Raw genomic sequence first — 227,749 nt, forward strand, 5'->3', positions numbered from 1 at the left:
TCCTGGCGCGAGACGCTGGAACTGGCCCGCGATCCGATCCGGCTTTTCTTCGCGCTTCTGGGCCCCGTGATCCTGATGCTGGCGATGGGGTTCGGGATTTCCTTTGACGTCGACCGGCTGTCTTTCGCGGTGCTGGATCAGGATCAAAGCGCCGAAAGCCGCCGCCTGACCGAGGGCTTCACCTCGATCCCGCAATTCGCCGAAGCCCCGCCCTTTGCCAGCCCGGCCGAGCTGCCGGGCCGGATGGGGCTGGGCGGGCTGACGCTGGCGCTGGATATCCCCGAGGGTTTCGGGCGCGATCTGCACCGCGGCGCGGTGCCGGAAATCGGCCTGACCTTTGACGGCGCGATGCCGTTTCGGGCCCAGACCGCGCAGGGCTATGCCCTTGGCGTGCTGCAGGATTTCAGCGACAAGATCGCCGCCGAGGAAGGGATCGGACAGACCGCCAAGGTCGGCTTCGAGACCCGCTATCTCTTCAATCAGGCGTTTGAGAGCGCCAATGCCATGGTGCCTTCGGTGCTGATGCTGATCCTGATGCTGGTCCCCGCGGTGATGGCGGCGGTCAGCGTCGTGCGCGAAAAGGAAACCGGCACGATCGCGAATTTCCAATCCACCCCGGTCAGCCGGATCGAGTTTCTGGTCGGCAAGCAGCTGCCCTATCTGGCGCTGGCCTGGCTCAGTTTCTGGGTGCTGGTGACGCTTGGAGTGACGGTCTTTGGCGTGCCGCTTTCGGGCAGCCTGCCCGCGCTGGCCTTTGCGGCGCTGGTCTATGTCACCGCCACGACCGGCTTTGGCCAGCTGATCTCGGCCTTCACCCGGACGCAGGTGGCGGCGGTCTTTGCCACCGCCGTCGTCGCGATCATCCCCACGGTGAACTTTTCCGGGCTGGTGGTGCCGGTGTCGTCTTTGGGCGAAGGCGGGCGGATCTTCGGTCTGGCCTTTCCGGGCGCCTGGTTCCAGCCGGTCTCGGTCGGGGCCTTCCTCAAGGGCTTCGGCTGGCCCGAGGCGATGACCGCCGCATCCGTCCTTGGCCTTTTCGCGGCGGTCTATCTGGGGCTGGCGATCCTGTCCCTTCCCAAGCAGGAGCGGTGAATGCGCAGCCTTCGCAACATCCTTTGGCTGACCGGCAAGGAGCTGCGGGCGATCCGCACCGACCGGGTGATGCTGGTGCTGATCGCCTATGTCTTCACCCTGGCGGTCTGGCTGGTCTCCGACGCCGCCAGTACCGAGGTGGATCATCTGGCCACCGCCATCGTGGACGAGGACCGCAGCCCGCTCTCCGCCCGGCTGAGCGATGCGATCCGCCCGCCGCTTTTCGCCGCGCCGGTGCCGATGACCGCCGGGCAGGCCGCCGCCGCCCAACGCGCGGGCGAGGCGATCCTGGTGCTGACGATCCCGCCCGATTTCGAGCGCGACCTGCATGCGGGCCGCGCGACGACGCTGCAGATCCTTGTCGATGCGACGGCGGTGGCGCAGGCGGGCAATGGCGCCAGTTTCCTGCGCCAGACCCTGTTGCAGGAGCTTTCCGCCGCGCTGACGCCCGGGGCCGCCAGCGCCGATCCGGTCACCGTCGTCTTTCGCAACGCCTTCAACCCGAACCTGACCTCCAGCTGGTTCAGCGCGGTGATGCAGCTGATGAACAATGTCACCATCCTGATGCTGATCTTGTCCGGGGCCTCGATGATCCGCGAGCGCGAACATGGCACGATCGAACATGTGCTGGTGATGCCCGTCCGCCCGCACGAGATCGTCGCGGCGAAGATCCTCGCCTCGGGGGCGGTGATCCTTCTGGCCTCGCTCTTCAGCCTGGTCGTGGTGGTCGAGGGGGCGATGGGCGTTCCGGTGGCGGGCTCGCTTTGGCTTTATGCCGGGGGGGCGGCGATCTATGTGGTGGCGGTGGCCAGCCTGGGTCTGCTTCTGGCGTCGTTCACCCGGACGATGGGGCAATTCGGGCTTCTGGTCATTCCGGTGATCGTGCTGATGATCCTCTTGTCGGGGGGGATGACGCCGCTGGAATCGATGCCCGACTGGCTGCAGGGCACGATGCGGACGATTTCCCCGGCGACGCATTTCGTCATCTTCGCCCAGGCGGTGCTCTATCGCGGCGCGGGGCTGTCGCTGGTCTGGCCGGAAATGGCGGTGATGGCGGGCATGGCGGCGGTGGCGGTGACGATCGTTCTGGCGCGGTTTCGCAAGGTGCTGGCGGGCTAGGAAAGCCTGCTTTACCGGGCAAACCGATCCTTAACGACTTGCCGTTACTGTCGGCCCAAACCCTTCGGGAGGGCCGCATGACCATTCTCGTCATTGATGACGAAGCCGCCGTTCGCGACGCATATCGCCTTTTGTTTTCCGGCACCGTTTCATCCCGCCCCGTTTCGCGCGCCGATGCCCTGGCCGAGGAGCTTTTCGGGGCCGCCGTGCCGCAGGCCGCCCCGGGGCCGAGCATGGGATTCGAGATCAGCCTTGCCGCGCAGGGGCTTGAAGGCGTCGAACTGGCGGCGCGGGCGCTGCAGGAGGGCACGCCCTTCAAGGTCGCCTTCGTCGATGTGCGGATGCCGCCGGGGATCGACGGCAAGGAAACCGCGCGCCGGTTGCGCGCGCTTGATCCCGATCTGAACATCGTCATCGTTTCGGCCTGGTCGGACCATTCGGTGACCGACATCACCGCCGTGGCCGGTCCGGCCGACAAGATCTTTTACATCTGCAAGCCCTTCGAGCCCGACGAAGTGCGCCAGATGGCCCGGGCGCTCAGCGAAAGATGGGACAATGACACCCGGCAGCTGATGTTCCTGCGCGCCAAGGTCGCCGAACTCGCCGCCAGCGAGGCCCGCGCCCAGCACATGGCCAGCCATGATTTCCTGACCGGGGCGGCGAACCGGATGGCGTTCCAGAACCGGCTGATCGAACGGCTCGAGGCCGGGACGAACGATCTTTTCGTCGCCTTCCTCGATCTCGACCATTTCAAGCATGTGAACGACACCTTCGGCCATGATGCCGGGGACGAGGTGATTCGCATGGCCTGTGCCGCCTTTGTCTCCCGCGCCCCCGCGGGGACGATGGTGGCACGGCTGGGCGGCGACGAATTCGGCGTGCTGCTGACCGGGATGGACCGGGAGACGGCGGTGGCCACCTGTCAGGGGCTTTTGGAAACCTGTTCGGGGGATTTCTCGGTCTTCGGCAATTCGGTCTTCATCGGCGCCTCCTGCGGGCTGGTCGACGGGTCGTGCCATCCCGGTTGCGACGCCGCCGATCTGATGCGCTTTGCCGATCTGGCGCTGTTTGCCGCGAAACAGGACGGCGGCCAGACGGTGCGGGTCTTCGACAAGCAGCTCGACGCCAGCCAGCAGTTCCGCCAGCGCATCGAGGCGGGGCTCTTCTATGCGCTCGCCAGCGAGGAATTGTCGATCCATTACCAGCCCATCGTCGCCTCGGACACGCTGGATGTGGTGGGTTATGAGGCGCTCTTGCGCTGGAACAGCCGCGATTACGGCACCGTGCCCCCGGGCGTCTTCATGCCGATCGCCGAGGAAAGCCCGGTGACGCTGCTTCTGGGCGACTGGGTGGTGGAACGGGTGCTGCGCGATGCCCGCGGCTGGCCGGGCCTGTTCACCGCGATCAACTTCTCGCCGCGGCAATTCCAGCGTCAGGATTTCGTCGCCCGCCTTGCGGCCGAGGCGCGGCAGAACGGCCTTGCCCCGGCGCTGATCCAGATCGAGGTCACCGAAACCACGCTGCGCGCGCATGCCCGGCAAAGCCGCAAGATCGTCGACGAGTTGCGCGCCCAGGGCTTCCGGGTGGCGATCGACGATTTCGGCACCGGCGCCTCCAGCATCGCCAGTCTGCAGGATCTGGCCGTCGACGCGATCAAGATCGACCGCAGTTTCATCGAGGGGATGGACCGCGACCGCCCCTCGGCCGCCATCGTCACCGCGCTGTCGCATCTGGCCGCCGGGCTGGGCCTTGAAATCGTCGCCGAGGGGGTGGAGCGGATCAGCCAGCGCGATGTGCTGCGCCAGCTTGGCTGCACGCATCTGCAGGGCTTCCTGTTCGGTCAGGGTCAGGCGGTGGACCGCCTTCTCTCCGCCTCCGGGGGGGAACCCGGCCGCAGTGCCGCGGGCTGAGGCCGGGGATGCGCCTGCGCCTGCTTCGCCTGCGCGCCAAAAGCCTGCGCGCGACCCTGATCTTCGATCTGACGGTGATCGGCATCACTGCGGCGGCGCTGTTTGCGGTGGTGCTTGGCGTGATGATCCGCAGCAGCTTCGGCGCGCTTGAAAGCGTCGAGATCGGCCGCGATGTCGACCGCGCCCGGGCGGCGCTGAGCGCCGATCTGGTCGCCAACGAGGCGCATGTGCTTGACTGGGGGCTTTGGGACGAGACCTTCTTCTATCTGCGCGCTTTCGATCGCGCCTATGAAGACCGCAACATCAATGCGATCTCTTTCGAAAATGCCGAGATTTCCTGCGCCGCCTTTCTGCGGCTGGACCGGTCCGCGCAGCGCGCCTTCTGTTTCGACCCCGGGACCGGGGCGCCCGACCCCGATCTGGCGGCTGCCGTCCTGACCGATTTCGACACGATGGCGCTGCAACCCTCGCGCGCGGGCAAGACCTCCTCGGCGGGGTATTGGCAGCAGGGCGGGCGCCTGTTCGCCGTCGCCAGCACCCCGGTGCGGCGCAGCGACGGCTCCGGCACCGCCGAGGGGCTTCTGGTCTTCCTGCATCTGATCGAGGCGGCGACCCTGTCCCAGTCCCTGCAGGTTCCGGTGCGGCTCGATTTCTCGGCGTTCTCGCCGGTGCCGGTGGTGGTCGGCGAGGAAGACGTTCTTGACGTCGCGGTTCCGGTGGCGATGGGCTCCGGCCCGCCGATGGCGATGTTGCGCTTTCAGCTGCCGCGGCTTGTGCTGGCGGCGGGGGAACGGCTGCGCGATCTGACTGTCCTTGCGCTGCTGGGCCTGCTGGCGGCGCTGATGGCGCTGCTCGGGCGGCGGCTGTCGACGCAGGTTCTGGCGCCGATCCTCGCCTTTCGTCAGCATGTGGTGCAGATCCGCCAGGCGGGCGAACTCGTCCCGATCGAGGGCCCGCCGCGGACTGACGAGATCGGCGCCCTGCACCGGGATTTCAACGAGATGGCGGCGGAGCTCGAGGCCCTGCGGCTGGCGCATGCCGAGCAGTCCTTCGCGCTTGGCCGCGAGCAGAATGCGACCGGGCTTTTGCACAATCTGCGCAACAGTCTCAGCCCGGTGCGGGTGATCCTGGCCGATCTGGAGCGGCATCTGCTGCCGGATCTGCCGCCCGAGGCGGGCCGGGCGCGTCAGGAACTGGCCGATCCGCTGACCGCCGACGACCGTCGACGGCGGCTTGTCGCCTATCTCGAGGCGCTTGATGCCGACCGTGACCAGCGCGGGGCCGAGGCGCGGGCGCTGTTGCAGGAGGCGGGACGCAGCCTGACCGAAGCGCTCGAGGCGATGCGGGCGCCGCGCGATCCGGCCCGGGTGAACCGCGACGAGGCCTGCGACCTCGGCCGCGCGCTTGGCCATGCCGCAACCGCGGCGCGGTTCGTCGAGGGGCCGAAGATCGATCTGTCGATCGATTGTCCGCCGGGGCTGCAGGTGCGCGGCAACCGGGTTCTGCTGGCGCAGATCCTGGAAAATCTGGTCGTCAACGCCACCGAGGCGATCGCCGCCAGCGGCCGGGCGCAGGGGCGCATCGCGATCAGCGTGACCCCGGCCGAGGACGGGCGGCGCTGCAGCGTCACGCTGGCCGATGATGGCGACGGCTTCGATGCCGCCACCGGCGCGCGGCTGTTCGAACGCGGCTTTTCCACCCGCACCGACAAGCACGGCGGGCTCGGGCTGCATTGGTGCGCCAACACGCTCTCGACGCTGGGCGGCGCCCTGTCCCTGACCAGCCCCGGCAAGGGGCTGGGGGCGGTGGCGCGTCTCGACCTGCCGCTGACCGAGGCCTCGGCCGGGCGGTTGCGCCCGGCGGGCTGAGCGCTCAGCGCGCCCCGGCCTCGAAGGTCTGCCAACAGATCGGCGTGCCGACGCTGACCCGGGCGGTCTCGGCCGGGACGAAGCCCAGACCATCGGCCTCGGCCAGCGGGAAAAGCGTGGCCGAGGTGCCCTCGCCCAGACGGTGCACCACCGGCAGGCCGTCGATTTCCCGGTTGCCCAGCCGGATCGGGAAGATCTCGGCCCGGTCCGGCTTGCGGGTCCAGTCGAAGCCGGCCCGCCCGGCACAGTGGAACAGCGGCGCCGGAACCGCCCCCTTCAGCCGGGCGATCTGCGCCGAGACGAAGAGCGTGAACCCGACCATCGCCGAGAACGGATTGCCCGGCAGGCCGGTCACCGCGGCATTGCCCAGACGGCCGAACATCACCGGCTTGCCGGGTTTGAGCGCCACTTTCCAGCCGTCGATCTGCCCGCCCGCCGCGATCAGGGCCGGGCGCAGGTGATCGCGCCCGCCCATCGACACCGCGCCCGTCGTCACGATCAGATCATAGCGCCCCTGCAGGCTGGCGAATTTCGCCACGGTCGCCTCGGCATCGTCGGGCAGGATGCCGTGATCGTCGACCTCCGCCCCGGCGCCCTGCGCCAGCGCGATCAGCATCGGCCGGTTCACATCGGGCATCGTGTCCCGTGACGCCGCTTCGGCCCCCGGCCGGTGCAGCTCGTCGCCGGTCGAGAGGATCGCCAGCCGCGGACGGCGCACCACCGCGACCTCGGCCACGCCGTTCGAGGCCAGAAGGCCGATGTGATGCGCCCGGATCCGGGTGCCGCGGCGCAGCAAAAGCCCGCCCAGCGGCTGTTCCGACCCCACGGCGCGGATATGCGACCCCGGCGCGGGGGCGGCGGTCAGCTGCACCTCGGCGCCGGTCTCGGTCACCTCTTCGACCGGCACGACGGCATCGGCGCCCGCGGGGATCTGCGCCCCGGTGAAAATGCGCAGCGCGGCGCCGTCGGGCAGGGGCGGCGCCTGCATCCCGGCCGCGACCGTGCCCGCGACGGGCAGCGTCAGAGCGGCGGCCAGATCGGCGGTGCGCAGCGCAAAGCCGTCCATCGCCGAGCGGGCGGCGCGGGGCAGGGCGATCTCGGCGCGCAGGCTGGTGGCAGAGGTGCGCCCGGCCGCCTGCGCCAGATCGAGGGTTTCGCTGTCGCCGATGGGCGCGACCAGACCGCAGGCCAGACGGCGGGCGGAATCGAGGTCGAGCATCGCGGATGCCGGGTGATCGAGTGCGGGCATCTGCCGTTCCTTTCGTGTCGGACCGGCCGTCGCTTGCGGGCGGTGGGCCGGAAAAAGCGGGGTGGAAACCATCCCGGTCGGGGCCCGCGGCGGGATCGGAAGCGAGGGGCGTCGCGCCGCGGCCCGGGCAGAGCATCGGACCCGCGTGGCGGAAGGTCAACTGGCTCCGCTTGCGATATTTTCTCTTCTCCCTGTGCGGGAAAAGCCGTGCCGGTGGTTGCGCCGATGTGCGCCGCTGCCTGCAATCGCGGCACTTCGCCTGCCCGAGCGCGGTTTTTCCGCCCCGTTCCGGGCTTGGCGCTTGCAAGCAAAATGCAATCGACGTCTTTGTGACAGAAAGCTGACATCGATTCGCGGAGCCGATCCTGACCGAGACCGACCAACAGCCCCTGCGCGCGCGGCTTGCCCTGGCCGCCGAGACCGGCTCGCCGTCGATGCGGGCGATTGCGCATTTCATGCTGGCGCAGTTTCAGGACCTGCCCTTCGAGACGGCGGCGACCCTTGCGGCCAAGGTTCAGGTCAGCGAGGTCAGCATCGGCCGGTTCTGCCGCGCCATCGGCTATGCGAATTTCAAGGATCTGAAGGACCATCTGAAGGGCGACATCGGCGATCAGCCCTGGCTGATCAAGGACCGGCTGGAGGCGCTGCGGCGGGCCTCGGATCAGCGCGACGAACGGCTGTCGCAGGGGCTGAAGGCCGAGATCGCCGGGCTGGTGGGGGTTTACGAACTGGCCCGGACCGAGGCCTGGGCGCGGGTGGCCTTGCGGTTTGCCCGGGCCCGGCGGGTGCTGGTGGCGGGCTTCCAGACCGAGCGCGGCCTGGCGCAATATTTCGCCGCGCAGATGCAATATGTCCGCCCCGGGGTGCAGAGCGTCGATCTTTCGGCGGGCAATTTCGCCGAGGTCCTGGCCGAAACTGACGCGCCCGAGGACACCTGTCTGGCGATTTTCGAGGCGCGTCGTTACGCCCGGCAGGCGCTGGTTCTGGCGCGCGCGGCGCAGGCGCGGGGCATTGCGGTGACGATCTTCACCGACCGCTATTGCAGCTGGGGCGCCGATCACGCCTCCGAGGTTTTCAGCGTGGCGACCGAGGTGAACCAGTTCTGGGATTCGACGGCGCATCTGGCGCTTTTGGGCAACCTTCTGATCAACGACATCTTTCTGGCGCTGGGCGAGGGCGCCGAGACCCGTCTGAACGAAATCGCGCGGCTTTACGGCGCGTTCAGCGGCCATGTCGGCAATCCGCTGACACAGGTCGCGCAATGACCACCACCAACAGGGGAAATCACATGACACTGCGTTCGAAACTTCTGGCCTGCACGCTGGCCCTTGTCGCGATGACGGGCGCCGCGCAGGCCGAGAAACTGCGTCTGGGCACCGAGGGCGCCTATCCGCCCTTCAACTTCGTGCAGCCCGACGGCACGATCGCGGGCTTCGATCTCGATATCGGGCTGGAGCTGTGCAAGCGCATCGGCGCCGACTGCGAGGTGGTGGCGCAGGATTGGGACGGCATCATCCCCGGCCTGATCGCGCAGAAATACGATTTCATCATCGCCTCGATGTTCATCACCGAGGAACGCAAGCAGCAGGTGGCCTTCACCAACCCCTATTACATGGCGGCGATGACCCATGTCGTTCCGAAAGAGTCCGAACTGACCGAATTTTCGAACGAGACCCTGTCGGGCAAGGTCGTCGGCGCGCAATCGGGCACGACGCAGGCGGATTATGCGGTGAAGATGTATCCCGATGCCGATGTGCGGCTGTATCCGACCCAGGACGAGGCAAGCCTCGACATGGCCTCGGGGCGGCTTGACGTGATGGTGGGCGACATGCTGCCGCTGCTTGATTTCGTCGAGAAATCCGAAGACGGCAAATGCTGCAAGCTGGCCGGTGCGCCGATCACCGATCCGGCCTTTGTCGGCGAGGGCGTGGGCATTGCCGTCCGGCAGGAGGACAACGCGCTGCGCGAGCGTCTGAACAAGGCCCTGGACGAGATCCGCGCCGATGGCACCTACAAGAAAATCAACGACAAATACTTCTCGATCGACATCTATTCGATGAAGTGATCGCGGCCCCGGCCGAGGCGGCAGATGATGGAAACGCTGTTCTCATATGGCCCCCAAGGCTGGGGCGACGAACTCCTCGCGGGGCTCGGGGTGACGCTGCAACTTGCGGCGGCCACCCTTCCCTTGGGGCTTTTGCTGGGCTTTTTCGTGGCGGCGCTCTCGCTTTCGCGCCGCCCCGGGCTGCGGGCGATGGGCTGGGGCTACACGACGGTGATGCGCGGGATGCCGGAAATCCTGACGCTGTTCATCGTCTACAACGGGCTGGGGCTGGGGCTGAACCGGCTTCTGGATGCCTTTGCGCCGCAGTTTGGCGCGGTCGATTTCCCGCCCTTCGCGGCGGGTGTCATCGCGCTCGCCCTCGTCTTTGCCGCCTTCGCCGCCGAGGTGCTGCGCGGCGCCTTTCAATCCGTGCCCGAGGGGCAGGTGCTGGCGGGCCTTGCCATCGGCATGACCGGGCGGCAGGTGTTCTGGCGCATCAAGCTGCCGCAATTGTGGCGCTTTGCCCTGCCGGGCATGGGCAATCTCTGGCTCAACCTGCTGAAAGATACGGCACTTGTCTCGGTCATCGCGCTCGATGATCTGATGCGGGCGACCAAGGTCGCGGTCGGCGTGACGAAACAGCCCTTCACCTTTTATCTGGCCGCCTGCCTGATCTATTGGGCGCTTTGCCTTGGCTCGGAATTGGTGCTGGCGCGGCTTGAGGCGCGGGCGAACCGCGGCCTGCGGAGGGTCTGAGATGAGCCTGATCGAAAGCCTCTCCGCCAATCTGCCGAAACTGCTCGACGGCCTGGAAACGACGCTGATCCTGACCGGCCTTGGCGCCGCGCTGGCGGCCGTCTTCTCGCCCGGCCTGGCGCTGATCCGTCTCTCCGGCCCCGCCCCGGCCAAGGTGCTCTTGCGGGTCTATATCTCCTTCATGCGCGGCACGCCCCTGCTGGCGCAGCTGTTTCTGGTCTTCTACGGCTCGGGGCAATTCCGCGCCGAGCTGACCACGCTGGGCCTGTGGTCGTTCTTTCGCGATCCGTTCAACTGCGCCGTGCTGGTTTTCGTGCTGAATTCCTGCGCCTATCAGACCGAAATCCTGCGCGGCGGCTTGCAGGCCGTGCCGCCCGGAGAGATCGAGGCCGCCCGCGCCATCGGCATGACCCGGGCGCAGGTGCTGGCCCGCGTCACCTTTCCCCATGCCTATCGCATCGCCTGGCCGGCTTTGGGCAACGAGGTGATCTTGCTGATGAAAGCCTCGGCGCTCGCCTCGATCGTCACCGTCTTCGACCTGATGGGACGGACGCGGCAGATCTTTTCGCGCAGTTTCGAATTTTCCGTCTATTTCGAAGCCGCCGTGCTTTACCTGCTGATCACCGTCCTTTTCGTCTTTTTGTGGCGGCAGATCGAACGCCGCCTGACCCGCCCGATGCGCCGCACGCAAGGAAACTGAGCCATGCCCCCGAAACCCGCAACCGATCTGGTGCTGAGCGCGCAGGACATCCACAAGAGCTTCGGCGCGCAGGAGGTGCTCAAGGGCATCACCCTGGGCGCGCGCAACCATGACGTGATCTCGATCCTCGGCACCTCGGGCTCGGGCAAGTCGACCTTTCTGCGTTGCCTGAACTGTCTGGAAATTCCGAACAGCGGCACCGTCGCCGTCCATGGCGAGGAAATCGTCTTTCGCAACGGCCGCATCGGCGATCAGCGCCAGATCGAGCGGTTGCGCCGCCATCTGGGCATGGTGTTCCAGCAGTTCAACCTCTGGACCCATCGCACGGCGCTGGAAAACGTGATGGAAGGCCCGGTCCAGGTCAAGCGCATGGCCAAGGCCGAAGCCCGCGATCTGGCCGAGGGGCTTTTGGCCCGCGTCGGTCTGGCCGACCGGATGCATCACTACCCGGCGATGCTGTCGGGCGGGCAGCAGCAGCGCGTGGCGATTGCCCGGGCGCTGGCGATGGAACCCGACGTGATCCTGTTTGACGAGCCCACCTCGGCGCTCGACCCGGAACTGGTGGGCGAGGTCCTCAAGGTGATGCAGGATCTGGCCGCCGAAGGCCGCACGATGATCGTGGTCACCCACGAGATGGCCTTTGCCCGCGACGTCTCGACCGAGGTGGTGTTCCTGAACGAAGGCCGGATCGCCGAACAGGGCCCGCCCGACAGGCTTTTCGAGCACCCCGAAACCGAGGTGTTCGCCCGTTTCATCTCCAAAACCCGCCGAGACATCGCATGACCCAAGCCTTTGCCGGGCTGACGATCGACAGCGCCGAGCTGCGCGTCGTCAACCTGCCCCTGATCACCCCTTTCACCGTGTCGAACCAGACCCTGACCGACAAGACCTTTCCGCTGCTGACGCTGCGGGCGGACGGGGTCGAGGGCTATGGCGAGGGGGTGATGGACCCCTATCCCGATTATCTCGAAGAAACCCTGCCCGGGGCGCTGGCCTTCCTGCGCGATCTGATCCTGCCGCAGATCGTCGGCAAGCGGATCGGCAATCCGGCCGAGCTGACGGCGCTGCTCGCCCCCTGGCGCGGGCACAAGATGAGCAAGGCGCTGGTCGAGCTGGCGTTCTGGGATCTTTGGACGAAGGCCCTGAACCTGCCGCTTTGCGCGGCTTTGGGCGGCCTGCGCGACGCCGTGCCGGTGGGGGTGTCGCTCGGCATCACGCCGATCGAGCGCACGCTTGAACGCATCGCCGAGGCCGAGGCCGCGGGCTACAAGCGCATCAAGCTGAAGGTGGCGCAGGGCCATGACCTGAAGCTGCTCGAGGCGGTGCGGCGCGAGTTCCCCGCCGTCAAGCTGACGGTCGATGCGAACACGGCTTACGGTCTGGCCGATCTGGCGACGCTGCGGGCGATGGACCGTTTCGATCTGGATTACATCGAGCAGCCCCTGGCGGTCGATGACATCCACGATCACGCGCTGGTGCAACGCGAAATCGCCACCGCGATCTGTCTCGATGAATCGATCCGCACCCCCGTCGATTGCCGCAAGGCGCTGGCGGCGGGGGCGGCACGGGTGATCAACATCAAGGTCGGCCGGGTCGGCGGCTATAGCGCGGCCAAGGCGATCCATGACGTGTCGGAGGCCTTCGGCGCCCCGGTCTGGTGCGGCGGCATGCTCGAAAGCGGGATCGGCCGGGCGCATAACATCCATCTGGCAACCTTGCCGAATTTCACCAAACCGGGCGACACTTCCTCGGCCAGCCGCTATTTCCACCGCGACATCATCGCCGAACCGCTGGAGGCCACGGGCGGGCTGATGCCGGTTCCGGGGAATGGCGCGGGGATCGGGGTGACACTGGATCGGCCGTTCCTGAACACGGTCACCCGTTCGACCGAGGAGTTTCGCCCGTGACCGCCGCGGTGATCCTGCGCGAGCTTGCGGGCGTTGCGGAACTGCAGCAGGCCGAACGCTTTCAGGTCGAGGTCTGGGGCGAGGGCGAGCGGCCCGACAACAGCGACATCATGCTGGCGCTGCAGCACGAAGGCGCGCTGGTGGCCGGGGCCTTCGCGGGCGATCAGATGCTGGGGTTTCTCTTCGGTTTCCCCTCGGCCACGCCGGGGGTGCAGCATTCGCACCGGCTGGCGGTGTCGCAAAAGGCGCGCGGGCTGGGCCTTGGCGCGCGGCTGAAATGGTTCCAGCGCGACTGGTGTCTGGCGCGCGGCATCACGCTGGTGCGCTGGACCTATGATCCCCTGCGCGCGATCAATGCCGGGCTGAACATCGCCGTTCTGGGGGCGACGGCGCGGGAGTATCTGCCCGATTATTACGGCCCGATGCCCGGCATCAATGCCGGTCTGCCCTCGGACCGGGTGATGGCGGTCTGGCAGCTGGACGCGCCGCAGGTCGTCGCCCGGGCCGCGGGCCAGTCCCCGACCTTGCCGCCCGCCGCGGCCACAGCCGGGATCCCGGCCGATATCGATGCGCTCTTGCAGGCCGATCCCGACCGCGCCCTGGCCGAGCGGATGCGCCTGCGCGCCGCGCTGCAGGAGGCCTTCGCCGCCGGTCTGGCGATCACCGGCTTCGACCGCCAGAGCTGCCGCTATCTGCTCGACCGGCCTGCGGCGGCCGCTTAAAGCGACAGCGCCGCGATCTGCGCCGCCGTCATCGCGTCGCGCTGCGTCTCGGTGAAGGCGGCCACCTGCAGTCCGGTCAGCGCCCGGATGTCGGCGGTTTCCAGCGCCGCGATCTGATCGAGCGTGAAAGCCGCGATCTGCGCCGTGGTCCAGCCGCCCATCTGCGTCGTGCGCAGGGCGCGGATCGCCCCCGTCGACAGCGCCGCGACGGCACCGGTGCTCAGCGCATGGATCTGCGCCGTGGTCAGGCTGGCGACCTGCGCGGTCATCAGCGCCGCCGCCTGCGTGCTGACCAGGCTGCCGATCTGCGCCGTGCCAAGCCCGACGATCGCCGCGGCGCTGATCCGGGCCAGGTCCTGCGCCTCCAGCGCCCGCACCTGGCTTGTCGTCAGCGCCGCCACCTGGCTCAGCGTCAGGCTTGCGGCCTGCGTCGTGGTCAGCGCCCGCACATCCTCGGTGCCAAGGCCGCGCAGCGCCGCGGTGGACAGCGCCGCCAGCGCCGCGGTGCCGATCGCGGCCACCTGATCGGTCGAGAGCGCCGCGATCTGCGTCGAGCCGAGCGCGCGGATCGCGGTGGCCGAAATGCCGCGCACCTGATCGGTCGAGAGCGCCGCGGCCTGCGCCGTGGTCAGCCCGGCAAGCGCCGTGGCGGTCACCCGGGCGATCTGCGGCGCGGAAATCGCGGCGATCTGCGCGGTGTCCAGGCTGGCAAGCTGGCCCGAGCCCAGACCGCCGAAAGCCGCCGCCGAAAGCTGCGCCAGATCCTGCGTCTCGAAGGCGGCGATCTGCGCGGCGCTCAGCGCGGCGATCTGCGCCGAGCCGAGAACCGGCGCCTGCGCCGTGGTCAGAGCGGCGATCTGCGCCGTCGAGAGCCCGCGCAGCGCTGCCGTGCCAAGGCCCGCCACCGCCCCGGTGCCCAGGGCCGCGATCTGCCCGGTCTCGAAGGCCGCAAGCTGCGCCGAGCCGAAAGCCGGGGCCGCGGCGGCGGCGATGGCGCGGATCTGCGCCGTCGTCAGCGCCGCGATCTGCGGCGCGCCGAGGCCCGCGATCGCCGCCGATCCCAGCCGCGCCACCTGCGTTTCGGTCAGCGCGGCGATCTGCGCGGCGTCAAAGGCCGCCATCTGCACCGCGCCGATCCCCGCCATCGCCCCGGGCGCAAGCTGCGCGACATCCGCCGCCTCAAGGGCGGCGATCTGCGCCGCCGACAGCGCCCGGATCTGCGCCGAGCCGAGCCGGGCGACGTGCGCCCCGGTCAGCGCCGCGACATCGGCGGTTTCCATTCCGCGCAGCGCCGCCGTGGTCAGCGCCGGAATGACCGCGCTGCCCAGCGCCGCGATCTGCGCCGTGCCAAAGGCCGCCAGCTGCGCCGAGCCGAGCGCGGTGACCGCCGCGCTCGACAGCGCCGCGACCTGCGCCGTGCTCAGCGCCGCGACTTGCCGCGTCGTCAGCCCCGCAATCGCCGCGCTGGTCAGCCGCGCGATCTGCGCCGTGGTCAGGGCGCGGATCTGCGCCGTGCTCAGGCTTGGCATCAGCGCCGTCCCGATCCCCGCCATGGCCGAGACCGAAAGCTGGGCGATATCCGCGGTTTCCAGCGCCGCGATCTGCGCCGTGCTCAGCGCCGCGATCTGCGTCGCGCTCAGCCGTGCCGCCTGCGCCGTGGTCAGCGCCACGATGTCATTCGTGCCCAGCCCCTTCAGCGCCGCGGTGCTCAGCGCGCCGATCGCCCCGGTCGACAGCGCCGCCACCTGCCGCGTCGACAGGGCGGCAAGCTGCGCCGAGCCCAAAGCCTGCAGCGACGAGGGGGCGATCTGCGCCAGATCCTCGGTCTCGAAGGCGGCGATCTGCGTCGTCGTCAGCGCGCCGATCTGCGCCGAGGTCAGCCGCGCCGCCTGCGCCGTGGTCAGCGCCGCGATATCCTCGGTCGCAAGGCCCGCCAGCGCCGCCGTGGTCAGCGCCGCCACCGCCGCCGTGCCCAGCGCCTCGATCTGCCCGGTGGTGAAGGCGGCCACCTGCGTGGCGCTGAAGCCGCGCGCCGCCGCGGCGGAAATCCCCCGCGCCTGATCGGTCGAGAGCGCCGCGATCTGCGCGGTCGAAAAGGCCGCGATCGCCGCCGTGCCCAGCTGCCCGATCCGCGTCGCGCCCAGCGCCACGATCTGCGCCGTGCCCAGCCCGGCCACCTGCGGCGCGCCGAAGCCCGCCATCGCCGCGCTGGACAGACGGCCGAAATCATCGGTTTCCAGCGCCCCGATCTGGGTCGAGGTCAAGGCCGCCAGCTGAACCGAGGTCAGCGCCGCCACCGCCGCGTCGTTCAGCGCGGCCATGTCCGCCGTGTCCAGCCCCGCCAGCGCCGCCGTGCTCAGCGAGGCCACCGCCGCCGTGCCCAGCGCCGCGATCTGCCCGGTGTCGAACCCGGCCAGCTGCGTCGCGCTCAGCGTCCGGGCCGCGGTCGCCGACAGCGCGCCGATCTGCTCGACCGAGAACCCGGCCAGCTGCGCCGTGCCCAGGCCCAGAACCGCCGCCGTGCTCAGCCGCGCCACCTGCGCAAGGCTCAGCGCCGCGATCTGCGCCGTGCTCAGCCCGACGATCTGATCCGAACTCAGCCCCTGCAACGCCAGCGTGCCCAGCTGCCCCAGATCCGCGGTCTCGATCGCGCGGATCTGCGCCGTGCTGAAAGCCGCGATCTGGCTCGAGGTCAGCGCCGCCACCGCCTCGCCCTCCAGCGCGGCGATGTCATTGGTGCCCAGCCCGGCCAGCGCGGCGGTGCCCAGCCCGCCGATCGCCGCCGTCGACAGCGCCGCGACCTGCGCCGTGCCCAGCGCGGTCAGCTGGGCCGAACTCAGCCCGCGCGCCGCCGTGGCCGAAAGCGCGCCCAGCTGCTCGAGCGACAGGCTGGCGATCTGCGCCGTGCTCAGCCCGGTCAGCGCGCCGCTGGAGAGCGCCGTGACCTGATCGGTGGAGAGGCAGGCCAGCTGCGCCGTCGACAGCGCCCGCGCCTGCGCCGAGGTCAGCCCCCGGATCGCGGTTGGGGCCACCTGCGCCAGATCCTCGGTCTGGAAGGCGGCGATCTGCGTCGTCGTCAGCGCGGCGATCTGGCGCGACATCAGCGCCGCCGCCGCCTCGGCACTCAGCGCGACGATGTCATTCGTGCCCAGCCCCGCCAGCGCCGAGGGGCTCAGCGCCGACAGCGCCGCCGTCGACAGCGCGGCGATCTGCGCGGTGGAAAGCGCGGCGATCTGCGCCGAGCCCATCCCGGCGCCGCCGCCCGCCGAAAGCGCCGCCAGCTGATCGCCCGCCAGCGCCGCCACCTGCGCCGTCGACAGCGCGCCCATCGCCGTGCTTGTCAGGCAGGCCACCTGTTCCGTGCCCAGGGCCGCCATCTGCGTCAGGCTCAGGCCCTTGACCTGATTGGAGCCAAGCCCGGGCATCGCCGCGGTGCCCAGCCGCGCCAGATCGCCCGCTTCCAGCGCCGCGATCTGCTGCGAACTCAGCGCCGCGACCTGGGTCGAGGTCATCGCGCCGACCTGATCGCCGCTCAGCGCCGCCACCGCCGCCGCGTTCAGCCCCTTGAGCGCCGCCGTGCCCAGGGCCGCCATCGCCACGGTGCTGAAGGCCGCGATCTGCGCCGTGTCCAAAGCCGCGATCTGCGACGAACTCAGCGCGCCCGCGGCGGTGCTCGACAGCGCCGCGATCTGATCGGCGGTCAGCCCGGCGATCTGGCCGGTGGTCAGCCCGGCAATCGCCGCGCTCGACAGGCTGGCGATCAGATCGGCGCCAAGCACGCCGATCTGCGCCCCGCTCAGGCATTTGATCTGCGCCGAGCCGAGCCCGGCCAGCGCCGTCGTCGAAAGCCGGGTCAGATCCTCGACCTCGATCGCCGCCAGCTGCGCCGTGCTCAGCGCCGCCACCTGCTGCGAGGTCATCGCCGCCATCTGATCGCCGGTCAGCGCGACGATGTCATCGGTGCCGAGGCCCTTGATCGCATTGGCACTCAGCGCCGTCACGCTGGCCGTATTCAGCGCCGCAAGCTGCGTCGTGCTCAGCGCGGCCATCTGCGCCGAGGTCAGCCCGCGCACCGCATTGCTGGACAGCGCCCGGATCTGCGCCGTGCCGAAGGCGCCGATCTGGCCAGCACTCAGCCCCGGGATCGCGCTGCCGGTCAGCCCGGCGATCTGCCGCGTCGACAGCGCCGCGATCTGCGCGCCTGAAAGCCCGGCCATCGTGGCCGAGCCCAGCCCGGAGAGCGCCGTCGCGCTGATCTGCGCCAGATCCGCCGCCTCGAGCGCCGCGATCTGCGTGCTGGTCAGCGCGCCGATCTGCGCCGAGCCCAGACGCGCCGCCTGCGCCGTCGTCAGCGCCACGATGTCATCGGTGCCAAAGCCGCGGATCGCCGCCGTGCCCAGCGCCGCCACCGTCGCCGAAGCCAGCGCCGCGATCTGCGCCGTGCTCAGCGCCGCCGCCTGCACCGAGCCAAGCCCGGCCACCGCAAGGCTGGAGAGCGCGCCGACCTGATCGGTGCTCAGCTTGCCGATCTGCGTCGCGCTCAGGCCCGAAACCGCCGCGCTGCCCAGCCCCGCGATCTGCGCCGTGCCCAGCGTCGCAAGCTGCGCCGTCGACAGCGCCCGCGCCTGCGCCGAGCCCAGCCCCGCCAGCGCCGCCGACCCGAGCACGGCCATGTCCTCGGTCTCCAGCGCGGCGATCTGCGCCGTCGAGAGCGCCGCGACCTGCGCCGATTTCAGCGCCCGCGCCTGCGCCGTCGTCAGCGCCGCGATATCCTCGGCCGAAAGCCCGCGCAGCCCCGCCGTCGACAGACCGGCAATCGCCGCCGTGGCCAGCGCCGCGATCTGCCCGCTCTCAAGGCCCGCCAGCTGCGCCGAACTCAGCCCCGCCGCCCCGCTGCCGCTGATCGCCGCCAGCTGCGCCGTGCCAAGCGCGGCGATCTGCGCCGTGCTGAACCCCGCCACCGCGGCACTGCCCAGCCCCGCCAGGATCGCCGTGCCCATCGCCGCCAGATGCGCCTCTTTCAGCGCCGCGATCTGCGCCGCGCCCAGCCCCGCCGCCGCCTCGCCCGAGAGCCGGGCGAAATCCTCGACCTCCAGCGCCGCGATCTGTTCGGTGCTCAGCGCCGCCACCTGCGTCTCGGTCATCGCCGCCGCCTGCGCCGTCGTCAGCGCCACGATATCCTCGGTCGTCAAGGCCCGCAGCGCCGCCGTGCCCAGCGCCGCAAAGGCGCCACTGCCCAAAGCCGCGATCTGCGCGGTGGACAAGGCGTCGATCTGCGCCGAACTCAGCGCCTCGGCGGCCTCCTCGGACAGCGCCGCGATCTGCCGCGTGCCCAGAACCCCCAGCTGGGCCGTGCTCAGCGCCGCCATCTGCGCCCCGGTCAGCGCCGCCAGTTCGATCGTGCTCAGCCCGGCCATGTCCTCGGTCGAAAGCCCCTTCAGCGCGGCGGTGCCGATCGCCGCAAAGGCCGCGCCGGAAAAGGCGCCGATCTGCTCGGCCGAGAGCGCCGAAAGCTGCGCCGAGGTCAGCGCCGTCGCCGCCCGGCTGGCCAGCGCGCGGATCTGCGCCGTCGAAAAGGCGCCGATCTGATCGGTGCCCAGCCCCTGGATCATGCCGCTGGTGAGCCCCGCCATCTGTTCGGTCGCCAGCGCCGCCAGCTTGTCGGTGGACAGGCTGCGGATCTGCGCCGAGCCGAGCCCGGCCAGCGCCGCAGTGCCCAGATGCGCGAAATCGACGGTCTCGAAAGCTGCCAGCTGCTCGGTGCTCAGCGAGGCGAGCTGCGTCGCGGTCAAGGCCGCCGCGGCATCGGCGCTCAGCGCCGCCACATCCTCGGTCGCCAGCCCGCGCAGCGCCGCCGTGCCCAGCGCGGCCACCGCGGGCTCGTTCAGCGCGGCGATCTGCGCCGTGCTCAGCGCCGAAAGCTGCGCCGAGCTGACCGCCGCCGCCGCCGTCGCGGTCAGCACATTCAGTTGATCAAGGGTCAGCGCCGCGATCTGCCGCGTGGCCAGCGCCCGCATCTGCGTCGCGGTCAGGCCAAGCATCGCATCCGGGCCCAGCATCGCCAGATCGGCGGTTTCAAAGGCGCTGATCTGCAGCGTCGAAAGCGCCGCCACCTGCGCCGAGGTCAGCGCCGCCGCCTGTTCGGTGGTCAGCGCGACGATCGCCTCGGTCGAAAGGCCGCGCAGCGCGACGGTGTTCAGAACGGCGATCTGCGGAAACAGCAGCGCGGCGACCTGGTCGGTGGTCAGCATCTGCATCTGCAGCGGCGTCAGCCCCGAGACGAACTCGGTCGACAGCGCCTGGATCTGCGCCGCGCCCAGGGCGCGCATCTGCTCCGAACTGACACCGACGATATCGCCCGTCGTCAGACCGGACATGACCGAGGTCGACAGCGCCGCAATTTCCGCCGTCGTCATCGCGCTGAGAAGGGACATTCTGCCACTCACCCTGAAGGGGCCCCTGCGGGCCCGGATCCGTTTCTGGCACCGCCGTTCTGGAATGCCGCGGGGCCGATCATCGGTCAGGGGAGTGAAGGAAATCTTAAATGCAAAGGATCATTGCAGATTTCGCCTTTGCGGCGGGCCGGTTCGCGGGCCGCCCGCCCGGCGGCCGCTCAGTTCCGTTGCGGCTGGCTGAGCTGGATGCCCGCCTCCAGCCCGGGGGTGCGTTTTTGCGCCTCCTGCGCGGCCAGTTCCGCGACGTTCTCCCTGAGGATCTGCGACGACTTGCCGAAAGACAGGTCGTCGATCGCGAAACCGGCCCCCTCCGCCCCCACCAGCGAGAACTGAACCCCGGCGATCCGGTCCGATCCGTCGCCGGTGACCAGCGCCAGATATTCCATGCCGGTGCCCAGGTTGCGCACGCCGCCGATCAGCCGCCCCTGCCGGTCAAAGGCTTGGATCGCGGTCGATTGCGGGGTGTCGAAATAGCCCCCGGCCAGCCCGACCCCGGCGACGTCGCGATCGAAGATCATCGTGACCGGGCCGTTGAACACCGGCGTTCCCGAGAGCGAGGGGCTGTGCGGGTTTGCCCCGTCCTGCCTGATCTGCGTCGCGGGCGCGGTCTGCGCCAGGCGCAGCGGCGCCAGCGGCGTGCCGATCACGCAGCCGGTCAGCGCGGCCCCGGGCGGACAGGTCGCGGCGGTGCCGATCGCCTGACCTTCGAAGAAACCGCCGAACCCCACGATCACCCCGCCCTCGGGGGCGCCATAGGTGGGCGGCGCATAGATCGGGTTCCGGCTCCCCCGCGGCAATTCGTCAAAGGTGATCTCTCCGGCGTCGGGCCCGAAGGCCTCGCGCGGGATCCGGATCACGCTGCCGAATTCCCCGGACGTCTCGGCCCGCGCCGGATCGCCGCCGCCCGTGGCCAGCGCCAGCGCCATCAGCGCCGTGACCAGAAAAGGGTGCATCATCTCCTCCCCCTCGCGCTCATTTCGCCCGTCTCATTGCGTCAGGGCCAAGGCCAGAAGCGCGCCCTGATCCATGTCGGGACGCAGCTTGTATTGTGCAAGATCGCGCCAGAACTGATCCAGACCGACCACCAGCGCCTGTTCTTCCGACAGCAGAAGCGACTCGCGCAGCTCGCGATAGGCGGCGCGGGAATCGGCCTCGGTGATGTCGACGGCCAGCGTGCTCAGGGCGCGCGACATCGACAACAGGAATTCGTGCTGCCGGGCCCGGGTCGCGCGCAGCCGCGTGCCCAGCGTCTCGATCTGCACCTGCCGCTGCGGATCCGGTGCGATCGCCTGCAGATCGATCAGGGTCTTGACGTTGTAGACAAGCCGCCCGATCTCGGCGTCGGTCTGGATCAGCGAGGCCTTGAAGATCGTGCCCGCCAGCAGCGTCGATCCGGCCGACTGCCGCCGGGCGGCGTTTTCGCTGTCGCGCGCCGCCCGCAGATCGGCCTGCAGCGCCACAAGCGCGGTGCGGCGCTGCGGGTCCAGCTCGTTCTCGATGATCTCCGCCAGCGCCCCGGCCTGATCCCGCGCCGCCGCCCCGCCTTGCCCGCCGCCGCCTTCCCCCTCGGTCGCCCGCGCCACCCAGTGATCGCGCAGCCGCGTCAGTTCCGCATCCGAGGTGGCGACATGCATCGACAGCACCAGCCGCAGCCCGAAAGTCTCGGGCGCGGTGGCCTTGCCGGTCTGGGCCTGAAACGGCGGATATTCGGTGCGCGCGGCGGAATAGATCTGCTCGGCGCTCGACAGGACCGAGCCGCCGCGCGTCACCAGCCCGCCCACCTGTCCCTGATCGCGGCCGAAGATGTTGACATGAAAGGGTTCCAGCATCAGCTCTTCGACATTGCCATAGACGTCGAAAAGCCCGAGCGGATTGGGCCGCCGCAGCCCGACCGGGCCGATCGTGCCGCGCGCCGAGCCGGGGGCGAAATGAAAAGCGTAATCGCCCAGCGCGCCTTCGGCGAAAAAGCGCAGCGCGGCGAACTGGTTCGCATCGACCCGTGCGCCGCCGCGGGCGGCAAATTCCCATTCCGTCTCGGTCGGCAGGCGCAGATGCGGCAGCGCGCCATCCTGCCGGGGCAGGGCCGCGGCGGCATGTCCGTAAAGCCATTCCGTGTAGCGCCCGGCCAGATCGACCGCGGCAAGCCAGCTCAGCCCGCCCTGCGCCAGCCGGTCCTTGCGCCCGGCCTTGCCGCAGGGCCGGGTCAGGGCGTTGAACTGCCCCTCGGTCAGCTCGTAGCGGGCGATGAAATAATGCGTGCTGGCCGGGGTCGTGCCGGAAAAGCCGCCGCGCAGCCAGGTCTGGCGCAGATATTCCGCATAGCCCTTTTCCGGGTCCGACCGGCCCAGCCGGATCCGCAGATCCGACAGCGGATCGCCCGCATCCGAGGGCACGTCGACGCGCTGGAACGCCATCGCCCCGCCGCAGGGCATCGGTAGCACCAGATCGGCCGGGCTGCCGCCGGGCGTCGCCGCGCCGGGGTCGTAAAGCGCGACCGGCCAGTCGATCGCCGGACCCTCGGGCGCGGGCCCCCCGGGCGCCGGGTCGGCGCCGCCCGGCTGCGGCGCGGCCAGACCCGCAAGCGCCAGCGCAAAAGCCGAAAGGGGCACCAACCGCATCGTTCAGGTTCCTTCCCGCAGGGTCCGGGCCGGATCGACCCGCTGTGCCGCCCAGGCCGACAGCGTCGCCGACACCAGCACCAGACCCAGGATCGCCAGGATGATCGCCCCGCCCTGCGCCGGGCTGATCCGGGCGATGCTGCCCTCGGCTTCCAGCCCCGCGCCGAACATCCGCGTGGCGATCCGGGCGGCCAGCGCATAAAGCAGGAAGGACACCGCGATCCCGATCAGCGCCGTCGCCAGCGCCTGCACCAGCGGCAGCAGCGCCAGCGCCCGGGCGGGCAGACCAAGCATCGCCAGCGCGGCCAGCGTGCCCCGCTTGCGCATCGCATCCGACCAGAAGCCGAACAGCAGCGCCGCCGCCAGCCCGCAGCAGGCCAGCGCCGTGGTCAGCCCCAGCGCCAGATCCAGATTGCGCCCCAGCCCGAGCAGCATCGCCACGTCACGGCTGCGCGCCGAGGTGGCCAGCCCCAGCGCCGTCTCGACCCGTTGCTGCAGCGGCCCCAGATCCTCCAGCCGGCGCGCATAGATCCGCACCCCCGCATAGGTCGCGACCCGGTCCGCCAGCGGCCGCCCCTCGGTGATACCGTGCTCGGGCAGGGCATAGGCGTCATAGAAGGCCTCGACCGTCTCCAGCGTGGCAAAGGGCGCAAGCACGCTGCGCCCCGCGCTCACCGTCTCGGGCAGCACCGCCCGCACCGTCATCGGCAGGCGCAGCTGCTTCGGGCGGGTCTCGGCCTGGGTCACCAGATCGACCGTGTCGCCGGTCGCGATCTGCATCTGCTGCGCCAGCCCCGCCGAGACCGCAACCTCGGCAGGGCCCAGCACCAGCCCCGGCGGCAGGTTCGGATCCCCCGCGCCCGAGGGGATCAGCAAGGCCTCGCGCAGCGAGACCCCGGGCCCGGCGTGATGCACGGTCACATAATCGAACTGGCTGCGGACCTTCGGGGTCACGAAGGCGACCTCGGGCCAGGCGCGCAGCGGCGCGATCCGGGCCTCGGTCAGCTCGGCATTGCCCTGGCTGTCGATCTGCAGGCTGGCGGGATCGGCCATCATCCGGCCGATCAGCGTGGAATAGACACCGTTCTTCACCCCGAACAGGATCAGGAGCGGCACCAGAACCCCCACCATCACCGCGACATTGCACAGCAAAAACAGCCGGTCGCGGAACAGGTCGCGCAGCGCCAGAGAGACGATCAGCATCGGACCTCCCGCGCTTCGGACCGCACCAGCCCCGGACGCAGCTCGCGGGCGACGAATTCCAGCCGCCGCGGGCCCAGCCCCTCGATCCGCGCCAGATCATGCGACGACAGCACCACCCCCGCGCCGTCCTCGCGCGCGGTGTCGAGCAGCAACCGCATCACCGCATCGGCCGCCGCGGGATCGAGCGCCGCCGTCGGCTCGTCGGCGATCACGAAGGCCGGGCGATGCGCCAGCGCCCGCGCGATCGAGACCCGCTGCCGCTGCCCGATCGACAGCGCCGAGGGCGGCAGATCGGCCAGCGCGTTCAGCCCGAGCCGGTCGAGCAGCGCCGCGACCCGGGCCGGATCGCGGCGCCCGCTGATCCTTTGCGTCAGCGCCACATTGGCCCGGACCGACAGGAACGGCACCAGCGCCCCCGCCTGCGGCACGAAGCCGAACAGCGCGCCGCGCATCCGCGCAAGCCCGGTGCCGCGCGCGCCAAAGCGCCACAGCCGCGCCAGATCGGTCCGCCGCCGGTCCGGCGCGGTCCAATGATATCCGGCCGGGGGCTCTGGCGCCCGCAGAAGGCTCAGCAGTTCCAGAAACAGGGTCTTGCCGGTGCCGCTGGCGCCGGTGACGCAAAGCACCTCGCCCGACACCAGCTCCAGCGCCGCGACGCGCAGCGTGAAGCTGCGCTCCCCCTTCGACAGGGTCGTCGCGAGCTGGTCGATCCCGAGCACGCCGCCTGTCCTCATCTCAGGGCAGGACGTCGAAGGGCATGGCAAAGACATATTCCCCGTCCGGCGCCCCCGGCTCCAGCGGCGTCCAGACCGTCGGATCCAGCAGCCATTTGCGATATTGCACGATCTTGCGGTGCAGCCCGTCGAGGATCTCGCGCCGCTGCACCGCGCTTTGCGCCCAGATCGTGCGGTCGATCGACAGAAGCTGGCTGCGATAGGGCAGATCCTCCAGAAATTCCAGCGCGCCGCCCAGCGATCCGGCCTCGGCATCGATCAGCCGGTCCGGGTTTTGGGCCATCCGCGCGATCACCGACTGGATCTGGTCGAAAAAGGCGTCGGTCTCCTCGGCGCTGCGGTTCTGCTCGCCTGCGGTGCCGATCTCGGTCAGCAACTCCGCCATCGTCGCCATCTCGTTCTTGCTGACCAGAAGCCGCGGTTCGACCGCCAGCCGACGCGGATCCTCGACGGCCTTTTCCGACATCCAGCCGCGCAGCACGTCGGGCGGCGCCACCCCGGGCTGCCCGCCCAGCCAGGCCAGCTGCATCGCCAGACCCAGTTCGGCGATCCGCGCATCGCCCCCCGCCTCGGGCGGCAGGGCGGGTTGCTGCCCCATCGCGGTGCGGATCGTGTCGGTCAGCGCCACCACCATGCGCTCGACCGTGGCGGCAAAGACCGCCTCGTCGCCATTTTCGATCGGATAGTAGAAATCCCGGCCGCCAAAGCCCGAGAGCTGGCGATAGGCCGCCTCGGCATAGCCGTGCTGCGCCGTGCCCCCGGCGGGGGTGCGCAGATGCAGCGTCAGCACCGCGATTCCATGCGCCTCGGCATCGGCGCGCAATTCCGCCGGGCCGATCTGCGAGCGGGCATCGGGGTCGTCCTGCGCATCGGGCCCGGCATCGGTGATCAGGATCACGTAGCGCCCCTCGAACGGATCGGCGCCGCCGCCGGTCCAGTCGATCGTGCCGACCGCATCCTCGACCCCGGCCATGCTGTCCTCGTTGAAGCCGGGGGTCGAGACCGTCGCCACCTCGGCCGCGGCATCGAGCGCCGCCAGCACCTCGGCCTGATCCGCCCGCCGCGCCAGCGGGGCCAGCGTGCGGGTGCGGTAGCCGATCCCGGCCGGATCGCTGGCGGGGTTGTCGCGAAAGCCGATCACCCCGAACTGCACCCGCGCGCCCAGATCGGTGGCACGCAGCGACTGCACGATCCGCGCCACCGCGGCGCGGGTGCTGTTGATATAGGGCCGCATCGAGCGGGTGGTGTCGATGACGAAGACCACCCCGGCATCAAAGGGCGAGGGCGGCGCGGCCGCGGGCGGCGATGGCGCCCGCTGCGGGATCGAGGCCAGTTCCAGCAGCAGGTCGGGTTCATAGGTCAAGGGATGCAGGATCTCCTCGAAGGAGAGGATCGGCATCAGATAAAGCTTTTCGCGGATGTTGATGAATTCGGCCGGTTCCACCGACACCACCTTTTGCGCCGGATCGACATGGCCGCTGTCGCTTTGCGCCACCAGATCGGCCAGCCGGGCGCGGACATCCTCGTCCTGCATCAGGGCTTCCAGCGTCGCGCGGTCTTCCAGCATCACCTGACGGCTGCGTCCGGCGGCATTGGTGAAGGCGGCGGTGATGTTCTGCTTCCACTCCACCACCGACCCGGCCCTGACCCAGCCGGTCGGCCCGGCCGAAGCCGAGGTGCCGACGCGCAGCCACTCCGCCTGGCGTTCATAGACGTAAAACGGGTGAAAGGCCGCCTCGGTCTTCAGAACCGCGCCGTCGGGGGCGGCAAGGACCTGCGTTCCGGGCCGGGTCAGCACCCGCTGGAACGTCGCCTGCTTGCCCTCCATCAGCAGCGGACGGGCCTGCAGCTCCGCCCCGGCCAATCCGAGGGCAAGCCCGAGCGCGATCAGCGCGGTCCTAGCGGCAAAAGTCATCAAGCGCCCCCCGTGACAAGGTATCTTCCGCCGCGCGCAGCCGCGCGCAGACCGCGGTCAACCGGCCCGCCGCCGCGGCCGAGCCCGCCGCCCGGGCCCGCGAATAGTAATCGGCCGCCTGGGCGGGGGCATCGGCAAAGCTCAGCCCCAGTTGCGTTTCCACCGTCGGATCGGTGACGGCGGCGTCGTAAAGCGTGCCGAACAGCAACAGCGCCTCGGCATCGCCCGCCTGCGCCGCGGTCTCGACGAAGATCAGCATCTGGTCGCGCCCCACCCGCTGGCCGCAGGCCCCGGCGGCGCGGGTGATCGCGGTGATGCCGCCCAGCGCGCCCAGCGCCTCGGGCGTGCAGGGATCGGCCTGCCCCGGCGTCGCGGCGGCCGGTTCCGGTGTCGGTGCAGGCGCCGGTTCCGGTGTCGGTCCGGGCGGCGTTTCCGGGGCTGGCGGGGGCTCCACCCCGGCCGAAAACGGCCATTGCTGCTGCAGGTATCGGGAATAACCAAGCCCGAGCAGCGCCGCCAAAACCACCAGCGCCAGCGCGAGCACCAGCCAGAGCCAGCGGCGGCGCCTCGGTTCGGGGGCCGCGATCCCGGCGCTGTCCTGCTCCGTCATCGGCGCGTCGGGCGGCAGCGGCGGCGGCGCGGTCACGCCCGCCTCGGCCTGCCGCAAGGCCGGTTCCGGCCCCTGTGCCGCGCCGGTCCTGCGCGCGACCTGCAGGCCGATGCGCTGCCGGGCCAGATCGAGCGGCTGGATGTCGTTCGGCCAGAACAGATGGCCCTCGACCGGGCCCGCGACGATCCTGACCTGGGTATAGCCCTCGATCTTGTTGACGATTTCCGGGCCGATGGCGATTTCGGCCGCGCCGTCGCGGCGCTGCACCCGGTAGGGGCCGAACAGGTGCCGCCCGGCCTGCCAGTTCGGCGCGCCAACGGAAATCCCCGCCGGGCCGTCCTGCGCCGAGGGCGCAAGCCAGCGTTCGGAATAGGTTTCGAACACCGAAACCGTCACCTCGTCGGGCAGCGCCGCGCCGTTTTCGACCCGAAGCAGCGCATGCCCGCCCGCGCCGTGGCCGGGATCGCGCTGAACCGTCAGCGTCATCGCCGCCCCTCCCGATGCATGCCCTCGAGGATGGCGCCAAGACGCAGGTTCTGTTCGATGTCGATGTCGCCGCCCAGCCCGTCGCGCGCATTCGCATCCATCACCGCATCCAGCGCGAAAGCCCAGTCCTCCCACATGTCGCTGGCGGTGGCGCGCGGCGTCGCGGGCAGCCCGGTCACATCATCCTGCCCGGGCCGCCGCGCAAAGGCGGGACGCGGCGGTCCGACCTCTGGCGTCACCGTCGGACGCGCCGTTTCGGGCAGCGCCGACATGCCCAGCGTGGCGACGAAATCATTGATCATTTCTGCCGTCAGCACCGCGGCCGTGGGCGCCAGCCGCTCCACCGTCAGGCCGAAATTCAGCTCCGAGAGCCGCTCCGCCATCCGCCCCGACAGCCCGGTCCGGCGCGCGGCATGGATCAGCTCCGCCACCAGATCGGCGATCGACTGCGGCCGCAGGCCATAGCCGGAGGCCCGCGCCGGATCGTCGCGAAAGGCCTTGATCCCCTCGATCCAGAGCAGGATCGACTGTTCCGCCTGAAATTCCTCCAGCGTCAGGGTGCGGACCTGCTCGCCGCCGCGTGCCGCCGCCTCCGGCGTGGCGGGCGCCGGGCCGCCGCCGGGCCGCGCCACCGTGGCGCCGCCCGGTCGCGCCGGGGCCGCCGGACGGACCGGCCCGGCCCCGGCCGAGCCGGTGCTGGCCGCCGCACTCACCGCAGAGCCGATGCGGATCGAGCTGGGCACGCGCACGATGTTTTCGGCGATCGCATCCTGATCGACGCCCAGCGCCGAGAGCACCGCGCCGAAGCGGTGCTGCTGCAGCGCCACCAGCAGATCATCCAGAATCGCGTTGCAGGACTTGCGCTTTTCCTCGATCCGGGTGTGCAGGTCGTCGGCGACGTGATGCGGCGCAAGTGTCTGCAGCAGATCCTCGACCACCCGTCCCAGCTGCTGCTCGATCTGGCGCAGCTTCTGATCGGGCTTGCACACCCGCGTCAGCGCCTCCACCAGATAGCGCACCCCCCCGTCATTGAGCGTCAGCGCCGCATCCCAGGCGCCTTCGGGATCGGCGAAATGGCGCCGCACCGCCGTGGCTTCCAGACAGCCCTGGCGCAGCTCGGCGATCCGCGCGGCCTTTTCCGGCCGGATCCGCAACTCGCGGCGGTCGTCGTCATAATCGATCAGCCCGTCGACGTAGAAATTCGGATTGCGCAGCCAGAAGCAGTTCTGAAACGGCCGGCCCGCGGCCCAGCTGTCCACCCAATTGTCGCTGCCATTCGAGAATTTTTCCAGCAGCGAGGCCTCCATGCGGCGCTGGAACCGCGAGGCCTCGCCCCCCGCGGCGGCATTGTCGCCCAGATGCTTGTCGAATTTCGTCAGCACGAAGAACAGGATGCAATCGACCAGCGCGCGCTGGTCGGGGCGGGCGCCATGGGTGCGCTCGATCCAGGTCGAGACCAGCCGCGGCAGATCCACCGTTTCCATGTTGCTGTCGGGCACGCACAGCAGCATCGAGGTGATTTCCTGATTTTCGACGTAGCGGTCGAACAGATAGGCGACCTTGCCGCGCAGCAGCAGCCCCGGCAGCGTCTCCGGGTCCTTCAGCGTGACCTCCAGCGCCTTGTTGAAGCGGTTGCGCGCGCCGGGAAAATCCAGCAGGTCGGTGGTGGCGAACAGCGGATGCGGCACGTCGCGCATCGGCAGCACCAGTTCCGCCGCCAGCGCGCAGATCCGCGCCCGCGGCAGCTTTGCGCGCAGCCCCGCGCCGGTCAGCACCTCGATCGTCTGCGCGCCCGTCGCCGGGCTCAGCACATCCGACAGCGTCTTGACGTCAAGGATCGAACTTTCGCGCGGCACCACCGCCTCCAGCCCGACATGGATCTCCTCGGGATGGCCGATCTGCGCCAGCGAGCCCGCCAGTTCCCGATAGAGCTGCGTCATCGGCGCATGACGGCCCCAGAACACCGACAGGAATTCGGCCCGGTCCTCGGGCGCGAGCAGCGGCGCCAGCGCCGCGGCCGGGTCGCGGAACGATTTCAGCGCCGCCGCATAGGAACTTTGGCGGGCGAAATTCGTCTCGATGTATTCCGCGATCTCGATCACGTCCTCGTCGCTCATGCCCGGCAGGGGCTGCGGCTGGCGGCGGGTCTGGAACGTGTCGAGATGGGCGGTCAGATCCGCGGGCTCGGGCGGCGGTTCCGACTTGTCGCCGTCCATGAAGAAGCTGTTGGCGATCACCCGCGCCAGATCGGCCTCGCTCAGCAGCGACAGCCGGATCGGAAAGCCCGCGGGCACCTCGGGGCGGGTGCAGGTGAACCGGGTCACAAGCCCGGTGCTTTCGCCTTCGCCTTCCGGGTTCAGCTCGCTGATGTAGTCAAGCCCGGTGGGGCCGAACTGCGCCACGAGGCGGCCATCGGCGGGCCGGGCCAGAACCGAGACCAGAAAGGACTTGCCCGCCTGCGAGGGGCCGAAGACGCTGACCGACATCGGCGTGCGGGCGGATTTGCCCAGCCGTTCGGCACGGCGCACCGCGCGGCGCAGGGTGCGCGTCATCGAGCCCTTCTCGGCGCCGACCCGGTCGGCGTTGCTCTGGACGTCAAGCCATCCCAGCGCCGCACGGCCGAGACCGGCAAGGGTGATGCAACGCTCCGAAATGCTGTCACTGCTCATCTTCTGGCCTTAAAACTTGAACACGCCGGTATCGATCCAGTAGTCATCGGCCGCGCCGAGGGTGTGCAGCTTCAGCACGACCTGATCGCGGCGCACGGTCTGCCCGTCGCCATCCTCGATCTCGCTCACCTCGAAAGCCTCGCGCGCGGCCTCGCGGCGCAGCGCGGTATCGGGGCGGGTGTCGTCGGGATCGGCGTCGAATTCCGCCCGTTCCAGCGTGACGACCAGCGGCGGCTTGTGACGCTGCGCCGCCGCATTGGCCAGATCGAGCCGGTAAAGCGGCGTCGTGGTCCAGCGCGGCAGCGGCAGTTGGCGGAACCCCAGATAGATCGGGGTGAACATCCGCAGCCGGGCGCTGCCGCCGGTGTCGCGGCCCTGCGGATCAAGCTCGGTGCCGCCAAACAGCACCCGGTCGTCGGGGATCTGCCCCGAGGCGTCCATCTCGCCGATGAAGACCGCGGTCGAGCGCATCTTGAAGGCGGCGGTGGCGACCTTGAAATTCGGGATCCGCGATTCCGACAGCGCGATCAGCATGCCGCCCACCGCCACCGTCGATTTCGGATCGCCGATCCGCTGCGAGACCGGATCGCGGAACGGATACCAGCGCCCGGTGCGATAGTCGTTCATCAGGATCAGCCGATGCGGCGGCACCACCAGCATTTCCTCGAAGATCGTGCGCAGGGCGGGCAGCCGCGACGGCCGCCCGGTCATCAGCACGATATCCACCCCCAGATGGTCGATCACCTCGGCCAGGTTGCCCAGCGCTTTCTGAAAGGTCTCGCGGGTGATCGCATCGACCTTCTGGCGGTCGCAGTGCAGCACCGTGCCCGCCAGCCGGAACGTCTCCGCCCCCGAGGCCCGGGCCGGGGTCTCGAGATAGTCGATCAGCGCCGCGGGCAGGCCGCGGGGGCTGTCGTCGGCTGCGCTGTCCTCCTCGGGGCGGGGGGTCAGGCCCAGCACCGCGTCCAGCGCGATCGTCATCGTGTCGAACTCGCCCGCCCGTTCGCAGGCGCCGATCAGCTCCAGCGCCAGCGGCTGCAGCACCCGCAGCCCGAACTGGCGCCGCTTTTGCGCCAGCTGCTGGTCCTGGCCGCCGATGTCGCCCGCGAACAGCTCGCGCATCAGGTTCGGCGCGCTTTTGCCCCCCGCGGCGGTGATGGCGTTTTGCAGCTCGGGCAGGATGATCGAGGCGATCACCCGCTCGACCAGATCGTCGCCCGCGACGCGGAACCCCTCGCGGAATGTCTGTTCGGGCACCAGCATGCGGTTTTCACGGCAGAAATAGGTCGTCACCATCATGTCGGTGGTGCCGCCGCCAACATCGATGCAGGCCAGCCGCAGCGAGGGCTCGGGCGGGCGGCCCTTCGCCTGCACCCGCTCGCGTCCCTTCAGCCGCAGGAACCGCTCGATATGGCCGTCGAATTTCTGCGTGATCTCGGAGTAGAGATAGACCAGCTGGGTGCAGCTCGCCTCGTCCCATTCCTCGGAGACCTCGGGCTTGCGCGACACCGAGCTTTCCGCCCCGGTCAGGCCCAGCATCGACCAGATCAGATCGACCGCCCCCTTGGCGCGCGAGCGCATGATCGCCTGTTCCTGGATCGAGGTGGCGGTGGGCAGGGTCAGGATGATCCGGCTCAGCCGCCGCGGCAGGTCCGATTGCGGCCTGCGCGCCCGGCCCGCGGGGGCGTTCACCTGCACCAGCGCATGGGCGATGATCTCGCTCAGCATGAAGCCGAACAGCGACGAGCGGGAAAACCGTGGCCGCCCGGCCGGATCGGTCGAGGTCCGCCCGGGACGGCGCAGCTTGCTGCGTTCCTCCAGCTTGACCTGGGCGATCACGTCGCCCGCGGCATTGAGAAACCGCATCGCCGAGCGCGCCGCCCGCGGCAGGTTGTTCGGGTCGGAATGGTTGTGAAAGCGCCAGTCCTGCAGCACCGCGCTTTCGTCCCACAGATAGCGCTTCGGGCTCGACAGGCCCGAGGCGACCTCGGTGCCCTCGTCCCCGGCCACCAGCCGCAGCGCCTCGGCGCCGATCCGCACCGGCGAGGGCCAGATGAACCCGCCGGCGCGATGCGCCCGGCGCAGCTTGGTTTCCTCGATCATGCAGAATTCGGAAAACTCGACCCGGCTTTCGAACAGGCCCGCGCCGCTCAGCTCCGGCCGCGACAGGTCGCGGATTTCCAGCGGGTAAGAGCGTGCCGGATCCAGCCGGGCCTCGCCGGGGATATGTTCGATCAGGATGCCGCAGGTGCGCGAATTGCCGATGTCGAGCACCAGATCGACATCGATCGGCGTCACCGCATCATATTCGCCGATCGTGTTGCACAGCCGCAGCAGCGGAAACCGGATCGCGGTATCGAGCAGACGCAGATAGGCCAGATAGCGCGCCCAATGTTCCAGCCGGTGCGGCAGGTTTTCCGCGGTGATCCGGCGGCCGGGGCGTTCGGCGCGCTTGTAGGCCAGAAACAGCTCGTCGAGCAGATCCGACACCCAGCCCTGCGGATCGACCTGCTGGCCCGCGGCGTCGGTCTCGACCCGGCGCAGGAACCAGTCCATCCGCGCCGGATCGGACACGAAGCGGAACTCCCGGCTGTTGAGCGCGTCGCTGCGGTCGGGGGCGGGATAGGAGGCGCCGTCCTTTTCCGCGCCAAGCGCGGTGTCAAGCGCCAGCTGCACCCGGTGCGTATGCCCGGTTTCGGGGTCGGGCACCGGCAGGCGGACCGTGCGCAGCAGCGCCCAGGCGGTCGGACCGGGGTCGTAAAGCTCTTCGCCGCCCTCGCCATAGACGCTCTTGCGCCGCAGCACCGGCACCGGCAGCCATCTTTCCAGGAACGGATCCATCGCCGCCACCGGGCTGACGGAATATTCGTCGTCATCCGCCCGCGCCCCACGCAAAAGCGGCGCATCCAGTTCCTCGTCGCCCGAAAGCGGGATCAGCACCCGCTCCTCCAGACCCGCGGCGATGTCGGGCCGTTCCATCACCCGCTCGATGAAGCGCATCCCGCGCATCTCGATGTCGGACTGGCGAAAGCCGAAATCCAGGATCTGCAGCCCGGACCAGGGCACGAGGGTGACCTCGTCGCGCCATTCCGGGACCTTGGCGAGCGGATTTTGACGGTTCAGGCTGCTCATCTGGAAATCTCGAACTCCGTGCTCCACCGTTTTTCCCGGCCGCGGAAGGTGCCTTCGCGACGCTGCTCGGGCGTTCCCGCCCGGCGCAGCACCACCCCGAAGGACAGATCGCCCCGGGGGGGCACGTCTGTCAGCCGCGCGACCTGAACCCGGTAGCGTCCCGGAACGGGGGTGTTGAAATGAATGTTCTCGACCGGGTCCTCGACCGCGATCAGGGCGGGATAATTCGCATCGACATCCAGCAGCCCGCCACAATCGTTGGGCCTGCGCTGCAGGTCCGCGATCTGCCCCGAGGGGCAGCTGACCCGAAGATCGACATCGTCCCTGCCGCTCCAGACCAGCGAGATCGTCATCGCGCCCGCCGCGGCCCCGCGCGCCTGCAGCCGCCGGTCCAGATCGGCGATCTCGCTCTCCGGGGCTGCCGGGGCCTCGGCGCGTTTGCGGGCGTTCAGGCACATCCGTTCGGACAGGGCAAGCCGGTCGGTCAGCTGCGCGATCTCGGCACGCAGGGCCTCGGCTTGCAGCGCGGGCGCCGTCGCCGCGGCAGGCGCCGGGCAAAAGCCAAGGAAGCCCGGGCGCAGACCGCAGGGCGCGATCAGCAGCCAAAGCACCGCCGCGATCAGCGCCGCCACGAGCAGCCAGCCCAGAAGCACAAGCCAATGCCCCCAGGGGCGCGGCGTTTCGGGCGGCGGCGGTGCGGCCAGCCAGTGGGTTTCGGCCGCGGGAAAGGCGGGGGCGGGCAGGGCGGTGGCCGCCATGGCCGCCGCCGCCGCGGGGGGGCGACGGTTCGGCGCCAGCACCGAAAGCGCCCCGCGCGCGGCGCGCGTGGTATCAAGCAGGCGGCCCCAGTTCACCAGGATCGGGCGCAGACTGCCATCATCCTGACGCAGCGCCCAGATCGCGTCCTGATCCGGAACTTCGATCGCATTGCGCAGCGCCTCGGCCAGCCAGTAATTGTCGGCGCTGCTCTGCGCCCCGGTCGGCGGCCCGGCCTGCGCCCCGTTCTGGGCGCTGATCTGATCGGCCAGCGCCAGGATCCGGCCGTGGATCGCCGCCAGCCGGGCGCGGATCTCCTCGGCCTCCGGCCCGGAGAGCGCGGCCAGCGGCACCGGCCTGCCGGAACAGCCCGGCGGCACATACCATTCGATCCGCGCCCCGCCATGGGTCGAGACCGGCTCGGCGAAGATCGCGGCATGATCGCGGTCGAGGCGGTCGCAGAGCGTGCCGGTGATCAGCTCCCAGGAGCGCTGGGCGGCAGAGCCGAGCGCCTGCAGGCCTTCCGAGGAGGTGGTGGTGATCAACCCGTCCGACATCCGCCGCTCACTCCCCGCCCGGGCCGGGCGTTGCCGGGACCGTGCCGTCCGGGGCTCCGGCCGGTGCCCCGGGTGCGGGCGCGGCGGGGGCGGGGGCCGGGGCGGGGGTCGGGGCGGGCGTCGCCGAAGCGGGCGCCACCGTCGGTTGGCAGCTGGCGCGGTCCGGCGTCACGGCGGCGGGGGTTCCGGCCAGAAACTCGGCCAGACCCGCGGCCGAAAGCGCGAAATTCAGCGTGCGCAGCGGGCCTTGCCGGACGAAGGTGTTCACCCCGAGAACCCGGCCGCAGAAATCCACCAAGGGCCCGCCGGAATTGCCCTGCGCCAGCGGCGCCGAATGCAGCAGCGTCTCGGTCGCGCCCTGCAGCGGCTGTTCCGCATTCACCGTGCCATCGACGACGACGAGCCCGGGCATCGCCGCGCCATCGCCGCGCAGCAGCGCCTCATAGGCGGCGTCGGTCTCCATCACATCGCCCGGGAAGCCCGCGGCCACGACGTGATTGAGCTTGAGCGAGGCGGCCGGATCGGCCAGCGGCAGCGCGGGCAGCGCGGTCGAACCGATCTTCAGCAGCGCGAAATCGGCCCCCACGGCCTCCAGCGGACCGGCGGTCTTGAGCACCTGCGCCGGTTGCGGCTGCCCCAGCAGCTTGTTCACCACGAAGGCGCCCTCGGGCCCGAGATCCTCGATCACATGCTGGTTGGTGACGATCAGCCCCGGCCCGACGGCAAAGCCCGACCCGGTCGAGACGCCCTGCGCCCCGGGGGCGATCACCAGCACGGTGGCCGCCTCGATCCGCGCCAGCAGAGTGTCGGTTTCCGCGGGGGCGCCGGGGGCGGCGGGCAGCAGCGCGCGCTCGGGCGCGGGGGCGACCGGGGAATCGGGCGCCACCTGCCCCTGTTCGGGCGCCGCGCCGGGCGCCGGAAGCGACAGGCCCTCGGGCGTGCGGTTCCCGGGCAGCACCAGAACGCCATCCTCGCGGCATTGCGCCCCCGCAAGCGCCTGCCGCAGCGCATCGCGGCGGTCGCGCAGCGCGCCCAGTTCGGTTTCCTGCGCCGCCGAGACATCGGCATCGCGGACCACGCTTTGCGGCGGGAACACCCGGGTTCCGGGCAGCAACAGCCAGATCAGCACGAGGCAGAGCAGAACCAGCAGGATCGGCAGCGGCAGCCAGGCCGCCAGCGGCAGCACCGGGCGCGTCGCGGCGGGCGGCAGCCCCGCCGACATGGCCGGACCCGGCTGCGCGGCATCGGGGATCGGCGGCGGCACCGTCGCGGGCCCCGGCGCCGCCGCGGCAGGCCCGGCCGCCGCGGCATCGCCGCGCATGAACCCGGCCAGCGCGGGCGCCCCGCCGCGCGGGCGGACGCCCCAGTTCACCAGCACCGGAACGCCGTTGATCGCCCGCACGTCGGCCGCCTGCGACAGCGAAAGCGCCGCCCGCACCAGCGCCGCCAGATCCGGCGTCAGCCCCGGATCGGTGGCCAGCGCCTCGATCTTCGGCAAGAGCCGCAGCAGCCGATCCTCGACCGCGCGGCGCAGCGCCGGGTCCAGATCGGCCAGCGGCCGGGCCTCGCCCGCATGCACCGAATGCCAGGCGACGTTCAGCGCCGCACCCGCCGCGCCGCGGCTGACGAAGGGCTCGGCGAAGAGCTCCGCCGCCTCCGCGCCCAGCCGGGCGGTGAGCAGCTCGTGCAGCGCGGCATGGCGTTCCAGCACCGGCTGCCCGGCGACGGAAAGGCAGTCCTCGGCTTGCAGCGACGACCGGAAAAGGAAATGCTCGGCCATTACGGCGCCTCCTGCGTTCTGCGCATGATCACCTCTGAGCTGCTGCCGCTTTCGGGTTGGAACGAGGAACAGCTGGCCCGCTCGGCGCCATCGACCCGACAGGTCACCCGGCGCTGCAGGATTTCCATGTCGTTCGAACAGGGCAGATTGGCGGCCTCCTCGATCACCAGCGCCTGCCCCGGGACGAAGCTGCCGCTGACCGGCCCCTCGCAGCGGATGCCGTTCGAGCCCCGCATCGTCTCGGTGCCATTGCCCCCGGCGTCAAAGCACACTGTCCATTCCGAAAATTCGGTGATCTCGCCGGTGGCGCGGTTTTGCGTGCGATAGGGGCTGTCAAGCGCCCAGCAGCCCTGCAGATCGCCCAGATCGGCCTTGTCGATCATGTCCTTGTCCAGCACCGGCGGCGGGTCGGGCTCCGGTTCCGGCGCCGGTTCCGGCAGCGGCTCGGGGGCGGGCAGGGGCGCTGCGACGGGCGCGGGACAGTCAAGCCCCGCAAGCCGGGCCTCGAGGCTGCGGATCTCGGCGCGCAGCGCCGCGCTTGCGACGCGGTCCTCGGCCAGCGGATCTTGCAGGATCGTGCCCGGACAGCTGCCAAGCCGCAGGCTGCCGAAGGGCAGCGCGACCTCGCAGGAGGGAAGCAGCAGCGCCGCCGTTGCGGCCGAGACCGCAAGAAGGGCCGCGCCCCCTACCCAGATCGAGACGATACGCATCGACACGGAACACCCCGCTGCGCCGACGCAAGCGCCGGCATGCCGCCTGTTGCCACTCAGTTGGCGGTGATCGCCTTCGACAGGATCGCCGTGCGTTCCGCCGTCTGGTTCGGCAGAACCGCCGGGGCGGCGCCACTTGTCACGGCGTCCAGCGCAAACCGGATCCAGGCGCGGGAGGCCTCGGGATTGGCGGTGAAGCCGAAGCCCTCGCGCAGGTGATGGCCCAGCAGCTCGGCATAGGGTTTCATCTCCGCCGCCGCGAGCGTGGCCAGCGCCACATTCGCCATCGCCGCATCATCGGTGCGATAGCCCTCGGCGAGGCAGACCCGGCCCGAGACCTGGGTCGCGCTCAGCGTCTTGCCGGAGGCGTCGATCACCTTGCGGATGTCGGCCAGTGTCGCCTCGGGCGGGCGGGCGGCGGGATCGGCCAGCTTCGCCGAAAGCGCGGTCTTCATCTGGCCGCAAAGCGAGGTGATCAGCGCCTGCGTCGCCCCGACATCCTTGGCGACCTTTTCGCCATCGGCGGTGGCGAAGGTGCGGGCGAGGCAGAATTGCTCGTCCAGCGCAAGGCCGGGGTTCGGCATCTGCTCGGCCGTGGCCATGCCGCCATTGCTGGTGGTCAGGACATTGGTCTGGTTGCACAGGTTGTTCATCGAGGCCGCGGGCGGCGACAGATCGCCGAAATCCGGGATCGAATCCTGCGCGGTGATCGCGGCGGCGGCGGCGGCCGGAGCGGCCACCGGCGGCACCGGAGCGGGCGCGGGCGTTGCGGGCAGCTGCGGCTGGGCATAGGGCGTCGCGGGGGCCTGCGGATAGGGCGGCATCGGCGTCGGATAGGGGGCGGCGGGGGCCATCGGCGTGCGCTGATACATCGCCGGAAGGCCGCGCCGCCCATAGGGATTGGCCGCGGCCAGCTGCGCCGCCTCGGCGGGGTTGAGCCGTTCGCGCGCCATCGCATCTTGCAGCAGGGCGCGCTGATCGGCGGTGATCACCCCGTCCTGCATCCGCCCGAGCGTGCCCTGAAAGGCCGCGATCGCCGCACGGGTGCGCTTGCCGGGGGAACCATCGACCGGACCGGCGTCGAAGCCGAAATTGTTCAGCGCCTGCTGCATGTCCTTGTCCGCCTGAACCTCGGCGGCGGGGCGCGCGGGGGCCGCCTTGCGCGGGGTGCGGTGCTGGCGCGGCGGAGGATTGTTCTGCGCGGCGCCCGCGATCATGGCGCCGATCACCAGACCGGCAAGGCCCGCCCCGAGATCGTCGGCGGCCGAGGCCTGCGGCGCAAGCGCCAGAGAAACTGCCAGGCCGACATTCAAGAACGATTGTCTCTTCATTCTTTCCTCGCCGAAATCGTGTGGTTGCAACCGGATATTAATCCCGGTCGCAGGTCATTCATTTTTCGAAAACGCACGCCAAAACTGGCGTTTTACAAAAGATATACAGGCAAAGGGATTCGTGTAAACGGAAAAGGCAAACCGTTTCCGGTTTGCGTTGCGCGTGTTTTAACCGACTGTCGCCCGCGCAAAGCGCGCGCCCTCCGCCGCGTGAAACAAGGCCCGAAACCGGCGTTGCCGCAAGGCGTCCGAAGCGGCCGCCCGGACGTCCGGGCGGCCTGCTCAGGGACGCGCCAGCAGCGCCGCATCGGGGTTCGGCACATGTCCGGGCTCGCAGCCGAAAAACCGCGCCTCGAAGGCGGATTGCGGCAGCGGCCTTTCGAACAGATAGCCCTGCCCGTAATCGCAGCCCAGCTCGATCAGGGTTTGCAGCGCGGCCTCGGATTCGATCCCCTCGGCCAGCGCGACAAAACCGAATTTCTTCGCCAGACCGATGATCGCCTCGACGATCTGGCGGGCGTCGCCATCGGCCTCGATGCCGCGCACGAAACTGGCGTCGATCTTCAGCGTCGTCACCGGCATCCGGCGCAGATAGGTCAGGCTGGAATAGCCGGTGCCGAAATCATCGATCGCCAGCGCGATTCCCATCTTGCGCAGGCGCTGCAGCGCCTCCATCGCGCCCGGGATGTCGACGGCCAGCTGATCCTCGGTCAGTTCGATCTGCAGCCCGAAGGGCGGCGCGACATCGTCCGAAGTCTTCCAGCCCACCCGCACCAGCGCCGCATCAAGCACCTCGGCCCAGTCCTGCGCCGCAAGGCTGGAGGCGGTCTGGTTGATCGACAAGGTCCAGTCGGCATGCACCAGCCCCGCCCAGCGCCAGCGCGCCTGCACCGCCACCGCCCGGCGCAGCACCATCCGGTCGATCGCGGGCATCAGCCCGGCCTTGGCGGCCACCGGCAGAAACGCGCCCGGCATCACCAGCCCATGCCCGGGCCGGTTCCAGCGCACCAGCGCCTCGCAGCCGCGCGGGCGCTTGTCATCCAGCGCGAAGATCGGCTGGAAATGCAGCTCGAATTCGTCATTTTCCAGCGCGCTGACCAGCGCCACCCGGGTTTCCAGTTCGCGCAGCGCCTCCGCCCCCATCGAGGGCTCGTAGATCATCACCGCCCGGCGGTCGGATTTCGCCGCATACATCGCCAGATCGGAATTGCGCAGCAGCGCGTCGCGGCTGTCGCCATGGCGGCCATAGCAGGCAATCCCCGCCGCGGCCGAGGGCCGGTAATTGTGCAGCCCCGGCAGATCGAGCGGCCGCGCCAGATGGTCCAGCAATTCCGCCGCCCGTCGCAGCGCCGCCGCCTCGTCGGCATTGCCGATCAGCACCACGAATTCGTCGCCGCCGATCCGCGCCGCCAGCTCGCCCTCGGTCAGCGCGGCGCGCAGCCGGTCGGCGATCACCGTCAAAAGCAGATCCCCGGTCTCGTGGCCAAGCGAGTCGTTCACCGACTTGAACTTGTTCAGATCCAGATACATCAGCGCGAAACTTTGCCCCGCGCGCGAGGCGAAGCCGATCCAGTCGTCGATCCGCTCGGCCAGCAGGCGGCGGTTGGCAAGGCCGGTCAGCTGGTCGAACTGCGCCATGCGCTGGTTGTCGGCCTGGGTCTGGCGCAAAAGCGTCAGATCGGCCAGCATCGCCACATGGCCCAGATTGACCCCCGCCGCATCGGTCAGCCGGGTGATCCGCGCCCAGCAGGTCAGCTGGCGGTCGTCCTTTCCGTGCAGCGTCACCTCGCCCTGCCAGCTGCCCTCGGCGCGCGCAAGCACCTGACGCAGCCAGGAGTCGGTCTCGGACATCCCCGCCATGATCCAGCGCGTGCCGGAGCGCGGCGTCACCAGCGCATCCAGCAGCAGCGCCGGGGTGGCGCCGGGGGCGATGCCGCTCATGCGTTCAAAGGCCGGATTGGTCCGCATCACCCGCAGCCCCGGATCGGTGATCACGATCGCATCCGAAGATTGCTCGAAGACCCGGTCGGCCAGCCGTTCCACCTCGCGGGTGCGCAATTCCTCGGTGACGTCGCGGGCCCGGGTGAAGACGCCGATCACCGCGCCGTCGTCGTCGAAGACCGGGCGGCGCTCGGTCAGCAGATGCGCCGGGCGCGGCGTGCCGGGAGGGCCGTCATGGGGCCGGGTCGGACGCAGCACCGATTCCTCGACGATCAGCGCCGTGCGCCGCGCGATCACCCCGGCCTCCAGCCCGTTCAGATGCCGCGCCAGCTGCTCGTCCATGAATTGCGACCGCCGCCGCCCCTCGATCTCGGCGGGGATGCGGCCGAAGGGCTGGGCATAGGCCTTGTTGGCGATCACCACCCGGCCCTCGGTATCTGTCAGCGCCACCGGGTCGATCGTGCTTTCGATCAGAAGCCGCAACAATTCGGGATTGCCCGCAGAGGTGCCGGTTTCGATCGGCAGCAAGACCAGCCACCAGCTCGCCCGTTCGGCCTCGGGCGTGTCGGGCGCGGCGACGACATGGGCGTGAAAGCTGTGCCGCGGCCCGTCCGCGCGCCCGATCCGCAGCCGCAGCGCCACCGCGGGGGCCCGGCTCGCGGCGTCGGGGGGCAGGAAGGCCGCATCCAGCGCCTGGGTCAGCGCCCGCGCCTGGCTGCGCGACAGCACCGCCCGCAATACGCCCGAGCGCTCGCCGGTGCCGCCATCGCCCAGCAGCGCCCGCGCCGCCGCATTCGCATCGAGGACGCGCAGCCCATGGGTCAGCCGCAGCACCGGCACCGGCAGCCGGCGCAGCAATTCGCCCGGCAGATGCACCTGTTCGGCCGGATGGTGCAGCGCAAGCTCCAGCGCCGCCGCCTGTTCCGCGCAACTCACCCGCAGCCGGTCGAGCGCCGCGCGCAGCTCGGCCTGCGCCGCCTCGGAGGGCGTCGCCGCCTGCTGCGCCAGCGCCGCTTCCAGCGCCCGCAGGCGGGTCTCGATCTCGGCCATGGGGTCGTTGACGCTCTCGGGCGCCTTCGGAGGCGGACCGGCGGCAGGCAAAAGGGCGGCCAACGGATCCGCGGCGGGGGATGAAGGGGGCTTCCAATTCATGAAAGGACGCTCCTCGGGCGTCGGCAAAAGCGAGTCGGGTGGATATCTTTGTTCGCCATGAACGGTGAACCGCGACCATCTGTCAACTTGGCAGTTTTCGAACGCAAGCGGCGGCTCGCGCAAAAGATGTGCAGAAGGGCTTCTGAAAATCCGCAAAAGGCCGGGTTTCGTCGCATTTTAGCGAAGAATACCTGGTGTTCCGACCTTGCGGGGCATCGGGGCGGGGCGGGATTCGCAAAGCCTTAGGAAAGCCGCGGCACGCTCGCCTTGGTTGCAAATGGGTGCCTTCAGATGTCGGAAACAACTCTTCCCCGGATCTCCTTTCCCCGAAATTCCCTGCGTCGCGTGATGGTGATGACGCTGGGCATGCCGGCATTTCTGGCGCTGCTGTTCGGGGTGTTCCTGATCGTCGAGCGCTGGACCGCGCTTGGCGATGCCCGGCAGGTGCAGCGGTTGATGGCCCTGGCCGAGGCGGCCGCGGCGGTGGCGCATGACCAGCAGCTCGAACGCGGCATGACCAGCCTGTTCCTGAACGGCAAGGATGCGGCGGCGCCCGACAAGCTGACCGCGCAATGGGCGCAGACCGATGCTGCGCGGGCGGCGCTGATCACCCGGGCAGAGACGATCGGACTGGACGGGCTGCCGCCGCAGGTGGCGGCGCTGGTCGCGGAGTTGCAGGGCGATTTCGACAAGAGCGCCGATCTGCGCAGCGCGGTCGATGCCCGCGCCATCCCCGCGCCCGAGGCGATCGACTATTACACCGAAATGAATGACGACGTGCTGCAGCTGGTCGAGGTGGTGGCCAGCGCCAGCGCCGATGCCGAGGTCAATGCCCGGATCACTTCCTATGCCGCCTTCATGACGGCGAAGGAACGCGCCGGGCTGGAACGCGCGCTGGGGGCGGGGGCGTTCCGCAAGGGGACCTTCGACACGGCGGTGCTGCTGAAGATGCGCGCGATGGTGGCGCAGCAGGACCAGGCTTTGCAGTTCTTCGCCGCTTTCGCCACCGAGGAAGACCGGGCGACGGTGACGCGGCTGCAGGATCTGCCCGCCGCGGCCGAGCTGGCGCGGATGCGCGAGATCGCATTTCGCTTCCCCGAAACGCAGGATCTTGGCGGGGTGACCGGAGAGGCGTTTTTCGCCACGACGACGGCGCGGATCGAGGCGATGAAACAGCTTGAAACCGAGATCGGCGCCCATATCGCGGCGGCGGCGGCGGAACGGGCCCGGATGGCGCTGATCGGCTTTCTCGGGTATGGCGCGATCATCGCCGGGGCGCTGCTGGTGTCGATGCTGACCGGGACGTGGTCGGTGCTGCGCACCGAATCCGACGTCGGCGCGCTGGTGCGGGCCGCCGATGCGATGGCGGGGGGGCAGCTGGACGTGGTCCTGCCGGAACCGCGCCTGCGCGAGACGGCGCGGATGGGCAGCGCGCTTGACAGTTTCCGGGTCAGCATCCTTGACGGTCAGGAGATCGCCCGCAGGGCCGAGGAAGAGCGCGAGGCGCATCGTCAGTCCGAGGCGCAGCGCGAGGCGGCGGCGCGGGCGGGCAAGGAGGCGCGGCTGGCGCGCGAGGCCGAGGCGGCGCGGCTTGAAGCCGAGCGCGACCGTCAGATCGCCGCCGAGATCTCGGCGGTGGTGACCGCCTGTGCCGAGGGCGATTTCTCGCGCCGGATCCCGCTGGACGACAAGGAGGGGATCCTTGCCCAGATCTGCGCCGGGCTGAACCGGATCGGCGAGATCACCGATGCCGGGATCGCCGAGGTCAACACCGCGCTGCGTCATCTGGCCGAGGGCGATCTGACCTATCGGATCCGCGACGGCTTCGTCGGCGTCTTTGCCGAGATGGCGCGTTCGGTGCGGGCGGCGAATGACAGCATCGCCCGGACCGTGCTGACGATCGAGGCGGCCTCGGTGACGATCGACGGATCGAGCAGCGAGATCAGCACCGCGGCCAATGATCTGGCGCGGCGCAGCGAGCAGAATGCGGCGATGCTGGAGCAGACCGCCTCGGCGCTGGAGGAAATGTCGGGGTCGATCGGCTCGATGGCGGGGATCGCCAATGACGCCAAGGACCGCATGCGCGAGATTTCGCGCCGGGCCGAGACCGGCAATGGCATCGCCACCCAGGCGATGGAGGCGATGGACAGCATCCGCCAGTCTTCCGAACGCATCGCGGGGGTGTTGCAGGTGATCGACGACATCGCCTTTCAGACCAATCTTCTGGCGCTGAATGCCGGGGTCGAGGCGGCACGGGCGGGCGAAAGCGGACGCGGTTTCGCCGTCGTCGCCTCCGAGGTGCGGGCGTTGGCGCAGCGGTCCTCCGATGCCTCGCGCGAGATCGCGCAGATCATCGGCACGGCGACGCAGGATGTCGGCCGCGGCGTCGAGATGGTCGATCAGACCGCGGGGGCGCTGGGGCAGATCGTCGGCACGATCCGCGAGGCGCTGGACCGGATCGAGCACATCGCCGGCGCCGTGGGCGAGACCGAGGTCGGCATCGCCGAGATTTCCAAGGCGACGACGGAACTGGACCGGGTGACGCAGCAGAATGCCGCGATGTTCGAGCAAACCAATGCCGCGCTGGGCGCCTTGCGGATCGAGGCCGATGCGCTGGTGGCCAATGTGGCGCAGTTCCGCACCGACAAGGACGAGCTTTCGGCGCCGCGCGGCCGCGCCGCCTGACGCCCCGCCGCGTCGCCGTTACACCAGACCGCCAAGGGCGGGGGCGCGTTGCCGGTCCAGATAGTCGCGAAAGGCCGCTTCCTCGAGCGGCGGCGCGAAGAGATAGCCCTGCAGGATGTCGCAGCCCATCTGCCGCAGCGTCTCGGCCTGGGCCATGGTCTCCACCCCCTCGGCGATGGTGGCCACGCCAAGCGTGCGGGCGATCTGCACGATCTGCCGCACTAGATCGGCCTCGTGCGTGTCGCGGCGCAGCGCCGCCACGATGCGCCGGTCGATCTTCAGCGCCGCGGGCCGGATCTCCATCAGCCCGAGGATCGAGGTCTGCCCCGAGCCGAAATCGTCGATCTCGATGTCGATCCCCTCGGCGCGCAGCCGCGCCAGGGTTTCGCGCAGGTCGCAGCCCTCCTCCTGCCAGTCGCCGGTCTCGCGCAGCTCCAGCGCCACCCGGGTCCGGCCGCGCCCGACCCGCCGCACCGCCGCGGGCAGCGCCGGATCGTGCAGACGCCCGGTGCAGACGTTGAAGCTGATCCGTGGCAAGATGATCCCCGTCGTCTCGAGCCGCTCCAGCACCGCGGCGGTCTTTTCCATCATCACCCGGTCGATCTCGGGGACGATCCGCAGATCGCGCGCCACCCGCAAGAATGCATCGGGCGTCAGCAGGCCGCGTTCGGGATTGCGCCAGCGTACCAGAACCTCGACCCCGGCCAGCCGCAGATCCTGCGCCCGGACCTGCGGCTGGAACCAGGGTTCGAATTCGTCCCGCTCGAAGGCGGCGCTGAACTGCGCCGCCATCATCCGGTCGAGATGCATCTGCTCGGCCATCGCATGGTCGAAGATCTCGACCCGGTTGCGCCCCGTCGCCTTCGCCCGATAGAGCGCGGCATCGGCGTAAAGCTGCAATTCCTCGGCCAGATCGGTGATGTTCTTCGCAATCACCACGCCAAAGGAGGCGCTGATCCGGCAGGGATGGCCGCGGTAGCGCAGCGGCTCGTCCAGCCCCTTGCGCAGCCGCTCGAGCACCTTGCGCGCCCGGACCTCGGTGCTGCCGGGCGCGAGCAGCAGGCAGAATTCGTCGCCGCCAAGCCGGGCGGCGAAATCATCCGCCTGCAGGCTGCTGCGCATCAGATCGGCGACCCGCATCAGCACCCGGTCGCCCGCCTCGTGGCCCAGCGTGTCGTTGATCTGCTTGAAATGATCGAGATCGATCTGGATCAGCACGCAATCGCGCGGCCCGCCCAGCTCTGCCGCGCGCAGGCGGGTCTCGATGTGGCGGTCGAAATAGCGCCGGTTCGGCAGCCGCGTCAGCCCGTCATGCAGCGCCAGATGCTCGTTTTCGCCGCGCATCCGCTCGGCCAGCGCATAGGCGCGTTCCAGCTCGGCCTCGCGCAGGACATCGGGCGTGGCGTCGTAAAGCGCGCCGGTCCAGACCACCGTGCCGTCGGGCTTCGCCTCGGGCAGCGAGGCCGCCATCAGCCAGATCTGCCCGCGTTCGGGATGGATGTAGCGAAACCGCATCCGCCAGGGCGTCAGGCTTGCCGCGCTCTGCCGCGTCATCTCTTCCATCGCCACGCGATCCTCGGGCAGGACCCGGTCCAGCAGGCCGCCGCCAAGCCGGTCGATCGCGGCGCGATCAAGGCCCACAAGCTCGCTGAACCGGCCGCTCGTATAGGGAAAATCGGCGCTGCCGCCGCGGCTGCGGCGATATTCGAACAGCCCCACCGGCACGATGTCGAGGATCGAGGCGATGCGCGCATGCGCCAGCCGGATCTCCTCGGCGGCGGCGGTGGCCCGGGCCTCCATCTCCAGCCGGTCGGTGATGTCAAGCGCCTTGCCGAACCAGCGCACCCGCCCGTCGGCCTGCACCGAGGGCGAGGCCCAGAGATTGACCCAGCGCGTGCTGCCGTCGGGCAAAAGCACCCGATGCCGCGCCTCGACCTGCGACAGCGTCTCGCGCGAGCGTTCGAAGGCGGCATAGACCGCCGCGAATTCCGCGGGCGGGATGTTGCGAAACACCGCCGGGCCGCCCGCCAGCATGTCGGCCGCGGTGACGCCCAGAAGCTCGACGAATTTGTGGGTGAAATAGGGGAAGGACACGATGTCGCCGCTGCGCTGCATCTCGAACAGCGCCCCGGGGACGTTCTGCGCGATCGTGTCCAGCCGTTCATGCGCCAGCCGCAGCTCTTCGAGCGTTTCGGCCAGCCGCGCCTGCATCGCGCTTTGCTCGGTCACGTCCAGCACCGAGCCGTACCAGATCACCGAGCCGTCGGGCTGGCGCACTGGCATCGAGGACAGCTGCATCCGGCGCAGGCCCTTTTGCGGATGCAGGAGCCGGTAGAGGATGACGAGCGGCGTCAGGCTGTCGCGCGAGGTCCGGATCGCCTCGGTCAGTTGCGGGGCATCCTCGGGGTGGATGTTGGCGGCGGCGGCGGCGCCATCGGCCTCGATCGCGGCCCGGGGCACGCCCAGCAGATCGGGCAGACGGGCGCTGAAATAGGGCAGGTCGATCCGGCCCGAGGGAAATTCGCGGTGTTCGAACAGCGCCCCCGGGGCCTTGTCGGCAAGCGTGTTCAGCCGGTCGCGTGCGATCCGCGCCGCCTCGGCCGCCTCTGCCAGCCGTTTTTCCGCTTCCTTGCGCGCGGTGATGTCCTGGAACGCGCCGCAGATGCGGACCGGCTGGCCGTCTTCGAACTGCGCCTCGCCCAGCGACAGCACCCAGATCCGGGTGCCGTCGGCGCGGATCAGCGGCAGCTCGAACTGCCAGGAGGTGCCGTCGCGCATCGCCGCCGCGACCGCCTCGGTGACCACCGGGCGGGCCTCGGGGGCGTAGAAGTCGATCGCGCTTTCCAGCGGCGGCACCGTGCCCGGCGGCATGCCATGGATCCGGCAGGTCTCGTCGGACCAGTAGATTTCCTCGCTGCGCACGTCGAGTTCCCAGCAGCCGAAGCCCGCCAGCGCCCCGGCCTTTTCCAAAAGCCCCTGCACCCGGCGCAACTGCCCCTCGCGTGCCCTTGTCGCGTCGATGTTGCGGCGCACGCCGTAGATCCATTCCGGCCGTCCCTGCGCGTCGCTGATCTGCAGCCGTCCGACATCGCGCACCCAGATCCAGCGGCCATCGCGATGGCGCATCCGGGTTTCGACCTCATACCAGGGGCTTTCGCCGGCGAGATGACGTTGCAACTCGTGCTGGGCCCGCTGCAGATCGTCGGGATGACACAGCCGCCGCCAGGTGTCGATGCTGGGAAGGGCGAGCTCCCCCGGCCGATAGCCAAGCATCAAGCCCCAATGGTCGTTGCAGCGCAGGGCGCCGGTCTGCAGGTTCCAGGCCCAGGTGCCAAGCTCCCTGTGGTCGACATAGCGGGCGATCTCGTCGCGTTCGGCCCGGCAGCGGGCCAGTTCCTCGGCGCAGGCCGCTTCGGTGACGACGGCGCGGCCGGGCTGTGCCGGGCGCGGGCGCAACAGGGTGACATGGCAGGGCAGGACCGGCGCCCCCGCGCGCGCAACCCCGAGACGCAGCGTCGCCGCCGTCTCCTCCGAGGCGAGCCAATCCGCCATCCGTTTCCGGTCGGGGGGCGCGAAAAGATCCGTCAGCGCCGTTCCGGCCTTTGGCGCGGCGATCCCGAACAGCCGGGCGGGATCGAGGACGGCGGTGATCCGGCCGGTGGCGTCGAAATCGATCAGGACCGGCGGCGGCGGGTCGTCGCAGGTCTCTGGTGCGGCTTCTCCTGCGGCACTTCCGAAATCCGGTGCAGTGAGCATTGATGACCCCCAGTGCCCTGCCGGCCGAGGCAGGACCTTCCCTCCCGCAGAAAAGGGACCATAATTTGGTTAATGAAAAATTAACGATTTATTAACGCTGCAGGGCGGCAGGGTCTGGGGCGGGGGCTCGCCGCGGCGGTCCGGCCGTGTCCCGGCTCTTGCAAGCCGCGATTGCGGGTTGTAAGAGGCGACAAGCGCGGGTGTTGTGTAATGGTAAGACCCTAGCCTTCCAAGCTAGAGACACGGGTTCGATTCCCGTCACCCGCTCCAATCCTCCGATATCTGCAAGCCGGGCCCGCCGCCGTTCCGGATGCCTCGGGCAGAGGCCTTGTGCAGGGAAACCGGGCCCTTGCGGCCGGGCTGCACGCGCGCGACTCTTCCAATCCGACGCACGGCGGGGCCGGAGGGGGCCTGGGCGAAGGCCTGCGACGCCCCGCAGCTGCGCAGGGCAAGAGAGCGAACACAAAGCTCTGGAGGAGGATTGGCGATCCCGGGAGGAGTCGAACCCCCGACCCGCTGCTTAGAAGGCAGCTGCTCTATCCAGCTGAGCTACGGGACCGCATGCCCCCCTTTTGCGCCAAGCGCGAAAGGCATGCAAGCATTCACAGCGCCCGCGTCATGAAGACCGAGTTCGGATCGTGCCCATAGCCCTCGAACGGGCCGCATTCGACGAAGCCTTCGGCCAGATACAGCGCCCGCGCCGGGCCGAAACTGTCCTGCGATCCGGTCTCGAGGCTGATCCGGGCAAAGCCCAGACGCCGCGCCTCGCCCACCAGATGCACGACCAGCGCCCGCGCCAGCCCCATGCCGCGCATCTCGGACAGCACATGCATCGATTTCACCTCGGCATGATGGGCGTCGATCCGCTTCAGCGCGCCCATGCCCACCGGCCGCCCCTCGAAGCGCAGCACGTAAAACCAGATCCCCGGCGCCGCCAGCGCCGAGGCGGGCAGCATGTGGATCGATTCGGGCGGCGTGTCGGCGTGCATCGCCACCGTATGCCGTTCGTGCAACAGCGCCAGATCCGGCGCCAGCGGCGAAGAAAGGGCGATCTCGATCATGGCTTGCCTCCTGCTGTTTCCGTGTCGCCGCCGTTCTGGCCCGGGCGGGCGGCCAAGTCCAGCCGGGCCAGCGCCGCATCCGCCGCGGCAAGGGTCCGGGCGCTGGCCCCCGCGTGCTCGGCCAGAAAGGCCGCGATCGCGGCGCGGTTGTCCTGCGGCGGTTCGGCCAGTGCCGCCAGCAGCGCCGCCCGGTCGGGCAGGCTTTGCGCCACGCCCGCAGCTGCCGCCTCGGCAAAGGGATATTCGATCGTGTGCACCTGCGGCCCGGTCAGCACCGGCTTGCCCAGCATCAGGGGCTCGATCACGTTATGGGCGCCCTTCGGGCTGAAGCCGCCGCCGACAATCACCCGGTCGGCCAGCGCGAGGTAAAAGAACATCTCGCCCAGGCTGTCGCCCAGAAAGACATCGGGCGCGGTGATCGGGCCGAGGGGCGCCAGATCGGGGCCAAGCGCGGCACTGCGGCGCAGCACGTTCAGCCCCGCCGCCGCAAGCCCCGTGGCCACCGCGTCAAAGCGTTCCGGCGCGCGGGGGACATGCACGAACAGCGGCGCGGGGCGGTTTTCGGCCCGGGCCCGCGCGGTGATTTCAGCGATGACGTCGGTGAAAAGCGGCTCTTCCGCCTCGACGCAGCTGGCGAGGGTGATCACCTCGCGCCCGGCGGCAAGGGCGGGGCGCAGGCGGGCGGCGGCGGCGGGCAGGGCGGGGGGCACCGGCTGGTCAAAGCGCAATTCGCCGGTGACGGTGATCCCGGTCAGCCCCGTTGCGGCGAAACGCTCGGCCTGCAGACGCGATTTCACGAAGGCCCCGGCCAGCTGCGCAATCACCCGTTGGCGCAGCCGCAAGCCCTTGCTGTCACGGGCAAAACGGCCCTGCGTGTAGATCGCGTTCGCGGCGAAAAGCGGAACGCCCGCGGCGCGGGCGGCCAGGATCATCGCGGGCCAGATCTCGACCTCCAGCGTCAGGCCCAGCCGCGGGCGGCAGGCGCGCAGGAACCGGCGCCAGCACCAGCCCATGTCCAGCGGCACCCAGACCACCACGACCCGGCCCGCGGCGATCTCGGGGCCGAAGGCGCGGGCGGATTCGCTGCGCCCGGCCGGGGTGAAATGCGTCAGCACCACGGTTTCGCCGCGATCAAGCATCCGCCGCACCAGCGCAAGGGCCGAGCGCATCTCGCCCAAGGAGACCGCATGCACCCAAAGCGCGCCCTGCGGCAGCGCCCGGCGGTAAAAGCCGAAGCGTTCGGGCAGGGCCTGCAGATAGGCGGGGTCACGGCGGCCGCGGCGCCAGAGATACAGCAGCACAAAAGGCAGGCCGAAAAGCCAAAGCAGCCGGTAAAGCGCCATGAACAGCCGCAGGATCATCGGTCGGTTTTCCTCAGTGCCAGCAGCTCGCGGGCGAGCGGCGCCAGTTCGGCCCGGGCCGTGGCGACCAGCGCGCGGGCGCGGTCTTGCGCGGTGGGGGCGGTTTCGGCCACCGCCCGGGCCAGGGTGGCGCCTGCCTCCGGGCCGGGGTCGATGCGCTGCGCGAGGCCCGCGGCGGCGAGATCGGCGTAATCGGTGGCGAAATTATGCGTGACGGGGCCCGAAAGCACCGGCAGGCCCAGACAGACGGCCTCCCAGGGGTTATGGCCGCCGATGGGGCCGAAACTGCCGCCGATACAGGCGACCCGGGCCAGCCGATACCAAAGGCCAAGCTCGCCGAAACTGTCGGCCAGATAGACCTGCGTTGCGGCCTCGGGCATCCCGCCCGTGCTGCGCCGGGTGCTGCTCAGCCCGGCTGCTGTCAGCGCATCCAGGATCGCCTCGGCCCGGGCGGGCAGGCGCGGGGCCAGGATCAACAGCCAGCTCGGGTTCTGCGCCGAAAGCGCCCTGGCGGCCGCGATCACCACCGCCTCGTCCTCGGCATGGGTGGAGGCCGCAACCCAGATCTTGCGGCCCGAGAGCGCGGCCTGAAACCGGGACAGCTCGGCCGGATCGACGCCCAGCGGCGCCGCGGCGGGCTTGAGCGAGCGCATCACCCGCACGCTTTCTGCCCCCAGCGCGCGCAGATGCCCGGCCGAGACCGCATCCTGCGCCGCGATCAGGGAAAACCGCCCGAGCACATCGCGGTAAAGCCCGCCCAGCCGCGCCCGTTTCGCCGCCGCCCTGGCGCCGATCCGGGCGTTCACATAGGCCAACGGCACGCCGCGCGCGGCAGTGTCGCAGATCGCGCCCGGCCACAGATCCTGTTCCGACCAGATCGACAGATCCGGGCGCCAGTGATCCAGAAAACGGCGCAGGAAATCGGGTCCGTCCAGCGGCAGGAACTGATGCACCGCACCCGCGGGCAGGTTCGACCCCAGCACCTGCGCCGAAGACCGCGCCGTCGAGGTGATCAGCACCGAGAGGGCCGGGTCCTCGGCCTGCAGCGCGGCGATCAGCGGGCGCAGCGCCAGCACCTCGCCCAGACCCACCGCATGCAGCCAGACCAGCCGCCCCGCAGGCCGCGCCGCGGTCGGACGGCCCAGCTTTTCGGGCAGGCGCGCGGGATCTTCCTTGCCCTGCTTCAGCCGCCGCGCCAGCACCGCGCGCATCAGCGGTTGCGCCAGCCGCCGCGCCGCCAGATAGGCGCGCAGCTGCCAGCCGTCATCGGCGGAACGGGCGTTCATCTTGGCGCTCCTTTCGGGTCCGGGGCGAAAATCGCGCGGACCCTAGGGCGGCGGCACGTCTTTGTCCATCCGGCCCGCTCAGACGAGGCCAAGCCCCACCGCCGCGACGAAACCGACATTGCACAGCACCATCAGCCCGACGGCCAGCGAGCCCAGATCCTTGGCGTCCTTGGCCGCCCGCGACCATTCGGGCGAGATCCGGTCGGTCAGCACCTCGATCGCGGTGTTCAGCGCCTCGACGGCCAGAAGCAGCGCGAAAAGCACGCCAAAGCCCAAGAAGTGCGCCGCCGACGCACCGAAAAGCGCCAAAAGCCCCAGCGCGACGGCGCCCAGGATCAGTTCCTGCCGGGCGGCGGTCTCGCGCCAAAGCCGCCCCATCCCGGAGAGCGAATAGCCGGTCGCATCGATCAGATGCCCCAGCCCCGGCCGCGGCGGCACCACCTGCGGCGCGGGTTCTTCCGGCTTGGTCATCACGCCCCCCCCTTGCGGCAGTCGTGGCTCAGATCCAGCGCATCCTTGCGCACCGAGGTCCGGATGTCGAGCAGGCCCAGCACCGAATGGAAGAGGTTGTCATGCGACACCGCCGCCCCGGATTGCGCCGCCAGACAGGCTTGCGGCACCTGCATCGCGTCCTGGAAGGCCTGCGACAGCCAGATCACGAAGGGCACCTTGCGCTGTTCGTCAGGCGCCATGAACATCGGCGCGGCATGCAGATAAAGCCCTTTCTCGCCAAGGCTTTCGCCATGATCCGAGACGAAATACATCGCCGGGATCACGCGGTCTTGCGCCGCCATCATCCGCACCGTCTCGGCCAGCACATGATCGGTCATGCGGATCGAATTGTCATAGGCGTTGACGATTTCCTCGGCCTTGCAATCGGCAAAGGCCGAAGACCGGCAATCGGGTTTGAACACCGCCTGATCGGCCGGGTAGCGCAGGTAATAGGCCGGCCCGTGGCTGCCGATCATGTGCAGGACGAGCACGGTGTTTTCGGTGATCGTCTCCATCCGCGCCTTGATGATCGGCAGGAAGGCGGCATCGGTGCATTCGCCCCCCGCACAGGCGGCCGGATCCAGCGTCGCATCGACCCGCGTCACCGGGCCCAGCCGTTTCGCCACCTGCTGATCGCCGGTGTTGTTGTCGATCCATTCCACCTTCAGCCCGGCATGGGCCAGGATGTCGACCAGATTTTCGCGGCCAAGGAAGCGCTTTTGCGCATAGCCCTCGGTGCCCAGATCGGAAAACATGCAGGGCACCGACACCGCGGTCGAGGTGCCGCAAGAAGAGGTGTCGGTGAAATTCACCACGTCAAGTTTCGCCAGTTCCGGGGTGGTGTCGCGCCCATAGCCGTTCAGCCCGAAATTCTGCGCCCGCGCGGTCTCGCCGACGAAAAGCACGAAGAGCACCGGCTTTTGCGCCGCCTGCAGCAAGGGCCCCGGGCGGGCATCGCGGCCATAGGGCGCGGCGGTGATGTCGGCGGTAGCAAAGCGCAGCACGCCATAGCGCGCCATCGCCCGCAGCGGCGCCCCGGGCTGGAAGGCGGCCAGCATCTCGCGGTGGTTGCGCACGGCGGGGGCGAAGCTGCGGTAATTGCTGACCAGAAGCCCCAACAGCAGCGCCGTCGTCAGGGCAATCCCCAGCGGCCAGCGCCAGATCAGGCTGCGCAGCCGCACCGGCTTCAGCGGCAGGACGAAGATCAGCGCCGCGGGCAGCACGCCCCACAGCCCGATATCGCGGAAAAACTGCAGCGTGAACAGATGCTTGCTTTCCGTCGTCGTGGTCAGCATGGCGTTCTGGATCATGTCGCGGTCGATCAGCACGCCATAGGCGGCGCGGAAATGCTCGGCCACGGCGGCGGTCAGGATCATCAGCGCCAGCGCTGGACGCTGCAGCCGGGGCAGGGTGACAAAGGCCATCAGCAGCAGCAAAAGCACGCTGACCGAGGCGCCAAAGGCCACCAGCGCCACCGGATCCTTGGCGAAGACCCGGAAGATCGCCGACCACAGGCCGCCGTTCAGCGCCAAAAGCAGATAGGCCGCGACCAGCAGATTGAGCCCCCAGGGGCTCAGCTGCACCCGCGACGGGGCGGGGGCCCTGCCGGGTCCGGGCGGCGAAAAGGGAAGGGGGGTGCTCGACATCTGGTCCGTCTCCTTGCGGGTCTTGCCGTCGATCTCGCCGCGCTGCCTTGCGCCAGCCTTACGATCGCGGGCGGGGGCGGAAAAATCCTCGTCAAAGGACGCGGGCGCGGTTATGCCGGGGGCATGCGTCTGCTTCTGGTCGAAGATACCGCCGATCTGGCCGAGACCCTTGCGCGCCATCTGCGCGCCGAGGGCCATGCCGTCGATCTGGCGACCGATGTCGAGGGCGCGCGCACGGCGCTGGCGGTCAGCGACTATGCCTGCGTGATCCTGGATCTGGGCCTGCCCGACGGTTCGGGGCTGGCGGTGCTGCGCGACTGCCGCGACCGTGGCGACCGCACGCCGGTCATCATCGCCACCGCCCGCGACCAGATTTCCGACCGTATCGCGGGGCTGGATGCCGGGGCCGATGATTACGTGGTCAAGCCCTTCGATCTGAACGAATTGTCCGCCCGCATCCGGGCCCATGCCCGGCGCGCGCAGGGCGTGCCCGAGGCGCGGATCGTGCTGGGCGAGCTGGAAGTGGACCGGGCGCTTGCCCGGGTCTGGCGGGCGGGGGCCGAGGTGCGGCTGACGGCGCGGGAATGGGCGCTCTTCGAGGCGCTTTTGGGCGCGCGCGGCCGGGTTCTGGGCAAATCCGCGCTGGAAGAGGCGCTTTACGCCTTTGACGACCGGATCGAGGGCAATGCGATCGAGGTCTATGTCTCGCGGTTGCGCGCGAAGCTGGGCCCCGCGGTGATCGAGACCCGGCGCGGTCTGGGCTATGTGCTGCCATGAGCCGCGCGCCGCTGTCGATCCGCAACCGGCTGTTGCGCGCCGTGCTGGGGGTGGTGGCGCTGGGCTGGCTGGGCACGGTGGCGCTGACCGCGCTTTTCATCGACCGCGAGATGAGCGAGGGCTTCGACGAGGAGCTGGAACTGGTCGCCGAGACGACGATCCTCGCACTCGAAACCGGCAGCAATCCGGCGGTGCCGCGGCTGGTGGGGGTCTCGCCCGGGCAGGATCAGCGGCTGTTGCGGATCATCCGCCCCGGCGCGCCCGAACCGGCAGTGCCCTGGGTTTCGCCCGCGGTGGACGGCTATTTCGATCACGCGGGCTGGCGCGTTTTGCGGCGCAGCGGCGATCACGAAGTGGTCGAGGTGGCGCATAACCAGGCCTGGCGGCGCTCGGAAATGGCCGAGGCGGCGGTGTCGCTGCTGATCCTGGTCGGCCCGGTGGTGGCGCTGCTGATCCTTGGCATCCGGCGGGCGCTGCGCCGCGCGCTGGCGCCGCTTGACGATCTGGCGGGAACGATTGCCGGGCGCGGTCCCGACGATCTTTCGCCCCTGCCCGAGGCCGGTCTGGCGCGGGAATTGCGCCCGCTCGCGCACGGGCTGAACGGCTATCTGGCGCGGATCGACGATCTGCGCGCGATCGAGCGCCGCTTCGTCGCCAATGCCGCGCATGAGCTGCGCACGCCGATCGCGGCGATCCGGGGGCGGCTGGATCTGCTGGGCGGGCCGGGGGCGGCGGCGGCGCTGCCGATGCTCGATGATCTGACCCGGCGGGTGGAGCGGCTGTTGCAGCTGTCGCGGTCCGAGGCCGGGCTGGGTCTGGGGCGCGGCCCCTCGGATCTGGTGCAGGTGGCGCGGCTTCTGGTCGAGGAGGCGCGGCGGCAGGGGGCAGAGGTGCGCTTCGACGATGGCGATGTCGAAAGCCTGAGCCTGCCCGTCGATGCCGATGCGCTGGCGATCCTGATCCGCAACCTGCTGGAAAACGCGCTGGAACACGGCACCGGGCCGGTGCGGGTGGTGATTTCTCTGGCCGGTGACGGCGGCGGAGCGGCGCTGATGATCGAGAACCCGACCGCGCAGACGGCCTTTGTCGAGGCGCCCTTTGCCAAGGGGCCGGGCTCGCGCGGGTTGGGGCTGGGGCTTTCCATCGTCGCGGCCCTGGCGGCGGCGATGGGCGCCAGTGTCGACAAGACCATCCGCGCCGGGCGGGCGCGGGTGGTGGTGCGGTTTTAAAGCCAGCTTTCGACGACGTTGCGCAGGTCGATCCGGGCGCGCAGCTTCGTGGCCAGAAGATAGACGCCGCCGAATTTGCGCTGCAGAAACAGGCTGTCCACCGGCGGGAAGCGGAAATGATGCCGATGCGACTGCAAGGCCAGGCTTTCGTCGCGCATCCGCAGCGCCAGATCGTTCTGGCCGAAATCGTAAAACCCGGGCTGACGCAGGGGCTCGACCGACATCCGGAACATCTCGAGCAGCAGCGCCTCCAGATCCTCGGGCATCTCGGCATGCAGGAAACCGATCTCGCGCGCGGCATCGCGCACGCCGGTCATGTCGTCATCGAGCCCCGCGCGTAAAAGCCGCCGATAGCGGTCGGCAAAAGCCTCGGGGAATTCCCGCGTCGCGCCGAAATCGAGCAAGATCACCCGCCCCGTTGCCGGATCGTAGCGGAAATTGGCGAAATTCGGGTCGGTCTGCATCAGCCGGTAGTCGAAGAGTTCGCGGAAGATCAGATCGACGATCAGCCGCATCACCCGGTCGCGTTCCGCCTGCGGCGCGGTTTCCAGGCTTTCGATCGGCACGCCTTCGACAAAAGACATCGCCAGAACCTCGCGCGTGGTCAGATCGGCATGCAGCGCGGGCACGGTGAAATCGGCACTGTTTTCCTTGAGTTGCCCGAACAGCGCCAGATACTTGCCCTCGCGCTCGTAATCGGCCTCTTCGTGCAGCTGCCGCTTCGCCTCCTCCAGCATCGGCGCGATATCGAGCCCCTTCGGCACGAGGCCCGAAATCTTCATCAGCGTCGCGACATTGTCGACATCCGAATCGATCGACTTGCGCACGCCCGGATATTGCACCTTGATCGCCAGATCGCGGCCGTCTTTCGTCCAGGCCCGGTGCACCTGCCCGATCGAGGCGGCGGCGATGGGATGCACGTCGAATTTCTTGAAATGCTTGAGGAAATCCGGACCCCAAGCGGCGATCAGCACCTTTTTCAGCTGCGCGGGCGGCATGAAATGCGCCTCGGCGCGCAGCCGGGCCATGATCTGCGACAGCTCGGGCGGCAGCATCTCGCCCGCGTCCATCGACATCAGCTGCCCCATCTTCATCGCCGCGCCGCGCATCTGCGCCAGCTTGTCGGCGACCTTGAGCGCGTTTTGCGGCGTCAGCAGCAGATCGCTCATCACCGGGCGCTGGCCGCGGGCAAGGCTTTTCGCCCCCTCGGCCATCACCGAGCCCGCGATGCTGGAGGCCAGCCCGCCAAGCTTCGCCGCGCGCACGAAACGCGAGGACGGCACGGGCATGGGTTTCATATCGGGCTTGCGCTCGGTCATGGTCGCTCCGGATTTGGGTTTGGGTCAGATAGGACGGGGCTCAGCCCCGGCAAGAGCCGCCGCCGCCGCAGCCACAGCCGCCGCCCTGGCGCGGCGCATCGCGCAGCACCGGAACCGCCTCGGCCGCATGATCCTGGCCGCCACAGCCGCAGCCGCGCCCACCGCGACGGCGCCCGTGGCCATGCCCGCGCCCGTGGTGATGCCCGCCGCCGCCACAGCCGCAACCGCCGTGGTCGTGCCCGTGGTCATGGTCATGGCCGCCGCAGCCGCCCTGACCGTCGCAGCCCTCGCGGCCGTGATCGCCACAACCGCAGCCCTCCAGATCCTCCAGCCGCATCCCCGCGGCCGAAAGCGCCTCGACGATGGCCACGGCAAGCGAAGCCGCAGCGCTGGCCGGATCGGTCTCTTCCTCGCTGACCACGGCCAGAACGCCGCGCGCCGCCATCCGGTCGCCGAAAGCCTCGGTCGCGGCGGCGGAAATCACCGCCGTCATGTCGTCGAACGGATGCGGGGAGGCGGGATCCTCGGCGGGCATCCGCAGCGCCTCGGGCAGGTCGATCCGCGCCACTTCCTGCGCCTTGGCCCCCGCCGCGACCTCGTAGATCAGGAACGGGCCGGTCTCTCCGGCCTGGCCGGAAATGGTGCGGAAATTCTGGCTGGCGACAGCGATGAGCATGGAAGGATCCTTGAATTACTTGCCCTTGGCCGCGGCTTCAAGATAAAGCGCCTGTTCGGCCGTCAGGTGCAGGTGACAGTCGATCGCATATACCATCCGTCGCGGCGAATTGCGATGCGCCATCGCCTCGAAGGTGCAGCGCTTCTCGGCCCAGCTGGCCCAGGCCTTGCGCATCGCCTCGAAATCATCGGTCAGGCGCGGCGCCCCCTCGGCGATCTGTTTCGTATAGGGCACATCAAGCTTTTCCGCCCGCGCCTGCATCGCCGCCTCGGCATCCATCAGCCTGTGCCGCCACCAGCCCACCTCGTCGGTGATGCAGCCCGCCACCAGCGCGGGCTGGGCATCGACCAGATGCGACCGGCAGGCCTCCGAGGATTTGCCGACACAGGCCAGCTGCTCTGCGGGGGTCGTTGCCTGTGCCATGCAGTCGGCGGTCTGGTTGCCCGCCAGCGCCGCGGCCGGAAAGCCAAGCGCGATCAGAAGCGGAAGAGGAAGGACGCGCATCGGGGAACACCTTGTGACAGAACCGGATGCGGGCAGATAAGCGGGCAGGGCAGGGGGTGTCTGTGACGTCGTCACATTCCGCGCGGCGTGGCGTTCACGAAGTCGCGCGTCACTCGCCCACGGGGATGCGCCCCGGCACCGGCTCGGCCACCGTTTCGGCCGGATCCTCGACCGAGGGCAGCATCCAGGTCCAGAGCTTCTGGTCGGGCAGCGGCAGCACCATGAACCAGTGTTCCAGAAGCGCAAGCGCGGTCAGCACGGTCAGCAGCACGAAGCCGATGAAGATGCCGTCGGTCTGCGCATCCGCCGCCCGTTCCATCCAGCAGCCGGTGGCAAAGGTCAGCACGGTGATCGAGACCGGGAACAGGAAGTTCATCCGGGCGTGGCGGAAATGGCTGGCCAGATGGGCCAGCGGTTTCGGCAGGAACTGGGTGTTGATCCGCGGCACGCCCAGGAACAGGTTCAGCTTCGCCGAGACCCGGGCGAAGAACAGCGTCGCGAAGGTCCAGAGGCCGAAGTGATTCTCGCCGGTCCAGACCAGCACCGCGCAGAGGATCAAGGCCGAGATCAGGCCGATTTCATGCCACAGAAGCGTGCCGACCGAGCGGAGGAACCGTTCCGTCATCGAGGCGAAGGGCGGGCAATGATCGCGGTTCGGACCGGCGACGACGCCCGAGAGAAACGCAAGTTCGAACCAGCCCCAGACCGAAACGGCAGAGAGGAAGGCGACATGGGCGCCGCGCACCGAGGTGTCATCGGCGGAATTGGCCATGGCGATATAGCCGCCGATCAGCAGCGGCAGCCCGCCGACGACCGAGCGCATATGCGCCGCCCGGCCCGACAAGTCGGCCCGGCGGATGCGCCACAGGATCGCGCCGGTGGAAAACCACCACACGAAGATCGTCGTCAGCGCCACGAGCCAGGGATTGTTCATGCGCGGCACCCCCGGTGATGGGGGCGCCGCGCTGGACCGGGGGACGCGCCCATCGCCCCGATCCGAACCGCCACGGGGGCGGTAACGCAAGACCCGCAGGGCCACGGCTGCCGCCGCGCCGGGGCGGCGGAATTCGGTCGCACGTGGCTTTTCAAAGCGGGCATGGGTTCCTCACTTCATGTCGAGAATACGCTCGAAGGCGGCCTTGCTGTCGGCGCCAAAGGCGTAAAGTTCGGTGGACCAGCCGGTGGCCGGGTCTTCCATCGCCAGACGGCCGTTGTCATAGCGCACGATCCGCACCGGCGGGTTGTCGGTGATCCGCGCCACGGCGCGCGAGCGGCGCACGGCCGCCGCCATCACATCGACGAAACCGCCTTCGGGCAGATCCAGCAGGATATTGCCCTCGGGGTCGGAGACGGTGGCGTGACGGGCGTCGATATCCTTGAGCACGACCAGCTTTTCGGCGACGACCTTGCCCGGGGCGGGCACGCCTTCGTGCGGGCGCCCGGTCAGCACCGCATAGGTGGTCAGCGCCAGCGACAGAAGCGCGATGCCGATCATCGCCCGCAACAGCGGTTTCGGGATCAGCTCGGCCTCGGGCTTGCCGGGGGTTTTCGTCTCGGGGCGCTGCGGGGCAGGGGAAAGCGGAAGCTGTGCCATCGGGGTCCCCTTATTCCGCCACGGCCAGAGCGGCGCCGGCTTTCGGCGCGGCGACGACCTGCGGTTCGTTCAGTTTCGCCTGCGCGGCCTCGGAGAGGATGCGGGCGACCTTTTCGGCCTCGGGGATGCAGCGGAAGGCGGCCTGCGGCACGCGGAAATGCCAGGGGCGCGCATGCGGCCAGAGCACGCCATAGGACAGGCGCATGTCCGAGCGGTTCTGCAGCGCGATCGTGCCGAAGCCCTTGCGGCCCAGCTTGGCCAGCGACATCGATTCGATCACGGTGAAGGGAATGGTGAAGGTCACCTGCAGCGCGGCGCCGATGCGCAGGATCACGCGGGCCGAGGTGATGGTGTAGATCGCGGCACGGGCCTGCGCGAAGGCGAGCAGAAGCATCAGCCCGTAGACGACAGCGGCCATCAGAAGGAACAGGACGGCGGTGGGCAGCGCCACCCGGGCGCCTTCCTCGTGCCAGTAAAGCGCGGTGCGCCAGGCGGCGACAAACAGCATGATGCCCGTCATCCAGCGGATCTTGAACGCGTCGCGCGCCAGCATCCACATGTCGGGCTTGCCTTGCCAGAGAATCTCCTCGCCTTCCGGCAGGGGAGCGGGGATCCCCGGCTGGGGTTCGAAGTCGAAGTCATGGTCTGACATGCAGACCTCCGTATTCCAGTAGTGCGGTCAGACGGGACGGCGCGGGCGCGCGCCGTCCCCGTAGGCTCGCATCAGAGCGCGTAGGGTTTGACACCCTTGGCGTACATGTAGCCCCCGGCGACATAGGCCGAGATCTTGTCTTCTTCGAGCTTGGTGACCACGTCCGGCGACTTGATGTCGGGGATGGTGTCGAACAGGTCCGAGGTGATCGCGTTGACGCGCACACGATCCGACCAGATCTTCAGCATGGTCATCGGCAGCAGCTTCTTCTTGCCCGAGTTCAGTTCGACCTCGAGATAACGGACCAGCTGCTCGGGGATGTCCACCCACATGTCGACGATCTTGCCGACCACTTCGGTATCCCCCGCCTGCACCGGCATCCCGCGCGGATCGCGACCGGCCGAAACCTTCATCTCGGTCTTGCGCATCGGCTGGATCTTGTTGTGACCATGCGCGTCAACCTCGGGTTCGTCCCGCCGCGGCACCCAGGAAGCCGGGCCCACGCCGTCCAGCATCGGGTTGCCGGTCGGACGGAACGGATAGCCTTCGTTGACCGAGGTGCGCTCGAGCGCGAGGTCGGTGCGACGGTGGGCTTCTTCGTTCTCGACCGAGGGAACGACGATCTTGCGGCCATCGGCCAGATCGAAGGTCTTGGGCGAGGGCACCGGGAACGGGCCCTGGTTGGGCGAGAGCTTGCCGTCGTCGTTTTCGAGCGGATAGCCTTCGCGCATGTTCTCGGTTTGCAGATAGTAGATCAGATAGGCGAGAAACGCCCAGAACGACCAGATTGCAAGACTGGCCAGATCGAAGTCTCCGAAGAAATTGACACCGACCATGTTGGTCCTCCTTTGTCAGGTTGGAAATTCGGCAAGGCCGATCCGAGCCTCGCCGGCTTCCGGCTTCTTGGGGAAAAGGCTGCCGGGGCGAACGAGCGGTCCGAGCACGGCAAGGGTGATGAAGAGCAGTCCGATTTCGGTCACATAGACCACCGTGTAGCCGAGCGCCGGGCTATGGAGTGACCCCAGATACCCCGCTGCGGCGGCGTGGGCAACGAGGTCACGCGTCGCACCCCCGATGAAGACCGCAAGCCCCGCCGCCGTGGCCTGCGCCGCACCCCAGGCGCCGAGCGCGATGCCGGAAGCACCCCGCACGACCACCATCATCGCCACGGTCAGCGTGGCAATTCCGAACATGCCGCTGCCAAGGCCGATGCCCATGGCAGAAGCGAAGAACAGCACCTTGCTGCCGAAAAGCGGCGAGAACAGCACCGCCGTAAAGGCGACGATGCCGACCAGAAGCCCGCGCGCAGCGACGCGATGCGCCACGGCCCCTTGCGAAAGGCGCCGTGCCGACCAGATGAAACCGACAAGCGCGCCAAAGGCCCAGCCCGCGGTGAGCCAGGTCGTCTGCCCCACCTTCAGGCCAAGCACCTGACCGCCATAGGGTTCGAGAAGCACGTCCTGCATCGAAAAGGCAAGCGTGCCGACCATGACCGTGGCCAGAAGCCGCAGGGCGCCGGTCTCGGCCGCCAGAAGCCCCCAGGCCTCGCGGAAGCTTTGCCGCGGGGCTTCGCGTTCGGCCTTGGTCATCGGCCGCATCACTTCCTGTTTCCACAGCGCAATGACGTTCAGAACCAGCGTCATCGCCCCGCAGCCCTGCACGACGCGGATCAGGGTGATCTGGTCGAAGTCGCGCAGCAGCCAGCCGACGATGACGGCGGAAATGCCCATGCCGATCAGGAACATCACGTAAAGCAGCGCCACCACCTGCGGCCGGGTTTCCTCGGTCGCGCGGTCGGCGGCCAGCGCCAGACCCGCGGTCTGCGTCATGTGCATGCCGACGCCCGCCATCAGGAAGGCCACGCCCGCAAAGGCCTCGCCCGCCCAGGCGGGGCCCATGGTCTGATCGCCCGACAGCAGGATCAGCGAGAACGGCATCAGCGCCAGCCCGCCCATCTGCCAGAGCGAACCGAACCACAGATAGGGCACCCGCTTCCAGCCAAGCGCCGAGCGGTAGGTGTCGGAGCGGTGGCCAAGAATGGCGCGGAACGGCGCCACCAGCACCGGGATCGAGATCATCGCGGCGACGACAAGCGCGGGCACGCCCAGCTCCAGGATCATCACCCGGTTGAGCGTGCCCAGAAGCAGCACCTGCGCCATGCCGACGGAAACCTGAAACAGCGACAGCCGCAGCAATTGCCGCAGCGGCAGGGTTTCGGACGCCGCATCGGCGAAGGGCAGCCAGGTCATCGCCAGCGAACCGATCATGCGGCGGGAGAGTATCATGGCCGATACTCCAGGCATTCCGAGATGTAGAAACCGCGCGCGACGCGGTCGATCTTGATCAGGCTGTCGCCCGCATGGCGCTGCAGCTTGTCCAGCGCATGCGGGATCATCACCGGCGAGCGGTTCGAGCGCGGGAAAAGCTTGCCCAGCCACCAGAACGCCATCAGGAAGGCCGTTTTCGGCGCGACGGTGAAGACGATGGCGCTGTGCGTGCGCTTGCCCAGTTCCGTCAGCACCCGGCCGATATCCGGCGCGCGGTAATAGATCAGGCTGTCCATCGCGACGACATAATCGAACTGGCCAAGGGCCGGGTCCGCCATGTCGCCGACATGGAAGCTGACCTTGCCGCGCAGCTCGGGCGGCAGGCGGTCCTTGGCGATGTCGATCAGCTGCGGCGAGATATCCACCGCCACCACATCGGCGCCGCGCCGGGCCAGTTCCACCGTCGTCAGCCCGGTGCCGCAACCCGCATCCATGACGCGGCAGCCGGTCAGATCGTCGGGCAGGCGCGAGAGCATGACGGCGCGCATCGTGTCGCGGCCTTCGCGGACGGTCTGGCGGACCTTGCTCACCTTTTCATCCGCGGTGGTCAGCCGCGCCCAGGCACGGGTCGCGGTGCGGTCGAAATAGTGTTCGACGCGGTTGCGGATCTCTGCGTAATCGGAGGGCATCTCAGTCGAATCCCAGAAGTTCGAAGATATGGCGATCGGTCAGCGGCTCGGGCGTCAGGCCCGGCTCGCCGGTCGAGCGCCAGAGCGTCTCGGCCAGACGGATGTATTCGGCACGCGCCATCACCACATCCTCGGCGTCGTCCATCTCGAAGAGCGTGCGCTTCTTCAGCCGCGACCGGCGGATGCTGTCCAGATCCGGCATATGGGCGATGCGCTTGAAGTTGGCGGCCTCGCAGTAGCGGTCCACCTCGTTCGTCTCGCGCGAGCGGTTCGCCACGCAGCCCGCCAGACGGACCTTGTAGTTCACCGATTTCGCCTGCACCGCCGCGATGATGCGGTTCATCGCATAGATGCTGTCGAAGTCGTTCGCGGTCACGATCAGCGCCCGGTCGGCATGTTGCAGCGGCGCCGCAAAGCCGCCGCAGACAACGTCGCCCAGAACGTCGAAGACCACCACGTCAGTGTCTTCCAGAAGGTGATGCTGCTTGAGCAGTTTCACCGTCTGACCCACCACATAGCCGCCGCAGCCGGTGCCCGCGGGCGGGCCGCCCGCTTCGACGCACATCACGCCGTTGAAGCCTTCGGTCACGTAATCCTCGGGGCGCAGCTCTTCGGGGTGGAAGTTCACCTGCTTGAGGATGTCGATCACGGTTTCCTGCAGCCGACCCGTCAGGGTGAAGGTGCTGTCATGTTTCGGATCGCAGCCGATCTGCAGCACGCGCTTGCCCAGAAGCGAGAACGCGGCCGAGAGGTTCGAGGAAGTCGTCGATTTGCCGATCCCCCCCTTGCCATAGACCGAGAACACGCGCGCGCCGCCGACATCGAGGCCGATGTCTTCGCTGTCGTGCACCTGCACCGAGCCCTCGCCGTCACCGTCGAAGCCCTTCAGGTCGGGAATATCGTCGCGCGGGCTCATGCGGCCCTCCTTTTCGTAGTCGTCCATCTCATTCTGCCGCAACGCCTTCCATCCGGTCTTCGAGCTCGTCCGCCGCGGCTTGCAAAGCCGCCAGCGTCGCCGGATCCGGCTGCCAGTAGTTGCGGTCTGAAGCTTCCAGAAGCCGTTGCGCCATCCGGCTTGACGCAGCCGAGTTCAGGCTGGCCAGACGCTCGCGCATCTCGTCGTCAAGGACAAAGGTTTCCGAAAGCCGTTGATAGACCCAAGGCTCAACCTGCCCTGTCGTGGCGGACCAGCCAAGGGTGTTCGTGACCTGCGCTTCGATCTGCCGCACGCCTTCGGCCCCGTGTTTCAGCAACCCTTCGTAGAATTTCGGGTTGAGCGAGCGGGCCCGGGTTTCCAGCGCGATCTGGTCTTGCAGCGTGCGCACCGTGCCCGCGCCGCGGGTCTGGTCGCCGATATAGACCGGCGTTTCCTTGCCGCCCTGCGCCCGTTTCGTCGCCCGCGCGATGCCGCCCAGCGTGTCGAAATAGTGATCGACGGTGGTCACGCCCAGTTCGACGGATTCAAGGTTCTGATAGGCCAGATCGACCTTGGACAGCACGTTTTGCAGCAGGTTCACCTGTTTCGTCGACTTGCCGTCGCGGCCATAGGCAAAGGACTTGCGGGCCTCATAGGCATCGGCCAGCTCGTCTTCGTCGCCAAACCCGGCCGAGCCGACCAGCGTGTTGACGTTCGAGCCGTAAGCCCCTTCGGCATTCGAGAACACCCGCAGCGAGGCGGTCTCGAAGTCCATTCCGGTGTCCTGCATCGTCGCCAGCACATTGGCGCGGATGAAGTTCTGCGCCAGGGGCTCGTTTTCCGCGCTGGCGCACAGATAGGCGGCCTCGGCCAGAAGCTTCGTCTGCAAGGGCAGCAGGTCGCGGAAGATGCCCGAGAGCGTCATCACCACGTCGATGCGCGGACGGCCCAGTTCCGAAAGCGGGATCAGCTCCGCCCCGGCCAGGCGCCCGTAATTGTCGAACCGCGGCCGCGCGCCCATCAGCGCCAGCGCCTGACCGATCGGACCACCGTCCGACTTGATGTTGTCCGACCCCCACAGAACCAGCGCGATCGAGCGCGGCAGGGTGGGGTGCGTGGCGAGCAACCGCGCCGCCTGCGCCGCGCCGTCCTTGATCGCAAAGGCGGTCGGCATGCGGAACGGGTCGAAGGCGTGGATGTTGCGCCCCGTGGGCAGGATCTCGGGCGAGCGCACCAGATCGCCCCCCGGCACCGGCGGCACGTAGCGGCCATCGAGCGCGTGCAAAAGCCCCGCGATTTCATGCTCTTCCTGCAGAAGCTTGTCCGCCCGCGCACGGTCGGCATTCTCCGGCATCAGGGCCAGCATCTCGGCCCGCGCCTCTGCCGTCATCGGACGGCCGACGACATGCAGGCCTTCGGTGATCAGCGCGCCCTCGGTTTCCAGGAGTTTCTCCCACAGCGTGGAAAGGTCGCTGGCGTCCATGTTCACGCCCTTGGCCTGCTCGCGCACAAGCGCTTCCAGGTCTTCACGCTCGGGCGAGTCGGGCGGCAGGGCGCGCAGACGGCCAAGGCTTTCCTTGATCTCGGCCAGGCCCTTGTACAGCCCCGATTGTGCGAGCGGCGGGGTCAGGTGCGAGACGATCACCGCATTCGAGCGGCGTTTCGCCAGCGTCGCTTCCGACGGGTTGTTGGCGGCATACAGATAGACGTTCGGCAGGTTGCCGATCAGCCGATCCGGCCAGCAGCTTTCGCACATGCCCGCCTGTTTGCCGGGCATGAACTCAAGCGCCCCGTGCATGCCGAAATGCAACAGCGTGTCGGCGGCGAAATCCTCGCGCAGCCAGCGGTAGAAGGCCGCAAAGGCATGGGTCGGCGCGAAGCCTTTCTCAAAAAGGAGCCGCATCGGGTCGCCCTCGTAGCCGAAGACCGGCTGCAGGCCGACGAAGACATTGCCGAACTGACGGCCAAGGACAAACACGTCCCGCCCGTCGGTCTGGTGCTTGCCGGGGGTCGAGCCCCAGGCGGCTTCGATGTCTTTGAGCCATTTCGTGCGGGCGACGAATTCGGCGGCCGGAATCCGGGCCGCGATCTGCGCCGGTTGGCCATGCGTCGTGTTCGGACCGCACAGCACCGCATCGCGCAGCTCCTGCACGCTTTCGGGCAGCTCGCCCATCTGGTAGCCCGAGGCCTTCATCGCGTGCATCACGTTGAAAAGGCTCTCAAAGACCGAGAGATAAGCGGCGGTCCCGGCAGCGCCCGCATTCGGCGGGAAGCCGTAAAGCACGATGCCGACCTTGCGTTCCGCGACCTTCGAGCGGCGCAGCTTCGCCATGCGGACGACCTTGTCCACCAGCGTCTCGATCCGCTCGGGGCAGGGGGCCATGGCGTGGCTTTCGGCTTCCGGATCGGGTTTGCAGCCGCGCGCACAGGTCAGGCAGCCCGCCGGATCATGGCGGCCGGCAAAGACGGTCGGGTTCGTCGCGCCGTCGATTTCCGGCAGCGCGATCAGCATGGTGGTTTCCACCGGGCCGAGCCCGCCGCCCGAGGCCCGCCATTGCCCAAGCGTCTGGAATTCCAGCGGCTGCGCGGTGACGTAAGGCACATCCAGCGCTTTCAGCGTTTCGACCGCCGCATCGCTGTCGTTATAGGCCGGGCCACCCACAAGCGAGAAGCCCGAGAGCGACAGCAGCGTGTCGATCTTGCCGTGCAGGAATTCCTCGATCGCCGGGCGGCCATCCAGCCCCCCGGCAAAGGCGGGCAGAACGGCGACGCCATGCGCCTGCAATTCGCGGATCACCGCATCATAATGCGCGGTGTCCTTGGCGAGGATATAGCTGCGCAGCATCAGGATGCCGATCGTGGCGACCGGGTTTGCGGGTTGCGGCAGCTTGGCGGGATCGGTGGTGATCCGGCCCGGCATGTCGGGGTGATAAAGCCCGACCTCGGGGTAGTCGATCGGCGCCGCCGCCTTGATGCCGCGCCAGTCGCGGTTGTCGGCATAGCGGCCCACCAGATAGCGGACCATCGATTCGATGTTGTCCTCGGACCCGCCCAGCCAATATTGCATGCACAGGAACCAGGCGCGCAGATCCTGCGCCTTGCCCGGGATGAATTTCAGCATCTTGGGGATCGTGCGCAGCATCGACATCTGCTTTTCGGCCGATCCCGCGCCCGGCTCGGACTTGCCGCGCAGCTTTTTCAAAAGCGCCATCGGCCCCGAAGCGGGCTTGGTCATGTCCAGATCGCCCATCTTCGTCAGACGAACGATCTGCGGATCGGCAACCATGCCGACAAAGGCATCCAGATTGTCGCGCACGGCGGTCATCTCGGGCAGGATCGCCTGCAGATGCTCGTCGATGAACAGAAGGTTCGCGACAACGATATTCGCGCCAAGGACGGCCGCTTTCGCAGCCGCCAGCTTGGCCGGGTTTTCCGACCATTCGGCGGCGGCATGGACGGACACATGGATGTCGGGGAAGTCGTGTTGCAGCCGCGGCAGCGCGCGGGCAGCCGGACCGGCGGCATGCTGGTCAAGCGTGATGATCACGACGTTATAGCCGCCCGGACGGTGCGGCGGCAGCGGCATGGTTCCGCTCATCGACTCATCGTGCATAATGGGCCTTGGCCTCATAGAGGGTTTCGACGGTAATGTCGCACACGCCTTTGTGCGCGGCATAAAGTTCGGTGTTGCGCTTGGCCTTGCCCCGGACAAAGAACGGGATCTTGCGCAATTCGCGCTCGGCCTCGGGCATCCAGCGGATTTCACCGCTGGCCTGGGTCACGACTACCGGCGAGGGCGCTGCCGGGGTGTCGGAGGTCGCCGCTGGGGCCAGATCGGCCGGGGCAACAGGGGATTCTTCGCGCGCGACCGCCTTGCCGCCATGATGGCTGGCCCCGGCCGCGTCGTGGAATTCGAAATCTTCGCGGAACATCGTCAGCAGATGTTCCTCAAGGCCCATCACCAGCGGATGCACCCAAGTGTCAAAAAGGACGTTCGCGCCTTCAAAGCCCATTTGCGGGGCGTAGCGGGCGGGGAAGTCCTGCACATGGACGGGCGCCGAGATCACCGCGCAGGGCAGGCCCAGCTTCTTGGCGATGTTGCGTTCCATCTGCGTGCCAAGGATCAGCTCCGGCGCCGCAGCCTCGATCGCCTTTTCGACCTCGAGGTAATCGTCGGTAATGAGCGCCTCGAGCCCGTATTCGGCGGCCGCGGTGCGCAGGGGCCGCGCCATCTCGCGGTTGTAGCAGCCCATGCCGACGACTTCGAAGCCGACTTCCTTGGCGGCGATCCGCGCCGCGGCGATGACATGGGTGCCGTCGCCAAAGATGAAGACGCGCTTGCCGGTGAGGTAAGTGGAGTCGACCGAGGCCGACCACCAGGGTTGCCGCAGCGTCGATTCGTCGGTGACGACGGGCAGGCCGGTGATCTTGCTCACTTCCGCCAGGAAATCGCGGGTGGCGCCAACGCCGATCGGCACGATCTTGGTGAAGGGCTGCTTGCAGGCGCGTTCCAGATGGCGGGCCGCCGATTCCCCGGTTTCGGGATACATCAGCACGTTGAAATGCGCCTGACCGAGCTTGCGCAGATCATCGGGGCTGGCGCCTAAGGGCGCGCAGACATTGACCTTGATCCCCATCGTGGCCAGAAGCTTCGTCACCTCGGCCACGTCGTCGCGATGCCGGAAGCCAAGCGCGGTGGCGCCGAGAAGGTTGCAGGTCACCTCGGGCGTGCGCTCCATCGGCACGGCCAAAGCCCGGACCAGCGCCCGGAAGGTCTCGTCCGCGCCATAGTTTTCCTTGCGCGAATAGCTCGGCAGTTCCAGCGGCACGACCGGCACGGGCAGGTTCAGCGCGCGGGAAATCCCGTTCGGATCGTCTTGCAAGAGTTCCGCCGTGCAGGTCAGCGCCACGGCCATCGCCTGCGGCTTGTAGCGGGCATGGGCGGCGGCCAGCGCGTCTTTCAGCAGAATCGCGGTGTCGGTCCCCATATGGGACGCTTCGAAGGTGGAAAAGCTCACCGGCGGGCGGGCATTGCGGCGCTCGATCATCGTGAAGAGAAGATCGGCGTAAGTGTCGCCTTGGGGGCCGTGCAGCACCAGCTGCAGGTCCTTCATCGCCGTGGCAACACGCATCGCGCCGACATGCGGCGGGCCCTCATAGGTCCAGAGCGTCAGCTTCATGCCGCGCCTCCGTTCAGCAATGCACGACGGCGCAACGGGCGCGAGAACAACCCGGCCAGATCCCCCGCCTGCTCGTAGAAATGCACCGGCGTGAACACCAGTTCGATTGCCCACTTCGTCGCATGACCCTTGGCCTCGAGCGGGTTCGCAAGGCCCAGACCGCAGACGGTCAGATCGGGGTTGATCGCCTCGTGCCGGTCGAGTTGCGCCTCAAGGTCCTGACCCTCGGTCAGCGCGGTGTTCGAAGGCAGAAGCGCCAGATCCGGGGCCATGATCGCCTTGTGCAGGAAGGGGGTGGCGATCTCGGTCGTCTTCATGCCGCATTCGCGCGCGAGGAACCGCGCCAGCGGAATTTCCAGCTGGCTGTCGGGGAACATGAAAAGCGACTTGCCGGTGAGCGTTTCAAGATGCGCGGCAATCGCCTTTTTTGCCCGCGCGCGCGGCGCGGCGGTGACGGCTTCGAATTTTTCAGCCGAAACGCCATAGGCATCGGCCACGGCCTTGAGCCAGAGCGTCGTGCCTTCCTCGCCAAAGGGGAAGGGGGCCGCGATGCGTTTCGCCCCGCGCCGTTCCAGCGCGCCGGTGGTTTCGCCCAGGAAGGGCTGCGCCAGAATGAACCGGGTGTTCGGGCCGACGGCGGGCTCGATGTCGGAGCGCCGCGCGGGCAGCATCCGCACCGGGCCGACGCCCAGCTGGGTCAGAAGCGAGAGGCACTGATCCTCGACCACATCGGGCAGGGCGCCGACGACGATCAGCTCGGCCGCCTCGGTGGTGTCGAGCGTCGGCACCATCGCGGCAAGGCAGGTGTCTTCCCCTTGCGTGAAGGTCGTATCAAGCCCCGAGCCGGTGTAGCTGTAAACCCGCACATGCGGCGCATGAAGGCCGCTCAACCGCTCGGCCGCGCGGTCCAGATCCAGCTTCAGCACTTCCGAGGGGCAGGAGCCGACAAGGAACAGCTGCCGGATATCGGGGCGGCGCTCCAGAAGCTTCGCCACCTCGCGGTCCAGTTCCTTGTGCGCATCGGCGAGCCCCGCCAGATCCTGTTCCTCCAGAACGGCGGTGCCGAAACGCGGCTCGGCAAAGATCATCACGCCCGCGGCGGCCTGCAACAGATGCGCACAGGTGCGCGAGCCGACGACCAGAAAGAAAGCATCCTGCATCTTGCGGTGCAGCCAGACGATCGAGGTCAGGCCGCAAAACACGGCTTTCTGACCACGCTCGCGCCGCACCGGAGAATCGGTGCAGCCGAAAGTCGGCGAATCGAGGCTCATCGCGTCCCCCGTTCCATCACCAGGGTGCCGGCGTCTTCGGAAGCTGCCTGAAGCCGCGCCTGACGCAGTTTCCACAGGAACTGTCCGGCGTTGATGACATAGGTTGCATAGGCAGCCAGCGCGATGAACATCTGCATGTTGTCAGGCTGGCCGGTGAAAAGCGCCCAGAGATAGGCCGTGTGCAGCGCGATCACCCCAAAGGAAAACACGTCTTCCCAAAAGAAGGCGGGGGCGAAAAGATACTGCCCGAACACGACTTTTTCCCAGATCGCTCCGGTCACCATGATCGTGTAAAGCAAAAGCGTCTTGATCAGGATCGAGATCGTCGCAGCCTCGTAACCCTCTCCGGTGAAAAGGAATCTCACCACAAGGACGAGCGAGACACCGAAGGCCAGGAACTGCAGCGGGGCCAGGATGGCCTGCACCAATGTCCACGGCGTCGCGTCCCTGCGGGCGCGTTCTTCCTCGGTGTAGAGTGCTTTTCGCGACGGGTTTTGGGGGGAGTTCGGCATAGTGGCAGCCAGCCTTTCTTCGTGAGCGCACTCTGCCGTAAAACTGGTCTTGTCACGAGAAAGTGTCAATGAAAACTTACACTCAGGGGCGGGACGAAACGCCGCTGCCCTTGCGCGCAAGGGCGCCTTGATGCAGCGGCCCCCCCCCGGCTAAACCGCGGTCACGACTCGTCCGGGCAGAAACCGGGCGGGGCGGGATGCGCCTTTTCTCAACCTGGCCCGTATCTTGCGTCGTGGCGGTGGATCCGTCGCGGATCCGGCCGGTTCGGGGGCGGGAAAGGCGTGTTGATGTGTAATAGATGTGGGTTTATTGACCCATGTCATGTTCCGCGCGCCCGGGATGGGGAACGATCCCGGACGTCGTTGGGTTTCGGGGACTCGAATGCGGGATATAAGTGTTGAACTCGAGCATGGCTCGACGGGATGCCTTGATGGTTTCGTCGGTCTTGCTCTCGAAGCGATCGGGCGGCTTGTCGCGCGGCGCATGAACGGAGTGGCGGAACTGCAGACCGTGCTTGTGAACAGGATGGTCGAACTGGCAACGGGACCGGAGCTTGGCGCGATGGACCTGCTGTTCGACGAATTCCGTGCCGCGCATGTCCCGGTCGAGGAGATGGCCACCCATTACATCCCCGAGGCGGCCCGCCAGATCGGCGCCGCCTGGGACAGCGACCGGATCGGCTTCGCGCAGGTGACGATCGCGATTTCGCGCCTGCAGGAATTGCTGCATGCGCTGCAGACCTTGGTCACGGCCGACTCGGTTGGTTGCGCTAACGGCGCCACCGTCCTTCTGATTGTGCCGCCCGGAGAGCAGCACACGCTGGGCGCGTTGATCGTGGCGATGGAACTCCGCCGCCGGGGGGTCTCGGTACGGATCGTTTTCGCGCCGGGGTTGAGCGATCTGTCACGTTTGATGGCGACAACCCGATTCGATGCCGCTTTGATCACTGTCGGCAGCATGGACAGGGTTGAAATCTGCGCCAAACTTGTCAAAACCCTGTCCAGCCTGACGAAGGGGCGGATGCGGGTTGCGATCGGTGGGGCCATCGTGTCGCAACGCGCCGAAGCACTCGCAAGAACCGGAGCAGATCTGGTGACGAACGATCTTTCGCTCGTCATTTCCGAATTTTCTCTGGTATGACTGAAAACGGTTGTGGGTCGAGGATGACGAGGGAAGGCTGACGAAGAGACACGGGTTGTGGAAAGGTTGCGGCCGTGACATCTGATGGAAGCTTCTTGATGCGACGGGAGGCCTTGCAAAGGGTCTCTCCGGACCTGTTGGCTGACATCGTGACGTCGGCCTGCGATATTGCCCTGGTGGTGTCCCCGGGGCGTGTCGTCGAATCGGTGATGGTCAACCCGCAGTTCGGATCCGCGGAACGCTTCGCGGCCTGGCAGGGGGCGCGGCTGTCGCAGCTTTTCAGCCCCGAAAGCGCGCAGAAGCTGGAGAACCGTCTGGCCGACGGGCCGGAACCCGGCCGGTCGCTGCAGCTTGAACTGACCCATGCCGCCGATGCCTTCACGCTGCCGGTCCGCTACACCATCACCCGCTCGGGCGAGGACGGGACGCTGTTGCTGATCGGGCGCGACATGCAGCCCTTGGCCGAGGTGCAGCAGCAGCTGGTCAAGGCGCAGCTGGCGCTGGAGCGCGATTACGAGGCGCAGCGCGAGATCGAGACCCGCTATCGCGTGCTGCTCGAGGCGCATCCGGCGCCGCTTCTGATCGTGTCGATGTCGACCGGGCGGATCGCCGATCTGAACCTGGCCGCGGCCGCGATGATCGGCGCCACCCGGGCCGAGCTGATCGACGCGCCGGTGGGGCAGGAGCTGGACGGGCGCCGCCGCGGCGAATTCCTGGAAAATCTGGCCAAGATCGCCGGGTCGGATCCGCTGGGCGCGGTCGAGCTGACGATCCGCCGCTCGCGCCGCAAGGTGACGGTGACGGCGACGCTGTTCCGCGCGGCGGGCGACCGGCTGCTGTTGTGCCGTCTGGGCGAGGCCGAGGCCCGGCGCACCCGTGTCGATGACACGGTCGAGCTGAGCGAGCGGCTTTTCCTCAAGGGCATCGATGCGATGGTGTTTCTGGACGCCGACGGCACGATCCGGGCGGCGAACGACGCCTTTCTGTATCTGACCGATGCGGGCTCGGCGGCGCTGGTGCAGGGGCGGTCCTTTGCCGATTTCCTGTCGCGCGGGGCCGTCGACCTCAACGTGCTTTTGGACAACGTCAAGCGCATCGGCCATCTGCGCCATTACGTGACGCGGCTGAACACCGATTTCTCGGGTCAGGTCACGGTCGAGCTGTCGGCGACGCTGTTCCATGACCGCGCGACGCCGACGATCGCGCTGGTCATCCGCGACAGCAACCTGGCCGATGCGACGCGGATCATGCCCGGGATGGCCAGCAACGAGGGGCTGCGCAATGTCATGCAGATGGTCGGCTATGCGACGCTGCGCGACATCGTCTCGGAGACCACCGAGATCATCGAGAAGATGTGCATCGAAACCGCGCTGGAGCTGACCGGCAACAACCGGGTGGCCGCGGCCGAGCTTTTGTCGCTGTCGCGGCAATCGCTTTATGTGAAGCTGCGCAAGTTCGGCCTGTTGTCGAAGGACGCGGAATAGCCTTTTTCCGGTGCCCGTTTCGGGCGAAACGGGAAAGGCACCGCCTTTCCCCGCCCGGACGCGCAACGCCTGCTCCAGGACCGTTTCCACCTGCGTGACAGAGGTCAGCGCCCGTCCCGGCGGGCGAGAAGCGCCCGCCATGGGCGGGGCGGGCGCTGGCCGGTGCCTTTGGGGCACCGGCGGCTGTTGCTGCCGCTGTTTCGCATGGCCGCGTCACCGGCCGCGGCCAAATCTGCGCCGGACCGATCGCCTGGCGGCCGAAATTCCCCATGCCTGATTCACCTTTGCAAATCCGCGCCGCCGCAAGCGCCGCCGGACCGCTTTTCCGGCTCCGGTGTTCCCGCTTTCCCCCCGCCTTTTCCCGGCTGCGCCACCCCGTCGCAGGCCCCGGGGCCCCGGCAGGGGCCTCAAGCAGAATCAAGCAATATCAAAAACTTGCGAGCGCGACTTGCGCCCCGCGACAGGGGTGCGGCAATTTTCTGCATTTGACCTGTGCGATTTAATATGGTTGGGATACATGTCAACTGAGGTTTACACCTACGCCCTGGAGGGTCAGCCATGCGCATCCTTTTCGTCCACCCCAATTACCACTCCGGCGGGGCCGAGATCGCGGGGAACTGGCCCCCGTCGTGGGTCCCCTATCTTGCGGGTCACCTGAAAAAAGCGGGTTTCGACGACATCCATTTCATCGATGCGATGACGCTGAACGTGTCGCATGACGAGCTGCGCAAGAAATTTGCCGAACTCCAGCCCGACCTGATCGGCGTGACCTCGATCACGCCGTCGATCTACGAGGCGGAAGAGACGCTGAAGATCGCCAAGGAAGTCGTGCCGAATGCGGTGCGCGTTCTGGGCGGCGTGCATGCGACCTTCATGTTCCGTCAGGTGCTGTCGGAAGCGCCCTGGGTCGATGCGATCGTCCGCGGCGAGGGCGAAGAAATCATGGTCGAGCTGGCCAAATGCGTCTCCGAGGGCCGCTGGCCGGAAGACCGCGCCTCGATCAAGGGTCTGGCCTTCCATGACGGCACCGAGATCGTGGCGACGCAAGCCGCGCCGACGGTCAAGGACATCGACAGCCTGAAACCCGACTGGTCGCTGATCGACTGGAAACACTACATCTACATCCCGCTGGGCGTGCGCGTGGCGATCCCGAACATGGCGCGGGGCTGCCCCTTCACCTGCTCGTTCTGCTCGCAGTGGAAATTCTGGCGCGATTACCGCGTCCGTTCGCCGAAGGCCGTGGTCGACGAGATCGAAGATCTGGTGAACAACTACGACGTCGGCTTCTTCATCCTCGCCGACGAGGAACCGACGATCAACAAGAAGAAATTCGTCGAATTCTGTCAGGAGATGATCGACCGCGGTCTGAACCACAAGGTCAAATGGGGCATCAACACCCGCGTGACCGACATCTACCGCGACCGCGACCTGCTGAAATTCTACCGTGAGGCGGGCCTTGTCCACATCTCGCTCGGCACCGAAGCCGCGGCGCAGCTGAAGCTCGACCTGTTCAACAAGGAAACCACCGTCGCCGAGAACAAGGAGGCGATCCGCCTTCTGCGCGAGGCCGACATCTTCACCGAAGCGCAGTTCATCGTCGGCCTCGACAACGAGACCAAGGAAACCCTGGAAGAAACCTTCCAGATGGCCTGGGACTGGCAGCCGGACCTGGCGAACTGGTCGATGTACACGCCCTGGCCCTTCACGCCGCTCTTCCAGGAGCTGCGCGATCAGGTCGAGGTCTTCGACTTCTCGAAATACAACTTCGTGACCCCGATCATGAAGCCCAAGGCGCTGACCCGCGGCGAGCTTCTGGACGGCGTGATGAAGAACTACCGCCGCTTCTACATGCGCAAGGCGCTGTTCCACTATCCGTGGCGCGGCACCGGCTTCCGCCGCCGCTATCTGCTCGGCTGCCTCAAGGCCTTCCTCAAGGCCGGGGTGGGGCGCACCTTCTATGACCTCGGCAAGGCCGGCTATTGGGGCCCGCAGACCAAGGATACGGTCGATTTCCACTTCGACGAGACCCGCAAGATCGCCGAGGCGCAGGTCGCCGACTGGGAAGCCGCCGCCGACCGGTCGCGCAAGCACAAGGAACGGCAGGAAGCGCTGCGCGCCCAGATGAAGGACCGCGCCGCCGACCGCAACACCGCGAACTTCGTGATGCCCGCGGATGCGGAAGACGAGTTCGACCTCTCGGCCGAAACGCACGAGGCGCGCAGCGCCGAACATGCGGCGATGGCCTGCGGGGGCGGCAAGGACCAGATGGTCGACGCCGCGGAATAAGAAGGAGTGACGGCCATGAGCGGTGCCGCGCCTGCGCCGCAAGATGACGAGCCCCGGATCGGGCCGAATGCCATCTTGCAAACGATCGGCGTGCTCGACCGCCACCTTGGCCGTGCCGAGCGTGACCGGGTGATGCGGCTGGCGGGCGTGCCCGTCCCGCCGCCTGACTCGGGGATGCTGCCGGAAAGCCAGTGCCGCGCCGTGCATCAGGCGCTGCGCGTCGATCAGGGCGAAGCCGCCGAGGGCCTGTTGTGGCTCTCGGGGCTGGCCACCGGCGACTATATCCTGGCGAACCGGATCCCCGGTTTTGCCAAGGCGATCATCCGCGTGCTGCCCGGGTTTCTGGGCGCGCGCCTTCTGGCGGCGGCGATCACCAAACACGCCTGGACCTTTGTGGGCTCCGGGCGGTTCCGGGTCGAAAGCTTCCGCCCGCTGACCTTCCGCATCGATGACAACCCGCTGCGCGCCGACGCCGCCGAACGCCCCTCGTGCTTCTGGCATGCGGCGGTGTTCGAACGGCTTTTCGGCACGCTTGTCTGGCCCGAGGTGACGGTGGAGGAAATCTCCTGCGCCTCTGTCAGCGGGGGGCCGTGCCTTTTTGTCCTGCATCCGAAGGGCAAGAAAACGGCTATGCCCAGCTCTGTCCACTCCGGCTGAGGCCCCTTCGGGCCCTTGCCGCGCAACTTCCGGTGACCTGACCCCATGAGCGCCCAAGACCTTTCGCCCAGCCGCCGCAGCATTCCCGAACCGCGGGCGATGCTGGAACTGATCAAGCCGGTGACCTGGTTCCCGCCGATGTGGGCCTATCTGTGCGGCGCGGTGTCGTCGAATGTGCCGATCTGGGAGAACAAGGGCGTCGTCGTTCTGGGCATCGTTCTGGCCGGTCCGATCGTCTGCGGCATGTCCCAGGCGGCGAATGACTGGTGCGACCGTCATGTCGACGCGATCAACGAGCCGCACCGGCCGATCCCCTCGGGGCGCATCCCGGGTCTCTGGGGGCTTTATATCGCCATTGCCATGTCGCTTCTGTCGCTGGTTGTCGGCTGGCAGCTGGGCAGCTGGGGCTTTGTCGCGACGCTGCTGGGCGTGGCCGCCGCCTGGGCCTATTCGGTGGAACCGATCCGGCTGAAACGCTCGGGCTGGTGGGGGCCGGGGCTGGTGGGGCTGGCCTATGAGGGGCTGCCCTGGATCACCGGCGCCGCCGTGCTGCTGGCCACTGCCGACACGTCTCCGGGCTTTCCCATCGTGATGATGGCGACGCTTTACGCCCTTGGCGCGCACGGCATCATGACGATCAATGATTTCAAGGCGATCGAGGGTGACCGCAAGCTCGGCATCAAGTCGCTGCCCGCCGTCTACGGCCCCGAGGTCGCGGCGAAGATCGCCTGCACGGTGATGGGGCTGGCGCAGGCGCTGGTCATCACCATGCTCTATCTCTTCTCGAAACCCTACCACGCCACCGCCGTTCTGGTCCTGCTCTGCGGCCAATTCTGGGCGATGTCGGTCTGGATGCGCGACCCCGAGGGCAAGGCGCCCTGGTATAACGGCACCGGCGTGGTGATGTATGTTTCGGGGATGATGATCACCGCCTTCGCGATCCGGGGCTTCACGGTATGACGCTGGGCTGGCTCCAGATTTTCCGGCTGGGGCTGGTGCAGCTGTGCATCGGCGCGGTGGTGGTGCTGACCACCTCGACGCTGAACCGGCTGATGGTGGTGGAACTGGCGCTGCCCGCGGTGCTGCCGGGCGCGCTGGTGGCGCTGCATTACGGGTTGCAGATCGCCCGGCCCGCCTGGGGGCTGCGCTCCGATACCAAGGGCAACCGCACCTTCTTCGTCATCCTCGGCATGGCGGTTCTGGCGCTTGGCGCCTTTCTGGCCGCCGTTGCCGTCGTGCTCTTCCCGCTTGCCTGGGGGCAGGCGCTTTTGCTCTCGGTCTTCGCCTATGTGCTGATCGGCTTCGGCGTCGGCGCCTCGGGCACCTCGCTTCTGGCACTGCTCGCTTCGGCGACAGAGCCGCGCCGCCGCGCCGCCGCCGCCACGATCACCTGGCTTTTGATGATCTTCGGCATCGCCGTCACCGCGGGCACGGTTGGCCATTTCCTCGACCCCTATTCGCCCGAACGCCTGTTGTGGATCGTGGCCATCGTCACCCTTGGCGCCGTGGTGCTGACCACGCTCGCCGTCTGGGGGATCGAACGGCGGCTTGACCATCCGGTCCCCGAGGATACGCCGCCGCGGCTGCTCGAGGGGCTGCGCGAGGTCTGGGCCGAACCGCAGGCCCGCGCCTTCACCTTTTTCCTGTTCCTGTCGATGACCGCCTATTTCCTGCAGGAACTGATCCTGGAACCCTATGCGGGGCTCGTCTTCGGCTTCACCGCCGGGGAGACGACCAAGCTCTCGGGCATGCAGAACGGCGGCGTGTTCTTTGGCATGCTGACGGTGGGCCTTGCGCTCTCGGGGCTGAAGATCGGTTCCTTGCGCGGCTGGGTGGTGACGGGCTGCCTTGGCTCCTCGCTGGCGCTGATGGCGATCGTCGCGCTCGGCCATCTGCCCGGCGCGGCGCTGGTTCCGGCGGTGATCGGGCTTGGCTTCTTCAACGGCATCTTCGCCGTCGCGGCCATCGGCGCGATGATGGCGCTGGCGGGCGAGGGCCGGTCTTCGCGCGAGGGCACGCGGATGGGCCTTTGGGGCGCGGCGCAGGCGATTGCGGCGGGCTTTGGCGGGCTCGTGGGCGCGGGCGCGGCCGATCTGATGCGGCTCTTTCTGCCCGATGCCACGGCATTCGGGCTGGTTTTCGGGGCGCAGGCGCTCCTTTTCATCGTCGCGGCCATGATGGCGACCGGAGTGGTCGCCGCACGGGGCGCGGCACGGGTTCCCACGGTCATGGCGGGTGAATGAAATGAAATACGATGCTTTCGTTGTCGGGGGCGGTCCTGCGGGATCGACGGCGGCATGGGATATGGCCCGCGCGGGTCTCAAGGTGGCCCTGCTCGACCGCGCCGGTCGGATCAAGCCCTGCGGCGGCGCGATCCCGCCGCGGCTGATCCGCGACTTCGACATTCCCGACCATTTGCTGGTGGCGAAAATCACCTCGGCGCGGATGATCTCGCCCACCGGTCGTTTCGTCGACATCCCGATCGAGAACGGCTTCGTCGGCATGGTCGACCGCGAGGATTACGACGAATGGCTGCGCGAGCGCGCGGGCAAGGCGGGGGCCGAGCGTCTCACCGGCACCTGGCTGCGCATTGAACGCGACAGCGGCAAGACCGTGGTGGTGTGGCGCGACAAGGTCACGGGCGAGGAAATGAAGGCCGAGACCCGGGTGGTGATCGGCGCCGATGGCGCAAATTCGCAGGTCCGCAACGAAGTGCCCGCGACGAAGATCCCGCTCGTCTTCGCCTATCACGAGATCATCAAGGCGCCGACGACGGTGGCGAATTACGACCCGACGCGCTGCGATGTTTACTATGACGGCCGGATCAGCCCGGATTTCTACGGCTGGGTCTTCCCGCATGGCAAGACGGCCTCGATCGGCATGGGGACGGAACTGCCCGATGTCAGCCTGAAGGATTGCACGACCCTGCTGCGGCAGATGTCCGGGCTCGACAAGGAAGAGACGATCCGCAAGGAAGGCGCGCCGATCCCGCTGCAGCCGCTCGATGTCTGGGACAATGGCAAGGATGTGGTGCTTTCGGGCGATGCCGCGGGCGTCGTGGCGCCCTCCTCGGGCGAGGGGATCTATTACGCCCATGCCGGTGGCCGCTACGCCGCCGAAGCCGCGATGGCCTTCCTGAAATCGGGCAAACCGGCCGATCTGAAGCTGGCGCGGGCGGGCTTCATGAAAGAGCATGGCACCGTCTTCAAGGTGCTGCGGATGATGCAGGACAAGTATTACCACAGCGATGACCGCCGCGAACGGTTTGTCTCGCTTTGCCATGACGTCGATGTGCAGCGCATGACGTTCGAGAGCTACATGAACAAGAAGATGACCAAGTTCCAGCCGCTGAAGAACCTGAAGATCGGCTTCAAGAACCTCGCGCATCTCTCCGGCCTCGTGCCGCCGCAATGGACCTGACCATGGCCGAGGAGATGATCCCCGCCTGGGTCGAGGGCGTGCTGCAACCCGTCGAGAAGCTGGAGGCCCACCGCAAGGGCCTGCGGCATCTGGCGATTTCGGTCTTCGTGACGCGCGGCAACAAGGTGCTTTTGCAGCAACGCGCGCTGTCGAAATATCACACGCCGGGGCTTTGGGCGAATACCTGCTGCACCCATCCCTATTGGGGCGAGGATGCGCCGACCTGCGCCGCCCGCCGTCTGGGGCAGGAGCTGGGCATCGTCGGGCTGAAGCTGCGCCACATGGGGCAGCTGGAATACCGCGCCGATGTGAACAACGGCATGATCGAGCATGAGGTGGTGGAGGTCTTCACCGCCGAAGCGCCCGAGGGGATCGAGCCGCAACCCGACCCCGAGGAAGTGGCCGATACCGAATGGGTGCGCATCGACGCGCTGCGCTCGGAGATCCACGCCAATCCGGAACGCTTCACGCCCTGGCTCAAGATCTATATCGAGCAGCACCGCGACATGATCTTTCCGCCGGTGACGGCCTGAGATTTCGCCCGGGGCGCGCTTGCGCCTCGGGCGACCCGCCGGGGGCTCCGCCCCCGGACCCCCGGGATATTTGGGGCAAGATGAAATGAATGACTTTCCGTCTGCGGCGGTACAGCCTGTCCCACCCCTGCTTTTCCTTGGCAAAATACGCCGGGGGGTGCGGGGGGCGGAGCCCCCCGCGGGTCGCCTCGGGCCTGCCCGAGGCGAAATCTCACCCCTCGAGCCAGTCCAGAATCATCCCTGAAAGCCCATCCGCGGCAACCTCGTGGATCAGATGCCCGCCGTCGATCCGCCGTAGCGTCGCCATCGGCAGGAACCGCGCCGCATCGGCCGAGACATGGGCGGGCACCGCCCGGTCGCCATTGCCCGCGATCAGGAACACCGGTTTCGCGATCCGGGGCAGGGCGCCGATCAGCGGCCCCAACTCCCATTGCGCCATCATCCGCAGCCCGCCGTCCACATGTTCGGGGGTCTGGATCAGCGCGGTGTAATACGCCTTGCCCGCCGCGTCGATCACCGATCCGGTCATGTCAAGAAGCTGGCCGATCCGTTGCCGGGACGCCCCGAAGCGCGTCACCAAGGGCGCGGTGAAGGGCAGGGCAGCCAGACCCCGCGCCATCATCGGGAAGACCACCCCCGCCACGCCCTCGAAATGATCGAGCGCCGCGTTGATCCCCACCACCCGCGGCACCGGAGTGTCCAGCGCCAGTTGCAGCGCGATGGCGCCGCCCGCGGAATGGCCGATCACCGCGGCAGGCGTGACATTCAGATGCTGGCAGAGCTTCCACAGATCCTCGGCCATCGGTTTCAGGCCAAAGCGATTGCGCGCGGTCGAGCGCGAACAGCCATGCCCCGGCAGATCCGGCACGATCACCCGATAGCGCGCCGAAAGCCCCGGGATCATCTTGCGGAAACTGTGCCCGGAGGCGCCAAGCCCATGCAGCAAAAGCAACACCGGCCCGTCAGCCGGGCCGGTGTCGATCACCCACCAGTCGATGGGCCCGACCCTGCGTCGCGCCGCCGCCGACCGATAGGGCCAGTTCGCCGGCAACGCGCGTGGGTCCATCGTTACGCCTCCAGAGCCGCTCCCAGAACATCGGCCATCTTGTGCGCCGTCGCCCTTGGCAGGGCAATGTAATGGGCGTCCATGGTGCGGGCAAGGTCAACGAGCGCCGGATTGGGCCGCATCGCCGTGTCGATGATCACCGCGGGCATGCCGCTGGCGCGGATCGCCCGGGCGACCTTGGTCGCCTGTTCGCCCGCCAATTCCCGGTTCGCCGTGCCATCCAGCGCGATATTGCCGCGCCCATCGGTCAGAAGCGCAATCGTCGGCGTCATGCCGCGCGAACGCGCCTGTTTCGCCGTCACCATCGCCATTTCCATCCCGCTCGCAAGCGGCGTGCCGCCCCCGCCCGGAAGGCCCTGCAGCTGCCGCTTCGTCTGCGTCAGCGAGCGGGACGGTTGCAGCAGCACCTGCGCCGCCGTGCCGCGGAAGGTGATCAGCGACACATGGTCCCGCGCCGCATAGGCCCGGCCCAGCAGCAGTTCCACCGCGCCCTTGGCCTCCGAGAGCCGCGCCACCGCCGCCGAGCCCGAGGCATCGACGGCAAAGATCAGCACGCGGTCGGACATTTCCTTGCGCCGCTTGATGTGGATGTCCGAGCTTTCGACCAGCAGCACCCGTTCGGTGCCCGCAGGCGCCTGACGCCGCCGCAGCCCCTGCCAGGGCGCGGCCGAGCGCAGGGTGGCCACCAGATCGATCTTGGCGTCATCCTCCAGCTTGCCCTTGCGCGAGGGCAGGGGGCGGCCGCGACGGTTGCCGATCTGCTCTTGCCCGGCGCCCTGACCGCCACTCGCAGCCCGCAACCGGCTGCCCATGTTCAGCGTTTGCAAGATGTTGTCGGGCAGCATCGCGCGGACAGCCTCGACCACGATCTCGGGCGGGATGCCGTCGAGCGGGTCGATCTGATCCTGCTCGTCCTGCTGGTTCTCGCCCTCGTTCGGCTCTGGCGGTTCCGGCGGCGGCGGAGGGGGCGGCGGCGCCTCTTGCAACGGCAGCGCCCGATGCGCCAGCGTCAGTTCGGCGGCATGCAGAACGTCCTCGGCCTCGACCCTGGTGCGGCCCGAAAGCGCGGTCAGGATCCGCGCCGCGGTCAGCGCCAGCATCGGCGCACGCAGGCTGGAGATGCCCAGCTGGCGACAGCCCTCGACAATCTCGCTCACCCGTTCGGCGGGCATCTGCACCTGCGGCAACAGTTCGCGGGCGCGTTCGATCTGCGCGGTCTCGGGCAAAAGCCCCGGCCCGTCGATCGACCGCACTTCGGAGAGATCGACGAAAAGCCCGAGCCGGTCGGCCACCGCATGCGGCAAGGCCTCGTCCGGTTCGGCGGCTTCATCGAGCGCAATCAGCGCATGTTGGCGCAGATCGAGCGCCTGTGCCAGCCGCGCGCCCAGCTTCGCCGTGCAGCGTTCGGCCATCGGCAGGATGAAGACGCTCGGCCGGTCCAGCAGCCCGCCTTTCAGGACGGGCTTGCCGGAATGCAGCGTCTCGGCGACGTCAAGGCCACCGTAAAGCGCGCCATCGTCCACGTTCGGCGGCAGACGGCGCAGCGCCATCGGGAAGGGCAGCTTGGCCAGCGTGTCGGTGAAGGCCAGCCGAATGGGACCCGCGCGCGAGCGCAGCCACAATCCGCCGACCGCGGCGGGGTCGACCGTCAGCACCGCAAGGGCCGACTTCAGGCGTTCGTGGTCCATGTTACGGCAACGTTTCTTCGACCGTCCGGGCCACGCGGGCCGTCGAGCCGGCTTCATCAAGGGGATCGCGGCGCAGACGGTGCGACAGCGCCATCGTTGCCACCCGCTTCAGGTGATCGCGACCGACCGCGGTTGCCCCTTCCAGCGCCGCAAGGGCACGGGCCGATCGCAGAAGCGTCAGCTCGCCCCGCAGACCGTCGGACCCCAGCGCGATGCAAAGCGCGGCGCAGTCATAAAGCGCGGTGTTCGGCGCCTCGACCTTCGGCAGACGTTCACGCGCTTCCAGAATCTGGTTGCGGATGTCCATGTCCTTGGGCCGCCATTCTTCCAGAAAGGCTTTCGGATCTGCGTCATAGGTGTCGCGGCGACGGATCACCTCGACCCGGGTTTCGACGTCGCGGGGCGACAGAACCTCGACCGAGAGGCCGAAACGGTCCAGAAGCTGCGGCCGCAGGTCGCCCTCTTCCGGGTTGCCCGAGCCGACCAGAACGAAACGGGCGGGGTGACGGATCGAGAGGCCGTCGCGTTCCACCACGTTCTCGCCCGATTGCGCCACGTCGAGCAGAAGATCGACGATGTGATCTTCCAGCAGGTTGCATTCGTCGATGTAAAGGTAACCGCGGTTGGCCCGGGCCAGAAGGCCCGGTTCAAACGCCTTTTCCCCTTTCGAGATCGCGCGCTCGATATCCAGCGCCCCCACCACGCGGTCTTCCGACACGCCGAGCGGCAGATCGACGACCGGGGTCGGCTTGCGGATCACGTTGGTCGAAAGCACGGTCGCCCAATCGGGGATCATCTCGACATTGGGCGAGGACACCGGGCAGCCCTCGACCGCCTCGATTTCGGGCAAAAGCGCCGCCAGCGCCCGCACCGCGGTCGATTTGCCGGTGCCGCGGTCACCAAAGACCAGAACGCCGCCGATGCCGGGATCGACCGCGGTCAACAGCAGCGCCAGTTTCATGTCTTCCTGACCGACGATGGCAGAAAAGGGAAAGACGGGTCTCGTCTTCGCGCCCGAAGCAGAGGGTTGAAGTCGAGCGACGGCGGTAGTCATGCAGTTTCCCTTTCCAAGACTTTGCTGGCGAGCGGGTCCTTGCCCATCCAGCTTCCCTCGGTCCCAAGCAAACGGAACCGGGCATAGAGTTCTTCGGTGAACCAACCTTCTTCACGCGCAGCACGGATGGCCTTGCCATGCGGCGTGTCGCCGCGGGCGAAGGCGTTCATCTTTGCCACATCCGGCCAGATCGAGAAAGTCACTTGATGGAAAAGGGGAATTTCCCCGATCCCGATCTTGAACATCAGGTTCTGATCCTCGCCGACTTTCTCGGAAATCTTCGGCACGCGCGACCAGAAGGCATTGGCCTTGTGCGGCTTGATCGCGGCGCGGGTCAGCGCCACCACGGGCTCGTCCGGGCTTGGCTCGGCCACCTGTTCGGGCAGGAACGGATTGACGCCGCCCCAGGTGCCGCGCGCCGAAAGCGGCTGCAGATGCAGCACCAGCGTTTCCGCCGCATGCGCCCGCCAGCGCTTCCAGACCGGGTGGTTCGCGGTCACGTCGCGGGCATCGGCCTCGGTGTCGAAAGCCGCCATGATCGCCCAGACGCGCCAGTTCGGCTTCGGCGTGAAGCCCTCGCCGGTGCCCGATCCGCACAGTTTGTAGAACTTCACCCGCGGCTCGTCGTTCAGGGGGCGGCGGGACAGGATCATCTGGCTGATGACCCAGGGCAGCGAGCTTGTGCCGTCGAAACGGAACAGGCTGAGTGAGGCGACAGGCATCTACGTCCTCCCCTGTGATGTGTAACGGGATATTTACATCTGGGTCCCTTGTAATGGAAGGCCTCAGACGTTTTGTCGCGAGACAGCGTCGACAGTTGTAAATCGGAATTGACGACCTATCATCCCCCCAATGCAACCTGAAACTACCGAAGAAACCATGTCCAAGAACACAGAAGGTATGGGTCGCGCCGTTGTCATCGGTGCCGGCCTTGGCGGTCTTGCTGCAGCGATGCGGCTGGGCGCAAAAGGTTACAAGGTGACGGTCGTCGATCGTCTGGATCGGCCCGGCGGGCGTGGCTCTTCGATCACCAAGGGCGGGCATCGATTCGACCTTGGGCCGACGATCGTGACGGTGCCCGACCGGCTGCGCGAGCTTTGGGCCGATTGCGGGCGCGATTTCGACAAGGACGTGAGCCTTGTGCCGATGGAGCCCTTCTACACCATCGATTTCCCCGATGGCGAGAAATACACCGCTTACGGCGATGACGCCAAGGTCAAGGCCGAGGTGGCGCGGATCAGCCCCGGCGATGTCGAGGGCTTCCGCCATTTCATGTGGGACGCCAAGGCCCGTTATGAATTCGGCTATGAAAACCTCGGCCGCAAGCCGATGAGCAAGCTGTGGGACCTGATCAAGGTTCTGCCGACTTTCGGCTGGCTGCGCGCCGACCGCTCGGTCTATGGCCATGCCAAGAAGATGGTGAAGGACGACCACCTGCGCTTCGCGCTGTCGTTCCATCCGCTTTTCATCGGCGGCGACCCCTTCCATGTGACGTCGATGTATATCCTCGTCAGCCAGCTCGAAAAGAAATTCGGCGTGCATTACGCGATCGGCGGCGTGCAGGCGATTGCCGATGCGATGGCCAAGGTGATCACCGATCAGGGCGGCGAGATGCGCCTGAACACCGAGGTCGACGAGATCCTGGTCTCGCGTGACGGCAAGGCCACGGGCATCCGGCTGATGGACGGCACCGAGCTTCCGGCGCAGGTTGTCGTCTCGAACGCCGATGCGGGCCACACCTACAAGCGTCTCTTGCGCAACCGCGACCGCTGGCGCTGGACCGACGAGAAGCTCGACAAGAAGCGCTGGTCGATGGGGCTTTTCGTCTGGTATTTCGGCACCAAGGGTACGGCCAAGATGTGGAAGGATGTGGGTCACCACACCGTCGTCGTCGGGCCGCGCTACAAGGAACATGTGCAGGACATCTTCATCAAGGGCGAGCTGGCCGAGGACATGAGCCTTTATGTCCACCGTCCCTCGGTCACTGATCCGACCGCGGCGCCGAAAGGCGACGACACCTTCTACGTGCTTTCGCCGGTGCCGAACCTCGGCTTCGACAATGGCGTGGACTGGTCGGTCGAGGCCGAGAAATACAAGGCCAAGGTGCTGAAAGTGATCGAGGAACGGCTGCTTCCGGGGGTTGCCGAAAAGATCACCGAGGAAGTGGTCTTCACGCCGGAAACCTTCCGCGACCGTTATCTCTCGCCGCTGGGCGCGGGCTTCTCGCTGGAACCGCGGATCCTGCAATCGGCCTGGTTCCGCCCGCATAACGCCTCGGAAGAGGTGGACGGGCTTTATCTGGTCGGCGCGGGCACCCATCCGGGCGCCGGTGTGCCCTCGGTGATCGGCTCGGGCGAGCTTGTCGCGCAGATGATCCCGGATGCGCCGAAGCCCGAGACCCCCGCGGCGGCTGCGCCCAAGGCCCGGACGCCCCGGGCCAAGGCGGCGCAATGATCGCCGAAGCGGATATGGAGGTCTGCCGGGAGCTGATCCGCACCGGCAGCTACTCCTTCCATGCGGCGTCCAGAGTTCTGCCGGCGCGGGTCCGTGACCCCGCGCTGGCGCTTTACGCCTTTTGCCGCGTCGCCGATGACGAAGTCGACGAGGTTGGCGCGCCGCGCGACAAGGCTGCGGCGGTTTTGAAACTTGGCGACCGGCTGGAGGACATCTATGCCGGTCGTCCGCGCAATGCGCCCTCGGATCGGGCTTTCGCGGCGGTGGTCGAGGAATTCGAGATGCCGCGCGAATTGCCCGAGGCGCTGCTGGAGGGCTTCGCCTGGGATGCCGAGGGGCGGTGGTATCACACGCTTTCGGACGTGCAGGCCTATTCGGCGCGGGTGGCGGCCGCCGTCGGCGCGATGATGTGCGTGCTGATGCGGGTGCGCAACCCCGATGCGCTGGCGCGGGCCTGCGATCTCGGTCTTGCCATGCAGATGTCGAACATCGCCCGCGACGTGGGCGAGGATGCCCGGGCGGGGCGGCTTTTCCTGCCGACCGACTGGATGGTCGAGGAGGGGATCGATCCGCAGGCGTTCCTGGCCGATCCGCAGCCCACCAAGGGCATCCGCCGGGTCACCGAGCGGTTGCTGAACCGCGCCGACCGGCTTTACTGGCGGGCGGCGACGGGGGTGCGGCTTTTGCCCTTTGACTGCCGACCGGGGATCATGGCCGCGGGCAAGATCTATGCCGCGATCGGGGCCGAGGTGGCGAAGGCGAAATACGACAACATCACCCGGCGTGCCCACACGACCAAGGGCCGCAAGCTGTGGCTGGTGGCGAATTCCGCGATGTCGGCGACGGCGACCTCGATGCTGCCGCTCTCGCCGCGGGTGCATGCCAAGCCCGAGCCCGAAGTGGCGCATCTGGTCGATGCCGCCGCGCATCGCAACCTGCATCCCGAACGGTCCGAGGTGCTGATCTCGGCGCTGATGGCGCTGAAGGCGCGCGACCGCGGCCTGGCGATGGATTGAGGCCGCGACGGTTCGTCACTGGACGTGCGCGCGCCCCGGGTCCACAACGGGGCGTGTCCACAACCGGAGGCCATGATGAGCCTGACTCTCTTTGCCGTCTATTTCGTCGCCTGCGCCTGCGCGGGCGCGACCGGAGCGATCTTCAGCCCCGGCGCATGGTATGACAGCCTGAAGAAACCGAGCTGGGTGCCGCCGAACTGGCTGTTTCCCGTCGCCTGGTCCACGCTTTACATCCTGATGTCGATTTCGGCGGCGCGGGTATCCGGGCTGGCGATGGAAAACGAACTGGCCGTGCTGGGTCTGGCCTTCTGGGCGGTGCAGATCGCGGTCAACACGCTTTGGACGCCGATCTTCTTCGGCCTGCACCGGCTGGCGGGCGGGATGCTGGTTCTGGTGCTTTTGTGGCTGAGCGTCTTTGCCACCTGCGTCCTGTTCTGGAGCGTCGACTGGCTCTCGGGGCTGATGTTCGTGCCCTATGTGATCTGGGTGACGGTGGCCGGGGCGCTGAATTTCAGCGTCTGGCGGCTCAATCCGGGCGAAAAGCCGATCACGCTTTGATCTGCTGATCCTGGTGTGACCGAGGCCATCGCCTCGGTCATGCGCAACCTTTCCCCGGGGCCGCCGAGGGCCCAAAGGCACTCGGCCAGCGCCCGCCCCGCCCATGGCGGGCGCTTCTCGCCCGCCGGGACGGGCGCTGGCCTCTGTTGTGCTTGGGGAGGCGGTCTTGCGGATGCGTCGCGCGGCGGGCGGGGAAAAGCGGTGCTTTTCCTGATCCGCCCGAAACGGACGATTTCAGTCCTTGTGCTTCCACCCGGCCCGGCGCGGCACCCGCACGGCCAGCATCGGCTTCAGCACCGGCTGGCGGAACCGCACCAGATCGAGCGCCTCGTGCATGCCCACCGTTTCCTCGCCGTCGATCTGCGTGCGCATCAGCGCGCGGGAATAGAAGGGCGCCTCCAGCAGCGAATAGACCCCGGCCGGATGCGCCCCCGCATCGCAGCGCGTTTCACGCCGCACGAACCAGGGCGTGCGCTTCATCTTCACCAGGGGCGGAGGGCTGTCGATCTCGCAGACCGACCCGTCCGGGTTGATCTGCACGGCGAGCGCCACCTTGGTCCGGTCCAACCGCGTCGCATCGTAAAAACAGACCGTTCGATCCTTCAGCGGGAACCGCCCCCAGGTCCAGAACGAGAAGTCTTCCTCCAGCGCGCGGGTGCCGAAATTGGCGTCGAAATAGCCGTGTCCGGTCCATTTGTGCCCGGGCGCCAGATCGACCTCGACATCGGCGATGGGCGCGAAAGGCCGCCAGGTGTGGCCCGCATCCGGCGTCAGCCGCACCTCGACCCCGGTCACCGCGCGCGGCGTCAGCACGACCCGGCCCTTGAGCTTGCCCAGCTTCGGCAAAGCCCCCCATTCGTCAACGTCGATCACCAGCTCCTTGCCGGTCCAGGTCAGCTTCGACGGCCCGACCTGAAAGCTGTCGCGCGACTGCCGCAGCGCAGACCGGCCCCGGTCGGTCATCGTGAAGCGCCCATCAGTGCCGGTCGTCACCATGTTGATGCAGCAGTGATTTTGCGGCTCGCGACGACCCGACCAGCGATACCACGGGCTGAAGACCGAGCCGATGAAGGCGATCATCGAGAAGGCCTTTTCGCCGTCGTCGGAGATGCCGTCGCAATACCACCAGGCGTAGCCGTTCGGCCCTACTTCGCGGCGGAAATCCGGTCCGCCAGCAAGGCCCGTGCTGCATGCGTCCCGGAAGTCAGCGCCATGGGCACCCCGGCACCCGGGTGCGTTCCCCCACCCGCCAGATAAAGCCCCTTGAGCCCCGTCCGCGCCAGAGGCCGCCGGAAGGTCGCCAGCGTCCCCTCCGGCGAGCCGCCGTAGATCGCCCCCAGCGAGCCCGGGAACCGCCGCGACAGCAGCGCCGGCGTCGTCAGCGCCCGGGTTTCCGGGTCCGGGCTGAAGGTCAGTCCCATCGCGGCGAGCATCGGGAAGGTGCGTGCCCTGCATTGTGCCTCCTCCTGAGGAAAGGGTTGATGGCCTGCCGGGCCGTTCATGATGATTTCAAAGCGTTCGATTTCCGGCACCGGGGCCTGCATCTCGCGGTCCTGCGCACAGATGTAAAGCGTCGGTTCCTCGGGCATCTCGCCCGCGCCGATGGGCCCGAATTCCAGCTCCGGATCGGCGGTGAAGAAGACGTTGTGATGCGCGAGGTCAACGCCGATCGGGGTGGCGCCAAAGGCCCAGACCCAGGCGGAAAGACTGGGGGCGGGGCGGGGCGATTTCTCCATCGAGGCGCGGGCGGCATCGCCCAGAAGCCCGTCGCGCAACGCCCCCGGATCGCCGTTGAAGATGCAGGCGCCGCAGGGGATCGAGACGCCGGTCTCGATCTCGACCGCGGTGACCCGGCCTTCCTTGCGCACGATGCGCTTGGCCTTGGCGCCGTAATGGAACCGCACGCCCTTCGCCTCGGCCACCCGGGCCAGCGCGGCGGCAACGCCATGCATCCCCTCGCGGATCGCCCAGACGCCCTGAACCTCGGCCTGCCAGATCAGCGAGAGCACCGCGGGCGTCGCCCCCGGACGGCCGCCGACATAGGTCGCATAGCGGCCGAAGAGCTGCGCCAGCCGCGGATCCTTGAAGTGATGGGCGAGCAGGTCGCGCATCGTCAGCCCGGGGCGCAGCGCGGGCCAAAGCTGCGGCCGCGTCACCGTGGCCGCGGCGATTCGCCAAAGATCCGGCTTCGGCGCCGCGATCACCGAGCGGTGGAACGCCTCCCACAGCCCCGTCGTCAGGTGATCGAAGCGGCGGAATGCCGCAGCTTCCTTGTCGCCCGCAAAGGCCCGGATCGCCTCGATATTGGCTTCGGTGTCGGTGAACAGATCGAGGCTGGAGCCGTCGGGCCAGAAATGCCGGGCGAGTCGGGGCAGGGGGATCAGCGTCAGATGTTCCTCGGCCCGGGTGCCGCAGGCGGCAAAGAGCGCGTCCAGAACATGCCGCATCGTCAAGACCGTGGGCCCCGTATCCGCAGGCCCGCCGGGGGTCGGAACCGCCCGCGCCTTGCCGCCCGGGGCATCGCCCGCCTCAACCACCGTGACCCGAAGGCCCGCCGCCGCCGCACCGATGGCGGCCGCAAGGCCCCCCATTCCGGCGCCGATCACCACGACGTCCGTTTCACTCCGCATCGCTCGCTCCCGCACGCACCGCCGTCCGCACCCCCCCGGGAGTGCAATTTTGTCCCATATTCTTGGGTGTAAGTTTCAGTTTACACAGGTAGGTGCGAATGCCAATGTGCGTCGTGACGCAGCGGAGGGCTCTGTCATGTCTCTGGATAAACGTATCGAGTCGGCGCTGGTCAAGGCGCTGTCACCCGAGGCTTTGGGTGAATCTCCGCCGTTGCTTGCCGCCGCGCTGCCTTACGGGGTGTTTCCCGGCGGCGCGCGGATCCGGCCGACGATCCTTGTCTCGGTCGCGCTCGCCTGTGGCGACGATTGCCCGGCGGTCACCGATGCCGCGGCCGTGGCGCTGGAGCTGATGCATTGCGCGAGCCTCGTGCATGACGATCTGCCCGCCTTCGACAATGCCGACATCCGGCGCGGCAAGCCGAGCCTTCACAAGGCCTATAATGAACCGCTTGCGGTTCTGGCGGGCGACAGCCTGCTGATCCGCGGCTTCGAAGTGCTGGCCGATGTCGGCGCCGTCAACCCGGACCGGGCGCTGAAGCTGATCTCGAAACTGGGTCAGCTGTCGGGGGCGCGCGGCGGGATCTGCGCCGGTCAGGCCTGGGAAAGCGAATCCAAGGTCGATCTGGCCGCCTATCATCAGGCGAAGACCGGGGCGCTGTTCATTGCCGCGACCCAGATGGGGGCGATTGCGGCGGGCTACGAGGCCGAACCCTGGTTCGATCTGGGCATGCGGATCGGCTCGGCCTTCCAGATCGCCGACGACCTGAAAGACGCGCTGATGTCGGCCGAGGCAATGGGCAAGCCCGCCGGGCAGGACATCGCGAACGAACGCCCGAATGCGGTCAAGACGATGGGCATCGAGGGCGCGCGCAAACATCTGCAAGATGTGCTGGCGGGGGCGATCGCCTCGATCCCGTCCTGCCCCGGTGAGGCGAAGCTGGCCCAGATGGTGCAGCTTTACGCCCACAAGATCATGGACATCCCGGCCAGCGCCGAGAGGGGCTGATCGTGCCGAAGGACGACCACACGGGCGCGACGGCCGACCGGACCGCGCAGCCGACAGGAACGGGAAAGCAGCCGCTGGTTCCGGGCCAGCCCGGGGCGGCGCCGGTGCAGCCGGGGCGGGTGAATTTCTTCACCCGGATCGCGCTGTCGCAACGGCTGCATGAAATCTTCGAACGCCTGCCGCTGATGAACCGCGTCACCCGGCGCGAGGGCGAGGCGCTCTTCGACATCGTTTCGGGCTTCGTGCAAAGCCAGGTTCTCTTGGCGATCGTCGAATTCCGGGTGCTGCATATTCTGGCCGGGGCCTCTTGGCCCTTGCCGCAACTGGCCGAACGCACCGGCCTGGCCGAGGACCGGCTGGCGGTGCTGATGCAGGCCGCCGCCGCCTTGAAGCTGGTGAAATTCCGCCGCGGTCTGTGGCAGCTTGCCCCGCGTGGCGCCGCCTTCATCACCGTGCCAGGGCTCGAGGCGATGGTGCGCCATCACCCCGTCCTTTACCGCGATCTGGCCGATCCGGTGGCTTTTCTGAAAGGCGACATCGAACCCGAGCTGGCGGGCTTCTGGCCCTATGTCTTCGGGCCGCTGGCGCAGGAAGATGCGGGGCTCGCCGAGCGCTATTCGCAGCTGATGGCCGACAGCCAGCGCGTCGTGGCCGATGACACCTTGCGGCTTGTCGATCTGCGCGATGCCAAGCGGGTGATGGATGTGGGCGGCGGCACCGGGGCCTTCCTGCGCGTCGTGGCCAAGCTTTACCCCGAGCTGCCCTTGACGCTGTTCGACCTGCCGCATGTGCTGTCGGTGGCGGACCGCTTCAGCCCGAAGCTCGATTTCGCGCCGGGCAGCTTCCGCGACGATCCGATCCCGCAGGGCGCCGATGTCATCACTTTGGTGCGCGTGCTGTATGACCATCCTGACAGCGTCGTCGAACCGCTTCTGGCCAAGGTGCATGCCGCCTTGCCGCCGGGCGGGCGTCTGATCATCTCGGAGGCGATGGCGGGGGGCGCAAAACCCGACCGTGCCTGCGATGTCTATTTCGCCTTCTACACGATGGCGATGAGTTCGGGGCGCACGCGTTCCCCCGAAGAGATCAAGCAAATGCTTGAAAAAGCTGGGTTCACCAAGGTGTCGAAACCGCGGACCCTGCGCCCCTTCATCACCTCGGTGATCGAGGCCGAACGCGGCTGACACGGCTGCGTTCGGACCCGGCTTTGACCCGGGGGTCAGAAAGTCGCACATCCGTCTGTCGCAAAAGTGTCTAATCAAATTGACAGTCGGGCGTGTAAGTTCAATGATACACACAGGCGTGATCAGCCCGACTCTCCGGCCCGATCATACCGGGAGCAAGAAATGGAAACGCAAGTCGTCATAATGTCCGGGCCCAAGGCCATCTCGACGGGCATCGCCGGTCTGACCGACCCCGGGCCGGGGGACCTCGTCGTGGATATCGCCTATTCCGGCATTTCGACTGGCACCGAGAAATTGTTCTGGCTCGGCACCATGCCACCCTTCCCGGGCATGGGATATCCGCTTGTTCCCGGCTACGAAAGCTTCGGAGAGGTCGTTCAAGCCGCCCCCGACACCGGCTTCCGACCGGGCGATCACGTCTTCATTCCCGGCGCCAACTGCTTCACCGGCGGGTTGCGCGGGCTGTTCGGCGGGGCGTCGAAGCGCCTTGTCACGGCCGCCTCGCGCGTTTGTCGGCTGGATCCCGCCATCGGCCCCGAGGGCGCGCTTCTGGCCCTTGCCGCCACCGCGCGGCATGCGCTGGCCGGGTTTGACAATGCTCTGCCGGATCTGATCGTCGGCCACGGCACCCTCGGGCGCCTTCTGGCCCGTCTGACCCTGGCTGCCGGTGGCAAGCCGCCGATGGTCTGGGAAACCAATCCTGCCCGTCGCACGGGCGCGGTCGGCTACGAGGTTCTGGACCCCGAAGCCGATCCCCGGCGCGACTACAAGGCCATCTATGACGCCTCGGGCGCGCCCGGTCTGATCGACCAGCTCGTCGGGCGTCTGGGCAAGGGCGGGGAACTGGTGCTGTGCGGCTTCTATACGGTGCCGGTCAGCTTCGCCTTTGTTCCCGCCTTCATGAAGGAAATGCGCCTGCGCATCGCCGCCGAATGGCAGCCGGCCGACCTTTCGGCCACGCGCGCGCTGATCGAAAGCGGGGCGCTCTCGCTGGATGGTCTCATCACGCATCGTCGCCCCGCGGCGGAGGCGGCCGAGGCCTATCAGACCGCTTTCGAAGACCCTGACTGCCTGAAGATGATCCTTGACTGGAAAGATGCAAAATAATGACTGACGCACCCAACCTGAAGGGATTTGACGCCCGTCTGCGGGAAGAAGCCGCCGAAGAGCCCACGCTCGAAATCCCCGAGCAACCGCCGACCAAGAAGACGCAGATCATCGCGATCTACGGCAAGGGCGGTTCGGGCAAGTCCTTCACGCTGGCCAACCTGTCCCACATGATGGCCGAAATGGGCAAGCGCGTGCTGCTCATTGGTTGCGACCCGAAATCGGACACCACCTCGCTTCTGTTCGGCGGCAAGAACTGCCCGACGATCATCGAGACCGCGACGAAGAAGAAGCTTGCGGGCGAGGAAGTGAAAGTCGGCGACGTCTGCTTCAAGTCGGGCGGCGTCTTCGCGATGGAACTGGGCGGGCCCGAGGTCGGCCGCGGCTGCGGTGGTCGCGGCATCATCCACGGGTTTGAACTGCTCGAAAAGCTCGGCTTCCACGACTGGGATTTCGACTTCGTGCTGCTCGATTTCCTGGGCGACGTGGTCTGCGGCGGCTTCGGCCTGCCGATCGCGCGGGACATGGCGCAAAAGGTCATCGTGATCGGCTCGAACGACCTGCAGTCGCTTTACGTGGCGAACAACGTCTGCAACGCGGTCGAATATTTCCGCAAGCTTGGCGGCAATGTCGGCGTGGCGGGGATCGTCATCAACAAGGATGACGGCACCGGCGAGGCGCAGGCCTTTGCCCGCGAAGTGGGGATTCCGATCCTGGCCGCGATCCCGGCCGATGAAGAGCTGCGCCGCAAGTCGGCCGCCTATCAGATCGTCGGCAGCCATGCGACGCCCTGGGGGAAACTCTTCGAGGAACTGGCGGGCAATGTCGCCGATGCGCCGCCCTTGCGGCCGCGTCCGCTGTCGCCCGATGCGCTGCTGGCGCTGTTTGAAACCGACGAGGAAACCCGGGTCGTCGATCTGGTGCCCGCGACGGATGAAGACCTGCGTGGCTCGAATGCCGCGCCGAAGAAATCTCTGGAAGTGATCTACGACGATGTCTGAGCGCATTGCTGCGAAAGCCCGGGCCGCTTGCACGGAGGGCCGGGCATGACCGATCTTCCGCAAGCCGAAGGCGGCTGTGGCGCGGGCAACGAACGTCTGGCCGCGCAGGCCGCCGCCGCGGGCAATGCCGAGCTGATGGCGCGCTTCAAGGCCGACTATCCCGTCGGTCCGCATGACAAGCCGCAAACCATGTGTCCGGCCTTTGGCGCGCTGCGCGTCGGCCTGCGGATGCGCCGGGTGGCCACGGTTCTGTGCGGGTCCGCCTGCTGCGTCTACGGGCTTTCGTTCATCTCGCATTTCTACGGCGCGCGCCGGTCGGTGGGCTATGTGCCCTTCGATTCGGAAACGCTGGTCACGGGCAAGCTGTTCGAGGACGTCCGCGCCTCGGTGCATGATCTGGCCGATCCCGCGCGCTATGATGCGATCGTGGTGATCAATCTTTGCGTGCCCACCGCCTCTGGCGTGCCGCTGCAGCTTTTGCCGAATGAAATCAACGGCGTTCGCGTTGTCGGCATCGATGTTCCGGGCTTTGGCGTGCCGACCCATGCCGAGGCGAAAGACGTGCTTTCGGGCGCGATGCTGGCCTATGCCCGGCAAGAGGTCATGGCCGGGCCGGTGCCTGCGCCGATCTCGGGCCGGTCCGACCGGCCGACCGTCACGCTTCTGGGCGAGATGTTCCCGGCCGATCCGATGGTGATCGGGGCGATGCTGGCGCCGATGGGGCTGGCTGTCGGTCCGACCGTGCCGATGCGCGACTGGCGCGAGCTTTACGCCGCGCTCGACAGCAAGGTCGTCGCCGCCATCCACCCGTTCTACACCGCCGCCATTCGCCAGTTCGAGGCCGCAGGCCGCGCCATCGTCGGCTCGGCCCCGGTCGGGCACGACGGCACGATGGAATGGCTGGCCAATATCGGCCGCGCCTATGACGTTTCGCCCGACAAGATCGCGGCCGCGCAGAATGCCTTTGGTCCCGCGATCAGGGGCGCGATTGCCGGGGCGCCGATCAAGGGGCGGATCACCGTTTCGGGCTATGAGGGCTCGGAACTGCTGGTGGCGCGTCTTCTGATCGAATCCGGCGCCGAGGTGCCTTACGTCGGCACCGCCGCCCCCCGCACGCCCTGGAGCGCCTGGGACAAGGACTGGCTCGAATCGCGCGGCGTCGTGGTGAAATACCGCGCCAGCCTCGAAGACGATTGCGCCGCGATGGAAGGGTTCGAGCCCGATCTGGCGATCGGCACGACGCCTCTGGTGCAAAAGGCGAAAGCGCTTGGCATTCCGGCGCTTTACTTCACCAACCTGATCTCGGCGCGGCCGCTGATGGGGCCTGCGGGCGCCGGATCGCTGGCGCAGGTGATGAATGCCGCCATGGGCAACCGCGAGCGCATGGGCAAGATGAAGGCCTTTTTCGAGGGCGTGGGCGAGGGCGACACCGCCGGGATCTGGCAGGACACGCCGAAGCTTTACCCCGACTTCCGCGAACAACAGCGCAAGAAGATGGAAAAAGCCGCCAAGCTGGCCAAAGCCGAGGAGATGATCTGATGTTTCTCCTCGATCACGACAGGGCAGGGGGCTATTGGGGCGCGGTTTACACCTTCTGCGCCGTCAAGGGTTTGCAAGTGGTCATCGACGGTCCGGTGGGCTGCGAAAACCTGCCGGTGACCTCGGTCCTGCACTATACCGACGGGCTGCCGCCGCATGAATTGCCGATCGTCGTCACTGGGCTCGGCGACGCCGAGCTGGGCCGCGAGGGCACCGAAGGCGCGATGAGCCGGGCGTGGAAGACGCTTGATCCGCTTCTGCCCTCGGTCGTCGTCACCGGCTCGATCGCCGAGATGATCGGCGGCGGCGTGACGCCGCAGGGCACGAACCTGCAGCGCTTCCTTGCGCGCACTATCGACGAAGACCAGTGGCAATGCGCCGACCGCGCGATGACCTGGCTTTTCACCGAATACGGCATGACCAAGGGACGCATGCCGGGCGAGCGGATGCGGCCCGACGGGGCGAAGCCGCGGGTCAACATCCTGGGGCCCATGTATGGCGCCTTCAACATGGCCTCGGACCTGCACGAGATTCGCCGTCTGGTTGAGGGAATCGGCGCCGAGGTGAACATGGTGTTCCCGCTCGGCACCCACCTGAGCGAGGTCCGCAACCTGGTGAATGCCGATGTGAACGTGGTCATGTACCGCGAATTCGGCCGCAACCTGGCAGAGATTCTCGGCAAGCCCTATCTGCAGGCGCCGATCGGGCTCGAGAGCACGACGAAGTTCCTGCGCAGCCTTGGCGAATTGCTCGGATTGGACCCCGAGCCCTTCATCGAGCGCGAAAAACATGCAACTTTGAAGCCCTTGTGGGATCTGTGGCGATCTGTCACGCAAGACTTCTTTGCGACGGCGAGCTTCGGAATCTGCGCCACCGAGACCTATGCCCGCGGCATAAAAGCCTATCTCGAGGGCGATCTGGGCCTGCCTTGCGCCTTTGCGGTGGCCCGAAAGGCCGGAGAGAAGACGAAAAGCGACGAAGTTCGCGGTTTGATCCGCCAAACTCGCCCTCTGGTGGTGTTCGGCTCGATCAACGAGAAGATTTATCTGGCCGAAACCAAGGCCGGCCACGGCCCTGCGGCCTCGTTCGTGCCCGCTTCCTTCCCCGGCGCGGCGATCCGCCGCGCGACGGGCACCCCCTTCATGGGTTACATGGGTAGCGTCTACCTGCTGCAAGAAATCTGTAACGGACTGTTCGACGCGCTGTTCAATATCCTGCCGCTTGCTTCCGAAATGGACAGTGCTGCGGCAACACCGGCAACCTTGCGTCGTGACATGCCCTGGGATGCGGATGCGCAGGCGGCTCTGGACCGGATCGTGTCGCAACACCCGGTTCTGACACGGATTTCGGCGGCCAAGTCGCTGCGTGACGCGGCCGAGAAGGCGGCTCTCGATCAGGGGGCTGAAAGAGTGGTTCTTGAAATGGTCGAAGCCCTGGGCGACGCGACCATGGATCGGAAGGGGGGGAACTGAAATGCAAAGCCAGCGTCTTCGCGCTCATGGGGTCCAACATGTCGACCGCGTGCCGCGTCCCGAGTTCGCGCTTTACTTTTCGCTGATCCTGATCGTCGCGGTGCCTTTCGCGCTGGTCGGCTGGGTCATGGCCCTGGTGCGCGAGCGCCGCATCCCCGAGTGCGGGCCCTTCGCCCGCGCCTGGCGCGAGGCGGGCGAGATCACGCCCGAGATTTTCCGGCCCTGAGCCGGTACGGAATTCCGGCGGGGGCCATAGCCCCGTCGGGTCAAGTTCTCCACGGGTGGGATGAGCCCCTCGTGGTGGAAATGCGGGATGGCAGGTGCCATTTCGTTTGCCCAGCCGCAGGGAATGCGGCGTCAGTCTGCCAATCCGGAGGTTGTTATGGCTGATAAGAACGACCTGAGCTTCACAGGTCTTACCGACGAGCAAGCGCAAGAACTGCATGCCGTCTACATGAGCGGGCTGTCGGCGTTCATCGCCGTCGCGGTGCTCGCCCATCTGGCGGTCATGATCTGGCGTCCGTGGTTCTGAGGAGAAACTGAAAATGTCCAAGTTCTACAAAATCTGGCTCGTTTTCGATCCCCGTCGCGTGTTCGTGGCCCAGGGCGTGTTCCTGTTCCTGCTCGCGGTGCTGATCCACCTGATCCTGCTCTCGACCCCCGCTTTCAACTGGCTGACCGTTGCCACCGCCAAGCATGGCTACGTGGCTGCTGCCCAGTAAGCGTTACTGAGCGTTGCGGGCGGGGCGAGAGTCTCGCCCCGCCCGCGACCATACCGCAAGACGCAACCCATCGGCACGATCTGAGGCCTTTTGCCGGGCCAAGGACCGTCCCGCAACAGCGGAGACACGGGCATGGCTTTGCTCAGCTTCGAACGAAAATACCGTGTGCCGGGCGGCACCTTGATTGGCGGGAGCCTTTTCGACTTCTGGGTCGGACCCTTCTATGTCGGGTTCTTCGGGGTCACCACCATCTTCTTCGCCACGCTCGGCTTTTTGCTTATCCTTTGGGGAGCCGCGATGCAGGGCACGTGGAACCCCCAATTGATCTCCATCTTTCCGCCGCCGGTGGAAAATGGTCTGAACGTGGCAGCCCTGGACAAGGGCGGTCTTTGGCAGGTCATCACCGTCTGCGCGACGGGCGCCTTCTGCAGCTGGGCTCTGCGTGAAGTCGAAATCTGCCGCAAGCTCGGCATCGGGTTCCACATTCCGGTGGCCTTCTCGATGGCGATCTTTGCCTATCTGACCCTCGTCGTGATCCGTCCGATGATGATGGGGTCGTGGGGCTACGCCTTCCCGTATGGTATCTGGACGCACCTCGACTGGGTGTCGAACACCGGCTACACCTACGGTAACTTCCACTACAACCCGTTCCACATGCTGGGCATCAGCCTGTTCTTCACCACCGCCTGGGCGCTGGCGATGCACGGGGCTCTGGTCCTTTCGGCCGCCAACCCGGTCAAAGGCAAGACGATGCGGACGCCGGACCACGAGGACACCTACTTCCGTGACCTCATGGGCTATTCGGTCGGCACGCTCGGCATCCACCGCCTCGGCCTGCTGCTCGCGCTGAACGCGGTGTTCTGGTCGGCCTGCTGCATGCTCGTCTCGGGGACCATCTACTTCGATCTGTGGAGTGACTGGTGGTACTGGTGGGTGAACATGCCGTTCTGGGCTGACATGGCAGGAGGCATCAATGGCTGAGTATCAGAACTTCTTTAACCAGGTTCAGGTCGCCGGCGCGCCCGAAATGGGCCTCAAGGAAGACGTCGACACCTTCGAACGGACGCCTGCGGGGATGTTCAACATCCTCGGCTGGATGGGGAACGCCCAGATCGGGCCGATCTATCTCGGCATCGCCGGCACCGTCTCGCTGGCCTTCGGCGCGGCCTGGTTCTTCACCATCGGTGTGTGGTACTGGTATCAGGCCGGGTTCGATCCCTTCATCTTCATGCGGGATCTGTTCTTCTTCAGTCTGGAGCCGCCGCCGGCCGAATACGGTCTTGCCATCGCGCCGCTGAAACAGGGTGGTGTCTGGCAGATCGCCTCGCTCTTCATGGCGATCTCGGTCATTGCCTGGTGGGTCCGTGTCTACACCCGCGCCGACCAGCTCGGCATGGGCAAGCACATGGCCTGGGCTTTCCTCTCGGCGATCTGGCTGTGGTCGGTTCTCGGCTTCTGGCGCCCGATCCTGATGGGGTCCTGGAGCGTTGCTCCGCCCTATGGCATCTTCTCGCACCTCGACTGGACGAACCAGTTCTCGCTCGACCACGGCAACCTGTTCTACAACCCGTTCCACGGCCTCTCGATCGCTGCCCTCTACGGCTCGGCGCTCCTGTTCGCCATGCACGGCGCGACCATCCTTGCGGTGACCCGTTTCGGCGGCGAACGCGAGCTGGAACAGATCGTTGACCGCGGGACCGCTTCGGAACGCGCCGCCCTGTTCTGGCGCTGGACGATGGGCTTCAACGCCACCATGGAAGGCATCCACCGCTGGGCGATCTGGATGGCCGTGATGGTGACGCTGACCGGTGGTATCGGCATCCTGCTCTCGGGCACCGTTGTCGACAACTGGTATGTCTGGGCGCAAGTCCACGGCTACGCCCCCGTGACCCCGTAAGGAGAAGAGACCATGTCCATGTTCGACAAACCCTTCGACTACGAAAACGGTTCGAAGTTCGAGATGGGGATCTGGATCGGTCGTCAGATGGCCTATGGTGCCTTCCTTGGCTCGATCCCGTTCCTGCTGGGCCTCGGTCTGGTGCTGGGTTCCTATGGCCTCGGCCTGATGCTGCCCGAGCGTGCGCACCAGGCGCCCTCGCCCTACACGACCGAAGTCGTCGTTCAACACGCGACCGAAGTCGTCTGACACCGCTTTCCCCGGCCGCGCCCGTGTCGCGCGGCCGGGGTATTCCGTTCCGGGTCAAGGCCCGGAAACTCCGGGGCCCCACAGCCCCGATCCCTTCCCTGTTCATTCAGGCACCTGGTGCCGCAGGTCCGACCCCCGCGGCACCCTTTTGGACCAGACAGCTCATCGGAGGACGCAACCATGAGCGCCACGCCATCCCGCACTCCCCATCTTGACCGCGTGACCGGTCCTGCCGATCTCAAGGCGATGAGCATCGCCGATCTGACGGCGCTCGCCTCCGAAGTCCGGCGCGAGATCGTCGAAGTCGTCAGCCAGACCGGGGGGCATCTTGGCTCTTCGCTGGGCGTCGTCGAGCTGACGGTCGCGCTGCATGCGGTCTTCAATTCACCCGGCGACAAGCTGATCTGGGACGTGGGGCACCAATGCTATCCGCACAAGATCCTGACCGGCCGCCGCTCGCGCATGCTGACCCTGCGCCAGGCCGGGGGGATCTCGGGCTTTCCGAAACGCTCCGAGAGCCCGCATGACGCCTTTGGCGCGGGCCATTCCTCGACCTCGATCTCGGCCGCTCTGGGCTTTGCAGTCGGTCGGGAACTGGGCCAGCCGGTGGGTGACACCATCGCGATCATCGGCGACGGCTCGATCACCGCGGGCATGGCCTATGAGGCGCTCAACCACGCCGGCCATCTGAAATCGCGGATGTTCGTGATTTTGAACGACAATGACATGTCGATCGCGCCGCCGGTGGGGGCGCTGCAGCATTATCTGAACACCATCGCCCGGCAGGCGCCCTTTGCGGCGCTCAAGGCCGCGGCCGAGGGGATCGAGATGCATCTGCCCGGCCCGGTGCGCGACGGCGCCCGACGCGCGCGGCAGATGGTGACCGCGATGCCCGGCGGCGCGACGCTGTTTGAAGAGCTCGGCTTCGACTATATCGGCCCGGTCGATGGCCATGACATGGCCGAACTGGTCGAAACCCTGCGCGTCACCCGCGCCCGCGCTTCGGGGCCGGTGCTGATCCATGTCTGCACCACCAAGGGCAAGGGCTATGCCCCCGCCGAGGGCGCCGAGGACAAGCTGCATGGCGTGTCGAAATTCGACATCGAGACCGGCAAGCAGAAGAAATCGATCCCGAATGCCCCGAACTACACCGCCGTCTTCGGCGAGCGTCTGACCGAGGAAGCCGCCCGCGATCAGGCGATCGTGGCGGTCACCGCGGCGATGCCCACCGGCACCGGTCTTGACATCATGCAAAAACGCTTTCCGCGCCGGGTGTTTGACGTCGGCATCGCGGAACAGCATGCGGTGACCTTTGCCGCGGGCATGGCGGCCGCCGGGCTGAAACCCTTCCTCGCGCTTTATTCCAGCTTCGTGCAGCGCGGCTATGACCAGCTCGTGCATGATGTCGCGCTGCAGAACCTGCCGGTGCGGCTGATGATCGACCGCGCCGGGCTGGTGGGGCAGGACGGGGCGACCCATGCCGGGGCGTTCGACGTTTCCATGCTGGCGAACCTGCCGAACTTCACCGTGATGGCGGCCGCCGACGAGGCGGAGCTTTGCCACATGGTGGTGACGGCCGCGGCGCATGACAGCGGGCCGATTGCCTTGCGCTATCCGCGCGGCGAGGGGCGGGGCGTCGAGATGCCCGAGCGCGGCGAAGTGCTGGAAATCGGCAAGGGCCGGGTCATGACCGAAGGCACCGAGGTCGCGATCCTGTCCTTTGGCGCGCATCTGGCGCAGGCGCTGAAGGCGGCCGAGATGCTGGAGGCCGAGGGGGTTTCGACCACCGTCGCCGATGCCCGCTTCTGCCGTCCGCTCGACACCGATCTGATCGACCGGCTGATCGAGGGGCACGCGGCGCTGATCACGCTGGAACAGGGCGCGATGGGCGGTTTCGGCGCGATGGTGCTGCATTATCTGGCCCGCACCGGCCAGCTGGAAAAGGGCCGCGCCATCCGCACGATGACGCTGCCCGATTGCTACATCGACCACGGCTCGCCCGAGGAAATGTATGCCTGGGCCGGGCTGACGGCGAATGACATCCGCGACACCGCGCTGGCGGCGGCCCGGCCGTCGAAATCGGTGCGGATCGTGCACAGCGCGTAAACCCGCGCGACACTGCAAAGATGCACGGACAAGGCATAAATTCGCCGTGTCCGTGCATTTGGCTTGCCTGCGACAAGGTGACCATGGCACAGTCGGACAGGATCCTGCGGTCGGGCAGGAGACGAAGTCGGACGAATGCCTTGAAATTCCAACAGGTTTATTACGTGCTTGACCCGGATGACCGGATCCTCTGGATCGGTGGCGAATGGGACGAGTTCGCGCTGGCAAACGGCGGGTCGGGCGCAGGCTCGAACCGCGTGCTGGCAACGCCGCTTGCGCGGCATGTCACGGGCGAGACCACGCGCGCCGCGCTGGCGCGGATGATCGCCGCCGTGCGCGATGCCGGGGCGCCGCTGCGCATCGACTATCGCTGCGACAGCCCGCGGTTGTTGCGCCGTGTCCAGCTGACGATCCAGCCGATGAAGGACGATCGCGTGCTGATGGTGCATGATCTGCGCGATGCCCGCGCCTTCGAGGTCGCCCTGCCGCCATGGCATGCCGATGAAACGGCCGCGGCGCGGAAATGTTCTTTCTGCGGCGCGGTGCATCTGCCGGATGCGGGCTGGAATTTCGCCGAGGATCTGGGGGCGGATCATCCCGCCGGGGTCGCTTACGTCATCTGCCCCGGCTGCGCGGCGCAGATCGACGAGGGGGTGGCCAGCCTGCGCCAGCGCCGGGCGCCCAGCACGCCGATGACCGGCGGCTTCGGCCCGGGCGCAGGTTAGATCCGCCGCAGCGCCGCCTTGGCCACCAGCGGGCCGGTGGCGACACCTTCGGGCGATCCGCCCAGCGGTTCCTCGGTGATCGCCAGCACCGCCTCGGCCAGCATCGGCCGGATCGCCTCGGGAATCGGCATCGCCGCCTTGCCCTGCCGCGGCATCACGCCCAGCGAAATCGGTTGTCCCGCGCCCGCGATCACCCACAATTCGAAATCACGCCCCGGCGCGGGGGCATTCCCGCCCATCGAGACCCGCATCTCGCCGGTCTCGCTGTCGTAAAGCGCCGCCAGCCGCACCGTGCCATCGCTGGAGACCATGTCCGAGACCAGCATCGGTCCGCGCGCGGGCAGGATCGGCTGCCCAAGCGTCAGAAGCGCCGCCAGAAACGCCACCGACAGCCCCGAGGCCCCGGCCAGCCAGCGCCACAGCCCGAAGCCCGCCTGCTCCGGCCGCCCGAAGACCCGGGTCTCGACCCCGGTCCAGACCCGCGCGGGCGGCGCCACCGGCATGACCTCGGCCGCCAGCGGATCGAAGCGGCTTTCCCAGCGCGCCACCTCGCGGGCGAAATCGGGATCGGTCGCGATCCGCCGCACCGCCGCCTGCCGTTCCGCCCCGGGCAGCGTGCCCAGCACATATTCCCCCGCCAGCGCGATATCGTCCTGTCGCATCCCGCTCATCCTTCCAGACACTCCCGCAGCGAGATCAGCGACCGCCGCAGCCAGGACCGCATCGTGTTGAGCGGCACGGCGAAACGCTCGGCCAGTTCCAGATAGCTTTCGCCCTCGACATAGGCACGCCGCACCGCCTCGGCCCGGGAAGCGTCAAGCCGCCCCAGACAGGCCTCGATCTGCCGCCCCTCCGAGGCGCGGATCGCCGCCGCTTCCGGGCCCGGGGCCTCGGCGGGCAGCTCCTCCAGCAGCTCGACGCCCACCTCGCCGCCCTTGCGCCGCCGCAGCCGGTCAAGGCACAGGTTGCGGGTGACCGCATTCAGCCAGGCGGCGGGACTCGCCACCTCGGGCACATAACGGTCGGCATTCATCCAGATCTTCACGAACACATCCTGCAAGGCATCCTCCGCTTCCCGGCGGTCCTTGAGGAGACGCAGGCAGAGGCCGAAAAGTTTCGCGCCCTGCACCGAATAAAGCCGCTCGAAAGCGGCACGGTCCGCCAGCGCCACCCGCGCCAGCATCTCGCCCAGATCCTGTCCCGCATCCGCCATCTGATCCGGTCGCCTTTCGCCATTTTGCTGTTCGGACGCAACCTTTTGCCCGGCGCCCGCGTCTTGTCAAAACAAGAATGCCACGAGCCCCGCCGCAATGACAATCGTCCCGGTTGCACTTCGCGGCGCGGACCCGCAGGATGGTTGAAAACGGAGACGAAGATGGATCGCAGGTTGCTGGCGCCGCTGGTGCTGATCGTTGCGCTGACCTTTGCCGGCTCGCCCTTCCTGAGCGACGGCTTTCGCGGCTTCACGCCGTCGCAATTCCCGGTCGTGGCCGAGCGCTGGCCGGTGCAGCCGGTGGGCTGGGCGTTTTCGATCTGGGGGGCGATTTACCTTTGGCTGATCGCCGGGGCGGCTTACGGGCTGGTGCGGGCGTGGCGTGACCCCGCCTGGGCAGAGATGCGGCTGGCGCTGATCCTGTCGCTGGCGGTGGGCAGTTTCTGGATCACCGTGGCGAATTTGCAGCCGGTGCTGGCGACGGTGATGCTGATCTTCATGGCGGCGACGGCGATTGCCGCCTTTCTGCGCGCGCCCGCCGGTCTGTGGGCGGCCGCGCCGGTCGGGCTTTATGCGGGCTGGGTGACGGCGGCCTGCGGCGTCGCCATCGCCATCACCCTGGGCGGGCAGGGGGTCTTGACCGGCCAGCAGGCGGCCTATCTGTCGCTGACGGGCGTCACCCTGACCGCGCTTCTGGTGGTCTGGCGCCGCCCCGAGGTGCCAAGCTATGCGTTCGGCGCGGGCTGGGCGCTCTTTGGGGTGATCGTGTCGAATGCCCGGGCGGGGGACTGGCCGGTGCTGGCTCTCGCCCTTGTCGGGCTTTTGCTTGTCGCGGCAACGCTTCTTTTGCGCAGGAGGAAACTGCAATGAAACTCAAGCTGATGGCGGCCGCGGTGCTGACCGGGTTCGGGGCCTTTGCCGCCCCCGCCGCCCGCGCGACCGAGGCGGCGGCGCCGAGCTTCACCTTCGCCTCGATCGAGGGCGGGGTGATCGACACCGCCGCCTATCGCGGTCATCCGGTGCTGGTCGTGAACACCGCGTCGCTCTGCGGCTTCACCCCGCAGCTCGAAGGGCTGCAGGCGCTGCACAAGGCCTGGGGGCCGAAGGGGCTGATCGTGCTGGCCGTGCCCTCGGACGATTTCAAGCAGGAGCTGGAGAGCGGCAAGGAAGTCTCGGAATTCTGCACCCTGACCTATGGTCTGACCGTGCCGATGACCGACATCACCCCGGTTCTGGGCGAGGGCGCGCATCCGTTCTTCAAATGGCTGAAGGAGACGCAGGGCTTCGTGCCGCGCTGGAATTTCAACAAGGTGCTTCTGGATGGCGAGGGCCGGGTGGTCGCCACCTGGGGCTCGATGACGAAGCCCGAAAGCAGCGCGATCCGCGCCGCCTTCGAGCCGCTTTTGCCGGGGGCGTGAGTGGCGAAAATGATCCGCAAGGGCGATCTGGCGCAAAAGATCTGCGCCGGATGCGGCCGCCCGTTCAGCTGGCGCCGGAAATGGGCGCGGGACTGGGAAAACGTCCGGTTCTGCTCTGACCGCTGCCGCCGCGCGCGATGAGGCTGGTTTTCATCCTTGGCGATCAGCTGACGCGGGGGATCTCGTCCTTGGACGGGATCGAGCCCGCGCGCGATGTGGTGCTGATGGTCGAGGTCGCGGCCGAAGCGACCTATGTGCGGCACCACAAGCAGAAACTGGTTCTGGTCCTCTCGGCGATGCGGCATTTCGCGGAGGAGCTGCGGGCCGAGGGGATCAGGGTCGATTACGTGCGGCTGGACGATCCGGGCAATCTGCAGGATTTCACCGGGGAACTCGCCCGGGCCGTGGCGCGGCATCGCCCCGAGGCGGTGGTGGTGACGCATCCGGGCGAATGGCGGGTGCTGGAGCTGATGCGGGGCTGGCCCGGGCGGATCGGTGTTCCGGTCGAGATCCGCGAGGATGACCGCTTCCTGTGTGCGCCCGCCGAATTCGCCCTGCTGACGGCGGCGGGCAAGACCGGGCGGATGGAATATTTCTACCGCGAGATGCGGCGGCGCACCGGGCTTTTGATGGAGGGGGCGAAACCCCTTGGCGGGAAATGGAATTTCGACGCCGAGAACCGCAAGGCCCTGCCGCGCGGCCATCGGGCGCCGAGACGCAGACGGTTTGCCCCCGATGCGGTGACGGCCGAGGTGATGACGCTGGTCGAGGCGCGGTTTGGCGATCACTTCGGCAGGCTGGATCGTTTTGGCTGGCCGGTGACGCGCGCCGAGGCGCTGCAGGCGCTGGAGGATTTCCTGCGCGTCGGTCTGCCGTCGTTCGGGGATTGGCAGGATGCGATGCAGGCGGGCGAGGATTTCCTCTATCATGCGCTGATCGCGCCTGCGCTGAACATCGGGCTTCTGACCGCGCTTGAGGTCGCGGCGGCGGCGGAACGGGAATATCATGCGGGCCGGGCGCCCCTGAACGCGGTCGAGGGTTTTATCCGGCAGGTGATCGGCTGGCGCGAATTCGTCCGCGGGATTTATTGGACCGAAATGCCCGGCTATGCGGCGACGAATGCGCTGAATGCCACGCGGCCCTTGCCCGCCTTTTACTGGACCGGCGCGACACGGATGCGCTGTCTGGCCGAGGTGATCCGGGGCACGCGCGACAATGCCTATGCGCATCACATCCAGCGGCTGATGGTGACGGGGAATTTCGCGCTTCTGGCGGGGATCGCGCCCGCAGAGATCGAGGAATGGTATCTGGCGGTCTATGCCGATGCGTTTGAATGGGTGGAACTCCCGAATGTGCATGGGATGGTGGCCCATGCCGATGGCGGGCGGCTGGGGTCGAAACCCTATGCGGCGGCGGCGGCCTATATCGGGCGGATGTCGGATTACTGCCGCGGCTGCGGCCATGATGCCAAGGCGCGGACCGGCAAGAACGCCTGTCCGATGAATTACCTGTACTGGAATTTCCTGATCACCCATCAGGACCGGTTCGGAAAGAATCCCCGGATGGCGCTGCCCTACAAGGCGCTGACTGCGATGGGGGAGGGGGAGCGGGCAGCGATCATGGCCGAGGCCGAGGCGTTCTTCGCGCGGATGGCGGCGCCCGAGGCGCCGTCGGGGCAGTTGTCGCTGGGGTGGTAGTTTTGGCCGCGGCCGGTGACGCGGCCATGCGAGACAGCGATTTTGGCGACGCCGAGTGCTTCAGGCACTCGGCCAGCGCCCGCCCCGCCCCATGGCGGGCGCTTTCGAGCCGCCCGGGCCGGGCGCTGGCCTCTGTTGCACCTGGGATTGGCGGTCGTGTCGAGGCGTTGCGCTGCGGGCGGGGAAAGGCGCTGCCTTTCCTGTTCCGCCCGAAACCGGATCAGCGGCCGCGAATGCGCGGATCAAGCGCGTCGCGCAACCCGTCGCCGATGTAGTTCACGCTGAGCACTGTCAGCGAAATCGCGATGCCGGGCAGGATCACCCGCCAGGGGTAAAGCTGGATCTGATCGACGGCATCGAACAGAAGCCGCCCCCAGGTCGGGAAATCGGGCGGGAAGCCGAGGCCCAGGAACGACAGCGCCGATTCCGTGATGATCGCCGAGGCGATGCCGAGCGTCGCCGAGACCATGATGGGCGACATCACGTTGGGCAGGATGTGGCGCAGCACCAGCCGATGCGCGGGCGTGCCGATCGAGCGCGCCGCCAGCACGAATTCCCGTTCCTTCAGCGCCAGCACCTCGCCGCGCACGATGCGGGCGGTCTGCATCCAGGAAGTCGCGCCGATCGCGGTGACGATCAGCAGGAAGATCCCGCCCTCGGGCCCGAAGCCCTTCGAGAGCGGATCGCGGAACAGCGTCACCATCAAAAGCAGCAGGGGAAGCAGCGGCAGCGCCAGGAAGAGGTCGGTGAGCCGCATCAGATGCCCGTCAAGGCGTTTGAAATAGCCCGCCAGCACGCCGATCGTGGCGCCAAGGAAGATCGAGAGCGACATCGCGGTCAGTCCGACCGAGATCGAGACCTTGCCCCCCGCCATCATCCGCGCCAGGAGGTCCCGGCCCAGCTGGTCGGTGCCCAGCGGATGGGCAAGCGAGAAGCCCTTGTTGCGGGCGCGGAAATCGACATAGGTCGGGTCGATGTGCCACACGAGCGGCCCGATCAGGATCAGGCCGAGGATCGCGACAAAGATCGTCAGGCCGACCAGCGCGCCCTTGTGGGTCTTGAACTGGTCCCAGACATCCCACCACTGGTTGCGCGGCGGGCGGATTTTGGCAGCGGTGGTGTCAGTCATAGCGGATCCGGGGATCGAGGATGCCGTAAAGCAGATCGGCAATCAGGTTGAAAAGCACGATCAGCACGGCGAAGATGAAGGTCAGCGTCATCACCATCGGCAGGTCGTTGGCGTGGATGGCCAGGATCAGCTGCTGGCCGAGCCCGTTCACCTTGAACACCTGTTCGGTGATGATCGCGCCGCCGAAGATCGAGGGCACGCCCAGCGCGATCACGGTGACGACCGGGATGAGCGAGTTGCGCAGCACGTGGATCAGCACCACGACCCGCTCGGTCAGGCCCTTGGCGCGGGCGGTGCGGACGTAATCCTGCCCGAGGTTGTCAAGCATGGAAGACCGCATGAACCGCGAGATCTGCGCCGCGTTGAAGAGCGAGAGCACCGTGACCGGCATCACCATCTGCCGGAGCTGCTTCGTGAAGCTGTCCCAGTCGGTGACCTGCAAGGTGGTGTCATAGACCATCGGGAACCATTGCAGCTTGACCGCGAAGATCACGATCAGCACGACGCCGGTAAAGAAGGTCGGCACCGAAAAGCCGATCATCGAGATGAAGGTGCCAAGGTTGTCGAACCAGGAATATTGCCGGTAGGCCGACAGGATGCCGATCGGCACCGCGATCAGGACGCCGATCACATAGGCCGAGCCGACGACGATCAGCGTCTGCGGCATGCGCTGCGCGATGATGTCCATCACCGGCTGGCGCGACTGGAACGAGATCACCCGCTGCATGTCATCGGCCAGATGCGTGCCGAAGAGCGTGTCGATCAGATGCATCGGCTCGATCCAGAACATCTGCTTGAGCCAGAGGAAATAGCGCACATACCACGCGGCATCGAGGCCGAGCGCACTGCGCATCTTCGCCTTCACTTCGGGCGGCACGGTCAGGGGAACCTCGCCCAGGGGGTCGCCGGGGGCGGCCTCCAGAAGCAGGAAGATCACCAGAGAAATGATCAGAAGCGTCGGGATCGCAATCAGCAATCGTCGCATCGTATACTGGAACATCGGCGCCTCGGCTCGTCTCTCTTTCCTTCGGGGGGTGGCGGGGGGGCGCCGGGCCGCAGCGCCCCCCCCCCCCTGGGGAACCGGCCCTGCCGGTCGACGTACGGTCTCTTATCCTGCGATCACTTCGCCCGCGACCAGTCGGCCACGTTCCAGTATTCGCTGTCCCAGGCGTTCATCTCGACGCCGAGAAGCGTGTTCGACACCGCCGAGAAGCGGGCGCGGTTCGCCAGCGGCACCGTCACCATCGCATCTTTCGTCACCATGTCGTTCAACTTCTTGATCTGCTCGGCGCGGGCGCCGGCATCGGCCGTCGTCAGCATTTCCTTGATCAGCGCGTCGTAATCCGGGTTGCAGAAGCGCGGGATGTTTTCCCCCTGCCACTGATCCTCGGGCTTGGGTGCCTTTTCGCAGGTCAGCTGCGCCAGATAGGCTTGCGGGTCGGTGCCGTCCCATTCGTTGGCGAACATCTGCACATCGGCGTAGAACTTCTGGAACGTGTCGGGCGAGCCCGCATCGCCGCCGAAGAACACCGACGGGTCGATCTGTTTCAGCTCGACCTCGATGCCGACATCGTTCCACCATTGCTTGATCATCGCCTGGAAGTTCTGCCGGATCGGGTTGACCGAGGTCTGGAACACCAGGCTCAGTTTCTTGCCGTCCTTGTCGCGGATGCCGTCGCCGTCGGTATCGGTCCAGCCCGCCTCATCGAGCAGCTTCTTCGCGCCTTCCACGTCCTGGGTCAGGCAGCCGGTGTTGTCCGAGGCGAACATCTCGGGCGCGGGCACCAGGTTGCAGGTCGGCCGGGCCGCCTCGCCATAGCCGATTTCGACCAGCAGCGAGCGGTCGATCGCCATCGACAGCGCCTGACGCACGCGGATGTCGGAGAAGATCGGATGCGGATGCTTGACGGTCGAGCGCTCGCCCTCGGGCAGGGCCGAGGAGGGGTCGGTCATGTTCAGTTCCAGCCGTTCGACCAGCCCGCCGTAAGCGGTCACGAACTTGCCCTTGCCCGCGGCGATCATCTGCGCCTGCACTTCGGGCTCGATCTGGGTGTTCCAGCCGTAATCGTATTCGGCCGTTTCCATCACGGCGCGCGCCGTCGACATCGCATCGTTGCCGCCCTTGAGCGTGGCACGGGCGAAGGCGGGCTTGGCCGGATCGCGGTAATGGGGGTTCGCCTCGAACACCGCCACGTCATTGGTCTTGAAGTCGGTGACCATGAACGGGCCGGTGCCGATCGGCTTGAAGTTCGCCTCGGTGCAGCTCGAGGCATTGGCGCCCAGGCATTTCTCGAATTGCGCCTTTTGCAGGATCGGCGCCAGCGCGCCGACGAAGGCGGAATAGGGATTCGTCTTCGGCTTCAGGAAGGTGATCTTCACGGTCAGCGGATCGACGGCTTCGATCTTCTCGATGCCTTCGAATTTCGACAGCTGCGCGCAGCCGCCGGCCGGATCCATGCAATATTGCCCGGTGAAGACCACGTCATCGGCGGTGAAATCGGTGCCGTCCGACCATTTCACGCCCGGCAGCAGCTTCCAGGTGATGGTCTTGCCGTCAGCCGAAACGCCGCCGTTTTCCAGCGTCGGGATTTCCGCCGCAAGGCGGGCCATCAGCGTGCCATCGGGCTTGTAGGAGGCCAGCGGCTCCGAGACCATCGAGGAGGCGTTGATGTCCTTGGTGCCCGAGGACAGGTACTGGTTCATCGTCGAGGCGGCCTGCGACTGGATGATCTTCAGCTCACCGTCCGCACCGCGTTCGGCGAACGCGGCGGGCGCAAAGGCCAGCACGGCGGCGGCCCCCATCAAAGCGGTCTTGAGTTTCATGCGTCCTCTCCTTCATGGATGCAGGGATCACGTTTGCTCGGGCTCTTGCCCGCGTGTCACGCCGCCGTTTGCCCGGCGGTCTGATTGTGCAGATGGCAGGCGGTGAAATGACCCGGCGCCACTTCGCGATACTCGGGCTCGACCCTGCGGCACAGATCCATCACCTTCGGGCAGCGGGTGCAGAAATTGCAGCCCTTGGGCGGATTGGCGGGCGAGGGCACGTCGCCCTTGAGGATGATCCGCTGCCGGGTGGTTTCGGCATTCGGGTCGGGCTCGGGCACGGCCGAAAGCAGCGCCTGCGTATAGGGATGCAGCGGCGCTTCATAAAGCGCATCGCGCGAGGCCAGCTCGACGATCCGGCCCAGATACATCACCGCGACGCGGTCGGCGATGTGGCGCACCATCGACAGGTCATGGCTGATGAACAGATAGGTCAGCCCAAGGCTGTCCTGCAGCTCTTCCAGAAGGTTCACCACCTGCGCCTGAATCGACACGTCCAGGGCCGCGATCGGCTCGTCGCAGACGATGAAGCGCGGGTTCAGCGCCAGGGCCCGGGCAATGCCGATGCGCTGGCGCTGGCCGCCGGAAAATTCATGCGGATAGCGGTTGGCGAAATCGCGGTTCAGCCCGACCTTGTCCATCAACTCGTAGATCCGGGCCAGTTTCTGCGCCCGGTTCAGCGTCGTGTGTTCGTCCAAAGGCTCGCCGATGATCCCCGCCACCGTCATGCGCGGGTTCAAGGACGCCTGCGGGTCCTGAAACACCATCTGCATCTTCGGGCGCAGCGCGCGGAGTTCGCCCGGCGGCGCCGCCAGAACATCCTCGCCGTCGATCAGCACCGAGCCCGCGGTGGGTTCGTAAAGCCGCAGCACCGCCCGCCCGCAGGTGGATTTGCCACAGCCCGATTCCCCCACCAGACCCAGGGTTTCGCCCTCAAAGATGGTGAAGGTCACGTCATCGACCGCCTTCACGTCGCCGACCTTGGCGCGGAACAGCCCCGCCGTGATCGGGAAATACATCTTCAGCCCTTCGACCTCGACCAGAGGCCGCTTGCCGCCGTCAAACATCGGCTGTCTCCGTCACTTCCCGGCGCGGGGCGTCGGTGTCGAAATCCCAAAAACAGGCCGCATCATGGCCAGGGCCCACCGCGTATCGCGCCGGATTGGCGGCGTCGCAGGCGGCAAAGCGCAGGGTGCAGCGGTCGCGGAACGGGCAGGCCGTGGGGGCGGCGCGCAGGATCGGCGGCTGGCCCTCGATCACGTTCAGTTTCTCGGCCCGCTCGCCGCGCACGCTGGGAACGGTCTGCAACAGCGCCCGCGTATAGGGGTGGCGGGGCTTGGCAAAGACCTCTTTCACCGTGCCATGTTCGACGATCTGGCCGCCATACATGACCATGATCCGGTCGGCGATGCCCGCGATCACGCCCAGATCATGGGTGATCCAGACAATCGCCATGCCCAGTTTCTGCCGAAGATCCTTCACCAGTTCCAGGATTTGCGCCTGAATCGTCACGTCCAGCGCGGTCGTGGGCTCATCCGCGATCAGGACTTTCGGATCGCAGGCCAGCGCAATCGCGATCATCACCCGCTGCCGCATCCCGCCCGAGAACTGATGCGGGAAATCCTTCAGCCGCCGCCCGGCATCGGGGATGCCGACCAGTTCAAGCAGCTCCTGCGCCCGCACCTGCGCCTGCGCCTTCGTCATCCCCATGTGCTTCATCAGCGGCTCGCGCAGCTGATAGCCCACGGTGAACACCGGGTTGAGCGAGGTCATCGGATCCTGAAAGATGAAACCGACGCCGGGGCCGCGCACCGCGCGCAGCTGCGCGGGGGTGCATTTGAGCAGGTCAAGCCCGTCAAACATCACCCGGCCGTCCCGCACCTCGGCGGGGGGGCTGGGCAAAAGCCCGATCAGCGACATCATGGTGACGGATTTGCCGGACCCGGATTCGCCGACCACCCCCAGCAATTCGCCGGGTTTCAGGTCGAAGGAAACAGAGTTGACCGCATGCACCTCGCCGCCACGGGTGCGAAAGATCGTCTTGAGGTTCGTCACCTCGAGCACGGGCTGCGCGCCGTTGCGCATTGCGTCCCCCAGTCTTTGACTTGCGCCGTTTGCCGGCGTTGTTCTGCGTTTCTTCACGGATAGGTGAAGATATTTGACCGATTGTTAGAGATTTTCGCGCCCAGTGCAAGCGCTAACGCGGCGGCAGCCCTGCGCGGGCCGCAGGGCGGCTGCGCGCGCGCCGGGCTTGACCTTGCGGCCGCGCCGGTCAAGCCTGCACCGTCCCGACCCGAAGGAGCTGCCGATGCCGTTTGTGATTTCGCTCAACGATCCCGTGCGTTTTTCCGCGGCCCTGCCCGAGGCTGCCGATGTGGTGGTGGTGGGCGCGGGCATCGCCGGGGTAATGGCGGCTCATTTTCTTGCGCTGGCCGGGCGCCGGGTCGTGGTTTTGGAAAAGGGCCGGGTCGCGGGCGAGCAATCTTCGCGAAACTGGGGCTGGATCCGGCAACAGGGCCGCGATCCCGCCGAATTGCCGATCATGCAGGAGGCGATGCGGCTGTGGGAGGGGCTTGCCGCCGAGCTGGGGCCGGAGCTTGGCTTTCGCCGCTGCGGCGTCGCCTATCTGTCGGACAAGCCCGCCACGGCCGAGGCTTTTGCCGCCTGGGTCGATTTGGCGCGGGCGCATGGGCTCGAAAGTCACCATCTGGGCCGGGCGCAGCTGGCGGCAGCGATTCCCCATGCCACGAATTGGGTGACCGGCCTCATCACCCCCTCCGATGCCCGGGCCGAGCCCTTCGTGGCGGTGCCGATGCTGGCCGAGCGCGCGCGGCGGGCGGGGGTGACGGTGATCGAGCATTGCGCGGTGCGCGCGCTTGACATTGCCGCGGGGCAGGTGGCGGGCGTCGTCACCGAAAACGGCCGCATCCGCTGCGCGCAGGTGCTGGTGGCGGCGGGGGCCTGGTCGTCGCTGTTCCTGCGCCGCCACGGGCTGAGCCTGCCGCAGCTGCTGGTGCGCTCGACCGTGGCGCAGACCGTGCCCCTGCCCGAGATCACGCAAGTTTCGGGCGTCGATGACGTCTTTGCCTGGCGGCGGCGGCTTGATGGCAGCTATACGGTGGCGCCCGGGACCTCGCATGATTTCTACCTGGGGCCCGATGCGCTGCGGCATTTCGGGAAATACATGCCGCAGATGCGCCGCGACCTGTCGAAGACCGCGATCCATCCGCGCGCGCCCGAACCGGGCTGGCCCGATGGCTGGACGACGGCGCGGATGTGGTCCGAGGATCGCGAAAGCCCGTTCGAGCGCTGCCGGATTCTGGACCCCGCGCCGAACCGGGTCTTCCTGCACAATGTCCAGCGCGCCTTCGGGCGGGCCTTCCCGTCCCTGGGCGAACCGAAGCTGGTGCGCGACTGGGCCGGGATGATCGACGTGATGCCCGATACCGTGCCGGTGCTCGATGCCGCGCCGCTGCCGGGCCTTTACGTCGCCACCGGGCTTTCCGGCCATGGCTTCGGGATCGGGCCGGGCGTCGGCCGGGTGATGGCGAGCCTGATGACCGGGGAAGCCCCCGGCCATGACCTGAGCCGCTTCCGTTGGGGCCGTTTTACCGACGGATCAAAAATCGACCTCGGCCCCACCTTCTGACCTTGTCGCCGCGGCCAAAGCCTGCGACGCTTCCACGAGTTTTCCAAGCAAAGGCAAGACCATGCCCGTCAAGAACCGCTTCGCCGAACTGCTGCCCGAGATCACCGCCTGGCGGCGCGACTTCCACGAAAACCCGGAACTGCTTTACGAGGTCCACCGCACCGCCGCCAAGGTGGCGGGGCTTCTGCGCGACTTCGGCTGCGACGAGGTGGTCGAGGGCATCGGCCAGACCGGCGTCGTGGGCGTGATCCGCGGCCGAAGCGATACTTCGGGCCGGGTGGTGGGGCTGCGCGCCGACATGGATGCGCTGCCGATCGTGGAACAGACCGGGGCGGCGCATGCCTCGAAAGTGCCGGGCAAGATGCATGCCTGCGGCCATGACGGCCATACGGCGATGCTGCTGGGCGCGGCCAAATATCTGGCCGAGACGCGGAATTTCGACGGCACCGCGGTTGTCATCTTCCAGCCGGCCGAAGAGGGCGGCGGCGGCGGCAAGGCGATGGTCGATGATGGCATGATGGAGCGCTGGGGCATTCAGGAAGTCTACGGCATGCACAACATGCCGGGCATCCCGGTCGGCCGTTTCGCCATCCGCCCCGGCCCGATGATGGCCGCGACGGATCAGTTCGACATCGTGGTGACCGGCAAGGGCGGCCATGCGGCGAAACCGCATGACTGTATCGACACGACCTTGGTGGCCTCGCATATCGTTGTCGCGATGCAGCAGATCGCTTCGCGCAATGTCGATCCGCTGAAACAGGTCGTGGTCTCGATCTGCACCTTCCGCACGGAAAGCGAGGCTTACAACGTCATCCCGCAGACGGTGGTGCTGCGGGGCACGGTGCGCTCGCTTGACCCGGGCGTGCGCGATCTGGCCGAGGCGCGGGTGAAGGCGGTGGCCGAGGGGATCGCGGCGGCGCATGGGGCGACGGTCGGGATCAGTTACATCCGCGGCTATCCGGTGACGATGAACACGCCCGAGAATACCGACTATGCCGTTGCGGTGGCGCAGGCGGTCTCGGGTCAGGTCGATACCGCGGTCGCGCCGATGATGGGGGGCGAGGATTTCTCCTACATGCTGAACGCGCGGCCGGGCGCCTATATCTTCCTCGGCAATGGCGACAGCGCGATGGTGCACCACCCGGCCTATGATTTCGACGACAGCGCGATTCCCTTCGGGTCGAGCTGGTATGCCGGGATGGTCGAAAGCCGGATGCCCGCGGCGTAAGGCGGGCGGGACAGGGGGACAGAGCCCCCCTTGCCTTAGCGCAGCACCATCACCGAACAGGGCGCATGGCGCACCACCCGGGCCGCGGTCGAGCCGATCAGGTAATCGCCCAGACCCGGCCGGTGCCCGGCGATCACGATGCAATCGGCGCCGATCTCGTCCACCAGATCAAGGATTTCATTCGCGGCATGGCCCTGGCGCAGCACGCCCGCGCCATTCTCGAACTCGGCTGCCAGCGCATCGAGCTGATTTTGCAGCGTCTGGCGCAATTCGGCATCATAGCCCTCGGGCATGTAGGAAATCGCATAGCCGGGCACATCGGCCATCACATGGACGATGGTCACCCGCGCCTGAGGAGCGGCCAGCGTCCGCGCCACGTTCAGCGCGGTGTCGGGGTTGTGCTCCTCGTCGAAGGCAACGGGCACGATGATATTGGCATACATGGCGGACTCCTTTGAAGGCGTCGTTTCGGATGGTTTCATTCTGCCCGCAAAACAGGCGGGCGCCTTGATTCAGGTCACGCTTTCTGCCGTTCGGCCTATCCCCCGGTCCGGTTCATGCCGCGCCCGACCTGCCCGGTGGCGCCGCCCGCGCCATAGCCGAAATCATGGCCGCGCGGTTTGCGCCCGATTGCGGCGCGGATGGCGCGGGTCAGGGCCGCGTCCCCCTCCGAGCCGCGCAGGGGCGCGCGCAGATCGGTGCCCCCCTCTTGCCCCAGACAGGGGAAAAGCGTCCCCGTGGCGCTGATCCGGACCCGGTTGCAGGCCTCGCAAAAGCCGTGCGAGAGCGGCGTGATGAAGCCGATCCTTTGCCCGGTTTCGGCCGCGCGGACATAGCGGGCGGGGCCGCCCGTCGTCTCGGGCAGGTCGGTCAGGGTCAGATGATCAGCCAGCCGCGCCCGCACCTCGGCCAGCGACAGGAAGGTGGCGGCGCGATCCTGCATCGGCATCTCGCCCACCGGCATCACTTCGATGAAGCTCAGATCATGGCCTTCGGCCCCGGCCCAGCGGGCCAGATCGATCAGTTCGTCCTCGTTCACGCCGCGCAGGGCCACGGTGTTGATCTTCACCCGCAGCCCGGCCGTCCGGGCCGCGGCGATGCCCGCCAGCACCGCCCCCAGATCGCCGCGCCGTGTGATCGCCCTGAACCGGTCCGCCCGCAGGCTGTCGAGCGAGACATTCACCCGCCTCACCCCGCAGGCGGCCAGATCGGCGGCATGGGCTGCCAGCGTCGAGCCGTTCGTGGTCAAGGTCAGCTCGTGCAGCGCCCCCGTTTCCAGATGCCGCGAGAGCCCGCGAAACAGGCTCATCACGTTGCGGCGCAACAAGGGCTCGCCGCCGGTGAGGCGCAGCTTGCGCACCCCCAGCCCGATGAAGACCGAGCAGAGCCGGTCAAGTTCCTCGAGCGAGAGCAGATCGGCGCGGGGCAGGAAACGGGTGCCCTCGTCCATGCAATAGCTGCAGCGGAAGTCGCAGCGATCCGTCACCGAGACCCGCAGGTAAGTGATGGCCCGCGCAAAAGGGTCGGTCAGCTGTTCCATGCCTTGAATTTAGGCGATCCGCCGCAGCCGGGCAAGCGCGGTCTGCGGCGGGATGTCGCGCTGTTGCGACCCTCAGGTCACTTTTGCCCGGGCGTGGAACTCGGGCCGGTCCCAGGCGCGGGTCGCCATCACCTCGGTCAGGATGTCGGCGGCGCGGTCGATCTCGGCCTCGCCGATGTAAAGCGGCGTGACGCCGAAGCGCAGGATGTCGGGGGCGCGGAAATCGCCGATCACGCCGCGGGCAATCAGCGCCTGCATGATCGCATAGCCCTGGGCATGGGCGAAGCTGACCTGGCTGCCGCGGGCCTGCGGATCGCGCGGGGTGACCAGGGTCAGATCGGGGCAATTCGCCTCCACCGCGGCGATGAAGCGGGAGGTGAGCGCGATCGAGCGGGCGCGGATCTCGGCCATCGAGACCCCGTCCCAGACATCAAGTGCGGCCTCGAGCGCGGCCAGCTGCAGCACCGGCGGCGTGCCGACGCGCATCCGCGCCGCGCCCGGGGCGGGGCGGTAGCCGGGCTCGAAGGCAAAGGGCGCGTCATGGCCGAGCCAGCCCGAGAGCACCGGCCGCACCTGGCCCGCGTGACGGGGGGCAACGTAGATGAAGGCCGGGCCACCGGGGCCGGAGTTCAGGTATTTGTAGGTGCAGCCCGCCGCGAAATCGGCGCCCGCGCCCGCCAGATCGACCGGCACCGCGCCCGCCGAATGGGCCAGATCCCAGAACGCAAGCGCCCCCGCGGCATGGGCCTTGGCCGTCAGCGCCGCCATGTCGTGCTTGCGGCCGGTGCGGTAATCGACCTCGGTCAGCATCGTCACCGCCACCGTCTCGTCGATCGCGGCCTCGACGTCCTCGGGGGCGACCACGCGCAGCTCATAGCCCTGACCCAGAAGCCCGGTCAGCCCCTGCGCCATGTAAAGATCGGTCGGGAAATTGCCGCTGTCGGACAGGATCACCCGACGCTCGGGACGCAGTTGCAGTGCTGCATCAAGCGCCTGAAAGACCTTGATCGAAAGCGTGTCGCCCAGCGTCACCGTGCCCGGTTCCGCCCCGATCAGCCGCCCGATCCGGTTGCCCAGACGCTCGGGCAGGTCCATCCACCCGGCCTTGTTCCAGGCGGTGATCAGCATCGCCCCCCATTCGGCGCGGATCGCCGCCTCGACCCGCGGGGCGACGGCGCGCGGCAGCGGCCCCAGCGAATTGCCGTCCAGATAGATCACGCCCGCGGGCAGATCGAAAAGCGCCTTGGTGGCGGTGAAATCGGTGGTCATCGGGATCTCCTTTCGCGCAGACTGGCGCGGCGGCGCTCCGGCTGCAAGGGCTTGCGCGCCGCAGGAACCCGCGTCACCTTGGGCCGGAGGGAGAGAGCCATGACCGTGAAAGAGGCGCTGAGAGAGATCGACCTTCCGCCGCTTTGGCTGGCGCTTTTTGCCGCGGTGGTCTGGCTGACCGGGCGGGCGCTGCCCTTGCCGCTGCCCTTCACCCATCCGCCGGGCTATGCGCTGGTGCTGGCGGGGGTCGGTCTGACGCTGGTTGCGGCGGCACAGATGGTGCTGGCGCGCACCCCCCTCATTCCGCGCCGCAAGCCTGGGCGGCTGGTGACGGGCGGTGTCTTCGCGCTCTCGCGCAATCCGATCTATCTGGCCGATGCGATGATCCTGGCCGGGCTGGTGCTGGTCTGGGATGCCGCGCTGGCCGCGCCGCTCGTGCCCGCCTTCATGGCGCTGATCACGCGCCGCTACATCCGCGGCGAAGAGGTCGCCATCGCGACGCTTTTCGGCCCCGAATATCAGGCCTATCGCGCCCGCACCCGCCGCTGGCTGTGACCGATTTGCTGCGTCGCAGAAAAATCGTCGCAGCCGGGCATTTGCCCGCCCCCGGCGGCTTTGCCCGCAGGGGCGGCGGAGCCTTGCCAAACCCTTGAAACGGCGCGGGAAATGCGAGCGGTAACATGGTATGCCACGGTATGCCGAAAGCCCGCCCCGGGGCCGCGACAGATTTGCAACTCTTACGCGTGATCAATCGCTTGTGAAACTTTCTTACGCGGTGTTAAGAGGTCTCGCCACGTTTTGTCCCCGGGCTGAAATCGTCCCGGGGCAGCATTGGGAGAGACAGAAGTGAAAATCGGCGCTCCGAAGGAGATTTTCGAGGGAGAGGCGCGGGTCGCGCTGACCCCCGACTCTGCGGTCCAGCTTCAGAAGCTGGGGCACACTTGTTTCGTGGAGGCGGGCGCGGGCCATGCCGCGGGCTTCGAGGACAGCGCTTATGCGGCCGTCGGCGTGACCGTGGTCGAGGGCGCAGCGGCGCTTTTCGACGCGGTCGACGTGGTGGCCAAGGTGCGCCCGCCGGTTGACGCCGAAGTGGCCCGTCTGAAAGCGGGCAAGACGCTGATTTCCTTCTTCTATCCGGCGCAGAACAAGGATCTGCTGGAGGCCGCCAAGGCCACCGGGGCGAATGTGATCGCGATGGACATGGTGCCGCGGATTTCGCGCGCGCAGAAGATGGACGCGCTGTCCTCCATGGCGAACATCTCGGGCTATCGCGCGGTGATCGAGGCGGGCAACAACTTCGGCCGCTTCTTCACCGGCCAGGTGACGGCGGCGGGCAAGGTGCCCCCGGCCAAGGTGCTGATCGTCGGCGCGGGCGTCGCCGGTCTGGCCGCCATCGGCGCCTCGACGGCGCTGGGCGCGATCACCTATGCTTTTGACGTGCGTCCCGAAGTGGCCGAACAGATCGAATCGATGGGCGCCGAATTCGTCTATCTCGATTTCGAGGAACAGGCCCAGGACGGCGCCGCGACGGGCGGTTACGCCGCGCCCTCCTCGCCGGAATTCCGCGAAGCGCAGCTGAAGAAATTCCGCGAACTCGCGCCCGAGATGGATATCGTCATCACCACCGCGCTGATCCCGGGCCGCGATGCGCCGATCCTGTGGACGCGCGACATGGTCGAGGCGATGAAGCGCGGCTCGGTCATCGTGGACCTTGCGGCCGAGCGTGGCGGCAACTGCGAGCTGACGAAAAAGGACGAAAAGATCGTCACCCCGAACGGCGTGACGGTGATCGGCTACACCGATTTCCCCTCGCGGATGGCGGCGCAGTCGAGCCAGCTTTACGCGACCAACATCCGTCACATGATGACCGACCTGACGCCCGGCAAGGATGGCGTCGTCGTGCACAACATGGAAGACGACGTGATCCGCGGCGCCACCGTGACCTTTGACGGCGCGATCACTTTCCCGCCGCCGCCGCCGAAAATCGCGGCCATCGCGGCGCAAAAGCCGAAGGAAAAGGCCAAGGTCCTGACGCCCGAGGAAATCCGCGCCGCCGAGAAGGCCGCCTTCCGCAAGGAAACCCGCAACCAGATCCTGATGCTGGGTGTGGGCGGCGTGGCCTTGCTGGCGCTGGGCCTTGTGGCGCCTGCCTCCTTCATGGCGCATTTCATCGTCTTTGCGCTCTCGTGCTTCGTCGGCTTCCAGGTGATCTGGAACGTCAGCCATTCGCTGCACACGCCCTTGATGGCGGTGACGAACGCGATTTCCTCGATCATCATTCTGGGCGCTTTGCTGCAGATGGGCTCGGGCTCGGTCCTCGTCATCCTGCTTTCGGCCGTGTCGGTCTTCATGGCGGGCGTCAACATCTTCGGCGGTTTCATGGTCACCCGGCGCATGCTGGCGATGTTCCAGAAGTCGTAAGCGGAGGAAAGAACAATGGAATTCGGTTTCACCACGGCTGCCTATGTCGTTGCGGCAGTTCTGTTCATCCTTTCGCTGGGCGGCCTTTCGGGGCAGGAAAGCGCCAAACGCGCCGTCTGGTACGGCATCGTCGGCATGGCGCTGGCCGTGGCGGCGACGCTGGTCGGGCCGGGGCAGGGGCTTTGGATCCTGTCGCTGATCCTTCTGGGCGCGGGCGGCTTTTATGGCATGAAGGTCGCGAAAAAGGTCCAGATGACCGAGATGCCGCAGCTTGTGGCCGCGATGCACTCGCTCGTCGGTCTGGCGGCCGTTCTGGTCGGCTACAACGCCTATATTGAATCGGTGCGCGTGCCGGGCATGGACGAGGCGGCGAAAGCCGCGCTGGAAGGCTTCGCGGCGCTGGTCGCGCACAAGACGCCGACCGAGCTGGCGATCCTGCGGGTCGAGCTGTTCCTCGGTGTCTTCATCGGGGCCGTGACCTTCACCGGCTCGATCATCGCCTTCGGCAAGCTTGCGGGCAAGGTCGACACCAAGGCGAAGAAACTGCCGGGCGGGCATCTGCTGAACGCGACGGCGGCGCTGACCTCGATCGCGATGCTGGTGCTGTTCATGCTGGGTTACGGCACCTGGCCGCTGCTGCTGATGACGCTTCTGGCGCTCTTCATCGGCTATCACCTGATCATGGGCATCGGCGGCGCCGACATGCCGGTGGTGGTGTCGATGCTGAACAGCTATTCGGGCTGGGCTGCGGCGGCGATCGGCTTCTCGCTTGGCAACGATCTTCTGATCGTCACCGGCGCGCTGGTGGGCTCTTCGGGCGCGATCCTGAGCTACATCATGTGCAAGGCGATGAACCGGTCCTTCATCTCGGTGATCCTGGGCGGCTTCGGCAATACCTCGGGTCCGGCGATGGAAGTGGCGGGCGAACAGGTGGCGATCGACGCGCAGGGCGTGGCCGATGCGCTGAACGAGGCCGACAGCATCATCATCATCCCGGGCTACGGCATGGCGGTGGCGCAGGCGCAGATGGCGGTCAGCGAGCTGACCTCGGTGCTGCGCGGCCGCGGCAAGACCGTGCGTTTCGCCATCCACCCGGTGGCGGGCCGTCTGCCCGGGCACATGAACGTGCTTCTGGCCGAAGCCAAGGTGCCTTACGACATCGTTCTGGAGATGGACGAGATCAACGAGGACTTCCCGGAAACCGACGTGGCGATCGTCATCGGCTCGAACGACATCGTGAACCCGGCGGCGCAGGAAGACCCGAATTCGCCGATCGCCGGGATGCCGGTGCTGGAATGCTGGAAGGCGAAACAGGTCTTTGTCAGCAAGCGCGGTCAGGGCACCGGCTATTCGGGGATCGAGAACCCGCTGTTCTACAAGGAAAACACCCGCATGTTCTATGGCGACGCGAAAAAGTCGCTGGAAGAGCTGCTGCATCTGATCCGGCACTGAGCCGCCTTGGACCCCGTGACAGAGCCCCGCCGGAAACGGCGGGGTTTTTCATTTCGCCCCGGCTGTGCCGGGGCGACCCGCCGGGGGCTTCGCCCCCGGACCCCCAGGATATTTGCCGCAAGGTGACAGGGGGGCTCAGGGAAGAAGGTCCCAGAGCAGCTTGAGCGAGATCAGCAGCAGCGCCCAGGTGACGAGCTTGTAAAAGCTCTCGTGCGGCAGGATCCGCACCAGTTTGACCCCGAAAAAGACCGACACCGCGGCGACCGGGGCCAGTTTCAGCGCCGTGCCAAGGCTGGTGACATTGATCTGCCCCAGCGCCGCATAGGGGATCAGCTTGATCGCATTCACCCAGGCGAAGAGCAGCGTCGAAGTGCCGGCAAAGACCGTGCGCGGCAGGTTGAGCGGGATCGTATAGGCCTGATAGGGCGGGCCGCCGGAATGGCTGACGAAGCTGGTGAAGCCGGTGATCGTGCCCCAGAAGAGGCCGGGTGCCAGCCGTGCCCTGCGCGCACCGCCAAGGCGCGGACGCGCGAGCGCGTTCAGTGCGAAAACCACCCCGATCAGCCCGACCAGCGCCGTCACCGCGGTTTCGGGCACGACCGAGGCGGTGGCCCAGCCGAAGCCCACCCCCAAAGCCGTCGCAGGCACCAGGATCTTCAGCACCCGCGCGTCGAAATCGCGCCGGTAGGCGATCAGCCCGAACAGATCCGAGACGATATAGACCGGCAGCAAAAGCCCCGCCGCCGCGACCGGGTTCATCACCCCCGCCAGCAGCGGCACCGACAGCGACGAAATCATCGGCAGACCGCCCTTGGCCATGCCGACGCTGACCGCCGCCAGAACCGCCATGACCCAACCGAACGCATCCAGTTCCATCGCCCCTCCGAGAATCACCTGACCGCAGCCCGGGCTTTCGCGCCCCGGGCCGCCCGCCGCAAGGAAATGTTTAGCGCAAACAGCGGGCCGGGGGCAGTATGCAATCGCATACATCGCAAGGGAACTGGTCCTGCTGCCCCGCAGCACCCTTGCCAGCCGGGGGGTTAGACGCTAGTCCTTCGCCACGCTTACACCATTCCCGACCTGTGGAGGAACCCATGGCCCGACCCAAGATCGCCCTTATCGGCGCCGGTCAGATCGGTGGCACGCTTGCCCACCTCGCCGCGATCAAAGAACTGGGGGACGTCGTCCTCTTCGACATCGCCGAGGGCACGCCGCAGGGCAAGGCGCTCGACATCGCCGAATCCGGTCCCTCCGAGGGCTTCGACGGCTGCTTCAAGGGCACCAACTCCTATGAGGACATCGCGGGCGCCGATGTCTGCATCGTCACCGCCGGTGTGCCGCGCAAGCCGGGGATGTCGCGCGACGACCTTCTGGGCATCAACCTCAAGGTGATGAAATCGGTCGGCGAAGGCATCGCCAAATACGCGCCGAATGCCTTCGTGATCTGTATCACCAACCCGCTTGATGCGATGGTCTGGGCGCTGCAGCAATTCTCGGGCCTGCCCGCGGAGAAAGTCGTCGGCATGGCCGGCGTGCTCGACTCGGCGCGGTTCCGTCACTTCCTCTCGGTCGAATTCGGCGTCTCGATGCGCGATGTCACCGCCTTCGTGCTGGGCGGCCATGGCGACACGATGGTGCCGCTGGCCCGTTACTCGACCGTCGCGGGCATCCCGCTGCCGGATCTGGTGCAAATGGGCTGGACCACGCAGGAAAAACTCGACGCGATCATCCAGCGCACCCGGGATGGCGGCGCGGAAATCGTCGGCCTGCTGAAGACCGGCTCGGCCTTCTATGCGCCCGCGACCTCGGCGATCGAGATGGCGGAAGCCTATCTCAACGACCAGAAGCGCCTGCTGCCCTGCGCGGCCTGGGTCGATGGCGCCTTCGGGCTGGACGGGATGTATGTCGGCGTGCCGACGATCATCGGCGCCGGTGGCATCGAGAAAGTCGTCGATATCAAGCTGAACGACGCCGAACAGGCGATGTTCGACAAGTCGGTCGACGCGGTCAAGGGTCTGGTCGCGGCCTGCAAGGCGATCGATCCGACGCTGGCGTGATCCACGCCAAATTCTTGAAAGGGCGGGGATTTCCCCGCCCTTTTCAATTTGCGGCCAGCGCCTCCGGGTCAAAGCCCGTGCGCGCCCGGATCTGATCGAACAGCGCCCCCTCATGCGCGATCAGCGCCCGGTCAAAGGCGGCGGCGCGCAGATCGGGCGGGCACGGCAGCACCCCGGCAGCGCGCTGCGCGATCCCCGGCGCCCAGCCGCGCAAGAGCTTGCGCCCGCTCAGCGCCCTTGCCTGTTCCGCAGAGATCGTCTTTGCCGCCCGATAAAGCGCCCGCAGCCGGTCCCCGCAGGCCGCATCCGCCGCGATGGCGCGGATCTGCGCCCAGCGCGCGCGGCTGTGCGCGGCCGGATTGCCGGGGCGGTCCGCCAGCCCGTAGCGCAGCAGCTTGAGCGCGAATTGCAGCTCGGTCAGCCCGTCGAAATGCAAAAGCCGCATCCCGCCGCCCTTGACCAGATCGGGGCTGCGCCGCGCCGCCGGATAATGCGTCAGCCCGTGATGCACGCCGATGAAGAGCCCCCGCCCGGACCGCACGAAGGCCTTGCCCATCGTGTGACCGCAGACCCCGCCCTGCAGCAGCTGCCGGGCTTCGGCGTCATAGACCTGCCCGCCCTCGGTCGCGAACCCCTCCCAGGGCAGGCGAAAGGCGCCGCCGAAGATATCGGCCAGCGGCTGGCCGCGGATCTCCACCCGTTCCGCCACCGGCACCTGCACCCAGGCGGCCTGTTGCGGCACCCGGTCCAGCAGGGCGCCGATCGCATCGCCCGAGGGCTGCAGATATTCGTCGCAATCGCAGTGCAGGATCCAGTCCAGCCGCGTCTGCGCCAGGATCCGGCTGGCATGATATTTCTGCCGCGCGTTCATGTTTTCGGGGCGGCGGCCGAAGCTGCGATAGCGCCAGCTGTCCTCGCCATCCGCATGCAGCACCGCGCCCGGCACCCCCGCCAGAAGATCCTGCGCCGCAGGGTTGGGACGGTCCAGACAGACATGCACCTCGGCCGCGCCAAGCGCCAGATGATGGCCGACAAAGGCCGCGATCAAAGGGGCAGGCTCGTCCACCATCGACACCACGCCCCAGCTTGCCATGCCAACCTCTGATTTGAAATTTCCTTGCGCAAAGCAAAGCCGATTCCGTTATCGCAATCAAGTTCGCTGCTCTGCGGCAATTTGTGATCACGCATTTGCGGGCCGTGATCACAAAGCCGATTTTTCTGCCCCGGCGCCCGCGAAACGCGCAGTTTTGGGTTTGTGGCCGGGGCGGAATATGCCAAACCACCCCAAACACATCAGCATGGGATCAATGCCATGAATATCCACGAATACCAGGCCAAGCAGTTGCTCAAGAGCTACGGCTGCCCGGTCTCGAACGGCCGCATCGTGCTCAAGGCGGACGAGGTCAAGGCTGCAGCCAGCGAGCTTGACGGCCCGCTTTGGGTGGTCAAGGCGCAGATCCACGCCGGGGGCCGCGGCAAGGGCCATTTCAAGGAAGCCGAAGCGGGCGAAAAGGGCGGCGTGCGTCTGGCCCGCTCCGTGGCCGAGGCCGAAACGCTGGCCCGCCAGATGCTGGGCCGCACCCTTGTCACCCATCAGACCGGCCCGGCCGGGAAACAGGTGAACCGCATCTATATCGAGGAAGGATCGGACATCTCGCGCGAGCTCTATCTTGCGCTGCTGATCGACCGCAAATCCTCGCGCGTGAGCTTCGTCTGCTCGACCGAGGGCGGGATGGACATCGAGGAAGTCGCGGCCCACACGCCGGAAAAGATCCTCTCCTTCTCGGTTGATCCGGCGACGGGTCTGAGCGATTTCCACGGCCGCCGCATCGCCTTTGCGCTGGGGCTGGAGGGCAATCAGGTCAAGCAATGCGTGTCGCTGATCAAGAAGCTCTACAAGGCCTTCCTCGAGAAGGACATGGAGATGCTGGAGATCAACCCGCTGATCGTCACCACCGACGGCCAGCTGAAGGTGCTCGATGCGAAACTCGGCTTTGACAACAACGCGCTTTACCGCCAGCCCGACGTGATGGACCTGCGCGACGTGACCGAGGAAGACCCGAAGGAACTGGAAGCCTCGCGGTTCGACCTGAACTACATCGCGCTGGATGGCGAGATCGGCTGCATGGTGAACGGCGCGGGGCTGGCGATGGCCACGATGGACATCATCAAGCTTTACGGCGCCGAACCGGCCAACTTCCTTGACGTGGGCGGCGGCGCCACCAAGGAAAAGGTCACCGAGGCGTTCAAGATCATCACCTCGGACCCGAAGGTGAAGGGGATCCTCGTCAACATCTTCGGCGGCATCATGCGCTGCGACATCATCGCGGAAGGCGTGCTGGCGGCGGTGAAGGAAGTGGGCCTGAAAGTGCCGCTGGTGGTGCGGCTTGAAGGCACGAACGTCGAACTTGGCAAGGACATCATCGCCAAGTCGGGGCTCAATGTGATTGCCGCGGATGATCTGGCCGACGGCGCGAAAAAGATCGTGGCAGCGGTGAAAGGCTAAGAAGATGGCAGTCCTCGTCAACGAACACACCAAGGTCATCTGCCAGGGCTTCACCGGCTCGCAGGGCACCTTCCACAGCGAACAAGCCATCGCCTACGGCACGAAAATGGTCGGCGGCGTGACCCCGGGCAAGGGCGGCTCCGAACATCTGGGCCTGCCGGTCTTCAACTCGGTCCACGAGGCGAAACATGTCACCGGCGCCCATGCGACGGCGATCTATGTGCCGCCGCCCTTTGCGGCGGATTCCATTCTGGAAGCCATCGACGCCGAGATGGAGCTGATCGTCTGCATCACCGAGGGCATCCCGGTGCTGGACATGATGCGGGTGAAACGCGCGCTCATTGACAGCAAGTCGCGGCTGATCGGGCCGAACTGCCCCGGCGTGATGACGCCCGACGCCTGCAAGATCGGCATCATGCCGGGCTCGATCTTCAAGCGCGGTTCGGTCGGCGTCGTGTCGCGCTCGGGCACGCTGACCTATGAGGCGGTGAAACAGACGACCGATGTCGGTCTGGGCCAATCCTCGGCCGTGGGGATCGGCGGCGATCCGATCAAGGGCACCGAACATATCGACGTGCTGGAAATGTTCCTCGCCGATCCGGAAACCACCTCGATCATCATGATCGGCGAAATCGGCGGTTCGGCCGAGGAAGAAGCCGCCGAATTCCTGATGGCGGAAAAGAAAAAGGGCCGCTGGAAGCCGACCGCGGGCTTCATCGCCGGTCGCACCGCGCCCCCCGGCCGTCGCATGGGCCATGCCGGCGCCATCGTCTCGGGCGGCAAGGGCGATGCGGAAAGCAAGATCGAAGCGATGAAACGCGCGGGCATCGTGGTGGCGGACAGCCCCGCCCATCTGGGCGAAGCCGTGCTGAAAGCGATCAAGGGCTGAGCGCCCTTCGGGGCCGCGGCAGAGGAGGCCGCGGTCCCATTCCGGTTCCGGGGGTGTCGGGCCCCGCCTGTGACGCGTGCAACCAAGGGCCGAGAGGCCAGAACGGGAGGGTCGAATGAAGCTCACACTGACCACGGGGGCGATAGCCCTTGCGGCTCTGGCGCTGGCGGGATGCGACGCGGGTCCGACAACGATCGATCCGCCCGCCCCGGGCCCGATCACCACCACGCCGATCGTGACGACGCAAAAGGTGCCCGCGGGCATGACGCCCACCGGGGCGACCGGCTATGCGCTGGCGAATTCGGCGCGCACGAACGGCACCATCCTTGACGGCACCGCAGCGCCCTGCGGGCCGGAAAACGCAGGCGGCAATTACGACATCGCCTGCGCCGAAGCCGCCGGACAGCCCGGCACCGCAAGCCCCTACCGCCGCTGACCTGCCCGAGGCAAAGAATGCACCGTTCCGCATCGGCCCTTTTGGCCGCCCTTCTGATGCTGTCGCTCTCCGCCTGCATGGAGACCGGACCCGACCTGCCCGCCGCCGCCGCCCCCGGCCTTGCCCCGCCGATCCCGGTCGACAACCGGGCCAAGGCCGATTTCGCGCGGATGACCGGCATCAACAGCGACGCCGTCGCCGCGATCTCGGGCGATGCGACGCGTTCCTACGTCTATTTCGATCTGTTCGCGGCCAACAAGGCCGCGGTGACGGCCGCGCCGGACCGGCTCTGCCGCTATTATGGCAAAAGCCTGAAAAGCTCGTATGTGACCGATCCCGGGGACCGCGTCCCCGGCATGAAGGCGCTGGTGGTGGCGTGCAACTAGGCGCCAAAGCCTTGACATGAAAGGAAAGTCGATGCGTCCCCTCACGCTCGTTCCGATCCTCTTCCGGCCAATTGCCGCGGCCTGCCCGGCGGCGGCGTCGCTGCGGCTGCGCTGCGGCCCGGGGCCGGGCGCGCGTCGTCTTTCCGCCTGATCCGCTCTGGCGCGGCGGTGTCGCGCCGCCGGGCCCCCCGTTCCCTCCGGCCGCTTGGCCGTCCCGCAGCCGATCTCGCAAGGATCATCCCATGAACGATCACACACCGAACGACCAGTTCCACGCTTCGTCCTTCCTGCAAGGGGCGAACGCGGATTATGTCGAACAGCTTTACGCCCGCTATGCCGCCGATCCGACCTCGGTCGATCCGAACTGGGCGTCCTTCTTCGAAAGCCTGGGCGACACGGAACTTGACGCCAAGCGCTCGGCCCACGGGCCGAGCTGGGCCCGCGCCGACTGGCCGCCGTCCCCCAATGACGATCTGACGGCGGCGATGACCGGCGAATGGCCGATGCCCGTCGCGCCCAAGGAAAACAAGGCCGCGGCCGAGAAGCTGGCGGCGGCGGTGAAGGCCGCGGGGGTGCAGGTCTCGGACGAGGCGATCAAGCGGGCGGTGCTCGATTCCATCCGCGCGCTGATGATCATCCGCGCCTATCGGATCCGCGGTCACCTGATCGCCGATCTGGATCCGCTGGGCATGCGCTCGGGCGAGTCGCACCCGGAACTGGATCCGCGCTCTTACGGTTTCACCGAAGCCGACATGGACCGGATGATCTTCATCGACAACGTGCTGGGTCTGCAGGTCGCCTCGATGCGGCAGATCCTCGACGTGCTCAAGCGCACCTATTGCGGCACCTTCGCGCTGCAATACATGCATATTTCGAACCCCGAGGAAGCCGCCTGGCTGAAAGAGCGGATCGAGGGCTACGGCAAGGAAATCGCCTTCACCCGCGAAGGCCGCCGCGCCATCCTGAACAAGCTGGTCGAGGCCGAGGGCTTCGAGAAATTCCTGCATGTGAAATATACCGGCACCAAGCGCTTCGGCCTGGATGGCGGCGAGGCGCTGATCCCGGCGATGGAACAGATCATCAAGCGCGGCGGCGCGCTTGGCCTCAAGGAAGTGGTCATCGGCATGCCGCACCGCGGCCGGTTGAACATTCTGGCCACGGTGATGGCGAAACCCTACCGGGCGATCTTCCACGAATTTCAGGGCGGCTCCTACAAGCCCGAAGACGTGGACGGTTCGGGCGACGTGAAATATCACCTTGGCGCCTCGTCGGACCGCTCGTTTGACGGCCACACCGTGCACCTGTCGCTGACCGCGAACCCCTCTCACCTTGAGGCGGTGAACCCGGTCGTTCTGGGCAAGGTCCGCGCCAAGCAGGATCAGGCCCATGACGAGGACCGCACCCAGGTTCTGTCGGTGCTGCTGCATGGCGATGCGGCCTTTGCCGGGCAGGGGATCGTGGCGGAATGTCTGCAGCTTTCGGGCATCAAGGGGCACCGCACCGGCGGCTGCATCCATATCGTCGTGAACAACCAGATCGGCTTCACCACGGCGCCGCATTTCAGCCGCACCTCGCCCTATCCGACCGATATCGCGCTGATGGTGGAGGCGCCGATCTTCCACGTCAACGGCGACGACCCGGAGGCCGTCGTGCATGCCGCGAAAGTGGCGACGGAATTCCGGCAGAAATTCCACAAGGACGTGGTCATCGACATCTTCTGCTACCGCCGCTTCGGTCACAACGAAGGCGACGAGCCGATGTTCACCAACCCGGCGATGTACAAGAACATCAAGGGCCACAAGACCACGCTGCAGCTTTACACCGAACGTCTGGTCGCCGACGGTCTCATCCCCGAGGGCGAGATCGAGGACATGAAGGCGGCCTTCCAGGCGAAGCTGAACGAGGAATACGAGGCGGGCAAGACCTTCCGCCCGAACAAGGCGGACTGGCTTGACGGCCGCTGGAAGCACCTTGACCGGCAAAGCTCGGATTACGACGCGGGCGTCACCCCGATTTCGCCCGAACTGATGGCCGAGGTGGGCAAGGCGCTGACCTCCTACCCCGAGGATTTCGACATCCACAAGACCGTCGCCCGCCAGCTGGAGGCGAAAAAGGCGATGTTCGAAACCGGCAAGGGCTTTGACTGGGCCACGGCCGAGGCGCTGGCTTTCGGCTCGCTTCTGGCCGAGGGCTTCCCGGTGCGTCTGGCCGGGCAGGACTGCACGCGGGGCACCTTCAGCCAGCGCCATTCCGGGCTGATCGATCAGGCGACCGAGGAACGCTATTATCCGCTCAACCACATCAAGCCCGGTCAGGCGAAATACGAAGTCATCGACAGCATGCTTTCGGAATATGCCGTGCTTGGCTTCGAGTATGGCTATTCGCTGGCGGAGCCCAACGCGCTGACGCTGTGGGAGGCGCAGTTCGGCGATTTCGCCAATGGCGCGCAGATCATGTTCGACCAGTTCATCAACTCGGGCGAGCGGAAATGGCTGCGGATGTCGGGGCTTGTCTGCCTGCTGCCGCATGGCTTCGAGGGGCAGGGGCCGGAACATTCCTCGGCCCGGCTTGAACGCTATCTGCAACTCAGCGCGGAAGACAACTGGATCGTCGCGAACTGCTCGACGCCGGCGAACTACTTCCACATCCTGCGCCGGCAGATCCACCGCAACTTCCGCAAGCCGCTCATCCTGATGACGCCGAAATCGCTGCTGCGCCATCCGCTGTGCACCTCGACCGCGGCGGAATTCACCACCGGCTCCTTCTTCCGGCGCGTGATGTGGGACGATGCCGATGCGCAGCATCACGGCAATTCGGAGATGACCACGAAACCCGATGCCGAGATCAGCCGCGTCGTGATGTGTTCGGGCAAGGTCTATTACGACCTGCTGGCCGAACGCGACAAGCGGGGTCTGGAGGATGTCTACATCCTGCGCATCGAGCAGCTTTACCCCTTCCCGGCGCATTCGCTGGTGACGGAACTGGGCCGCTTCAAGGAGGCGCAGATCATCTGGTGTCAGGAAGAGCCGAAGAACCAGGGCGCCTGGAGCTTCATCGAGCCGAACCTGGAATGGGTGCTTGCGAAGATCGGGGCGAAGCATGGCCGGGCGCGTTATGCGGGCCGTGCCGCCTCGGCCTCGCCCGCGACGGGTCTGGCAAGCCGCCACAAGGCCGAGCAGGACGCGCTCGTCCAAGACGCGCTGGAGGGCTGAGATGACCGAGATCCGCGTTCCCGGGCTTGGGGAAAGCGTCTCGGAGGCCACCGTCGCCACCTGGTTCGTGAAACCGGGCGAGATGGTCGTGGCCGATGCGATGCTTTGCGAGCTTGAAACAGACAAGGTGACGGTCGAAGTCCGCGCCCCCTCAGCGGGGGTGCTGAGCGAGATCGTCGCCAAGGAAGGCGAGACGGTGGCGGTGAACGCCCTGCTGGCCGTGCTTTTGTCCGCGGGCGCGATGCCGCCCGCGCAACCCAAATCCGAAGGCCCGGCAGCCCCTCAAATCGCCGCGCCGACTGTTCAAGAGGTCAAGATGACGGATGTCATGGTCCCCGCGCTGGGCGAAAGCGTTGCCGAAGCCACTGTCTCCACCTGGTTCAAGAAGCCGGGCGATGCCGTCGCGCAGGACGAGATCCTGTGCGAGCTTGAAACCGACAAGGTCTCGGTCGAGGTTCCGGCCCCGGCGGCGGGCGTGCTGAGCGAGATCCTCGCCCCCGAGGGCGCCTCGGTCGCGGCGGGCGGTCGTCTGGCGATCCTGGCGGCGGGGTCTGCCGCGGCTCCAGCCCCGGCCGCTGCGGCGGCCGCCCCCGCGCCCGCCCCGGCGGCGCCCGCGAAGGATGTCGAACATGCCCCCGCGGCGAAAAAGGCGATGGCCGAAGCGGGTCTGACCCCCGATCAGGTCACCGGCACCGGCCGCGATGGCCGGATCATGAAGGAGGACGTGGCCGCCGCCGCCGCTGCCCCGGCCGCCGCCCCGGCCCCTGCGGCCCCGGCGCCGGTCGCGACGGCGCAGGTCTCGATCGCGCCGCCGCCCGCCACCGTGCCGCGCGCCCCGGTCCCGGCCGAGGATGCGGCGCGCGAGGAACGGGTGAAGATGACCCGCCTGCGCGCCACCATCGCCCGCCGTCTGAAAGACGCGCAGAACACCGCCGCGATGCTGACCACCTACAACGAGGTGGACATGTCGGGCGTGATGGACCTGCGCAACGTCTACAAGGACCAGTTCGAAAAGAAACACGGGGTCAAGCTCGGCTTCATGGGCTTCTTCGTGAAGGCCTGCTGCCACGCGCTGAAGGAAATCCCCGAGGTGAACGCCGAGATCGACGGCGGCGACATCATCTACAAGAACTACGTCCATATGGGCGTGGCCGTGGGCACGCCCTCGGGCCTTGTGGTGCCGGTGGTGCGGGACGCCGATCAGAAGGGCTTCGCCCATATCGAGCGCGAAATCGCCGAACTGGGCAAGCGCGGCCGTGACGGCAAGCTGACGATGCAGGAGATGCAGGGCGGCAGCTTCACCATCTCGAACGGCGGCGTCTATGGCTCGCTGATGTCGAGCCCGATCCTGAACCCGCCGCAATCGGGCATCCTTGGCATGCACAAGATCCAGGACCGGCCGGTGGTGGTGAACGGCCAGATCGTGATCCGCCCGATGATGTATCTGGCGCTGAGCTACGACCACCGCATCGTCGACGGCAAGGGCGCGGTGACCTTCCTTGTCCGGGTGAAAGAAGCGCTGGAAGACCCGCGCCGCCTGCTGATGGATCTCTGATCCTTCCCGATGCCGCAGGGGGCGGCGATCCGCCCCCTTCCTGCAAACCGCTCCCCTTTCATCTTGCTGAAAATATCCCGGGGGGCCCGGGGGGCAGCGCCCCCCGCCATTCGTCAGGGGAATGACCATGGCAGAATTCGACGTCATCATCATCGGCGGCGGCCCGGGCGGCTATGTCTGTGCCATCCGCTGCGCGCAACTGGGGCTCAAGACCGCCTGCGTCGAGGGACGCGGGGCTTTGGGCGGCACCTGTCTCAACGTGGGCTGCATCCCGTCCAAGGCGCTGCTGCATGCCACGCATGAGCTGCACGAAGTGCACGAGAACTTCGAGAAAATGGGCCTGATGGGCGCCAAGGTGAAGGTCGACTGGGCGAAGATGCAGTCCTACAAGCAGGACGTGATCGACGGCAACACCAAGGGCATCGAGTTTTTGTTCAAGAAAAACAAGGTGACCTATCTGCGCGGCTGGGGCTCGATCCCGGCGCCGGGTCAGGTGAAGGTCGGCGACGAGGTCCATACGGCGAAGAACATCGTCATTGCCACCGGCTCGGAATCTTCGGGCCTGCCGGGCATCGAGATTGACGAGCAGACGGTGGTGACCTCGACCGGGGCGCTGTCGCTCGCCAAGGTGCCGAAATCGATGGTGGTGATCGGTGCGGGCGTGATCGGGCTGGAGCTTGGCTCGGTCTATGCGCGGCTCGGTGCCGAAGTGACGGTGGTCGAATATCTCGATGCGATCACGCCCGGCATGGATGCCGAGGTGGCCAAGGGGCTGCAGCGCATCCTGACTCGTCAGGGGCTGAAATTCGTGCTGGGTGCCGCGGTGCAGGGCGTCGACAAGGCCAAGGGCAAGAACACCGTGCGCTACACCCTGCGCAAGGACGAGAGCGCCCATGCGATCGAGGCCGAGGTGGTGCTGGTCGCCACCGGCCGCAAGCCCTTCACCAAGGGGCTGGGGCTCGAGGCGCTGGGCGTCGAGATGCTGCCGCGCGGGCAGGTCAAGGCCGACAGCCATTGGGCGACGAATGTGCCCGGCCTCTATGCGATCGGCGATGCGATCGTGGGTCCGATGCTCGCCCACAAGGCCGAGGATGAGGGGATGGCCGTGGCCGAGGTGATCGCGGGCAAGCATGGCCATGTGAATTACGACGTCATCCCCGGGGTGATCTACACCACGCCCGAGGTGGCGGCCGTCGGCAAGACCGAGGATGCGCTGAAACAGGAAGGCCGGGCCTACAAGGTCGGCAAATTCTCCTTCATGGGCAACGGCCGGGCGAAAGCCGTGTTCCAGGCCGAGGGCTTCGTGAAGATCCTGGCCGATGCGGCGACGGACCGGATTCTGGGCGCCCATATCATCGGCCCTTCGGCGGGCGACATGATCCATGAAATCTGCGTGGCGATGGAATTCGGCGCCTCGGCGCAGGATCTGGCGCTGACCTGCCATGCGCATCCGACCTATTCGGAAGCCGTGCGCGAGGCCGCGCTGGCCTGTGGCGACGGCGCGATCCACGCCTGAAACCGACCGGCCCCGGCTTCGGCCGGGGCCGCTTTCTGACCGCCAAAGCCAAATCTCTGCACTGCGGCAAATCTGGTCTTGCTGAATCTGTCCGGCTTGTGCTTCATCGCGCAAGATTGTTGCGAGGAGAGAATCATGACCGCTGCCCGCCCCACCCGTTCGGTGCTTTACATCCCCGGCTCCAAGGAACGGGCGCTGGAAAAGGCGACGGGTCTTGCCTGCGACGCGATCATCTTCGATCTGGAAGATGCGGTGGCGGTCGATGAAAAGGTCAATGCCCGGGCCATCCTGATCAAGGCGCTGCGCGAGGCCGATTTCGGCGCGCGGATGCGGATCGTGCGGATCAACGGGCTGGACAGCGACTGGGGCCGCGAGGATGCGCTGGCGATGGCGGCGGCGCTGAAGGACGGCGTGAAGATCGACGCCGTTCTGATCCCCAAGGTCAGCACGAAATCCGATCTGGATGCGGTGGCGAACCTGATCCCCGCCGTGCCGCTTTGGGCGATGATGGAAACCGCGCTGGGCATGCTGAACGCCGCCGACATCGCGGCGCATCCGCGGCTTGAAGGCATGGTGATGGGCACCAACGATCTGGCCAAGGAGTTGCAATGCCGCTTCCGCGCCGATCGCCTGCCGCTGCAGACCGGGCTCGGCCTCTGCCTGCTCGCCGCCAAGGCCTTTGGCAAGATCATCGTCGACGGCGTCTACAATGCCTTCAAGGATGACGCGGGGCTGAAGGCCGAATGTGATCAGGGCCGCGACATGGGCTTTGACGGCAAGACGCTGATCCACCCGGCGCAGCTTGACATCGCCAATGCCGCCTTTGCCCCCTCCGAGGCCGAGATCGATCTCGCCCGGCGCCAGATCGCCGCCTTTGACGCGGCGCAAGCCGAGGGCCAGGGGGTTGCGGTTGTGGATGGAAAGATCGTCGAAAACCTGCATATCGTGACGGCGCGGCAGGTCCTTGCGAAAGCGGAGGCGATTGCCGCACTCGCAAGTTGAGAGGCAAGCCATGTCATTGATGATCCTCGGCATCCTGCTTTGGGTGCTGCCCCATTCCTTCAAGCGCCTGGCGCCGCACCGGCATCTGATGCTGCTGCCGCAGATCAAGGCGATCGACGCGGCGCTGATCCTGATCGGCACCGCGCTGATGGTGATCGGTTACCGCTCGGTCGAGGTGACGCCCGACGACAACCTTTACACGCCCCTGCCGGGGATCGGCCATCTGAACAACCTGCTGATGCTGGTGGCCATCTATCTCTTCGGTGTCAGCGGATCGCGCTCGATCCTGATCGACAAGATGCGCCATCCGATGCTGACCGGCATGCTTTTGTGGGCGGTCTCGCATCTGCTGGTGAATGGCGATTATGTCTCGGTGATCCTGTTCGGGTCGCTGGGGGTCTGGGCCGTGACCGAGATGGTGCTGATCAACCTCGCCGGTCCGTGGAAGCGGCCGAAACCGGGCTCGCTGATGGGCGACCTGAAGAACCTGATCGGCACGCTGCTGTTCTATGGCATCATCGTCTGGCTGCACGGGCTGATCCTGGGGCACAGCCTGTTTCTGGGGACCTATCCATGAAGCTTTACCGCCTTCTGACCGAGGATGACACCTCGGCCTTCTGTCACAAGGTGTCGATGGCGCTGTCGAAGGGCTGGGAGCTTCACGGCGATCCCGCCTATGGCTTCGACGCGACGCGCGGCGTGATGCGCTGCGCGCAGGCGGTGGTGAAGGATGTGCCGGGCGAATATCACCCCGATCTGAAACTGGGAGAGCAGTAAGATGGCGACGAAGACGAATCCGGGCCGTTTCTTCGAGGATTACGCGGTGGGGCAGGTGATCGGGCATGCCGTGCCCCGCACCGTGGCCGAGGGGGAACGGGCGCTTTACCACGCGCTTTATCCGGCCCGGCATGCGCTCTATTCCAGCGACGTCTTCGCCGCCACTTGCGGGCTCGATGGCTCGCCGCTTGATGATCTTCTGGCCTTCCACACCGTCTTCGGCAAGACCGTTCCCGATGTCTCGCTGAATGCGGTGGCGAACCTCGGCTATGCCGAGGGGCGCTGGCTGCTTCCGGTCTATCCGGGGGATACCTTGCGTTCGGTGTCCGAGGTGATCGGGATCAAGGAAAACTCGAACGGCAAGTCGGGCAATGTCTATGTCCGCACCCAGGGCCTCAACCAGAATGACGAGGTGGTGCTCGATTATGTCCGCTGGGTGATGGTGCGCAAACGCGACGCCGCCAGCCCCGCGCCCGAAGCCGTGCTGCCCGAGCTGCGCAAGGTCGTTCCGGCTGAGGATCTGGTGATCCCCGAGGGGCTGAGCTTTGAAGATTACGACTTCACCCTGGCCGGAGAGCCGCATCGGCTTGCGGACTATGAGATCGGCGAAAAGATCGATCACGTCGACGGCGTGACGATCGAGGAAGCCGAGCACATGCTGGCCACCCGGCTGTGGCAGAACACCGCCAAGGTGCATTTCGACGCCACCTTCCGCGAGGATGGCAAGCGGCTGATCTATGGCGGTCACGTCATCTCGATGGCCCGGGCCTTGTCGTTCAACGGTCTGGCGAATGCGCAGATGATCGTGGCGCTGAACGGCGGCGCCCATGCCAACCCCTGTTTTGCGGGCGATACCGTCAAGGCCTGGTCCGAGGTTCTGGACAAGGCCGAAACCGGGGCCCCGGGCGTCGGCGCGATCCGGCTGCGGCTGGTCGCGGTGAAACAGGGCGCGGCGCCCTTTGCGCTGAAAGGCGCGGACGGGAAATACCTGCCCGAGGTGCTTCTGGATCTCGATTACTGGGCGCTGATGCCTTTGTGATCGCAAATCCGGCCGCGGGCGGCCGAGTCGGCGCGGGAGGGGCGGAAACCGGCGGCGGTTTCCGCCCCTTCCGTTTGGCGCGCAGGCCGCGGGCCGCAGGCGGCCTTGCCCGGGACGAAAAGCGGCATCCGAATGTTACCGGACGACATTTGCGCATTGTCCGATTTTGTGATCACAAAGCAGAATTTCCGGCGTTTTTTTGCAACTGCAAAGGCGAAATTTGATCTGAATGCGTGACTTGGCCGCCGTGACCGCCTATTCAGGTCTCACAATTCCGGCCAACCCGTCTGCCTCCACTCTCTGGCCCGCGCAGACGGCCCAGCGAGTGAGGGACCCCAAATGGCTGAACCGAAACGGGTCGAGCGACCCCTTTCCCCCTTCATGATCGGCCCGTATTACCGTCCGCAGATGACGTCGATGAGCTCGATCCTGACCCGGATCACCGGCAACGCGCTGATTGCGGGCTTCCTGCTTGGCGCCTGGTGGCTGATCGCCGCCGTCTCCAGCCCCGGCTATTTCGGCTTCGTGAACTGGATCGTCACCTCCTGGCTCGGCTGGCTGATCTTCGCGGGCATGGCCTGGGCGATGTGGTATCACTACCTGACCGGGCTGCGGCATCTGCTGTGGGACACCGGCAAGGGGCTGGATATCGAAACCGCCGAGAAACTCGGCTGGGGGGCGATCATCGGCTCGGTGGTGCTGACGCTTTTGACGCTCATCATTCTGGCGATTTTCTGAGGAGGCAACCATGCGCTATCTGACCGATCGCAAACGCGCCGTCGGCAAGGGGGCCTCGGGGTCCGGGACCGAGCATTTCTGGTGGATGACGATGTCCTCGGTGGCGCTGGCCTTTCTGGTGCCCGCCTTCATCTTCGTCTTCGGCCATGCCATCGGCATGGATCAGGCCCAGCTTCAGGCCTATTTCGCCCGGCCCTTCCCGGCGATCCTGACCGCGCTGGTCACCATCGTCGGCATGCGCCATTTCGCCAAGGGCGCGCAGGTGATGCTGGAAGACTACACCCAGGGCAGCCTGCGCAAGGGGCTGGTGATCTTCGTCTATTCGCTGTCGTGGCTGATCTCGGCCCTGGTGCTTTATGCGCTGGCGAAGATGATGTTCCTTGCCGCCGCGGCGCAACAGATCACGAACTGACAGGGGCAACCGGACAATGGCTTCCTATACTTACGAAACCCACAACTATGACGTGGTGGTGGTCGGTGCCGGTGGCGCGGGCCTGCGGGCAACGCTGGGCATGGCCGAACAGGGGCTGCGCACCGCCTGCGTGACCAAGGTCTTCCCGACCCGCTCGCATACCGTGGCGGCGCAGGGCGGCATCGCGGCCAGCTTGGGCAACATGGGCCCGGACAGCTGGCAATGGCACATGTTCGACACCGTCAAGGGCTCGGACTGGCTCGGCGACACCGATGCGATGGAATATCTGGCCCGCTCCGCCCCGGCGGCGGTCTATGAGCTCGAACATTACGGCGTGCCGTTTTCGCGCACCGAGGCGGGCAAGATCTATCAGCGCCCCTTCGGCGGTCACACCACCGAATTCGGCGACGGCCCGCCGGTGCAGCGCACCTGTGCGGCGGCCGACCGCACCGGCCACGCCATCCTGCACACGCTTTATGGTCAGTCGCTGAAAAACAACGCGGAATTCTTCATCGAATATTTCGCGCTCGACCTGATCATGTCCGAGGATGGCGTCTGCCAAGGCGTCGTCTGCTGGAAGCTCGATGACGGCACTTTCCACGTCTTCAACGCCAAGATGACCGTGCTGGCGACGGGCGGTTACGGCCGCGCCTATTTCTCGGCCACCTCGGCCCATACCTGCACCGGCGACGGCGGCGGGATGGTGGCGCGGGCGGGCCTCGCGCTGCAGGACATGGAATTCGTGCAGTTCCACCCGACCGGCATCTATGGCTCGGGCTGCCTGATCACCGAAGGCGCGCGCGGCGAGGGCGGCTATCTGACCAACAGCCAGGGCGAGCGGTTCATGGAACGCTATGCGCCCCATTACAAGGATCTGGCGCCGCGCGACTATGTCTCGCGCTGCATGACGCTGGAAATCCGCGAAGGCCGCGGTGTGGGCGAGCACAAGGACCACATCCACCTGAACCTCAGCCACCTGCCGAAAGAGGCGCTGGCCGAACGTCTGCCCGGCATCTCGGAATCGGCGAAGATCTTTGCCGGCGTCGATGTCACCAAGGAGCCGATCCCGGTTCTGCCCACCGTCCACTACAACATGGGCGGCATTCCCACGAACTACTGGGGCGAGGCGTTGAACCCGACGGCGGACAATCCGAATGCGATCGTGCCCGGTCTGATGGCCGTGGGCGAGGCCGGTTGCGCCTCGGTGCATGGGGCGAACCGCCTTGGCTCGAACTCGCTGATCGACCTTGTGGTTTTTGGTCGTGCCGCGGCGATCCGGGCGGGGGAAATCGTCGATCCGAAGGCGCGTCCGGCGGCCTATAACCAGGCCTCGGTCGACAAGTGCTTTGCCCGCTTCGACGGGCTGCGCCATGCCAAGGGCCACACCCCCACCGCCGATCTGCGGCTGGAAATGCAGCGCACGATGCAGGCCGATGCGGCGGTCTTCCGCACCGACAAGACCCTGGCCGAGGGCAAGGCGAAGATGACCGAGATCGCGGCCAAGGTCGCCGATCTGAAGGTCACCGACCGCTCGCTGATCTGGAACAGCGACCTGATGGAAACGCTGGAACTGACCAACCTGATGCCGAACGCGCTGGCCACCATCGTCGGCGCCGAAGCCCGCAAGGAAAGCCGCGGCGCCCATGCCTCGGAAGACCACGCGACGCGCGACGACGTGAACTGGCGCAAGCACTCGATCATGCGGGTCGAGGACAACAAGGTCGACCTGAGCTATCGCCCGGTGATCACCGAACCGCTGACCACCGAGGCGGAAGGCGGCATCAGCCTGGCGAAGATCGCGCCGAAAGCGCGGACCTTCTGAGATGGCGCGGGTCTGGGCATATGGGATCGCGGCGGCGGGGCTTGCCCTGGCCGGTTGCGGCCCCATGGCCCTGCCCGAAGCCGAGAGGCTTTGCGCCGAAAGCGTCGCCCCGAAAGCGCCCCTCTCCGGCGAAGGCCGGATGGGGGTCACCTCGGGCGGCGATTTCGAAAGCGGCGTGAAGCTGACCTTCACAATGGGCAGCGGCGGCGGCGATCCCGGCGCGGCCTATGACCGCTGCGTCCGCGCCCGCGCGGGGCAGGGGCCCAGCCGCCCCTATTACACCGTGCCGCGGGGGAGGGGATGATGGAGCTTCTGTGCTTTCGCGATGTCCCCGTGATGCCGGTCACCCGCATGCGCGAACATGTGCCGCTGGGCGGTCCGGTCTGGCCCGAGTTCGAGCGTCAGACCGCGGCCCGGTTCTGCTATTCCGGCCGTCCCGCCGACAGCGCGCCGCCCCTGCGCAAGCCGGTGCGGCAGTTCCGCCGCCCGGCGCTTTGGGGCGGCTATCTCAGCCATGAATTCGGCCATCTGGTGGCCGAACACATCACCCGGCTTCTGCCTGCGGTCAGCCAGCGCGACACGGATGTGGTGCTGTTCACCCTGCCCACCGGCACCCCGCCCGAGGCGCTGGCGCCCTGGGTGCATCAGGTGTTCGACTGGCTGACGATGCCCGCGCGCCGCGCCCGTTTCGTCACCGAACCCAGCCTTGCGCCGGAATTGCGCGTCTGCGCCCAGGGCGAGATGCTGGGCGGCACCGCCCCCGATCCGGCCTATCTTGACCTGCTCGACGCGCTGCCCGCCCGCCACGGGCTCGGGTCGCGGCCGCGCCTGCCGCTGATCTATGTCAGCCGTGCCGGGCTGGTGACCACGGGCCGCGGCGGCCATCTGGGCGAGTCCTATCTGGCCGGGCTGCTGGCGCAGCTGGGCGTGACGGTGATCGACCCCGGAACCCTGCCGATCCGGGCGCAGATGCAGGTCTATGCCCGGGCCGAGGCGCTGGTCTTTGCCGAGGGCTCGGCGCTGCATGGCCGCCAGCTGCTGGGCCGTCTCGATCAGGACATCCACGTCCTGCGCCGTCGCACCGGGCCGGATGCCTGGACGGCGGTGCTGACGCCGCGCTGCCGCAGCCTGCGCAGCCATGATGTCGTCGCGGCGCATCTGACCGTCTCGGGCCGGTTCCGCGGCCCCGAACACACGACCCCGCGCGAATTGCGCCATCTTTACGCGACCTTCTACGATCTGCCCGCGCTTTTCGCCGCCTTCGCCGATCTGGGCGTGCCGCTCGCCCGGCACTGGAACCACGACGCCTGGCGCGCGGCCGTGCTGGACGATGCCCTGCGCTGGCTTTTGGCCCAGGCCGCCCCGGTCACCCAGGCGCTGCCCAATCTCATCCGCCTCATCGAGCAGATTTCCACCCCCGATGAGCTTCTCGACTTGGCCGAGCCGCCCCCGGCCCGGTCCGCTTCGCACTGAAAGGACGCCCAATGGTTCAGTTCACGCTTCCGAAAAACTCCAAGATCCGCGTCGGCAAGACCTGGCCGCGGCCCGAGGGTGCCAAGAACACGCGCAAGTTCAAGATCTACCGCTGGGACCCGGACACCGGCGAAAACCCGCGGGTGGACACCTATTTCCTCGACATGGACCGCTGCGGGCCGATGGTTCTGGACGCGCTTCTGAAGATCAAGAACGAGATCGACCCGACGCTGACCTTCCGCCGCTCCTGCCGCGAGGGGATCTGTGGGTCTTGTGCGATGAACATCGACGGCATCAACACGCTGGCCTGCATCTATGGCCTCGACGAGATCAAGGGCGACGTGCGCATCTATCCGCTGCCGCATATGCCGGTGGTCAAGGATCTGGTGCCGGACCTGACGCTCTTTTACGCGCAGCATGCCTCGATCATGCCCTTCCTGCAGACGACGACGAACAAGCCGGAAAAAGAATGGCTGCAGTCGATCGAGGATCGCAAGAAGCTGGACGGTCTTTATGAATGCGTGATGTGCGCGTCGTGCTCGACCTCGTGTCCGAGCTACTGGTGGAACTCGGACCGCTACCTTGGCCCGGCGGCGCTGCTGCATGCCTATCGCTGGATCATCGACAGCCGGGATGAGGCCACGGCCGAGCGTCTGGATGCGCTGGAAGACCCGTTCAAGCTTTATCGCTGCCACACGATCATGAACTGCGCCAAGACCTGCCCCAAGGGGCTGAACCCGGCCAAGGCGATCGCCGAGATCAAGCGGCTGATGGTCAGCCGGCACGTCTGATCCGGCTTTGCTTCGACACTAGGCCCCGGCACTGCCGGGGCCTTTTTGCTGCGTTGCGGAAATTGCATATCGCAGTTGCAGCATTTTCGCTGTCGGCCGCGGCGGGCATGGGATAGTTTGTCGCAGGGGAGACCACGCACCCACAGGAGCAAGCCATGTCGAAAATCGTCACCTTCCGGAAGAAATCCGAGCAGGAAAAAGCCGCCGAAGCGCTGAGGATTCTGGCCGAGGCTTACGCCTATTACACGCCCGCCCGCGGCAAGGCGGATTTGATCGAGGAAACCGAACTCGACCAGATGTTCGAATATTACGCGGCCTGAGCCCGATTTGTCGCGAAAGCGCCCCTGCCCGTCGGCGGGGGCTTTTCTTTTGCGCCAAAGCCGGGCGAGACTGGCGCAAAGGAGACCGCGCCCCGTGAAACCGACCCATCCCGACCATGCCCCGCCCGCCGATGCCGCCGCCCGCCGCGCGATCAAGCCGGTGATCTGCTACCCGGTCGAGACCCTGCCACGCCCCGATCTGGCCGCGCTGCGCGCCGCCCGCGCGGGCTGGACGAAGATCGACGAGGTGATCGTCCCGGCGCGCGAGGCGAAATTCTTTGAAGTGCCCGCGGGCTGCTTCTTCCGCATCGTCTCGATCGACGGTCCGCAGGTCGGTGACCTCAACCTCTGGTCGCTAAAGGATCTGAACGAGCGCTTCTATTCCGGCAAGACCCGCGCGCTGCATGGCACGCATCTGTCGACCGGCGATCAGCTCTGGTCCTCGATCCCGTACTTGCGGCCGATGGCGACGATCACCGAGGACACGCTGGACTGGTATGGCATCGACGAACATGGCGGCTCGGTGCATGACGTGATCGGCACCCGCTGCGATCCCTATACGCATCACCTGCTCTCGGGCGGCGAGACTTACCACCATTGCTGCCATTCGAACCTGACCCGCGCGCTGGCCGAGGAAACCGGGCTGATGAAACATGCCTGCGAATTCCATGTCCATGACGTGCTGAATGTCTTCATGTGCACCGGCTTCACCCGCGACACCGGCCAGTATTTCATGAAGGCGTCGCCGGTGCGGCCGGGCGATTATCTGGAATTCTTCGCCGAGATCGATCTGGGCGGCGCGCTCTCGGCCTGCCCGGGCGGCGATTGTTCCTCGGAACATTCCTCGGATGCGGCGGCCTGTTACCCGCTCAAGATCGAGATCTATCGGCCGCAGGACCGGCCCGAGGGCTGGGTCTCGCCCGCGCAAAACGGCTATGACCGGACCCACGGCTGCGATCTGGACTGAGCCGGGCAGGGGGGCGCTGCCCCCCTTACTCCGCTTGCGGCCCCTGCAGCTCGGTTTCCAGAAAGCGCTCGAACGCATCCAGATCCAGCGGCTCGAAGGCGCCGAAGCTCTGGATCCAGACGATCGCGCCTTCCATCGCCGCGGGCTCGAGCTTGCACCATTTCACCCGGCCGCGCTTTTCCTGGCTGATCAGCCCGGCTTCGGCGAGGATCGTCAGATGTTTCGAAATCGCGGCAAGCGACATCTGAAACGGCGCGGCGACATCGGTCACCGCCATGTCGTCTTCCAGCAGCATGGTCAGGATCGCCCGCCGCGTCGGGTCGGCGAGCGCGGCAAAGACGGCATCAAGGCGGGCGGCGGCGGAAAGGTCCATGCGCCACCTTTGCGCATCCTGCGGCAAAACGTCAACCGATCGGTTGAATATGACTTTGGCCCGGCGCATGCGAAAACCCCCCGCCCGACCCGCGGCTGATTGCGCAAACGAAAATGAAAACAAGGACTTGCGCGTTCGGAAAGACTCTGTCAACGGCGTTGACTCATCGGGCTTGCGTCGTTACACACGGCCTCAACCTGCGGGGAGCATCCATGTCGGAGGAAGTTGGCGGAGAACCTGATCCCGAGCGTCTGGCGGCGCTTGAGAAACGGCTTTCGCAACTGAAGAAGACCGAGGAGGCGCCCAAACGCGCAGCGGATGGCGATCTGCGCATGGCCGACATGGCCTGGCGGATGGTCATCGAACTGGTTTCGGGGCTGGGGATCGGCTTCGGCATCGGATACGGGCTGGATGCCGTCTTTGGCACGCAGCCCTTCCTGATGCTGATCTTCGTCTTCCTCGGTCTCGCGGCGGGGGTGAAGGTGATGCTTCGCTCGGCCGCGGACTTGACAAAGGCACAGGCAGCTGCGGCCGCAGCTGGCAAAGAGGGGAAATAGTCGTGGCAGAAGAAGCTGGCACCGGCCTTGTGTTCCACCCGATGGAACCGTTCAAGATTCACTCGATGTTCGACGGCGAGGCGATCCGTTGGTTCGAGTTCTTCGTGCCGACGAACTCGACCCTGTGGATGGCGATCGGCGTTCTGATGATCGCGCTGCTGATGGTCGTGGGCACCTTGCGCCGCGCCATCGTGCCGGGCCGCATCCAGTCGCTCGCCGAGCTGACCTACGGCTTCATCCACAAGATGGTCGAGGATGTCGCGGGCAAGGACGGGCTGGTCTACTTCCCCTATATCTTCACGCTGTTCCTGTTCATCCTGTTCTCGAACTTCCTTGGCCTGATCCCGATGGCCTTCACCCCCACCTCGCATATCGCGGTGACCGGCGTGATGGCGATGGGCGTGTTCATCGGCGTCACCGCGCTGGGCTTCATGAAGCACGGCAGCCACTTCCTGAACCTGTTCTGGGTCTCGGCCGCGCCGCTGCCGCTGCGCCCGATCCTGGCCGTGATCGAGGTGATCTCCTACTTCGTGCGTCCGGTGAGCCACTCCATCCGGCTTGCGGGCAACATGATGGCCGGCCACGCGGTGATGGAAGTCTTTGCCGCCTTCGCGCCGCTGATCCTGTTCTCCTTCGTCGGCGTGATCGTGACCCCGCTCTCGGTGCTGGCGATCGTCGCGATGTATGCGCTCGAAATCCTCGTGGCCTTCGTGCAGGCCTATGTCTTCACCATCCTGACCTGCGTCTATCTGAAAGACGCGCTGCATCCGGGCCACTGAGGCCCGGACCGCAGACAGGTCCCCGTCACAACCTCAATTCAGCCAATTCCAACCTCAAGGAGTGTCCATCATGGAAGGCGATATCGTTCAAATGGGTGCCTACATCGGTGCTGGTCTTGCGTGCACCGGCATGGGCGGCGCCGCCGTCGGTGTGGGCCACGTCGTCGGCAACTTCATCTCGGGCGCGCTGCGCAACCCCTCGGCGGCCGCTTCGCAAACCGCCACCATGTTCATCGGTATCGCGTTCGCCGAAGCGCTGGGGATCTTCTCGTTCCTCGTCGCGCTTCTGCTGATGTTCGCCGTCTGATCCCTGCTGAGCAACCTTGCGGTCGGGTGGGTGTTCGCACCCACCCGGTAACTGAAGGGTCCAGGGGGACGACATGGCAAACGAAACAAACGCGGTCGAGGCCGCTGCTGCTGTCGCCGGACACGCTGCCGAGGCTGCGGAAAAGGGCGGGATGCCGCAGCTCGACTTCTCGACCTTCCCGAACCAGATCTTCTGGCTGCTGTTGGCTCTGGGCGCCATCTACTGGCTGCTCAAGAACATCGCCATTCCGCGCATCGCGGCGATTCTGGCCGATCGTGCCGGGACCATCTCGGGCGATCTTGCGGCGGCGGAACAGTACAAGCTGAAGGCCAAGGACGCGGAAGCGGCCTATGCCAAGGCGCTGGCCGATGCCCGCGCGCAGGCGCAAAAGATCATCGCCGAGACCCGTGCGGTGATTCAAAAGGACCTCGATGCCGCCACGGCGAAAGCCGATGCGGATATCGCGGCCCGCGTCGCGCAATCCGAGGTGAAGATCGCCGAGATCCGCGCCGGGGCGCTGGAGGCGGTGCAGATCGTCGCCACCGACACGGCCACGGCCATCGTCACGGCGCTGGGCGGCAAGGCCGACATGGGCGCGCTGAACGCGGCCGTGGGGCAGCGGGTGAAGGGGTAAGGCGATGAAGAAACTGACGTTCCTGCTTGTTGCTCTGGCGGCGAACCCGGCTTTCGCATCCGAAGGCCCGTTCGTCTCGCTGCGCAACGCGCATTTCGTGATCCTCGTCGCGTTCCTGATCTTTGTCGGCGTGCTGATCAAGTTCAAGGTTCCCTCGATGTTGCTGGGCATGCTCGACAAGCGTGCCGAGGGCATCAAGGCGGATCTGGACGAGGCCAAGGCGCTGCGCGACGAAGCGCAGAAGATCCTGGCGAGCTACGAGCGCAAGGCGCGCGAAGTGCAGGGTCAGGCCGACGAGATCGTCGCCGCGGCCAAGCGCGATGCGCAACTGGCGGCCGAGCAGGCCAAGGCCGACCTGAAGGAGGCCATCGCGCGCCGCCTGAAGGGCGCCGAAGACCGGATCGCCTCGGCGGAAGCCGCTGCGCTGAAGGACGTCAAGGATCGGGCCGTGCAGGTGGCGGTTGCCGCCGCGGCCGAGGTTCTGGCGAACCAGATGTCGGCCTCCGACAAGTCGGGCATGATCGACGCGGCCATCACGGAAGTGGAAACCCGGCTGAACTGAGCCGCGTTCCAGACCAGATCGAAAACCCGGCCTTGCGGCCGGGTTTTTGCTTTTGGCCGTGTTGCAACGGGGCAGGGCAAAAGAAAACGCGCGCCCGAAGGCGCGCGTTTCGCATTGAACGGGGCAGATTGCTCAGACCGCGCGGATCGCGGTCACGGTCGCTTTCGGCGTTCCCGCATTGGCGTCGATGAAATTCAGCACCAGCGGCCGGATGTTGTTGCGCCAGGACGAGCCCGCGAAGATGCCGTAATGGCCCGCGCCCGGCTCCAGATGCTGCGCCTTCTTGTCCTCGGGCAGGCCGGTGCACAGCCGCAGCGCCGCCACGCATTGTCCGGGGGCGGAAATGTCGTCATTCGCGCCCTCGACCGTCTTCACCGCGACGCGGGTGATCTTGCCGATGTCGACGCGCTTGCCCTCGACCTCGAAGCGGTTCTGCGCGATTTCCAGCCCCTTGAAGATCCGTTCCACCGTGGACAGATAGAATTCCGCGGTCATGTCCATCACCGCCAGATATTCATCGTAGAAGATGTTGTGATGGTCGTGTTCCGAGCCTTCGCCCTTCGATTCCATCAGGATCTTGTCGGAAAAGGCCTTGGTGTGCTTGTCCATGTTCATCGAGATGAACGAGGCCAGCTGCATCAGCCCCGGATAGACCAGCCGCCCGGCGCCCTTGTATTTGAAGCCGACGCGCTGGATCACCATGTGTTCGAGCTGCCCCATGGTGACGCGGCGGCCGAAATCGGTCACCTCGGTCGCGGCGGCATCGGGGTCGATCGGCCCGCCGATCAGCGTCAGCGTGCGCGGCTGCGCCTCGGGTTCTTCCTCGGCCAGATAGGCGGTGGCGGCCAGCGTCAGCGGCGCGGGCTGACAGACCGCGATCACGTTGATGTCGGGGCCAAGCAGGCGCATGAATTCGACGAGGTAAAGCGTGTAATCCTCGATGTCGAACTTGCCCGCGCTGACCGGAATGTCCCGCGCATTGTGCCAATCCGTCACGTAAACATCGGCATCGGGCAGAAGACTGGCGACGGTGGAGCGCAGAAGCGTCGCGTAATGGCCCGACATCGGCGCAACCAGAAGGATGCGTCGCGGCATCGGCGCCCGGCCCTGAACCTTGAAGTGGATGAGCGCGCCGAAGGGCTTGTCGATCAGCGTCTCGATCTCGATCAGGTGGTCCTTGCCATCGGCGGCGGGGATCGAGCGGATGCCCCAGTCGGGCTTGATCACCATGCGCGCGAAGCTGCGTTCGGTCACCCGGCCCCAGGCCGACATCAGCTTGAACATCGGATGGGGCGTCAGCCCCCAGACCGGATAGGAGGCCATGGCACGGGCCGAGGCGCCCATCCATTCATTGGTGTTCCTGATGGTTTCCATCAGGTCGTAGCTCATCATGCCCTTCATCGGCACTCCCCAAGAAACCGCACAATCGTCGCTTGTTCCCGTGCAAGCGGACGTTATGTTTCAGGATAAAGGATAGGGAGGAAATTTCGTTATGACAACGCCTGAAAAGGTCGAATCTGCTGCATCGCAGCAAATGCGGGACAATCTGGCGCGGATTGAGACACTTACACAACGCATGGTTGAAGCCTTTGCGCAAAAGCGCGCGCCCAATCCTGCGCTGGAGGGGCCGGGGCTGGATCTTTACGTCGCCTCTTCGAGCGCGCTTTTGCGCGAGATGACGGCGAATCCGGCGAAGATCTTCGAGGCGCAGGTCAGCTATTGGGCGCAGGCGATGACGCATTACATCGACGCCACCCATGCCTTTGCTCAGGGCACCTTCAAGCCGCCCGCCGATCCGGGGCCGAAGGACCGCCGCTTTTCCAACCCGCTGTGGGACAGCCATCCCTATTTCAACTTCATCAAGCAGCAATATCTGATCGCCTCGAGCTCGATCGAGGAAGCGCTGTCGAAGATCGAGGGGCTGGACCCGGTCGATCGCCGCCGGCTGGAGATGTTTTCCAAGCAGATCATCGACATGATGGCGCCGACGAATTTTCTGGCGACGAACCCGGATGCGCTGGAAAAGGCGGTGGCGACCGAGGGCGAAAGCCTGGTGCGGGGGCTGGAAAACCTCGTGCGCGACATCGAGGCGAACCGCGGCGATCTGGTGATCACGCTTTCGGACAAGAACGCCTTCAGCGTCGGGCACAACATCGGCACGGCGAAAGGCCAGGTGGTCTGGCGCAACCGGCTGATGGAGATCATCCAGTACGAGCCCACCACCCCCGAGGTGCACAAGACCCCGCTGATCATCTTTCCGCCCTGGATCAACAAGTTCTACATCCTGGATCTGAAACCGCAAAACAGCCTGATCCGCTGGATCGTCGATCAGGGCTTCACGCTGTTCGTCGTCAGCTGGAAGAACCCGGACCGGTCCTATGCCGATGTGGGGATGGAGGATTACGTCCGCGACGGCTATCTGGCCGCGATCGAGGAGGTGAAGGCGATCACCGGCGAGAAACAGGTGAATGCGGTCGGCTATTGCATCGCGGGCACGACGCTGAGCCTGGTCCTGTCGCTCTTGGAAAAGCGCAAGGACAAGTCGATCAAATCGGCGACCTTTTTCACCACGCTGACCGACTTTTCCGATCAGGGCGAATTCACCCCCTTCCTGCAGGATGATTTCGTCGACGGGATCGAGCGGCAGGTGCGGCTGGATGGCGTTCTGTCGAGCTATTACATGACGCGGACCTTTTCCTATCTGCGGGCGAATGACCTGATCTATCAGCCCGCGATCCGCAGCTACATGATGGGCGAATCGCCGCCCGCCTTCGACTTGCTTTACTGGAACGGCGACAGCACCAACCTGCCGGGCAAGATGGCGATGGAATATCTGCGCGGGCTCTGTCAGGCCGATGCCTTCACCACCGAGGGCTTCGAGCTGATGGGCGAGCGGCTGCATGTCTCGGGGGTCAAGGTGCCGCTCTGCGCCATCGCCTGCGAGACCGACCATATCGCGCCCTGGATCGTCAGCTTCAACGGCGTGGCGCAGATGGGATCGACCGACAAGACCTTCATCCTGACGGAATCGGGCCATATCGCCGGGATCGTGAACCCGCCGAGCAAGGACAAATACGGCCATTACACCTCTGCGGCGCCGATTGCCGATCATCAGGTCTGGAAGGCGCAGGCCACCTACACGAAGGGCAGCTGGTGGCCGCGCTGGGGGGAATGGCTGGCCGGGCATTCGGGCAAGAAGATCCCCGCGCGGGCCCCGGGCGACGCGACGCATCCGCCGCTGGCCCCGGCCCCCGGCACCTATGTCTCGGAGGTTGTGGTGCTTTAGCTCCGGCGCGGCGGAGAGGGGGCTTCGGCCCCCTTTTTCAAGCCGATTCTCCATGACGCAGATCAACCTGAACGCGAATTATGCGCTGCGACGCAGAAAATTTCCCTTGCAATGCTGCACTGCAGCATTTATATCTGAGTCAAGCGAACGGGCCCCGCCGCCTCGATGGGCCCTCTGACCGGAGCGACTGAAATGGCCAAGACCCAGGATTTCACCAAGATGATGCAGGACATGATGGCCTCGGTGCCGATGGACATGTCGAAGATGCAGGATGCGTTCAAGGCGCAGACCGTGCTGACCGAAAAGATGGCCAAGGTCGCCATCGACGCGGCGGAAAAATCGACCGACATCTCGGCGAAATGGGCCAAGGACTCGCTGGCGAAAGTCGGCGCGCTGACCGCGTCGAAAGCCGAACCGGCCGATTACGCCAAGGTCATGAGCGACTTCGCCTCGGCCTCGGTCGAGATGGCGACCGAAAACCTCGCCGCCTTTGCCGAAGTGGCGAAGAAGGTGCAGATGGACACGGTCGAGCTGATGCTGGCCGCGGGCAAGGAAATGACCGAGGAAACCACCGCCGCCGTCAAGAAGGCGACCGAGGAAGTCACCGCCGCGGCGAAAAAGACCGTCGCCGCGAAGTGAACCGGATCGGCCCGGTTTCCTCCTCCCTGCCGGGTTGACCATGGGCGCACTTCGGTGCGCCCTTTTCTTTTGTTGCTTTTGCCGCGGCGCAGCCTAAACATTGCTGCAGCGCCAAAAAACCACGGGAGGAGAGACCATGGCCGAAGAGGCGAAGCCCTTGCTGATCAAGCGCTATGCGAGCCGGCGGCTTTATAACACCGAGACGAGCGATTATGTCACGCTCGAGGATATCGCCTCCTTCATCCGGCAGGGGCGCGAGGTGCAGATCGTCGACCTGAAATCGGGCGACGACCTGACGCGGCAATATCTGCTGCAGATCATCGCCGAACATGAAAGCCGGGGCGAAAACGTGCTGCCGGTGGATGTGCTGACCGATCTGGTGCGCAGCTACACGACGCAGGCGCAATCGGTGGTGCCGCAATTCCTGGCCGCGAGCTTCGAGATGCTGCGCGAGGGCCAGTCGAAGATGATGGAGAATTTCGCCACCTTCCCGCCGGTGCCCGGCTTCGAGGCGCTGCAGCGCCAGCAGGAGGCCTTCCTGAAGACGTTGATGTCGGGCTGGGGCGCGGCGGTCGGCACCGCGCCCGAGGCGGGCGGCGAGGGCGCGGGCGGGCGCGAGGAGCTTGACGCGATCAAGAAGCAGCTTGCCGAATTGCAGTCGAAACTGTCGAAACTGTAAGCAGGCCGGGGGGCGCTGCCCCCCGGACCCCCCGCTCGGGGGCATGCCCCCGAGACCCCCGGCCCGAAGCTCTGGCCGTATTTCCTGAAACCGAGGGGGCCTTGGCCCGGGCGTGCCAAGGCAGGCTTCGGAGCGGCAGTCCGGCCCCGACAGGGAGCGATGATGACGGGCAAGGCAAAAGGGCGGGGCGAGAAGGTCAGCCTCTGGGCGGTCGAGATGCTGGTGGCGACGGCCGAAGAGGGGGCGATCACCGCGGCGGCGCGGCGGCTGGGGGTCTCGGCCTCGGCGGTCAGTCAGCAGATCGTGGCGCTGGAAGCCGCGCTGGGGGCGGAGCTGGTCGACCGCACGGCGCGGCCCTTCGGGCTGACGGCGGCGGGGCGGGCCTTTCTGCCCCATGCCGAGGCGATGCTGGACGAGCTGGCGCGGGGCCGGGCCGGGGTGGGCCTGGCCGATCCTGCGGGCTTGCGCAGTTTCCGGCTGGGCATGATCGAGGATTTCGAGGCCGAGGTGACGCCGCTTTTGCTGGCGGGGATGGGGGCGGAACTGACCGCCTGCCGGTTCCTGCTCGAGACCGGGCCGAGCCATCGTCTGGCGGCGCAGCTGGAGGCGCGGGCACTGGACATGGTGGTGGCGGCCGAGATCGAGGCGGCGCAGGAGGGGGTGGAGCGGCATCCGCTGCTCTCGGAACCGCTGATCGCGGTCTGGCCGGAGGGTCTGGTGGGGGCCGATCTGCCGCTTTTGCATTATTCGCGCCGCACGCTGATGGGGCAGCAGATCGCCGCCTATCTGGGCCGGATCGGCGAGAGCCCCGGGCATCGCTTCGAGATCGACAGCACCCCGGCGATCCTGGCGATGGTGGCGGCGGGGCAGGGCTGGTCGATCCTGACGCCGTCCGGGGTTTTGCATGGCAAGCGGGCGGGGGTGGCGCTGGCGCCGCTGCGGGGGCCGGGGATGAGCCGCCGCATCGTGCTGAGCGCGCGGGCGAGCACGATGGGGGATCTGCCCGGCGCGGTGGCGCAGCGGCTGCGCGGCCTTCTTGCCGAGCGGATCGTGGCGCCGGCTCTGGCCGAGGCGCCCTGGCTCGCGGCATCGCTGCGCGTCGAATGAGTGCGCCCGCCTGCGCGGTCGCCCCGAAAGGGGGGCTTTCCGCCCCCCTCTGCTCCTGCGGAGCATTCACCCCCCGAGGATATTTGCCGCAAGGTGAAAGGGGAGGGCTGCGGCGCGCTGTGCCACGGGGAAAGCCCGGCTCGGGCCCGGGGCAGGAGGGGGAACCCAGTGTTTCACCCTGGAGCCTCATCGCGTTCCCGCCTGGACTGTGCCCGAACCCGTCGCCAAGCCGGTCGAGACTGGCCTTTGCCTTTTACCTTGCGGCAAATATCCCGGGGGGTGAGCGGCGCACCCGCGAGGGGGGCAGCGCCCCCCTGTTGGGGCGCCCGCGACAGCGGGCGCAACCGTTTCAGACCAGACGGCTTTGCGCCAGCGCCGCTTTCACGAAACCGGCAAACAGCGGATGCGGCGCGAAGGGTTTCGACTTCAGCTCCGGGTGGAACTGCACGCCGATGAACCAGGGATGGTCCTTGTGCTCGACGATCTCGGGCAGACGGCCGTCCGGGCTCATCCCCGAGAACACCAGACCGCAGTTTTCCAGCGCTTCGCGATAAGTGATGTCGACCTCGTAGCGGTGGCGGTGGCGTTCCTCGATTTCGGTCTTGCCGTAAACCTCGGCCACTTTCGAGCCCGCCGTCAGCTGCGCCGAATAGGCGCCCAGACGCATCGTGCCGCCCTTGTCGTCGGTCAGCTTCCGCTCCACCCGGTGGTTGCCCTGCACCCATTCCTTGAGGTGGTAAACCACGGGCGTGAAACGCTTTTCGCCTGCCTCATGGTCGAATTCCTCGGAGCCCGCATTGGCCAGCCCCGCCATGTTCCGCGCGGCCTCAATGACCGCCATCTGCATGCCCAGACAGATGCCGAGATAGGGCACGCCCTTTTCGCGGGCGAATTGCGCGGCGCGGATCTTGCCCTCGGTGCCGCGTTCGCCAAAGCCGCCGGGCACCAGAATGGCGTGGAAAGGCTCCAGATGCGGCGCCGGGTCTTCGCGTTCGAAGATCTCGGCGTCGATCCATTCCGCCTTCACCCGCACCCGGTTCGCCATGCCGCCATGGGTCAACGCCTCGGCGATCGACTTGTAGGCGTCCTCGAGCTGCACATATTTGCCGACGATGGCAACGCGGACCTCGCCCTCGGCATGGGTCAGCCGGTCCATCACATCTTCCCAGCGGCTCATGTCGGGCCGCGGCGCGGGCGAGATGCCAAAGGCGTTCAAGACCGCCTGATCCAGCCCGGCGCGGTGATAGGCCAAGGGCGCCTCGTAGATCGAGCGCAGGTCATAGGCCGGGATCACGCTGTCGGGCCGCACGTTGCAGAAAAGCGCGATCTTCGCGCGTTCCTTGTCCGGGATCGGATGTTCCGAGCGGCACACCAGCACGTCGGGCTGCAACCCGATCGAGCGCAGCTCCTTGACCGAATGCTGCGTCGGCTTCGTCTTCAATTCGCCCGAGGCCGCCAGATAGGGCAGCAGCGTCAGGTGCATGAAGATGCACTGCCCGCGCGGGCGTTCCTGGGCGAATTGCCGGATCGCTTCGAAGAAGGGCAGGCCCTCGATGTCACCCACCGTGCCGCCGATCTCGCACAGCATGAAATCGACCTCGTCATCGCCCACGGCAATGAAGTCCTTGATTTCATTTGTGACGTGCGGGATCACCTGGATCGTCTTGCCCAGGTAGGCGCCGCGGCGCTCTTTCTCCAGCACGTTCGAATAGATCCGCCCGGACGACACCGAATCCGTCTTGCGGGCGCTGACGCCGGTGAAGCGTTCGTAATGGCCCAGATCAAGGTCGGTCTCGGCGCCGTCATCGGTGACGAAAACCTCGCCGTGTTCGAAGGGGCTCATCGTGCCCGGATCGACGTTCAGGTAAGGGTCGAGCTTGCGCAGCCGCACCGAAAAGCCGCGGGCCTGCAGAAGGGCGCCGAGGGCGGCCGAAGCCAAGCCCTTGCCCAGCGAGGAAACCACGCCCCCGGTGATGAAGACATAACGCGCCATGAGACCCCCGTGACAAGCAAAAGAAAGGCTTGTTCCGGTCGGGATCGACCGGAACCACGGGATTTGACTGATACACGATTCGCAGCCTGCCCGCAACCAGACCGCAAGACTTGGAGTAAACTAAGAGCCGAAGTCCCAGTTATAGTGGGCTCAGTTCGAGGCGGGCGCCTCCGGCGCCGGCGTTTCGGTCGCCGCGGGCGCTTCGGCCGGGGCCTCGGTGGCCGCGGGCGGCGTGACCGGCGGCACGACCGGCTCGTCGGTCGAGGGCGGCGGCGCCGAGATCAGCGGCGAGGTCCCGGTGCTGCCGGGCGCGGCGGGCGCCTCGGCCGGGGTGGTGTCGACGACCGAGGCCTCCTTGCCCGCGCGGGCCGAGAAAACCGTCAGCGTGATCGAGGTCGCCAGAAAGCCGATGGCAAAGATCCAGGTCAGCTTGGTCAGCGCATTCGCCGCCTGCCGCCCGGTCATCACGCCGCCACCGCCACCCCCGCCCATGCCAAGGCCGCCACCTTCCGAGCGCTGCAGCAGCACCACCCCGATCAGGAGGAGCGCCAGCACGAGGTGGACGACGAGGATGACGTTTTGGACGTTTTCCATGAGGGAGGCGCGCCTTTGTTCAATCGACGCGCCTATCTAGGCGCTTGGGCCACGGCGCGCAACCCGGTTTTCTGCCGCTGCCGGGCCGGGCGGCGTCCTTGCGGCGAAAAATCGGTTTCCCCCGGGCGTTCACCCCGCTATATGTCGCGCGGTTTCAGACCTGCGGAGAATGCGAATGGCCAACGTGGTGGTTGTCGGCGCCCAATGGGGCGACGAAGGCAAGGGCAAGATCGTCGACTGGCTCAGTGAACGGGCCGACGTCATCGCCCGCTTTCAGGGCGGCCACAATGCGGGCCACACGCTCGTCATCGGCGGCAAGGTCTACAAGCTGAACGCGCTGCCCTCGGGCGTCGTGCGCGGCGGCAAGCTTTCGGTGATCGGCAACGGCGTCGTGCTGGACCCCTGGCATCTGGTCAAGGAAGTGGCGGCGATCCGCGAACAGGGCGTCGAGATCAATCCCGACAATCTGATGATCGCGGAAAACACCCCCCTGATCATGCCGTTCCACGGCGAGCTGGACCGTGCGCGCGAAGCCCATGCCGCGGTGGCGAAGATCGGCACCACCGGCCGCGGCATCGGCCCCTGCTACGAAGACAAGGTCGGCCGTCGGGTCATCCGTGTCGCCGATCTGGCCGATGACGAGACGCTGCAGCTGCGCGTCGATCGCGCGCTTGTCCATCACAACGCGCTGCGCGCCGGGCTGGGCCTTGGCCCGATCGATCGTGACGCCGTGCTGGCCGATCTGCGCGCCATCGCCCCCGAGATCCTGCAATATGCGAAACCGGTCTGGAAGGTCCTGACCGAGCTGCGCAAGGCGGGCAAGCGGATCCTGTTCGAAGGCGCGCAGGGCTCTCTGCTCGACATCGACTTCGGCACCTATCCCTTTGTCACCTCCTCGAACGTGATCGCGGGGCAGGCGGCGACGGGCGTCGGCCTCGGGCCGAATGCGGTCGATTATTCGCTTGGCATCGTCAAGGCCTATACCACCCGGGTGGGCGAGGGCCCGTTCCCGACCGAGCTGAAAGACGACGACGGCGAGCGTCTGGGCACGCGCGGCCATGAATTCGGCACCGTCACCGGGCGCAAGCGCCGTTGCGGCTGGTTCGATGCGGTGCTGGTGCGCCAGACCTGCGCGATTTCCGGCATGAAGGGCATCGCGCTGACCAAGCTTGACGTGCTGGACGGGTTCGAAAAGCTCAAGATCTGCGTCGCTTACGATGTCGATGGCGTGCGCTACGACTATCTGCCGACGCAGGCTGCGCTGCAGGCAAAGGCGAAGCCGATCTACGAAGAAATGGACGGCTGGTCGGAAAGCACGCAGGGCGCGCGGTCCTGGAACGATCTGCCCGGCGCGGCGGTGAAATATGTCCGCCGCATCGAGGAGCTGATCCAGTGCCCGGTGGCGATGCTCTCGACCTCGCCCGAGCGCGACGACACCATCCTGGTCACCGACCCCTTCGAGGATTGAGCCCGTGCCGATCCCCTACAAGACCCGCCGCCGTCTGGCGCTTTTTGTTCTGGTCGTCGGCCTGCCCGCCTATATCGTCGCGGCGGTTTCCGCCGTCGCCTGGGCCGAGGCGCGCTGGGGCGGGCTGCCCTGGTGGGGATCGGTGCTGGTCTATGTGGGACTGGGCTTTCTCTGGATCGCGCCGATGAAGCCCGTCTTCATCGGCGTCGGCAAACCCGATCCGGACGCGCAACCGCCTGAACAGAAATGAAAACGGAGGGGCGAGCCCCTCCGTTTCCGCATCGCGTCGTCCGGTTTCAGGCGCGGGCCTGATAGAACCGGCTCGCCTCGGTGATCGCGTATTGGCCGCGCTTCACCTTGGCGATCTTCCCCTGACGCAACAAGGTTCCGAACATCCGCAGCCGGTCTTCGCGGCTGAAGCTGGCGTCGCCCACGGCCGAGACCTTGCTCATGATCTGCGGCGGCGAGAAATGCGGCCGCCCCTCGACCTGCGCGGTATAGGCGGCGGCGGCTTCCAGCAGCTCGGCCAGACCCTGCGGCGCCCGGCTTTGCGCGAATTCGGCAAAGCTCGAGGCTTCCTCGGGGCTCAGCGGCAGCTCGATCTCGTCGTCGGTGGCCTCGGGGGCGGGCTCCTGCGTCAGGCTGGCGGCGATGATCCGGCGCGGACGGACCGCCTGCGCCTTGGCGACGGCCTCTGCGGGGGCGCGGTCGACGCGCTGTTCGGAGACCAGCACCAGCGGCGCCGGGCGTGCCTCGGGGCGGGCGGCGGTCTGATGGTGGCTTTCGCCGACCGCGGGCAGCACCGGACGGCGCGGCCGCACCGCCTGGGTCAGATCCTGCCGATAGGGCGCGGTTTCGTCCTTTTGCGCCTCTTCGGTGCCGGCCCGGCGTTCGGCCACGGTGGCGGCCACCGCGGCCTTGAGATGCGCGATCGCCGAAATCCGGCGCCGGTTCTCGTTGCCTGCCATCTGCGCATCGGCCTTTTCCAGCAGCCGCGGCAGGTCGCCTTCGGGCAGCGGCGGCACTTTCGCGGCCGGGCGCGCGGGCAGGATCAGCGGCTCGGCCGGATGGGTGCGGCGCTCGGCGACACCGGGCGGCGGCGCGTCGGGCGGCAGCGTGACCACGGTGAAGGCGGCAGGCGCGGGCGTGTCTTCGGCGAAAAGCGCGTCGATGTCGATCTCGGGTTTCTTCGCCGCGGGCGCTTCGGGCACGGCAGAAGCGGCGGCGGCCTCTTCCTCCGGCTCGGGGTCCAGCTCGACCACCAGCGCCTCGATTTCGACCTCGGGCTCCGGCGCGGCTTCGGCCGCAAGCTGGGGCTCGGGGGCGGGTTCGGGGACGGCTTCGGGGGCGACGGGGGCAGAGGCGACTTCGGCTTCGGCGCTTTCGGTGCTCCAGCCCTCGATGCCCCAATCGACATCGCCCAGATTTTCCGTCAGCGCGGCCAGTTCCGCCATCAGCTCGGCTTCCGCCTCGGGGCTCAGCGCCGCCGGTTCCGGCGCGGCCGGGCTTTCGGGGGCAGCGGCTTCGGCCATCGTTGCGCTGACCGAAGCCAGCATCCGGTCGATGTCCTCGGCGGCGGGGTCCGCGACGGATGCGGCTTCGGGCGTCGTTGCGGGCGCGGTTTCGGGGGCGGGCACCGGCGCGGCGGCGGCCAGCGGCTCGGCGCGGCGCAGCTTGATCACCCGGGCGCGGATCACCGGACGGGGCGCCTCGGGCGCGACCGCGGCTTGCGCTGCCGCAACCTCGGGCGCGGTCGTCTCGGGCGCAGTCGTCTCGGGGGCGGCGGGCGTCGACACGGCCTCGGCCGCCGGTTCGGCCGCATCCTCGGCGGTGCCCTGCGCCTCGGCCTGCACCTGACGGGCGGCGCGGCGTTCGGCACGGCGGCGCATGCGCTCGATCTTTTCGGGATCCATGCTGCCCGGGGTCTCGTCTTCCTCCTCGTCCTCGCTGTCAAGGGCCGGATCGGGAAGGGCGGCTTGCGTCACCGCGGCGGGCGGCGCTTCGGCGCCCGGCTCCTCTGCCGCCAGATCCTCCGCACGCAGCGGACCCGAGATGTCCAGCGCGAAGCCGAAATCCTCGGGCGCGGCGATCGCCTCGGTCCCGGGGTCGGTCTCCGCTTCGGGCACGGCTGCGGCCACAGGTTCGGCCTCGGGGATTTGCGCGGTCTGGACGGGGGCGGTCTGGACGGGGGCGCTCGGGGCGAGGTCCGGATCCGCGTCGGGCTCTGCCGGTCCCTGCGCCGCGCGCGCCTGCGCCACCGCCGAGCGGATGCGCTGCAGCTTCGCCGCCACCGATTCGCTGATCGGATCGCCGCCGACCTCGGGGGGCGCCGCGATGGGGGCCGCCGCGACGGGGGCCGCGGGCGTCCCGGCAACGGGCGTCCCGGCGGGCATCGCCACCACGACAGGGGCCGGTTCCCGCGCCGCCGCCTCGCCCGGACGCAGGATCACGCCGTTCTTCTCGATCTTCGCATCGACCCGCCGCGCCATTTCGCGCTCGGCGATGCGATGCAGCATCTCGGCGTCGGGCTGCGGCGGCTCGGCGCCAAAATACCGATCTTCCGCGGCCAGATCGCGGAAATATTCCGCAATCGCCTTCATCGTCGTGAAGGGTTCGTCGAACCCCTCCAGCGTGCACGAGAAGGTGCCGTAGGAGACGGTTAAGATCTTGCTCGCTCCAACCATGGGCGTTTCGCCTCTCCTGAACCTCATTGCGTTCACCATGCTTGGGAACTGGTGCTTTCCGGTGAACGAAATAGGGCAAATGCAGGGAATTTTAGCGATATCGGTTGCATGGCTTTGCCTTAATCATCATCAATCATGCCATGAATGCGGAAATTGTCCATTGTGAAGGCGGGGTCACGCTGCTGGGCGGGGGAATCGCCGCTCCGGCCGATGTTGCCAATTCGTTGACGATCGCGCCAGTGCTGGTGGCGGCCGATGGCGGCGCCGACCGGGCTTTGGCGCTGGGTCTGATGCCTGCGGCGGTGATCGGCGACATGGACAGCCTCTCGGCGGCGGGCCGGGCGGCGCTGGCCGGGCGGCTGCATCCGGTGGCCGAACAGGACAGCACCGATTTCGGCAAATGCCTGCGGCTGGTCGCGGCGCGGTTCTATCTCTGCCTTGGCTTCACCGGGCTGCGGCTTGATCACACGCTGGCGGCGCTGACCGAACTGACCACGCGGCCCGGGCAGATCGTGATCCTGATCGCCGAGGACGAGGTGATCTTTCGCGCCCCCCCCCGGCTGGCGCTGGATCTGCCCTTGGGCACGCGGCTGTCGCTGCATCCGATGGGACCGGCTTCCGGGCGCTCGACCGGGCTGCGCTGGCCGATCGACGGGCTCGCTTTCGCCCCCGAGAGCCGCACCGGCACCTCGAACGCGGTGACGGGCCCGGTGACGCTCGAGATCGACGGCCCGATGCTGGTGCTGCTGCCGAAGGATCAGCTCAGCCCCGTGCTGCACGCGCTTTTGCCGCCAGACGTTCGCGGTGAATGATGTAAAGCCCCGAGGCGGTGATGATGCCGATGCCGACCCAGGTCAGCGCATTCGGGAAATCGCCGAAGACCAGATAGCCGAACAGCGTCGCCGTCAGCATCTCGAAATAATGCAGCGGCGCCAGGGTCGAGGAGGGGGCGTATTTCAGCGCATAGCTCATCGACATGTGGCTGACGGTGGAGGCCAGCCCGACGCAGAAGCACCAGAGCCAGAAGATCCCCTCGGGCGTCTCGAACCGGACCTGGCCGATGTCGAATTGCCCGCCCAGCGCCAGGATCGGGATCAGGATCACGATGGCGGCCCAGGCGGTGTGCAGGTTCATCGGCACCGGATGCATGTGGCGCGACAGCGCCCGCGTCAGCAGGATGTAAAGCGCGAAACCGACCGCCGTGCCCAAGGGATAGAGCGCGACGACGCCGAAGACGGCAAAGGACGGCTGGATCACGAAGAGCGCGCCGATGAAGCCCACGACCGAGGCGGCGATCCGGCGCGGCCCGACCTCTTCGTGCATCACGAAGCGGCCGATGAAGAGGATGACGAAAGGTTCGACAAAGGCGATGGCCAGCGCATCGGCGATCGGCATGTGCTGCACGGCCGCGACAAAGGAATAGGTCGAGAGCACCGAGACCGCGGCGCGCGCAAAGGTCAGCGCCAGCGCCCGGCGGCTCATGCCCCAGGGATGGCCCAGAAGCGCCACGATCGGCACCATCAACAGCAGCTGCGCGACATAGCGGCCCAGCGTGACGGTGCCGACGGGCACGGCTTGCGCGGCCAGTTTCGAGGCGACGTCGATCAGCGGCGCGATGATGCAAAAGCCAAGCATCAGCAGGATGCCGGGCAGGATACGGTCTTGATGGCTCATGCTTTCGCCTAGCCTGCGGGGCAGGGGGCGTCCATCCTGAAAACGACGGGCGGCGGGCGATTTGCCGCGATCCGCATTGCCGGGTTGAGGGCGGGCGCGCTTGGGGGGTAGGCTTGCCGAAAGCTTCAGGCCCGACCTTACAGGAGACCGCCATGACCGATTTCTTCGACAGCCCCGAGGGCCGCCGCATCGCCTATGACCGCCGTCCGGGCAAGGGACCGGGGGTGATGTTCCTGCACGGGCTGCATTCCGACATGACCGGCACCAAGGCCACCGCGCTCGATGCCTGGGCGGGGGATACCGGCCGCGCCTTTCTGCGCTTTGATTGTTCGGGGCACGGGCAATCCTCGGGGGTCTATGCCGAAACCTCGATCGCGGACTGGTATCAGGACGCGCGGTCTGTTCTGCTGAACCTGGCCGAGGGGCCGCAGGTGCTGGTGGGCTCCTCGATGGGCGGCTGGCTGGCGTTGTTGCTGGCGCGCGACTGCCCGGAGAAGGTCGCGGGTCTGGTGACGATCGCGGCGGCCGCCGATTTCACCGAGGACGGCTATTGGGCCAGTTTCTCGCCCGAGCAGCAGGCACAGCTGATGGAGCAGGGCTATCTCGATCTGCACCATGGCGGGCCGGTGCCCTATCGCATCAGCCGCAAGTTCATCGTCGATGGCCGCGACCATTTCGTGCTGCGCAGCCCCCTGTCGCTGCCCTTCCCGACGCGGCTCTTGCAGGGCTCCGAGGACCGCGCCGTGCCGCCCGATTGGGCGGTGAAGCTTTTCCACCATGCCGCGGGCCCCGATATCCGGCTGACGCTGGTGAAGGGCGCGGATCACAATTTCTCGGCCCCCGACAATCTGGCGCTGATCAAGGCGGCGATCGACGAGGTCGCGCCGCTCTGAGCCGCCGATCTGACCCCGGTCGCGGATCTGTGCGCGGCGGGGGTTTGCCCTTGCCCGGCCTTCGCGCTAGCTAGGCCGAAAAGCGCGAAACTGCGCGTCGCTGGGGTGAGCATGTCTGCCGATCCGTTGATCTTCCTGCCGGGCTTCATGTGTGATGCGCGGCTCTACTGGCATCAGATCATTGCCTTTTCGGCCGATCGCGCAGTGATCGCCGCGCCGCTTTCCGGCGCGACGGTCGAAGAGATGGCCGAGCATGTCCTTGCGGTTGCGCCGCCGCGCTTCGCGCTTGTCGGGCATTGGCTGGGCGGGCTGGTCGCGATGGAGGTGGCGCGCCGGGTGCCCGAGCGGGTCTCGGGACTGGGGCTGATCGACGTCTCGCCGCTGGCCGAGACCCCGGCCCAGGCGGCCAGCCGCGAGCCGCGGATCATCCGCGCCCGCACCGGGCGGCTGGACGAGGTGATGCTGGAAGAAATCCCCGCCGCCGCGCTGGCCCCCGGAGAGGGCCGGGCCGAGGTGCAGGCGATGCTTCTGGAGATGGCCGGAACGCTTGGCCCGGAGCTGTTCACCAGCCAGTCCCGCGCCCTGATGCGCCGCCCCGATCAGCAGCGCGCGCTGCGCAGCCTGCGGGTGCGGACCTTGCTGATCTGCGGCGCATACGACACGATCTGCCCGCCGCGGCGGCATGAATTCCTGGCGGAACTCATGCCGCAGGCGGCGTTCCGGCTGATCCCCGGCGCCGGTCATCTGGCGCCGCTCGAACAGCCGCTGTTGGTCACCGAGGCGCTGCGCGACTGGCTCGACGCGCCGCGCTGAGCCCCTTGGCTCAGGCGCTGCGGCGCGACACGAAGAGCGCCGGACGGGGCTCCTCGGCCACCGGCGCGCGCGGCGCCCAGCTTTCCTCGCGCTGCAGCCGGAAGGTCGCCACGGCCTCGGCCAGCGCCGTCGCCTCGCCCTGCAGGGAGCGCACCGCGGCATTGGTCTCTTCGAAGACGGCGGCGTTCTGCTGCGTCGTGCGGTCCAGTTCCGTCGTCGCATTCGAGATCTCGGTGATCCCGGTCGCGGTTTCCTGCGAGGCGGTGACGATCTCGGCGATCTTTTGCGCCACATCCTCGACCCCGGCGACGATCTCGCGCAGCGCCTGACCGGAATCATGCACCAGCCCGACGCCCTGATTGACGTTGTTCGACGCGGTCTCGATCAGCCGGGCGATCTCGCGCGCGGCTTCCGAAGACCGCTGCGCCAGCGCCCGCACCTCCGAGGCGACGACGGCAAAGCCGCGCCCCGCATCGCCCGCCCGCGCCGCTTCCACCCCCGCATTCAGCGCCAGAAGGTTGGTCTGGAAGGCGATGTCGTCGATCACCTGCAGGATGCGCCCGATCGCCTCGGACGAGGCCTTGATCTCGTCCATCGCCGAGACGGCCCGCGACACCACCTGATGCCCGGCCCCGGCGCGGGTCGAGATCTCGGTCACCGCGCTGCGGGCGGTCTGCGCCGAATTCGCCGCCGAACGGACCGTGGCCGACATCTGTTCCAGCGCCGAGGCGGTCTGTTCCAGCATCGCCGCATTGCGTTCCGACCGCCGCGCCAGATCGTCGGCGGCCCCGGCGATTTCGCGCGCCGACGTGTCGACGGCGGTGGCGGACACCGAAATGTCGCCCAGCGTGCCGGTTAGGCTTTCGGTGGTGCGGTTCATCGTCTCCGCGATCTCGGCAAAGACGCCGTGGAACCGCGTCGGCATGCGATGGGTCAGATCGCGTTCGGCCAGACGTTCCAGCGCGACGCGCACCGCGGTCAGCCCGTCATCCGCCGCCTCGCCGATCCGGTTCATCCCGGCGCAGAGATCGGCGAAGATGCCGGTCTTGTCGTCGGTGCGCAGCCGGCGCGAGAAATCGCCCTCGGCACAGGCGGCCACCACGGCGGCGATTTCCTGGGCGGCGGCATGTTCGCGCGCCTGGGCGGCGGCGGCGGCGGCGCGGTCTTCCTCGGCCAGACGGGCCCGTTCCGCCATCTCCGCGCGTTCCTGCGCGGCGGCGGCGATCCGGGCCTCGGCTTCCCGCTCGGCGGCGGCGGCGCTTTCCGCCTCGAGCCGCTGTCGTTCCAGGATCGTGGTCCGGAAACTCTCGAGCGCCGCCCCGATCGAGCGCACCTCGGCCACCCGGGTCTCGGGCACGGTGATGTCCGTCCGCCCCTCGGCCAGTTCCTGCACCGCCGTCGTCACCGCGCGCAGCGGCGTCACCGTGGCCCGGAACAGCCGCACCGCCGAGGCGCCGAGCACCAGCATGCCGATCCCGCCCGCCAGGGCCATCAGGAGATAGCCGCGCATCTTCGCCGCATCGGTCGCCGCCGTCATCTGCTGGACATCGGCCGCAAGGCCGTCGCGTAGCGCGGCAAGCGCCAGCGGCATCGCGTCATAGCTGTCGTCACAGGCGCGGATGATCGAATCGATCTGCAGCGCAAGGTCGGCATATTGGTGGAAGGCGTCCTGATATTCCGTCAGCTTCGCCAGCGTCCGGTCCCGGTGTTGCGTCGAGACGAACATCGTTTCGGGAAAGGACTTGAAGGTCTCGATTTCCTTGTCGAGCTTCTCGATATAGGCCGGATCGAGGCGCAGGATGAAGTCCTTTTCGGCCCGGCGCATCTTCAGCAGACTCACCTCGACCTTCGGCAGGGCAAGCGCGCCCACCATCTTTTCGGCGGCATGCACGGCCGCGCGCAGCTGCCCCTCGAGCCCGGAATCGGCATTGAGCCCCAGAACCACCCGGGTATCGGCAAAAAGCGCGAAGTTTTCCTCGTAACTGTAAAGCAGATCCTGCAACGCGCCCGCCCGACCTGCGCTTTCGGCAAGGCCGAGGTCGGTTTCATGGGCCACCAGCGTCTTGAGCTGCGCCGAGGCCTGGGCGATCTGCCCGGCATGATCCGCGATTCGGGATTCCTTGCGGTCGATGCGGAACTTCGCCTCGGTGTCGCGCGCCGAAGCCAAGGTTCGTTCCAGCGTGGCCAGATCCGTGCTCAGCCGCGAAATCTGCAGGCTTTGCTGTTCGGCCCTGCGGTCGACGAGTGCGGAATAAAAGACTGTGGCGAAAACGGCCGCCGTGCAAACGATGATGACGAGGCCCATGCGGACCAGATAGGACAGAAAGCTGCGGGATGTACCTGCGCGTGCCATGCGGTTGCTCCGAAAGATCGCTTCCGCAAAATCGGGCAAAGGAATTAAGGTCCGGTGAAGTCGCGCGCGGATTGGTAAACTTGTTTGTTTTGCTGAAATCCGGATCCGGCCTTGTCGGCGGGAGCCCCCGGCCCTTCGGCCGGGGGAAGTTTTTCGCTGCGGCCGGGGGGCGCGGTCAGCCCGCCATCCGCTGGTCCCAGGACGCGCCGCCCGCACGACCGGCGATGCGGAACACGGCGCTGAACTCCTTGAGCATGCGGGCCTCGTGCAAAAGCCCCTGTGTGGCAGCGGAATTTTCCTCGAACATCGCGGCATTGTGCTGTGTCACCTGATCGAGCTGGTTCACCGCCGCCGTCACCTCGGAGATGCCGGAAGACTGCTCGGCCGCGGCACTGGCGATGCCGTCCAGAAGCCCGTCCAGCTCGGTCACCAGGGTCTCGATCTCGCCCAGCGCGGTGTCGGACCGCGCCGCCAGATCCACCCCCGCGGCGACTTGCCGCGACGAGGTGTCGATCAGGGCGGCGATCTCGCGCGCGGCTTCCGAGGACCGCTGCGCCAGCGCCCGCACCTCGGAGGCGACGACGGCAAAACCGCGTCCGGTCTCGCCCGCCCGGGCGGCTTCGACGCCCGCATTCAGCGCCAGAAGGTTGGTCTGGAAGGCGATGTCGTCGATCACATGGGTGATGCGCGAGATCTTGTCGGAACTTTGCGCGATGTCGTCCATCGCCCGTTGCGTCTGCCGCACCACCTCGCGGCCGGTGGCGGTGGTGGCCCGGGTGCGGTTCACCGCCTGCGCCGCAGAACGCGCCCCCTCGACCGATTGCGCGACCGAGGCCGCCATCTCGTTCATCGCCGCCGCCGTCTCCTCGAGCGAGGCCGCCTGCGTCTCGGTGCGCCGACCCAGCTCCATCGAGGCCGACCCGAGCTGGCCCGCCTCCGTCTCGACGACATCGGTCGTCTGCACGATCGAGGCGATCAGCCCCGCGACCTTGTCGATGGCGCCGTTGAAATCATGGCGCAACCCTTCGTAGGCGGGCGGGAAGGTTTCGGTGATCCGGGCGGTCAGATCGCCCGCCGAGAGCGCCTGCAGGCCCTGCGCCAGCGCCGAGACGACATTCAGCTGCTCGCGCATCTGCGCGTCCCGCTCGGCCTCGGTGCGCTGGCGTTCGGCCTCGCGTTCGGCCCGGCGGGCGGCTTCGGCGCGCTGGGCTTCCGCCTCGGCCTCCTGTTCGCGGCGCCGCAGCGCTTCTTCGCGGTCGCGGGCCTGGGCCTCGGCCCGGGCGATCTCGGCCTCCTGGTCGCGGCGTTGCCGTTCCAGCTCCGCCTTTTCCGCCAGCGAGGCCCGGAACACTTCGAGCGCCTTCGCCATCTCGCCCACTTCGCCACGCGCATCGGTGCAGGGGACCGGGCTTTCGGTGTCGCCGCCGGTCATCTGCCGCATCCGGTCATTCACCGCGCCGAAGGGCCCGGTGACCGTGCGCGCCAGCGCCGTCGCCGCCCCGCCCAGCGCCACCAGCGCCACCGCCATCGCGATCAGCGAGGCGTTGCGCAGATGCGCCAGCGCCGCGGTGATGTCGGTGACATAGGAGCCGGTGCCGACGATCCAGCCCCAGGGGGCGAAATCGCGCACGAAGCCGATCTTTTCCTCGGGCGTGTCGGTGTCGGGTTTCTTGAAATGGTATCGCACCTCGCCGCTGCCCGCGGTCTCGGCGATCTTGACCATCTCCACGAAGATCTTCTTGCCGTAGGGATCGGTGTAGCCCATCTGCGACTTGCCGATCCAGTCGGGCATCGTCGGGTGGACCAGCATCACGCCCTTGTGGTCGAGCACGTAAAAATAGCCGGATTTGTCGAATCGCAGTGCGGTCAGGCGGCGGGCCGCCTCGGCCCGGGCCTGGTCGGCGGAAAGGCTGCCCGCTTGCACCTGTGCTTCCAGATCGATCAGCATGCCGATGGCGGTGTCGGTGACGTCGCTGAGGTGTTGTTCGCGCATCTCATAGGCGTTCGAGCCCGCAAAACGCACCAGCGTTTCGGACAAGATGATGAGCGAAACGGCGGCAAGGGCCACGATCGCATAGATGCGGGCGGAAATACCGAAGAATTTGTTTTTCATGGGGCCTTGAGGTCTGGGAAGGTGAAAGCCTGGCCAGGAACGGTACGCGACAAGACAGGGAACGGGCCGAGTGGAACCCTCACTCTGGCAGCCATCTGTCAATTTTCTCTTACAGTTCTGGATTTGTTTTAGATTGATCCACACCCGTTGCGGCTGTGGGAGGCCCCCCGGAGTGCCCCCCAGAGTGCCGCCATGGCGTGCCCCCGGCCGTCCGCGGCGCGGGACTCGGGGCGCCGGATGCGGGCCGCGAGACGCGCCGAAATGCCGGGTGACAAGAAGGTTTCCAGTTTTTCGATCCGCTGGAATATTTTTGATCGCGACCTCGTTTTCCGGCCGTCATGGCGGCGACGCAAAACGCGGATAGGGTCGGATCGGGCCGCCATTTCAGGGCCGAAAATCGCCTTTTGCGCGTGTCCCTGCGTCGAATTTCGCACCCTCAGAAAGGGCCGATCCGGACCCAGCGACGGCGTATCTTCGACCGGGGCGGGTGTTTTCGACCCGCGGGAGCGCTTTTTTTCGGTGCGGATGGGGCCGCCTGTTGCCTGAATCGGCCTGTCGATGCCCGAATTCGGCGCTCTTTTGCGGGAAATGCCCGGCGTTCCGGGCTTCCGTCCGCCGGATCGGGGCTTTGGGGCAAAATCAGGGTCAGCATTCCTTCCTTACCTGCGCGCGCGACCGGGGCGGGGCTGTCGCCGCCCCGGAAACCCTTTGGAAAGCACGTTGAAAAGCTTTCGGACGCAGCGGGCAATTCGTTTGACCCGCCCGGCGTGCTGGCGCAATTTTGATCCATCCCAAGGGAAGGGTGGAGGATGGAGAGGTTCGGGCCGCGAAGGGCCGCAGATCTTGGAAGATGACGACGGGGTCCGGGTCGGACACAGGGCCCCCGAACCATCGCGTCGACAGCGGGAGAGATCCCGCGCCGACCACAGGAACCGCGGCGATCGTGCCTGACCTCTCCATGACCCTCGACCGGACCCAGGCACCGCTGTTTCGTGCCCTGTGCTCTGCCGATTCTGTTTTTTCGACCCGCGGGGCTGTCCCCGCCTGCTGCCGCTGAGTGCCCCGATGCTTGCCCTCGAGACTGCCCCCGCCCTGCGCCTGCCGCCGATCCCGGTCGAGACGGTGGCCCGTCCGGCCTGCCCGGGCCCCGCGCGCGGCGAGACTGCGGGACAGGGCAGGGTCACGATCTGCCTTGATGCGCGCGGACAGGTCCGGCAGGTGCAGCTGCACCTTCTGGACCTTTGCGGCGTCGAGACCTTGCTGGAAGGCCGCGCGATCGCCGAGATCCCCGAGGCGGTGCAACGGCTGTGCGGCCTGTGCCCGGTCAGCCATCATCTGGCCGCGGTCAAGGCGATGGACCGGATCGCGGGTTATGACCGGCTGACGCCGACGGCGGAAAAGCTGCGGCGGCTGATGCAATACGGCCAGATCGTGCAAAGCCATGCGGTGCAGCTTTATCATCTGGCCGAGCCGGACCTGCTTTTGGGCTTCGACAGCGAACCCGCAAGGCGCGGTCTGGTCGATGTCGCGCGCGCCTTTCCGCAGCTGGCGACCGAGGGGGTGCTGATGCGCCGCTTCGGTCAGGAGGTGGTGCGGGCGATCACCGGCGGGCGGTTGCCCGGCGCGGGGGCGGTGCCCGGGGGCATGCGGCGCCCGCTGCCGCGCGCGGCCCGCGATCAGCTGCGCGCCGATGTCGATCAGGTGATCGACTGGGCGGCGGGGGCGCTGCGGGTGCTGGAACGGCTGCACGGCACCAACCCGGCCTTTTACGACCATCCGGCCGAGACCGGCGGCAACCTGCTGGCGCTGGTCGGCGCCTCTGGCGCGGTGGATTTCTACGATGGCCGGCTGCGGGCCCGCGATGCCCGGGGGGCGACGCTGTTCGACGCCGTCCCCGCCGCGGCCTATCGCGGCGTTCTGGCCGAGCCCTCCGGCCCGGGCGGGCCGCATCTGCGCGCGCTGGGCCCCGAGACGGGCTGGTATCGCGTCGGACCGCTGGCGCGTTTGCAGGTCTGCGACCTTCTGACCTCCGAGAAGGCCGAGACCGAACGGCAGCGGCTTCTCGCCCCCGGGGACGGGAAGCCGTTGCAGGGGTCGGTGTTCCATCACGGCGCCCGGCTGGTCGAGCTGCTGCATGCGGCCGAGCTGATCCGCGACCTTCTGGACGATCCCGAGCTGCTGGGCACCGATCTGATGGCCGACCGCGGCGCCCCGCAGCGCGAGGCCGTCGGCGTGATCGAAGCGCCGCGCGGCACGCTTTTGCAGCGCTACGAGGTCGACGAGGCCGGGCGGATCCGCCGCTGCACGCTGCTTTTGTCCACCCGCAACAACAGCCGGGCGATGGATGCGGCGCTGCAGGGGGTGGCGGCGCAATATTGCGACGGCCGCCGCGTCACCGAGGATCTGCTCGCCCATATCGAGGTGGCGATCCGCGCCTTTGATCCCTGCCTGTCCTGTGCCGCCCATGCGCTGGGGCAGATGCCGCTGTCGGTCGAGCTGATCGATGCCGGGGGGGCGGTCGTCTCGGGGCTGCGCCGGGGCGCGGACGGGGGGGTGTCATGCTGCGTTCGATCCTAGGGCCGCGTCTGGTCGTCTTTGCCTGGGGCAACGAAAGCCGCGGCGATGATGCGCTGGGGCCGCGGCTGGCCGCGCGCATCGCCCAGGCGGGCTGGAGCCACATCACCCTGATCGAGGATGTGCAGCTGCAGGTCGAACATGCGCTGGATCTGGTCGGTCAGGATCTGGCGCTGTTCATCGATGCGGGGATGGGCACGCCCGCGCCCTTTGCCTTCGTGCAGGCGGTGCCGCGCCGGTTTCTCGGGCCCTCGACCAGCCTTGGCATCGGTCCCGAGGGGGTTCTGGAAGCCTATCGCCAGGTCATGCATGACGAGCCGCCGCCCGCCTTCGTGCTGTGCCTGCGCGGCGAAAGCTTCGCGCTGGAAGAGGGTCTCAGCGCCGCGGCCCGGGCGCATCTGGCGCAGGCCTGGGGCTTTCTGATCCCGCTCCTCTCCTGGCCCGGGATCGACCGCTGGCAGGCGGCGCTGACCGGCCCGGCCGAGGATCTGTTCCCCGCCAGCGACGATCGCCGCTCTGCCGCCGAGTGACCCCGCAGGGCCGGGCCCCTTGCGCCGGGCTTCGGGCCCGATATGCTGGGGCAGCCCCCACCGGAGCCGCGCCATGCCCCGACTGCCAGTCAAGGACAGTCCGCCCCGTTTCGATCCGGCCCCTTTGGCCGGTCTGCTGCCCGGTCACGCGGCGGGCGATGCGGTCTGGGTCGATGTGCTCTCGGCCGTCGATCGCACCTATGCGGAACTTGTCGATTATCAGGAACGGCTGGAGCGGCAGAACCACGAACTCGAAGACCTGCGCTCTTATCTCGGTTCGATCTTCGCCTCGGTTTCGGATGCGCTGATCGTCGTCTCGCGCGCGGGGGAGGTGCTGGGCACTTCGGCCTCGGTCGAGGCGCTGACCGGGCAGGGGGCGGGGGTCTGGCAGGGGCGGCCCTTGGCGGCGCTGTTCGATCCGGCCTCGGGGCCGCGGCTTGATCGCGTGCTGGCCGAGGCGGCGAACCGCCGTGCCCCGGTCACGGTCGAGGCGGCCCTGCTGGGTCCGGGCGGTCCGGCGCCGCTGGAACTTTCGGTCAGCCCGCGGCTGGACGAGCGGGATCGCCTCATCGGCTATGTGCTGACCGGCCGCCCGCTGGGGGAATTGCGTCAGGCCTATTCCGAGCTGGAACGCTCGCATGCGGCGCTGATCGCGGCACAGGCGCAGCTGGTGCGCAACGAAAAGCTGGCTTCGCTGGGCCGTCTGCTCGCGGGCGTCGCGCATGAGCTGAACAACCCGATTTCCTTCGTTTACGCCAATGCCCATGCGATGGAGCGCTACGCCGCGAAATTCGAGACCTATTTCGCCGCGGTGCAGGCGGGCGCGACGCGCGAGGAGCTGGTGGCCCTGCGCGAGAGCCTGAAACTGGAACGCGAGGTCGGCAATCTGCGCACCGCGATCGACGGCGCCCGCGACGGGGCCGAGCGGGTCCGCGCCATCGTCGAGGATCTGCGGCGGCTCTCCTCGGACGGCACCGGCGAGCAGGTGGTCTTCGATCTGGTCGCCACCGCCGGGGTGGCGGCCGATTGGGTGCGGCGCGGCTCGAAAACCGCGGTGGCGGTCGATTTCACCGGCCTTGCCGCGCTCGAGGTGATCGGGCGGCCCGGCCATATCCAGCAGGTGGTGATGAATCTGGTGCAGAACGCGCTCGATGCGATGGGCGATTTTCAGGACGGCCGCATCCGCATCGAGGCCCGGATCGCGGCCGGGCGGGGCGAGCTGGTCGTGTCCGACACCGGCCCGGGCGTGGCCGAAGACGTGGCGCCGACGATTTTCGACCCGTTCTTCACCACCAAGGATGTCGGCAAGGGCACCGGGCTGGGCCTCTCGATCAGCGCCAAGATCGTCGAGGAACATGGCGGGCGGCTGCGGCTTTTGCCCGAAAGCCCGCTGGGCGGCGCCTGTTTTTGCTTCGATCTGGCGCTGGCGGGGGACCCGGCATGAAGGTTCTGTGGTTGCAGGCCTCGGGCTGCGGCGGCTGCACGATGTCGGCGCTTTGCGCCGAGGCCCCCGATCTGATCGACACCCTGGCCACGGCGGGGGTGGAATTCCTGTGGCATCCGGCGCTCAGCCTCGCCACGGGCGGAGAGGTGCGGCAGCTTTTGCAGGCTCTGGAAGCGGGCGAGATCGCGCTCGACTGTCTGGCCGTCGAGGGGGCGATCGCCCGCGGGCCGATGGGCACGGGGCGGTTTCAGATGCTTTCGGGCACCGGGCGGTCGATGCTTGACTGGGTGCGGGCGCTGGCGCCGCTGGCCGGGCATGTCGTCGCGGTGGGCTCTTGCGCCGCTTATGGCGGCGTGACCTCGGCCGGGGGGAACCCGTCGGATGCGGTCGGGCTGGCCTTTGAGGGCGCGCATCCGGGGGGCGTGCTGGCGGCCGAGTTCCGCGCCCGCTCGGGCCTGCCGGTGGTGAATATCGCGGGCTGCCCGACCCATCCGGGCTGGGTGACCGAGACGCTGATGCTGCTGGCGCGCGGGCACCTGGCCGCGGCGGATCTGGATGCGCTGGGCAGACCGCTGTTTTATGCACAACATCTGGTGCATCATGGTTGCCCGCGCAACGAATTCTATGAATACAAGGCCTCGGCGCTGCAGCTGTCGGATCTGGGCTGCATGATGGAACATCTGGGCTGCGTCGGCACGCAAGCCGTGGGCGATTGCAACATCCGCCCCTGGAACGGCGAGGGTTCCTGCACCCGGGGCGGCTATCCCTGCATCGCCTGCACCGCGCCGGAGTTCGAGGAACCCCGCCACCCCTTCACCGAAACGCCGAAGGTCGCGGGGATTCCGGTGGGCCTGCCCGCCGACATGCCGAAGGCCTGGTTCATGGCGCTGGCCTCGCTGTCCAAGGCCGCCACGCCCGAGCGGATCGCGAAGAACGCCGTGGCCCCGCGCCTGACCGTGCCGCCGACGATCCGCAAGCCCGGGGGGCGGCGATGAGCGACACGCCGCGGCTGGTCGTCGGCCCGTTCAACCGGGTCGAGGGCGATCTGGAAGTGCATCTGGATCTGGCCGGGGGGCGGGTGGCCGCGGCCCGGGTCAACAGCCCGCTCTACCGCGGGTTCGAGCGCATGCTGGAGGGCCGCGCCCCCAGCGATGCGCTGACGCTGACGCCGCGGATCTGCGGCATCTGCTCGATCTCGCAATCGGCCGCCGCGGCGCGGGCGCTGGGCGCGGCGATGGGGCTTGCGCCAACCGATCAGGGCGCGTGGCTCGCCGCGCTCATTCATGCGGTCGAAAATGTCTCCGACCATCTGGTGCATTTCAACCTCTTCTTCATGCCCGATTTCACCCGGCCCTGTTACGCCGCCCGGCCGTGGTATCCGCGCGCGGTGGCGCGCTTTGCCGCGATCGAGGGGCAGGCGGGCCGGGCGGCGATTGCGGCGCGTTCGGGGCTGATGCACATTCTGGGGCTGATGGCGGGGAAATGGCCGCATACCCTGGCGCTGCAACCGGGTGGCGTCACCCGCACGCCGGGGCCGCGCGACATCCTGCGCATTCAGACCGAGCTGCGGATGTTTCGCAAGCATCTGGAAACGCAGGTTTTCGGCGGGCGGCTTGAAGATTTCGTCGTGCTTGCCTCGGTCGCCGATCTGCTGCGCTGGGATCGTGGCGATGCCGGGCTGTTTGTGGAAATCGCCGCCGATCTGGACCTGGACCGGCTTGGCCGCGGCGCCGGGCGCTATCTGAGTTTCGGCGCCTATCCGCTGGCCGAGGGGCATGGTTTCGCGCCGGGGCTCTGGCAGGCGGGGGCGGTCACGGCGCCGGACATGGCGGCGATTGCCGAGGATCTCAGCCATGCCTGGATGCTGGGCGGCACGGCGCATCCCTTTGACGGCGTCACCCGCCCCGACGAGACGATGCGCGAGGGCGCCTACAGCTGGTGCAAGGCGCCGCGGCTGGGCGGGCAGCCGGTCGAGGTGGGGGCGCTGGCGCGGCAGCTGATCGACGGCCATCCGCTGGCGGTGGATCTGGCGGGGGGCGGCGTGCTGGCGCGGGTCGCCGGGCGGCTGCTGGAACTGGCGCGGACGCAGCTGCTGATGGAGACCTGGGCGGCGGCGCTCGACCCCGGGGCGGTCTTCATGGTGCAGGGCCGGATGCCCGAGACGGGCGCGGGCGCGGGGCTCGTCGAAGCCGCGCGGGGAAGCCTGGGCCATTGGCTGCGCATCGAGGGCGGCAAGATCGCCTCCTATCAGATCATCGCGCCGACGACCTGGAACTTTTCCCCCCGCGACAGCGCGGGCGTGCCGGGGCCGCTGGAGGCGGCGCTGGTCGGCGCCCCGGTTGCGCCCGGCGAGGACAGTCCGGTTGCGGTGCAGCATGTCGTGCGCAGTTTCGATCCCTGCATGGTCTGCACCGTGCATTGAGCGCGGTGGGGGCGCTGCCCCCACACCCCCGGGATATTTGAGGCAAGATGAAATGCAGGCTTGGCGGATCAGGGTGCGCGGACAGGTGCAAGGCGTGGGGTTCCGGCCCTTCGTCTGGCAATTGGCGCGGGCGCGCGGGCTGCGCGGGGTCGTGCTGAACGATGCCGAGGGGGTGCTGATCCGGGTTGCGGGCGATCTGGGCGATTTCGCCGCGGCCTTGCGCGATCAGGCGCCGCCCTTGGCGCGGGTCGATGCGGTCGAGGTGACGGCGGCGGTTTGCGACGATCTGCCCGAGGGGTTTCAGATCGCGGCCTCGGGCGCGGCCGGGGCCGAGACGCGGGTGACGCCCGATGCCGCCACCTGTCCGGACTGTCTGGCGGAGATCCGGGGGGAGGGGCGGCGGCGCGGCTATGCCTTCACCAACTGCACCCATTGCGGGCCGCGGTTTTCCATCCTGCAAAGCCTGCCCTATGACCGCGCCCGCACGACGATGGCGCCCTTTGCGATGTGCCCGGCCTGCCGGGCGGAATATGAAGACCCCGCCGACCGGCGCTTTCACGCCCAGCCCATCGCCTGCCCCGATTGCGGGCCGCGGCTCTGGCTGGAGGCGGGCGGCGCGGAGCTGCCGGGCGATGCGATCGGTCTGGCCGCCGCCCGGCTGAAGGCCGGGGAAATCCTTGCGGTGAAAGGGCTTGGCGGCTTTCATCTGGCCTGCGATGCGACGAATGCTGACGCCGTCGACTTGCTGCGCGCAAGGAAGCGCCGTCCGGCCAAGCCCTTTGCGTTGATGGCGCGCGAAGAGGATCTGGCGCGCATCGTCGCGGTCAGCCCCGCGGCCCTGGCCGCGCTGCGCGATCCCGCGGCGCCGATCGTCCTGATGCCCGCGCGCGGCAGCCTGCCCGAAACCCTTGCCCCCGGCATGGCCGAGCTGGGCGTGATGCTGCCCTATACGCCGCTGCATCACCTGCTGCTGGATGCCTTTGGCGGCGTGCTGGTGATGACCTCCGGGAACCTCTCGGGTGCGCCGCAGGTGATCGGCAACGATGAGGCGCGCGAAAAACTGTCGGCCTTTGCCGATGCCTTCCTGATGCATGACCGCGCCATCGCCCGGCGGCTGGATGACTCGGTCGTTCGCGTCGATCCGCCGATGGTGCTGCGCCGTGCCCGCGGGCAGGTGCCCGGCACCCTGCCGCTGCCGCCGGGGTTTGAGACTGCGCCGCAGATCGTGGCCTATGGCGGGCAGATGAAGGCGGCGCTGTGCCTGATCAAGACCGGCCAGGCGCTTTTGGGCCATCACCTGGGCGAGTTGGACGAGGCCCTGACCTGGGAGGCGTTCCTGCAGGCCGACGCCGATTATGCGGCGCTGTTCGATCATCGCCCGCAGGCGGTGGCGGTCGATCTGCACCCCGATTTCCGCGCCTCGCGCCACGGTGCCGCCCGGGCCGGGCGGCTTGGCGTGCCGCTGATCGCCGTGCAGCACCATCACGCCCATCTGGCCGCCTGTCTGGGCGAGAACCTTTGGCCCAAGGACGGCGGCAAGGTGGCGGTGATCGTGCTCGATGGGCTTGGCCTTGGCCCCGACGGCACGGTCTGGGGGGGCGAGCTGCTGCTGGGCGATTACAAGGGCTTCGAGCGGGTGGCCTGGCTGAAACCCGCGCCCCTGATCGGCGGCGACCGGGCGCAGATCGAGCCCTGGCGCAATGCGCTGGTGCGGCTTGACGCGGCGGGGCTTTCCGATCTGGCCGACCGGCTTTTCCCCGCGGCGCCGCGCGATCTGGCCCGGCAGCTGGCGGCCAAGGGGATCAACGCGCCGCTGTCGTCCAGCGCCGGGCGGCTGTTCGATGCCGTCGCCGCCTGTCTCGGCATCTGTCCGATGCGCCAAAGCTACGAGGGCGAGGCGGCGATGCGGCTGGAATCACTGGCCGCCGACACCGGGCCGGTGCCGGATCTGCCCTGCGTCGGCGGGGCGATCGACCCGGCGCCGCTGTTTCAACTTCTGGCGGCAGGCGAGCGCCCCGACCGTGTCGCCCATGCGCTGCACGCCAGCCTTGCGCAGGCTTTTGCCGCCGAAGCGCGGCGGCTGATCGAAGCCGGACAGGCCGAGGCGGTGGCGCTGACGGGCGGCTGTTTTCAGAATTCCAGACTTGCAACCATGACGCGAAATTTCCTTGCCGATCAAGGCATTCTGACGCAGGGCCGCATCCCGGCCAACGATGGGGGCCTTGCCCTGGGTCAGGCCCTTGTCGCGGCGGCAAAATTGGAAAGCAACTGACCGAAGTGGAAATGGAATCGGTCAAAATACTTTCGGTTTTTTTACGTGACAAAATCACACACCATTGAAAAACAAGGAAAAATTTTTCTGCGACAATTTGCCGTTTCTCATTGGCGGAAACCGGCCCAACCATGAGAATTCCACTCTACCCATGGGCGCGCCGAGGAGGTCACGGCGCGTCACAAGGCAAGGGAGGGACAATTGTCGGACATCGAAACTTTCTATGACGTGATGCGGCGTCAGGGGATCACCCGGCGCAGCTTCATGAAGTTCTGTTCGCTCACCGCAGCAGCTTTGGGGCTTGGGCCCTCCTTCGTGCCGAAAATCGCCGAAGCCATGGAAACGAAGCCGCGCACCCCGGTCGTCTGGGTGCATGGGCTTGAATGCACCTGCTGTTCGGAAAGCTTCATCCGCTCGGCGCATCCGCTGGCCAAGGATGTCGTGCTCTCGATGATCTCGCTCGATTACGACGACACGCTGATGGCCGCCGCCGGTCACGCCGCCGAAGCGGCCTTCGAGGAAACCATCGCCAAATACAAGGGCAACTACATCCTGGCCGTCGAGGGCAACCCGCCGCTCAACGAAGACGGGATGTTCTGCATCACCGGCGGCAAGCCCTTTGTCGAGAAGCTGCGCCACGCCGCCGAGGGCGCCAAGGCGATCATCAGCTGGGGGGCCTGTGCGTCTTATGGCTGCGTGCAGGCCGCGGCGCCGAACCCGACCCAGGCGACGCCGGTGCACAAGGTGATCACCGACAAGCCGATCATCAAGGTCCCGGGCTGCCCGCCGATCGCCGAGGTGATGACCGGCGTCATCACCTACATGCTGACCTTCGACCGGATGCCGGAACTGGACCGTCAGGGCCGCCCGGCGATGTTCTACAGCCAGCGCATCCACGACAAATGCTACCGCCGCCCGCATTTCGACGCCGGGCAATTCGTCGAACACTGGGACGACGAAAACGCGCGCAAGGGCTATTGCCTCTACAAGATGGGCTGCAAGGGCCCGACCACCTACAACGCCTGTTCGACCGTGCGCTGGAACGGCGGCGTCAGCTTCCCGATCCAGTCCGGTCACGGCTGCATCGGCTGTTCCGAGGACGGGTTCTGGGATCAGGGCAGCTTCTATGACCGGCTGACCACGATCAAGCAATTCGGCATCGAGGCCACGGCCGACCAGATCGGCTGGACCGCCACCGGCCTTGTGGGCGCCGCCGTCGCCGCCCATGCCGCGGTCTCCGTGCTCAAACGCGCGCAGAAAAAGAACGAGGAGGCGTAAGCCATGACGACCCAAACGCCGAACGGCTTCACCCTCGACAACGCCGGCAAGCGCATCGTCGTCGATCCCGTCACCCGGATCGAAGGCCACATGCGCTGCGAAGTGAACGTCAACGATCAGGGCATCATCACCAACGCCGTCTCGACCGGGACGATGTGGCGCGGCCTTGAAGTGATCCTGAAGGGCCGCGATCCGCGCGACGCCTGGGCCTTCACCGAACGGATCTGCGGTGTCTGCACCGGCACCCATGCGCTGACCTCGGTCCGCGCGGTCGAAAGCGCGCTGGGGATCACCATCCCCGACAATGCGAATTCGATCCGCAACATGATGCAGCTGAACCTGCAGATCCACGACCATATCGTGCATTTCTACCACCTGCATGCGCTGGATTGGGTGAACCCGGTCAATGCGCTGCGCGCCGATCCGAAGGCGACCTCGGAACTGCAGCAGATGGTTTCGCCCAGCCATCCGCTGTCGTCCCCCGGCTATTTCCGCGACGTGCAGAACCGGCTGAAGAAATTCGTCGAATCCGGGCAGCTGGGGCTGTTCAAGAACGGCTACTGGGACAATCCGGCCTACAAGCTGCCGCCCGAAGCCGATCTGATGGCGACGACGCATTATCTGGAAGCGCTGGATCTGCAAAAGGAAGTGGTCAAGGTCCACACGATCTTCGGCGGCAAGAACCCGCATCCGAACTGGCTTGTGGGCGGTGTGCCCTGTCCGATCAACGTCGATGGCGTGGGCGCGGTCGGTGCGATCAACATGGAGCGGCTGAACCTCGTCTCCTCGATCATCGACCGCTGCACCGAATTCACCCGCAACGTCTATCTGCCCGACCTCAAGGCCATCGGCGGCTTCTACAAGGAATGGCTCTATGGCGGCGGGCTGTCGGGGCAATCGGTGCTGTCCTATGGCGACATCCCGGAAAACCCGAATGATTTCAGCGCCGGTCAGCTGCATCTGCCGCGCGGGGCGATCATCAACGGCAACCTGAACGAGGTGCATGACGTCGACACGACCGACCCCGAACAGGTGCAGGAATTCGTCGACCATTCCTGGTATGATTACGGCGAGCCGGGCATGGGGCTGCATCCCTGGGACGGCCGGACCGAGCCGAAATTCGAGCTGGGCCCGAACCTGAAAGGCACCCGCACCAACATCGAGAACATCGACGAAGGCGCGAAATATTCCTGGATCAAGGCGCCGCGCTGGCGCGGCAATGCGATGGAGGTGGGGCCGCTGGCCCGCTACATCGTCGGTTACGCCAAGGGCCACGAGGACATCAAGAACCAGGTCGAGGGCCTGCTGCGCGACATGAACCTGCCGGTTTCGGCGCTGTTCTCGACGCTGGGCCGGACTGCGGCGCGGGCTCTGGAGGCGGAATACTGCTGCCGTCTGCAAAAGCACTTCTTCGACAAGCTGGTCACCAACATCAAGAACGGCGACAGCTCGACCGCGAATGTCGAGAAATGGGATCCCTCGACCTGGCCGAAGGAGGCCAAGGGCGTGGGCATGACCGAGGCGCCGCGCGGCGCGCTGGGCCATTGGGTCAAGATCAAGGACGGCCGCATCGAGAACTATCAATGCGTCGTGCCGACGACCTGGAACGGCTCGCCCCGCGACAGCAAGGGCAATATCGGCGCCTTCGAGGCCTCGCTGCTGAACACGAAGATGGAACGCCCCGAAGAGCCGGTCGAGATCCTGCGCACGCTGCACAGCTTCGATCCGTGCCTGGCCTGTTCGACGCATGTGATGTCGGCCGAAGGCGCCCCCCTGACCACCGTCAAGGTCCGGTAGGGGGATGCCATGAAGGGAGTTTCCGACGAAAGGATCAATGCCCCCGTCCGTGGCCCGGATGAAATCTTCGAGGCCTCGCGACTGACCGGCGACGCCACCCGCGAGGACCTAGAAAGCATCCGGCGGCGTACCTCCGTCTATGTCTACGAGGCGCCGGTCCGGGTCTGGCACTGGGTCAACGCGCTGGCGATCACCATCCTGGTGGTCACCGGCTATTTCATCGCCTCGCCGCTGCCCTCGATGCAGATCGGCGAGGCCACCGACCAGTTCGTGATGGGCTACATCCGCTTCGCGCATTTCGCCGCCGGGGTGGTGATGTCGGTGGGCTTTTTCGGCCGCATCTACTGGGCCTTCGTGGGCAACCGCCACGCCTGGCAGATGTTCTACATCCCGATCTTCAACAAGCGCTACTGGAAGGAATTCGTCTTCGAGCTGCGCTGGTATTTCTTCCTTGAAGAAGAGCCGAAGAAATACATCGGCCACAACCCGCTGGCGCATGCGGCGATGTTCACCTTCATCACCTTGGGCATCACCTTCATGATGATCACCGGCTGGGCGCTTTATGCCGAAGGCGCGGGGCAGGGGGGCGTGACCGACAGCCTGTTCGGCTGGGTGCTGGGCTATGTGCAAAACAGCCAGCGGCTGCACACGTTGCACCATCTGGGCATGTGGGCGATCGTGATCTTCGCGATCATCCATATCTACGCCGCGGTGCGCGAAGACGTGATGAGCCGCCAGTCGATGGTCTCGACGATGATCTCGGGGCACCGGACCTTCAAGGACGACCGGATCGAGTGACTGGAAAGAAGCTTTGCAACCGGGCGCAGAGTGATCTGTGCTCGGTTTATTGTGGAAATATATCTTCCAAAATAACCTTATAAGTGGTAACAAGGTTTCCAGAATTTGGGCGATTCCGACTCTCTTGCCGGGTTTTCCGGGGCGACGGGGTCGATCATCATGGGGCAAACGCCCTGCCAGCGGCGGTCTAGGGAGGGACCCATGCCAGCATTCAAACCTGAACGGGTTCTTGTTCTGGGCATCGGCAACGTGCTTTGGGCCGACGAGGGCTTTGGCGTGCGCTGTGTCGAGCGGATGGCCGAAACCCATGCGCTGCCCGCCAATGTCCGGCTGCTCGATGGCGGCACGCAGGGGCTTTACCTGCTGCCGTTTCTGGAAGAGGCCGAGGCGCTGATCGTCTTTGACGCGGTCGATTTCGGCTTCACCCCCGGCACGCTGGTCACGATGCGTGACGACGACGTGCCCGCCTTCATGGGCGCGAAAAAGATGAGCCTGCATCAGACCGGCTTTCAGGACGTCATCGCCACGGCGCAGCTGATGGGCTATTGCCCGTCCCGCATGACGCTGATCGGCTGCCAGCCGGTCGAGCTGGAGGATTACGGCGGCTCCCTGCGTCCGGCCGTGGCCGGGCAGATCGATTTCGCCATCGCCGAGGCGGTGCGGGAACTGCGCGCCTGGGGCATCGAGGTGACGAAGGGCGCGACGATCAGCAACGATCTGGTCGATCCCTCGCTGGCGCGTGACGCCTATGAACGCGGCCGCCCCTCCGAGGACGAGGCCTGCCGGATCGGCGATCACCGCTTCTTCCCCTCGGCCGCCAAGGTCCGCGCCTGATGTGCGTCGGCATTCCCGTGCAATTGCTGGCGGTGGACGGCATCCGTGGCGACGTGATCGAGGACGGCCGCCCCGGTCTGGTCGATCTGTCGCTGGTGCCCGAGGCGCGGCCGGGCGACTGGGTCCTGGCCTTCCTTGGTGCCGCCCGCGAGGTGCTGACCCCCGAAGCCGCCGCGCAGATTTCCGCCGCGCTGGGCGGGCTGCGGTCGCTGATGGCGGGCGGCGATCTTGGCGATGCCTTCGCCGATCTGGAGGCCCGTTCGCCCCAGCTTCCCCCCCATCTTCAAGCCGCGCTTGACGCCGGCAAGACCCGCGCCTGAGGTTCCCATGCACGATTTTCATATGCCCGACACCGCGCCGCCCTCGGGCAAGACCCATCCGCTGGTGGCCCGGCTGACCACCGAGTTCGGCTGGCCGCGGCTGGAAAACGCGCATGACCTGCGCGAATTCACCACCCGGCCGGGGGCGCATTGCCTGTTCGTGCCGGGCGACGCGGCGCGCAATCTGGAAACCCCCGATGCCGCCGTGGTGCTGCCCGAACTGCGCCAGGCCTTTCAGAACGCCTTTGACTGCGCCGTCGTCGGCGACGGCATCGAGACCGAACTGCGCGAAACCACCCGGGTGCTGAAAACCCCCTCGTTCCTGTTCTTCCGCGACGGCGACTTTCTGGGCGGCATCGAAAAGATCCGCGACTGGGACGATTACATCGCCCGCACCTCTCATATCCTTGCCGCGAAAGGCTGAGCCATGGTCTCGAATTTCCACCTGCCCCCCGTCGGTTTCGGCCCCGGCTCGCAGCCCGAAGGCGACGAGGAACTGGGCTACATGCAGCTGCCCTCCGGCATGCGGACCTATTCGGCGCATCTGCCCGAGGTCGAGGACAGCTCTGCCGTTACCCCGGCGCTGAAGCTGCTTGACGAGATCGCCGCGGCGGCCGAGGCCTGCGCGCGGGGCGGCATGGCCAGTTTCGATCTGGCGGGGCTGGATGCGCAAAACCGCGCGCTGATCGCGGAAACTATGGGGCAGGGCGAGGTCGCGATGAAGATCCGCGGCATCCCGGCGCTGATGGTGCAGGAATCGGTCTTTGCCGGGGTCTGGTCGGTGGCCGGTGCGGGCGTTGACCGGATCGAGGTGGGGGCGGTGCCCGCCGCGGCGCTGAGCCGCGCCTTCGAGCCCTTCCGCAAGGGCCAGACCGCGCTGCCGCCGCTTTCCGACGGCGTCGTGAACGCCCCGGCGCTGATCGCGGAACTGTTCGACAAATCCGCCGCTTACGTGGGGGGCGCGGCGGATGTGATCAACCTGACGCTGCTTCCGCATACGGAAGAAGACCTGACGCTGCTCGATTACATGCTGGGCGAGGGCGCGGTGACGATCCTGTCGCGCGGCTATGGCAATTGCCGGATCACCGCGACGGCGACGCCGCATGTCTGGCGGGTGCAGTTCTACAATTCGACCGATGCGCTGATCCTCGACACGATCGAGGTGACGACGATGCCGGAAGTGGCCTTGGCCGCGCGCGAGGATCTGGAAGATTCGGCGGGCCGCATCCGCGAAGTGCTGGAGGCGATCCGTTGAGCGGGCCGACACGCGCGGGCTTCGAGGGCTCTTACCTGGGCGCCAATGACCGGATTTCCGATCTGGCGATCATGGAATGCAAGATCTGCTGGACGCCCTACGACCCGGCCTCGGGCGACGAATTCCGCCAGGTTCTGCCCGGCACGCCCTTCACCGCATTGCCCGAAGACTGGCACTGCCCGAATTGCGACGCGCCGAAAGCGCAGTTCATCGTGCAAAGCGATCCCGGCGCCCCCGCGCTTTTGGAGCAAAACCGCGTCGATGCGCAGGTCTCGGCGCTGGTCGCCGATTTCCGCGAGATCTGGCATTCGAAAATGCGCGACGTGCCCCTGGTGAACAAGGCTTTGTCGATCGAAGCCGTGGGCTTTCGCAGCCATGAGGGCCGCGGGCTTGGCGTGCTGGTCAGCCCCTGGTTCATGAACCTGATCCAGCTGCCCGCCGCGGGCGAGGATTGGTCGGGCCTGATCCCGGGGGTCAAGGAAGACCTGGAATTCCCCTCGGGCCTCTATGAATTCATCCACAACCGGCGCGAGATGGTGGGCGGCTACAAGGCCTGCTCGCTGTACCCGACGATGGGCGATTTCCAGACCCAGATGCAGGCGGTCGATCTGGCCCGCGCGGTGATGATCGAACTCTTCAAGGCGGAAAACCGCGCCGAGACCGACCGCGCCGCCGAAATCCGCGCCAGCCGCACCGCAGAGCTGGCGGCGCTCGAGGCGGCCGAGGCCGAAAAGGCCGAAACCGCCGCCCGGGCCGAGGCGATGGCGCAACCGACGCGGCGGCGGCTGATCTCGGCCGGTCTGGCGGGCGAAGACGAGGGCGCGGCGGAATGAGCGCGGCGCTGGGCATCGTGCTGCGTCCCGAGGGGCAGCGGCTGGCGGTCAGTCTGACCCCGCCCGATCCCTTGCCGGTGGCGGCGCTGCTGCTGGGCAAGCCGCCCGGGCAGGTGGCAGAGCTGCTGCCGCGGCTCTTCAATCTGTGCGGCGCGGCGCAGGGCCATGCGGCGCGGCTGGCGCTGGGGCTGCCGGCAGAGGCGGCGCCCGCGCGGCGCGAGATCCTGCGCGATCATCTGGCGAAGCTCTGCCTGATCTGGCCGAAGCTTCTGGGCCTTGCCCCGCAGCCGCTGCCCGAGCATTGGGCCGAGGGCGGCGCGGCGCTGCAACACTGGCTTTGGGGCGGGGCGAAACCCGCGGATCTGTGGCCCTTCCTGACCTCGGGGCAGGGGGTGGCGCCGCTTCTGGCCACGCTGGGCCATGCTTTCGCGCCGGGCGAGGCGGTGGCGGTCCTGCCCCCGCTTTCCGATCCCATGGCCCTGACGGCGCAGGAAAATTCCCCCGCCGGGCGGGTCGCCGATGATCCGCTGATGCGCCAGGCCGAGGCGCGGTTCGGCCGGGGCCCGTTCTGGCGCGCGCTGGGCCGGATCGTCGATCTGCATGCTTTCGCGCTGGCGCCGCCCGCGGCCGCAACGCCGCGCCCGGGGCTGGCGCTGGTGGCGGCGGCGCGCGGCACCTATGCGCTCTCGGCCCGGGCCGAGGCGGGGATGGTCACGGCGCTTTCCCGCGTCACCCCCACCGATCACCTGCTCGCCCCGTGCGGGGCGCTCGCGCTCTCGCTGGCCAGTCTGCCCGCCGCCAAGGCCGGTCTGGCGGCTTTGGTCATCGACATTCTGGACCCCTGTGTGGCAGTCTCGGTGCAGGAGCTGGCGCATGCATGAAATGTCGATCGTCGAGGGGATTCGCACGGCGATCGAGGAGGCCGCCCGCGCCAACGGGTTTGCAAAGGTGACGCGGGTGCGGCTCGAGATCGGGCGGCTGGCCGGGGTGGAGCGTGCGGCGCTGGACTTCGCCTTCGACGTGGTCCTGCGCGGGTCTTTGGCCGAAGGCGCCGCGGTGCAGATCATCGACCTTCCGGGGCAGGCGGCCTGCTTTGACTGCGGCAAGACGGTGGAAATCGAGCATCGGCTGGACATCTGCCCGGAATGTGGCGGCACAAGGCTTCTGGTGCAGGGCGGCGACGAGATGCGGATCAAGGATTTGGAGGTGCTCTGATGTGCACGGTATGCGGCTGTGGCGGTCACAGCGTCGAGGATCAGTTCAAGGCGCATCTGAAAAGCCAGGGCAAGGACGGCGCGCACAAGCCCGCCCCCTTTGCCGTTCTGGCCGAGCCGCAGGGCCCCCACAGCCATTCCCACAGCCACTGGCACACCCATGCCGACGGCACGAGCCATGCCCATCCGCATGCGCACAGCCACAGCCACGCGGCCGGTCACGGCGCCGAGGCCGACAGCGATCACCCGCATGCGCATGGCCACGATCACGGCCATTCCCATGGCGCCTGTGCCCATGACATCCATCTGGGCCATGGTCCGGCGGGCACCGAAGTGCCCGGCATGAGCCAGGCCCGGCTGATCGAGATCGAAACCGACATCTTGTCGAAAAACAACCAATATGCCGCCCGAAACCGCGCGGCTTTGGCGAAAAATTGCACTTTTGCAACCAACCTCGTGTCCTCGCCCGGGTCGGGCAAGACCACGCTGCTGGTGAAGACGATCGAGATGCTGGGCGCGCAGCCCCTGGCGGTGATCGAGGGCGATCAGCAGACGACGAATGATGCCGACCGCATCCGCGCCACCGGGGCACCGGCGATTCAGGTCAATACCGGCAAGGGCTGCCATCTCGACGGTGCGATGGTCGAACAGGCGCTGGCACATCTGCCGCTGCCTGCGGGCGCGCTTCTCTTCATCGAAAACGTCGGCAATCTGGTCTGCCCGGCCGCCTTCGATCTGGGCGAGGATGCCAAGGTGGCGATCCTGTCGGTCACCGAGGGCGAGGACAAGCCCCTGAAATACCCCGACATGTTTGCCGCCGCGGGGCTGGCGATCCTCAACAAGGTCGATCTGGCGCCCTATTGCGATGTCGATCTGGACCTTTATGAAGCCAATATCCGCCGGGTGAACCCGCAGATCGAGGTTCTGCGCGTCTCGGCCCGCACCGGCGACGGCATGGGCGCCTGGATCGACTGGCTGCGCGCGGGTCTGGCGCGGAAAGCGCGCTGATGGCTGCCTCGGCCCCCGCGATCCTTCTGGTCGATGACGAGCCGCATTCGCTGGCGGCGATGAAACTTGCGCTCGAAGACGATTTCGACGTGCTGACCGCGCAGGGCGCCGAGGCGGCGATCGCCATTCTGGAAGAGGAATGGGTGCAGGTCATCATCTGTGACCAGCGCATGCCGGGCCGGACCGGGGTCGATTTCCTGACCGAAGTGCGCGAGCGCTGGCCGGAAACCGTGCGCATCATCATCACCGGGTATACTGACAGCGCCTCGATGATGGCGGCGATCAATGATGCGGGCATCCATCAGTTCCTGACCAAGCCCTGGCATCCCGAACAGCTTCTGTCCTCGGCGCGCAACGCGGCGCGGATGTTCACTCTGGCGCGCGAAAACGAGCGGCTCTCGCTGGAGATGCGGCTTCTCAATTCCACCTCGGAAAGCCGGGTGGAAAAGCGCCGCCGCGCGCTGCGCGAGGGGATGGGGTTTGAAACCATCCTGCGCACGCCGAATTCCGCGATGACCGGGGCGATCGCGCTGGCGCGGCAGTTTGCCAGTTTCGACGTGCCGGTGCTGTTGCGCGGCGAACCCGGCTCTGGCCGGGCGCAGCTGGCGCGGGCGATGCATTACGTCTCGCTGCGCTCGGACAAGCCGTTTTACGAGATCAACCTGGCCGGTCTGCCCGAGGATCTGGCGATGATCGAGCTGTTCGGGGCGCGGCGCGGCGTGCTGCCGGGGGGCGTGGCGAAGATCGGTCTGGCGCAAAAGGCCGATCGCGGCACGCTTTTCGTGGCGGGCGTCGAGGCGGCCAGCCCGGCCCTGCAGCTGGCGCTGCTGCGGATGCTGGCCGATGGCGCGATCACGCCCTTGGGCGGGCAGGAAACCGCCTCGACCAACCTGCGGCTGATCACCGGGGCGGCGGCCGATCTGCGCGCGATGGTGGCCGAGGGGCGGTTTCGCGCCGATCTTTATTATGCGCTTTCGGCGGGGGAAATCGCGCTGCCGCCCTTGCGCGCGCGGCGCGGCGATGTCGCGCTTCTGGCGCAATCGATGCTGGCCGAGGCGGCGGTGCGGCATGGCAAGCAGGCCTTGGGCTTCGACGCCGCCGCGCTCGAATTTCTGGAAAACTACGACTGGCCCGGCAACCTGCGGGAATTGCACAATGAAGTCACGCGGATGCTGATCTTCGCGCAGGACAATGTGCTCGGCGCCGAGCTGATCTCGCGTCACATCCTGCAGGCGGCGCCCTCCGAAAGCGGCGCCGACCGCTCGGCCGAGGAGGTGATGACGGCGGATGGCACGCTGAAGGATCGCATCGAGCTGATCGAGATGCGGATCCTGCGCGAGACGCTGACCCGCAACCGCTGGAACAAGAGCCGGGCGGCGGCGGAACTGGGGCTGAGCCGGGTCGGCCTGCGCGCGAAGCTGGACCGCTACGGCATCGAGCATCCGGCGGGCCGGGTGCAGGAAGAGGAGGAAGACTGATGTGTCTGGGGATTCCGGGCCAGATCGTGGCGATCACCGACGCCGGTCGGATGATGGCCTTGGCCGATGTCTCGGGGGTGAAGCGCGCGGTGAACGTGGCCTGTGTCGCCGAGGGGCCGCTTGAGGATCTTCTGGGCCATTGGGCGCTGATCCATGTCGGCTTTGCGATGAGCCTCATTGACGAAGCCGAGGCGGCGCGGACCTTGGAGGCTTTGCGCGATCTGGGCGAGGCGCAGGAGACGCTCGCGCAGATGGCCGAGGGTGCCGCGGCGCTGGAGGGGCGGGGATGAAATTCGCCTCGGAATTCCGTGACCCCGCGCTGGCGAAGGGGCTTTTGGCGGAGATCGCGCGGCTGGCCGACCAGATCGGCGCGACGGCGGAAAAGCCCGTCCATATCATGGAGATCTGCGGCGGGCACACGCATTCGATCTTTCGCTACGGGCTCGACAAGCTCATTCATCCGGGCATCGAATTCATCCACGGGCCGGGCTGTCCGGTCTGCGTGCTGCCGCGCGCGCGGGTCGATGAATGCATCGAGATCGCCGGGCGGCCCGAGGTGATCTTTTGCACCTTTGGCGATGCGATGCGGGTTCCGGGCTCGAAGCTGAGCCTGATGCAGGCGAAGGCGGCGGGGGCCGATATCCGCATGGTCTATTCGCCCTTGGATGCGCTGGAACTGGCGCGGCGCAACCCCGGGCGCGAGGTGGTGTTCTTTGGTCTGGGCTTCGAGACGACGACGCCCTCGACTGCCTTGGCGATCCAGCAGGCCGCGCGCGAGGGGCTGGCGAATTTCAGCGTCTTTTGCAACCACATCACCGTGCCCGAGCCGATCAGGGCGCTGCTGGATGACCCCTACATGCGGCTCGACGGCTTCATCGGGCCGGGCCATGTCTCGATGGTGATCGGCATTCATCCCTATGATTTCATTGCCGAGGATTACGGCAAGCCGCTGGTCGTCGCGGGGTTCGAACCCACGGATCTCTTGCAATCGGTGCTGATGGTGCTGCGCCAGATATCCCAAGGCCGCGCGGCGATCGAGAACCAATATGCCCGCGTCGTGCCCGAGCATGGCAACCGGGTGTCGCTGGCGGCGATTGCTGACGTCTATGAGCGGCGGCCCTCGTTCGAATGGCGGGGGCTTGGCGAGATCGACGCCTCGGGGCTGCGCATTCGGGCGGCCTATCGCGCCCATGATGCCGAGGAGAAATTCGGCGTGGGCTATGCGGGCCAGCGCGCCGCGGTCGAGGAGGCCGAGGGCTGCGCCTGCGGCGCGGTGATGACCGGGCGGATGAAACCCGTCGCCTGTGCGCAATTCGGCAAGGGCTGCACGCCCGAAATGCCGCTGGGCGCGCTGATGGTGAGTTCGGAGGGGGCCTGTGCGGCCTATTGGCAATATGGCGGGGCGCGGGCGGCGGAATGAGGGTTTCGGGGGCGTTGCCCCCGACTCAAAGCGGCCGCCCCCCGCACCCCCCGCCCAAGCACGGCATCGCCTCCCCCCGGGCCCCCCACCGACCGGGGGAGGTGCGACCTCCCCCGGACCCCCGCGACGTATTTGGAGCAAGATGAGATGGCGTTGAGAGATGAGCGGGTGACGCTGGCACATGGCGGCGGTGGCAAAGCGATGCGGGATCTGATCGAGGAGGTCTTCACCTCGGTCTTTCAGCCGCCCGGCATGGAGGATCAGGCGCGGCTGACCGAGGCGGCGCTGGCCGAGCCGGGCGCGCGGCTGGCCTTTACCACCGACAGCTATGTGGTGACGCCGGTCGAATTTCCGGGCGGCGACATCGGCAAGATCGCGGTCTGCGGCACGGTGAACGATCTGGCCGTGGGGGGGGCGCGGCCGCTGTGGCTCTCGGCGGCCTTCATCCTTGAGGAGGGGACCGAGGTGGCGCTGTTGCGCCGCATCGTCGCCACGATGGCGCGCGAGGCGGAAGCGGCCGGGGTGCGGATCGTCACCGGCGATACCAAGGTCGTGGGCCGCGGCGCCTGTGACGGGGTTTTCGTCACCACCTCGGGCGTGGGCGTGATCCCGCCGGGGCGGGAGATGGCGGCCGGGCGGGTCCGGCCGGGCGATGTGGCGATTGTCAATGGCGTGCTGGGCGATCATGGCGCGACGATTCTGGCGGCGCGGGGGGATCTGGCGCTGACATCGGACATCGAGAGCGATTGCGCCGCGCTGGGCCATCTGATGGCCGATGTGATCGCCGCGGCGCCGGGGATCCGCGCGGCGCGCGATCTGACCCGGGGCGGGCTGGCCTCGGCGCTGAACGAGATCGCGCAGACGGCGGGCTGTGGCCTTGTGATCGAGGAAACCGCGCTGCCGCTGCGCCCCGAGGTGGTGGGCCTGTGCGAGATCCTGGGGCTGGACCCGCTTTATCTGGCGAACGAGGGGCGGCTGGTGGTCTTCGTGCCCGAAGCCGAGGCCGCCGCGGCGCTTGCGGCGATGCGGGCGCGGCCCGAGGGCGCGGGGGCTTGCGTCGTCGGGCGGGCGGTGGCAGAGCACGCGGGACAAGTGCGGATGCGCACGGCCTTTGGCGGGGCAAGGATCGTCGACATGCTGGTGGGTGAGCAATTGCCGCGGATTTGTTGAGCGGCGGGCCGGGGCGGCGGGCGCCGCGCCGGAGGCAGATCGAAAGACGTTGACAGCGGGGGGCCGAAGGCTTCTCATTCGAGGGAAATTCACTGGTTTCGCAGGGCCTTCGCAGAAAGCGCAGGCAAGCGGATCCGGCGAAGACGCAAGGGCAGGGCCCGGAAAGGAGCGATCATGATGGACGTTCCTGCGCCAGAGACGGACATGCAAGGCGGGCAGGGGGCCGCGGCTTCGGCCGCGCCGGAGCCCCGCGCGGTGGTGGCGATCGGCGCCTCGGCCGGGGGGCTTGACGCGCTCGAGCGGCTTTTCGACGGGCTGCCCGCCGATACCGGCGCGGCCTATGTGGTGATCCAGCACCTGTCGCCCGACCACAAGTCGATCATGGCCTCGCTGCTGGCGCGGCATACGAAAATGCCGGTCGTCACCGTCGAGGACGAGATGGAACTGGCCGCCGACACGGTGTTTCTGATCCCGCCCGCGACGATCATGACGCTGGAGGGACGGCATCTGCGGCTGGCGCCCAAGGATCGCCGCGTGCTGTCCTTGCCGATCGACGCGTTTTTCACCTCGATGGCGGCGGGCTTTGGCAGCCGCGCCGTGGCGGTGGTGCTGTCGGGCACCGGCTCGGACGGCACCCGCGGCGTTGGCGCGGTGCATGCGGCGGGCGGCGTCGCCATCGCGCAGGATCCGCGCGACGCGCGCTTTGACGGCATGCCGCGTTCGGCCATCGCGACGGGCTTCATCGATTCCGCGCTGGGCATCGAGCGGATCGGCCCCTGGATCGCTGATTACCTGATCCGGCGGCCGCGGCTGGGCCAGCTCACCGGGGCCGAGCGTCCCGATGGCGCGACGGGCGTGGCGGTGGATGACGACCGCGTCGCCGTGGGCCAGTTCGACGGGCTGGAACCGGCCGAGGCCCTGGGCCGGATCGTCGAGATCCTGTCGCTCTCGGGCGAGGTGAATTTCCTTGATTACAAGCCCGGCACGGTGCAGCGCCGGATCGAGCGGCGGATGGGCGTGCGGCAGGTGCCGGACCTGACCTCCTATCTGGAACTGCTCACGCATGACCGCACCGAGCTGGCCAGCCTGCGCCGGGAAATGCTGATCCCGGTCACCTCGTTCTTCCGCGATCCGGACTCCTTTGCCGAACTGGCGGAAAAGGTGATCGATCCGCTGGTGGCGCAGGCGGCGGTGGGCTCGACGCTGCGGGTCTGGACGGCGGGCTGCGCGACGGGCGAGGAAGCCTATACGCTGGCGATGCTGTTCTTTGACGCTTTCGAGCGGGCGGGGCGCTGGCCGACGCTGAAGATCTTTGCCACCGATGTCGAGCCGATGAACATCGAGACCGCGGCGGCCGGGTTCTTTGCCGAAACCATCGCCGCCGATCTGCCGACGACCTTTCTGGAACGCTTCTTCACCACCCGCGGCGGGCAATACACGATCCGTCCCGAGATCCGGCAGACCATCGTTTTCGCCCGCCACAACCTGTTGTCGGACCCGCCCTTCACCCGGATGGATCTGGTCACCTGCCGCAACACGCTGATCTATTTCCGCCCCGAGGCGCAGGAACGCGCGCTGCGGCGGATGCATTATGCGCTGCGCACCGGGGGCTATCTGTTCCTCGGCGGCTCCGAGGCGCTGGTGCAGGTGCAGGACGATTTCTCGGTGCTCTCGGCCCGGCACCGGATCTGGCAGGCGCTGCGCCCGGGGGCCGCGCCGCTGACCGACCGCCGCGCCGGGCTTTACGTCACGCCGCGCCCGCCGCGCACCCGCGCCGACAATGCCCCCGTCACCGCGGTCGAGCGCGGCTTTGCCACGCTTTCGCGCACCTACGCGCCGCCGCCCGCGCTTCTGGTCAACAGCCACCACGAGATCCTGCATTCCTACGGCGAGGTCAGCCGCTTCATGCAGATGCGCGAAGGCGCCGCCTCGCTGGAAATCGGCCGGATGCTGGTCGAGCCGCTTCTGCCCGTCGCCTCGGCGCTTTTGTTCAAATCGGCGCGGCTGGGCGAGGAAGCCGCCTCGGATTCGATCCCGATCGCCGAGGGCATCCTGGGCCCCGATCCCATGCGGCTGCGGCTGCGCGTCGTGCCGGTCAAGCAGGGCACCGACAGCGACGAGGGGCGGCTTTACATCCTCGCCTTCGAGCCCGACGAGGGCCCCGATGACGGCATTTCCGGCATCGACATCGACCGCGAGGTCGGCGCCCGCATCGAGATGCTGGAAGCCGAGCTGGCGATGACGCGCGAAAGCCTGCAGGCGATGATCGAGGAGCTGGAAACCTCGAACGAGGAATTGCAGGCGACGAACGAGGAGATGATGGCCTCGAACGAGGAGCTGCAATCGGCCAACGAGGAATTGCAGTCGGTCAACGAGGAACTGAACTCGCTCAATGCGGAATATCAGGAAAAGATCGACCTGCTGAACCGCTCGAACGCCGATCTGGACAGCCTGACCGAGATCATGGCGATGAGCACGATCTTTGTCGACAGCGAGCTGACGGTGACGCGGTTCAGCCCCGACGCGGCAGAGCTGTTCCGCATCCGCGATGTCGATGTCGGCCGCCCGCTGGGCGATCTGACGCATCGGCTGGATTATCCGGCGCTGCTGGATGATCTGCGCCGCACGCTGCAGGGCCAGTCCCGCACCGAGCGCGAGGTCTCGGGGCTGAACGGGCGACATTATCTGGTGCGGATGCTGCCCTATCGGGTGCCGTCCTCGGCGGCGCAGGGCGCGGTGGTGACCTTTGTCGACATCACCCAGACCCGCAACCTGCAGCTGTTGCAGGCGGTGATCGACGGGCTGGCCGAACATGTGGCGGTGCTGGACGGGCATGGCGACATTCTGCTGGTGAACGCCGCCTGGACCCGGTTTGCGGCGGATAACGGCGATCCGGGGCTGGCCCATACCGGGGTCGGCACGAATTATGTCGGCCGCTGCGACATCGGCGAGGCGGCGATCGATTCCGGCTATGCGAAACGCGCGGTCGAGGGGATCCGCAGCGTCCTGACCGGCAAGCAGCGGCATTTCACCATGGAATATCCCTGCGATGCGCCGGGGCAGCCGCGCTGGTTCGTGATGCATGCGCGCCCGCTCGATGGCGCCCGCGGCGGCGCCGTGGTCAGCCATATCGAGATCACCCGCTGGCACAACCAGACCGAAGCCAGCCCCGAGACCAGTTCCGGGGGCCTGCCCGGATCTGACGGGACCGGAGCCGACGGGGGGGCGCCGCGCGCATGAGCTCTTCGCCCGGAAGGATCGATGCCGATCTGGCGGGGGGCTTCGGCCACGATCTGGTGACGCTGACCGAGTTGCAGTTCCGTCAGGTCGAGGGCGCGCTGACGGCGGCGGGTCTGGATGAGGCGGTGCTTCTCGGCTTCAACCGGCTGCGTCTGGGCGTTGTCGAACAGGCCGCCGCGCTGGGCCAGCTGATCGAGGAGGGGGCGCGTCAGCAAGCCGATCTGGAGGCGATGCACCGGCTCTTGCGCGACGCGCCGGTGCCGATCCTCAGCATCGATGCGACGCTGGGCCTGCATTATTCGAACGAGGCGGCGCGGCGGTTTCTGGGCGAAAGCTTCGAGCAGAACGGCGGGGCGGCGCTGCGCCGGTCGCTGACGCGGCCGCAGATCGGGCGGCTGTCGGCGGCTTTGGCGCGGGCGGGCGATCCGGCGGCGCCCGCGGCGGCGGATCTGACCCTTGTCTTCGCCCTGGCCCCCGGGCAGACCCGCCGGGCGCAGGCGGCGCTGTTGCGGGCGCGCAAGCCGCAGCCCGAGACCCCCGGCCGCTGGTGGCTGCTGCTGCTGCCCGACCCCGGTTCCGCGCCGGAAACCAGCCCCGGAACCGATCCTGCGCTGGCGCATGCGGGCGCCGATCTGCGGCGGCTCTTGCTGGATGCCTTCCCCGATCCGGTCAGCGTCACCGATGCCGACGGCCGGGTCTGCCTGGTGAACCGGGCTTTCCTGCGCGCCAACGGCCGCAGCGAGGCCGAGGTGATCGGCCAGCTGCCGCAGGATTTCCTGCCGCTGATCGAGGCGCTGCATGCCGCGCAGCTGGATGCCCGGGTGCGCAGGACGCAAAGCGGGATCACGCTGGAACAGACGCGGCTGCGCCCGGCGGACAGTCTTGCGCCGCCGTCCCGGACGGTCTCTGCGGGCGGATGGGAACGGCTGCGCACGGAAAAGATGCCGCTCTTCGACGATTTCGGCGCTGTCGTCGGCGTCGTGACCCGCAGCCATGACGTGACCGAGGAAGTCCGCGCCCGCGAGCTGGCCGAGATGGTCTTCGACCAATCCTCGGAGGCGATCGTGCTGACCGATCCCGATCTGCGGATCCTGCGCGCCAATGCCGCTTTCGAACAGGTGGCGGGCTTTGGTCAGGCGCGGCTGCTCGGGCGGCTGCTCGAGGGGCTTCTGGTCGCGATGGCCGCGCCGGGGCCGGGTCCCGCGACAGAGACGAGCGCACCGCAGGACGGCTGGCTGGCCGAGCTGCGCGCGCGCGGCCTCTGGCGCGGCGAGGCGGTGCTGCGTTCCTCTGAAGGCAAGTCGATGATCTGCTGGAGCCGGATCACCCGTCTGGCCGATGCTTCGGGGCGGGTGCTGGGCCATGTGGCGATGTTTTCCGACCTGACGCCCTTGCGGCAGGCGCAGGCGGACAACCTGCGGCTGGCGAATTACGACCTGCTGACCGGGTTGCCGAACCGCACCCTCTTGGGCGAGCGGATCGACGGCTGGATCGAACGGGCGGGGCATGGCGGGCGCGGCTTTGCGGTGCTTTTCATCGATCTCGACCAGTTCAAGTCGGTCAATGACACGCTGGGCCATGAAACCGGCGACATGCTGCTCTCGGCGGTGGCGCAAAGGCTGCGGATCGGCGCCGGGGCGGATCATTTCATCGCCCGGATCGGCGGCGACGAATTCGTGCTGCTTTTGCGCGACACCGGCGCCGAGGCGGCGCAGCGGCAGGCGCTGGCGCTGCTCGAGGCGCTGGCGCTGCCGATCGACCTGCCGGGGCTGCATCAGTATCGCCCGGCGGCGACGGTGGGGATCGCCTGTTTCGGCGCCCATGGCGACAGCCGCGACGTGCTGTTGCGCAATGCCGATCTGGCGATGTACGCGGGCAAGATGAGCCGTCGCACGGTGATGCTTTACGAACCGCAGATGGGGGTCGAGGCGGCGCGCGAGCTGGATTTGCGCCATGCGCTGGCGGGCGCGGTCGAGCGCGGCGAGATGGTGCTGCAGTTCCAGCCGCTTTTCGGTCTGCACGACCGCGGCCTGCGCGGCTGCGAGGCGCTGATCCGCTGGAACCGCCCCGGCCGCGGCCTGATCACCCCGGGCGATTTCCTGCCCGTCGCGCAGCGGGCGGGGCTGATGCCCGCGCTCGATCGCTGGGTCTTCGGCGAGGCGACGCGGACCCTGTGCCGCTGGCGCAAATCCGGGCGGGTGGGGGCCGACTGGCTGATGTCGATCAACCAGACCGCCGCCGATCTGGCCGCGCCCGACTGGGCCGAGGCGCTGACCGGCTGCGCGGGCTGCGCCTGCGACTGCACCGGGCTGCAGATCGAGCTGACCGAGGATCAGCTGGCCGACCGGGTTCCGGGCGCGGTCGAGGCGCTTGGGCGGTTGCGCGCGCGCGGGCTGCGGCTGGCGATCGACGATTTCGGCGCCGGCTATTCCTGTCTGGCCTATCTGGCGCGGCTGCCGGTCTCGATGCTGAAGATCGACGCGCATTTCGTGCGCGGCATCGAGGCGGACCGCAACGCCCGGCTGATCGTCGAGGCGATCACCGGGCTGGCGCGGCGCTTCGGCTATGCGACGCTGGCCGAGGGGATCGAGACCGAGGCCGAGGCGGCGACGCTGGCGGCGATGGGCTGCGACATGGGGCAGGGGTTCCTGCTGGCGCCGCCGCTTTCCGCCGCGGCCTTCGAGGCGCGGTTTCTGGGCCCGCCGCTCTAGCCCGCCTTTCGCCCCCCTGTCCTTTCGCCCGCTGTCCTTTCGCGCCCTGTCCTTTCGCCGCGGCCGCCCTATCCTTGGAAAAGCTGCAAACCCCGGCTCGAAAGGAGCAAGATCATGTCGAACCTGCCGCCCTCGCCGCTTGGCACCTCGAAGAATTATCTGATCGCGATCGGCGTGGCCCTGGTGCTGGGCGGGTTCGAATTCTTCGGGATCTGGCGCCACGAGGAACGCGCCAAGGCCCAGGCCGCCGCCACCGCCGCCGCGACGGCGAAACCGGCCCCCGCCAGCTCCGCTCCCGCCCATTCGGCGCCTGCGAACTGAGGGCACGCAAACAGGCGCGGTTTCCCGCGCCTGCCTGTCCGTCCGGGGGCAGCGGGGGCGCTATCCCTTTTTGACGGCCTTCAGCTTGTCGATGCCCAGAAACTTCATCGCGGCCTTTTCATAGAAGGTCTCGGAGGTCCCGCGGCGCAGCTTGTGCATGAAATAGCGCTCGAACCCCTCCTTGGCCCAATGCACCCATTTGCCCTGGCTCGACCAGTTCACGTTGCGCGGCGGGATCTGCGGCTGCGCGACAAAGGCGATGCCCTGATCGCCGAAATCGGCCAGACAGACGGCGTTCCAGCTGCCGACCTCGTCGGCCTCAAACCCGCGCACGATCCGGCCGATGTTGTGGGCGGTGGCGGTGACCATGCTTTCGATCATGAAGCCGGTCTTCGGCACGCCGCAGGGCACCGGCGTCGGCCCGATCGGCGGGATCGCCACGCAGACGCCGACCGCGAAGACGTTCTTGAAGGTCGGGTTCTGCTGGTGCTGATCGACGATGACGAAGCCGCGCGGATTGACCAGCCCCTCGATCCCCATCAGCGCCTTGATGCCGCGGAACGCGGGCAGCATCATCGCATAGCCGAAGGGCAGCTCTTTCTCGGGCTTGACCGTGCCGTCCTCGGTCACCTCCTCGACCACCATCTTGCCCTTTTCGACGCGTTTGATCCGGGTCGAGGTCATCCATTTGATGTGCTTGTCGCGCAGGTTGCCTTCGAGCAGGCCCTTGGTGTCGCCCACCCCGTCCAGCCCCAGATGCCCGACATAGGGCTCCGAGGTGACGAAGGTCATCGGCACCTTGTCGCGGATCTTGCGCTTGCGCAGCGCGGTATCAAGGATGAAGGTGAATTCGTAAGCCGGGCCGAAGCAGCTGGCGCCCTGCGCCGCGCCGATGAGGATCGGGCCGGGGTTTTCGCAAAAGCGGTCAAAGGCCAGACGCGCCTCCTCGGCATGGTCGATATGGCAGATCGATTGCGTGTGGCCCTCGGGGCCGAAGCCCTCGATCTCGTCGAAGGCCAGTTCCGGGCCGGTGGCGATGACGATCTGGTCGTAGCTGACCGACTGGCCGTTTTCCAGCTCGACCCGGTTTTCCGCCGGATGCAGGCGCTTCGCTGCCACCGGGATGAAGTCGATGTTCTTGCGCGCCATCGTCGGCGCAAGGTCCACGGTGATCTCCTTGCGGTCGCGCCAGCCCACCGCCACCCAGGGGTTCGAGGGCACGAAATGATACATCGGGTCCTTGGTGATGACGGTGACCTTGTCTTCCTTGCGCACCTGTTCGCGCAATTCATATGCCATGATGGCGCCGCCCAAACCGGCACCCAGAACCACGATATGAGCCATCTGTCCCTCCCCGAACTGGCTGTCGGGCCGAAGCCCGTATATGCACATATGAGAATATGAATAGGCAACCTGTCAAGCGGGAAGATCGGTCCCGCGGATCAGGCGAAAAAGAAAGGGGCGGACCAGCGTCCGCCCCACAACCTTAGCATGAATTTGCGTCAGGTCACTTCGGCATTTCGGCCTTGATGCCCTCGACGAAGAAGTTCAGACCGGCCAGCTCGCCATCTTCGGGGGTCTTGCCCTCGGCCAGCCAGTCCGAGCCGTCCTGCTTCTTCAGCGGGCCGGTGAACGGGTGATAGGAGCCGTCGGAGATCTTCGCGATCAGCGCCTCGGCTTCGGCCTTCACCTCGGCGGGGACCGCCTCGGTGATGTCGCCGATCTTCACCATGCCGGTGCCGATGCCGCCCCAGGTGCCTTCCGAGGCCCAGCTGCCATCGACCAGCGCCTGGGCGCGCTTGATGTAATAGGGCGCCCAGTTGTCGATCGTCGAGGCGACGCGCGGCGAGGGCTTGAAGGCTTCCATGTCCGAGGCCTGCCCGAAGGTGAAGACATTGCCCGCTTCCTGCGCCTTCGCCTGCGGTGCGGTCGAGTCGGTGTGCTGCAGGATGAAATCGCAGCCCTCGGCGATCAGCGCGGCGGCGGCGTCGGCCTCTTTCGCCGGGTCGAACCAGGTATAGGCCCAGACCACCTTGATCTCGACATCCGGGTTCACCTTTTTCGCGTGGATATAGGCGGCGTTGATGCCCTGGATCACCTCGGGGATCGGGAACGACCCGATGTAGCCGATCTTGTTCGTCTTCGTCATCCGGCCCGCGATCGTGCCCTGCACCGCGCGGCCTTCGTAGAAGCGCGCATCATAGGTGGCCAGGTTCTCGGCGCGCTTGTAGCCCGTCGCGTGCTCGAACTTCACGTTCGGGAATTTCGCCGCGACATTCACCGTCGCATCCATGAAGCCAAACGAGGTCGCGAAGATCAGCTGGTTGCCCTCGAGCGCGAGCTGGGTCAGGGCGCGTTCGGCATCCGGGCCTTCGGGCACGTTCTCGATGAAGGAGGTGACGACCTTGCCGCCCAGCGCCGCCTCCATTTCGCGGCGGGCGACGTCATGCTGATACGACCAGCCCATGTCGCCCACCGGGCCGACATAGATGAAGCCGATCTTCAGCGGATCGGCGGCGGCCACCGGCAGGCCGACGGCGGCAAGCGTCGCGGTGGCGGCGGTGGTTTTCAGGAAGGATCTGCGGTCCATGGGAGCTTCCTTGTTGCGGGCGGATGCCCGGGTTTGGCCTCAGCTCGAGGCGTGGAACGACCGCCCCAGCGCCGCCGGCGCGGCCGGTGCCCCGTGGCGGTGGGTTGCGGACAGGATCACCAGCACAAGGACGGTGATCACGTAAGGCGCCATGGTCAGGAAATGCACCGGGATCGCATAGCCCGCCGCCTGCAGCTGCAGCTGCAGCGCGGTGATGCCGCCGAACATATAGGCGCCGATCAGCACGCGCTCGGCCCGCCAGCTGGCAAAGACGACGATGGCAAGGGCAATCCAGCCCGCCCCCGCGGTCATCCCCTCGGTCCATTGCGGCACGCGCACAAGCGACAGGTAAGCGCCGCCCAGCCCCGCCAGCGCGCCGCCAAAGGCCAGCGCCGCACAGCGCATGGCGATGACGCGATAGCCCAGCGCATGGGCGGCATCGTGGTTTTCGCCGACCGCGCGCAGGATCAGGCCCAGACGCGCATATTTCAGAAACGCCCAGACCCCGGCCACCAGCGCAAGCGAGACATAGACCATCCAGTCATGCCCGAACAGGATCGGCCCGATCACCGGCAGATCGGCGAGCGGCCCGAAGGGCATCTTGCCGGTCGCAGGCGGGCGCACGCCCTCGAACCCCTTGCCCGCAAGGGCCGAAAGCCCCAGCCCGAACAGCGTCAGCGCAAGGCCGGTGGCGGTCTGGTTCGACAGGAAGACCTGTGTCAGCAGGGCGAAAAGGCAGGCCAGAAGCGCCCCCGCCAGCGCGCCGCCCGCAAAGCCCAGAACCGGGCTGCCGGTGCCGACGGCCATGGCAAAGCCCGCGACGGCGCCGACGATCATCATCCCCTCGACGCCCAGGTTCAGCACGCCCGCCTTTTCCGCGACGAGCTCGCCCGTCGCCGCGAGAAGAACCGGCGTCGAGGCCGCCATCAGCGCCGCGATCAGGGTGACGATATCAATGCCGCCAATCATTTCGAGCCCTTTCCGACGCGCAGACGGTACTGCGTGAGCAGGTCGAATCCCAAGAGGAAAAACAAAAGCATGCCCTGGAACACCTGAATGGCGGCAGTGGGCAGGCCCAGCATCAGCTGCGCCATGTCGCCGCCGATATAGGTCAGCGCCATCAGAAGCCCGGCCAGCAAGATCCCGATCGCGTTCAGCCGCCCGAGGAAGGCGACGATGATCGCGGTGAAGCCATAGCCCGCGTTGAAACTGTCGGTGATCTGACCCGAGGGGCCCGCCACTTCGAACATCCCCGCAAGACCCGCCAGCGCCCCCGAAAGCCCCAGACAGAACATCACCAGTTTCGCGGGCAGCACGCCCGCGAACCGCGCCGCCCGCGGGGCCTCGCCCGCCACACGGATGCGAAAGCCCGCGATGTGGCGGCTCATCAGCACATAGGTGGCGATGACCGCGACAAAGGCCGCCACGACGCCCCAATGCATGCCGGTGCCCGCGATCAGTTCCGGGTTATGGGCCGAAGGGTATTGCTGCAGGTTGCGCGAGCCGGGAAAGCCGTAGCCCTCGGGGTTCTTCAAGGGGCCAAAGGCCGCCCAGGCGAGGAAATTCTGCGCCACATAGACCAGCATCAGCGACACGAGGATCTCGGACGTGCCGAAAAGCACCTTCAGCACCGCCGGGATCATCCCCCAAAGCCAGCCGCCCAGCGCGCCCGCCACCACCATCGCCGGGAAAAGCCAATGGCTTTCGGCCGGAAAGGCGGCAAGGGCGACCGAGGCCCCGGCCAGCGCGCCGATGATATATTGCCCCTCGGCGCCGATGTTCCAGATCCCCGCGCGGAACCCCACCGCCAGCCCCGCCGCGATCAGGATCAGGGGCCCGGCCTTGACCAGCAGCTGGCCGCGGAAATAGGCGGCATTCGGGCCGAAAAGCGGGTCGTAAAAGATCACCTTGATCGCTGCGACCGGATCCTTGCCCAGAATGGCGAAAAGCACGCCGCCCGCGATCATCGTGGCCAGCACGGCCAGAACCGGCGTGGTGAAGGACCAAAAGCGCGAGGGCGTCGGGCGTTTGACAAGCGTGATCACAGCGCCGCCTCCTGCATGCCATGGGCGCCGCCCAGCATCAGCCCGATCTCTTCCATCGTCAGCCCCTCGGTCGGGCGGGGTTCTGACAGCCGCCCCTCGTTCAACGCGCAGAAGCGATCGGCGATTTCCATAAGCTCGTCAAGGTCTTGGCTGATCACGATCACCGCCGCGCCCTTGGCCGCCAGATCGAGCAGCGCTTGCCGGATGGCGGCCGCGGCGGCAGCATCGACGCCCCAGGTCGGCTGGTTCACCACCAGCACCTCGGGCGCCTGCAGCACCTCGCGGCCAATCACGAATTTCTGCAGATTGCCGCCCGAGAGCGCGCGGGCCGCCACATGCGGCCCCGGCGTGCGGACATCAAAGCCCTTGATGATCTCCTCGGCAAAGCGCCGCGCCGCGCCCATGTTCAGAAAACCGTTGCGCGTCAGCGGCCGACGCACGGTGCCGGTCAGGATCGCGTTTTCCGTGAGACTCAGGTTCGGCACCGCGGCATGGCCCAGCCGTTCCTCGGGCGCCGCCAGCAGCCCCAGACGGCGGCGGTCATTCGGCCCAAGGTCGGAAATATCCTGTTCATGCAGCGTCACCGTGCCCGCGCCCGAGGGCCGTTCCCCGGAAAGCGTCGCCAGCAGCTCTTCCTGCCCGTTGCCCGCGACGCCGCCGATGCCCAGCACCTCGCCCGCGGCCAGGGTGAAGCTGACCTCTTTCAGCGCCGGGCCGAATTGCGTCATCGGCGGCAGGTTCAGCCGCGCGACCTCAAGGATCACCGCGCCGCTTTTCCGCCCGGCCCGGTCGGTCGCGGCAAATTCGCCGCCCACCATCAGCTCGGCCAACTCGCGCGCCGATTTTTCCCGGGGCATGCAGCTGGCCACCACCTTGCCGCCGCGCAGGATCGTCGCGCCGTCGCACAGGCTGCGGATTTCCTCAAGCTTATGGGAAATATAAAGAATCGCCGTGCCCTCGGCCGCCAGCTTGCGCAGGGTGTGAAACAGGATCTCGACCTCTTGCGGGGTCAGGACCGAGGTCGGCTCGTCCATGATCAGAAGCTTGGGGTCCTGCAGCAGACAGCGGATGATCTCGACCCGCTGGCGTTCGCCCGCCGACAGATCGCCCACGATCCGCGCCGGATCCAGCGGCAGCCCGTAAGCCGTGGAAATCGCGCGGATCCGTTCCGCCAGATCGCGCATCGGCGGCGGGTTTTCCATGCCAAGGGCGACGTTTTCCGCAACATTCAGCGCCTCGAAAAGCGAGAAATGCTGAAACACCATCGCCACGCCCGCGGCGCGCGCGGCCCGTGGCTCGGCAGGCGTGTAGGGCGTGCCCAGAAAGGTCATCTGCCCCGCATCGGGCTTCACCAGCCCGTAAATCATCTTCACCAGCGTCGATTTGCCCGCGCCGTTCTCGCCCAAAAGCGCATGCACCTTGCCCGGCGCGACCTCGAACCCCACCCCGTCGTTCGCCACGACCCCGGGATAGGCCTTGGTCAGGCCCTCGATCTTGAGCAGCGACCCTGTCACCCGGTCTGTCCTTCCGTGTTGACGGTCAGCCCGGCATGGCCGACCCGCTCCCTCAGTAGCGCGGCGGCGACGGAAATCGCAATGGCCTGCGGCTCCTTTCCGAGCCGCGGATCGCCTATCGGGCAGGCAATGCGCGAAATTTGCGCGTGCGCGTGCCCCAGATCGCGCAGGCGGCGCTGAAATCTTGACCATTTGGTCTGCGAGCCGATCAACCCGCAGGCAGCAAAGCCATGGCGCAGAATCCGGTGGCACAACTCGAGGTCGAGCGCATGGGAATAGGTCAGGATCAGATGGTGTGCTGACGCGGCGGCAAGCGGCACTAGATCGGCGGGATTTTCGGCAATGACCGGCATGACGGTCTCGGGAATCGGCTCGGGGAATCGGCTTTCGTCGAAATCGGCCCAGCGGATCGACCAGTGGGGCAGGGGGGCGAGCGTGGCGACCAGCGCGCGCCCGACATGACCGGCGCCCCAGATCCACAGCTCCTGCGCCGGGGGGGCAAGGCGTTCGATCAGCCAGCCGTCAAGCAGCAGCGGCGGCCTCTGCCCGCTGTTGCGCGCAAGGCTCAGCGCGCGCTGCACCGCAAGCGGCATGTCGGGGCCGGTCAAGGGCCGGGCATGAAACGGCCCCGCGATCCGCGTCAGGCTTTCGGCATCCAGCGGTTCGAAGGCCAGCGTCACCGCGCCGCCGCAGCATTGGCCCAGCGCCGGGCCGAGCGGAAAGCGGCGCAGGGCGGGGGCGGTCAGGCCGCGGGCGATCGTGATCGCCTCGGCCTCGAGCGTGCCGCCGCCGATCGTGCCTTGGGTGTGATCCGGCCAGACCCGCATCTCGGCGCCGACCTCGCGCGGGGTCGAGCCCCTGGTCTCGACCACCAGCACCCGGACAAAGGGCCCCCTCGCCGCCGCCTGCGCAAGTCCTTGCAGATCAAGGCTCATGCCCGGCCCTCGGCGCGGCGGACGGCGGCCAGAACCGCTTCGGGCGTGGCGGGGGCCTGCAGATCGGGCCAATGCGGACCGCAGGCGGCGCAGGCGTCATGCAGCGCAAGGAAAGCCGAAATCCCCAAAAGGAAGGGCGGCTCGCCCACGGCCTTCGAGCGAAAGATCGTCTCCTCGCGGTTCGGCTGGTCCCACAGCGCGACGTTGAAGATGCGCGGGCGGTCGGAAAAGGCCGGGATCTTGTAGGTCGAGGGCGCGTGCGTCATCAGCCGCCCGCAGTGATCCCAGACCAGTTCCTCGGTGGTCAGCCAGCCCGCGCCCTGCACATAGGCGCCCTCGATCTGGCCGATATCCAGCGCCGGGTTCAGGCTGGCCCCGGCATCATGCAGGATATCGGTGCGCAGGATACGGTTTTCGCCGGTCAGCCGGTCGATCACCACCTCGGTGATCGCGGCGCCATAGGCGAAATACAAAAACGGCCGCCCCTGACCGCGCAGCCGGTCCCAGGACAGCTTGGGCGTCGCATAAAACCCTGTCGCGGAAAGGGAAATCCGCGCCATATAGGCCGCCGCGACGATCTCGGCAAAGCGCCAGGACTTGCCCGACGCCTGCACCTGACCGGCGTCGAAGATCACGTCCCGCGCGGCACAGCCCTCGCGCGCGGCGACAAAACCGGCCAGCCGCCCGCGCAGCGTCTCGCAGGCGTCCTTCACCGCCATCCCGTTCATGTCGGCCCCCGAAGAGGCCGCGGTGGCCGAGGTGTTGGGCACTTTCGAAGTATCGGTCGCGGTGATGCGCACCTGCACCGGGTCAATCCCCAGCACCGCCGCCGCGACCTGCACCATCTTCGCATGCAGCCCCTGACCCATCTCGGTGCCGCCATGGTTGAGCGCCACCGAACCGTCGGTATAGATCTGCACCAGCGCGCCCGCCTGATTGAGATGGGTCAGCGTGAAGGAGATCCCGAACTTCACCGGTGAAAGCGCAATGCCCCGCGCCAAGGTTCGATTTGTGCTATTCCATGCGGCAATTTCGGCCCTGCGCGTCGTGAAATTCGCAGATTTCTGCAAGCGCGTGACCAGCTCGCCCAGCACGCAATCCGCCACCTCCTGACCGTAATGCGTGGTCTGCGTCTTCTTGGTGGCAATAGGCTCGGGGGGGCTCGGGGGGGCAGACAGCCCCCTCTCCGGCGGGTCATAAAAATTCAACGCCCGCAATTCGGCCGGATCCCGGCCCATCCCCCGCGCCAGATGCTCGATCGCGCGTTCCATTCCCAACGCGCCCTGCGGGCCGCCAAAGCCGCGAAAGGCGGTGTTCGATTGCGTGTTCGTCCGCAACCGGTGGCTTTCGATGCGCAGGGCGGGGACGAAATAGCTGCCATCGGCATGCAGCATGGCGCGGTCGCAGACCGGCAAGCTCAGATCCGCCGACCAGCCGCAGCGCGCCAGATGCACGAAATCCGCCCCCAGCAGCTTGCCCGAAGCATCGGCGCCGATCCGGTAGCGGATGCGGAAATCATGCCGCTTGCCGGTGATCACCATGTCATCGTCGCGGTCGTAGCGCATCTTGCAGGGCCGCCCGGTCGCCCGCGCCGCCACCGCGCAGGCAATGGCCAGATGATTGCCCTGACTTTCCTTGCCGCCAAAGCCGCCGCCCATCCGCCGCATCTCGACCCGCACATCGTGAAAGGCCAGACCCAAAGCATGGGCGACCTTGTGCTGGATCTCGGAGGGATGCTGGCTGGAACAATGGATCACCACGCCGCCCTCGGCCGGTAGCGCCAAAGCCGCCTGACCCTCCAGGTAAAAATGCTCCTGCCCGCCGATTTCGAAGCAGCCTTCGGCCAGATGCGCGGCGCCCGCCAGGGCGGTTTCGACATCGCCGCGCGCCCAGATCACCGGCCCGCCCTCGAACCGGCTGTCGGCGGCAAGCGCCTGATCCAGCGTCAGAATGGCCGGGCGCGGCGCATAGGTGATGCGCGCCTTCCGGGCCGCGATCCGCGCCGCGCGATGGCTGGTGGCGGCGACCAGAAAGATCGGCTGGCCGACGAAATGCACCTCGCCCGTGGCCAGAACGGGCTCCGGGCTGGGCGCGGGCGAAGCGTCGTTGTCATGCGGCAGGTCGGCCGCGGTGAAGACCGCGATCACGCCCGGGCTTTCCCGCACCGGCTCCAGATCCAGCCCGGTGATCGCGGCCGAGGCCTCGGTCGACAGGCCAAAGGCCAGATGCAGCGTGTTGGCGGGGCAGGGCAGGTCGTCCAGATACCGCGCCTGCCCGGTCACATGTGCCCGCGCCGAGTCATGCGGCAGCGGTTTGCCGACGCTCATGGCATCACCTCCAGCACCGCGACGGCCTCGCCGGAAAGCTCACGCACATAGCGCAGGGCCATCGCCTGCGCCGCATTCATCCGGTAAGCGGCCGAGGCGCGCATGTCGGACAGCGGCGTGAAATCCTGCGCGAGCAGCGGCAGCGCGGCGGCAATCGTGTCTTCGCGGAAATCCTGCCCGATCAGCGCCGCTTCGAAGGCGGCGGCGCGTTTCGGCACCCCGGCCATGCCGCCAAAGGCGATCCGCGCAGTTTCAATTTTCGAACCTTTCAGGGTCAGATTGAGGCATCCGCAGACCGCGGAAATGTCCTGATCGAACCTTTTCGACAATTTGTAGCAGCGCAGCCCCGGTGCCGATTTCGGCAGGGTGACGCTTTCGACGAATTCGCCCGGACGCCGGTCCTGCTTGCGATACTCGAGGAAGAAATCCTCCAGCGGCATCCTGCGGCGCTCCTGACCGCGGCGCAGGGTCAGGCTTGCTCCCATCGCGATCAGCGCCGGCGGCCCGTCTCCGATGGGCGAGCCATTGGCGATATTGCCGCCGATTGTCGCCACCTGCCGCACCTGTTCCGAGGCGAAGCGGCGCAAGAGACCGGCCAAAGCCGGATGCGGCCCCTCGGCGAAGGCGCGCAGGGCCGCGATGGTGACCCCGGCGCCGATCCCGTATCCGTCCGGGGTTTCCCGGATCTGCGCCAAGTCCTTGCAATGGCTCAGAAACGCCACCTCGGGCAGGTCGCGCAGCGCTTTCGTCACCCAGAGGCTGACATCGGTGCCCCCTGCGATCAGCGTGGCTTCGGGATGGGCAAGATACCAATCGGCCAGCGCATCGCTGGTTTCGGGCAGGAAGGCGGGGGCCGTCTGTCCCCGCACCCCCGAGGATAGTTGCGCCAAGGTGAAAGCGGCATCGGCTTGCAGCCAATCGGCGGGCGGTTCCCCGGCCGCGGCTTCGGCTGCACGCAGGATCGGCGCGTAGCCGGTGCAGCGGCAGAGGTTGCCCGCCAGAAGGTCGTCGTAATCCTTGCGGTCCCGGTCATGCGCCGCGGCCATCGAAACGATGAAGCCCGGGGTGCAAAAGCCGCATTGGCTGCCGTGATGGTCGATCATCGCCTGTTGCACCGGATGCAGGCGGCCATCGGGCGCCGCGATCCCTTCGATGGTGCGCAGCGCCTTGCCTGCGATCTGCGGCAGCATCATCAGGCAGGCATTGACCGCGCGGCTGCCCGCCGCGTCGCGGATCATCACCGTGCAGGCGCCGCAATCGCCCTCGTTGCAGCCCTCCTTGGTGCCGGTCAGCCCCTCGGCGCGCAGCCAGTCCAGCAGGCTTTGGGTCGGATCCTCGATCCGCACCCGCCGGGTTTCTCCATTGAGAAGAAACGCAATTTCCATGGCGTCTTCCGCCGCGATACCGGTTTCCGGCCTCCCCCGCCCGATGCGGCGTAGAGCGGGGGGCTCTCCCTGATCCAGCTTTGCGCAAGGCTTTGGCGCTGGCAAGGATTTCGGCCCGCGGCCGCGTGAAAATGCACCGCATGGTCAATTATTGGGCGGCTTGCCCCGCCCCGTTGCTGCCCGTAGTCTGCGGCAATGAGTGATCCCCGATTCATCCACCTGCGCGTGCACACCGAATATTCGCTGCTTGAGGGCGCGGTTCCGGTGAAGAAGCTGATCAAGCTCTGCGACGCGATGAACATGCCCGCCATCGCCGTGACCGACACCAATGCGATGTTCGCGGCGCTGGAATTTTCCGTTCTGGCGCAAGGGGCTGGGTTGCAACCGATCGTCGGCTGCCAGGTTTCGGTCGCCTATGAGGTCGCGGCCCCCGGCGAGAAGCCGCGCCTGCCCGCGCCGGTCGTGCTGCTTGCCCAGAACGAGGCGGGCTACATGAATCTGATGAAGCTTTCCTCCTGCCTTTACGTCGACAAGGGCGGGCAGCTGCCGCAGGTGACGCTTGAGGATCTGGAGGCCCATGCCGAGGGGCTGATCTGCTTGAGCGGCGGGGCCGAGGGGCCGGTGGGCAAGCTTTTGCAGCACTCTCAGGCGGGCAAGGCGCGGCTGTTGATGGAGCGGCTGGCGGCCTGTTACCCGACCCGGCTTTACGTCGAGCTGCAGCGCCATCCGGGCGAGGGCGGGCAGCTGACCGAGGGCGAGCGGATGACCGAGCGGCCCTTTGTCGAAATGGCCTATGACCTCGGCCTGCCGCTGGTGGCGACGAATGACGTCTACTTTCCAAAATCCGACATGTACGAGGCGCATGATGCGATGATCTGCATCGCCGAGGGCGCCTATGTCGATCAGATCGAGCCGCGCCGCCGCCTGACGCCGCAGCATTATCTCAAGACCGAGGCCGAGATGGCGGCCTTGTTTGCCGATCTGCCCGAGGCGCTTGAAAACACGGTTGAAATCGCCAAGCGCTGCGCCTTTGCCGCGTTCAAGCGCAAGCCGATCCTGCCGCGGTTCGCCGATGACGAGGTGGAGGAACTCCGCCGTCAGGCCTGGGAGGGACTGCGCGCAAGGCTGGCCGTGATACCGCATGCGGTGCCGGTTGCCGAATACGAAGAAAGATTGAAATTCGAACTTGGCATCATCGAACAGATGGGCTTTCCCGGCTACTTCCTGATCGTGGCCGACTTCATCAAATGGGGCAAGTCGCAGGGGATTCCGGTCGGTCCGGGGCGGGGGTCCGGGGCGGGGTCGCTGGTGGCTTACGCGCTGACGATCACCGACCTTGACCCGTTGCGCTACAGCTTGCTGTTCGAGCGCTTTCTGAACCCCGAGCGGGTCTCGATGCCCGACTTCGACATCGACTTCTGCATGGATCGCCGCGAGGAGGTGATCAAATATGTGCAGGGCAAATATGGCCGCGACAAGGTCGGGCAGATCATCACCTTCGGTGCGCTTTTGTCCAAGGCCGCGGTCCGCGACGTCGGCCGGGTCTTGCAGATGTCTTACGGACATGTCGACAAATTGTCGAAAATGATCCCGGTCGAGGGGGTGAAGCCGGTCTCGATCGAAAAGGCGCTGGCGGACGAGCCGCGCCTGCGCGAGGCGGCGAAATCCGAAGAGGTGGTGGCGCGGCTTCTGAACTATGCCCAGGCGATCGAGGGGCTGTTGCGCAACGCCTCGACCCACGCGGCGGGGGTGGTGATCGGCGACCGGCCGCTCGATGCGCTGGTGCCGCTTTATCAGGACCCGCGCTCGGACATGCCCGCGACCCAGTTCAACATGAAATGGGTCGAACAGGCGGGGCTGGTGAAGTTCGACTTTCTGGGGCTGAAGACGCTGACGGTGATTCAGAACGCCGTCAACCTGATCCTCAAATCCGGCCGCCCGCTGCATGTAAACCCTTTGGGCGAAACGCTTTATACGCCCGCCGAGGGGGCCGCGAACGAGATCAACCTGATCCCGATCGACGATGCCAAGACCTATGAACTTTACGCGGCGGCCAAAACGGTCGCGGTGTTCCAGGTCGAATCCACCGGCATGATGGATGCGCTGCGGCGGATGAAACCGACCTGCATCGAGGATATCGTGGCGCTGGTGGCGCTCTATCGTCCCGGCCCGATGGAGAACATTCCGACCTATTGCGAGGTGAAACACGGGCTGCGGCCGCTGGAATCGCTGCATCCGACCATCGACCCGATCCTGAAGGAAACGCAGGGCATCATCGTCTATCAGGAACAGGTGATGCAGATCGCGCAGGTCATGGCGGGCTACAGCCTTGGCGGCGCCGACCTTTTGCGCCGGGCGATGGGGAAGAAAATCGCCGAGGAAATGGCAAAGGAGCGTCCGAAATTCATCGAGGGCGCCAAGGCCACGCACAACATCGACGCGAAAAAGGCGGGTGAAGTCTTTGACCTGCTGGAGAAATTCGCGAACTACGGCTTCAACAAGTCGCACGCCGCCGCCTATGCGATCGTGTCCTATCAGACCGCCTGGCTGAAGGCGAACCACCCCGTCGAATTCATGGCCGGGGTGATGAACTGCGATATCCATCTGACCGACAAGCTGGCGATCTACACCGCCGAGGCGCGGCGGGGGCTGGGGATCGAGGTGGTGCCACCCTGCGTGAACCGCTCGCTCGCCACCTTTGACGTCGTGGATCAGAAGCTGATCTATGCGCTCGGCGCCTTGAAGAATGTCGGCGTCGAGGCCATGCGGCTGATCGAAAAAGCCCGCGAGGACAAGCCCTTCCGCGATCTGGTCGAGTTCGCGCGGCGCTGCGATCTGAAACGGATCGGCAAGCGGCCCTTGGAGATGCTGGCGCGGGCCGGGGCTTTCGACAAGCTTGATCCGAACCGCAAACGCGTGTTCGAAAGCCTCGAATCGCTGATGGCCTGGTCGGCGGCGGTGGCCGAGGCGAAATCCTCGGCGCAGGTGTCGCTGTTTGGCGAGGCGGGCGACGATCTGCCGCCGCCGCGGCTGGCCGATACCGACGACTGGCTGCCGGGCGAACGTCTGGCCGAAGAGCACAAGGCCATCGGCTTTTATCTTTCGGGCCATCCGCTTGATGACTATCTGCCTGCTTTGAAACGCAAAAAGGTGCTGACCCTGGCCGATGTCACGGCCAAGGCGCTGGGGCAGGGGCCTTTCATCGGCAAGATCGCGGGCCAGGTCGCGGCGCGGTCGGAACGCAAATCGGCCAAGGGCAACCGCTTTGCCTTCGTGTCGCTTTCGGACCCCACCGGCCCTTACGAGGTCACGGTTTTTTCCGACACGCTCGAAGCCTGCCGCGCGCATCTGGAGCCGGGGCAGGCGGTGGTGCTGACGGTCAAGGTCGATGTCGAGGGCGAGACGGTGAAGATGCTGTGCCAGACCGCGGCGCCGATCGACACCGTGGCGAGCGACGCCGGGGCCGGATCGGGGCTGCTGATCCATCTGGAAACGCCCGAGGCGGTCTCCTCGGTGGCTGCACTTTTCGAACGTATTGCCGCGGAAGGACGGGTGAAATCGCGCGGACAAGTGACCTTTTCCGTCTTTGACCCGGAAAAGCGCCGTCGCTATCAGATCACCGCCGGACGTGAGCTGCCGGTGAACCCGCAGGTCAAGGGCGCTTTGCGCAGCCTGCGCGGCGTGGTGCAGGTGGAGGAAGTCTGAGCCCGCCTACCAATGCGGCGGCTTTTGATCGGCCAGGGGAATCGCCCCGCCTGCGGCAAATTCGCGCTCGGCCTCGCGCTCGACCAGCATGCCCAAAAGCCGCGACATCCGCTCGATGTCGCGCCCCTGCGCCGCCAGAACGTCGCTCAGCTCGTCCACGGTCTTGCGCAGATGCGCCAGTTCTTCCTCGGCGCGCTCGATCCTGTCGCTCATTTGCCCTCTCGTGCTTGCCGGGGTGGCCCCCATCCGCTACACCCTCGCCCGAGAAACGATCGGGTGCAAGACCATGTCCAGCGAGAAGAAACCGCGCCGTCCGAAGGCCGAGACGCCCAAGGGGTTCCGCGACTATTTCGGCGCCGAGGTGACCGAGAGGGCCGCGATGCTGTCGACCATCGCCGAGGTTTACCGCGCGCATGGCTTCGATCCGCTGGAAACCTCGGCCGTGGAAACGGTCGAGGCTCTGGGCAAGTTCCTGCCCGATGTCGACCGCCCGAACGAAGGCGTCTTTGCCTGGCAGGACGAGGGCGGCGATTGGCTGGCTTTGCGCTATGACATGACGGCGCCCCTGGCCCGCGTCGCGGCGCAGTTCCGCAACGACCTGCCCAGCCCCTATCGGCGCTACACGATGGGCCCGGTCTGGCGGAATGAGAAGCCCGGCCCGGGGCGGTTTCGTCAATTCTATCAATGCGATGCGGATACGGTGGGGGCGGCCTCGGTTGCCGCCGATGCCGAGATCTGCGGCATGCTTTCTGACGCTTTGGAAGCGGTGGGCATCGATCGCGGCGATTACGTCGTGCGGGTCAACAACCGCAAGGTGCTGAACGGCGTGATGGAAGTGGCGGGGGTGCTGGACCCCTCCGACCCGGATCGCTTCGCCGAGGAACGCGGCATCGTGCTGCGCGCTATCGACAAGTTCGACAAGTTCGGCGAGGCGGGCGTGCGCGCGCTGATGGGCAAGGGGCGGCTGGACGAGTCGGGCGATTTCACCAAGGGCGCGGGGCTTTCGGACGCGCAGGCCGATGTGGTGATGGGCTTCATGGAGGCCAAGCGCGACACCGGCGCCGCGACGGCCGCGCGTCTGCGCGAGCTGGTTTCGGGTTCGGCGCTGGGCGCGGCAGGCGTTGATGAGCTTGAATTCATTGCGCAAATTCTGGACGGTCAAGGCTATGGCCCGGACCGTATCGTGATCGACCCCTCGGTCGTGCGCGGGCTTGGCTATTACACCGGGCCGGTGTTCGAGGCTGAACTGACCTTTGAAATCCTGGATGAAAAGGGCCGCAAGCGCAGCTTCGGCTCGGTCGCGGGGGGCGGGCGGTACGACGATCTGGTGAAGCGCTTCACCGGGCAGGAAGTGCCCGCGACCGGCGTTTCGATCGGCGTCGACCGGCTTCTGGCCGCTTTGCGCGCCAAGGGACGGATCGGCGGCGCGGCGCAGGGCCCGGTTGTCGTGACCGTGATGGACCGCGACCGGATGGGCGACTATCTCGCCATGGCCGCGACGCTGCGCCGGGCGGGCATCCGCGCCGAGGTCTATCTGGGCAACCCGAAAAACTTCGGCAACCAGCTCAAATATGCCGACAAGCGCGAAAGCCCGGTGGCGATCATCCAGGGCGCCGACGAGGCTGCCCGCGGCGTCGTGCAGATCAAGGACCTGATCCTGGGCGCGAAGATCGCGGCTTCCGCCAGTGTTGAAGAATGGAAAGCGCAACCGGCTCAATTCGAGATTCCGACCGGGGAAATGGTTGCAAAAGTGCAAGAGGTTCTTGCGCGCTACGGGGTGAAGTGATGGCATCCAAGGCCGAGGCGCGATCCATCGGGCAACGGCTTCTGGCCGCTTTCGAAGCCGCCGGGGCCGTCGAAGTCACCCCCGACATCCTGCAACCGGCCGAGGCGCTGCTTGACCTTTATGGCGAGGATATCCGCGCCCGCGCCTATGTCACCGCAGACCCCCTGCGCGGCGAGATGATGGCGCGTCCCGATTTCACCGTGCCCGTGGTGCAGGCCCACATGGCCGAGGGGGCGGAACCCGCCCGTTACGCCTATATGGGCGAGGTCTTTCGCAAGCAGGATCATCGCGGCAGTGCCCGCGTGGCCGAATATTTTCAGGCGGGCTATGAAATCTTTGACCGCGAAGACCCCGAAGCCGCCGATGCCGAGGTTTTCGCGCTTTTCGCCAAGCTGCTGAAACCGCTCGACCTTTCTGCGACCATTGGCGATATCGGCCTGTTGCGCGCGGCGGTCGAGGGGCTCGACACCCTGCCTGCGCGCAAGGCCGCGCTCGCCCGGCACATCTGGCGCCCGAAGCGCTTTCATCGGCTGATGGAGCGCTATGCCGGGCTGGTGCCGGTGCCCGAAAGCCGCGCCGAGTTGCTTTCGGGCGCGACCTCTGACGCGCCCTGGATCGGCCTGCGCGCGCCCGAGGAAATGGCCGCCCGCATCGCGGTGCTGCAGGCCGATGCCGAGACCGCGCCGATTGCCGCCGAGGATGTGGCGCGGCTTGATGCGCTTTTCGCGCTGCGCTGCACCGCCGACCGGGCGCCGGCGCAGTTGAACGACCTTGGCATCGCCGCGCTGGCCCCGGCGATTGCGCGGCTCGAACGGCGGCTGGCGGCGCTTGACGCGCGCGGCATCGACCTGACGGCGCTTGCCTTCGAGGCGAGCCACGGCCGGACCACGATGGAATATTACGACGGCTTCGTCTTCAGCTTCGAGACCGCCGATCCGGGCTTTCCGCCCATCGCCTCGGGCGGGCGCTATGACGCGCTGACCCGGGTTCTGGGCGGCGGGCGCGAGATCCCGGCGGTGGGCGGCGTGATCCGCCCGGGCCTTGTCGCAGACCTCGGGGGGCTGGCATGAGCGCGATCAAACTGGGCGTGCCCTCCAAGGGGCGGCTGATGGAGCAATGCTTCGACTGGTTCGCGGCGCGCGGTCTCACGCTCAAACGGACCGGGTCGGACCGCGAATATGCGGGCGCGGTCGAAGGCGCGGAAGCTGTTGAACTTGTTCTGCTTTCGGCGGGCGAAATCCCGCGCGAGCTGGCCGCGGGGCGCATCCATCTGGGCGTCACCGGTTCGGACCTCGTGCGCGAGAAACTGGCCGATTGGGAAACCCAGGTCGCCGATCTGGCGCCGATGGGCTTTGGTCATGCCGATCTGATCATCGCCGTGCCCGCCTGTTGGGCCGATGTCGACACGCTCGAAGACCTTGATGCGGTGGCGCATGCCTTCCGCGCCGCGCATGGTCAGCGGCTGCGGATCGCGACGAAATATCATCGCCTGCTGCGCGAGTTTCTGGCGCGCGAGGGGGTGGCGGACTGGCAATCGGTCGACAGTCAGGGCGCGACCGAGGGGACGGTGAAGAACCTCACCGCCGAGGCCGTGGCCGATATCACCTCTTCGGGGGAAACGCTGCGCGCCAACCACCTGAAGATCCTGTCGGACGGGCTGATCCACCAAAGCCAGGCGACGCTTTTTGCGGCGCGCGCGGCCGATTGGACCGGGCTGGAAGCGCCCTTCGCCGCGCTGTGCGCGCAGCTTGGTGTGAACGCGCCGAAGCTCTGATCCCCGCTTTCGGCCTCAATAGCCGCGGGTGCGATCGACCAGATGCAACGGCGCCTCGCCCGCCTCGAAACGGCGGATGTTTTCCGCAATCACCCGCGCGGCCGAGGCCGGGCGGGTCTCGGCCGCGATATGCGGGGTGACGGTCACCTTCGGATGCGCCCAATAGGGATGTTCGGGCGGCAGCGGTTCCACCCGGAACACATCGAGCGTCGCATGGCCGATCTGCCCGGTCTCCAGCGCCGCCAGCAGCGCCGCATCGTCAATCAGCGTGCCGCGGCCGGGGTTCAGGATCGCCGCGCCACGGGGCAGCAGCGCCAGCGTTTCGGCATTCAGAAGATCGGTCGTCTCGGGCGTGTTCGGCAGCACGGTGACCAGGATCTCGGCGCGTGACAGCGCCGCGCGCAGACCCTCGGCGCCCGAAAGGCAGGTGATCCCGGGCAGGGTCTTCGGCGTCCGGCTCCAGCCCGTCACCTGGAAGCCAAGCGCCGCCAGCGTCGTCGCACAGGCGCCACCCAAAGCGCCAAGGCCCAGCACCACGACCGAACGATCTTGCGCCAAGGGCGGCACATGGCCCGCCTGCCGCCAGATACCGTCCTGATGCGACAGGAAAAAATCGATGTTCAGATGGGCGCGCAGCACATGGCCCGTCACCCATTCGACCATGCCACGCTCCAGCCCCTGATCGACCATCCGGCACAGGGGCTGCGTCAGCGTCGGGTTGCCCACGACGCGTTCCACCCCGGCCCAAAGGCTCAGCACCGCTTTCGTGCGCGTGTAGGCGGTGAAATCCTGCACCGGGCCACGCGGGCTGTAGACGATGTAATCGACCGATCCCGGATCGACCGGCGGCAGCACCAGCCGCGCGGCAATCCCGGCCTCGGCCAGGGCCGCGGTCAACGCCCCCTCATAGGCGGGCCAGTTCTGGGTCCGGTCGGCGAAAAGGACGGTCAGCATGATTTACCTCGGTCGGTGGACATGGGCGCTTTGCACAAGGCCGAAGGCGGCAAGCAGGATCATCATCGCCGTGCCGCCATAGCTGACCATCGGCAGCGGCACCCCCACCACCGGCATCAGCCCCATCACCATCCCCATGTTGATGGCGAAGAAGAAAAAGAACGTCCCCGCGACGCCCAGCGAGACGAGCGAGGCATAGCGGTCCTTGGTCGAAAGCGCCGTATAGGTCGCGAAAGCGATGATGCCGACATAAAGCGACAAAAGCCCAAAGGCGCCGATGAAGCCGAATTCCTCGGCCAGCGTGGTGAAGATGAAGTCGGTGTGCTTTTCCGGCAGGAAGTTCAGATGGCTTTGCGTGCCCTGCATGTAGCCCCGCCCCGACCAGCCGCCGGAGCCCAGCGCGATCTGCGCCTGCATGATGTTGTAGCCCGCGCCCAAGGGATCGGCGGAAGGGTCAAGGAAGGTGTCGATGCGCTTGAACTGATAGTCGTGCAGCAGCTGCCACGAGGTGCCGCGGCTTTCCAGCACGGTCGCCACCAGCCCCACGACAATCGCAATGATGGTGCCGAAGTACCAAAGGCTGACGCCGGCCGCGAACATCACGAAACCGCCGCCCAAGGTCAGCATCACCGCCGTGCCCAGATCGGGCTGGGTCAGCACCAGAAAGGTCGGCATCAGGATCAGCGCCACCGGCAGCGCCACCCAGATCGGGCTTGAAACCTTTTCGGCGGGCAGCCAGTCGTAATAGGCGGCCAGCAGCATCACCAGACCGATCTTCATGATTTCCGAGGGTTGCAGCCGCAAGGGTCCAAGATCCAGCCAGCGCTGCGCCCCCATCCCGATGTCGCCGACGAATTCCACCGCCAGCAGCAGCAACAGCGCGATCGTGTAGATCACCCCCGAGACATTGCGCCAGAACCAGATCGGCGTCAGCCCGACCGCGATCATCGCCACCAGCCCGACGCCGAAACGCTTCATCTGCGGCTCGGCCCAGGTTTCCAGGTTTCCCCCGGCGACCGAATAGAGCATCAGAAAGCCGGTCCCCGCCACCGCGGTCAACAGGAAGATCAGCGGCCAGTTCAGGAACAGGATCTTCGTCGGCCCGGAGGGGATCGTCTTGAGATTGTTTTCAAGGTAACTCATCGCGCCCCCTCAGGCCCGGCCACGGGTCGGCGCGGCGAATTGCGCCGGATCGATCAGGTCCAGCCCCTCGAACCGGCTTTTCACCGTCTCGCGCTGCGCGGCCGGATAGGCGGCCAGCGGCGGCAGCCCGCCCGCCAGCGCAAACAGCAGGATGTCGCGCGCGATCGGCGCCGCCGCGGCCGAGCCGCCACCGCCATGTTCGACGATCAGCGACACCGCATATTTCGGATCGCCAACCGGCGCGAAACAGACGAACAGCGCATGGTCGCGCTGTTCCCAGGGCACGGCCTTGTTGTTGACCACGGCCGAGCGCACCTGCGAGGTGCCGGTCTTGCCCGCCATCAGCCATTCCTGCGTGACGACCTTGGAACCGCCCGCGGTCCCGTGCGAGCCGTTCACCACCGCCCACATGCCGCGCCGCGCCACGGCCAGATGCGCCGGATCGATGTCGAGCGCCGGGGCCTCGGGGGCGGTGACCTCGATCCCGTTGCGCGCCCGCACCAGCCGCGGCACCACCGCCCGCCCCGAGGCGACGCGCGACACCATCACGGCCAGTTGCAACGGCGAGGCCAGCACATAGCCCTGACCGATCGAGGCGTTGATCGTGTCGCCGATCAGCCAGTCCTTGCCGTGCCGCTTCAGCTTCCAGTCCTTCGTGGGCGCATTGCCCTCGGCCACCGCCGACATCGGCAGGTCATGCTTGACGCCGATGCCCAGCCGCCGCGCCATCGCCGCGATCGCCTCGATGCCGACACGCTGCGAGACCTCGTAGTAATAGGTGTCGCAGCTTTGTTCGAGACTGTAGACCGCATTCACCCGGCCGTGGCCCGAATGCTTCCAGCAGCCAAAGCGCCGCCCGCCCACGGTCATGTAGCCCGGGCAATAGACGGTTTCCTCGGGGCTGATGACCCCGGCTTCGAGCGCGGCAAGCAGCGTCACCAGCTTGAAGGTCGAGCCGGGCGGATAGACGCCCTGCACCGTCTTGTCGGCCAGCGGCCGGTGGTCGTTTTCCATCAGCGCGGTGTAATCGGCGCCGGAAATGCCGCGCACGAACAGGTTCGGGTCAAAGGACGGCGCCGAGGCGATGGCCATGATGTCGCCGTTCGTCACATCCATCACCACCGCGGCGGCGCTTTCCCCCGCCAGCCGTTGCAGCGCGAAATTCTGCAGCCGCGCATCCAGCGTCAGCTGCAGGGCCACGCCCGGATCGCCCTCGCGGCGGCTGAGTTCGCGCATCTCGCGCCCGGCGGAATTCACCTCGACCCGGCGCTGCCCGGCGGTGCCGCGCAGCTCGTCCTCCAGCTTCGCCTCGATCCCCGACTTGCCCAGCTGGAAGCGCGGAATGCGCAGCAGCGGATCGGGGTTTTCCAGCTTCGACAGGTCGTAATCCGACACCGGCCCGACATAGCCCAGCACATGCGCGAAATCGGGGCCATGCGGGTAATGCCGCGACAGGCCGACTTCGGGGGTCACGCCGGGCAGGGCGGGGGTGTTGATCGAGACCGAGCAGAATTCCTCCCAGCTCAGCCGGTCGGCGATGGTGATCGGCGCATTCGGCGGACGCCGCGCGATTTCCGCCAGCAAATCCGCGGCTTGCGCATCGCTCATCGGGATCAGTTTCCGCAGCGCGGCCAGTTCCGCGGGCACGTCCTTGGCATCTTCGCGCGTCATCGTCACGCGGTAATTCTGTTCGTTGCCCGCGACCAGCAGGCCGTTGCGGTCATAGATCAGCCCGCGCGCCGGCGGGATCAGCCGGATCTTGATCGAATTGCCATCGGCCAGCATGCGGAATTCATCGGCGCGTTCCAGCTGCATGTGCCGCATCCGCAGCCCCAGCGCCGCCACCACCGCCGCCTGCGCGCCGCCCAGCATCAGCGCGCGGCGGGTGATCGTCGTGCGGCTGGCCTGCGCATTGGCCTGGCTGCGCCGTCTGAGCCCCCTCAGCATCCTGTCCTCTCCCCGTTCACAGCGGCCGCCCGAGGTCGTCGACCTCGCCCGGCGCGGCGCGGCGCAGCCCGAAGGCCAGCGCCGAGAGCGCCACGACGAAAGGATAGGCGACAAAGGTCGCCAGCATGCGCAAAAGTTCGCGACCAAGCGGCGGTTGCTCGACCATCACCAGCCCAAGGATGAAGCGGTTCGCCAGCAGCATGCCGATCATCACCGAGCCGATCAGCACCGCTTCGAGCACGAAGGGCAGATCGCGCGAGCTTTCCTCGCGCGCGCGCAGGAATTCGGTGCCGCCCAGAACGATCAGCGTCCAAAGCCCGATCGGGCGCCAATAGATGAAATCTTCCAGCAGGAAGGCCGCGACGATCAGCGCCGCGGGCAGGTAATCGGGGCGGCGCATCACCCAGGCCAGCGTCAGCGCCAGCGTCAGGTCCGGGCCCGGGAACCCGTCCGAGACCGGGTTGATCGGCAGCATCCGCAGAAACAGGATGATCAGCACGAGGCCAAGATACAGCGCCGCATGCGCCAGCCTGCGCGAGGTGACGGGGTCAACCATCCTCGCCCCCGGCGGCGGCGGGGGGCAGGGGCTCGACCGCGGGCGGCGGCACGAGCGGTCCGACATCGGTGATCCTCTCGGCCGGATGCGAGCGCAGGACGCGCAGGAAATCAAGGCGTTGGTAATCGGCAGCCAGAAGCACGCGCAAGCGGCGGTCCTGCCCCTGCACGACCTGACCGACCAGCAGCCCGGCCGGGAACACCCCGCCATCGCCCGAGGTCACGACCCGGTCGCCCGGCCGCACCAGATCGGGGTTTTCCAGGAAATCCAAGGGCGGCAGGGTGGAATTGTCCCCCGCCAGCAGCGCGCGCTGCCCGGCGGGCTGGATAGTCACCGGCACCCGCGACGCGGTGTCGGTCAGCAGAACCACCCGGCTTGTCGCCTTGCCGACGCCGGAAATGCGGCCCACCAGCCCCAGCCCGTCCATCGTCGCCCAGCCATCGACGATGCCATCGCGCGAGCCGACATTGAGCAGCACCGATTGCCGGAACGGGCTGCCGCTGTCGGCCAGCACGACGCCCGAGACCGAGGTCAGCTTCGGATCGAGCCGCACCTGATTTTGCGCCAGCAGCTTGGCGTTTTGCTGCTCCAGCTGCACCGCCGCTTCCTTCCAGGCCTTCATCTGCTGAAGTTCGCGGCGAAGTTCCTGGTTCTGTTCGTAAATACGGGCGTAGCTTTGAAAGCCCTCGACCATGCCAAGGGCTTTCGTCACCGGCACCATCGCCCAGTCAAAGGTCGGCACGAAACGGTCGACAAAGGCCGAGCGCAGCCGCTCGACCCGCGGGCCGTCGATGCGCCACAAAAGGAAGGAAAGGGCAAGCCCGATCGCCAGCACCGCAATCAGGATGCGGCGCAGCGGTCCGGCATAGTCCTCGTCGCGGTCTCGTGCCACGCAAGCCTCCGGTCACGACTGAAACTGGGCGGGCCTCAGCTGTCGTAGTCGATCACATGCCGCAGTTGCTTTTCGTATTCCAGCGCCTTGCCGGTGCCCAGAGCCACGCAGTTCAGCGGCTGGTCGGCAATGGAAATCGAAAGCCCGGTCTGTTCGCGAAGCGACAGGTCCAGCTCGCCCAGCAGCGCGCCGCCGCCGGTCAGCATCACGCCGCGATCGACGATATCGGCGGCCAGATCGGGGGGCGTGGTTTCCAGCGCCTGCATCACCGCATCGCAGATCTGCTGCACCGGTTCGGCCAGCGCCTCGGCGACCTGGGCCTGATTGATTTCCATTTCCTTCGGCACGCCGTTGAGCAGGTCACGCCCCCGCACCAAAAGGCTGGTGCCGCGGCCGTCATCGGGCATGCGCGCGGTGCCGATCGTGGTCTTGATCCGCTCGGCGGTGGATTCGCCGATGAGCAGGTTCAGATTACGGCGCAGGTAGGAAATGATCGCCTCGTCCATGCGGTCGCCGCCGACGCGGACGGAGCGCGCGTAGACGATGTCGCCCAGCGAAAGCACCGCGACCTCGGTGGTGCCGCCGCCGATGTCGACGACCATGTTGCCGGTGGGATCGGTGATCGGCATGCCTGCGCCGATGGCCGCCGCGATCGGTTCCGCCACCAGACCGGCGCGACGCGCCCCCGCCGAGAGCACCGACTGCCGGATCGCACGTTTTTCAACCGGCGTCGCGCCATGCGGCACGCAGACCAGGATCTTCGGCTTCGAGAAGGTGGAATGCTTGTGGACCTTGCGGATGAAGGTCTTGATCATTTCCTCGGCGCTGTCGAAATCGGCGATGACGCCGTCACGCATCGGCCGGATCGCCTCGATCGAGCCGGGCGTGCGGCCCAGCATCAGCTTGGCATCCTCGCCCACGGCCAGAACCTGTTTCTTGCCGTCCTTGACGTGATAGGCCACCACCGAGGGCTCGTTCAGCACGATGCCCTTGCCCTTGACATAGACCAGCGTATTCGCCGTCCCAAGGTCGATTGCCATGTCGGAAGAGAAGATTCCGCCCAACCCGCTCATATCGCCGTTCCCATGATGAAGCTGCCGCGACTCGGCTCCGAGCCCGGTTTCAGCCCATATAGGCAAAGCCCCCGCGCGGGGAAAGCCGCTATCGCCGAAATCGGCGGATTGACGGCGGCCACCGGGCCGCTTGCGCCGCGCCCGCTCATCGGCCGGTCTTTTCGGGCCGGGGCGCCAGACGCAGCACCGCAAAGCCCACCAGCGCCGAAACCAGCGATCCTGCCAGAACCCCCAGCCGCACCGCGTTCATTTCGGCATCGGCTTCAAAATTCAGCGAGCCGATGAACAGCGACATGGTGAAGCCGATCCCGGCCAGCGCGGCGATGCCGTAAAGCTGCAACCAGCCGGTGCCCTCGGGCAGGCGGGCCAGGCCCAGTTTCACCAGCGCGAAAGTGGCGCCAAAGACCCCGATCTGCTTGCCCAGCACCAGCCCGAGCGTGATCGCCAGCGGCAGCGGCGCCGCCAGATCGGCCAGCGTCAGCCCGGTCAGGCTGACGCCCGCATTGGCCAGCGCGAAGATCGGCACGATCAGGAAGGCCACATAGGGCGCCAGCCCATGTTCCAGCGCATGCAGCGGCGATTTGCCGAAACGGTCGCGGATCGGCAGGAAAAACGCCGTGATCACCCCCGCCAGCGTCGCATGCACCCCCGATTTCAGCACCAGCACCCAGAGCACCGCGCCAAGGATCAGCGTCGGCGCGATCCGATGCGCGCCCAGCCACAGCCGCAACGCCATCAGCGCGACCGGGATCAGCGCCAGCGCCAGATAGACCGGCTTCAGCGTCGCGGTATAAAACAGCGCGATCACCAGAATGGCGCCCAGATCGTCCAGGATCGCCAGCGTCAGCAAGAACAGTTTCAGCGCCGGCGGCACCCGCGGCCCCAAAAGCGCCACCACCCCCACCGCAAAGGCGATGTCGGTCGCCGTCGGGATCGCCCAGCCGGTGCGGTGCAGCGGATCGGACCAGGTGAAGGCCAGATAGATCAGCGCGGGCGCGATCATCCCGCCCAGCGCCGCCACCCCGGGCAGCACCACATTCGACGGCGTCCTCAGCCGCCCCTCGCGCAGCTCGTGTTTCAGCTCCAGCCCGACGAGCAGGAAAAAGATCGCCATCAGCCCGTCGTTGATCCACAGGATCAGCGGTTTCGACAGCCCCGTCTCGCCCAGGGCGATGGTGAATTTCAGGTGCAGAACCTGCGTGTAAAGCGCCGCAAGCTCGGAATTGGCCAGGATCAGCGCCACCACCGTTGCCATGATCAGCACGATGCCGCCCGCGGCCTCATGCGCGAAAAGTCTTTCGATCCGTTTCAGCACGGCCGCTCCTGTCCCTTGTGTCTGGTCCGAAAATGGGGGCTGAGGTCCCGGGTGCAAGAAAAATCGACATCGGGCGCGTCGTTTTCGTCTGTTGCGCCTGCGATTGCATCTGCGGCGGCCCCGGGCCATGGTGCGCGAAAGGAGATGTCCGATGATCCGTCCCGCCACCCCGGCCGATGTTCCGGCCGTGCTTGCCTTCTGGAATCCGCTGATCGAAACCGCGACGGTGGGCTTTTCGCCGACCCCGCACACGCTCGAGAGCCTGACCGCCCTGATCGCCTCCCGGCAGGCCGAGGACCGGGCGTTTCTGGTCGCCGAGACCGCGGGCGCGGTGCTGGGCTTTGCCAGCTACGACCAGTTCCGCAAGGGGCTTGGCTATGCGCGCTCGATGGAACACACGATCATTCTTGCGGCGCAGGCGCGGGGGCAGGGCGTCGGCCGGGCGCTGATGGCGGCGATCGAGGATCACGCCCGCACCCGCGGCGCGCATCTGATGGTGGCGGGGGTCTCGGCGGAAAATCCGGCCGGTCTCGCCTTTCACAGCGCTTTGGGCTATGTCGAGGCCGGGCGGATTGCGCAGGCCGGATACAAATTCGGCCGTTTTATCGACCTTGTGCTGATGCAAAAGCTGCTCTGACGGTTTAGACTGGTCGCATGGACAAGCCGCTTTCCCTTTGGGCCCGCATCGGCGAGGCGCTTTCGGCTCTCGCCCGCGGCGAGGGGCTTTCGGCGGTTTTCGACCATCTGAAAACCCCGCCCGAACGCAGCGTCGCCTTTACCATCGCGGTGATCGCGCTTGGCGCCAAGATGGCCAAGGCCGATGGCCGCGTCACCCGCGACGAGGTGACGGCCTTTCGCCGCGTTTTCGTGATCCCGTCCGGGGAGGAACAGAACGCCGCCCGCGTCTTTGACATGGCGCGGACCGATGTCGCGGGCTTTGACGCCTATGCGCGCAAGATCGCGGCGATGTTCGGCCCCGGCGCGCCGGTGCTGCAGGATCTGCTGGAAGGGCTTTTCACCATCGCGCTGGCCGATGGCGAATATCACGACAACGAGGATGCCTTCCTGCACGAGGTGGCGGCGATCTTCGGGCTGGATCAGGCCTGTTTCCGCTCGATCCGCGCGACCTATGTGGCCGATGCGCCGCCCGATCCGTGGTCGGTGCTGGAACTGGCGCCGGGATCGGATCTGGCGGCGGCGCGGGCGCGCTGGAAGGCGATGGTGCGCGAGGCCCACCCGGATCGCGCGATGGCGCGCGGCCTGCCGCCCGAGGCGGTGAAGCTGGCCGAGGAACGGGTGATCGCGCTCAACCGGGCGTGGGAAGAAATCTCGGCCGGAGCGAAACAGGCGGCGCTGTGATGCGGATCGCCTGTTACAATGTCGAATGGTTCACCGCACTTTTCGACCGGCGAGGCCGGATGCTGGAAGATGCCGAGGAGTCGGGCCGTTATGGCGTGACCCGGGCCGAGCAGCTGGGCGCTTTGGGCATCGTCTTCACCGCGCTCGAGGCCGATTGCATCCTCATCGTCGAGGCCCCCGACGACAACACGCGGCGCAAGACCGTGCCGATGCTGGAGGCCTTCGCGGCGAAATTCGGGCTGCGGCAGCGGCGTGCGGTGATGGGCTTTGCCAATGACACGCAGCAGGAAATCGCCGCGCTTTATGACCCCGACGTGCTGCGGCTCTGGCATGATCCCGCCGAGGGCAGCGCCACGGCGCCGCGGTTCGATCTGTCGCTGAAGATCGATCTGGATATCGATGACCGGCTGGATACGGTGCATTTCTCGAAACCGCCGCTGGAGTTGCAGCTGGAGGTTCTGACCGGCCCGGCGGCGGGCAAGCTGTTGCGGCTGATCGGGGTGCATCTGAAATCGAAGGCGCCGCATGGGGCGACGGATCCGGCCTCGGGGGTGCGGCTGGCGATCGAGAACCGGCGCAAGCAGCTGGCGCAATGCCTGTGGCTGCGCCGCCGCGTCGACGAGGTGCTGGACGCGGGCGAAAGCCTGATCGTGCTGGGCGATTTCAACGACGGACCGGGGCTCGACGAATACGAGGCGCTGTTCGGCCGGTCGGGGCTTGAAATCGTGCTGGGCACCGGCGGGCCGCCCGCGCGGCAGCTGCACGACCCGCATGCGCGGCTGCCGCGCGGCAAGACGACGGCGCTGCCCGCCTCGGCGCGGTTCTTCATCCCCGAGCCGCCGCCGGGGCAGTTCTTTTCGGCGATGCTGGATTATATCGCGCTCTCGCCCGATCTGTGCGCACATGCACCGAAATGGCGGATCTGGCATCCGTTTGATGATCCGGGCTGTTATCGGGTGGCGGAGCTGCGCGAGGCCCTGCTGCAGGCCTCGGATCATTTTCCGGTCTCAGTGGATTTGGCGTTTTGAGGCGCCTATATTGGGCGCATGACATCGCGTGCGCTTCTTGTGGGATCTGCAATCGCCGCCCTTGCCCTGGGGGGCTGGTTCGTCTGGGCCGAGGAGGCGCCGAAGCCCGTGCCGCCCCCGGTGGCCGAAGTGCCCGCGCCCACGCCGCGCGATGACATGGCGGCGGGCAAGTCGCTGGTGGAACGGGGCGCAGACATGTTCCTGCGCGGGCTGTTGCAGGAAATGGCCCCCGAGATCGAGGACATGCACAAGGGTCTGGGCGAGGCGGCGGACAAGCTGGGGCCGAAGCTGCGCGAGATCCTGGCGCTGATCGACGATGTGCGGAACTATCAGGCGCCCGAGCGGCTGCCGAACGGCGATATCGTGATCCGCCGCCTGCCGGGCGCGCCGAAGCCGCCGCCCTTGCCCGCGCCGGATGACCGGGCAAAGCCGCGGATGCCGGGGCCGGTGACGGATCTGTAAATGCACCGCTGATCTGGCGAAGGCCATCGCCTTCGCCATGCGGGACAGGGTTCCCGCGACCGCCGAGTGCCCAAAGCACTCGGCCAGCGCCCGCCCCGCCCATGGCGGGCGCTTCTCGCCCGCCGGGTCGGGCGCTGGCCTCTGTTGCACTTGGGGAAACGGTCGCGGTGAACCGTGGTCGCAGCGGGCGGGGAAAGGCGATGCCTTTCCTTCTCCGCCCGAAACCGCCGCCTCAGCCCGGCAGCACCACCATCGGCGTGGCCTTCATCGCCGCGGCGAGCGAGGCGAAGCGGGCCTCGGCCACTTCGCCGAACAGCCCCGCGCCGCGTTTCGTCAGCCGCAGCTCGATCGCATTCGTCGTCGCGTTGTAGCCCAGTTCCCCCGCATCGCCCGGATCCTGGATCGAGAACATCGCGCCAAAGCGCATCGCCTTGCCCAGAATTTCCGCCTCGCGCAGCTGTTCGGGCGACAGCAGCGAAAACAGCGGTTCGAACCGGCTGCCCGCGCGCGA

192 protein-coding genes and 2 tRNA genes (2 of these 194 cut by a window edge) are annotated in these 227,749 nt (G+C 67.3%); 115 read left to right on the plus strand and 79 right to left on the minus strand.

Annotated elements, in window-relative coordinates:
• The 4 genes from rbbA to RCAP_RS03115 form a co-directional block, all read left to right on the plus strand.
• Positions 1 to 1,092, plus strand: the 3' end of a protein-coding gene (rbbA, locus tag RCAP_RS03100) for a ribosome-associated ATPase/putative transporter RbbA (RefSeq protein ID WP_013066362.1). It extends 1,617 nt beyond the left edge of the window; 1,092 of the gene's 2,709 nt are visible here — the last part of the coding sequence; its start codon lies beyond the left edge, outside the window; it ends in the stop codon at positions 1,090 to 1,092.
• On the plus strand, positions 1,093 to 2,211 hold the full coding sequence (locus tag RCAP_RS03105) for an ABC transporter permease (RefSeq protein WP_013066363.1): 1,119 nt from the start codon (positions 1,093 to 1,095) through the stop codon (positions 2,209 to 2,211). It begins immediately after the preceding gene.
• 77 nt (positions 2,212 to 2,288) lie between these two features.
• A complete protein-coding gene (locus RCAP_RS03110) occupies positions 2,289 to 4,121 on the plus strand; it encodes a putative bifunctional diguanylate cyclase/phosphodiesterase (protein ID WP_013066364.1) in 1,833 nt (610 codons plus the stop codon).
• 8 nt (positions 4,122 to 4,129) lie between these two features.
• Positions 4,130 to 5,989: a sensor histidine kinase gene (locus RCAP_RS03115; RefSeq protein ID WP_013066365.1), complete on the plus strand. Its 1,860-nt coding sequence runs from the start codon at positions 4,130 to 4,132 to the stop codon at positions 5,987 to 5,989.
• A gap of 4 nt (positions 5,990 to 5,993) precedes the next feature.
• On the opposite strand, the gene RCAP_RS03120 is transcribed toward RCAP_RS03115, so the two are convergent.
• Entirely contained in the window at positions 5,994 to 7,238 is a 1,245-nt protein-coding gene (locus RCAP_RS03120; RefSeq protein ID WP_013066366.1) for a molybdopterin molybdotransferase MoeA, read from the minus strand.
• A 434-nt stretch (positions 7,239 to 7,672) separates the two neighbouring features.
• On the opposite strand from RCAP_RS03120, the gene RCAP_RS03125 reads away from it, so the two are divergent.
• Genes RCAP_RS03125 through RCAP_RS03155 form a run of 7 tightly spaced genes read left to right on the plus strand, consistent with a single transcriptional unit; the run spans position 7,673 to position 13,367 of the window.
• On the plus strand, positions 7,673 to 8,503 hold the full coding sequence (locus RCAP_RS03125; RefSeq protein WP_013066367.1) for a MurR/RpiR family transcriptional regulator: 831 nt from the start codon (positions 7,673 to 7,675) through the stop codon (positions 8,501 to 8,503).
• Positions 8,504 to 8,526: 23 nt separating this feature from the next.
• Positions 8,527 to 9,303: an ABC transporter substrate-binding protein gene (locus tag RCAP_RS03130; RefSeq protein WP_013066368.1), complete on the plus strand. Its 777-nt coding sequence runs from the start codon at positions 8,527 to 8,529 to the stop codon at positions 9,301 to 9,303.
• Positions 9,304 to 9,327: 24 nt separating this feature from the next.
• Positions 9,328 to 10,038 (plus strand): ABC transporter permease, encoded by a 711-nt coding sequence (locus RCAP_RS03135; protein WP_013066369.1) that lies wholly within the window; start codon positions 9,328 to 9,330, stop codon positions 10,036 to 10,038.
• A 1-nt stretch (position 10,039) separates the two neighbouring features.
• On the plus strand, positions 10,040 to 10,738 hold the full coding sequence (locus RCAP_RS03140) for an ABC transporter permease (RefSeq protein ID WP_013066370.1): 699 nt from the start codon (positions 10,040 to 10,042) through the stop codon (positions 10,736 to 10,738).
• Positions 10,739 to 10,741: 3 nt separating this feature from the next.
• Complete coding sequence (locus RCAP_RS03145) at positions 10,742 to 11,521, plus strand: ABC transporter ATP-binding protein (RefSeq protein ID WP_013066371.1); 780 nt, start codon at positions 10,742 to 10,744, stop codon at positions 11,519 to 11,521.
• Positions 11,518 to 12,645 carry an o-succinylbenzoate synthase gene (menC, locus tag RCAP_RS03150; RefSeq protein WP_013066372.1) on the plus strand — a complete coding sequence of 376 codons (1,128 nt, stop codon included), beginning with the start codon at positions 11,518 to 11,520 and terminating at the stop codon, positions 12,643 to 12,645. The genes RCAP_RS03145 and menC overlap by 4 nt, the downstream gene beginning before the upstream one ends.
• Positions 12,642 to 13,367 carry a GNAT family N-acetyltransferase gene (locus tag RCAP_RS03155; protein WP_013066373.1) on the plus strand — a complete coding sequence of 242 codons (726 nt, stop codon included), beginning with the start codon at positions 12,642 to 12,644 and terminating at the stop codon, positions 13,365 to 13,367. The genes menC and RCAP_RS03155 overlap by 4 nt, the downstream gene beginning before the upstream one ends.
• Here RCAP_RS03155 and RCAP_RS03160 read toward each other — a convergent pair.
• The 14 genes from RCAP_RS03160 to RCAP_RS18260 all read right to left on the minus strand — a co-directional run bounded on the left by RCAP_RS03160 (position 13,364) and on the right by RCAP_RS18260 (position 41,314).
• Complete coding sequence (locus tag RCAP_RS03160) at positions 13,364 to 19,801, minus strand: beta strand repeat-containing protein (protein ID WP_013066374.1); 6,438 nt, start codon at positions 19,799 to 19,801, stop codon at positions 13,364 to 13,366. The two genes, RCAP_RS03155 and RCAP_RS03160, sit on opposite strands and share 4 nt — an antisense overlap.
• A 179-nt stretch (positions 19,802 to 19,980) precedes the next feature.
• Entirely contained in the window at positions 19,981 to 20,778 is a 798-nt protein-coding gene (locus tag RCAP_RS03165) for a hypothetical protein (RefSeq protein WP_013066375.1), read from the minus strand.
• A gap of 30 nt (positions 20,779 to 20,808) precedes the next feature.
• Positions 20,809 to 22,440: a formylglycine-generating enzyme family protein gene (locus tag RCAP_RS03170; protein WP_013066376.1), complete on the minus strand. Its 1,632-nt coding sequence runs from the start codon at positions 22,438 to 22,440 to the stop codon at positions 20,809 to 20,811.
• 3 nt (positions 22,441 to 22,443) lie between these two features.
• Complete coding sequence (locus tag RCAP_RS03175; RefSeq protein WP_013066377.1) at positions 22,444 to 23,643, minus strand: ABC transporter permease family protein; 1,200 nt, start codon at positions 23,641 to 23,643, stop codon at positions 22,444 to 22,446.
• Positions 23,637 to 24,377 carry an ATP-binding cassette domain-containing protein gene (locus RCAP_RS03180; RefSeq protein WP_023910978.1) on the minus strand — a complete coding sequence of 247 codons (741 nt, stop codon included), beginning with the start codon at positions 24,375 to 24,377 and terminating at the stop codon, positions 23,637 to 23,639. The genes RCAP_RS03175 and RCAP_RS03180 overlap by 7 nt, the downstream gene beginning before the upstream one ends.
• Before the next feature lies 1 nt (position 24,378).
• Complete coding sequence (locus RCAP_RS03185) at positions 24,379 to 26,292, minus strand: vWA domain-containing protein (RefSeq protein ID WP_013066379.1); 1,914 nt, start codon at positions 26,290 to 26,292, stop codon at positions 24,379 to 24,381.
• The gene (locus RCAP_RS03190; protein WP_013066380.1) at positions 26,276 to 27,388 is read right to left on the minus strand and encodes a hypothetical protein; all 1,113 of its coding nucleotides are present in this window, start codon (positions 27,386 to 27,388) and stop codon (positions 26,276 to 26,278) included. The genes RCAP_RS03185 and RCAP_RS03190 overlap by 17 nt, the downstream gene beginning before the upstream one ends.
• Positions 27,385 to 30,057, minus strand: a complete 2,673-nt coding sequence (locus tag RCAP_RS03195; RefSeq protein WP_013066381.1) for a putative virulence factor — start codon at positions 30,055 to 30,057, stop codon at positions 27,385 to 27,387. The genes RCAP_RS03190 and RCAP_RS03195 overlap by 4 nt, the downstream gene beginning before the upstream one ends.
• A gap of 9 nt (positions 30,058 to 30,066) precedes the next feature.
• Positions 30,067 to 33,189, minus strand: coding sequence for a virulence factor SrfB (locus RCAP_RS03200; RefSeq protein WP_013066382.1), 3,123 nt, complete (start codon positions 33,187 to 33,189; stop codon positions 30,067 to 30,069).
• Positions 33,186 to 34,502, minus strand: a complete 1,317-nt coding sequence (locus tag RCAP_RS03205) for a hypothetical protein (RefSeq protein WP_013066383.1) — start codon at positions 34,500 to 34,502, stop codon at positions 33,186 to 33,188. The genes RCAP_RS03200 and RCAP_RS03205 overlap by 4 nt, the downstream gene beginning before the upstream one ends.
• A gap of 7 nt (positions 34,503 to 34,509) precedes the next feature.
• Positions 34,510 to 36,282 carry a trypsin-like peptidase domain-containing protein gene (locus RCAP_RS03210; protein ID WP_013066384.1) on the minus strand — a complete coding sequence of 591 codons (1,773 nt, stop codon included), beginning with the start codon at positions 36,280 to 36,282 and terminating at the stop codon, positions 34,510 to 34,512.
• Positions 36,282 to 36,998, minus strand: coding sequence for a hypothetical protein (locus tag RCAP_RS19500; RefSeq protein WP_157834356.1), 717 nt, complete (start codon positions 36,996 to 36,998; stop codon positions 36,282 to 36,284). Before RCAP_RS19500 ends, RCAP_RS03210 begins: the two co-directional genes overlap by 1 nt.
• 50 nt (positions 36,999 to 37,048) lie before the next feature.
• Positions 37,049 to 38,323 carry a peptidoglycan-binding domain-containing protein gene (locus tag RCAP_RS03220; RefSeq protein ID WP_013066386.1) on the minus strand — a complete coding sequence of 425 codons (1,275 nt, stop codon included), beginning with the start codon at positions 38,321 to 38,323 and terminating at the stop codon, positions 37,049 to 37,051.
• 282 nt (positions 38,324 to 38,605) lie between these two features.
• Complete coding sequence (locus RCAP_RS18260; protein WP_023910985.1) at positions 38,606 to 41,314, minus strand: sensor domain-containing protein; 2,709 nt, start codon at positions 41,312 to 41,314, stop codon at positions 38,606 to 38,608.
• A 456-nt stretch (positions 41,315 to 41,770) separates the two neighbouring features.
• Here RCAP_RS18260 and RCAP_RS18265 point away from each other — a divergent pair, with 456 nt between their 5' ends.
• The gene (locus tag RCAP_RS18265) at positions 41,771 to 44,101 is read left to right on the plus strand and encodes a methyl-accepting chemotaxis protein (protein ID WP_181443874.1); all 2,331 of its coding nucleotides are present in this window, start codon (positions 41,771 to 41,773) and stop codon (positions 44,099 to 44,101) included.
• A gap of 18 nt (positions 44,102 to 44,119) precedes the next feature.
• Here RCAP_RS18265 and RCAP_RS18270 read toward each other — a convergent pair whose 3' ends face one another.
• On the minus strand, positions 44,120 to 47,857 hold the full coding sequence (locus RCAP_RS18270) for a sensor domain-containing protein (RefSeq protein WP_013066389.1): 3,738 nt from the start codon (positions 47,855 to 47,857) through the stop codon (positions 44,120 to 44,122).
• 196 nt (positions 47,858 to 48,053) lie between these two features.
• Here RCAP_RS18270 and RCAP_RS03240 point away from each other — a divergent pair.
• A tRNA-Gly gene (locus RCAP_RS03240) sits at positions 48,054 to 48,127 on the plus strand.
• 212 nt (positions 48,128 to 48,339) lie between these two features.
• Here the strand turns inward: RCAP_RS03240 and RCAP_RS03245 are convergent.
• The 6 genes from RCAP_RS03245 to RCAP_RS03270 all read right to left on the minus strand — a co-directional run bounded on the left by RCAP_RS03245 (position 48,340) and on the right by RCAP_RS03270 (position 53,703).
• Positions 48,340 to 48,416, minus strand: a tRNA-Arg gene (locus RCAP_RS03245).
• Positions 48,417 to 48,459: 43 nt separating this feature from the next.
• Positions 48,460 to 48,918 (minus strand): GNAT family N-acetyltransferase, encoded by a 459-nt coding sequence (locus RCAP_RS03250; RefSeq protein ID WP_013066390.1) that lies wholly within the window; start codon positions 48,916 to 48,918, stop codon positions 48,460 to 48,462.
• Positions 48,915 to 50,279 (minus strand): 3-deoxy-D-manno-octulosonic acid transferase, encoded by a 1,365-nt coding sequence (locus RCAP_RS03255; RefSeq protein WP_013066391.1) that lies wholly within the window; start codon positions 50,277 to 50,279, stop codon positions 48,915 to 48,917. Before RCAP_RS03255 ends, RCAP_RS03250 begins: the two co-directional genes overlap by 4 nt.
• The gene (locus tag RCAP_RS03260; protein WP_013066392.1) at positions 50,276 to 51,565 is read right to left on the minus strand and encodes a 3-deoxy-D-manno-octulosonic acid transferase; all 1,290 of its coding nucleotides are present in this window, start codon (positions 51,563 to 51,565) and stop codon (positions 50,276 to 50,278) included. The genes RCAP_RS03255 and RCAP_RS03260 overlap by 4 nt, the downstream gene beginning before the upstream one ends.
• Before the next feature lie 78 nt (positions 51,566 to 51,643).
• Entirely contained in the window at positions 51,644 to 52,036 is a 393-nt protein-coding gene (locus RCAP_RS03265; RefSeq protein WP_013066393.1) for a diacylglycerol kinase, read from the minus strand.
• A complete protein-coding gene (locus RCAP_RS03270) occupies positions 52,036 to 53,703 on the minus strand; it encodes a phosphoethanolamine transferase (protein WP_013066394.1) in 1,668 nt (555 codons plus the stop codon). Before RCAP_RS03270 ends, RCAP_RS03265 begins: the two co-directional genes overlap by 1 nt.
• Before the next feature lie 123 nt (positions 53,704 to 53,826).
• Here RCAP_RS03270 and RCAP_RS03275 point away from each other — a divergent pair, with 123 nt between their 5' ends.
• Positions 53,827 to 54,480 (plus strand): response regulator transcription factor, encoded by a 654-nt coding sequence (locus tag RCAP_RS03275; RefSeq protein WP_013066395.1) that lies wholly within the window; start codon positions 53,827 to 53,829, stop codon positions 54,478 to 54,480.
• The gene (locus RCAP_RS03280; protein ID WP_013066396.1) at positions 54,477 to 55,709 is read left to right on the plus strand and encodes a two-component sensor histidine kinase; all 1,233 of its coding nucleotides are present in this window, start codon (positions 54,477 to 54,479) and stop codon (positions 55,707 to 55,709) included. The genes RCAP_RS03275 and RCAP_RS03280 overlap by 4 nt, the downstream gene beginning before the upstream one ends.
• On the opposite strand, the gene RCAP_RS03285 is transcribed toward RCAP_RS03280, so the two are convergent.
• The 14 genes from RCAP_RS03285 to bchF all read right to left on the minus strand — a co-directional run bounded on the left by RCAP_RS03285 (position 55,706) and on the right by bchF (position 71,289).
• Complete coding sequence (locus tag RCAP_RS03285; RefSeq protein WP_013066397.1) at positions 55,706 to 57,028, minus strand: ABC1 kinase family protein; 1,323 nt, start codon at positions 57,026 to 57,028, stop codon at positions 55,706 to 55,708. The two genes, RCAP_RS03280 and RCAP_RS03285, sit on opposite strands and share 4 nt — an antisense overlap.
• A 40-nt stretch (positions 57,029 to 57,068) precedes the next feature.
• On the minus strand, positions 57,069 to 57,704 hold the full coding sequence (locus RCAP_RS03290) for a NifB/NifX family molybdenum-iron cluster-binding protein (RefSeq protein ID WP_013066398.1): 636 nt from the start codon (positions 57,702 to 57,704) through the stop codon (positions 57,069 to 57,071).
• 15 nt (positions 57,705 to 57,719) lie between these two features.
• A complete protein-coding gene (locus tag RCAP_RS03295) occupies positions 57,720 to 58,208 on the minus strand; it encodes a lysozyme inhibitor LprI family protein (RefSeq protein ID WP_013066399.1) in 489 nt (162 codons plus the stop codon).
• A gap of 109 nt (positions 58,209 to 58,317) precedes the next feature.
• Complete coding sequence (gene puhE, locus RCAP_RS03300) at positions 58,318 to 59,142, minus strand: putative photosynthetic complex assembly protein PuhE (RefSeq protein WP_013066400.1); 825 nt, start codon at positions 59,140 to 59,142, stop codon at positions 58,318 to 58,320.
• Positions 59,143 to 59,313: 171 nt separating this feature from the next.
• On the minus strand, positions 59,314 to 59,802 hold the full coding sequence (puhC, locus tag RCAP_RS03305) for a photosynthetic complex assembly protein PuhC (RefSeq protein ID WP_013066401.1): 489 nt from the start codon (positions 59,800 to 59,802) through the stop codon (positions 59,314 to 59,316).
• Positions 59,803 to 59,812: 10 nt separating this feature from the next.
• Entirely contained in the window at positions 59,813 to 60,454 is a 642-nt protein-coding gene (puhB, locus tag RCAP_RS03310; RefSeq protein ID WP_013066402.1) for a photosynthetic complex putative assembly protein PuhB, read from the minus strand.
• Between the two features lie 71 nt (positions 60,455 to 60,525).
• A complete protein-coding gene (puhA, locus tag RCAP_RS03315; RefSeq protein ID WP_013066403.1) occupies positions 60,526 to 61,290 on the minus strand; it encodes a photosynthetic reaction center subunit H in 765 nt (254 codons plus the stop codon).
• A 15-nt stretch (positions 61,291 to 61,305) separates the two neighbouring features.
• The gene (locus RCAP_RS03320; protein ID WP_013066404.1) at positions 61,306 to 62,739 is read right to left on the minus strand and encodes a PucC family protein; all 1,434 of its coding nucleotides are present in this window, start codon (positions 62,737 to 62,739) and stop codon (positions 61,306 to 61,308) included.
• The gene (gene bchM, locus RCAP_RS03325) at positions 62,736 to 63,410 is read right to left on the minus strand and encodes a magnesium protoporphyrin IX methyltransferase (RefSeq protein ID WP_013066405.1); all 675 of its coding nucleotides are present in this window, start codon (positions 63,408 to 63,410) and stop codon (positions 62,736 to 62,738) included. Before bchM ends, RCAP_RS03320 begins: the two co-directional genes overlap by 4 nt.
• 1 nt (position 63,411) lies before the next feature.
• Positions 63,412 to 64,326: a ferredoxin:protochlorophyllide reductase (ATP-dependent) iron-sulfur ATP-binding protein gene (bchL, locus tag RCAP_RS03330; RefSeq protein ID WP_013066406.1), complete on the minus strand. Its 915-nt coding sequence runs from the start codon at positions 64,324 to 64,326 to the stop codon at positions 63,412 to 63,414.
• A gap of 28 nt (positions 64,327 to 64,354) precedes the next feature.
• Positions 64,355 to 67,924, minus strand: coding sequence for a magnesium chelatase subunit H (locus RCAP_RS03335; protein ID WP_013066407.1), 3,570 nt, complete (start codon positions 67,922 to 67,924; stop codon positions 64,355 to 64,357).
• Positions 67,925 to 67,928: 4 nt separating this feature from the next.
• Positions 67,929 to 69,506, minus strand: a complete 1,578-nt coding sequence (gene bchB, locus RCAP_RS03340) for a ferredoxin:protochlorophyllide reductase (ATP-dependent) subunit B (RefSeq protein ID WP_013066408.1) — start codon at positions 69,504 to 69,506, stop codon at positions 67,929 to 67,931.
• Positions 69,503 to 70,777 (minus strand): ferredoxin:protochlorophyllide reductase (ATP-dependent) subunit N, encoded by a 1,275-nt coding sequence (locus tag RCAP_RS03345; RefSeq protein ID WP_013066409.1) that lies wholly within the window; start codon positions 70,775 to 70,777, stop codon positions 69,503 to 69,505. The genes bchB and RCAP_RS03345 overlap by 4 nt, the downstream gene beginning before the upstream one ends.
• Positions 70,774 to 71,289, minus strand: a complete 516-nt coding sequence (bchF, locus tag RCAP_RS03350) for a 2-vinyl bacteriochlorophyllide hydratase (protein ID WP_013066410.1) — start codon at positions 71,287 to 71,289, stop codon at positions 70,774 to 70,776. Before bchF ends, RCAP_RS03345 begins: the two co-directional genes overlap by 4 nt.
• A gap of 382 nt (positions 71,290 to 71,671) precedes the next feature.
• Here bchF and RCAP_RS03355 point away from each other — a divergent pair, with 382 nt between their 5' ends.
• From RCAP_RS03355 to idi, 8 genes are all read left to right on the plus strand, one after another.
• Positions 71,672 to 72,430, plus strand: a complete 759-nt coding sequence (locus RCAP_RS03355) for a cobalamin B12-binding domain-containing protein (protein WP_023911020.1) — start codon at positions 71,672 to 71,674, stop codon at positions 72,428 to 72,430.
• A 98-nt stretch (positions 72,431 to 72,528) separates the two neighbouring features.
• Positions 72,529 to 73,914 carry a transcriptional regulator PpsR gene (gene ppsR, locus RCAP_RS03360; RefSeq protein ID WP_013066412.1) on the plus strand — a complete coding sequence of 462 codons (1,386 nt, stop codon included), beginning with the start codon at positions 72,529 to 72,531 and terminating at the stop codon, positions 73,912 to 73,914.
• A gap of 558 nt (positions 73,915 to 74,472) precedes the next feature.
• Positions 74,473 to 76,200 carry a magnesium-protoporphyrin IX monomethyl ester anaerobic oxidative cyclase gene (gene bchE / locus RCAP_RS03365; protein ID WP_013066413.1) on the plus strand — a complete coding sequence of 576 codons (1,728 nt, stop codon included), beginning with the start codon at positions 74,473 to 74,475 and terminating at the stop codon, positions 76,198 to 76,200.
• Positions 76,201 to 76,215: 15 nt separating this feature from the next.
• Positions 76,216 to 76,857, plus strand: coding sequence for a bacteriochlorophyll 4-vinyl reductase (gene bchJ / locus RCAP_RS03370; RefSeq protein WP_013066414.1), 642 nt, complete (start codon positions 76,216 to 76,218; stop codon positions 76,855 to 76,857).
• Positions 76,858 to 76,902: 45 nt separating this feature from the next.
• Positions 76,903 to 77,817, plus strand: a complete 915-nt coding sequence (chlG, locus tag RCAP_RS03375; protein ID WP_013066415.1) for a chlorophyll synthase ChlG — start codon at positions 76,903 to 76,905, stop codon at positions 77,815 to 77,817.
• Positions 77,814 to 79,100, plus strand: a complete 1,287-nt coding sequence (locus RCAP_RS03380; protein WP_013066416.1) for a BCD family MFS transporter — start codon at positions 77,814 to 77,816, stop codon at positions 79,098 to 79,100. The genes chlG and RCAP_RS03380 overlap by 4 nt, the downstream gene beginning before the upstream one ends.
• Before the next feature lies 1 nt (position 79,101).
• A complete protein-coding gene (locus RCAP_RS03385; protein WP_013066417.1) occupies positions 79,102 to 80,277 on the plus strand; it encodes a geranylgeranyl diphosphate reductase in 1,176 nt (391 codons plus the stop codon).
• Entirely contained in the window at positions 80,268 to 80,810 is a 543-nt protein-coding gene (idi, locus tag RCAP_RS03390; protein ID WP_013066418.1) for an isopentenyl-diphosphate Delta-isomerase, read from the plus strand. Before RCAP_RS03385 ends, idi begins: the two co-directional genes overlap by 10 nt.
• Positions 80,811 to 81,021: 211 nt before the next feature.
• On the opposite strand, the gene bchO is transcribed toward idi, so the two are convergent.
• From bchO to crtA, 4 genes are read right to left on the minus strand one after another with little or no spacing between them, the layout of a single operon-like run.
• Positions 81,022 to 81,876 carry an alpha/beta fold hydrolase BchO gene (bchO, locus tag RCAP_RS03395; RefSeq protein WP_013066419.1) on the minus strand — a complete coding sequence of 285 codons (855 nt, stop codon included), beginning with the start codon at positions 81,874 to 81,876 and terminating at the stop codon, positions 81,022 to 81,024.
• A 2-nt stretch (positions 81,877 to 81,878) separates the two neighbouring features.
• Positions 81,879 to 83,564, minus strand: coding sequence for a magnesium chelatase subunit D (locus RCAP_RS03400; protein WP_013066420.1), 1,686 nt, complete (start codon positions 83,562 to 83,564; stop codon positions 81,879 to 81,881).
• 1 nt (position 83,565) lies between these two features.
• Entirely contained in the window at positions 83,566 to 84,618 is a 1,053-nt protein-coding gene (gene bchI, locus RCAP_RS03405) for a magnesium chelatase ATPase subunit I (protein WP_013066421.1), read from the minus strand.
• Positions 84,615 to 85,340: a spheroidene monooxygenase gene (gene crtA / locus RCAP_RS03410; RefSeq protein ID WP_013066422.1), complete on the minus strand. Its 726-nt coding sequence runs from the start codon at positions 85,338 to 85,340 to the stop codon at positions 84,615 to 84,617. The genes bchI and crtA overlap by 4 nt, the downstream gene beginning before the upstream one ends.
• 157 nt (positions 85,341 to 85,497) lie before the next feature.
• Between crtA and RCAP_RS03415 the strand changes: the two genes are divergently transcribed.
• The 3 genes from RCAP_RS03415 (at position 85,498) to tspO (ending at position 88,646) form a co-directional block, all read left to right on the plus strand.
• The gene (locus tag RCAP_RS03415) at positions 85,498 to 87,072 is read left to right on the plus strand and encodes a phytoene desaturase (RefSeq protein ID WP_013066423.1); all 1,575 of its coding nucleotides are present in this window, start codon (positions 85,498 to 85,500) and stop codon (positions 87,070 to 87,072) included.
• Positions 87,069 to 88,088, plus strand: a complete 1,020-nt coding sequence (crtB, locus tag RCAP_RS03420) for a 15-cis-phytoene synthase (RefSeq protein WP_013066424.1) — start codon at positions 87,069 to 87,071, stop codon at positions 88,086 to 88,088. Before RCAP_RS03415 ends, crtB begins: the two co-directional genes overlap by 4 nt.
• A gap of 75 nt (positions 88,089 to 88,163) precedes the next feature.
• On the plus strand, positions 88,164 to 88,646 hold the full coding sequence (tspO, locus tag RCAP_RS03425) for a tryptophan-rich sensory protein TspO (protein ID WP_013066425.1): 483 nt from the start codon (positions 88,164 to 88,166) through the stop codon (positions 88,644 to 88,646).
• A gap of 234 nt (positions 88,647 to 88,880) precedes the next feature.
• On the opposite strand, the gene crtC is transcribed toward tspO, so the two are convergent.
• Both crtC and crtD read right to left on the minus strand, forming a co-directional pair.
• Complete coding sequence (crtC, locus tag RCAP_RS03430; protein ID WP_013066426.1) at positions 88,881 to 89,726, minus strand: carotenoid 1,2-hydratase; 846 nt, start codon at positions 89,724 to 89,726, stop codon at positions 88,881 to 88,883.
• 65 nt (positions 89,727 to 89,791) lie between these two features.
• Entirely contained in the window at positions 89,792 to 91,276 is a 1,485-nt protein-coding gene (crtD, locus tag RCAP_RS03435; protein WP_013066427.1) for a 1-hydroxycarotenoid 3,4-desaturase CrtD, read from the minus strand.
• Positions 91,277 to 91,412: 136 nt separating this feature from the next.
• Between crtD and RCAP_RS03440 the strand changes: the two genes are divergently transcribed.
• From RCAP_RS03440 to RCAP_RS03505, 14 genes are all read left to right on the plus strand, one after another.
• A complete protein-coding gene (locus RCAP_RS03440) occupies positions 91,413 to 92,282 on the plus strand; it encodes a polyprenyl synthetase family protein (RefSeq protein WP_013066428.1) in 870 nt (289 codons plus the stop codon).
• Positions 92,283 to 92,284: 2 nt separating this feature from the next.
• Positions 92,285 to 93,466 (plus strand): methyltransferase, encoded by a 1,182-nt coding sequence (locus RCAP_RS03445; RefSeq protein ID WP_013066429.1) that lies wholly within the window; start codon positions 92,285 to 92,287, stop codon positions 93,464 to 93,466.
• 162 nt (positions 93,467 to 93,628) lie between these two features.
• Positions 93,629 to 94,573: a chlorophyll synthesis pathway protein BchC gene (bchC, locus tag RCAP_RS03450; RefSeq protein WP_013066430.1), complete on the plus strand. Its 945-nt coding sequence runs from the start codon at positions 93,629 to 93,631 to the stop codon at positions 94,571 to 94,573.
• Complete coding sequence (locus RCAP_RS03455; RefSeq protein ID WP_013066431.1) at positions 94,573 to 95,574, plus strand: chlorophyllide a reductase iron protein subunit X; 1,002 nt, start codon at positions 94,573 to 94,575, stop codon at positions 95,572 to 95,574. Before bchC ends, RCAP_RS03455 begins: the two co-directional genes overlap by 1 nt.
• A 45-nt stretch (positions 95,575 to 95,619) precedes the next feature.
• On the plus strand, positions 95,620 to 97,113 hold the full coding sequence (bchY, locus tag RCAP_RS03460) for a chlorophyllide a reductase subunit Y (protein ID WP_013066432.1): 1,494 nt from the start codon (positions 95,620 to 95,622) through the stop codon (positions 97,111 to 97,113).
• Positions 97,113 to 98,585, plus strand: coding sequence for a chlorophyllide a reductase subunit Z (bchZ, locus tag RCAP_RS03465; protein WP_013066433.1), 1,473 nt, complete (start codon positions 97,113 to 97,115; stop codon positions 98,583 to 98,585). The genes bchY and bchZ overlap by 1 nt, the downstream gene beginning before the upstream one ends.
• Position 98,586: 1 nt before the next feature.
• Entirely contained in the window at positions 98,587 to 98,811 is a 225-nt protein-coding gene (locus RCAP_RS03470) for a protein pufQ (protein ID WP_013066434.1), read from the plus strand.
• Positions 98,812 to 98,967: 156 nt separating this feature from the next.
• A complete protein-coding gene (gene pufB / locus RCAP_RS03475; protein WP_013066435.1) occupies positions 98,968 to 99,117 on the plus strand; it encodes a light-harvesting antenna LH1, beta subunit in 150 nt (49 codons plus the stop codon).
• A 13-nt stretch (positions 99,118 to 99,130) separates the two neighbouring features.
• On the plus strand, positions 99,131 to 99,307 hold the full coding sequence (pufA, locus tag RCAP_RS03480) for a light-harvesting antenna LH1, alpha subunit (RefSeq protein ID WP_013066436.1): 177 nt from the start codon (positions 99,131 to 99,133) through the stop codon (positions 99,305 to 99,307).
• Positions 99,308 to 99,439: 132 nt separating this feature from the next.
• Positions 99,440 to 100,288 (plus strand): photosynthetic reaction center subunit L, encoded by an 849-nt coding sequence (pufL, locus tag RCAP_RS03485; RefSeq protein WP_013066437.1) that lies wholly within the window; start codon positions 99,440 to 99,442, stop codon positions 100,286 to 100,288.
• Positions 100,281 to 101,204 carry a photosynthetic reaction center subunit M gene (gene pufM / locus RCAP_RS03490; protein ID WP_013066438.1) on the plus strand — a complete coding sequence of 308 codons (924 nt, stop codon included), beginning with the start codon at positions 100,281 to 100,283 and terminating at the stop codon, positions 101,202 to 101,204. Before pufL ends, pufM begins: the two co-directional genes overlap by 8 nt.
• Positions 101,205 to 101,216: 12 nt before the next feature.
• On the plus strand, positions 101,217 to 101,453 hold the full coding sequence (gene pufX, locus RCAP_RS03495) for an RC-LH1 core complex protein PufX (RefSeq protein WP_013066439.1): 237 nt from the start codon (positions 101,217 to 101,219) through the stop codon (positions 101,451 to 101,453).
• Between the two features lie 180 nt (positions 101,454 to 101,633).
• Complete coding sequence (gene dxs / locus RCAP_RS03500; protein ID WP_013066440.1) at positions 101,634 to 103,559, plus strand: 1-deoxy-D-xylulose-5-phosphate synthase; 1,926 nt, start codon at positions 101,634 to 101,636, stop codon at positions 103,557 to 103,559.
• Between the two features lie 140 nt (positions 103,560 to 103,699).
• Entirely contained in the window at positions 103,700 to 104,284 is a 585-nt protein-coding gene (locus tag RCAP_RS03505; protein ID WP_023911032.1) for a hypothetical protein, read from the plus strand.
• Here RCAP_RS03505 and RCAP_RS03510 read toward each other — a convergent pair.
• Positions 104,281 to 104,946 carry an anti-sigma factor gene (locus RCAP_RS03510; protein WP_238530219.1) on the minus strand — a complete coding sequence of 222 codons (666 nt, stop codon included), beginning with the start codon at positions 104,944 to 104,946 and terminating at the stop codon, positions 104,281 to 104,283. The genes RCAP_RS03505 and RCAP_RS03510 overlap by 4 nt on opposite strands.
• 5 nt (positions 104,947 to 104,951) lie before the next feature.
• Positions 104,952 to 105,497, minus strand: a complete 546-nt coding sequence (locus RCAP_RS03515) for a sigma-70 family RNA polymerase sigma factor (RefSeq protein WP_013066443.1) — start codon at positions 105,495 to 105,497, stop codon at positions 104,952 to 104,954.
• Positions 105,498 to 105,659: 162 nt separating this feature from the next.
• On the opposite strand from RCAP_RS03515, the gene RCAP_RS03520 reads away from it, so the two are divergent.
• Genes RCAP_RS03520 through RCAP_RS03530 form a run of 4 tightly spaced genes read left to right on the plus strand, consistent with a single transcriptional unit; the run spans position 105,660 to position 108,612 of the window.
• Complete coding sequence (locus RCAP_RS03520; protein WP_013066444.1) at positions 105,660 to 106,367, plus strand: hypothetical protein; 708 nt, start codon at positions 105,660 to 105,662, stop codon at positions 106,365 to 106,367.
• Positions 106,364 to 106,915 carry a glutathione peroxidase gene (locus RCAP_RS03525; RefSeq protein ID WP_013066445.1) on the plus strand — a complete coding sequence of 184 codons (552 nt, stop codon included), beginning with the start codon at positions 106,364 to 106,366 and terminating at the stop codon, positions 106,913 to 106,915. The genes RCAP_RS03520 and RCAP_RS03525 overlap by 4 nt, the downstream gene beginning before the upstream one ends.
• On the plus strand, positions 106,916 to 107,056 hold the full coding sequence (locus RCAP_RS18760; protein WP_013066446.1) for a DUF2256 domain-containing protein: 141 nt from the start codon (positions 106,916 to 106,918) through the stop codon (positions 107,054 to 107,056).
• A complete protein-coding gene (locus RCAP_RS03530; protein ID WP_013066447.1) occupies positions 107,053 to 108,612 on the plus strand; it encodes a cryptochrome/photolyase family protein in 1,560 nt (519 codons plus the stop codon). The genes RCAP_RS18760 and RCAP_RS03530 overlap by 4 nt, the downstream gene beginning before the upstream one ends.
• A gap of 220 nt (positions 108,613 to 108,832) precedes the next feature.
• Here RCAP_RS03530 and RCAP_RS03535 read toward each other — a convergent pair whose 3' ends face one another.
• The 5 genes from RCAP_RS03535 to RCAP_RS03555 all read right to left on the minus strand — a co-directional run bounded on the left by RCAP_RS03535 (position 108,833) and on the right by RCAP_RS03555 (position 114,649).
• Positions 108,833 to 109,741 (minus strand): ABC transporter permease, encoded by a 909-nt coding sequence (locus RCAP_RS03535; RefSeq protein ID WP_013066448.1) that lies wholly within the window; start codon positions 109,739 to 109,741, stop codon positions 108,833 to 108,835.
• Complete coding sequence (locus RCAP_RS03540) at positions 109,734 to 110,741, minus strand: ABC transporter permease (RefSeq protein WP_013066449.1); 1,008 nt, start codon at positions 110,739 to 110,741, stop codon at positions 109,734 to 109,736. Before RCAP_RS03540 ends, RCAP_RS03535 begins: the two co-directional genes overlap by 8 nt.
• 119 nt (positions 110,742 to 110,860) lie before the next feature.
• A complete protein-coding gene (locus RCAP_RS03545; RefSeq protein WP_013066450.1) occupies positions 110,861 to 112,564 on the minus strand; it encodes a peptide ABC transporter substrate-binding protein in 1,704 nt (567 codons plus the stop codon).
• A 56-nt stretch (positions 112,565 to 112,620) separates the two neighbouring features.
• Complete coding sequence (locus RCAP_RS03550; protein ID WP_013066451.1) at positions 112,621 to 113,631, minus strand: ABC transporter ATP-binding protein; 1,011 nt, start codon at positions 113,629 to 113,631, stop codon at positions 112,621 to 112,623.
• On the minus strand, positions 113,624 to 114,649 hold the full coding sequence (locus RCAP_RS03555) for an ABC transporter ATP-binding protein (protein ID WP_013066452.1): 1,026 nt from the start codon (positions 114,647 to 114,649) through the stop codon (positions 113,624 to 113,626). The genes RCAP_RS03550 and RCAP_RS03555 overlap by 8 nt, the downstream gene beginning before the upstream one ends.
• Positions 114,650 to 114,872: 223 nt before the next feature.
• Between RCAP_RS03555 and RCAP_RS03560 the strand changes: the two genes are divergently transcribed.
• On the plus strand, positions 114,873 to 116,213 hold the full coding sequence (locus RCAP_RS03560) for an NAD(P)/FAD-dependent oxidoreductase (protein ID WP_013066453.1): 1,341 nt from the start codon (positions 114,873 to 114,875) through the stop codon (positions 116,211 to 116,213).
• Positions 116,214 to 116,274: 61 nt separating this feature from the next.
• Positions 116,275 to 117,441 (plus strand): M20 aminoacylase family protein, encoded by a 1,167-nt coding sequence (locus tag RCAP_RS03565; protein WP_013066454.1) that lies wholly within the window; start codon positions 116,275 to 116,277, stop codon positions 117,439 to 117,441.
• 35 nt (positions 117,442 to 117,476) lie between these two features.
• Here RCAP_RS03565 and RCAP_RS03570 read toward each other — a convergent pair whose 3' ends face one another.
• The 3 genes from RCAP_RS03570 to kynU form a co-directional block, all read right to left on the minus strand.
• On the minus strand, positions 117,477 to 117,884 hold the full coding sequence (locus RCAP_RS03570) for a universal stress protein (RefSeq protein WP_013066455.1): 408 nt from the start codon (positions 117,882 to 117,884) through the stop codon (positions 117,477 to 117,479).
• 95 nt (positions 117,885 to 117,979) lie between these two features.
• Positions 117,980 to 118,981 carry a GTP 3',8-cyclase MoaA gene (moaA, locus tag RCAP_RS03575; protein ID WP_013066456.1) on the minus strand — a complete coding sequence of 334 codons (1,002 nt, stop codon included), beginning with the start codon at positions 118,979 to 118,981 and terminating at the stop codon, positions 117,980 to 117,982.
• A gap of 72 nt (positions 118,982 to 119,053) precedes the next feature.
• Entirely contained in the window at positions 119,054 to 120,250 is a 1,197-nt protein-coding gene (gene kynU, locus RCAP_RS03580; protein WP_013066457.1) for a kynureninase, read from the minus strand.
• Positions 120,251 to 120,349: 99 nt separating this feature from the next.
• On the opposite strand from kynU, the gene RCAP_RS03585 reads away from it, so the two are divergent.
• The 3 genes from RCAP_RS03585 (at position 120,350) to RCAP_RS03595 (ending at position 124,123) form a co-directional block, all read left to right on the plus strand.
• Positions 120,350 to 120,805, plus strand: coding sequence for a methyltransferase family protein (locus RCAP_RS03585; protein ID WP_013066458.1), 456 nt, complete (start codon positions 120,350 to 120,352; stop codon positions 120,803 to 120,805).
• 291 nt (positions 120,806 to 121,096) lie between these two features.
• Positions 121,097 to 122,671 (plus strand): Re/Si-specific NAD(P)(+) transhydrogenase subunit alpha, encoded by a 1,575-nt coding sequence (locus RCAP_RS03590; RefSeq protein WP_013066459.1) that lies wholly within the window; start codon positions 121,097 to 121,099, stop codon positions 122,669 to 122,671.
• 15 nt (positions 122,672 to 122,686) lie between these two features.
• The gene (locus RCAP_RS03595; RefSeq protein ID WP_013066460.1) at positions 122,687 to 124,123 is read left to right on the plus strand and encodes an NAD(P)(+) transhydrogenase (Re/Si-specific) subunit beta; all 1,437 of its coding nucleotides are present in this window, start codon (positions 122,687 to 122,689) and stop codon (positions 124,121 to 124,123) included.
• Positions 124,124 to 124,258: 135 nt separating this feature from the next.
• Here RCAP_RS03595 and RCAP_RS03600 read toward each other — a convergent pair whose 3' ends face one another.
• Positions 124,259 to 124,993: a sulfite exporter TauE/SafE family protein gene (locus tag RCAP_RS03600; RefSeq protein WP_031320921.1), complete on the minus strand. Its 735-nt coding sequence runs from the start codon at positions 124,991 to 124,993 to the stop codon at positions 124,259 to 124,261.
• A gap of 224 nt (positions 124,994 to 125,217) precedes the next feature.
• On the opposite strand from RCAP_RS03600, the gene mdh reads away from it, so the two are divergent.
• Positions 125,218 to 126,180: a malate dehydrogenase gene (gene mdh / locus RCAP_RS03605; RefSeq protein ID WP_013066462.1), complete on the plus strand. Its 963-nt coding sequence runs from the start codon at positions 125,218 to 125,220 to the stop codon at positions 126,178 to 126,180.
• 43 nt (positions 126,181 to 126,223) lie between these two features.
• On the opposite strand, the gene RCAP_RS03610 is transcribed toward mdh, so the two are convergent.
• Positions 126,224 to 127,273 carry a glycosyltransferase family 2 protein gene (locus RCAP_RS03610; protein ID WP_013066463.1) on the minus strand — a complete coding sequence of 350 codons (1,050 nt, stop codon included), beginning with the start codon at positions 127,271 to 127,273 and terminating at the stop codon, positions 126,224 to 126,226.
• 219 nt (positions 127,274 to 127,492) lie between these two features.
• On the opposite strand from RCAP_RS03610, the gene sucC reads away from it, so the two are divergent.
• The 19 genes from sucC to RCAP_RS03700 all read left to right on the plus strand — a co-directional run bounded on the left by sucC (position 127,493) and on the right by RCAP_RS03700 (position 146,021).
• Complete coding sequence (gene sucC, locus RCAP_RS03615; RefSeq protein WP_013066464.1) at positions 127,493 to 128,686, plus strand: ADP-forming succinate--CoA ligase subunit beta; 1,194 nt, start codon at positions 127,493 to 127,495, stop codon at positions 128,684 to 128,686.
• Positions 128,687 to 128,690: 4 nt separating this feature from the next.
• Positions 128,691 to 129,575 carry a succinate--CoA ligase subunit alpha gene (sucD, locus tag RCAP_RS03620; RefSeq protein WP_013066465.1) on the plus strand — a complete coding sequence of 295 codons (885 nt, stop codon included), beginning with the start codon at positions 128,691 to 128,693 and terminating at the stop codon, positions 129,573 to 129,575.
• A 115-nt stretch (positions 129,576 to 129,690) separates the two neighbouring features.
• Positions 129,691 to 130,011, plus strand: a complete 321-nt coding sequence (locus RCAP_RS03625; protein WP_013066466.1) for a hypothetical protein — start codon at positions 129,691 to 129,693, stop codon at positions 130,009 to 130,011.
• Between the two features lie 17 nt (positions 130,012 to 130,028).
• Entirely contained in the window at positions 130,029 to 130,397 is a 369-nt protein-coding gene (locus RCAP_RS03630) for a hypothetical protein (protein ID WP_013066467.1), read from the plus strand.
• A gap of 242 nt (positions 130,398 to 130,639) precedes the next feature.
• The gene (locus tag RCAP_RS03635) at positions 130,640 to 133,609 is read left to right on the plus strand and encodes a 2-oxoglutarate dehydrogenase E1 component (RefSeq protein WP_013066468.1); all 2,970 of its coding nucleotides are present in this window, start codon (positions 130,640 to 130,642) and stop codon (positions 133,607 to 133,609) included.
• A 1-nt stretch (position 133,610) separates the two neighbouring features.
• Positions 133,611 to 135,164 (plus strand): 2-oxoglutarate dehydrogenase complex dihydrolipoyllysine-residue succinyltransferase, encoded by a 1,554-nt coding sequence (odhB, locus tag RCAP_RS03640; protein ID WP_013066469.1) that lies wholly within the window; start codon positions 133,611 to 133,613, stop codon positions 135,162 to 135,164.
• 127 nt (positions 135,165 to 135,291) lie between these two features.
• Positions 135,292 to 136,680, plus strand: a complete 1,389-nt coding sequence (lpdA, locus tag RCAP_RS03645) for a dihydrolipoyl dehydrogenase (RefSeq protein WP_013066470.1) — start codon at positions 135,292 to 135,294, stop codon at positions 136,678 to 136,680.
• Between the two features lie 135 nt (positions 136,681 to 136,815).
• Positions 136,816 to 137,682: an HpcH/HpaI aldolase/citrate lyase family protein gene (locus RCAP_RS03650; RefSeq protein ID WP_013066471.1), complete on the plus strand. Its 867-nt coding sequence runs from the start codon at positions 136,816 to 136,818 to the stop codon at positions 137,680 to 137,682.
• Between the two features lie 10 nt (positions 137,683 to 137,692).
• Positions 137,693 to 138,259: an NnrU family protein gene (locus RCAP_RS03655; protein WP_013066472.1), complete on the plus strand. Its 567-nt coding sequence runs from the start codon at positions 137,693 to 137,695 to the stop codon at positions 138,257 to 138,259.
• A complete protein-coding gene (locus RCAP_RS03660) occupies positions 138,256 to 138,459 on the plus strand; it encodes a DUF1737 domain-containing protein (protein WP_013066473.1) in 204 nt (67 codons plus the stop codon). Before RCAP_RS03655 ends, RCAP_RS03660 begins: the two co-directional genes overlap by 4 nt.
• Before the next feature lies 1 nt (position 138,460).
• Positions 138,461 to 139,498 (plus strand): MaoC family dehydratase, encoded by a 1,038-nt coding sequence (locus RCAP_RS03665; RefSeq protein ID WP_013066474.1) that lies wholly within the window; start codon positions 138,461 to 138,463, stop codon positions 139,496 to 139,498.
• Positions 139,499 to 139,837: 339 nt separating this feature from the next.
• Positions 139,838 to 140,236: a succinate dehydrogenase, cytochrome b556 subunit gene (sdhC, locus tag RCAP_RS03670; protein ID WP_013066475.1), complete on the plus strand. Its 399-nt coding sequence runs from the start codon at positions 139,838 to 139,840 to the stop codon at positions 140,234 to 140,236.
• A 10-nt stretch (positions 140,237 to 140,246) separates the two neighbouring features.
• Positions 140,247 to 140,648: a succinate dehydrogenase, hydrophobic membrane anchor protein gene (gene sdhD / locus RCAP_RS03675; RefSeq protein WP_013066476.1), complete on the plus strand. Its 402-nt coding sequence runs from the start codon at positions 140,247 to 140,249 to the stop codon at positions 140,646 to 140,648.
• 16 nt (positions 140,649 to 140,664) lie between these two features.
• Positions 140,665 to 142,470, plus strand: coding sequence for a succinate dehydrogenase flavoprotein subunit (gene sdhA / locus RCAP_RS03680; RefSeq protein WP_013066477.1), 1,806 nt, complete (start codon positions 140,665 to 140,667; stop codon positions 142,468 to 142,470).
• Positions 142,471 to 142,534: 64 nt separating this feature from the next.
• Positions 142,535 to 142,774: a hypothetical protein gene (locus RCAP_RS03685; RefSeq protein WP_131618279.1), complete on the plus strand. Its 240-nt coding sequence runs from the start codon at positions 142,535 to 142,537 to the stop codon at positions 142,772 to 142,774.
• Positions 142,771 to 143,943, plus strand: coding sequence for a glycosyltransferase family 61 protein (locus tag RCAP_RS03690; RefSeq protein WP_013066479.1), 1,173 nt, complete (start codon positions 142,771 to 142,773; stop codon positions 143,941 to 143,943). Before RCAP_RS03685 ends, RCAP_RS03690 begins: the two co-directional genes overlap by 4 nt.
• 11 nt (positions 143,944 to 143,954) lie before the next feature.
• Complete coding sequence (locus tag RCAP_RS03695) at positions 143,955 to 144,734, plus strand: succinate dehydrogenase iron-sulfur subunit (RefSeq protein ID WP_013066480.1); 780 nt, start codon at positions 143,955 to 143,957, stop codon at positions 144,732 to 144,734.
• A 155-nt stretch (positions 144,735 to 144,889) separates the two neighbouring features.
• On the plus strand, positions 144,890 to 145,054 hold the full coding sequence (locus RCAP_RS19505; RefSeq protein WP_013066481.1) for a hypothetical protein: 165 nt from the start codon (positions 144,890 to 144,892) through the stop codon (positions 145,052 to 145,054).
• Between the two features lie 94 nt (positions 145,055 to 145,148).
• Complete coding sequence (locus RCAP_RS03700; RefSeq protein WP_013066482.1) at positions 145,149 to 146,021, plus strand: urea carboxylase-associated family protein; 873 nt, start codon at positions 145,149 to 145,151, stop codon at positions 146,019 to 146,021.
• A gap of 25 nt (positions 146,022 to 146,046) precedes the next feature.
• On the opposite strand, the gene RCAP_RS03705 is transcribed toward RCAP_RS03700, so the two are convergent.
• Positions 146,047 to 146,394, minus strand: a complete 348-nt coding sequence (locus RCAP_RS03705) for an ArsR/SmtB family transcription factor (RefSeq protein WP_013066483.1) — start codon at positions 146,392 to 146,394, stop codon at positions 146,047 to 146,049.
• A 212-nt stretch (positions 146,395 to 146,606) separates the two neighbouring features.
• On the opposite strand from RCAP_RS03705, the gene RCAP_RS03710 reads away from it, so the two are divergent.
• The 5 genes from RCAP_RS03710 to RCAP_RS03730 all read left to right on the plus strand — a co-directional run bounded on the left by RCAP_RS03710 (position 146,607) and on the right by RCAP_RS03730 (position 149,233).
• On the plus strand, positions 146,607 to 146,951 hold the full coding sequence (locus tag RCAP_RS03710) for an AtpZ/AtpI family protein (protein ID WP_013066484.1): 345 nt from the start codon (positions 146,607 to 146,609) through the stop codon (positions 146,949 to 146,951).
• A gap of 2 nt (positions 146,952 to 146,953) precedes the next feature.
• The gene (locus tag RCAP_RS03715) at positions 146,954 to 147,730 is read left to right on the plus strand and encodes a F0F1 ATP synthase subunit A (RefSeq protein ID WP_013066485.1); all 777 of its coding nucleotides are present in this window, start codon (positions 146,954 to 146,956) and stop codon (positions 147,728 to 147,730) included.
• A gap of 70 nt (positions 147,731 to 147,800) precedes the next feature.
• A complete protein-coding gene (locus tag RCAP_RS03720) occupies positions 147,801 to 148,037 on the plus strand; it encodes a F0F1 ATP synthase subunit C (protein WP_013066486.1) in 237 nt (78 codons plus the stop codon).
• Between the two features lie 73 nt (positions 148,038 to 148,110).
• On the plus strand, positions 148,111 to 148,671 hold the full coding sequence (locus tag RCAP_RS03725) for a F0F1 ATP synthase subunit B' (protein WP_013066487.1): 561 nt from the start codon (positions 148,111 to 148,113) through the stop codon (positions 148,669 to 148,671).
• Between the two features lie 4 nt (positions 148,672 to 148,675).
• Positions 148,676 to 149,233: a F0F1 ATP synthase subunit B gene (locus RCAP_RS03730; protein ID WP_013066488.1), complete on the plus strand. Its 558-nt coding sequence runs from the start codon at positions 148,676 to 148,678 to the stop codon at positions 149,231 to 149,233.
• Positions 149,234 to 149,365: 132 nt separating this feature from the next.
• Here the strand turns inward: RCAP_RS03730 and phaZ are convergent, their stop codons facing one another.
• The gene (gene phaZ / locus RCAP_RS03735) at positions 149,366 to 150,634 is read right to left on the minus strand and encodes a polyhydroxyalkanoate depolymerase (protein WP_013066489.1); all 1,269 of its coding nucleotides are present in this window, start codon (positions 150,632 to 150,634) and stop codon (positions 149,366 to 149,368) included.
• A gap of 91 nt (positions 150,635 to 150,725) precedes the next feature.
• Between phaZ and RCAP_RS03740 the strand changes: the two genes are divergently transcribed.
• From RCAP_RS03740 to RCAP_RS03755, 4 genes are all read left to right on the plus strand, one after another.
• Positions 150,726 to 152,519, plus strand: a complete 1,794-nt coding sequence (locus RCAP_RS03740; protein WP_013066490.1) for a class I poly(R)-hydroxyalkanoic acid synthase — start codon at positions 150,726 to 150,728, stop codon at positions 152,517 to 152,519.
• A 192-nt stretch (positions 152,520 to 152,711) separates the two neighbouring features.
• Positions 152,712 to 153,158: a phasin family protein gene (locus RCAP_RS03745; RefSeq protein ID WP_013066491.1), complete on the plus strand. Its 447-nt coding sequence runs from the start codon at positions 152,712 to 152,714 to the stop codon at positions 153,156 to 153,158.
• 136 nt (positions 153,159 to 153,294) lie between these two features.
• Positions 153,295 to 153,837 carry a polyhydroxyalkanoate synthesis repressor PhaR gene (phaR, locus tag RCAP_RS03750; protein ID WP_013066492.1) on the plus strand — a complete coding sequence of 181 codons (543 nt, stop codon included), beginning with the start codon at positions 153,295 to 153,297 and terminating at the stop codon, positions 153,835 to 153,837.
• 159 nt (positions 153,838 to 153,996) lie between these two features.
• Positions 153,997 to 154,944 carry a LysR family transcriptional regulator gene (locus tag RCAP_RS03755; protein WP_023911053.1) on the plus strand — a complete coding sequence of 316 codons (948 nt, stop codon included), beginning with the start codon at positions 153,997 to 153,999 and terminating at the stop codon, positions 154,942 to 154,944.
• A gap of 349 nt (positions 154,945 to 155,293) precedes the next feature.
• Here RCAP_RS03755 and RCAP_RS03760 read toward each other — a convergent pair whose 3' ends face one another.
• Positions 155,294 to 156,937, minus strand: a complete 1,644-nt coding sequence (locus RCAP_RS03760; protein WP_013066494.1) for a CTP synthase — start codon at positions 156,935 to 156,937, stop codon at positions 155,294 to 155,296.
• Positions 156,938 to 157,087: 150 nt separating this feature from the next.
• Positions 157,088 to 157,531 carry a preprotein translocase subunit SecG gene (gene secG / locus RCAP_RS03765; protein ID WP_013066495.1) on the minus strand — a complete coding sequence of 148 codons (444 nt, stop codon included), beginning with the start codon at positions 157,529 to 157,531 and terminating at the stop codon, positions 157,088 to 157,090.
• Positions 157,532 to 157,706: 175 nt separating this feature from the next.
• Between secG and RCAP_RS03770 the strand changes: the two genes are divergently transcribed.
• Positions 157,707 to 158,999 (plus strand): adenylosuccinate synthase, encoded by a 1,293-nt coding sequence (locus RCAP_RS03770; RefSeq protein WP_013066496.1) that lies wholly within the window; start codon positions 157,707 to 157,709, stop codon positions 158,997 to 158,999.
• A gap of 4 nt (positions 159,000 to 159,003) precedes the next feature.
• Positions 159,004 to 159,249 (plus strand): DUF2842 domain-containing protein, encoded by a 246-nt coding sequence (locus RCAP_RS03775; RefSeq protein WP_013066497.1) that lies wholly within the window; start codon positions 159,004 to 159,006, stop codon positions 159,247 to 159,249.
• 46 nt (positions 159,250 to 159,295) lie between these two features.
• Here RCAP_RS03775 and RCAP_RS19510 read toward each other — a convergent pair whose 3' ends face one another.
• On the minus strand, positions 159,296 to 161,683 hold the full coding sequence (locus tag RCAP_RS19510) for a hypothetical protein (RefSeq protein ID WP_013066498.1): 2,388 nt from the start codon (positions 161,681 to 161,683) through the stop codon (positions 159,296 to 159,298).
• Between the two features lie 140 nt (positions 161,684 to 161,823).
• On the opposite strand from RCAP_RS19510, the gene RCAP_RS03785 reads away from it, so the two are divergent.
• Positions 161,824 to 162,495 (plus strand): thiamine diphosphokinase, encoded by a 672-nt coding sequence (locus RCAP_RS03785; RefSeq protein ID WP_013066499.1) that lies wholly within the window; start codon positions 161,824 to 161,826, stop codon positions 162,493 to 162,495.
• Here the strand turns inward: RCAP_RS03785 and RCAP_RS03790 are convergent.
• Entirely contained in the window at positions 162,446 to 163,357 is a 912-nt protein-coding gene (locus RCAP_RS03790; protein ID WP_013066500.1) for a DMT family transporter, read from the minus strand. The genes RCAP_RS03785 and RCAP_RS03790 overlap by 50 nt on opposite strands.
• Before the next feature lie 152 nt (positions 163,358 to 163,509).
• On the opposite strand from RCAP_RS03790, the gene RCAP_RS03795 reads away from it, so the two are divergent.
• Together RCAP_RS03795 and RCAP_RS03800 are read left to right on the plus strand one after the other, a co-directional pair.
• The gene (locus tag RCAP_RS03795; RefSeq protein WP_013066501.1) at positions 163,510 to 164,250 is read left to right on the plus strand and encodes an alpha/beta hydrolase; all 741 of its coding nucleotides are present in this window, start codon (positions 163,510 to 163,512) and stop codon (positions 164,248 to 164,250) included.
• Between the two features lie 111 nt (positions 164,251 to 164,361).
• Positions 164,362 to 165,063, plus strand: coding sequence for an alpha/beta fold hydrolase (locus tag RCAP_RS03800; protein ID WP_013066502.1), 702 nt, complete (start codon positions 164,362 to 164,364; stop codon positions 165,061 to 165,063).
• A 10-nt stretch (positions 165,064 to 165,073) separates the two neighbouring features.
• Here the strand turns inward: RCAP_RS03800 and RCAP_RS18280 are convergent, their stop codons facing one another.
• Together RCAP_RS18280 and RCAP_RS03810 are read right to left on the minus strand one after the other, a co-directional pair.
• On the minus strand, positions 165,074 to 167,416 hold the full coding sequence (locus RCAP_RS18280; RefSeq protein ID WP_013066503.1) for a methyl-accepting chemotaxis protein: 2,343 nt from the start codon (positions 167,414 to 167,416) through the stop codon (positions 165,074 to 165,076).
• A gap of 175 nt (positions 167,417 to 167,591) precedes the next feature.
• Positions 167,592 to 169,529, minus strand: coding sequence for a methyl-accepting chemotaxis protein (locus tag RCAP_RS03810; protein WP_013066504.1), 1,938 nt, complete (start codon positions 169,527 to 169,529; stop codon positions 167,592 to 167,594).
• A gap of 1,065 nt (positions 169,530 to 170,594) precedes the next feature.
• Here RCAP_RS03810 and RCAP_RS03815 point away from each other — a divergent pair.
• The 24 genes from RCAP_RS03815 (at position 170,595) to RCAP_RS03930 (ending at position 198,448) form a co-directional block, all read left to right on the plus strand.
• Positions 170,595 to 172,106, plus strand: a complete 1,512-nt coding sequence (locus RCAP_RS03815; protein ID WP_013066505.1) for a Ni/Fe hydrogenase subunit alpha — start codon at positions 170,595 to 170,597, stop codon at positions 172,104 to 172,106.
• Positions 172,088 to 172,633, plus strand: coding sequence for a hydrogenase maturation factor HowW (locus tag RCAP_RS03820; protein WP_013066506.1), 546 nt, complete (start codon positions 172,088 to 172,090; stop codon positions 172,631 to 172,633). The genes RCAP_RS03815 and RCAP_RS03820 overlap by 19 nt, the downstream gene beginning before the upstream one ends.
• A 73-nt stretch (positions 172,634 to 172,706) precedes the next feature.
• On the plus strand, positions 172,707 to 174,077 hold the full coding sequence (locus RCAP_RS03825; RefSeq protein WP_013066507.1) for a sensor histidine kinase: 1,371 nt from the start codon (positions 172,707 to 172,709) through the stop codon (positions 174,075 to 174,077).
• Positions 174,074 to 175,072, plus strand: coding sequence for an NADH-quinone oxidoreductase subunit B family protein (locus tag RCAP_RS03830; protein ID WP_013066508.1), 999 nt, complete (start codon positions 174,074 to 174,076; stop codon positions 175,070 to 175,072). Before RCAP_RS03825 ends, RCAP_RS03830 begins: the two co-directional genes overlap by 4 nt.
• Positions 175,069 to 176,499, plus strand: a complete 1,431-nt coding sequence (locus RCAP_RS03835; protein ID WP_013066509.1) for a nickel-dependent hydrogenase large subunit — start codon at positions 175,069 to 175,071, stop codon at positions 176,497 to 176,499. Before RCAP_RS03830 ends, RCAP_RS03835 begins: the two co-directional genes overlap by 4 nt.
• Positions 176,500 to 176,551: 52 nt before the next feature.
• Positions 176,552 to 178,771 (plus strand): carbamoyltransferase HypF, encoded by a 2,220-nt coding sequence (hypF, locus tag RCAP_RS03840; protein WP_013066510.1) that lies wholly within the window; start codon positions 176,552 to 176,554, stop codon positions 178,769 to 178,771.
• A gap of 201 nt (positions 178,772 to 178,972) precedes the next feature.
• Positions 178,973 to 180,049 carry a hydrogenase small subunit gene (locus RCAP_RS03845; RefSeq protein ID WP_013066511.1) on the plus strand — a complete coding sequence of 359 codons (1,077 nt, stop codon included), beginning with the start codon at positions 178,973 to 178,975 and terminating at the stop codon, positions 180,047 to 180,049.
• Between the two features lie 3 nt (positions 180,050 to 180,052).
• On the plus strand, positions 180,053 to 181,846 hold the full coding sequence (locus RCAP_RS03850; RefSeq protein ID WP_013066512.1) for a nickel-dependent hydrogenase large subunit: 1,794 nt from the start codon (positions 180,053 to 180,055) through the stop codon (positions 181,844 to 181,846).
• 9 nt (positions 181,847 to 181,855) lie between these two features.
• Positions 181,856 to 182,644: a Ni/Fe-hydrogenase, b-type cytochrome subunit gene (cybH, locus tag RCAP_RS03855; protein WP_013066513.1), complete on the plus strand. Its 789-nt coding sequence runs from the start codon at positions 181,856 to 181,858 to the stop codon at positions 182,642 to 182,644.
• Positions 182,645 to 182,845: 201 nt separating this feature from the next.
• The gene (locus RCAP_RS03860) at positions 182,846 to 183,478 is read left to right on the plus strand and encodes a HyaD/HybD family hydrogenase maturation endopeptidase (protein WP_013066514.1); all 633 of its coding nucleotides are present in this window, start codon (positions 182,846 to 182,848) and stop codon (positions 183,476 to 183,478) included.
• Positions 183,478 to 183,798: a HypC/HybG/HupF family hydrogenase formation chaperone gene (locus tag RCAP_RS03865; RefSeq protein ID WP_013066515.1), complete on the plus strand. Its 321-nt coding sequence runs from the start codon at positions 183,478 to 183,480 to the stop codon at positions 183,796 to 183,798. Before RCAP_RS03860 ends, RCAP_RS03865 begins: the two co-directional genes overlap by 1 nt.
• A 7-nt stretch (positions 183,799 to 183,805) precedes the next feature.
• Entirely contained in the window at positions 183,806 to 184,222 is a 417-nt protein-coding gene (locus RCAP_RS03870; protein WP_013066516.1) for a thioredoxin domain-containing protein, read from the plus strand.
• Between the two features lie 3 nt (positions 184,223 to 184,225).
• Positions 184,226 to 185,053 (plus strand): hydrogenase expression/formation protein, encoded by an 828-nt coding sequence (locus RCAP_RS03875; RefSeq protein ID WP_013066517.1) that lies wholly within the window; start codon positions 184,226 to 184,228, stop codon positions 185,051 to 185,053.
• 71 nt (positions 185,054 to 185,124) lie between these two features.
• Entirely contained in the window at positions 185,125 to 185,886 is a 762-nt protein-coding gene (locus tag RCAP_RS03880) for a [NiFe]-hydrogenase assembly chaperone HybE (RefSeq protein ID WP_050759958.1), read from the plus strand.
• On the plus strand, positions 185,883 to 186,767 hold the full coding sequence (hupK, locus tag RCAP_RS03885; RefSeq protein ID WP_013066519.1) for a hydrogenase expression/formation protein HupK: 885 nt from the start codon (positions 185,883 to 185,885) through the stop codon (positions 186,765 to 186,767). The genes RCAP_RS03880 and hupK overlap by 4 nt, the downstream gene beginning before the upstream one ends.
• Positions 186,760 to 187,101: a hydrogenase maturation nickel metallochaperone HypA gene (gene hypA, locus RCAP_RS03890; protein WP_013066520.1), complete on the plus strand. Its 342-nt coding sequence runs from the start codon at positions 186,760 to 186,762 to the stop codon at positions 187,099 to 187,101. Before hupK ends, hypA begins: the two co-directional genes overlap by 8 nt.
• Complete coding sequence (hypB, locus tag RCAP_RS03895) at positions 187,101 to 188,108, plus strand: hydrogenase nickel incorporation protein HypB (protein WP_013066521.1); 1,008 nt, start codon at positions 187,101 to 187,103, stop codon at positions 188,106 to 188,108. The genes hypA and hypB overlap by 1 nt, the downstream gene beginning before the upstream one ends.
• Positions 188,108 to 189,586 carry a sigma-54-dependent transcriptional regulator gene (locus tag RCAP_RS03900; RefSeq protein ID WP_013066522.1) on the plus strand — a complete coding sequence of 493 codons (1,479 nt, stop codon included), beginning with the start codon at positions 188,108 to 188,110 and terminating at the stop codon, positions 189,584 to 189,586. Before hypB ends, RCAP_RS03900 begins: the two co-directional genes overlap by 1 nt.
• On the plus strand, positions 189,586 to 189,876 hold the full coding sequence (gene hypC, locus RCAP_RS03905) for a HypC/HybG/HupF family hydrogenase formation chaperone (protein WP_013066523.1): 291 nt from the start codon (positions 189,586 to 189,588) through the stop codon (positions 189,874 to 189,876). Before RCAP_RS03900 ends, hypC begins: the two co-directional genes overlap by 1 nt.
• Positions 189,873 to 191,006, plus strand: a complete 1,134-nt coding sequence (gene hypD / locus RCAP_RS03910; protein ID WP_013066524.1) for a hydrogenase formation protein HypD — start codon at positions 189,873 to 189,875, stop codon at positions 191,004 to 191,006. Before hypC ends, hypD begins: the two co-directional genes overlap by 4 nt.
• 147 nt (positions 191,007 to 191,153) lie before the next feature.
• Complete coding sequence (hypE, locus tag RCAP_RS03915) at positions 191,154 to 192,176, plus strand: hydrogenase expression/formation protein HypE (RefSeq protein ID WP_013066525.1); 1,023 nt, start codon at positions 191,154 to 191,156, stop codon at positions 192,174 to 192,176.
• Positions 192,177 to 192,350: 174 nt separating this feature from the next.
• Positions 192,351 to 195,416 carry a CheR family methyltransferase gene (locus RCAP_RS03920; protein ID WP_013066526.1) on the plus strand — a complete coding sequence of 1,022 codons (3,066 nt, stop codon included), beginning with the start codon at positions 192,351 to 192,353 and terminating at the stop codon, positions 195,414 to 195,416.
• Entirely contained in the window at positions 195,413 to 198,127 is a 2,715-nt protein-coding gene (locus RCAP_RS03925) for a putative bifunctional diguanylate cyclase/phosphodiesterase (protein WP_013066527.1), read from the plus strand. The genes RCAP_RS03920 and RCAP_RS03925 overlap by 4 nt, the downstream gene beginning before the upstream one ends.
• A gap of 114 nt (positions 198,128 to 198,241) precedes the next feature.
• Positions 198,242 to 198,448 carry a hypothetical protein gene (locus RCAP_RS03930; protein ID WP_013066528.1) on the plus strand — a complete coding sequence of 69 codons (207 nt, stop codon included), beginning with the start codon at positions 198,242 to 198,244 and terminating at the stop codon, positions 198,446 to 198,448.
• A gap of 60 nt (positions 198,449 to 198,508) precedes the next feature.
• Here the strand turns inward: RCAP_RS03930 and RCAP_RS03935 are convergent, their stop codons facing one another.
• The 8 genes from RCAP_RS03935 to xdhA form a co-directional block, all read right to left on the minus strand.
• The gene (locus RCAP_RS03935; protein ID WP_013066529.1) at positions 198,509 to 199,792 is read right to left on the minus strand and encodes an NAD(P)/FAD-dependent oxidoreductase; all 1,284 of its coding nucleotides are present in this window, start codon (positions 199,790 to 199,792) and stop codon (positions 198,509 to 198,511) included.
• A 163-nt stretch (positions 199,793 to 199,955) separates the two neighbouring features.
• Positions 199,956 to 201,038 carry a BMP family ABC transporter substrate-binding protein gene (locus RCAP_RS03940; protein ID WP_013066530.1) on the minus strand — a complete coding sequence of 361 codons (1,083 nt, stop codon included), beginning with the start codon at positions 201,036 to 201,038 and terminating at the stop codon, positions 199,956 to 199,958.
• 39 nt (positions 201,039 to 201,077) lie between these two features.
• Positions 201,078 to 202,007 (minus strand): ABC transporter permease, encoded by a 930-nt coding sequence (locus RCAP_RS03945; RefSeq protein WP_013066531.1) that lies wholly within the window; start codon positions 202,005 to 202,007, stop codon positions 201,078 to 201,080.
• Entirely contained in the window at positions 202,004 to 203,083 is a 1,080-nt protein-coding gene (locus RCAP_RS03950) for an ABC transporter permease (protein ID WP_013066532.1), read from the minus strand. Before RCAP_RS03950 ends, RCAP_RS03945 begins: the two co-directional genes overlap by 4 nt.
• On the minus strand, positions 203,080 to 204,597 hold the full coding sequence (locus tag RCAP_RS03955) for an ABC transporter ATP-binding protein (RefSeq protein ID WP_013066533.1): 1,518 nt from the start codon (positions 204,595 to 204,597) through the stop codon (positions 203,080 to 203,082). The genes RCAP_RS03950 and RCAP_RS03955 overlap by 4 nt, the downstream gene beginning before the upstream one ends.
• Positions 204,594 to 205,532, minus strand: coding sequence for a xanthine dehydrogenase accessory protein XdhC (xdhC, locus tag RCAP_RS03960; RefSeq protein WP_013066534.1), 939 nt, complete (start codon positions 205,530 to 205,532; stop codon positions 204,594 to 204,596). The genes RCAP_RS03955 and xdhC overlap by 4 nt, the downstream gene beginning before the upstream one ends.
• On the minus strand, positions 205,529 to 207,859 hold the full coding sequence (xdhB, locus tag RCAP_RS03965) for a xanthine dehydrogenase molybdopterin binding subunit (protein ID WP_013066535.1): 2,331 nt from the start codon (positions 207,857 to 207,859) through the stop codon (positions 205,529 to 205,531). Before xdhB ends, xdhC begins: the two co-directional genes overlap by 4 nt.
• Positions 207,856 to 209,244, minus strand: a complete 1,389-nt coding sequence (xdhA, locus tag RCAP_RS03970; protein ID WP_013066536.1) for a xanthine dehydrogenase small subunit — start codon at positions 209,242 to 209,244, stop codon at positions 207,856 to 207,858. The genes xdhB and xdhA overlap by 4 nt, the downstream gene beginning before the upstream one ends.
• 195 nt (positions 209,245 to 209,439) lie before the next feature.
• On the opposite strand from xdhA, the gene dnaE reads away from it, so the two are divergent.
• A complete protein-coding gene (gene dnaE / locus RCAP_RS03975) occupies positions 209,440 to 212,949 on the plus strand; it encodes a DNA polymerase III subunit alpha (protein ID WP_013066537.1) in 3,510 nt (1,169 codons plus the stop codon).
• Positions 212,950 to 212,955: 6 nt separating this feature from the next.
• Here dnaE and RCAP_RS03980 read toward each other — a convergent pair whose 3' ends face one another.
• Complete coding sequence (locus RCAP_RS03980) at positions 212,956 to 213,162, minus strand: SlyX family protein (protein WP_013066538.1); 207 nt, start codon at positions 213,160 to 213,162, stop codon at positions 212,956 to 212,958.
• A 73-nt stretch (positions 213,163 to 213,235) separates the two neighbouring features.
• Here RCAP_RS03980 and hisS point away from each other — a divergent pair, with 73 nt between their 5' ends.
• Genes hisS through hisG form a run of 3 tightly spaced genes read left to right on the plus strand, consistent with a single transcriptional unit; the run spans position 213,236 to position 216,509 of the window.
• On the plus strand, positions 213,236 to 214,735 hold the full coding sequence (gene hisS / locus RCAP_RS03985; RefSeq protein WP_013066539.1) for a histidine--tRNA ligase: 1,500 nt from the start codon (positions 213,236 to 213,238) through the stop codon (positions 214,733 to 214,735).
• Positions 214,735 to 215,805, plus strand: a complete 1,071-nt coding sequence (locus RCAP_RS03990; protein WP_013066540.1) for an ATP phosphoribosyltransferase regulatory subunit — start codon at positions 214,735 to 214,737, stop codon at positions 215,803 to 215,805. The genes hisS and RCAP_RS03990 overlap by 1 nt, the downstream gene beginning before the upstream one ends.
• The gene (hisG, locus tag RCAP_RS03995; protein ID WP_013066541.1) at positions 215,802 to 216,509 is read left to right on the plus strand and encodes an ATP phosphoribosyltransferase; all 708 of its coding nucleotides are present in this window, start codon (positions 215,802 to 215,804) and stop codon (positions 216,507 to 216,509) included. Before RCAP_RS03990 ends, hisG begins: the two co-directional genes overlap by 4 nt.
• Positions 216,510 to 216,524: 15 nt before the next feature.
• Here the strand turns inward: hisG and RCAP_RS04000 are convergent, their stop codons facing one another.
• The 7 genes from RCAP_RS04000 to nhaA all read right to left on the minus strand — a co-directional run bounded on the left by RCAP_RS04000 (position 216,525) and on the right by nhaA (position 224,389).
• Complete coding sequence (locus RCAP_RS04000; protein WP_013066542.1) at positions 216,525 to 217,463, minus strand: 2-hydroxyacid dehydrogenase; 939 nt, start codon at positions 217,461 to 217,463, stop codon at positions 216,525 to 216,527.
• A 3-nt stretch (positions 217,464 to 217,466) separates the two neighbouring features.
• Entirely contained in the window at positions 217,467 to 218,606 is a 1,140-nt protein-coding gene (rodA, locus tag RCAP_RS04005) for a rod shape-determining protein RodA (protein WP_013066543.1), read from the minus strand.
• Between the two features lie 9 nt (positions 218,607 to 218,615).
• Positions 218,616 to 220,553 (minus strand): penicillin-binding protein 2, encoded by a 1,938-nt coding sequence (gene mrdA, locus RCAP_RS04010; RefSeq protein ID WP_013066544.1) that lies wholly within the window; start codon positions 220,551 to 220,553, stop codon positions 218,616 to 218,618.
• A 16-nt stretch (positions 220,554 to 220,569) separates the two neighbouring features.
• Positions 220,570 to 221,109, minus strand: coding sequence for a hypothetical protein (locus RCAP_RS04015; protein ID WP_013066545.1), 540 nt, complete (start codon positions 221,107 to 221,109; stop codon positions 220,570 to 220,572).
• Positions 221,102 to 222,001 carry a rod shape-determining protein MreC gene (gene mreC, locus RCAP_RS04020; RefSeq protein WP_013066546.1) on the minus strand — a complete coding sequence of 300 codons (900 nt, stop codon included), beginning with the start codon at positions 221,999 to 222,001 and terminating at the stop codon, positions 221,102 to 221,104. Before mreC ends, RCAP_RS04015 begins: the two co-directional genes overlap by 8 nt.
• 35 nt (positions 222,002 to 222,036) lie before the next feature.
• Complete coding sequence (locus RCAP_RS04025; protein WP_013066547.1) at positions 222,037 to 223,074, minus strand: rod shape-determining protein; 1,038 nt, start codon at positions 223,072 to 223,074, stop codon at positions 222,037 to 222,039.
• A 145-nt stretch (positions 223,075 to 223,219) separates the two neighbouring features.
• Positions 223,220 to 224,389 carry a Na+/H+ antiporter NhaA gene (nhaA, locus tag RCAP_RS04030; protein WP_013066548.1) on the minus strand — a complete coding sequence of 390 codons (1,170 nt, stop codon included), beginning with the start codon at positions 224,387 to 224,389 and terminating at the stop codon, positions 223,220 to 223,222.
• A gap of 151 nt (positions 224,390 to 224,540) precedes the next feature.
• On the opposite strand from nhaA, the gene RCAP_RS04035 reads away from it, so the two are divergent.
• Genes RCAP_RS04035 through RCAP_RS04050 form a run of 4 tightly spaced genes read left to right on the plus strand, consistent with a single transcriptional unit; the run spans position 224,541 to position 227,238 of the window.
• A complete protein-coding gene (locus RCAP_RS04035) occupies positions 224,541 to 225,026 on the plus strand; it encodes a GNAT family N-acetyltransferase (protein ID WP_013066549.1) in 486 nt (161 codons plus the stop codon).
• 17 nt (positions 225,027 to 225,043) lie between these two features.
• Complete coding sequence (locus RCAP_RS04040; RefSeq protein WP_013066550.1) at positions 225,044 to 225,748, plus strand: molecular chaperone DjiA; 705 nt, start codon at positions 225,044 to 225,046, stop codon at positions 225,746 to 225,748.
• Entirely contained in the window at positions 225,748 to 226,776 is a 1,029-nt protein-coding gene (locus RCAP_RS04045; protein WP_013066551.1) for an endonuclease/exonuclease/phosphatase family protein, read from the plus strand. Before RCAP_RS04040 ends, RCAP_RS04045 begins: the two co-directional genes overlap by 1 nt.
• Positions 226,777 to 226,794: 18 nt before the next feature.
• Positions 226,795 to 227,238, plus strand: coding sequence for a hypothetical protein (locus tag RCAP_RS04050; protein WP_013066552.1), 444 nt, complete (start codon positions 226,795 to 226,797; stop codon positions 227,236 to 227,238).
• A gap of 232 nt (positions 227,239 to 227,470) precedes the next feature.
• On the opposite strand, the gene ppx is transcribed toward RCAP_RS04050, so the two are convergent.
• A protein-coding gene (gene ppx, locus RCAP_RS04055) for an exopolyphosphatase (RefSeq protein ID WP_013066553.1) crosses the window boundary here: on the minus strand, positions 227,471 to 227,749 show its final stretch. 1,275 nt of this gene lie beyond the right edge of the window; 279 of the gene's 1,554 nt are visible here — the last part of the coding sequence; its start codon lies beyond the right edge, outside the window; its stop codon occupies positions 227,471 to 227,473.

It is taken from the genome of Rhodobacter capsulatus SB 1003 (assembly GCF_000021865.1).
Lineage (GTDB): Bacteria > Pseudomonadota > Alphaproteobacteria > Rhodobacterales > Rhodobacteraceae > Rhodobacter > Rhodobacter capsulatus_B.

What these genes read in the sequence shown, in the direction of transcription:
- RCAP_RS03105 (WP_013066363.1), top strand. Translation starts at nt 1,093, where the DNA reads ATGCGCAGCCTTCGCAACATCCTTTGGCTGACCGGCAAGGAGCTGCGG.
- RCAP_RS03110 (WP_013066364.1), top strand. Translation starts at nt 2,289, where the DNA reads ATGACCATTCTCGTCATTGATGACGAAGCCGCCGTTCGCGACGCATAT.
- RCAP_RS03115 (WP_013066365.1), top strand. Translation starts at nt 4,130, where the DNA reads ATGCGCCTGCGCCTGCTTCGCCTGCGCGCCAAAAGCCTGCGCGCGACC.
- RCAP_RS03120 (WP_013066366.1), bottom strand. Translation starts at nt 7,238, where the DNA reads ATGCCCGCACTCGATCACCCGGCATCCGCGATGCTCGACCTCGATTCC.
- RCAP_RS03125 (WP_013066367.1), top strand. Translation starts at nt 7,673, where the DNA reads ATGCGGGCGATTGCGCATTTCATGCTGGCGCAGTTTCAGGACCTGCCC.
- RCAP_RS03130 (WP_013066368.1), top strand. Translation starts at nt 8,527, where the DNA reads ATGACACTGCGTTCGAAACTTCTGGCCTGCACGCTGGCCCTTGTCGCG.
- RCAP_RS03135 (WP_013066369.1), top strand. Translation starts at nt 9,328, where the DNA reads ATGATGGAAACGCTGTTCTCATATGGCCCCCAAGGCTGGGGCGACGAA.
- RCAP_RS03140 (WP_013066370.1), top strand. Translation starts at nt 10,040, where the DNA reads ATGAGCCTGATCGAAAGCCTCTCCGCCAATCTGCCGAAACTGCTCGAC.
- RCAP_RS03145 (WP_013066371.1), top strand. Translation starts at nt 10,742, where the DNA reads ATGCCCCCGAAACCCGCAACCGATCTGGTGCTGAGCGCGCAGGACATC.
- menC (WP_013066372.1), top strand. Translation starts at nt 11,518, where the DNA reads ATGACCCAAGCCTTTGCCGGGCTGACGATCGACAGCGCCGAGCTGCGC.
- RCAP_RS03160 (WP_013066374.1), bottom strand. Translation starts at nt 19,801, where the DNA reads ATGTCCCTTCTCAGCGCGATGACGACGGCGGAAATTGCGGCGCTGTCG.
- RCAP_RS03165 (WP_013066375.1), bottom strand. Translation starts at nt 20,778, where the DNA reads ATGATGCACCCTTTTCTGGTCACGGCGCTGATGGCGCTGGCGCTGGCC.
- RCAP_RS03170 (WP_013066376.1), bottom strand. Translation starts at nt 22,440, where the DNA reads ATGCGGTTGGTGCCCCTTTCGGCTTTTGCGCTGGCGCTTGCGGGTCTG.
- RCAP_RS03175 (WP_013066377.1), bottom strand. Translation starts at nt 23,643, where the DNA reads ATGCTGATCGTCTCTCTGGCGCTGCGCGACCTGTTCCGCGACCGGCTG.
- RCAP_RS03180 (WP_023910978.1), bottom strand. Translation starts at nt 24,377, where the DNA reads ATGAGGACAGGCGGCGTGCTCGGGATCGACCAGCTCGCGACGACCCTG.
- RCAP_RS03185 (WP_013066379.1), bottom strand. Translation starts at nt 26,292, where the DNA reads ATGACTTTTGCCGCTAGGACCGCGCTGATCGCGCTCGGGCTTGCCCTC.
- RCAP_RS03190 (WP_013066380.1), bottom strand. Translation starts at nt 27,388, where the DNA reads ATGACGCTGACGGTTCAGCGCGATCCCGGCCACGGCGCGGGCGGGCAT.
- RCAP_RS03195 (WP_013066381.1), bottom strand. Translation starts at nt 30,057, where the DNA reads ATGAGCAGTGACAGCATTTCGGAGCGTTGCATCACCCTTGCCGGTCTC.
- RCAP_RS03200 (WP_013066382.1), bottom strand. Translation starts at nt 33,189, where the DNA reads ATGAGCAGCCTGAACCGTCAAAATCCGCTCGCCAAGGTCCCGGAATGG.
- RCAP_RS03205 (WP_013066383.1), bottom strand. Translation starts at nt 34,502, where the DNA reads ATGTCGGACGGGTTGATCACCACCACCTCCTCGGAAGGCCTGCAGGCG.
- RCAP_RS03210 (WP_013066384.1), bottom strand. Translation starts at nt 36,282, where the DNA reads ATGGCCGAGCATTTCCTTTTCCGGTCGTCGCTGCAAGCCGAGGACTGC.
- RCAP_RS03220 (WP_013066386.1), bottom strand. Translation starts at nt 38,323, where the DNA reads ATGAAGAGACAATCGTTCTTGAATGTCGGCCTGGCAGTTTCTCTGGCG.
- RCAP_RS18260 (WP_023910985.1), bottom strand. Translation starts at nt 41,314, where the DNA reads ATGGCCGAGATCGAGACCCGCCTGCGGGCGCTGGAAGCGGCGCTGGCG.
- RCAP_RS18265 (WP_181443874.1), top strand. Translation starts at nt 41,771, where the DNA reads ATGACGCTGGGCATGCCGGCATTTCTGGCGCTGCTGTTCGGGGTGTTC.
- RCAP_RS18270 (WP_013066389.1), bottom strand. Translation starts at nt 47,857, where the DNA reads ATGCTCACTGCACCGGATTTCGGAAGTGCCGCAGGAGAAGCCGCACCA.
- RCAP_RS03250 (WP_013066390.1), bottom strand. Translation starts at nt 48,918, where the DNA reads ATGATCGAGATCGCCCTTTCTTCGCCGCTGGCGCCGGATCTGGCGCTG.
- RCAP_RS03255 (WP_013066391.1), bottom strand. Translation starts at nt 50,279, where the DNA reads ATGATCCTGCGGCTGTTCATGGCGCTTTACCGGCTGCTTTGGCTTTTC.
- RCAP_RS03260 (WP_013066392.1), bottom strand. Translation starts at nt 51,565, where the DNA reads ATGAACGCCCGTTCCGCCGATGACGGCTGGCAGCTGCGCGCCTATCTG.
- RCAP_RS03265 (WP_013066393.1), bottom strand. Translation starts at nt 52,036, where the DNA reads ATGACCAAGCCGGAAGAACCCGCGCCGCAGGTGGTGCCGCCGCGGCCG.
- RCAP_RS03270 (WP_013066394.1), bottom strand. Translation starts at nt 53,703, where the DNA reads ATGTCGAGCACCCCCCTTCCCTTTTCGCCGCCCGGACCCGGCAGGGCC.
- RCAP_RS03275 (WP_013066395.1), top strand. Translation starts at nt 53,827, where the DNA reads ATGCGTCTGCTTCTGGTCGAAGATACCGCCGATCTGGCCGAGACCCTT.
- RCAP_RS03280 (WP_013066396.1), top strand. Translation starts at nt 54,477, where the DNA reads ATGAGCCGCGCGCCGCTGTCGATCCGCAACCGGCTGTTGCGCGCCGTG.
- RCAP_RS03285 (WP_013066397.1), bottom strand. Translation starts at nt 57,028, where the DNA reads ATGACCGAGCGCAAGCCCGATATGAAACCCATGCCCGTGCCGTCCTCG.
- RCAP_RS03290 (WP_013066398.1), bottom strand. Translation starts at nt 57,704, where the DNA reads ATGCTCATCGCTGTCGCCAGCCAGAATTTCCGCACCATTTCCGGCCAG.
- RCAP_RS03295 (WP_013066399.1), bottom strand. Translation starts at nt 58,208, where the DNA reads ATGCGCGTCCTTCCTCTTCCGCTTCTGATCGCGCTTGGCTTTCCGGCC.
- puhE (WP_013066400.1), bottom strand. Translation starts at nt 59,142, where the DNA reads ATGAACAATCCCTGGCTCGTGGCGCTGACGACGATCTTCGTGTGGTGG.
- puhC (WP_013066401.1), bottom strand. Translation starts at nt 59,802, where the DNA reads ATGGCACAGCTTCCGCTTTCCCCTGCCCCGCAGCGCCCCGAGACGAAA.
- puhB (WP_013066402.1), bottom strand. Translation starts at nt 60,454, where the DNA reads ATGTCAGACCATGACTTCGACTTCGAACCCCAGCCGGGGATCCCCGCT.
- puhA (WP_013066403.1), bottom strand. Translation starts at nt 61,290, where the DNA reads ATGGTCGGTGTCAATTTCTTCGGAGACTTCGATCTGGCCAGTCTTGCA.
- RCAP_RS03320 (WP_013066404.1), bottom strand. Translation starts at nt 62,739, where the DNA reads ATGATACTCTCCCGCCGCATGATCGGTTCGCTGGCGATGACCTGGCTG.
- bchM (WP_013066405.1), bottom strand. Translation starts at nt 63,410, where the DNA reads ATGCCCTCCGATTACGCAGAGATCCGCAACCGCGTCGAACACTATTTC.
- bchL (WP_013066406.1), bottom strand. Translation starts at nt 64,326, where the DNA reads ATGAGCCCGCGCGACGATATTCCCGACCTGAAGGGCTTCGACGGTGAC.
- RCAP_RS03335 (WP_013066407.1), bottom strand. Translation starts at nt 67,924, where the DNA reads ATGAGCGGAACCATGCCGCTGCCGCCGCACCGTCCGGGCGGCTATAAC.
- bchB (WP_013066408.1), bottom strand. Translation starts at nt 69,506, where the DNA reads ATGAAGCTGACGCTCTGGACCTATGAGGGCCCGCCGCATGTCGGCGCG.
- RCAP_RS03345 (WP_013066409.1), bottom strand. Translation starts at nt 70,777, where the DNA reads ATGAGCCTCGATTCGCCGACTTTCGGCTGCACCGATTCTCCGGTGCGG.
- bchF (WP_013066410.1), bottom strand. Translation starts at nt 71,289, where the DNA reads ATGCCGAACTCCCCCCAAAACCCGTCGCGAAAAGCACTCTACACCGAG.
- RCAP_RS03355 (WP_023911020.1), top strand. Translation starts at nt 71,672, where the DNA reads ATGCGGGATATAAGTGTTGAACTCGAGCATGGCTCGACGGGATGCCTT.
- ppsR (WP_013066412.1), top strand. Translation starts at nt 72,529, where the DNA reads ATGCGACGGGAGGCCTTGCAAAGGGTCTCTCCGGACCTGTTGGCTGAC.
- bchE (WP_013066413.1), top strand. Translation starts at nt 74,473, where the DNA reads ATGCGCATCCTTTTCGTCCACCCCAATTACCACTCCGGCGGGGCCGAG.
- bchJ (WP_013066414.1), top strand. Translation starts at nt 76,216, where the DNA reads ATGAGCGGTGCCGCGCCTGCGCCGCAAGATGACGAGCCCCGGATCGGG.
- chlG (WP_013066415.1), top strand. Translation starts at nt 76,903, where the DNA reads ATGAGCGCCCAAGACCTTTCGCCCAGCCGCCGCAGCATTCCCGAACCG.
- RCAP_RS03380 (WP_013066416.1), top strand. Translation starts at nt 77,814, where the DNA reads ATGACGCTGGGCTGGCTCCAGATTTTCCGGCTGGGGCTGGTGCAGCTG.
- RCAP_RS03385 (WP_013066417.1), top strand. Translation starts at nt 79,102, where the DNA reads ATGAAATACGATGCTTTCGTTGTCGGGGGCGGTCCTGCGGGATCGACG.
- idi (WP_013066418.1), top strand. Translation starts at nt 80,268, where the DNA reads ATGGACCTGACCATGGCCGAGGAGATGATCCCCGCCTGGGTCGAGGGC.
- bchO (WP_013066419.1), bottom strand. Translation starts at nt 81,876, where the DNA reads ATGGACCCACGCGCGTTGCCGGCGAACTGGCCCTATCGGTCGGCGGCG.
- RCAP_RS03400 (WP_013066420.1), bottom strand. Translation starts at nt 83,564, where the DNA reads ATGGACCACGAACGCCTGAAGTCGGCCCTTGCGGTGCTGACGGTCGAC.
- bchI (WP_013066421.1), bottom strand. Translation starts at nt 84,618, where the DNA reads ATGACTACCGCCGTCGCTCGACTTCAACCCTCTGCTTCGGGCGCGAAG.
- crtA (WP_013066422.1), bottom strand. Translation starts at nt 85,340, where the DNA reads ATGCCTGTCGCCTCACTCAGCCTGTTCCGTTTCGACGGCACAAGCTCG.
- RCAP_RS03415 (WP_013066423.1), top strand. Translation starts at nt 85,498, where the DNA reads ATGTCCAAGAACACAGAAGGTATGGGTCGCGCCGTTGTCATCGGTGCC.
- crtB (WP_013066424.1), top strand. Translation starts at nt 87,069, where the DNA reads ATGATCGCCGAAGCGGATATGGAGGTCTGCCGGGAGCTGATCCGCACC.
- tspO (WP_013066425.1), top strand. Translation starts at nt 88,164, where the DNA reads ATGAGCCTGACTCTCTTTGCCGTCTATTTCGTCGCCTGCGCCTGCGCG.
- crtC (WP_013066426.1), bottom strand. Translation starts at nt 89,726, where the DNA reads ATGATCGCCTTCATCGGCTCGGTCTTCAGCCCGTGGTATCGCTGGTCG.
- crtD (WP_013066427.1), bottom strand. Translation starts at nt 91,276, where the DNA reads ATGCGGAGTGAAACGGACGTCGTGGTGATCGGCGCCGGAATGGGGGGC.
- RCAP_RS03440 (WP_013066428.1), top strand. Translation starts at nt 91,413, where the DNA reads ATGTCTCTGGATAAACGTATCGAGTCGGCGCTGGTCAAGGCGCTGTCA.
- bchC (WP_013066430.1), top strand. Translation starts at nt 93,629, where the DNA reads ATGGAAACGCAAGTCGTCATAATGTCCGGGCCCAAGGCCATCTCGACG.
- RCAP_RS03455 (WP_013066431.1), top strand. Translation starts at nt 94,573, where the DNA reads ATGACTGACGCACCCAACCTGAAGGGATTTGACGCCCGTCTGCGGGAA.
- bchY (WP_013066432.1), top strand. Translation starts at nt 95,620, where the DNA reads ATGACCGATCTTCCGCAAGCCGAAGGCGGCTGTGGCGCGGGCAACGAA.
- bchZ (WP_013066433.1), top strand. Translation starts at nt 97,113, where the DNA reads ATGTTTCTCCTCGATCACGACAGGGCAGGGGGCTATTGGGGCGCGGTT.
- RCAP_RS03470 (WP_013066434.1), top strand. Translation starts at nt 98,587, where the DNA reads ATGCAAAGCCAGCGTCTTCGCGCTCATGGGGTCCAACATGTCGACCGC.
- pufB (WP_013066435.1), top strand. Translation starts at nt 98,968, where the DNA reads ATGGCTGATAAGAACGACCTGAGCTTCACAGGTCTTACCGACGAGCAA.
- pufA (WP_013066436.1), top strand. Translation starts at nt 99,131, where the DNA reads ATGTCCAAGTTCTACAAAATCTGGCTCGTTTTCGATCCCCGTCGCGTG.
- pufL (WP_013066437.1), top strand. Translation starts at nt 99,440, where the DNA reads ATGGCTTTGCTCAGCTTCGAACGAAAATACCGTGTGCCGGGCGGCACC.
- pufM (WP_013066438.1), top strand. Translation starts at nt 100,281, where the DNA reads ATGGCTGAGTATCAGAACTTCTTTAACCAGGTTCAGGTCGCCGGCGCG.
- pufX (WP_013066439.1), top strand. Translation starts at nt 101,217, where the DNA reads ATGTCCATGTTCGACAAACCCTTCGACTACGAAAACGGTTCGAAGTTC.
- dxs (WP_013066440.1), top strand. Translation starts at nt 101,634, where the DNA reads ATGAGCGCCACGCCATCCCGCACTCCCCATCTTGACCGCGTGACCGGT.
- RCAP_RS03510 (WP_238530219.1), bottom strand. Translation starts at nt 104,946, where the DNA reads ATGCGACAGGACGATATCGCGCTGGCGGGGGAATATGTGCTGGGCACG.
- RCAP_RS03515 (WP_013066443.1), bottom strand. Translation starts at nt 105,497, where the DNA reads ATGGCGGATGCGGGACAGGATCTGGGCGAGATGCTGGCGCGGGTGGCG.
- RCAP_RS03520 (WP_013066444.1), top strand. Translation starts at nt 105,660, where the DNA reads ATGGATCGCAGGTTGCTGGCGCCGCTGGTGCTGATCGTTGCGCTGACC.
- RCAP_RS03525 (WP_013066445.1), top strand. Translation starts at nt 106,364, where the DNA reads ATGAAACTCAAGCTGATGGCGGCCGCGGTGCTGACCGGGTTCGGGGCC.
- RCAP_RS03530 (WP_013066447.1), top strand. Translation starts at nt 107,053, where the DNA reads ATGAGGCTGGTTTTCATCCTTGGCGATCAGCTGACGCGGGGGATCTCG.
- RCAP_RS03535 (WP_013066448.1), bottom strand. Translation starts at nt 109,741, where the DNA reads ATGACTGACACCACCGCTGCCAAAATCCGCCCGCCGCGCAACCAGTGG.
- RCAP_RS03540 (WP_013066449.1), bottom strand. Translation starts at nt 110,741, where the DNA reads ATGTTCCAGTATACGATGCGACGATTGCTGATTGCGATCCCGACGCTT.
- RCAP_RS03545 (WP_013066450.1), bottom strand. Translation starts at nt 112,564, where the DNA reads ATGAAACTCAAGACCGCTTTGATGGGGGCCGCCGCCGTGCTGGCCTTT.
- RCAP_RS03550 (WP_013066451.1), bottom strand. Translation starts at nt 113,631, where the DNA reads ATGTTTGACGGCGGCAAGCGGCCTCTGGTCGAGGTCGAAGGGCTGAAG.
- RCAP_RS03555 (WP_013066452.1), bottom strand. Translation starts at nt 114,649, where the DNA reads ATGCGCAACGGCGCGCAGCCCGTGCTCGAGGTGACGAACCTCAAGACG.
- RCAP_RS03560 (WP_013066453.1), top strand. Translation starts at nt 114,873, where the DNA reads ATGCCGTTTGTGATTTCGCTCAACGATCCCGTGCGTTTTTCCGCGGCC.
- RCAP_RS03565 (WP_013066454.1), top strand. Translation starts at nt 116,275, where the DNA reads ATGCCCGTCAAGAACCGCTTCGCCGAACTGCTGCCCGAGATCACCGCC.
- RCAP_RS03570 (WP_013066455.1), bottom strand. Translation starts at nt 117,884, where the DNA reads ATGTATGCCAATATCATCGTGCCCGTTGCCTTCGACGAGGAGCACAAC.
- moaA (WP_013066456.1), bottom strand. Translation starts at nt 118,981, where the DNA reads ATGGAACAGCTGACCGACCCTTTTGCGCGGGCCATCACTTACCTGCGG.
- kynU (WP_013066457.1), bottom strand. Translation starts at nt 120,250, where the DNA reads ATGACCACCGATTTCACCGCCACCAAGGCGCTTTTCGATCTGCCCGCG.
- RCAP_RS03585 (WP_013066458.1), top strand. Translation starts at nt 120,350, where the DNA reads ATGACCGTGAAAGAGGCGCTGAGAGAGATCGACCTTCCGCCGCTTTGG.
- RCAP_RS03595 (WP_013066460.1), top strand. Translation starts at nt 122,687, where the DNA reads ATGGAATTCGGTTTCACCACGGCTGCCTATGTCGTTGCGGCAGTTCTG.
- mdh (WP_013066462.1), top strand. Translation starts at nt 125,218, where the DNA reads ATGGCCCGACCCAAGATCGCCCTTATCGGCGCCGGTCAGATCGGTGGC.
- RCAP_RS03610 (WP_013066463.1), bottom strand. Translation starts at nt 127,273, where the DNA reads ATGGCAAGCTGGGGCGTGGTGTCGATGGTGGACGAGCCTGCCCCTTTG.
- sucC (WP_013066464.1), top strand. Translation starts at nt 127,493, where the DNA reads ATGAATATCCACGAATACCAGGCCAAGCAGTTGCTCAAGAGCTACGGC.
- sucD (WP_013066465.1), top strand. Translation starts at nt 128,691, where the DNA reads ATGGCAGTCCTCGTCAACGAACACACCAAGGTCATCTGCCAGGGCTTC.
- RCAP_RS03625 (WP_013066466.1), top strand. Translation starts at nt 129,691, where the DNA reads ATGAAGCTCACACTGACCACGGGGGCGATAGCCCTTGCGGCTCTGGCG.
- RCAP_RS03630 (WP_013066467.1), top strand. Translation starts at nt 130,029, where the DNA reads ATGCACCGTTCCGCATCGGCCCTTTTGGCCGCCCTTCTGATGCTGTCG.
- RCAP_RS03635 (WP_013066468.1), top strand. Translation starts at nt 130,640, where the DNA reads ATGAACGATCACACACCGAACGACCAGTTCCACGCTTCGTCCTTCCTG.
- odhB (WP_013066469.1), top strand. Translation starts at nt 133,611, where the DNA reads ATGACCGAGATCCGCGTTCCCGGGCTTGGGGAAAGCGTCTCGGAGGCC.
- lpdA (WP_013066470.1), top strand. Translation starts at nt 135,292, where the DNA reads ATGGCAGAATTCGACGTCATCATCATCGGCGGCGGCCCGGGCGGCTAT.
- RCAP_RS03650 (WP_013066471.1), top strand. Translation starts at nt 136,816, where the DNA reads ATGACCGCTGCCCGCCCCACCCGTTCGGTGCTTTACATCCCCGGCTCC.
- RCAP_RS03655 (WP_013066472.1), top strand. Translation starts at nt 137,693, where the DNA reads ATGTCATTGATGATCCTCGGCATCCTGCTTTGGGTGCTGCCCCATTCC.
- RCAP_RS03660 (WP_013066473.1), top strand. Translation starts at nt 138,256, where the DNA reads ATGAAGCTTTACCGCCTTCTGACCGAGGATGACACCTCGGCCTTCTGT.
- RCAP_RS03665 (WP_013066474.1), top strand. Translation starts at nt 138,461, where the DNA reads ATGGCGACGAAGACGAATCCGGGCCGTTTCTTCGAGGATTACGCGGTG.
- sdhC (WP_013066475.1), top strand. Translation starts at nt 139,838, where the DNA reads ATGGCTGAACCGAAACGGGTCGAGCGACCCCTTTCCCCCTTCATGATC.
- sdhD (WP_013066476.1), top strand. Translation starts at nt 140,247, where the DNA reads ATGCGCTATCTGACCGATCGCAAACGCGCCGTCGGCAAGGGGGCCTCG.
- sdhA (WP_013066477.1), top strand. Translation starts at nt 140,665, where the DNA reads ATGGCTTCCTATACTTACGAAACCCACAACTATGACGTGGTGGTGGTC.
- RCAP_RS03685 (WP_131618279.1), top strand. Translation starts at nt 142,535, where the DNA reads ATGGCCCTGCCCGAAGCCGAGAGGCTTTGCGCCGAAAGCGTCGCCCCG.
- RCAP_RS03690 (WP_013066479.1), top strand. Translation starts at nt 142,771, where the DNA reads ATGATGGAGCTTCTGTGCTTTCGCGATGTCCCCGTGATGCCGGTCACC.
- RCAP_RS03695 (WP_013066480.1), top strand. Translation starts at nt 143,955, where the DNA reads ATGGTTCAGTTCACGCTTCCGAAAAACTCCAAGATCCGCGTCGGCAAG.
- RCAP_RS19505 (WP_013066481.1), top strand. Translation starts at nt 144,890, where the DNA reads ATGTCGAAAATCGTCACCTTCCGGAAGAAATCCGAGCAGGAAAAAGCC.
- RCAP_RS03705 (WP_013066483.1), bottom strand. Translation starts at nt 146,394, where the DNA reads ATGGACCTTTCCGCCGCCGCCCGCCTTGATGCCGTCTTTGCCGCGCTC.
- RCAP_RS03710 (WP_013066484.1), top strand. Translation starts at nt 146,607, where the DNA reads ATGTCGGAGGAAGTTGGCGGAGAACCTGATCCCGAGCGTCTGGCGGCG.
- RCAP_RS03720 (WP_013066486.1), top strand. Translation starts at nt 147,801, where the DNA reads ATGGAAGGCGATATCGTTCAAATGGGTGCCTACATCGGTGCTGGTCTT.
- RCAP_RS03725 (WP_013066487.1), top strand. Translation starts at nt 148,111, where the DNA reads ATGGCAAACGAAACAAACGCGGTCGAGGCCGCTGCTGCTGTCGCCGGA.
- RCAP_RS03730 (WP_013066488.1), top strand. Translation starts at nt 148,676, where the DNA reads ATGAAGAAACTGACGTTCCTGCTTGTTGCTCTGGCGGCGAACCCGGCT.
- phaZ (WP_013066489.1), bottom strand. Translation starts at nt 150,634, where the DNA reads ATGAAGGGCATGATGAGCTACGACCTGATGGAAACCATCAGGAACACC.
- RCAP_RS03740 (WP_013066490.1), top strand. Translation starts at nt 150,726, where the DNA reads ATGACAACGCCTGAAAAGGTCGAATCTGCTGCATCGCAGCAAATGCGG.
- RCAP_RS03745 (WP_013066491.1), top strand. Translation starts at nt 152,712, where the DNA reads ATGGCCAAGACCCAGGATTTCACCAAGATGATGCAGGACATGATGGCC.
- phaR (WP_013066492.1), top strand. Translation starts at nt 153,295, where the DNA reads ATGGCCGAAGAGGCGAAGCCCTTGCTGATCAAGCGCTATGCGAGCCGG.
- RCAP_RS03755 (WP_023911053.1), top strand. Translation starts at nt 153,997, where the DNA reads ATGATGACGGGCAAGGCAAAAGGGCGGGGCGAGAAGGTCAGCCTCTGG.
- RCAP_RS03760 (WP_013066494.1), bottom strand. Translation starts at nt 156,937, where the DNA reads ATGGCGCGTTATGTCTTCATCACCGGGGGCGTGGTTTCCTCGCTGGGC.
- secG (WP_013066495.1), bottom strand. Translation starts at nt 157,531, where the DNA reads ATGGAAAACGTCCAAAACGTCATCCTCGTCGTCCACCTCGTGCTGGCG.
- RCAP_RS03770 (WP_013066496.1), top strand. Translation starts at nt 157,707, where the DNA reads ATGGCCAACGTGGTGGTTGTCGGCGCCCAATGGGGCGACGAAGGCAAG.
- RCAP_RS19510 (WP_013066498.1), bottom strand. Translation starts at nt 161,683, where the DNA reads ATGGTTGGAGCGAGCAAGATCTTAACCGTCTCCTACGGCACCTTCTCG.
- RCAP_RS03785 (WP_013066499.1), top strand. Translation starts at nt 161,824, where the DNA reads ATGAATGCGGAAATTGTCCATTGTGAAGGCGGGGTCACGCTGCTGGGC.
- RCAP_RS03790 (WP_013066500.1), bottom strand. Translation starts at nt 163,357, where the DNA reads ATGAGCCATCAAGACCGTATCCTGCCCGGCATCCTGCTGATGCTTGGC.
- RCAP_RS03795 (WP_013066501.1), top strand. Translation starts at nt 163,510, where the DNA reads ATGACCGATTTCTTCGACAGCCCCGAGGGCCGCCGCATCGCCTATGAC.
- RCAP_RS03800 (WP_013066502.1), top strand. Translation starts at nt 164,362, where the DNA reads ATGTCTGCCGATCCGTTGATCTTCCTGCCGGGCTTCATGTGTGATGCG.
- RCAP_RS18280 (WP_013066503.1), bottom strand. Translation starts at nt 167,416, where the DNA reads ATGGCACGCGCAGGTACATCCCGCAGCTTTCTGTCCTATCTGGTCCGC.
- RCAP_RS03810 (WP_013066504.1), bottom strand. Translation starts at nt 169,529, where the DNA reads ATGAAAAACAAATTCTTCGGTATTTCCGCCCGCATCTATGCGATCGTG.
- RCAP_RS03815 (WP_013066505.1), top strand. Translation starts at nt 170,595, where the DNA reads ATGCTTGCCCTCGAGACTGCCCCCGCCCTGCGCCTGCCGCCGATCCCG.
- RCAP_RS03820 (WP_013066506.1), top strand. Translation starts at nt 172,088, where the DNA reads ATGCTGCGTTCGATCCTAGGGCCGCGTCTGGTCGTCTTTGCCTGGGGC.
- RCAP_RS03825 (WP_013066507.1), top strand. Translation starts at nt 172,707, where the DNA reads ATGCCCCGACTGCCAGTCAAGGACAGTCCGCCCCGTTTCGATCCGGCC.
- RCAP_RS03830 (WP_013066508.1), top strand. Translation starts at nt 174,074, where the DNA reads ATGAAGGTTCTGTGGTTGCAGGCCTCGGGCTGCGGCGGCTGCACGATG.
- RCAP_RS03835 (WP_013066509.1), top strand. Translation starts at nt 175,069, where the DNA reads ATGAGCGACACGCCGCGGCTGGTCGTCGGCCCGTTCAACCGGGTCGAG.
- hypF (WP_013066510.1), top strand. Translation starts at nt 176,552, where the DNA reads ATGCAGGCTTGGCGGATCAGGGTGCGCGGACAGGTGCAAGGCGTGGGG.
- RCAP_RS03850 (WP_013066512.1), top strand. Translation starts at nt 180,053, where the DNA reads ATGACGACCCAAACGCCGAACGGCTTCACCCTCGACAACGCCGGCAAG.
- cybH (WP_013066513.1), top strand. Translation starts at nt 181,856, where the DNA reads ATGAAGGGAGTTTCCGACGAAAGGATCAATGCCCCCGTCCGTGGCCCG.
- RCAP_RS03860 (WP_013066514.1), top strand. Translation starts at nt 182,846, where the DNA reads ATGCCAGCATTCAAACCTGAACGGGTTCTTGTTCTGGGCATCGGCAAC.
- RCAP_RS03865 (WP_013066515.1), top strand. Translation starts at nt 183,478, where the DNA reads ATGTGCGTCGGCATTCCCGTGCAATTGCTGGCGGTGGACGGCATCCGT.
- RCAP_RS03870 (WP_013066516.1), top strand. Translation starts at nt 183,806, where the DNA reads ATGCACGATTTTCATATGCCCGACACCGCGCCGCCCTCGGGCAAGACC.
- RCAP_RS03875 (WP_013066517.1), top strand. Translation starts at nt 184,226, where the DNA reads ATGGTCTCGAATTTCCACCTGCCCCCCGTCGGTTTCGGCCCCGGCTCG.
- RCAP_RS03880 (WP_050759958.1), top strand. Translation starts at nt 185,125, where the DNA reads ATGGAATGCAAGATCTGCTGGACGCCCTACGACCCGGCCTCGGGCGAC.
- hupK (WP_013066519.1), top strand. Translation starts at nt 185,883, where the DNA reads ATGAGCGCGGCGCTGGGCATCGTGCTGCGTCCCGAGGGGCAGCGGCTG.
- hypA (WP_013066520.1), top strand. Translation starts at nt 186,760, where the DNA reads ATGCATGAAATGTCGATCGTCGAGGGGATTCGCACGGCGATCGAGGAG.
- hypB (WP_013066521.1), top strand. Translation starts at nt 187,101, where the DNA reads ATGTGCACGGTATGCGGCTGTGGCGGTCACAGCGTCGAGGATCAGTTC.
- RCAP_RS03900 (WP_013066522.1), top strand. Translation starts at nt 188,108, where the DNA reads ATGGCTGCCTCGGCCCCCGCGATCCTTCTGGTCGATGACGAGCCGCAT.
- hypC (WP_013066523.1), top strand. Translation starts at nt 189,586, where the DNA reads ATGTGTCTGGGGATTCCGGGCCAGATCGTGGCGATCACCGACGCCGGT.
- hypD (WP_013066524.1), top strand. Translation starts at nt 189,873, where the DNA reads ATGAAATTCGCCTCGGAATTCCGTGACCCCGCGCTGGCGAAGGGGCTT.
- hypE (WP_013066525.1), top strand. Translation starts at nt 191,154, where the DNA reads ATGGCGTTGAGAGATGAGCGGGTGACGCTGGCACATGGCGGCGGTGGC.
- RCAP_RS03920 (WP_013066526.1), top strand. Translation starts at nt 192,351, where the DNA reads ATGATGGACGTTCCTGCGCCAGAGACGGACATGCAAGGCGGGCAGGGG.
- RCAP_RS03925 (WP_013066527.1), top strand. Translation starts at nt 195,413, where the DNA reads ATGAGCTCTTCGCCCGGAAGGATCGATGCCGATCTGGCGGGGGGCTTC.
- RCAP_RS03930 (WP_013066528.1), top strand. Translation starts at nt 198,242, where the DNA reads ATGTCGAACCTGCCGCCCTCGCCGCTTGGCACCTCGAAGAATTATCTG.
- RCAP_RS03935 (WP_013066529.1), bottom strand. Translation starts at nt 199,792, where the DNA reads ATGGCTCATATCGTGGTTCTGGGTGCCGGTTTGGGCGGCGCCATCATG.
- RCAP_RS03940 (WP_013066530.1), bottom strand. Translation starts at nt 201,038, where the DNA reads ATGGACCGCAGATCCTTCCTGAAAACCACCGCCGCCACCGCGACGCTT.
- RCAP_RS03945 (WP_013066531.1), bottom strand. Translation starts at nt 202,007, where the DNA reads ATGATTGGCGGCATTGATATCGTCACCCTGATCGCGGCGCTGATGGCG.
- xdhC (WP_013066534.1), bottom strand. Translation starts at nt 205,532, where the DNA reads ATGAGCCTTGATCTGCAAGGACTTGCGCAGGCGGCGGCGAGGGGGCCC.
- xdhB (WP_013066535.1), bottom strand. Translation starts at nt 207,859, where the DNA reads ATGAGCGTCGGCAAACCGCTGCCGCATGACTCGGCGCGGGCACATGTG.
- xdhA (WP_013066536.1), bottom strand. Translation starts at nt 209,244, where the DNA reads ATGGAAATTGCGTTTCTTCTCAATGGAGAAACCCGGCGGGTGCGGATC.
- dnaE (WP_013066537.1), top strand. Translation starts at nt 209,440, where the DNA reads ATGAGTGATCCCCGATTCATCCACCTGCGCGTGCACACCGAATATTCG.
- RCAP_RS03980 (WP_013066538.1), bottom strand. Translation starts at nt 213,162, where the DNA reads ATGAGCGACAGGATCGAGCGCGCCGAGGAAGAACTGGCGCATCTGCGC.
- hisS (WP_013066539.1), top strand. Translation starts at nt 213,236, where the DNA reads ATGTCCAGCGAGAAGAAACCGCGCCGTCCGAAGGCCGAGACGCCCAAG.
- RCAP_RS03990 (WP_013066540.1), top strand. Translation starts at nt 214,735, where the DNA reads ATGGCATCCAAGGCCGAGGCGCGATCCATCGGGCAACGGCTTCTGGCC.
- hisG (WP_013066541.1), top strand. Translation starts at nt 215,802, where the DNA reads ATGAGCGCGATCAAACTGGGCGTGCCCTCCAAGGGGCGGCTGATGGAG.
- RCAP_RS04000 (WP_013066542.1), bottom strand. Translation starts at nt 217,463, where the DNA reads ATGCTGACCGTCCTTTTCGCCGACCGGACCCAGAACTGGCCCGCCTAT.
- rodA (WP_013066543.1), bottom strand. Translation starts at nt 218,606, where the DNA reads ATGAGTTACCTTGAAAACAATCTCAAGACGATCCCCTCCGGGCCGACG.
- mrdA (WP_013066544.1), bottom strand. Translation starts at nt 220,553, where the DNA reads ATGCTGAGGGGGCTCAGACGGCGCAGCCAGGCCAATGCGCAGGCCAGC.
- RCAP_RS04015 (WP_013066545.1), bottom strand. Translation starts at nt 221,109, where the DNA reads ATGGTTGACCCCGTCACCTCGCGCAGGCTGGCGCATGCGGCGCTGTAT.
- RCAP_RS04025 (WP_013066547.1), bottom strand. Translation starts at nt 223,074, where the DNA reads ATGAGCGGGTTGGGCGGAATCTTCTCTTCCGACATGGCAATCGACCTT.
- RCAP_RS04035 (WP_013066549.1), top strand. Translation starts at nt 224,541, where the DNA reads ATGATCCGTCCCGCCACCCCGGCCGATGTTCCGGCCGTGCTTGCCTTC.
- RCAP_RS04040 (WP_013066550.1), top strand. Translation starts at nt 225,044, where the DNA reads ATGGACAAGCCGCTTTCCCTTTGGGCCCGCATCGGCGAGGCGCTTTCG.
- RCAP_RS04045 (WP_013066551.1), top strand. Translation starts at nt 225,748, where the DNA reads ATGCGGATCGCCTGTTACAATGTCGAATGGTTCACCGCACTTTTCGAC.
- RCAP_RS04050 (WP_013066552.1), top strand. Translation starts at nt 226,795, where the DNA reads ATGACATCGCGTGCGCTTCTTGTGGGATCTGCAATCGCCGCCCTTGCC.